Origin of the sequence: Streptomyces sp. NPDC048590, from assembly GCF_043199535.1 — a bacterium.
GTDB lineage: Bacteria > Actinomycetota > Actinomycetes > Streptomycetales > Streptomycetaceae > Streptomyces.
On the sequence record NZ_JBICWC010000007.1, the window covers coordinates 171,635 to 370,101 of the forward strand.

Genomic DNA, 198,467 nt, shown 5'->3' on the forward strand with positions numbered 1-198,467 from the left:
ACAGAGCATCACCGTGCCGACCGACGCCCTGGCGCGGATTCCCGACGGGCTCGACCCGTTCGACGCCGCGGTGTTCGGCTGCGCGGGCGTGACCACCTTCAACGCCGTACGCAACGCCGGTACCCGGGCCGGTGGACGGGTGGCCGTCTTCGGGCTCGGTGGGCTCGGGCACCTCGCCGTGCAGTTCGCGGCGCGGCTGGGCTACGAGACGGTCGCCGTCGCCCGGGGGGCGGGCCGCGAGGAACTGGCCCGTGCCCTGGGAGCCCGGCACTACGTCGACAGCACGCGCCGGTCCCCCGGAGCGGCCCTCGCGGAACTCGGCGGCGCCGACCACATCGTGTGCACCGCCTCCTCCACCGAGGCAGTGGACGAACTGGTCACCGGGCTGCGGGCGCACGGTCTGCTCACCCTGGTGGGGGTGGACGCGGGCACTCTTAGTCTTCCCGTGGGCCTGCTGGTGAGCCGGGGGCTGAGGGTGGCCGGCCACCTGACGGGCAGTGCCCGAGACACGGAGGAGGCGATGGCCTTCGCGGTCACCAACGGGGTCCGCCCCATGATCGAACGGATGCCGTTGAAGGACGCCGGTGAGGCCGTCTCACGCCTGCGGTCCGGGGCCCCCCGGTTCCGCATCGTGCTGGACCCCGCGCAGGTGTCGTGACCGTACCCGAACGTCTTCGACGCTCCGTCATGCAAATCGGGCCGCGTCAGCGCCCGTCACCCTGGAGGGAATCCGCCCATGTCCCGCAGTGCCAAGCCTGACGTCATCGTGATCGGCGCCGGCGCCGCCGGACTCGCCGCCGCGACCGCCCTCCACCAGGCCGGACGCCATGTCCTGTGCCTGGAGGCACGGGAGCGGGTCGGCGGCCGCATGCTGAGTACCCCCGTCGACGGCGGCGCCCTGGATCTGGGCGCCACCTGGTTCTGGCCGGGGGAGCAGCGCGTCGCCGCGCTGGCCGCGCGCACCGGCGCAGGCGTCTTCGACCAGCACCTGTTTGGCGACGCCGTCCTCCAGGACGGGGCCGGGGCCCGCCGCCTGCAGGGCAACATGATCGACGTCCCGTCTTACCGTTTCGCGGCCGGGGCGCAGCACCTGCCCTCGGCGCAGGCGGCGAGCCTGCCCGCGGACGCCGTACTGCTGGACACACCTGTCACGGCGATCCGTCCCGCCGGAGAGGACGGCCTGGAGGTGCACACCCCAGACCGTACGCTGCGTGCCGCTCAGGTCGTCCTGGCCGTGCCGCCCGCGCTGGCGCTGGAGCGCATCGACTTCGGGAACGCGCTTCCCGACGACGTCGTCCGGCTGGCGCGCTCCACTCCGGTGTGGATGGGTGCCGTCGCCAAGGTCGTCGCCCTCTACCCCTCCGCCTTCTGGCGTGAGGATGGTCTCGCCGGCGCGGCCTTCAGCAGGTCCGGACCGCTTCAGGAGATCCACGACATGTCCGGCGTCGACGGCCGGCCGGCGGCTCTCTTCGGGTTCGCCCACGCCCGCGCAGTCCGGCCGGGCTTCGAGGAGGCGGTGGTCGCCCAGCTCGCCGCGTGCTTCGGACCCGGCGCCGGGTCACCCGAGGCCCTGCACGTCTGCGACTGGAGCCGTGAGCCCTGGACGGCTCCTCGGTCCGTGCATGCCCTCGCCGACTACTCTCTCTTCGGCCACCCGCTCTACCAGCGGCCAATGTTCGAGGGCCACCTGCACTGGGCTTCGACCGAGACGGCCACGGAATACGCCGGGCACGTCGAGGGCGCCCTGCACTCCGGGGAGCGCGCCGCGCACGCCGTCCTGTCCTCGGCGCTGTACGGCTCGGGCATCACCGCCGACTGAAACGGCCGGCGCTGTCAGCGCCTGCAGTCCGTCTCTGCGATGCAGCTGACTACGGTCCTGCCGCGCACGGGGCCAGCCCCGGCATGGGGGTGCCCGCACGGTTCTCGCGCTTGCCCGACGCGGAGACGCCGAGCCCCCCGTCCAGGGCTCAAACCCTCGCGTCCGCGACCTGTCAGCCGTCGGTGAAGCCCATCATCAGCTGCGGGATGCCGCAGCAGAATTTGTCCCGGGCGTACTGAGGGAGGTGCTCATCGCGTCGAGCGGGTACTTCGACCGCACCGCCCGGCCGCCACATCGAGTGCGCGGTGCCTGAGCGGATGCTCCTGTCGATCTTGCTGATCGTCGCCGATCCGCAGTCGAACAGAAGACCGGCTGCCGCCTTCACGCCTGCTGCGGCACGGATGGCGACTGACGCGTCTGTCCCCAGGCCGGAGCCGCTTGCGCAGCGGCTTCGCTGCATGGATGCCATGGGGCGGCGGGTGCCGCGTCCGTGACGGGCCAGACACCGGGTGCCGCGAGGTAACCGGGGCGGCCGTACGCCGGTTCTTCAGCGTGCCCGGACGAGGAGGGCCCAGAACGCGAGCACGGGCAGCACCAGGACAGCGGCGACGGCGTTCAGCCCGCCGAAACCGATCCAGCTCATCAAGGGACCGGCCAGGCCGGCGCCCACGGCCGCGACGACGTTCATCGCGGTGTCCGTGGTGCCCTGCACCCCGGGCCGCAGGGGCGCGGGAGTGGCTTCACTGAGCATCGCCGACCCGGCCACCAGGTTGAACGACCAGCCCAGCCCCAGGAGGAACAGGCCCGCCATCATCAGGCCGACGGAGCCGTGGCCCATTCCCGACAGCGCGGCGGACACCAGGAAGACGGCCTGGCCCGCCACCACGGTCGGGAGATGGCCGATCCGGTCGGCCAGCCAGCCGACGACCGGGGAGAACGCGTACATGCCCAGCAGATGGCCGCTCACGGTGATGCCGACGACGGTGAGACCGGAGCCGTGCTGCGCCATGCTGACCGGCGTCATCGTCATGACCGCCGCCATCACCGTGTGGGCCAGGACGACGGCCGTGAACGCGAACGCCGCACGCGGGGAGTGGCGCAGGTGGCGCAGACCCGCGCGCAGCGTCCCGGTGCTTCGGGGCTTCTGCGCAACGTCGGTCTCCGCTGCTGCGGCTCTCGTGCCGGCTTCACGCTCCTGCCGCTCCTCGGCCTCCTGGTACCGGAGGGACAGCATCAGCGGGTCGGGGCGCATGAGCCCCCACAGGAGCAGGGCTGCCAGTGCCATGCCAGCGCTCGCCAGGACGAACGCGCCGGCGAGCCGGGGGAGGTTCAGGGCCGACGCGACGGCGGCGCCCGGGTCGGCGAGGTTGGGCCCGATCACCGAGCCGATGGTCGTGGACCACACCACGATCGACAGCGCCTGGGCGCGGCGGTGGGGCGCGGCGAGGTCGGCCGCCGCGTAGCGACTCTGCTGGTTCGTCGCGCTTCCGACGCCGAACAACAGCATGCCCACGATGAGCAGGGGTATGGACCGGCTCACCGCCGCGCCCACGAGCAGTGCCCCGCCGACGGCGGCCACGAGCCATCCCAGGCTCAGTGAGGTCCTGCGCCCGTCCCGCTGCGCGACCAGGGCGAGGGGGACACCGACCGCTGCGGCGCCGGCCGTCATGGCCGTACGGGCCAGTCCGGCGTACGTCTCGCTGTGGGCCACCGATTCGGCCAGCAGAGCGCCGATGGACACCGCCACACCGACGCCGACCCCGCCGACGATCTGGGCCGCGGACAGGACCCGGACCGTACGCCTCTGCACGGCGGCGACCCGGGCGTCCGCCTGCCACGGTTGCGCGGATGGCTGTTCCGCGGATGCCTGCTCCGGCTTCGTGGATATGTCGTCCGGCGTGCTCACGTGTCGGCTCTCCCTCGGTGGTCGAGTGGGCGGGTGGAGGTCGGAGGCGGAGTGGTCCCGCCGTGGTCCGGGGTCGTGCGGGGCGGGGTCCCGAATTGGTCTTCCGGCCGAGGGTGGTTCCGGCGTGCCAGCAGGACGGCGGCGGCGATCGCGGCCACGGTGGCCAGGGCGAGCAGGAGCACCCGGTCCGGTACCGCGCGGCCCAGACGTGCCAGGTGCTCCTCCAGTCCCGCCTCCGTCTCGACGCTGACCGGGGAAGGCAGGGCCGCGGTGCCGTCGAACAGCAGGAAGACCGCGCCCAGAAGCACGAACAGGGTGCCGCTCAGGAGGGAGGTGGTGTGCCAGGAGAAGCGTCCCAGGCTGAGGGTGCGGCCCCGCAGCCAGCGCTTGTGCCCGAGGTCGAAGCGGTCCCAGAGCAGGGACAGGGCGAACAGGGGAACGGCCATGCCCAGGGCGTAGACGGCGAGCAGCAGACCCCCGTGCGCGGGCCGGCCGCCGAGCGCCGCCAGGGTGAGGATGGAGCCGAGGATGGGCCCGGCGCAGAACCCGGCCAGGCCGTAGACCATGCCGAGTGTGAGGACGGAGAGGGCCGATCCGGAACGGCGCGCGCCGGCGGCCTGCTGGAGCCGTCGGACGCCGAACCCGAGCCCCACGATCTGCGCCACTCCCAGCGCGATCACGGTCCAGCCGCCGATGGTGACCAGGAGATCGCGGTGGCCGTAGAAGAGGCGGCTGGCGAACGATCCGGCGACACCCAGCGGCACCAGGGTGGTGCACAGGCCGAGGTAGAACAGCCCCGTGCGCAGCAGCAGTGTGGTGGTGCTGGTGAAGGAGTAGGCGAAGAAGGCCGGCAGGAGCAGCGCGCTGCACGGGCTGAGCAGGGCCAGCAGTCCGCCGAGGAAGGCGGCCAGCAGGCTCGCGTCGCCGTTCACCGGGCGTCCTCGGCCGCGGCCTCCACGGTCTTCTTGAAGGTGTCGACCGACTGGGCGCCCAGGACGGGGACGTCGTTGATGAGGAAGGCGGGAGTGCTGGTCACACCGAGGGCGTAGCCCTCTTCCTGGTCACGCCGGACGGCCGTGTCCGCCGTGTCGGAGTCCATGTCCCTGCGCCACTTGTCGAGGTCCTTCACCCCGGCGGCCTTGGCCATGGAGGTCAGCTTGTCGGCGGAGAAGGCGCCGGTGTTCTTCTTGTGCGTCTCGCCGTACGCCTGGTCGTGGAACTCCCAGAACCTGTCCTGTCGGCCCGCCGCCCAGGCGGCGCGGGCGGCCTGCTCCGACTCGTCGCCGAAGATCGGGAAGTTGCGCCACTCGATGCGCAGCACGCCCTTGTCGACGTAGGAGCGGATCAGCTCCGGTTCGGTGTCGCGGGCGAACTTCCCGCAGTACGGGCACTGGAAGTCCGAGTACTCGATCATGACGACGGGGGCGTCGGCCCTGCCCACGGCCAGGGGATCGTCGCCGTCGCGGCGGGCGAGTGCGAGCAGGGCCTCGGACTGGGCGTCGGGTGTACCCGCCTCGGCCGTGGCGGAGTCGCGTGAGGTTTCGTCGGAGGAGCTGTCGTCGAGAGTGAGGGCGAGCACCGCGGTGACGACGGCGGCCAGCCCGAGTGCGGCGGCGGCGAGCGTACGGCCCCGTCGGCGGGTGCGCGACGCGGAGGAGGCAGAGGACGGCATCGGGATCAACCTTGTGCTGGAGGTGCGAACGGTGGACGGCGAACGGCGCTCGTACCGAGCGCGCCATGACCGGGTGACGATCCGGACGGCACGCGGCGCGCGGGCGAGCACGGGCGCGCGGTCTAGATCCGCATCCGGTCGGGGACGGTCCGCACCGTCGGTGGGGAGAGCCCCGACGTCACCGCATCGCGACGCACGTCGGCCGAGGCGGTGCGCGGCACGGCACCGGACAGGGCGACCGATGGGACGACCTTGTCCGGTGCCGCCGGGAGGTTCACGTCTGGCTGGGCGGGGAGCACCTTCCGGCACGGCGCCGGGCCGCCGGGTGTCTCGCACTGGGGGGAGTCGGGCCGTGCCGCGTCGACGGTGCCGGGAGCTTCCTCCCCCGCCGACGGCTCCTGAGCGCTCCCTTCCACGGGGGCGGTGACGGGCGCCCGGCCCAATGCCAGGGTGACTTCGCCGTTCGCGAGGGCACGTGCCCCGCACGCCCACGCGCTCATCACAAGGAGAAGCGACAGCAGGGCCGTGAGCCCGTGCCGGGCCCGGGCGTGCGTCGGACCCGCGCCGGCCGTGCCCGGCCGGCGGGGCACCGGTGTCACCTCGTTGCCGGTCACCACCGGGCCGGCCGCGATCCGCACGTCACAGGCAGGGATCCAGAACGAGATAGCCGTCGATACGGCGGACCTGGTCGGAGTCCGGGTCCGTGGGCAGGGCGTGTCCGAGGTGCTCGGCACGGACCTCGCCGATCCACTGGTCGTGCTGGTACTCGTGGTTGATGAGCGCGGTCAGCAGATGGGTCGCGACGATCGTCATCTGCGTGGGGGCGCCGACCTTGCCGGCTGCGATGTCGCCGATGCGGGCGTGCACCCGTTCGGCGACGGTCTCCCGGTAGTCGCCCAGCCGCCGCACGGTGGGCAGGGCGCCGCGGAACTGCTCCGGGTTGGCGGAGTCCATCACGGCGTCGAGAGCGGGGTCGGGGCTGGGTTCGGCCGCGGTGAGGTTGCGGATCATGAAGTGGGCGACGTGGGCCTGGTGGCCGAGGTGCCAGCCGATGGCGCTGAAGTCCTCGTACGGGCGCCAGATCACCTCGTCCGGAGTCAGGTCCCGCCACAACTCGTCGGTGTAACTGCGAGCACGGTCGTACTCACGCAACAGCGCTTGCAGTTCGTGCATGACTCCTCTTCCGGGTGTCCGATGCGGGATGGACGACGGGAGTTGGGACGTGTCCGTGTCAGCGGCCGGTCTCGCGCGGCACCGCGGCGCTGCTGGCGACGGCCTACCGTGGCCAATGTAGGGAGCCGTTCGGCGGTCCGGTAGGAGCGCAAGCCGAATGGGCTCATCACTGCTCTGTATGGCCCACGGCGATCAGGGGCCGATCGCCGGACGGCTGCCGCTGCCTGCTCTTCCTGGTGTAGAAGGTGTAGGCGGCGAACACGACCACGACCCAGCCACCCGACACGAGGAGCGAGACGCGAGTGTCGGGGAGGACGGCGATGCAGACGAGGACGGCCGCGATGAAGGCCAGGGCGAGGTATTTGCTGTACGGGTGCAGGGGCATCTTGTAGCGGATGCCGTCCTCCTCGCCGCTCGCGACCTTGGCCTTGCGGAACCTCAGGTGGCTGATCACGATCGATCCCCAGGCGCATATCAGGCCGAAGACGGTCACGGACGAGAAGATTGTGAAGACCTGGTCGGGCATCAGCAGGTTGAGCAGCACACCGGCGGCCATCGTGACGAACACGGCCGTGACCGCCCGGGACGGTACGTTCCTGTGATTGACGGTGCCGAGGAACCTCGGGGCGTTGCCCTGCAACGACAGGTTGTAGAAGGTGCGGCTGTTGGTGAAGACGGCAGAGTTCACCGCCGACAGCACGGCGGTGATGACGACGACGTTCATGACCGTCGCCGCGGCGGGTACGCCGATCCTGGCGAAGACCGTCACGAACGGGCTGCCCGAGCCGTTCAGCGAGGTCCAGGGGAAGACGGTGACGAGGACGGTGATGGCACCCACGTAGAAGATCATCAGCCGCCAGAAGGTCGCGTTGACGGCCTTCGGCATCGTGGTCGCGACATCCTTCGTCTCGCCTGCCGCGATGCCGAGGTTCTCCACGCCGCCGAAGGAGAAGGCGACCATGACGATGGCGAGGAACGCGGCATTGATGCCCTTGGGGAAGAAGCCGCCGTGGTCGTGGAGATGGCCGAGACCGATGGCGTTGCCTCCGTTGCCGGCGCCGAAGAGGACCATGGCGAAGCCGAAGAGGATCATCGCGATGATCGCCACCACTTTGATGAGGGCGAACCAGAACTCCGCCTCGCCGTAGAACTTCACCCCGACGACGTTGACGACGAACAGGACGGTGACCGCCACCGCCGCCGTCGCCCAGATCGGCACCGAGGGGAACCAGTACTGGACGTAGTGTCCGAGGGCGTTCAGCTCGGCCGCGGTGGTGGCGAGGAGGAAGATGAAGGCGTTCCAGCCGTTGAGGAAACCGGCGAAGCGGTGGATGTAGCGGTTGGCGTAGGAGATGTAGGCGCCGGAGACCGGCTCCTCCACCGACATCTCGCCCAGCGCCCGCATCACGAAGTAGATCGCGACGGAGGCGACGACGTAGGTCACGATGATGGCCGGTCCTGCGGTGGCGACGGCCGATCCCGAGCCGTAGAACAGGCCGGTCCCGATCGCACCGCCGATGGCGATCATCTGGATGTGCCGGCTCTTCAGATCCCTTTTGAGATCTTCTTTCTCATGGGTTTTCGCGGTGCTGGCGGGCATGTCACTGCTCCCTGACGGAGAGGGTGGTGCTCTGGCGGAGGGACGTGCAGATACACGAACGCCGCAGCAAGAGGGTGCTGCGGCGCACGCCCGTGGCCGGCCACGGGCGCCTGGTTGTGCTTCAGGCCGGAAGACGGCTCCCGGTCACAGGCGCGGTGTCACGCGCAGGCGATGACCGCCTCGATCTCGACCGGGGCACGCATGGGCAGCGCGGCCACGCCGACCGCCGAGCGGGCGTGCTCCCCCGCCTCGCCCAGCACCTCGACGAACAGGTCGGAGGCACCGTTGGCGACCAGGTGGTGTTCGTTGAACTCCGGTACGCCCGCGACGAACACGGTGATCTTCAGCAGCTGCTGGATCCGCGAGAGGTCACCGAGTGCCGACTTGGCCTGGGCCAGGACGTTCGCCGCGCACCAGCGGGCCGCGAGCTGACCGGTGGGGACGTCCAGGTTCTGGCCGAGCAGTCCGGTGGCGACCAGGGCGCCGTCGCGCAGCGGAAGCTGCCCGGAGGTCCGCAGCAGGTGCCCGGACCGCGTGTACGGCAGGTAGTTGGCGACGGACCGGGCCGGCTCGGGCAGGGGCACGCCGAGTTCGGTCAGGTGCTTCTCGATGGCAGATGTCATGGGTGTCCTGTCTTCCGGAGAGTGTGTGCTTGCCGCCAGGGCGAGGCCGGGCGGCTCAGAGGCCCTTGATCGCGGTGAGCAGCCGGTCGACGGCCTCGTCGACCGTGGAGCGGGGACAGCCCAGGTTGACCCGCATGTATCCGTGGCCCTCGATGCCGAACTTCTGGCCCTTGTCCAGCCAGAGCCGTGCCTTGGTGAGCATGAACTTGTCGAGGGACGCGGCGTCCATGCCGAGGTCCCGGCAGTCCATCCACGCCAGGTACAGGGAGTCGGCGGGCAGGACGCGCACCTTGGAGGTGGCGGAGTTGACCGACTCGGCGAAGTGGGCGTGGTTGCCGCGCAGATACGTGAGCATCTCCTCCAGCCAGGGCTCACCGTGCGCATAGGCGGCCTCGGCGGCGACCATGCCCAGAACGTTGACCAGCGGGAACATGTTGCGGTCGTACTGACGGGCCAGCTCCGCGCGCAGCCCGGGGTCGGGAACGAAGACGTTGGCGCTCTGCAGTCCCGGGAGGTTGAACGTCTTGCTGGGGGCGGTGCAGGTGATGCTGTTGCGGGCGAACTCCTCGCCGAGCGAGGCGAACGGGATGTGCTTGCGGTCCGGGTTGACGACGAGGTCCTGGTGGATCTCGTCGGAGACGACCAGGACGCCGTGGCGGGCGCAGATCTCGCCCATGGTCCGCAGCTCGTCCTCGGTCCACACGTTTCCGGTGGGGTTGTGGGGGTGGCTGAGGATGAACAGCTTGGTGTCCGGCCGGATGGCGGCCTCGAATATCCGGGCGTCGAAGCGGTAGCCGTCGTCGGTGCGCACCAGCGGTGCGAACGCGAGGTGGCGGCCGTTGAGCAGGATGTCGTCGTGGAAGTGGGCGTAGACCGGCGGCTGGATCAGCACCGAGTCGCCCGGGGCGGAGAACGCCTGTACCGCCGTCTTGAGCGTGGTGATGATGCCGGCGGTCTGCATCACCCAGTCCCGCTCCACCTCCCAGCCGAACCGCTTGGCCTGCCAGCCGGTCACGGCGTGGAGGTAGCTGTCGGTCGCGCCGCCGGGATAACCGAAGACGCCGTGGTCCACTGCCTGGTGCAGCGCGTCGAGTACGGCCTGCGGGGCCTTGAAGTCGGTGTCGGCGACCCACATCGGCAGCGGGTCGGCCGCGGCCTCGTCGGGGGTCAGCAGCTGATGGGCGTAGGCCCACTTCATGGAGTTGCTGCTCTTGCGGTCGATGACGGTGTCGAAGACCGATCCGGTGGTTCCCGTGGGGGTGGCCTGTTGTGTCTGGTCGGGGCAGACGGGGTCGGTTTCCATGGCTGGATGCTAGCTACGACTGTGGGCAAAATGTTCGTGAACTTTGCCTCCAGATGCGCCAGCGCGGCTAAGATTTCGTGAATGGATGCCATTGACCGCAAGATTCTTGCCGCCCTGCAGGCGGAGGGTCGCATCACGCTCACCGATCTGGCCGACAAGGTCCGGCTCAGCGTCTCCCGGTGCCAGCGGCGGGTCCGCGATCTGGAGGCGGCCGGGATCATCCGCGGCTACCGCGCCGTGGTCGACGCGGCGGCACTGGGATTCGGGTTCGAGGTGCTGGTCTTCGCCACCCTCAGCCGCCCCGACGCCGTGACGGAGTTCGACGCGGCGCTGGCCGACATCCCCGAGATCGTCGAAGCACAGCGGCTGTTCGGAGAGCCGGACTACCTGGTCCGCGTGGTCACGGCCGACCTGCCGTCCTATCAGCACCTCTATGAGTCGGTGCTCATTCACCTCCCGGGGGTGCGCAGCCTCAACTCGACCATCGTGATGAAGCAGGCGGTCCACCCACGCCCCCTGCCCGAGCGGCCCTCACGCCAGGGAACGCCGCCCGCTGCCGGCGCCTGAGCGTGATCGACGAATCCGCTTCGCGCACCCCGCTGCTTACGACCCGGGGGTCCGGACGTAACCTGCGGCGCATGAGTGACGCCAACCCGGTAGCCCCGGCCACCCCGCGCGAAGCTTTCGCCCTGCTCACCAGCGGAAACCGACGCTTCGCCGCGGGCACCCCCCGGCACCCCAACCAGGATGCCGCCCGCCGCGCCGACACCGCCGCCGCTCAGCACCCGCACGCTGTGCTGCTCGGATGCTCCGACTCCCGGCTGGCTGCGGAGATCATTTTCGACCAGGGGCTGGGAGACCTGTTCGTCGTGCGCACCGCCGGGCACATCGTGGGATCCGAGGTCCTCGGCAGCATCGAGTACGGGGTGAGCGTGCTGGGCTGTCCGCTCGTCGTGGTCCTCGGGCATGACGCGTGCGGGGCCGTCGCGGCGACCCGCGCCGCCGTGAGGGAAGGTACGACCGCGCGCGGTCACCTGCGGGACGTCATCGAGCGGGTGACCCCGAGTGTCCTGGCCGCGCAGGCGGCGGGCGTGAGCGAAGACGAAGGTTTCATCGCCACGCACGTCCACCACACGGTCGACCTCATCATGGACCGCTCACGAGAACTGGCCGACCAGGTCGCGTCCGGACACGCTGCGGTCGTCGGCCTGACCTACCGCCTGGCCGAGGGCACCGTCCGCACGGTGACCTCCCGGGGCATCGGCCCTCTGCCGGCCCCGGGCACGGCATCTGCGACCGCACCTGCGCCGAAGAGCCGATGACCCGCCCGTCCCCTGCCTCCGAGCCCGCCCTGACCGTCGACGGCACCGGCTTGCTCTGCGTCACACTCCTGCTCCGTCTGCGCAAGGAGATCGACGGAGCGCCGGCGGGCACCGTCGTCCACGTCATCGCCACCGACCCCGCGGCGCCGCTCGACCTGCCCGCCTGGTGCCACATGACCGGCCACACCTACCTCGGCCCCGTTCCGGGCGAGCGACCTGTGTTCGCCCTGGAACTCACCGACGGTGCCCGCACCACCCGCCCGGACGCCCCGTGGCATGCGCTGGAGCAGGAGCGGTAAGACCCTCGGCGGCGGTTCCCGCCTTCCATTCCACGGCCCGTTCCACAGACGGGAGCCCGATATGCCTGCGGGCAGAGCGCGAGTGGAGGCGGTCAGGGGGTGCGGAAGCCCCGGAAGGTCACCCGACGGCGGGTCTTGAAACCGAGTCGCTCGTAGAGCGCGATGGCGCCGGTGTTCGTCTCCGCCACATGGAGGAAGGGCCGGTCGCCTCGCGCCACGATGCGGGCGGCGAGCGCGCTGACCAGATGGCCGGCGTAGCCCCGCCCCCGTGCTTCGGGGGCGGTACAGACGGCGCTGATCTCGGTCCATCCCGGCGGGCGCAGGCGCTCCCCGGCCATCGCCACCAGGGTGCCGTCGACGCGAATCCCGAGGTAGGTGCCGAGTTCGTGGGTGCGCTGCCAGAAGGGTCCCGGTTCGGTCCGTGCGACGAGGCCGAGCATGTCGGGGACGGTGTCCGGGCCCAGTTCGACCAGGTCGGCGCCGAACCGGACACCGGGGCCGTCCGGGTGGCCGACGCCGGACCAGATCATCTGACGACCCTCCAGGCTGAAGACCGGCTCCCAACTCGGCGGTGGAGCAGCCGGACAGCTGAACATGTCGGCGAAGGCACCCGGGCCCAGCAGCTCTGCGAGATCGGCCCAGTCAGCCGCGTCCGGCTGTGTGGACACGGAGGCGAAGGTTGCCACGTCCGTGAGGTAGGTGGCGGCCCGGCCGAGGCGGCGGGCCAGACGCGCATGCCGACCGCCGAGCGACCGGCCCACCGGGTCGTCGAGAACCGGGTCGTCGTCGCTTGTCATCCTGCAGTTCCTTTCCTGGTGACGGCGCGGTCGGGCGGCGGCCAGGACCGTGCCAGTCGGCACTCCGGGCTCATTGGCTCGACGGGGACCGCACCGCTCGGTGTGCTCGGGAACTCAGGGCTGGGTGGTAGCCACCTTCAGCCCGAATCCGATCAGCACGGTCCCGGTGACACGGTCCATGCCCCGGCGCACGGCCGGCTTCTCGAAGAAGGAACGAGCTTTGGACAGCAGCAGGACGTATCCGCCGAGCCAGGCCGCGGTGAGCATCGCGTGTACGAGGACCAGCAGAGCCATGCCGCTGTGGGCGGACAACCCGGTCGGGGCGAGCGTCGGCAGCAGACCTGTGTAGAAAACGGCGATCTTGGGATTGAAGACGTTGCTGACCAGGCCGGTCCGCCAGGGGTTGCCGCGAGGCGGGGTGAGGGCCGTCGCCGGTGCCTGTGAGCGGCCGTGGCGACTGTGGAGCAGCGCCTGGACGCCGAGGACGACCAGATAGGCGGCGCCGGCCAGTTTGACCACGGTGTATGCGGTGGCGGACGCGGCCAGGACAGCGGCGAGGCCGGCCACCGCGAGCACCCCCCAGACCAGCAGCCCTGCCGTGATGCCGCCCACGGTCCGCAGTCCGTCCTGCCAGCCGGAGGCGACGGCTCGCCTGGTCACCACGGCCATGTCCGGCCCGGGCACCACGGTCAGCACGGCCAGGACACCGACCGCGGTCAAGAACTGTATGAGCACTTCCCCAGTGTCACATCCGTCGCGGACGGAGTGGACGACCGGTGCCGTCGGGCCTCAGTGGTCGGTCTCCAGGTGCAGTTTGAGCAGGTCAATGCCGTAGTCGCCGCCGTTGGGCGTGCGGATGATGGTGTGGATGTGCTGCTGGGTGGGCGTTCCGCCGCCCATGCCGCCACCGCCGGGTCCGCCGCTCGGCATCCCGGAGGGCTGACCGCTGGGGGCGACGCCACCACCGCCCATCTGGGCGTTCTCGCCGTAGGCCAGCGGGGACTGGGCGTCGTACTCGATGAGGACGACCGGGCTGTGTACCCGGTAGTAGAAGGCGGAGGAGTCCTTGGTCTCGCCGATCCAGTAGAAGTACGTGTCGTCGAGGTGCTCCTCCACCTCCTTCATCTTCACCGCGGCGTGGCCGTCGTCCATGTAGCCGACGTAGACGCCGACCAGGTCGAGCAGTTTCTGGCGCTGGGCGGAGGTGAAGTCCTTGGCGGCGAGGCCCTGGTAGGCCAGCTTCAGGTTGTCCTGGCCGGCACCGGCCACCATGTCGGTGCCGCCCTTCTCGTCGGCGGAGATCACCTTCTTGCGCTGTGCCGCGGTCAGGGACCGCAGCAGCGCCAGTCCGGCCTTGGTCTCCGGCTTGAAGAGGGTGATCTTCTCGCCCTGGTAGGTGGCCGAGGTCGGCTCGGAGCCCATGAAGGTCGGGGACATGACGACCTGGTCGCCGAGGACGAAGTAGTTGATGGCGACGTGGTGGCCCTCGTACTGGAAGCCCCAGGGCTTGGTCGTGGAGGGGGTCCCCATGAAGGTGAAGTAGTAGTGCCCCTCGGTCAGGGTCTCCTTGCCGCCGCCGTTGTAGTCGCCGAGGAAGGCGTTGAGCTTCATGATGTTGCGGGTCTGGGTCAGTCCGTCGGCCGACAGGGCCTTGCCGAGCAGGGCATAGCCGAGGTTGCGCTGCTTGTCGGTGAGATCGCCCATGCGGGCGCCCTCGCGTTCGTAGCCGTCGACGTTGCTCCAGGCCAGCCACTCGTCGTCGTCCACGTCGAACACGCAGGCCCGGCGCACCTTGATACTGAGCCCGTCCAGGAACGCCTGAGCGGCCTTCACCACAGCGTCCGTCGAGACGCCGGTGGAATGGATCGAGAAGAGGTCTTCGACGACGTTTCCGTCGGTGGTGACGCCCTTGAAGTCGGCGTACTTCACCTCGGTGGCACCGGGACCCATGCCTCCGGCGCCGCCGGGCCTGCCGGACGGCATTCCGCTCTGGGCGCCGCCGGACGCGGAGTCCGTCGCGTCGGACGAGCCGGCGGAGCAGCCGGTCATGGTCGCGACGGCGGCGGCACCGCCGAGCAGCAGCGAACGGTTCATGAACCAGCGGCGGGTGCGCTCGACGGCGGGGGTACGAGGGCGGTGTGCGTTCATGCACCTGACACTTCTCCATGATCCTTGTTCTCAGGTGAGACCCGCCTGTGAACGAGCCATGAGACAGCGAGACCCCCAGTACGACGGCGTCGATCAGGAGAGCCCGCCCGGTGAGTCGGTGCATGGACATCAGCCCGGCCCGGCCCTCACCCGCCATCCGCCGCTTCATCCCCAGCGAGTAGGAGCCGGCCGCCCTGCGGGCCACCGCGGCCAGCCCGACCTCCTCAGCGCATACGCCGAGTCGTACGTGGGGCCGCATTCCTGACTTCGGGCCACTCGACGGCGGGGACTTGGGGAGCGGTGTCAGAGGCGCAGTCGTGACGCTCATATGACGCTCCGACCCGGTCGGTCCGCTTCGGAGGGCGGGCAAAGGGCACCCCACCTGCGGTTTTCTCCAGGCAGGGAATCCGGACATGATTCCGATGACTGCGCACGTTGAGTGCGTGGCGATTCTGGAGCCGGTGGCAAAGGGAGCCTGACCTGCTGTTTTGCTAGTTGGATGGGTTGCTTGACCTGTTTCGCTCTGCGCAATGGGTCGAGTAGGCGGCATGTCCCTTTCAGGCCATCTCACCTGCGGATTTGCGTGGGGTTGGAGCGCAGCGGCGACGTCCTCAGAATCTCCTCCGGAATATCTTGACGCTCGGATGACGCTCGCAGCGGAAGCTAAATCTGCCGCACCTTTCCGGCCATGGCTGGGCTGACGGGATATCCGCACGAGGAGGAGTCCGTCCGCACGGTATGGGACTCCTGGTGTCAGCAGCCGCATGGGCCGGCGTCTGTGGCGCTGCTGCACTCCATTGGTGATGTACTGATCGTTTGCCGAGCGCGTGTCACTTTCCGCTTCCTGACGTCGGAAGTCGTGAGGTCGACTGGGGTTGCAGCCGAGCATTCATCACCACTGGCTGGCACAGAACTTCCCGCCCCGCCAGCCGTCGGCTCGGGAACCACGACATCAGCGCTGTCCCGGCCGACGCGTCCAACCTCCGCAAGTTTGCTGACAGGTAGATGGCTGCACGGGGCTTCCACGCGCCCCGTCCCGCTGTCGCCCCTCAGCTACAGCAGGCAACTTGGCCCGCTGGTTGCGGACCTGCGGAAGATAGAGGTGTGGGTGAGAAAGCCCTAACCGCGCCCGCTGGTAATCGGTCCCTCCGCCACGCGACGCGGTCCCGTGCGGGCCTGTTCGCCTCGCCAATGGCGGGCAAGAACGTGCAAGGCGTGGTCTTGGGCCGACGCTTGGCAGTCACAGGACTTTGCCGGTCCGCGTGGTGGCTTGGCCTTGCCACGAGTCGAGTCTGGCGCTGCCGGGGGAGCGGTAGGGCCAGAACCTCAAGCTCCCGCCGCCTCTTGAGGGCTCGACTGCCTCACGGTCGTGAAGATCCCGTGCGGCCACTTCACGGAGAGGGCTGCCGAATGCTTCAACCTGCATGGCAACGCCCTCCGTTGGCCCGCTCAAGGCTCCTGCAAACGTGACTTCAATCACGGGACGATCGTCCGGTTTAGTGCGTGACGCCAGCATTTTCCATCTGGATATTCACCTGGTCGCTACATAAAGTCCCCATCAGGTCCCGCTCTCAGTGGATCTTCATCTCCTTGGAGCCGGGGTGGGTTTTGTGTGGAGTCATGTGTCTCGCCGACGTCGGGCGATGGCCTCAACGGCGCTGCTCAGCATGGTTGTCGTGATGTTGCCAGCTTCGGCAGCTGCTTCCACCGGGGGCGCCCCTGCGGCGAGGGCAACCGCATCCGAACCTGATGCTGGAGAGGCGGACGTAGCCGCCGCGAGAGCCGCCGCGAAACGAACCGGCCAGCCGGTTGAGGTCCTGTCGCTGAGAGCCGAGAGCAGCGATGTCTTCGCCACCAGTGACGGAAACCTGGAAGCGCGCGAGTACCTACGTCCCGTGCGAGCCCGTGTGGACGGCGAGTGGAAGCCTGTCGACACCGAACTGGCGCAAGCCGGTGGAGGTGGAGTCGCACCCGAGGTCACTACGGTCGGCCTGACGTTTTCCGGCGGTGGCGATATGCCTCTGGTGAAGATGACGAAGGCAGGCCGCGAGCTTGCTCTGTCGTGGCCGGGAGAACTGCCGGCGCCTGAGCTGAACGGTGCGACTGCCACCTACCGTGACGTGCTCCCGGACGTGGACCTGCGGATGCAGGCGCAGGAAGACGGCTTCACTCAACTCCTGGTGGTCAAGACCGCGGCTGCGGCAGAGAACGAGGCGCTGTCGAAGCTGCGTCTGCAGCTTGCCGCTGAGGGCATGGACGTCAATGAGACGCAGGACGGGGGTCTTGAGGCGGTCGACAAGGGTGCGCAGGGGGCAGTCTTCGAAGCCCCGAAGCCGATGATGTGGGATTCCAGTACGGGACCTGCCGCAGCAACGGCCAAGGGCGCCGAAGACGTGCCTGAACGCGAAGCGCGAGCCGCTGATGCTGATGCAGCATCGTCGACGGAACCAGCGGCGGGGGAGTCGGGAGCGCTCGTACCGGTGGACGTGGATGTGCCGGCCGGCGGCGACGAACTGGTACTGACGCCGGACGCCGAACTGCTGCGGGGCCCGGACACCACATACCCGGTGTTCATCGATCCGCAGTGGTACTCACCCAGAGCATCGTCATGGACGATGGCATCGAAGTACTGGGCATCGTCGCCGCAGTGGAAGTTCAACGGTGAGTCCACGTCAGGTATGGGCTACTGCAACTGGTCCTACTGTGCTCCGCACGACACCAAGCGGATCTTCTACCAGATACCGACGTCGAAGTTCGCGGGCAAGTCGATCCTCTCGGCGGAGTTCGTTGTCCGGAACACATGGTCTGCTTCATGCTCGGATCGGAGCGTCGAGCTGTGGAGGACTAAGGGCATCTCGTCGTCGACGACCTGGAACTCGCAGAATGCTTCGGGGTTCTGGATCGAGAAACTGACATCCTCGTCCTTCGCGTACGGCTACGACGGCTGCGCTGCCAAGGATGCAGAGTTCAACGTGCGCTCCGCGGTGCAGAAGGCGGCCAACGACAAGGCGTCCTCGCTCACGTTCGGGTTGCAGGCTGCCAGCGAGACCGACGGCTACGCCTGGAAGCGCTTCTCCGACAAGGCATTCCTCCGGGTCAAGTACAACCTTGCGCCGGCACAGGTCAAGATGTCCCAGCTCACCATGGAATACGGGGGCACCTGCAAGCGACCGGAGAGCGCCCCGCGTGTACGCACCCTCGGCAAGGTGTACGCGAACAGCATCACAGACCCGGACGGCGACAACGTCGCCGTGCAGTTCCAGGCGATGTGGGACACGGGCGATGGGAAGGGAGCGATCGCCCGCTGGAAACCCGCACTGACGTCCTACAAGGTGTCGGGTTCGAGCTTCGTGGTCAGCCTGCCCACGTCGATCCCGCAGAACAAGACGGTGAACTGGTACGTACGCAGCTATGACGGGGCGCAGTACTCACCGTGGTCGTCGGCTGGCGATCCGACGGGCTGTTACTTCGTCTACGACACCACCGTCCCCAAGGCACCCGCTATCACCTCGGGCGACTACCCGGCATCAGACCCGGAGAACCCGGACGATCCCTGGTTCGACGGCGTAGGCCGTTACGGTTCGTTCCAGATCAAGGCCGCAGACAGCGACGTCACCAAGTACTGGTATGGAATCAACGGCGATCCCTCGTCGAAGAACGTCCTCACCACCGCGGCCGGCGCTGCGCAGGCTGTGAAGGTACTGCCGTCGAAAGCCGGACTGAGCTTCATCACGGCCCAGGCATTTGATGCCGCTGGCAACGGCTCGGAAGTGCGGACCTATCAGTTCAGAGTGAAGGCGGGCCAGCCGGAGAGAGCGAACTGGAAGTTCGACGATGCTGCTGACGCGACCTCCGCTTCTGGAGGCTCTGGGGCGAGGACGGCAAAGCTCTATGGAGGAGCTACCCCCGGCGCCGCAGGGGCAACTGGGACAGCGGTTCACTTCGACGGCACGAGCGGCTACGCAGCGACAGACATACCTACGGTCAACACAGCCAACGGCTTCAGCGTCTCGGCATGGGTGAACCTGGACAAGATGCCCACAGATGCTGCGGTAGTGGCTGCACAGCCCGGCAACTATTCCCCGGGGTTCGAGCTGTACTACTCGAAGGGGTATGACCGCTGGGTCTTCAACCAGTACACCTCCGATACGGCAGGTGCCTCTATCGTCCGGGCCATGGCCCCCGTTGCCGGCGGAGTGACAGCCGGACGGTGGACCCACCTGGTCGGCGTCTACTCAGGTGGTGCGAAGGAGCTGCGGCTCTACGTGGACGGTTCTTTGGCGGGCAGTACCCCGTACACCACGGCTTGGGATGCGCGCCGCGGGCTCCAGATCGGGGCAGCCAACCTGCTCGGCACCCCGACCAACTACTTCCCCGGAAGCATTGACGACGTCCGGATCTTCGACAAGCCGGTCTCCGACGCGGAGGTCACCAACCTTCATCAGAAGAAGCCGATCGGCAGTGGGCGAACCGCCCGGGCGATCTTCCCGCTGGACGAAGCAGCCGGAGCCACCGAAGTGACCGGGCATGCAGACACCCAGTCCCTGGCACTGGCGGGTAACGCCAAGCTGGGCGCTGCCGGAGTGAGCGGTCGGGCACTGCAGCTGGACGGCGATGATGACTACGCGCGCACGGCAGCCCCTCACGTGGACACCGAGCGTCCCTTCACTGTCTCGGCCTGGGCGAAGCTGGACCGACTCCCTGCCACAGGCGCCACGGTCGTTGCGCAGCTCGGGGTGAACAGGCCGGGCCTTGAGCTTGCCTACTCCAAGACAAGCAATCAGTGGGGATTCTTCCAGTACTCCGCGGACGTGGTGGGCGCAACCCAGATCCGAGTTGTGCAGCCCCAGGGAACGACAGCACGCGTGGGCGAATGGGCGCACCTCGTCGGCGTACATGATCCAACTGCCGGCACCCTGACCCTCTACGTGAATGGCGAGAAGGCAGGGACGGTCGCTCAGACCAAATCGTGGTATGCGGGCAAGCAGGTCCAGGTCGGTGCTCTGACCATCGACGGCGGCAACATGATCCAGCACTTCCCAGGGCAGATCGACGACATTCGGTTCCTGGACCGGGTGGTCGCTGCCGAAGAAGTGCAGCAGTTGTTCAGGCAGAGCCCCATCCTGAAGGGCCGTTGGAACTTCGAGGAGACGGGCACGGGAACTCCGGTCACCTCTCCGGACTCCACTGTCGAGAAACGCCCCATGAACCTGTACGGGGGCGCCCAGCTCGGAGCCGGCACGGTCGACTTCAACGGCTTGCAACTGGATGGCGTCGACTCCTACGCGGCAACCCCGACCATGCCCGTCGACACGGGAGCCAGTTTCACCGTCACAGCCTGGGCCCAGGCGGCGGCACTGCCCGACCACAGCATGTCCGTTGTGAGCGCTGAAGGTGCCACTCGCAGTGCGTTCGATGTGCGCTTCCAGCCCGAAACTGGCGATGCTGTCGGTCCGGGAAGATGGGAACTCAGCCTCCCGAGCAGTGACAGCTCCACAGCCTCGGTCAAGAAGGCCGCCAGCTCGGAGTTCTACGACGTACGCGACTGGAATCACCTCGCGGTGGTATACGACGGCTTTGCCAAAGAAGCCCGGCTGTACGTCAACGGTGTCCTCCAAGAAGTGGCCTGTGGAGACACCGACGGGGATGGTAGCGCTGATGACGCAGCCTGCCAGGACCTCATCGCGTGGGCAGACAACGTGCTGACGTTCAAGGCGTCCAAATCAATCCAGGTCGGGCGCGCCTCGGGAGACACCACTGGGGAGTACTTCGCCGGCTCGATCGACGATGTATGGGCCTTCCAAGGCGCACTGAACGACGTGCAAATCGGCCTACTTGCCGGATCTCTGTTCGATGTCCCAACAGAGGTCCCTAACGGCAGCTGACCCCCACAGCCAGCGTTCCAGGCACGTCAGCAGTGCCCGAAGCCTTGCAGTTTCAGTCCCGCGCCGCAGCCCGACAGGCACCCGGCGCCCGGCAGTGATGGACACCCCTCGCATGAAACTCACGACAGCGTTTACCCCAAAGAACAGGGCATTTCGCCGATCAGCGCTAGCAGTCTCCGCAGTTTTGGTTGCCACTTTGCTGCAGACGGCCGCAGCGCCGTCGGCATCATCTACGGCTAGTGCGGTAAGCAATTTGCCCGGGCTACCAGCGGCAGAGAAACCCGTCGTGGGAGGTCCCCGGGGCACGGCAAAGCCGCGCGTGAAGAACAAGGGCCCCAGAGTGCCGTCGGGTGTCCCGCGGGCTGAACAGCCTGAGCCTACAGAGGCCACGGTGGCCCTGCCGCCGCCAAGTGCAAAGGGCGGCGAGCACTTCACCTCTGCCAAGGGGCAGCCCATTGCCGTCGGCCCGGCTCAGGGCAAGGCTGCAGCGAGCGGGACGACGGGACGCGCCCCCCGCACGGTGAAGTCAGAGGTGCTCGAAGGTAGTAAGGCTAAGCGAGCCGGAATCGATGGCCTCCTGTTCACCCTCCGAGCCGGTGAGCCGGCCCAGGCCACGAGCGCCTCATCGGAGAGTACGCAGCAGCCGGTCGCTGTGGCGGTCGACTACGCACAATTCAGTGAGCTTTTCGGTGGTGCCTACGCGTCGCGTATGAGCCTTGTCCAGCTGCCGAAGTGCGTCCTCACCACGCCAGAAGTGAAGGCGTGCCGGTCCGGAGAGCCTGTTGCCGCCGTCAACGACACAGAACGCAAGACGCTGACCGCAGAGTCAGTAAGCTTGCAGGCCGGAGCCCCCACGGTCCTGGCCGCGACTGCCGCCGTCGGCGGTGACAAAGGAGACTACAAGGCGACTCCGCTTTCTCCGTCCTCCACCTGGAACACTGCACTCAACACCGGCGACTTCACATGGTCCTACGACATGGAGGTCCCTGAGGTACCGGGGGCGCTGAAGCCAAGCGTCGGGCTCTCCTACTCATCCGGCACGATAGACGGCCGCACCGGTGGGACGAACAACCAAGGTTCATGGGTGGGCGACGGGTTCGACCTATGGCCCGGCTTCATCGAGCGCAGCTACAAGCCCTGCGCCGATGACGGAGTCAAGAACGCGGACGGCAACAAGCCCGGCGACATGTGCTGGGCCTACGACAACGCGACCATCTCCTTCAACGGCGCCGGCGGTGAACTGGTCCCCGCAGGCAACGACGAGTTCAGACTGAAGCGCGATGACGGTACGCGGATCAAACGTCTGGAGTCGGCCAACCGAGGCAACGGCGACAACGACGGCGAGTACTGGCGCCTCACCTCCCCAGACGGAACCCGCTACTACTTCGGCTACAACCGTCTGCCGGGATGGAGTACAGGAAAGAGCACAACCGACTCCACCTGGACCCTTCCTGTCTACGGAAACGACTCCGCTGAAGAGTGCCACGCGGCGACGTTCGCCGACTCATGGTGCCAGCAGGCGTGGAGGTGGAACCTCGACTACGTCGTCGACGTGTACGGCAACGCGATCAGCTACCACTACACCAAGGAGACCAACTCCTACGGCCGCAACCTGAAGTCCGCCGACGACACCCCGTACACGCGTGGTGGATACCTCACGCGCATCGACTACGGGCAGCGGTCCCCTGATCTATATGCTGCCAAACCTTTGGCACAGGTCGTTTTCGACAACACGGAGCGCTGCATACCAGCGACCGGTGTAACCTGCGCTGCCGACACGATCGACACCAAAGCCTTCTACTGGTACGACACCCCGTGGGACCTGAACTGCAAGGCCGAGACCACCTGTGACAACGGCCGGCTGTCACCGTCCTTCTGGACCCGCAAGCGACTGACCGACGTCACCACACAGGTTCTCAAGACCGACGGCACCTACGGCAAAGTCGACTCCTGGAAGCTCGGCCATCGATGGGGCATGGCCGACACGGACTACCAGCTCCTCCTCGACAGTGTGCAGCACACGGGTCAGTCGGCGACCCCGACCATCACCCTGCCGAAAACAACTTTCGCCTACACCCAGCTCGCCAACCGGCTGGACAAGACAGGCGATGGATTCGCCCCGTTCATCAAGGACCGACTCTCCTCGGTGGACGATGAGTCCGGTGGCCAGGTCAGTGTGAACTACTCGGCTGCCGTCTGCGACTGGAGTGCGCTGCCGACTCCAGCGACGAACACCACCCGATGCTTCCCCCAGTACATCGGTGGCAATGACACCGACCCCGCAGAACAACACTGGTTCAACAAGTACGTCACCGACTCCGTCACAAGCACCGACCGCACCGGTGGCGCGCCCGACCAGGTCACCACATATCAGTACCTCGGCAACGCGGCATGGCACTTCGATGACGATGACGGCTTGACCAAGGAGAAGGAAAAGACCTGGTCCCAGTGGCGCGGCTACGGCCAAGTCAGAGTTCAGACCGGCGGGCAGGGCGGTGCCATCGCCATGAAATCCCAGGAAGACCACTACTTCCTGCGCGGCATGGACGGTGACCGGGCCACCACCACCGGCGGCACCAAGAGCGTCTCGGTCAACCTCGGCACGGATGAGGGAGAGCCGATAACCGACCATGAGTCGGCGAACGGCTTCCCGTACAAAACAGTCACCTTTGACAAGCCGGGTGGCAAGGTACTCGAAAAGACGGTGGACAGGCCCTGGCACCACCAAACTGCCGAGAAGAAACGCAGTTGGGGCACCGTCACGGCCAACCTCACAGGGACCGAGAGTGCCAAGACCTGGACCTCCCTCGACGGCGGGGCCGGCTCCCAGTGGCGCATAACCTCCACGGCCAACACCTACGAGACAGTGGCTGGGCGGGTCACCGAGGTCGACGACCGCGGTGACAACTCAACCGCAGATGACAATCAGTGCACACGCACCACGTACGCCACAAACAGCACCGACAACATCCTCTCGCTGCCGTCCAGGGTCGAGACCGTAGCCAAGGCATGCGACGTCGCACCGGACCGGGCCAAGGACGTCATCTCTGACGTGCGCACCGCCTACGACGGCGGCGCATACGGAGCCGCGCCCACCAAGGGCGACGCCACCGCCACGGCCACACTGAAGCAGCACGACGGAACCAAGGCCACATACCTGGAAGCCGGTGCCACGTACGACGCCTACGGCCGTCAGCTGAACATGACCGACCTGACCGCGAACGTCACCTCGACTGGTGACGCGGCCCCAGTGCGAACCGTGCGCAACGACGGCCGAACCACCGTCACTGCTTACACCCCGGCCACCGGGTTTGCCACGCAGACCAAGGTGACCACACCACCAGCTGTCTCCGGAAACAGCGGAAGCTCCCAGACCACCACCTCGGAAAACGACCCCCTGCGCGGCCAGCCGCTACGGGTCACAGACACCAACAACAAGGTGACCGAGTTCGCCTACGACGCACTCGGCCGCTCGGCAAAGGTCTGGCTCGCTAACCGATACACCTCACAAACGCCGAACTACGCCTTCACCTACACCATCACCGACGGCAAAGCGGTCGCCGTCGCAACCAGCACCCTGAACAACACCGGCGGCCATACCACCGCCTACACCCTCTACGACGGCTTTCTGCGCGAACGCCAGACCCAAGCGCCGGGGCCGGACGGTGGCAGCCTCCTTGCAGACACCTTCTACGACGAGCGCGGACTGGCCGCCAAGAACTTCAGCACCTACTACACCACGCAGGCACCGTCGACCGAACTGTTCGCTCCCGATGACGCGCTGAGCGTGGAGACACAGACCCGTAGCCTCTATGACGGACTCGGCCGCATCACGGAGTCCCGGCAGATTGCGGGCAACGGCGACGGCGGCCAAGTCCTCGGCATCACCCGCACTGTCTACAACGGCGACCGCACCACGGTCATCCCCCCCGTTGGCGGCACCGCCACCACCACAGTCAATGACGCCCGGGGCCAGACCACCGAGCTGCGTCAGCACCAGGAGCGCACCCTCGGCGCCGACTACGACACAACCCGCTACGCCCATACGCCTAGCGGCAAGCTGGAAAAGGTCACCGACCCGGCTGGCAACTCCTGGACGTACACATACGACCAACTCGGCCGCCAGGTGCGCACCACCGACCCGGACAAGGGCACAACCGACAGCTCGTATGACGACCGAGGGCAACTCGTCTCCACGACGGCGGCCTCGACCACGGCTGCTCGTAGCACCCTCCACCACACCTACGACAACCTCGGACGAGAGACCGAGCTGCGCAAGGATTCGGCGACCGGGACAAAGCTCGTCGACTGGACCTACGACACCATCAGCGGAGCCAAGGGCCAACTGGCCTCCAGCACCCGCTATGTGGACGGCAGCGCATACACCAGCTCGGTAACCGCCTACGACCCGCTCTATCGGGCCACCCGTACGGCCGTCACGATCCCCGCGGCGGAAGGAGCGCTGGCCGGCACCTATCAGACGGCCTCGGTCTTCAAGCCCAGCGGCTTGCTGCAGAGTGTCAACTACTCCAAGGCAGGCTCTCTGCCGGGCGAGGTCATCACCTACAGCTACGACGACACCCTGCGCCTCAACGGGGTCACAGGACAGGGCTACAGCGCTGCCACCAGCTACAGCCTCACTGGCAAGCCGCTACAAGTGAAGATGACCAACGGCGGCACCGGTAAGCAGACAAAGGTCACCAATACCTATGAGTGGGGCACTCAGCGTCTGGCTACCAGCCGTGTCGATCGGCAAGACATCGCGGGTGTGGACAAGTACGCCACCTACCGCTACGACGAGGTAGGGAATGTCCTGTCCGTCGCGGACGTCTCCAGGTCGGGCACCGACACCCAGTGCTTCACCTACGACCACCTGCGTCGGGTGACCCAGGAGTGGACAGAGCCGGCCTCCACCTGCACGAGCTCACCCGCGGCGGGGAAGGTCGGTGGCCCGGCGCCCTACTGGAACTCCTATACGTATGACAAGGTCGGCAACCGGCTCAGTGAGACCTCGCACGACCTGACGGGCGACCAGGCTAAGAACGTCGAGCGCACTTACGCCTACCCTCCGGCTGGTGGGGTGAAGCCCCACGCCCTGACCTCGGTGACCAGCGTCGGTCCGACGGTCACCTCGCGCGACAGCTACGCCTACGACGAGGTAGGCAACACGACCAGCCGCACGGTCGCAGGCACCACGCAGAGCCTGAGCTGGGATCCCGAGGGCCACCTGGCCACGGTCACCGAGCCGGTGGAAGGCGCCGCTGACAAGACCACCGCGTATCTGTACGACGCCGGCGGAAGCCGCTTGATTAGCCGCACCGACACTGAGACCACGCTCTACCTCGGCCACACCGAGATCGTCCTGCCCAAGGGCGCGACGGTTCCGAAGGCCACCCGGTTCATCGACCTGGGCAACGGCCAGCAGGCCGTCCGCAACGATAATGGCAGCGTCGCCTTCACGATCGGCGACCATCACGGCACTGGCCAACTCGCCATCGACGCCGCAAGCCTTGCTCTCACTCAGCGCCGTACCGACCCCTTCGGCAGTGCCCGCGGCGATGTCCCGACGAGCTGGCCCAGCACCAAGGGCTTCGTCGGCGGCACCACCGACACCAGTACGGGACTGACCCACCTCGGTGCCCGCGAGTACGACCCAGGCATCGGCCGATTCATCAGCGTCGACCCGATCATGGACCTTGCCGACCCACAACAGATCAACGGCTATACCTACGCCAACAACGCTCCGGCCACCCTTTCCGACCCCACCGGCCTGCGCCCGGACGGAATCTGTGGCGGTAACAGCAGCACGTGCGTGCCAAGCAACTCGGTATCCAAAACCACTGTCACCTACAACGAATCATGGACCAAGAAAAAGGGCAGCTGGTACTGGAAGAAGTACGACGAAAACAAGGCAGGAAAGCGCTACTACACCCATGGGTGTCTCGGCTGCAAGAACTGGATCGACAGGACCCGGGTCATCCCTTGGACCGAAGTCGTCGAGGCTGTGGGAATTTTCGTCCCCGTTCTTGGGCCGGCCGCTGATGCCGTCCTGGGAATCAACGATCTCATTCAGGGGAACTATCAAGCAGCAAGCGAGAGAGCAGCAAGCGCCGTTCCTCTGGTAGGTGAGGCGCGGCTGGCGAAAAGCCTGCTCAAGAAGACGAGATGTGAGCCCAACAGCTTCGTGCCCGGCACAAAGGTGTTGATGGCTGACGGCAGCACCAAGCCAATCGAGGAAGTCAAGAACGGCGACAAGGTCCTGGCAACCGACCCCAAGTCCGGCAAAAGAAAAATCGAGACCGTAACTGCCGAGATAAAGGGCGAAGGCACCAAGCGCCTGGTTGAGATCACCATCGACATCGATGGGGACCAGGGATCGCGCACGGCAAGCATCACCGCCACTCACAACCACCCCTTTTGGGTCCCGGCTATCGGTGAGTGGATCGACGCCACCGATCTTGAATCCGGCCAGTGGCTCAAGACCAGCGCCGGCACCACGGTTCAGGTCTCTGCCATCAGGCGCTGGACAGCCCAGCAAGCCACCGTTTACAACCTGACCGTCAGCGACCTGCACACCTACTATGTGCTGGCAGGGAGCGCGCCAGTCCTTGTCCACAACTGCAATCATGCGGAAGAGCTGGCCAAACTTCCCACATGGGGCGGCGGGCATACGACAGGCTCTGGAGTGGGGCCCGATGGCGTAAGGCATGATTTGACGAGTGGACGCCACGGAGGGCAAGACACCGACTTGATCTCCTGGGTAAATGACACCCTCAAGAAGAGGGGAATTACTTCGTCAAACTCTGGGCGTGCCGTGGATGTGGAGCAGAAGTTTGCGGCCATCATGGACAGGGACGGTCTTGCTCATGCAGACTTGTATATCAATTTCCCGACGGGGCCATGTACGGTGAAATTGGGGTGCAATCAGGTTCTCCCCGCCCTGCTTGGGCCAAATCGGTCGCTCACGGTACACTGGCCAAACGGCCAGCATACATACCATGGGGTGGGCTAATGAAGGCGCGAGCTGAAGCACAGTACCGCTATGAGCACGGGGAGACGCCGAGGATCCTTTATTCGATTGACGACATCGATTCCGTGATTGACGATCTGCTTGAGCCGGCGGAGGGGTTGATGAAGGAAAACCTGGCATCGATCTATTCGCTCGACCGGGGCCTTTTGCCGGCTGGAACTCCCGATCATGAGCTCATGGTGGGTGTCGATAGAGAGCTGGGTGTCGGGCTGGTTACCTTTAGTGATGCAGGTGGAAATTTCGTCTCTAAGGGATCTTCTGATACCAGAATCGACCCGGTATATTTCCAACACGGGCATCTGACCGAGTTCTCGGAACATTCAGAGATCCCAATTCCTCTAGTGCGTCAGGCGGCCAAAGAGTTTCTGGCCTCCGGCGGGCTGCGCCCCACGTGTGTTCGATGGCAGGATTTGGACGCCTGGGGATAACGGTCAACTTTTCGAGTGTGAGGGCCCGTCAGCATACCGATGGGCCCTTACACCTTGAGTAGTTTCCAACCTGACGGGTAGTGGGACCGGCAGTCCCAGCGGCGGGCATGAAGAAAGCTCCTGGTAGACGGGTTCACGACCAAGATCACCAGTCCGTCAGGAGCTTCACGTGCTTGTTTACCCGTCCGGCATCGATCTGTCCAGCCGGGCGCTGCGGCATCTCTTCGGTGTTCTCGCAGGTCACCGCCGTCGGATCGGTTCGCGCTGGCGTCGCCTGACCTGCGGCCGATAGGCCCTGCTCGTCCTGGCCCACCTGCGCTGCGGCGACACCTACGCCCGCTTCGCCGCGGGCTTCCGCATCGGGATCGCCACGGCCTACCGCTACATACGCGGGGCCGTCGATCTCCTCGCCGCCCTCGCGCCCACGCTGGAACAGGCCATGACGTCCTTCCGAAAAAGGCGTACGTGATCCTCGACGGCACCGTGCTGCCAATCGGCCGCATCGCCGCAGACCGGCCGTACTACTCCGGGAAGAAGAAGCATCGCGGGATGAACGTGCAGTTCATCGCCGATCCCGCCGGCCCCTGATCTGGGCCTCGGACGCACTGCCGGGAGCCACACACGATCTGACCGTGGCGCGGGCCCACGGCATTCCCGCCGCCCTCGCCGCAGACGACATCAAGTGCTGGGCCGACAAGGTGTACCAGGGCGCGGCCCTGCGATCCGTGTCCCGATCCGTGGCAAGCACGTGCGCGGCTGGCGCAGACGTCACAACCGGGACCACACGAAGATCCACAGCCTCGGTGAACGCGACACGGCGATCCTCAAGTCCTGGCGGCTCCTGCAGAAGCTTTGCTGTAGCACCACCCGCATAACAGCCGTCGTCCGAGCCGTCGTCGCCCTCGAACTCGCCAACTGATCAAGATGGACAAGGCTCCTTTTGCGAGTTGTCCCAGATTGTCGGCCGAGGGCAGTGGATCATGTGTGATTCCGTTCCCGGACGCGACAAGAGCCCCGACCCACTCCCGAAATCGATGAACCTGGCGGAGCATCGGCTGTGCCCGTGGTGAGAGTGGCAGTCCTTGCCCATGATGTTGTGGAGGCGGATCACTCTAGCTATCCGAATTTCTAGTGCGCTGTGACTTCGCGGACCATGATCGGCTGGATGCTGGTTACTGTCGTTGGTGACGTCCTCCACCGGGCGGTCGGCGCCTATCCTCGCGGGTTGGTGCGAGGCTACCGGACAGGGCGGGATGCGCCGAGCGATCACTGTTGACGGCAAGGTGCTGAAGGGGCCGGCCCATCTGGTCGTAACCCACAGGCGCCTGCTCTCCGCGGTCACCCACCATCACGCCGTAACTCTCGTCCAGGCGGAGGCCGGGCCGGTGATGGGCTTTTCCCGGTACGGCGCGAAGCCGTTGGCGCCCAGGCCCGAGGAGTTCCTCCGCACAGGTGTGGGGTGTTGTCGGCTGGTGGGCATGGCCCACGATCTTGGTCGTACCGATGGTGCGGAGCGGGGCAGGTGAGCTGGTGTCCGGTGCCGGCGGGTATGGACCGGGGAACGTGGCTTCGGCGGCCGTTTTGCTGGCTCTCTGTAATGACGCTCGTTTGACGCTCCACGCAGTCATACGGAGGGCAACGAGCTGAAAAGTGGTCTCTGACCTGGGCTTTTCCGCGACCCATTCAGGCCGACATCTTTCCGATGACGCACCATGTGGAGTGCGTGGCGATTCTGGAGCCTGCTGACAAGGGGCGCTGAACCGCGGGTTCGTCGAGTGTGCTGGGGGCCGGCCGTAGGACGGAGCCCTGAAGCGTACGGCGGAGGGGAGTGGGGATCGGCTGCCGAGTCGCTGTCAGGCACCGGCCACCCACTCCCAGCGGTGATGCGTCGGTGACGCCGAAGGGGCCTCGGTGAGGCGGTGAGGCCAGCATCGCTCAGTGAGACTTCAGCCGCTCGGTGACGCGTTCCGGTAGCCGCCGGTCGGCGACGAGCGTGCGGATCTCGGTGAGGCTCAGGTAGGTGCCCTCGGTGCTGGGCTTGCCCATCACGGCGAGCAGTACCGGCCACTCGCTCTCCATGAGCCGGCGATCGATGCGGCGGCGGCGTCCCGCGGCGCGCGCGAAGTTCGCGTCCATCATGGTGCGGAGCTGCGCGATGCCGAGGCCGCGCTCGGTGACTCCCGTCCGGGCGTCGTGAAAATCGGCGGCGAACTCGTCGAATCTGTCGAGCTGATGCTCGTCGGCCCTGCCCTGCTGGTCGAGGACGCGGCTCCCGACCCCTTCTTGTCCAGGGGCCCGCCGCGCAGCGCGTAGAGTCGCACGCCGCTGCGCAGGGTGCGCCAGAGAGTGCGGGGATCGAGCCCGTTGGCGATCAGCGCGATGCCGGACACCTTGAGCAGGATGGGAGTCCTGCTGACCGGCGGGGCGAAGGCGTCGGCGACGACCGAGCTCACCGTTCCGAGGGACACGCGGTTGTGGGGGATGGCGCCGTCCTCGGCCAGGGCGCGCAGGAAGGGCAGGGGTTGCCGACGAGGCTGGCGTCGGGCTGTCCGGTCGAGCTGCTCATGTGCTGACGCTGACGCTGACGTCGAGGAGGACCGGGCCGAAGGTCCGGTAGGGCTGCTCGATGTTCTCGTTGCGAGCGGCGATCCGGGCAGAGAGCTGCTCCAGTGAACGCTGGTAGGTGTCGAGGACGGCGATCACCTCGGGGCGATGCTCGTCGTCGAGGAAGAGGTGCCGGTAGTCGCCGATGAGCGGTGGCTGCTCGAGACCCGTCGAGACGGTCAGGTTGAGCACCTGGATCGTCGACTGCGCGTCACTTTCCGGGAGTTCGGGCAGGATCCCGGGCGGATCCACTGGGCCGGCACGGAGACCGCCGTACTCAACCAGGGCTACATCGACGGCGACTTCCCGCAGGTTCCGGTCCTTAACCATCTCCTCCCGCACAAGAGCGACCAGGTCGTCCCGTGACATGCCGATCAGCCAGGCGTCGAGGCCTCGGGTCCGGCCCCCCTACCGGCCGCTCACCCTCTCCGCCGCCTCATCAAGGCTTTCACTTACGGCGCCGTCGACATCAACCGCACCGCGGCGTACTCGCTGTCCAACGAAGGCGGCGCGTTTGGAACTGCGGGCGGTAAGCGCCCGCGGCGACGCGGCCGGGATCCGTTCCCGGATGCACGAGTTGCTCGATAGCGGCCCACTCGCCCAGTGCGGCTACGTCTAGTACGCCTACGCCGACCAGGCCGCGCAGGCGGTCAATGCGATCCGGTCACTCGCGGCCCTCGGCCGGGTGACCGACTCGATGGATCTGGCCCGGGAGGCGATGGGAATGCTGGCCGCTGTGGTCGAAAGTGTCGATGGCTCCGACGGCCGACTCGGGGAGATCGGCGCCGACCTGGCCGACGCCCACCATGAGGCCTGCTGTGCGGCCGGCCCCGACCTGGTGGAACTTGCGTACTGGCTGGTGACGCGCGCTCTGGACGACACGGCCGACCTGACGGATATCGAACCGCTCGAATGCGAGGACCTGCTCGGCGAGCGGGGGATGGCCGCCCTGCGCCGGTACGCGGTCGAGGCATGGCAGACGAACCGCACCGGCTGGGCCGAGAAGTACTTGATGCAGCGCCTCGCGAGGTCTGGACGGGACATTGACATGGTGATCGCCGTGCACGCCGCCGACCTCGCGCCGAGCGGTTACACCCACCTGCTCATCGCCCGTGAGCTTCGACACCGCCGGTCGTACAGCCGGAGCCCTGGACTGGGCCGAGCGCGGCATCCGGGAGACCGAGGACCTCGCCACCGTCGACACCGCTCTGATCGACCACCTCGCCGATCGCTACCCCCGGAGCGGTCGGCCTGCCGAAGCCGTCACTCTGCGCCGCGAACACTTCGGAGCACGCCGCACCCTGCTCGCCTACCAACAGCTGCGTGCCGCGGCCATCGCCACCGCGTGCTGGCCGACCGGGCGCGAAAAGGCGCCGGTGGCTCTCCGCGTTGATGCCGAACGGGCGGACACACGCGGCGGCTGGGTCCCCGTCGACAACCGCTGGACGATGGCGACGCCGACGCCGCCTGGCGGACAGTCGACGAGTGCGGCGCCCGCGACGGCCAGTGGCTCACGCTTGCGCACCATTTCCGCCCGGCCCGCCCCGTGGATGCCCTCGCCGTTTACCCCGCCTGGCCGCCCGCCTCACTCGTGAGACCCTCAACCGCGCCTATGAGCAGCTCGTCAGCCTGCTCTTGGTATCCGCGACTCTCACCACCGCCTCGGCACACCGGACGACGTCACCGCGTACATCACCTATGTGTGTGCCCGCGGAAGCCTGATGGACGGAGGTATGACCACGGGCTGTGCCCTGCTCTGTCGTGTTGACGTCGTCAACGGAGATTACCGTTGTTGATATTCGAGCTCCCGTGTACACTGCCTGCGGGGCTGAGGATCTGCCCGCGTCGCGAGACAGGGGCATTCTCCAGGGGGGAGTCGTGTGCTCGCAGGGCCACGCGAAAGCGCAAGGGGATGGGCTGTGGCGACGGAGTTAATCGCGGGGCGCTTCCGGCTTCTGTTGGCTATGGATCCGGGCGCCATGAGCAAAGTCCCCTCAGTCGAGGACCTGGGAGCCGCTCCGCGCGACGCCGACCGTGTCGTGGCGGTCAAGCCGATCCGCCGGTGCCGGTCCGGCCAGCGAGTCGATGCACGGCGACGTGCCCTACCTCGCGAAGGAAATCCTCGACGGCTCCCTCTGGCCGACCTGGTTGCCGATGAGCCGCAGATGCCGACTTCCTGGGCGGCCCTCGCCACGCCGATGCCGGATGGGCTCAACGTTGCACACGTCGAAGGCGTCGTGCACCTCGACCTCAAGCTCCGCAATGTCATGCTCGCCCGCGGTGGCCTCGTGAAGGTCCTGCACTTCGGCATGGGCCGGAATGTCGACGACCCGGACGGCATCAAACTCACCAGTACGGGCGTCACCAGCGGCAGCAGCCGCTCCGTGGCGCCCGAACAGTTCCAGAGCGGAGCCGTGAACCCGGCGGCGGACCTCTACGCCCTCGACTGCGTCCTGTACGAGATGCTCCTCGCCGGTGCCGCCGTTCGTCGGCACCGGCGAGAAGTACAGCCCGCCCCCGGGCCATTGCCCCGTCATGAAGGGACCGCAGCATGACGAGTTTGCCGCCGGCCGGAGGAGTGGGGAAACCCGTGTCCGGGGAGCGGGCCGAGGCCGTCGCGCGGGAGAGGGAGCGGCTGAGGGTGCTCAGGGAGCGCAGGGAGGCTCAAAGCGCGGACTCGGGGATCGACGGGTTCACCGTACGCAGATGGCGGAAGGTGGGGGTGCTCGGAGCCCAGGCGGTGTCGCGGGCCCACGCCCTGCTTCAGCAACTCGTCGTACTCGCGCACGACGCGGCCCACGATGCCGCGCACGACGCACTCACCGACGCGCTGCGTGACGAACCGGACGACCGGCTGCTGCCCGCTGTCCGGGCCGTACTCGAACGGGCCGACCCGACGGCGATCGCCGCGACGCTGACAGAGGTTCACGCGGGCGGCTTCCTGTGGTTGTCCGAAGCCGGGGAGCAACGGCTCACCGCGCTGACGGCGGGCGACCACACGCTCGCTGTCCCCGGGAGCGAGGACCCTTCCGCGGCCTCCGCTCTCCTCGCGGCGGAGAGTTCGGCCGCCTTCCCGCCCCGGATGCTGCCGCGTGTGCTCCCCTGGATACCGCTGAGCGTCCTCGACGACCTGATAGATGCCGGAACGGTCGGCCCCGAGCACCAGCCCTGGCAGTACCGGGCCGAGGAGACGGATCACGCGTACCTCAAAGCCCGGTTGGTCCCCGATCAGGTGACCGACGAGCAGGCGTCCGCGCTGCAATGGACGGCCCGGGAGCGGCGGAGCGCCTTCCTCGCCGCAGACGCGTCGCTGCCCTCGGCCGGCGATGTCTACGACCTCCTGGAGCGGGTCGCCGACGGCGACGCCTCGGTCGTGAAGCAGCTCGAAAGGGAGCTGCCCCGTGATCTGGTGCTCCGGCTGCGCCGGCTCCTGGACGGGGTCGCGGTCGGCAACTGGGACCGGGACATATGGGAGGACCGGGGGCTATGGCGACTCATCTTCGCCCTGTGGGAGCCCAAGGCGGCCGTCAATCCGTCGCGCTCGCCGCTGCACGCGCTCATGGCTCTGCGTCAGGCCTACGACCTGCTGTGTATGAACGACCTCCCACGCGCGTCCGCCCAGATCGACAAGCTGGTGTCGTACGAGGCCGCTGACCCGGCCTGCCGGGCCGAGGCCCTCAACTTCCACGCGTACACGCTGCTGCTCCAAGAAGAACTCGACGCGGCGGGCATGATTCTGGAAGGTATTCGCGACGCGCACGAGCGGGCGGAGTCCAACCTCCTCATGGTCCGGCAACGTCAGGCGGTTTCCCGCAACGACAGACCGGCGGCCTCCAACCCCTATCTTGACCTCGGGCTGCCGCACGGCGCGCCGAGCTGGACGACCCGGTACCGGGACCTCCGCCGGGAGCATGTGCGTGATGTGGACATGAGCGCGCGGCTCAACAGCGCGATGAAACGCATCAGGGATGCCGAGCGGGACGAGGAATGGTCCGGCTTCTTCGTGCTGCCTCTCGACCTGGACGCGTTCGAGCTCCCGGACGAGGTACCGGTCACGTTGGTTCCGCCCCTGGCCCCCCTGACCAGGCGAACGGCATCTCACTCTCCCGAAGGCCTGGGGCTCGTGCGGCAACGGGCGGTGGCGGATCTGCTGCCGCACCTGCTCAACGCGCCCCGGCGCCCCGATCGCAACGCAAGGACGCACACACCGTGAAGAAGGTGCCCCGCAGCCAGCGGAAGACCCTGGTGAGCCCCAAGCGGGTTCCTCCCAAGGGAAACAACGGCCTCAAGCATCGCAAGGAGAAGCGGCGAGCGGAGGCGGACTCCCGTGTCGCTTCTCCTCGGGCTTCCCAGGAACATTCCGCGGACTCCCCGCGCACCTACCGCCCCGAGGAACTGCTCAGCCCCCACATGCTGCTCGCCCGTTTCACCGAGCGGGCTACCGAGCTTCTGGCCGCCGTCCCGGAAGAGGCGCGGCCCACGCAGGCCGCTGTGGCGGCTTCCCTGCGCCAGGCCGTTCTGGAGGCGTTCCGCTCCCGGGAGGAGTACGTGGCCCGGATGGTCGAGGTCGATCTGCTCGCCGGCGCGCCCAAGCAGAACGCCACCTCGCTACGGAAGGGCATCCGTGCAGCCCTACTGGACCAGGGAGTGCGGTGCGTGGAAGCACCCGGCGGCGAGCACGAGCTCTTCGTGGTGGTGGAAGGCGACGGCGAGGCGTTCGAGGTGCTGCGTCCGGCCTACGTGGACCAGGCCACCGGAAAACTGGTGCTCGCCGGGCAGCTGCTCCGCCTGCCCGGCCCGGACGGAGCGGAAGACTCAGCCGGGGGCGACGACGCCGCGAACGGGGAGGGCAAGTGACCGCCACCGGCATCGACTTCGGCACGACCAACTCCGTGGTGGCCCAGTGGCTGGGCGATGACGTCGACGTGCTGTCGCTGGACGCCCACCACATCGACGCCGACTGGCGTCATCCCGGCTTCGAGTACCTCTTCCCGTCGGTGGTGGGCATGAGCTCACTGCGTAGGGGAGCGTTGTTCGGCTGGGAGGCCAAGCTCCGCTCCGAAGAGGCGGCCGAGGCCTGCAAGCGACTTCTCAAGAGCGACGAGTACGTCACGATCCACGGCCGCAGGTTCGCGGCCACGACAGTGGCGGCCGGTGTCTTCCAGGCCATGCGCAAGGGCGCGGAGCACAATCTCAGCACCATCGACCAGGCCGTGATCACTGTGCCCGCCAACGCCACGGGTGCCGCGCGCTACCGCACGCGCGCCGCCGCGCGGTTCGCCGGCATCGAGGTCCTGGCGCTGCTCAACGAGCCGACGGCGGCGGCGATCTCGTATGTGCACGAGCTGCGAGAGGCGCGTACCATCCTGGTCTTCGACTGGGGCGGCGGCACCATCGACGTCACCGTGCTCGACTACCAGGACGGGTTCTTCGAGGAGCTCGCGTCACGAGGCGTGACCGAGCTGGGGGGCCTGGAGATCGATCGCCGTCTTCGTGAACTCGCCCTCGATCGGGCTCCGGCGCGCTCGGCATGGACGCCCGCGCAAGAGCGGCAGTTCGGGCTGGACGTGGAGCGCAGCAAGATCCGTCTGTCCTCCGAGGAGTCCGTCTCCATCAGGACTCCGGACGGCGACACCGTCGAGGTGTGGCAGGGGGAGTTGGAGGACGTCATCACCGACCTCGTGGACCGTGCCCTCGCGCCGGTGCAGCAGTGCCTCAGCGACCTCCACATGGCTCCTCTGGATGTGGACGCGGTACTGATGATCGGCGGCACGAGCCAGATCCCGAGTGTCCGGGCGGCGGTCGCCGAGGTCATGCAGCAGCAGCCCGTCGAGGTCGATCTGTGCGACCCCATGACTGCAGTCGCCCGCGGCGCCTCCATCGCGGCAGCCGTGCTGTCGGGCGAAGCTGACGGCGTGATCCAGGTTGCGACGAGTCATGCCCTGGGCACGGTCGTCACGGACGACACAGGACAGAGGGCGTTCAGCCAGATCATTCCGCGCAACTCACCCCTGCCGTGGAAGGAGCGCAAGAGCTACACCCCTCGCCGGGACAACGCACGCAGTCTCGCCGTGCAGATCTGGGAAGGCGACCCCGACCGTCCTCTCGATCACGCTGACAACGTGCAGCTGACGGACCTCCGCCTCACCTACCAGAATCCCCGGGCCCGAGAGGACTCCCGCTTCCTGCTGGAGTACACGTACGACACCAACGGGCTCCTGCACGTCAAGGCGACTCTTGAACGCACCGGCGAGGAAGTGCTGAACGAGGAGATCAAGAGCTTCAGCTCCGGTGGTCCGACGCCGGCGGTGCGCAAGGAACTCGATGACCTGCTCGCGGGCAACACGGTCACCAAGATCCTGCCGACCCAGACGCGGATGCGATCCGCAGGCTCGGCTTCCAAGGCGCTGGTGGTCGACGGCTCCAACTTGGCGTGGATCGGCAGGTCGCCCCGACGACCCGGTGTATACGGCAGGGATGACCGGCCGTCCTACGCCCAACTGTTGTCCGCCCGGGACGCCCTGGCATCGCGGTATCCCGATGCCGTGCTCCACGTGGTCGTCGACGCCGTCTTCCGGCACAAGGTCGCGGAGGACGAACGCGCCGCGGTGGACTCGGCGCTCGGCACAGGGGACCTCATCCAGCCCCCGGCCGGAACCGAGGGCAAGGGCGACGCGCTGGTCACGGCGATCGCGCAGGATACGGGCGGAATCGTCGTCACCAACGACAATTACGCCGAACTTCAGGGCAGGTATCCCTGGTTGCGGGACAAGGAGCGAGTGCTCGGGGCCACCCTGACCCAAGGGGTGTGGGTCTTCACGCCGCGCACCTGCGTACCACCCCGTCATCGGATCGTACGAGCGGAGCCGTTCCGGCAGTCGCGGGCCCTGATTCCTCCGAGCCCACATCCACTGCCCGAGTTCAGGTACCACCGCCCTCACGAGGAGTAGTGATGCAGGGCAGGGCGGTGAACGACAGGACGAGCCTCAGAGCGGAGATGCTGGCGCTCCTGCTCGAACCGTTGGGGGTGGATGCCATGGTCGGGCCAGCCGCACTCCAGCGATTGGCCACGGAAGTGGACGTGGTCGCCCAAGCGCGCGGGTGTGCCGGTCTGCCGCCGACCGGGAGCACTCTTCCGTGGGTGTCCGACGCGGTGGCGGCGGGCGTCGAGGAGTACGAACTGGCCCGTCTGACAACGGCTGGGGGCCGGACCCCGGCGTCGGACGGGGGCAGATCCCTCCGGGAACTGAAACGGCTCGAAGGACTGCGGACTCATCTCCAGGCACTGGAAGGCGTGCCGGTGGAAGCGCTTCGGGCGGACGCCGGGGCGGTGGCGGTCGCGGGACGGTTGCTGCCCGAAGTCCTTGAGCTGTGTCGTCGTGCGGACCAGGAATGGCCCAAGGAGATCTGGCGCTCGATCCGTGAGATCGACATTGAACCCGCGCTGGCCGACCTGAGCCGTCGACGAGGAGGCCGGAAGGCGACGGAGGTGCGCGAGCTCGTGCTCAGGCACAGTGCCGCGGCGGCACGGGATCTGAGGAACCGGGAGCTGGTGCCGCTGCTGGAGAAGGTGCGGGACTTCGTCGCCACGGAGGAGTCGTACGAGGCGGTCCTGTCCGCACGGCCACAGTGGTGGCGCTGGCTCGCACCGGACGCGCGGTTCGGGTTCAGACCGGATCGGCGTGACGCTCTGCTCTGGGCGATCGAAGCCCGTGACACAGGTGTCGTTTCCGGAAGCACTGTGGACATGCTCGCGGACGACGGCGTGCGGGCGGTGATCGAGCACGGGCTCGCGACGGCGCCCGTGAACACTGCCGTGTCTCCGGCCGCGCCCGCCGCGAGCTCGGCCGCACGGCTCACGGCGGGGCTGCTGGCGGTCGCCTCCCGGACCGGCATCGACGAGCTGCGGGCATTCGAGTCCTGGTACGCGAAGAACGTGGAGTCGTTCGACCGCGTGGCGGCGGCCATGGACTCGTGGCGAACCGAACCGGATCTCCGCGAGGCTCTCGGGGCCCTGGCCGGCGAGCTCGCGTCCGGGGTGGTGGACACGAGCCGATCGGCCTACCGCGACATCCAGACCGCTCTCCGGGAGGAGGCTGAGGCTCGTCTCTCGCGAACGTCGTACTCCGAGCACGCGATCGAGAGCCAGAACCTCGTCGAAATCATCAGCCGCATCGGGGCGCTCGAACGCGAACTGCGCGATGCCGTACGAGTCATGCCCGCGGCGAGAGGCAGGCTGCGCGTGGCGATCGCAGGAAGAACCAAGTCCGGGAAGACCACGCTCCGCAAAGCGCTGACCCGCGACGCGGACCGGACCGGGATCGGGAGAGGGGCCCACCGCACCACGCGGGAGACCTCCGCGTTCCAGGTCGGCTCCGTGACGTACCTCGACACGCCCGGCGTCGCGGCGAAGGACGACGACCTCGACGCCACGCACGCCCGGGCCGCGTGCGACAGTGCCGACGCGGTGATTTGGAACTATGCCGACACGCTGCGTGAGGAGGAGTCCGCCGAGCTCCAGCGACTCCTCCTCGCGGGGAAGCCTCTGCTCGCCGTCGTGAATGTGAAGGGAAAGGTCGACGAACCACACCGCCTTCAGCGCTTCGCCAATGACCCGGAAAGAGAGTTCGCGTCGGCGACGGGCCACACCGTCCGGATCGAGCAGGTCTCCAGTGCGGTCGGCGTCACGCCGCCAGTTGTCCTCCCGGTCCACTCCGGGGCCGCGCACGAAGCGTTGTCCACGGCGGATCGAGAGCTGGGAGACAGGGCCCTTCGGGCGAGCAGGTTGCCCGAGCTGGAGCAGTCCCTCACCCGGCTCCTGGCCGAGCGTGCGATTCCGCTTCGTGCGGTTCGGCAGGCCGAGGGGGTGCGGGCGCCGGTCGCCGCGTTCCACGACCGGCTGATCGAGGAACTCCCCGGGATCGATCTCGCGCTTGCCGGACTTGAAGGCTCGACGTCGAGTGACCGGGACGCGTTGCTCGAAGCATTCCGGACAGCGGGCCAGGACACGCGCGACCGACTCGAAGCCGGGCGTCACCGCGCCAAGGAGCGGTTGCCGGATGTGATTCGGGATCTGGGTGGCGTGGATGATGCACAGAGGTGGAGCGATTTCGTCACCGGCCTGGAGCTGGAGGGACTCCTCTCCGCTCTCGAGAACGAGTTCGAGCGGGAGGCGCGGAAGCGGGGGGTGGTTCTGCGCCTTCGGGCGAGCGCCAGGGAGCCTCAGGACGACGCGCGGCCGCGTGTCCGACCGCGTCCTGACCTGAAGGAACAGGTCGTGAGCTTGGGCACGGCGGCGGCCAGGGGGGCGGCGACAGCCCTTCTGGGCTCCGTCGCCGCCAAGGGGATTCCCAAGAAGCTGGCGGTCCCCCCTCCCGCGGCGGCGGCGGTCTACGTGGCGGAGACCCTGGCCGGAGCTGCGAAAGCGGTGAGCGGTGAGGTTGTCCGCGCGCGGCGGGCGAAGGATGGGTGGACCAGCGCGACCACGACCGAGGCCGAGACCTGCCTCGATGAGATGTTCGACGGGCTCGCGGCGTGGTTGACCGGCGTTACGGATGCGGCGTCCGCTCAGGTCGACGCCCAGTCCGAAGCGCGGTTCGCGGACATCAGCCGGACGCGGGAGCGGTTCGAGCGGCTCTGCCGGCTGCGATCGGCCGTGCGGTCCGCCCTCGACGCGATCGACCTCGTCCTTGCGCGCCGGCTCCTGGCCCTCGCGGGCGGAGACCCGGCGGCCATCCACCTGGCCCGCCGGACGCCGGGAGTCGAGCTTCGTGTCTGGACAGACGCGTCCCGCGTCGCGGACGTGCGGGCTTGTCTGCGGGACCAGTTCGTGGATGTCCTCACCGAACGGATCGAGATCCGCAGGAATTCCGTATGCCTCGGCACCCTCGAAGGAACTGAAGGGAACACAGATGGTTGACGCTGGTCCGGTCGTCGCGCCAAGGACTGACGGGGACCGAAGCGCTCTCGTACTAGGGTTGGCCGCACGTGCCGAAGTAGTTCTGGGCGCTCACCCTCGCACCCGCGGCCTGACCGCGAGCCTGCCTCGTGCGGATTCGAGCCCGCTGCGGATCGCGCTCCTGGGACCGTACAGCGCGGGGAAGTCCACGCTCGTCGCGGCGCTGCTCCGGCTCCCGTCTGCCGACATCGGTGATCTCGTCGACGCGGCGCCCAAGACGCACGAGGCGACGTCGTACGAGTGGAACGGCGCGGCACTGGTCGATCTGCCCGGGACTCTGTCGGGTATCGACGGGCACGCCGATGCGGCGCGGCGCGGCGTACGTGGTGCGGACGCGCTGATGATCGTGACCACGAGCGAACTGCCGGGCGAAGCAGAGACCACGGCGATTCTGCGGGCGCTTGACGCCGACGGGTTCGTCGACCGGAGTGTGGTTGTCGTCAACAAGATGAACGCCGAGAACAGCGATCGCGATGTCATCCTCGACGAGATCCGCGGGCGCCTCGGGCTTTTCGCCGACCGTGTCCCGATCGTCCCGACCGACGCACGCGACTACATCGACGCGCTCCACGACCCCACTCTGCCGCCCGATCAGCGTGAGTGGCTTGTCGCGGAGAGCGGTATCGACGCTCTGACAGCCGAGTTGCGGAGAATCATTTCGCCCGGTGTCAGCGGTGTCCGGCCCAAGGCGCAGGCCTTCGAACTTCTTCGAGTTCTGGCGGACGCCGAGCGGCAGTGGGTGCTGGAGGGCGAGGAACTCGGTGCCGCGGAGACCGTGAAGAAGGTCGAGGAGTCGATCTCCCGGACGAAGGAGCGTGTGCTGAGCGCCTTGGAGAGGGAGAGCGAAGTTGTCGCTTCCAGGATCACCACGGCCGGAGACAGGGCCGCTGCCGGAGTCTCGGAGAAGGACGGCGCCGTCCCCGACCACGTCACTCGTGCAGTCCAGGAGGCACTGGAGTGTGCGAGCACCGATTTTGACGCGAGTTTCTCCTCGTCGGTGAGGGCGGCGTTCGACGCGCTGGTCGCCGAGTACGGAACAGGAGTGCCCGAGCCTGAATCCTGGGGGAACGACCTCGAAGCACGCGAGACGACGATCGACGCGTCCCCGGATGACTTGTCACCGTTGACGCATGGGGTCAAGGAAGCGGCGAAGAAGGCCGCGAAGGCGGGTGCCGAGAAGGCGGGCGAGTGGATCGGGAAGATCGCGGATGGCGGCAACGGGCCGGGAAGCGCGGCCTCCGCCATCGTGGAAAAGCTCAGCAAGAACCGCGTGGGCCAGAAGGTTCTCGACGCCGGCGGGAAAGTCTCCAACGGCGTGGGGAAGTTCAAACCGTGGGGCAAGACCAAGGCGGCCGGCAAGGTAGCCGGTGCGGCCGGCAAGGTGCAGTGGGCACTGGCGGTCATGGGGCCGTTGATGGACCTGACGAGCGTCGCGCAGGATCAGCGCACATGGATGGCGGTCAACAAGCGGCGGAAGCAGATAAGAGATCACTTCGATGAGGAAGCGCGCGAACAGCGGGCCGCTCTCATCGAGTCCGGCGAGCGGTACCTGAGCAAGTGGACCAGTGAGGTGGAACGGTCGCTCAGTGGTCTCACGAAGGGGGGTGTGGAGATCAGCGCCGAGCGTGAAGCAGCTTTGGCGGCGATAGAGGGCCTCCGCGACGAGGTCGAGAAGCTGGTCGGGCCGCCCCGCTGACCTGGCGGTCCCTGATCCCGGTGCTTGCCCCGTGACCATGCGACCGCCGGGGCAGGTGCGGCTCAGGCACCGACGCGAACCCCGCCGACCGCGCCCCGGTTTCTGGTCGGGGTGCTCGGACCCGTCGGTGCGTCGGTGCGTCGAGCCTGTCGGCACAACGGAGCGTGTCGTGCCCGGCTGGGCGTACGGCGTGCTCGACGCGGCCGAGCACGCCGAGACGCGGTGGCTGCGAGCCGCGGTGGCTGCGAGCCGCGGGGGGGGCGTGAGGCGGACGTTGCTGTGGCCAAGCCCGTCCTTCCGCCCTGGCGGGCCGGGGGCGCGGACGGCTGACGAGCCCCGAGGACCGGCGGCGGCCAACCCCGACCCGCGAGGCGAACGGTTCCCCGCGCCGCCCCCCGGCCCTCGAAGGCCTGCCGTCCGACACCGAGTCGGGCCGCAGACTTCTCCCGGTCGCCGCCCTCGCCCATCGCTCGGGTGTGGAGCCGTACCCGCCGAGCGGCAGGATGGCGTGGGCGGAGGGCGAGGACGAGCGGCGACATCCCCGCACGGCGGTCCCTCCGTCTGTGCCATGAACCGCCAGACGTCGTGCTGCACGCCCCCAGTTCGTGTCCGAGGAGAACGGCGGCCTCCTCGTACGCGGCTCGCAAAACCCTCGTACGAGAGGCAGGTGGCTCCGGTCGCTGTCGCCCGAGAACGCTGCGTGTGTACGACGTCAACGCGCTGTTGATGGGGGCCATGATGGATGCTCGTGTACGCTCGACGATATGAGTGAAGGAGACCCAGCAGTGCAGGAGAGGCTCGTATCCGGTTCCGAGATCGCGCGCCTTGCCGGTGTGACGCGGGCGGCGGTCTCCAACTGGCGTCGGCGTTACGAGGACTTCCCCTCGCCCCGAGGCGGGGGAGCCAACAGTCCGTTGTTCGTCCTGGGGGAGGTGCAGGACTGGCTGAAGAGGCAGAACAAGGCGCAGGACATCTCGGCCGAGGTGCGGCTCTGGCAGGTGTTGCGGGCCGCCTATGGGGAGGATGTTGCCGTAGGAGTCGCGGACGTCGCCCGCCTACTCTCTGGACAGGAGCCCACACCGGACCTGCCCTCCGACGCGGCTCGGCTCTCCGGCGAACTCGCCGGTACGGAATCCGCACGCGCGCTGGTCGAGGGCCTGGTCGTTCGCCTTGCCGACTCGGTGGGCCGTGCGGGATCCGACAACGTCACCTCCGGGTGCATCGTCCGGGCCGTGCGCCACTTCGCGGGCGACGTGCCGGCCGGGGCCACGCTGTACGACCCCGCCTGTGGCAACGGCACCCTGCTCCTCGCGGTCGGCCCGGAGGCGGGGGTGAAACGATTCGGCCAGGAACGCAATCCACACAGTGCCCGCCTGGCGCAACTACGGGCGGACCTCGCGGGACGTACGGACGTCGCCGTTGCCGCGGGCGACTCCCTCGCCGCCGATCAGTGGCCCGAGCTCCACGCGGACCTCGTCGTCTGCGATCCACCGGTGGGCATCACCGACTGGGGCCGGGAATCCCTGCTGCTCGACCCCCGCTGGGAGTTCGGCACACCGCCCCGCGCGGAGGGTGAACTGGCATGGCTTCAGCACGCCTACTCTCATGTCGCGCCGGGCGGGCGCGTTTTGATGGTCATGCCGGCCTCGGTGGCGTACCGCAAGGCGGGCCGCCGGATCCGTGCCGAGATCGTGCGCCGGGGACTGCTCACCCGGATCGTTGCGCTGCCCGCAGGTACTGCCGCCACGCACGCGGTCCCCGTTCACGTGTGGGAGCTCGAACGACCGCGCGTTCCGGGTGGCGCGCCCGGCGGCGTGCGGCTGGTCGACCTGACGGGGAACAGCCCGGACGGACCATTGGAGCCCGCCCCGCATCAGGTGGCGGACGTGCCGTTGATCGAGCTCCTGGACGACGCCGTCGATCTCACGCCGGGCCGACACACCGCGGCGGCGCACCGCGATTTCCACGCCGAGTACGACTCGCTGCGCGCGCGCCTGGAACAGCAGCTGGAGCGGCTCGCCTCGCTGCTACCCCCACTCGCCGAGGGCGCAGGCCCCGGAACGCTCGATACCTCGACAGTCGGAGTCGCCGAGCTGGCCCGGGCGGGGCTCGTGGAGTACGGCGAGGCGGAGCCGGTGTCCGTCACCGATCAGCTCGACACCGACTACCTGCGCGGTTTCCTGCGCAGCCCGGCGAACGTCCGTCACTCCACTAGCGCCAGCGGTACGTACCGACTGGACAGCAGAGGCGCCCGCATCCCGCAGCTGGACATCGAAGTGCAGCGCCGCTACGGGCAGGCCTTCAGGGAACTCCAGGAGTTCGAGGAGCGGCTCGGCGCGGTGGCACAGCTCGGCCGGGAGGCGGTGGAACTGGCCAGAGGCGGCCTGGGTAACGGTGCGCTGAGCCCACCGCCGGCCCTGGTCGACTGAGTGCAGGGGCCGGTCATCGGCCGGCCGTGCGCGGCACGAATTCGCTCGGCAACCCGGTCCAGGAGACGGACAGAGCCTCCCTGGCGCGAGTGCAGGCGACAAACAACAAGCATCGCTCGCGCAGAAGATCCGAGGTGTGCTGGATCGGGTCGAGAGCGGCCGGGGTCACCTCCCGGGTGAACGGCAAGGCGGTCGACGTCGCCCCGAGGACCGCCACACACCGGAACTCCAGGCCCTTCATGGCGTGCATCGTGGCGAGACGCACGCTGTCCGACTCCGGTCCCGGGTTGTCTCGGACCTTCACCACGGGGATGCCCGCCGACCGGAGCTTCTCGGCCACCTTGTCGAGGAGGAGGTTGAAGCGGGCGCAGACGCCGATCTCGGACGGCCGGATGCCCTGCGCGACCCACTCCTCCACTCGCTCGACGAGTGCGGCGACCTCAGCGGCCTCGGACCCGTGCCCCTCCACCCGGGGGCGGCGGCCGTGCAGCAGGGAGCGGTACCCGGCGAGACTGTCCGTTCCCTGCCCGCCGAGATCGTCCACGGCCACCGACGTCAGGATGCCCGTCGACCAGTCCAGGATCTCGGCCGTGCTCCGGTAGTTGACGCGCAAGCGGCTGGACCGTCCCGCCACCGAGATCCCCAGCGAGCCGAGCGACACCTTGGAGTCGTAGATTCGCTGGTGCGGGTCGCCCGTCAGGAACAGGTCGTCGCTCCCCGCCGCGGCGGCGCCGCGCAGCACCCGCCATTGGGCCGGGTGCAGGTCCTGGGCCTCGTCGACGACGACGTGGTCGTAACCGGGGCCCGCCTGCTCGAGCAGCCGCGCGGCCCGAGCGCACACCTGAAGGTGCGTGCTCACCCCGCGCTCGCGCAGGATCGACTCGAACAGTTCGATCGCGGGCCACAACTCCTCACGGCGAGCCGTGGAGAGCGCGTTTCCCCGGCCCCGCCGTAGCGCGGTGCGATAGGTGCTGAGGTCCCGGATGTCCTGGGCGAGAATGACATGCCGGTACTCCTGCGCGAGGAACTGATCGGTCCACGGCACGCCCAGTTTCTTGACGACCCGCTCCCACACCTGGCGCTCGTCCCGGTCGCCGATCGGCGTGGGCGCCCGGCCGTTGGCCTCGGTGACGGTGCGATGTGCATAGGCGTTCACCGTGGTCACGTCCACGCGGGACAGCTGCTCCGCGTCGCCGTCGAGCAACAGGGATAGGCTCTCCCGCAGGGAGCCGGCGAGGGCGTTGGTGTACGTGGTGAGCAGCACGCGGGTGTCGGGCGAGCGGGACAGGAGGTGCTTGACCCGGTGCAGCGCGACGACCGTCTTACCGGTGCCGGGGCCACCGGTCACCTGCACCGGGCCCCCGTACGAGACGCGGTAGGCGATGCGCCGCTGCGAAGGGTGCAGGAACACCCGCCAGGCGGCGAACGGCTTCTCCAAGATGTCCGTCAGCTCGTCCGGACCGGTGACCAGGGTGATACGGCTCGCCGTGTTGGCGATGACCACGGCGAGACTCTCGTCGGGGTCCGGGCCGGCGTCGGAGGGGCGGCGCACGGCGACGACATCACGGTAGACCTCATCCGGACCGAACCCTTCGGCGAGATACTGCAGCACCTCGAACTGGTCCTCGGGCAGCAGTGTGCCGAACGCCTCCAGCTGAGGCTTGTCGACGACGGTGCGCACGGCCCGCAGCACCTGCTCGTCGATGCCGAGGTCCCTAAGCACCTTGTCGGAGTATTTCGCGAACAGCAGCGACGGGGCGTTTACCGCCGCCTTCTCCAGCGTCGGGGTGAGCTGCTCGATCGCGACGACGTTGCGCACTTCCAGGGCGCGCGTCGCCGCGTTCGTTGTGTAGAGCCGTTTGGCCGCCCAGGTGTACGCGTCGTCGTGCGGTACGACGTTGACCAGCAGGAAGACATCACTGCCGTCGTCGGGCGCGAGGACGACGCCCCGCCAGAAGTCGTTGATGCGGATGGTCCGCATACGGGGATCGCGGGCGTTGTCCACGGACTCCAGATGAAGCCCCTTGTCCGCGTGCAGTTCGGCGACGGTGAGCAGCTGGAACTTCCCCATCGCCTTGCGGACGCCGGCCTTGACGGGCTTCTCCAGGACGTCGTAGCTCTCCCAGAAGCTGTTGGCGAACGCGAGTTGCGGCACGACGTGGACTCCCCACCCTGGACAGACGCTCCGTCGTTGATCATACGGAGAGGCCGGCGCGCATATGCCTGGATACGGAAACGATGTCGGCGAGCAGGGCAGCGGGCTCCTGGTCGAGGTCGAGGGCGTGCTGATGGATGACGACGCCTGCGTTCCGCACCTGGTGGGCCGCGTGCGGCTCGTTCCCCTTCGCGTAGACGAGATGCCCCTCAGGGAGGCCCAGGGCCGTGCAGTAGGCCAACATCTGGTAGAGGTCTGCATCCGGATAACCGGCGCGTTTCTCCGCCTTGTACTTGGCGTCGGCGACCGCCAACGGTGTGTGATCCGGCTGGTAGATCACGAAGTCGGGCTGCATTCGGATGGCCGCGGCCACGTCGAGATGGTGGGAATCCTGCAAGCCACATCCGAGGTCCGTGCCGCGCAGGGACTCCTGCAGCGCTACCGTCACGAAGTCCTCGAAGAGCTTGTTCATGTTGAACAGGAAGCCGTCGATGCGCAGCCCGCCCGGCGCGTGCTCGGGCGACGCGTCGTCGAGGACGGCGCGGGCGAGGTGTAGGGCGTGCTGGTAGCGGGCGTTGAGCCGGGAAGGCTGCCAGGCCGGCAGGAGCTGCCCCCGGACGACCGGTGTGACGTCGGCGAGCCGCAGCCGGTGGTGCAGCAGCCGGCGACGCACATCGCGCGGCACGCCGGGCAGGCGGAGCAGTCGCTCCACCGCGGTCCGCAGAACGCGGTTCTCCGCGATGTCGGTGGTGAACTCGGAATATGTCACCTCGACCGGTAGGGGGGCTCCGAAACGTCGCCGTATCTGGTCGGTCTCCCGGATCCGTCCCCGTACGACCAGAGCCGACTCCTCGGTCTCCCGGTACCCCTGGAGCAGGCCCTGTCGCAGTGCCCGGTCGATCTGCCGCTCTACCGCGTGGGCGAGTGCGGGCAGGAGTTCGCGGTGCTCGGCCACGTCGACCTGGCCGTCGCGCCAACCACCGCGTGGATCGAGGCTGTAGCCGAGCAGGAAGAACAGCCGAGCGATGGGCACCTTGGGTGTGATCCGGACGGTGACGGGAGCGTCGAGGCCAGGATCGTCGACGGTGACGGCCCCGACTCTGCTGCGGGCTCGCAGCCGCCAGTTGCCCGGCATGAACGGATCGGGGGAGGCGTCCACGATCCGGGAGGCCGCGAGGGCCCGCCCCACCGCGTCCGGCAGGACGTGACCGGTGGCGGGCGCATGCTCGGCCAGCTCGATGGAGGTGCTCACGCGGTCGGCTCAGGGAGGGACCGCCGCAGAGCGGCAAGCCCGTACCGCTTCTCGATGTCGACGCCCTCGCCGTAATGGTGTTCTTCGAGGAGGGGGAGGATCTTCGTCCGCCAGGTCCGCTCCAGGCCGCCGTCCCGGTACACGCCCTTCTTCATAAGATACGAGGGACCGATCCGGAAATCGGGGTCTTCGATACGGGAGTTGAGGGCATCCAGCAGGTCGGCCGGCTCGGAGTCCCTCTCCTGGGAAGCGAGCCAGCGACGCAGCAGCCCGCTGGTCGGCTCGGTCCGCGGGGACAGCTCCACGAACGCGAAACGGCGCCGCATGGCAGCGTCCACGAGCGCGATCGAACGGTCGGCCGTGTTCATCGTGCCGATGACGAACAGGTTGGGCGGCAGGGCGAAGTCGTCCCCGGAGTAGGGCAGCTGGACCCCCATGTCCCGGTACTCCAGCAGGAAGTACAGCTCGCCGAAGACCTTGGCCAGGTTGGCCCTGTTGATCTCGTCGATGATCAGAAAGTGCGGGATGTGCCGGTTGCCCTCCTTGTTGGCGAGGTCGGCCAGATCCCGGAGCGGTCCCGCTGTAAGCCGGAAGGCGACCTCACGGGTCTGGGGATCCTCCTTCGGACGGATGCCCTCGATGAAGTCCTCATAGGCGTACGACGGGTGGAACTGGACCAGCTTCACCTGCTCAGGACCGCCCCCCAGGAACTCGGCAAGCTTCAGAGCGAGGTACGTCTTGCCCGTCCCCGGCGGGCCGTAGAGCACCAGCTGCTTGTCGTCCCACAGGAGATCACGCACCTCACGCAGCCAGTCCCCGTCGTGCACCAGCAGCTCCGAGGCCAGCGCGTCCGTCGGCTCGGGTAGCTCCAGGTCCCGGCGTACGGTGATCGCCGGGAGCTCCACGCTCGGATCACGCTCTATGGCCTCGGCCTCGTCGGCCAGCTCCTCGTCGGTCAGCCCGAGCCCGTCGATCACCGCCTGGACGGATGTCAGCTCCACCACGTCGTGCTGGCTCGACAGTTTCTGCTTCAGTTCCTGGGGCAGCTCGTCGTACGGGTGGCTGGCGTCCTGCCACGACACCGGCCGGCGAAGGTTGGACCGGCGGTCCTCGGATTCGATCTGCTGGACCTCGCCGGTGATCTGCCCCACGTACAGACGCCCGTCGGAGATGGTGCAGATCGTATCGCCCTCCTTCATCCGGGACAGGAACGCATGCACCTCTTCGGTCAGCTGCTGCTTCTGGCTGTACGTCGCCGTGGACTCGTAGTCCTCCTCGACGAAGGTGCGCACCTGCTCCTTGCTGATGCCCTGCTCGACACCCTGCCGCAGCCGGGGGGCCGCAAGGGTCACCCGCTCCTCCGGCAGCCACATCCGGCGCACGAGGTCGAGTCCGGTGACGTTGGAGCCGCGCACCAGCCAGGCGCGGTTGGGACCCCACGAGGCGCCAGGCATGTAGTCACCCAGCGGTCGGCCGTCCTCGGTCTTCCAGGCCGCCCAGCCGTTGAGGCTGCTGCCGGTGAGGACGGACGCGGCTTCGGAAGGGGAGTTGAAGACGAGGTCTTCCGTCGTCTCAAGACAGCCGGGCCACGCAGCCGACGGTTTGATCACGCCGTGGCCGATCAACAGTTCGCGCTTCGTGAAGGCGGACGTCGCCCGGGCGGCGAACGACGCGGCGACGTCCTTCCGAACTGGCTGTCCCCGGCCGACGAAGAACTTCCGGCTGCCGTTCGTTCCCATCTCGTCGGTCTGCCGCCCGCGCGCCACCGGTCCGCCGTTCGGCAGGCGCAGGCGGAATTCCGGATACTTCTCGGCCATCGGCACAACCTCCCCGTCCGTAGACATTGATCCGTAAGGAAGACTAGGCGGCCGCACTGACAGCAGGGGGCTATCCGGTGGGGACCGGAAGCCCCGGGGGAGGGGAACGCATGAGCTATGAGGGTCCGGAATCACCGGCGGAGGGGGCCTTCGGGAAGGCCAGGCAGGAATGGCTGGAAGCCCGGGTGAAGGACCTGGCCGAGGTCCTGGAGACGGCTGGAGCCCAGCTGTACAAGCTGCTTCCCTCCGATTTCGGCGATCGGCGGCGCGTGGCGGCCGCCACGATCGCGCGTGTGGCGGCGGACCAGGCACGGGCACGGTCCGTGGGCGACACGGTTCGCTGGCTGGAGCGGCTGATCCCGGGAGCTCACCCTCACGACCTGACGGATTCGGTGCGGGAACTGCGCGCCCGCCTCGCACCTGGTGACGAGCCGGCCCTGTGGTCCTGGAACGCGGGGGCCTGGGAGGAGATGTCGCTGTGGTGGTGGAGGCGGAACCAGTGCCGCACCGGAAACATGGAGCGGGACTACGCCGGATGGCGCTCACGCTGGTCGGCGGACGTCCCATGGGACGGCCCCGTGGATTCCCCCCAGCGGGCCCCGCGTCGCCACGGCCGGGAACTCCTCACTCTGGCGGAGTTCTTCACCCATGAGCCCGAACCTCTGAACCTCCTCGCGCGGGCCGTGCTCGACGCGCCGGAGACAGTAGCGATGGTCCAGGACGTCGTCCTTCTGCGTGAAGAGCACCTTCAGGGCGCCGGACATCTGCTGTGGCTGGCGCAGCAGCAGGCGTGTGCCGAGGAGCTCGAAGTCTGGCGACGCAAGCAGCAGGCGAACGGCTCGGAAGCGACGCGCGCCTTCCTCGCGGAGCTGTCCGAAGCGGTCAAGAGGTACATGTCCGTCGTCCTCCAGCCCGTGATCGCCGCGCTGTCCGGCTGCGAGCGCGCCCTCCTGAGTCACAGCAAGCGCGGCCCGTGGCGGTCCGCCGACGACTACCTGGGCGCCTTCCTCGACTTCCTGGACTGGCAGGGCCAAGCCCAGGACGACACCGAGGTCGAGCGGCAGGCGAGGGAACTCGCGGGGCAAGGCAGGACCACCTGGCACGGGATGGAGGGCTCCCTGCCGGTCTGGTACCACATCGTCACGTCCCCGCAGGAGAGAGCGGCCGCGAAGGCGTACTCGGGAGCGCCGTCCGAATCCGTCCTGCGCGTCAGGACCGGTGCGCCGGTACAGGCTTCCTTCGACCTCATCCCGATGGACCTGTGGAACGAGTCGGGCGAGCACGAGGCGGAGTGGTACCCCGAGCCCGGAATCGACATCCACTACGACGGTGACAGCGCGTTCGACCTCGGTGCCTTGCTCGCCGTCGCACGACTCGGCTACGCCCGCCTGGAGTTCCTCGCCGTGGGGGCCGACGGGGGAGTCCAGCGGCTGCGTACGGTTCTCGCCCGCGTACGGGAGGAGGACACCCCGGCCTGGCGGAGGTGGGCGCTGGAGTCCCTCGCGGTACTCGCCCCCGAGCCCGACGACCTGGCCGACGCGATCACGCGGCAGGACGACGACGGAGCCGACCAGGGCGCGGACGACGACGAAGAACCGGCGGCGCGACGGACTCCCGAGGAGCACGTCGCACGTCCCACCGGTGGCCTGCCGGCCGCGCTCCTCGAAAAGGTCAGGGCGCTGCTGCGGCAGGCGGAGGACAAGAGCGCCACGGAGCAGGAGGCCCGGACGTTCCTCGACAAGGCCACCGAGCTGATGGCCAAGTACGGCATCGAGCAGGCCATGCTCGACGACGTGTCCGATCCGGGCAAGCCGGTCGACAAGGTCGTCGAGGTGCATCCCCCATACGTCAAGGAGGCTCGGCGGCTGCTCAGCTGGATCGCGGGGGAGATGCGTTGCAGCGCCGTGTACCCCGGCGGCAAGGACAACCGGCACCGGGTGCACCTGTTCGGCTTCGAGGCGGATCTCCACGCGACCGAGGTTCTGTTCACGAGCCTGCGCCTCCAGATGCTGAGAGGCGCGGATGCCGCCGACGCGCTGCACCGGCCGGAGGGCGAGGACGCGCGCGCGTACAAGCGGTCCTGGATGCTCGGCTTCATCCGCGAGGTCACCACCCGCATCGGCGCGGCCCAGCGGGCGGCGAGAGCGGCCGCCGGCGCCGAGCAGCAGACCGACCCTCTGGGACCGGACTCGGCCGGACGCAGTGTGGCCCTGGTCCTCGCGGACCGTACCGCCGTCGTCGAGGCCCAGGTCTCCGCCCGCTACCCGAAGCTCGCCAAGGCACGTCCGACCAAGTTCAAGGGCACGGGCTACTGGCAGGGAGTGGCCGACGGGAAGCACGCCGAGATCGGCGGGCCCGCCTTCGCCGACGAGGAGGACATGGACCGGCTCACCCACTGAGACCGGTCGGGGGGGGGGTGCCTCTATGTCTTTCGTCAAGGCACCCCTGTCGGGTTTGGGGTGGTTCAGGGTTACTGGGTTATGCGGCGAGCTCGACGTCCTTTGGCGTTCGGGATTCGTAGAAGGTGCCGTCGCGGAGCATGGCGAACAGGACGCTGATGCGTTGGCGGGCGAGTCGGAGGACGGCCTGGGTGTGGGTTTTGCCGCGGGCGCGTTGTTTGTCGTAGTAGGTGCGGGAGGCTGGGTCGGTGTTCATGCAGGCGAAGGCGGAGAGGAACATGGCGCGTTTGAGCTGCCGGTTTCCGCCTCGGGGTGCGTGTTCGCCGTGGATCGAGGTGCCCGACGACTTCGTGGCCGGGGCGAGGCCGGCGTAGGAGGCGAGGTGGGCGGCTGTGGGGAAGCTGGTTCCGTCGCCGACGGTGACAAGGAGGACTGCGGCGGTCCTGACGCCGACGCCGGGCATCGAGGTCAGGACCGGGGAAAGAGGGTGTGCCTCCAGCAGTGTGTTGATCTGGGCTTCCATGGCCCGGCGCTGGGTGTGGACGGCGCTGAGGGACGCGGCGAGGGAGGGCACGACGATGTCGAGGGTGCCGGTCCCGGGGACCACGACGGTCTGTTCGTCGAGGGCGTCGAAGACGTCGTCGATCAGCCGCTGGGCCATGCGTGGGGCCTTGGGCTTGATGAGCTCGACGAGTCTGCGGCGGCCGGCTTTGCGCAGGGCGGCCGGGGAGCCGTAGCGCTCCAGCAGCCAGGTGATGGCCTGGTGATCGAGTCGTGGGCCCAGGACCCGTTCGAGCGACGGGTGGAACTGGGTGAGCAGGCCGCGTATCCGGTTGCTGGTGCGGGTGGCCTCGGCGGCGAGGTCTTGGTCGAAGCCGGTCAGGACGGTCAGCTCGGCGGTGATCTCGTCGGTCAGTTCCAGCGAGCGCAGGGTGTGCGGCATCGTCCGCGCGGCGTCGGCGATGACGGCCGCGTCCTTGGCGTCGGTCTTGGCCTCGCCGGGGTAGAGGTCGGCGATTCGGCGCATGGCGAGGCCGGGGAGGTAGGCGACGCGGCAGCCGGTGTCGCGGGCGACGGTCAGGGGCAGGGCGCCGATGGAGGCGGGCTGGTCCACGATGACCAGGACGGTGCCGAACTTCGCGGTCAGCTTCTCGAGCACGGCCCGCAGTTTCGGCTCGCTGTTGGGCAGCGGCTTGTCGAAGATTTTCTTCCCGGCCGGGGTCAGCCCGTGGCCGTGGTGGGCGGACTTGCCGACGTCCAGGCCGAGGAACACGCCCACGTCTTGAATCTCGAACATCGCGCCCTTCCAGGGGTTTTGGCGGTGCCGGCCTCGGCTCGGGTGTCGTGCTCGCGCATCCACGTTATGCAGACCTGCCGCCCGCGAACTGTCCGGCATTGCGCCGGACCGGACGGTGGCCGGACCTCTGATCAGCGTCTCCGACGAACACCCCCGGACCCGGTGACACCACCCCCCAGGTCATGTCTTCGACAGGGGGCAACAGTCATGCCGGGCCCGGAGGCCAGCGGCCCTCTTGCAGGACCGCGAAGAACATAACGGGGGACTTCTTGGCGGGGGCCGGCGCCGGAACACCCCCGCGTCGGCGGGGAAGACCAGCGCCCGGCGGCCGCGACCGCCAGCGGATACGGAACACCCCCGCGTCGGCGGGGAAGACGGCATCGGCGGGGCGCCGAGGCGCTCCATCACCGGAACACCCCCGCGTCGGCGGGGAAGACCCCGCGAGTTCGCCGCGGCTGCCAAGCGATCCCGGAACACCCCCGCGTCGGCGGGGAAGACCTGGTGCAGCAACGTGCGCCCGTGCGGGCCGACGGAACACCCCCGCGTCGGCGGGGAAGACCATGCCAGCACACAACAAGGGTCTGACCTGGGCGGAACACCCCCGCGTCGGCGGGGAAGACGTACAGGGTCTCGGACGCCATGGCCCCGGAGGCGGAACACCCCCGCGTCGGCGGGGAAGACAAAAGGGCATCGTCGGGGAGATCGGCCGAGTCCGGAACACCCCCGCGTCGGCGGGGAAGACGACGCCGTACGGCGCTTCCCGTCCTCGTCCGTCGGAACACCCCCGCGTCGGCGGGGAAGACAGCGAGCTGGCCAGTGCGGATGACGGGTTTGACGGAACACCCCCGCGTCGGCGGGGAAGACTGCCTGTGTCCGCATGCGCGGGTCGGTGCGGGCGGAACACCCCCGCGTCGGCGGGGAAGACGACCAACTCGACCAGCTGTACGACCGAGTCGACGGAACACCCCCGCGTCGGCGGGGAAGACCGCCCGTTGCGGACTGCTGACACCTGGCGGCGCGGAACACCCCCGCGTCGGCGGGGAAGACCGCGACTACGCGCACGAGGCAGACGGAGACGACGGAACACCCCCGCGTCGGCGGGGAAGACCGTACCAAGGGGCTATGATCACCCCCGCAACCCGGAACACCCCCGCGTCGGCGGGGAAGACAGGCCGGCCGTTGCGCTGGCCTTGATGCCGTCCGGAACACCCCCGCGTCGGCGGGGAAGACATCGGCGGCCGCGGTCCGGATGTTGAGCTGGGCGGAACACCCCCGCGTCGGCGGGGAAGACCCGTTGCGGGGGTTGCCGGCCACGGGCGCCTCCGGAACACCCCCGCGTCGGCGGGGAAGACTCCATCCGCAGAGTGACCGCTACACCGGCGAGCGGAACACCCCCGCGTCGGCGGGGAAGACGGTCCGGCTCCGGCGTCTGTTCAACGAATGCCCGGAACACCCCCGCGTCGGCGGGGAAGACAACGGCCGTGATCACGGCGTCTTCACGCTCCCCGGAACACCCCCGCGTCGGCGGGGAAGACGCGGGGGCTCCGATGTAGCCGCAGATGGAGCACGGAACACCCCCGCGTCGGCGGGGAAGACCGCTGAGGTCAGCGACGCCAACGTGTCGTTCGCGGAACACCCCCGCGTCGGCGGGGAAGACCGCTGAGGTCAGCGACGCCAACGTGTCGTTCGCGGAACACCCCCGCGTCGGCGGGGAAGACCGGACGTCCGTCACGTTCTCGACAACCCCGGCCGGAACACCCCCGCGTCGGCGGGGAAGACTGTGGGCGGGCAACCGGGCCATGTCCGCCGAGCGGAACACCCCCGCGTCGGCGGGGAAGACACCGGCCCCGCCGGCGTCGTCTCCCGCAGCATCGGAACACCCCCGCGTCGGCGGGGAAGACACCTCGTCGACATCCACCTCAGCGCCGGGGGCCGGAACACCCCCGCGTCGGCGGGGAAGACTCGCTGATCCGCAAGGCCCTGCGCTACGCGATCGGAACACCCCCGCGTCGGCGGGGAAGACACCTGGTGGACGACGCGGTGCAGATGGCGGTCCGGAACACCCCCGCGTCGGCGGGGAAGACGCCGACCGACAGCTGCGGAACACCGGCACCACCGGAACACCCCCGCGTCGGCGGGGAAGACGATGGTGGCGGCCGCGGAGTCGGCGAACAGCGCGGAACACCCCCGCGTCGGCGGGGAAGACGTAGCCGGCCAGACCCCCGAAGAGCGAGGCATCGGAACACCCCCGCGTCGGCGGGGAAGACCACGCCGCGTCGGCGAGCTGCTGCTGAGTCATCGGAACACCCCCGCGTCGGCGGGGAAGACCATGTCTTCGGCGTTGGCTGCCAGTCGGACGACGGAACACCCCCGCGTCGGCGGGGAAGACCCGACCCGCTCGAACGGAAGGACAAGGCTGGCCGGAACACCCCCGCGTCGGCGGGGAAGACGCCGACGGTGGCCTCTCCTCGTACACGGTAAGCGGAACACCCCCGCGTCGGCGGGGAAGACAGGTGGAGGCGAAAGGTGTCCGCCAAGGGGAACGGAACACCCCCGCGTCGGCGGGGAAGACCACGCAGGCCGGCGCCGCGGTGGCCGCGCAGACGGAACACCCCCGCGTCGGCGGGGAAGACACTTCCTGACCTGCGCCTCAAGAAGGGCTTTGCATTCTCTTTGCCATTCTTGATGAGGTGAGGCGCTCGGGGAGTCGCATGGCATCACCTTATCCAGCCTGAGGCTGACAGGGTTGCCGAGACGGGTGCGGGATGCCCGCGTAAGTGCCCGGAGGTACGGCCACCGGAATCCGAGTATCGGCGTCAATGTCAGTGCTGAGTGCTTGGATTGGCTGCGTTTGGTAGCGGCGCTACTTGTACTGCTGGGTAGAGGCCGAGTTGCCGAGTGGAGGGGGTCTACGTGCTGTGCAGCCAGAACGTGCCGGATGAATCGGTGTGGGGGAAGTCCCGCGGGCTGGATCCGGCACTGCCTCCTTACCCGTTGGTGAGACATCTTCTTGATGCGGCTGCCATGGCGCTACATCTGTGGGATGTCTACCTGGCGGACAACCAGAGGATGTGTGTAGCTGAAGGGATGGGTCTGGCTGGGGAGCTGGATCGTGCTCGTGCGCTCGTCGGGTTGTGTGCCGGCCTGCACGACATCGGGAAGCTGTCGGGCTTCCAATTCTGTTCACCGCGGGCTGCGCAGTTCCTCAGCAGTGGACTGGCTGTAAGCAGTCAGCAGATGGCCACCGTAAGGGCCGGGCATGACGTGGCGGGCATGACGGCCACGGCCGAGGTGCTGGAAGTGCTCGGTTACGAGGACGATGGCGAGATGCGCGCCACGGCTCGCGTGGCAGAGATTATTGGCGGTCATCACGGCCGCTTTCACCGCCTGGACGACGGTGTCTGGAAGGCGTTCCTCGGTGACGCAGCGTGGGCCGGGCAGCGGGCTGCGCACGCCACGGCGGTGTACGACGCGCTGGGGGCTCCTGCGGCGCCTGGGGCGTTCAAGGCCCCGGCAGCCGTGTTGGTGACGGGGGTAGTGATCCTCGCGGACTGGCTGGTGAGCCAGGAGAGTTACCTGAAAAAGCGTCAGCTCAAGCTTGAACCGTCACTGACCGAGCATTTCCGGCGCTCGCAGGCGGACGCTGTCGCCTTGCTGCGGGAGGCCGGGCTGACGCCGGTGGACCTGAAGCGTAGGGACTTCGCCGAGGCATACGGCATCGTGGGGGCGCCGAATCCTCTGCAGCAGTCGGTCATGGATGAACTGCCCGCGGCGGCGGGTTCTGGAAGGCATGGAGGCGTCATGCTGGTGACGGCTGCTCCAGGTGACGGCAAGTCGGAGACTGCGCTGGAGGCGGAGCGGATCCTGTCGAACATCTTCGGCACGTACGGGTACGCGTTCCTGCTGCCGACGATGGCCACCAGCGATCAGATGTACAACCGGGTTGCGAGGACGCTGCGGAATCAGTCGGGGGAGGATGCCGGGCTGACCTTAGTGCACAGCATGGCGTGGCTAAGCAGCGCCTATGCCGACGAGGGCCTGGCTCGTGAGGCGGTGGTGACCTGCGACGGCGACGAGGCTCCGGCGGGGCGCGGCCGCCAGGAGGCTGACATGAGGCCGGGGCGGTGGCTGCGTGGATCGAAGCGGCCGCTGCTGGCCCAGTTCGCGGTCGGGACGATCGACCAGGCGCTGATGGCTGTCCTGCCTGTGCGGCATAACGCCTTGCGCATGCTCGCTCTCTCGAACAAGACATTCATCGTGGACGAGGCGCACGCCTACGACCCCTACATGCAGGTGCTGCTGGGACGGTTGTTGAACTGGCTCGGCTTCTACGGGGTGCCGGTCGTGTTGCTGTCGGCGACGTTGCCGGGTTCGGTCAGCGACCGTTTGATCAAGGAGTACCTGCAGGGTGCAGGCCACAAGTCGACGGCGCTGAAGCGGCGGACCTTCCCGGCTCCCTACCCGGGCTGGCTGTACGTGGACGGCGAGACCGGCAGCTGCACTCAGATGTCCCGAGCTCGTCAGGTGGAGCAGGCGCGCATGCGCAGCCTGCGCCTCAGGGTGGACGTTGAGCGAGTCGTCCACGGGGACAAGGGTGGGGTGGCGAACCGGATCGCGGTGATCAAGCGGCTGCTGGAGCCGGTCGCAACACGTTTCGGCGGTACCGCCTTGGTGGTCTGCAACACGGTTGCTGAAGCGCAGGAGACGTACCGGCAGCTCAGCGAGGAGATCGACTGTCGTTCCCATGAGGAGGGGGGCGATGTGCAGCTGTTGCACGCCCGCTTCCCTGGAGACGTGCGGGAGGAGCGTACGGCCGAGGTCACCGCGGGGCTCGGCCGAAACGGTCCGAGACCGGCCCGGAGGATCGTGGTGGCTACGCAGGTCGTCGAACAGTCTCTGGACCTGGACGCGGACATCGTCATCAGCGATCTTGCCCCCCTGTCCTTGTTGTTGCAGCGGGCGGGCCGCTGCTGGCGGCATGAAGAGCACTGGCAGAAGCATGGGTACCCCGACGGGATCGGCCGGCCCGAATGGGCAGATGAGCCGCGTCTCGTCGTCCTCGATCCCTTGTCGGGCGGTGGGCGGATGCCGGTGCAGTGGGGCGAGGTGTACTCCGAGCACCTGCTAGGCAAGACCTCGCGAAAGCTTGCCGAAATCGAAAGGGCTGGCATCGCCATTCCGGGCGACGTGCAGGAGTTGGTCGAGGCTGCCCACGGTGACAGCGAGGACTTCGCCTGGAACGCTCCGGGCAGCCGAGAGGCGAAGAACTGGGCCGAGCACAAGGGCAAGGAGACGGCAGAGCGGAGCATGGCTGCTCTGTGCGCCGTTCGCCGTGCCCGGCAGATCGCCGAGCTCCACGACCTGCATGACATGGAGGGCGAAGAGGATGAGTGGGAGGTGTCGACTCGTCTGGGCGCGGACTCGGTACGCCTTCTGTGTGCCTACGCGCAGGAGGACGGCCTACTGACCTTCGATGTCGAGGGCACGTTGCCGCTGCCTGAAGCGACCACCGAGGGAAGGATGCCGTCAGCAGCCGTACGGCAGGTGATGCGCCGAACGATCCCAGTCCGCGCCGACTGGTTCCGTGGCGCCGAGCCGGAGAGCTTTGCTCCGCCCACGTCATGGGCCGAGCACCCCATGCTGGGAGACCTTCGAGTCCTCCGTCAGCCGATCAACCGAGGAAAGGCCCAGGCCGTGAAGGTCGGCGACAAGGCAATGCGCCTGGATCAGGACCTGGGCCTCGTCCGGGAATAGGCGTCTGGGCAGCCCATGTGGAGCACCCCCGCATCGGCGGGGAAGGCGTTGGGCTGTTCTCAGCCCCGCGCTCTCCAGCTGAAACACCCCCGCATCGGCGGGAAGGGTGGTGGCATCCCGGTACGGTCACCACCCTCCGAGGCTACCGGGCGAAGCTGCGGTACGCCTTCCCGGCCCCAGTCAGCAGAAGCAGGCACGACCCGACGGTGGACGGGGCAGGCCTGAGGGTGATGACGATGACGATGACGGCGATCACCAGCACCCAGGGTGCCGACGAAGCCCATGAGGTGGATGTGCTCGGGACTCGGTACACAAGGTCTCCTCGGGTCAACTCCGATGTGATGAGCGGAAGTTCTACCGGGCCCTGAGTCTGGGACGCAAATCGATCAAGACCCCCTCCTCGTACTCCGCCCCATACTCTCCAGCCTTCTCGAATACGGCCACATGTATCACCAGAAGGTGCTCTACTGGCTGCGCAGCAAGGAACGGGCCCCCTGTGTCAGTGGTGGCTGCTTCAATGCGAAGCGCGACGCAGTGGTCTCTGGGGGGGCTTTGCCGTGTTGCTTCGCGCTGACCATGTTCGAAGGGGGCTGTTTGATGTCTGGGGGGTTCGACCTGCGGGACGAGCCGTGGATTCCGGTGCGGTTACTGACTGGGGAGTCGGTACGGATCGGACTGCGGCAGTTGTTCAAGCAGGCCCACGAGATCGATGACCTGGAGCTGCCGGTGCCGCCGGCAGCGGCAGGGCTGATGCGGATCCTGGCAGCGATCACCGCCAGGGTTGCCACCGATGGAGACGAACGTCTCGATGACCTGGACGTCGCCGAGAACGTCGATGACTGGCTCGATCTGCGTCAACGGGTTCTACGGGCCGACCGATTCGATCCGGAGGCCGTGGACAGGTACTTCGACAAGGACGTGCCGTCAGGCAGGTTTGACCTGTTCGACGCGGACCGGCCGTTCCTCCAGGACCCGCGGCTGCGTACGGAGTGTGTGGACGCCAAGGGCGCGCCGAACCCGTCGGGTGTGAACAAGCTGGTGATGGGACGGCCCACCGGCATCAATGGTGCAGTGCTTTTCGGGCACTTCACCGACACCGCTCCTGTTCCCGTGCCAGCCGCGGAGGCGGCCTGGCATCTGATCGCCCAGCTCTACTTCGGGCCATCCGGCCAGTGCACACCCCGGCGCATCACCGAGGACCGAACCGGCAGTAGCGATGCGGCACCGCTGCGGAAGTCGGTCTCGTACTTCCCGTGGGGCCAGGACCTGTTCACCTCGCTGATCCTGGCCGTACCACGGCTGCGGGACGAGGAGCTCGGTGAGGACGAGGACGTCTGCCCGTGGGAGGGGGAACTTCCCGACCCGTTGAAACCCCTGTCTCCGGTGACCTGGCCGGGCGGGGTGCTGACAGGCCGGTTCCGGCACGCGGTGCTGCTCGTTCCCTCGCCGGACGGTCGGCAGGTGACAGACGCGTACATTACCTGGGCCACGCACGAGCAGGCTCACGTCGTGCGGGACCCGTACCAGATCCTCGAACGGCGCAAGGACGGGAGCTTTCAGCCTCGTGAGGCCGACGGTGCCCGTGCGCTGTGGCGCGATCTGGACGCCCTGCTGCTCAAGGACGACCGGCAGGACACCCAGCGGCCGCCGGCCCTTGGCGCACTGCCCAAAACGCTTCTGCCCACACTGCGGGTACGCGCCTACGGCTTCGATCAGGACGGCCAGCAGAAGGATAGCGTCTGGTTCGCGTCGACAACTCCTCGGGTCCTGAGCTGGCTGGAGGAGAACGACGAGGAGATGGCGCACCACATCCAGCGCTGTCATGGCTCAGCGGAGGACGTGAGCAACCGGCTGGATTTCGCTGCCAGGGTCGCCTGGAAGGTCGCCACGGATTCTCACGTCGATCCCTCGCCGAAGGCGAAGGTCAAACTTGATGCCCGCAAACCCGGCCCCTGGGCCTCAGCCGCCCTGACCCGGTACTGGCCGAAGGCCGAGACCGAGTTCTGGCAGCTGACCAAGCCTGAGCGGCGGACGGAACACCCCCTGGAACCGTTCGTCCATGCGGCCTTGTCGGCATTGGACGAGGCGATCGGCCCGTCCAGCCGGGCAGACATCAGGGTGGCGCGCGCCCGCCACCGTGCGCGCTCCATGCTCCACGCGCTCCTGACTCCCAAAGCCGGCTGAGCCGGCCCCAGCCATCCAGCGCACGCCGACCGCACGTCGGCGAACTCGCCCATTCCCCGCACCAGGGATGCCTCATGACCGATTCCAAGGTGGCCGCCGCGCCGCCGAAGCACGACAGATTCATCTCCTACGTCCACGACCTGTGCCAGGACAACCGAACCCGTGCCGAGCTGCGCAGAGGTCTGGGCTTGCCGGTCGAGCGGTGCAACTACATGCACCGCTATCTCGTCCCCTGGCTTCACCGGCACGACGACGTCAGCTACCCGGATACCCGCCGGGCTTACTACGGGGTGACCTCGCTGATCGCGGCGCGCCCGCGCGCCGCCCGGCAGACCGAGCCGGCCAACATCTCGGCCACTGCCTGGTATCTGCGCCCGAACCTGGGCTCCGCGCTCGGCGAGGCCGTCAGGAAGGACGTCATGAAGCCGGGCACGGCGGAGAGCGCCTTGCACCTGATCTCCCGGCAGAGCAGCGATGCGGTTCACCGGACGCTTCCGTCCCTGACACGGCAACTCCTGAGCGGTGGCATCGAGGTCGACTGGGCGGTCCTGCTGAAGGACCTGTCCTGGTGGACCCAGGACCGCGACTCCACAGCCACCCGCTGGCTCGATCAGTACTTCCGTCGCTCCAGCCACACCGGTCTCACCGACCCCACCATCGATCTTCCCGAGGAGAACGAGCGATGACTCTGTACCTGGACCTGAACGCCCTGCAGTCGGTGCCGGCGGCGAACCTGAACCGCGATGACCTCGGGTCTCCGAAGCAGGTGCGCTATGGCGACGCGCTGCGTATCCGGGTTTCCAGCCAGTCCTGGAAGCGGCCCATCCGCCTTGGTGTGGAGCAGGACCTTGGGGAGAAGGCGGCCCGAACCCGTCTCGTGCCGGCGAAGGTGCGGCAGACGCTCGAGCGGGCGGGCTGGCCCACCGACCTGGCCGAGTTCGCAGGCGCCCAGGTGGCGGTGAGCGCCGGCAAGAAGGGCATCGGTCTGGAGGCCGCCGGTCATACCTCGGTGCTGTTGTTCCTTCCGGAGGCGGCCATCGAGGAACTCGCCACTGTATGTGCTGAGCACCGCGAGGCACTTGAGGCCGCCATGGCGAAGGCCGCGGGTTCCAAGAAGGGCAGCAAGGCTCCGCAAGTACTGCCCCCGAACACGATCGAGAGGATCCTCAAGCGGCGCACGGCCTCCATCAGCTTGCTGGGCCGCATGCTCGCCGAGCTGCCGGACGCCAACGTCGACGGCGCCGCGCAGGTCGCGCACGCTTTCACCACGCACGCAGCGGAGCCGCAGCGGGACTACTTCACCGCGGTCGACGACTGGTTGGGGGAGTCCGAGACCGGCAGCGGACACCTGGACACCGCCGAATTCGCCGCCGGAGTCTTCTACCGGTACGGGACCGTCAACGTCACCGACCTGCTGAAGAACCTCGAGGGCGACGTCAAGGCCGCCCGCACGGCACTGACCTCGTTCGCCGAGCACTTCCTGATGTCGTTGCCGCAGGCCAAGAAGAACTCGACAGCACCGCACACACTGCCGGACCTCGCATACCTGGCGGTGCGTGAGCACCGACCGCTGTCGCTGGCCGCCGCCTTCGAAACTCCCGTGACCGCCGACCGGCAAGGAGGCTTCTCCAAGCCGTCCCGCCAGGCGCTCGACACGTACACCGTCAACATCAACCGGCTCACCGGCGACCGCTACCGCCCCTTCCACGGGCACACGGTCATCGACCCGCAGGAGAAGCCCCAGGGACTCGGCGCCGCCCACGATTCCTACCACCAACTCGTCGAGGCCGCCGTCGAGGCCGCGATCGGCGCCATCGACAGCACGGTCGCGGGAGCCCAGCAGTGAGTGGACTGCTGCTGCGTCTGGCCGGTCCCTTGCAGTCCTGGGGTGAACGCTCGGCGTTCACCCCAGTGCGGGAGACCGCCTTCTTCCCGACTCGTTCTGCACTCGTGGGGATGTTCGCCGCGGCTGAAGGCATCACCCGCGCCGACGTCGCCGGCCTCAAGAAGTACGAGCAGGTGCGGCTCACGGTGCGAGTCGACCGACCCGGCATACTCCTGGAGGATTACCACACCGTCGGCGGGGGCTTCCCCAAGGAACGCACTGCCGCCACCAGTGGCGGCAGCAACAAGGACGCGGCCGTCATCACCCGTCGCCAGTACCTGTCCGATGCGGTCTTCGTCGTCGCCGTCACCGCCCCCGACCGTCTGGCAGAGCAGATCGCGTCAGCACTACGGCGCCCCTGCTGGGCGCCGTACCTGGGCCGACGCTCCTGCGCACCCGACGAGCCTTTCCTTCTGCGCCGCCACGTCGACAACCCCGAGGCGGAGCTGCTGACCGGAGTGCCGCTCACCGCCCCGGAACCCCGTGAGCACGAAGCGGAAACGATCGCAGTGCAGTTCCTCCGGGAGAGTCCCCTTCCCGAAGGCCGCCCCGGCGCAGCCGCTGACGTCATCGAGATCAACGACATGCCGGTCAGCTTCGCCCAACACGGACGGGCCCATACCGGCCGCCGTCTCTACCGCACCATCGAGCCGGTCAGCCGCGCCCTGACAGGACCACGGAAAACCCTGCTCACGCGTCTGATCGACTACACCCACGCCGAGGAACACGCATGAAAGACGAGCCGGTGATCGCCCGGATCCGCCTCAACCCGCACAGCCGCGACGTACAGAGAGATCTACGCGACGCCACCGAAATGCACCGCACGGTGATGCGCATGGTGCCCGACGGCCTCGGCGACTCCCCCCGCAGCCAGGCGGGCCTGCTCTACCGCCTCGACGAGACCGACAACTCCAGCACCCTCCTCGTCCAAGCGAACCACCTCGACCCGGCCCGACTCCCAGCCGGATACGGGCAGGCAGACATCAAGAGCCTCACCCCCATGTTCACAGCCCTGCGCAAAGGGCTGGCCGTCCGCTACCGCATCGTCCTCAACCCCGCCAAGCGCGAGCGCCTCACGCTGGAAGCGAGGGGAAAGCGCGGCCGGATTTTGCCTCTGTCCGGGGCTGACGCCGACCAATGGTGGCTACGCCGGGCTACTGACGCGGGCCTGCAGATCCACGTCCTCACCCCCACCAACATGCCGCCGATCCGACCCCGCAGGCAGGATTCCGACGGCATGAGGCACAGCCTGATCCGCTACGACGGCACCGCGACGGTCACCGATCCGGGCGCCCTCCACGACGCCGTCCGGACTGGCATCGGACGGGGAAAGCCGTACGGAGCCGGACTGCTCAGCCTGGCCCCCGCACCGGCCGCATGAGCGCACCCAGAAGGGGAGGCGACGCCCGGCGGCGCCTCGCCTCGCCCACCCTCGCCATGCTGCCCCGCGTCGCCGACTCCCTGTCATTCCTCTACCTGGACATGGTCCGCGTGGTACAGGACGACACCGGTGTCTGCGCTCAGATACAGGTGGATGCCCAGCGCACCGACCTCGTCTACATCCCCACCGCGGCACTGTCGTGCCTCCTGCTCGGTCCGGGCGTCTCCATCACCACACCTGCCCTGAACACCCTGGCCCGCCACGGCACCACCGTCGTCTCCGTCGGATCAGGCGGAGTGCGCGCCTACGCCGGCATCCTCGCCGACTCCCTGACGACCCACTGGCTGGAGCAGCAGGTCGCCTGCTGGTCCGACCCGGGACGACGTCTTGACGTGGCCGTCCGCATGTACCGCATGCGCTTCCAGGACGCCGAACTTCCCGAAACCGTCACCCTCGACCAACTCCGCGGCCTCGAGGGACAACGGATGAAAGCCTTCTACAAGATCCTCGCCCAGCAGCACGGCATCGGCCGCTTCCGCCGCAACTACCACCCTGACCAGTGGCACTCCCAGGACCCCGTCAACCTAGCCCTGTCTGCGGCCAGCGCCTGTCTCTACGGCATCGTCCACGCCGCTCTGCTCGCACTCGGCCTCTCGCCCGCCCTCGGATTCGTCCACACCGGAAAGCAGCACTCCTTCGTATACGACATCGCCGACCTCTACAAGGCCGAGACCACCCTCCCCTTGGCCTTCGCCCTCCACAACTCAGACAACCCCGAACAGGAGGCCCGTCGCCGCTTCCGTGAAGACCTACGACTCCTCAAGCTCCTCCCGCGCATCGTCCGGGACGTCCAGAGCCTCCTGACGCCGGGTTCGACGGATGCCACCGACGAAGACGAACCGCAGGAGAAGCGCGACGTACAGTTGGTCCACCTCTGGGACCCCCAGGCCGGTGCACTTCCTGCCGGCATCAACTACGCGGCCCGAGGTGAATGATGCCGTCCATGCTCGTGATCGCCACTACGGCCGTACCTGATCACCTCCGCGGTGCACTCAGTCGCTGGACCAGCGAGGTCGTCCCAGGCATCTTTGTCGGGAGCGTCTCCGCCCGCGTCCGTGACCAACTCTGGAAAGCCGTCACCGAAACCGTGGGCAATGGCGCCGCAGTCCTCGTCCACCCTGCCCCGACCGAACAGGGCTACGCCGTTCGAACCGCGGGCACTCGCCGCCGCGTCCCTGCTGACTTCGACGGGCTTACCCTGATCCGCATGACTGCCGCACCAAAGGCAATGGAAATGCAAAGCCCCTTCTAAGGTGCAGGTCAGGAAGTGTCCTCCCCGCCGACGCGGGGGTGTTCCGGCATGACCGACGCCGAGACGATGCGGCTCATCGTCCTCCCCGCCGACGCGGGGGTGTTCCGGCGACGGCGATGAGCAGCCCTGGTGTGCAGATGTCCTCCCCGCCGACGCGGGGGTGTTCCGCTGGCGAGCCGCTGATGCGGACGCCCGGCGTCGTCCTCCCCGCCGACGCGGGGGTGTTCCGCGGGCGCCGAACGTGGCGGCGTCGCCGTCCTCGTCCTCCCCGCCGACGCGGGGGTGTTCCGGCACACCGGCCTCCGATCAGAGTGCGGTGTCCGTCCTCCCCGCCGACGCGGGGGTGTTCCGCGTCCATGGCCGCGTACGAGCAGCTCGTCACCGTCCTCCCCGCCGACGCGGGGGTGTTCCGCCATGCGCAATCGGGGTCTCATCGACCAGTACGTCCTCCCCGCCGACGCGGGGGTGTTCCGTTGACCAGTGCCGTGCCGATCTGCGTGACAGGGTCCTCCCCGCCGACGCGGGGGTGTTCCGGCGGTCGAGCAGTCGGCCGTCATGTCGCTGTCGTCCTCCCCGCCGACGCGGGGGTGTTCCGCCGCTCGCGCAGGTCCATCACTGCCCGCCCAGGTCCTCCCCGCCGACGCGGGGGTGTTCCGCGGTCGTCGTCCACCGGGACGATGAGGTCGTGGTCCTCCCCGCCGACGCGGGGGTGTTCCGGAGGAGGAGGCGAGCGTCGTGTACCTGACTGTGTCCTCCCCGCCGACGCGGGGGTGTTCCGCCGGACCCGGCGAACGGGTCGAGGACCAGGCCGTCCTCCCCGCCGACGCGGGGGTGTTCCGCAGCCACGCAGGCAGGGCAACCGGGGGCTGCTGTCCTCCCCGCCGACGCGGGGGTGTTCCGGTGACGGCGACCCTGGCCGGCGGGTGCCCGGCGTCCTCCCCGCCGACGCGGGGGTGTTCCCAGGGGGACGTGGAGAGCCAGCTCGACCACGCCGTCCTCCCCGCCGACGCGGGGGTGTTCCGGTTCAACCCGGTGCGCAGTCCGCCCGGCCCCGGTCCTCCCCGCCGACGCGGGGGTGTTCCGGAGAACGAGCCGCCCGCGGTGCTGGTGCCGGTGTCCTCCCCGCCGACGCGGGGGTGTTCCGAGGCGGTTCATCGCCACGGTGGAGCCCTGCGCGTCCTCCCCGCCGACGCGGGGGTGTTCCGCGCGACCTCGACGCGGCCGAGGCCGACAAGAAGTCCTCCCCGCCGACGCGGGGGTGTTCCGCCCCGGAATGCAGGACTCCCCTTTAGGCGGCCCGTCCTCCCCGCCGACGCGGGGGTGTTCCGTCGCGAGACCAGTTGCCGCGGCGCCAGGCTGTGTCCTCCCCGCCGACGCGGGGGTGTTCCGGCGCGGCTGGAGGGTCTCCAGTTCGGGGTGCCGTCCTCCCCGCCGACGCGGGGGTGTTCCGTCGCGAGACCAGTTGCCGCGGCGCCAGGCTGTGTCCTCCCCGCCGACGCGGGGGTGTTCCGTACGCCAACGAGTTCGCGTTCGACGTGCTGGAGTCCTCCCTGCCGACGCGGGGGTGTTCCGGAGCAGCGCGACCCGCGAACCCTGATCGGACGGTCCTCCCCGCCGACGCGGGGGTGTTCCGCGGTCGACCACGGCGCGCAGAATCGAGCGGTGGTCCTCCCCGCCGACGCGGGGGTGTTCCAGGCACGGCCCTGCTGATGGTCACCGGCATGCCGTCCTCCCCGCCGACGCGGGGGTGTTCCGACGAACGGGGACCCGAAGATCAGCAACCGGGGGTCCTCTCCGCCGATGCGGGGTGTCCCGGTGCGTAACGGGGCCGACACCACAACAGGCGAGTTGACGGCACTACTCGGCGTAGGGAAAGCCTGCCGGCTGACCAGCCGCTCCCGGTCAACAACCCTCGGTGGCTGCGTCTCGGGCTCATGCGGACAAGGCATACGATGTCCCTCACCTGCGGAAATGGCTCGGGGGCAAGCGCATCGGCGTCCGCATCGCGCGCAAAAGGAGGCGCCCACGCAACTCGAGCTGGGCCATCCCGGAGGAAGGCCGCAGGATGAGGTCAGACGGACCGTGTGCAGACAAATCCGAGGGATGTCAGGCCTTCGCCCTGGCACAGCCGATCGGACGCCCCTCCAACCTCCGTCTGGAGCAGCTGGTAGTCGGCACCGCTCGCCCGGCCCCACGACATCGCAGCCCGCCAGAGCGCGCGGCCATATCCGTGCCCGCGGTACTCCGGCAGCACGGCGAAGTACTGTGGAAGCAGCCGGGACCGCCCGACCTCGTCGACCGTCGTCTCCATGGGGCCAATCGCGCCGGCGACCTGCCCTTCACACGCGATGGTAAGGACCGGTCCCACCGCGCCTGACACCATCTGCTCGTGAAGGAAGGCCAGGCCGTCAGCCTTCATTTCCTCAGCGAACGCTGCGAACGTCGCCTTCACACTGTTGGGCTGCTCCTCGTACTGCCGCACCTCGACGTCTGAGGGCGACTCCGGGCCGGCGAACGTCTTCAACTGGACGCGCGTGCCCACCGACACCGCTGACTCCGGCTGCTCAGGGCCCAGGAACCACACGACGCGCGCCCGCCCGACCGCATGCTCGACACCGAGCTCGCGGGCAAACCCGGCCGCGTCGGCCAGGACGTCAGGCTCCGCGCCGTACGCGTGAACCTTCACCATGCCCCGGCCTCGACCGCACAGTGTCGGCAGAAGCGTCGAGCGCTCGTCATGACGCACTGCGCCCACGAGGATCCGCTCAGTCTTCGTGTGCGACCAGCGGCGGTCCTTGTCGTACGGCAGAAACTCCCCACTGCCCGCGACACCGGCCGCGGCCTCGAACAGGTCTGGGAAGGGGCTGGAGGGGTGCACCGGGCCCAGCGTCGGCACGAACGGCACAGACAACAGGGGACGCATCCAGTCCCAGTTCAAGAGCATGGCCGCACGCTACACACACGGCACAGGCCCCGGGGCGCGAACACCGGGGCCTGCACGTTCATGACCAGATCAGACGCAGATCAGGTCAGTGGGGGTTGTCGTCGCCCGCAGCGCACGAGCACTTCGCCGCCTCCATCACGTCGTCCAGGTCCGCGACGGATGTGATGGTGACGATCGGGGCGACGGGCCTCTCGACGGGGCGCGTGAGGTACGGCAGCCCCTGGGTCGGCACCTCCCCGGGGAGGGGACGTCTGGGAGAGAGCTCAACAGCGACAGCGGTCATGGTCAGCCTGCTTTCTTCATTCCGTGCTGGCAGTAACTTTCCAGTGGAGCCTTCGCCTCCTGGTAGTGCTTGGCCAGGGGCCTGCACACGGTGCAGGACCCCGAGAGCTGGCAGCCGGAGCAGCCACCGGTGCGAAGCATGAGACGGTCGGCGATGCCGCCGAGCCGTGCCAGACCGTCGATCCCCTCAGCGGGGAGACTGATCTGGTCATCGCGGCCGATCTTGCAGATCGTCGCGAAGCCGTGCGGGTCCATGTGGAAGAACGTGTGGCCGGCGTTGCAGCCACTGAACGGCTTCCGCATCCGCAGGTGTTCCTTGGACTGGGCAGTGAGGACTTCTCCGCCGCCGTAGATCGTCGGCGTCATGTTCGTGAAGACGGCGTAGTCCACACCCCACTGTTCGCAGAGGCCGACCATCGCCTGTTCCTCGTCGGCGTTGTCCTCGGTCACGATGACGCTCATCCGCAGCGGGAGCTTCGCCCGCCGTGCTGCGCCCATGCCCTGCATGAAGAGATCCCAGGCGCCTTCGCGCTGCGTCAGCTCGTCGTAACTGCGCTTGGTGGCCCCGTACATCGACACCGTCACCCGGTAGGGCGGGCGCCCCCGGAGCATCGTCAGCAGGTTCTCCCGCCACAGCAGAGAGCCGTTCGTGGACAGCGTGATCATCATGCCGTGGTCCCACGCGTGCCGGTACGAGGGCATGAAGTCTCGGTCGATCGTGGGCTCTCCGCCTGTGACCTGGAGCCACAGCACCCCGGCCTCGGCCATGATGTCGAGGCAGCGCAGCTTGTCGTCGAGCGGCATCCCCGCGTTGACCTTCAGCCCCAGGTAGCAGTGCTTGCACTTGTAGTTGCAGCCGAGGTTGACCTCCCACGACGCCTTGCCGTAGCCCCACTTGGACGGCTCCCGCACAACCAGCAGCCCAGACAGAGGCCGGCCTGCGATGTCCGTTCCCCACTGATCACGCGCGGCGTCCGCCAACCAGGCCGGGACAGCACCGGTCGCAGCGGCGCGGAGATCCTCGTAGGTGGCCTCGGGAAGGAGCAACCCTCCCGGGCTCCCGGGGCGGAGCAGCACGTACTGCCCCAGGAAGGGGCTGGCGATCAGCTCATGCATCATGACTTCCTTCGGTCGGGTGGCAGGAAGGCGCCTGGTGAGGGCGCACAGCAGGGGGTGTCACACGGGCGGAAACGCGACGGCAGCGGCGCGGCTCAAGTTCTCGTAGTGACGGCAGAGCGCGAGGACTGCCATCGCGGACTTCCGCACAGTTCGCTCATCCATGTCCGGCCCAAGAGCCCCCGCCCGACGTTCCGCCTCCTCGGCGCCGACCAGCGCAACCACCGCGGCTTGCTCAGTCGACCTGCGCCGAGCCATCTCCCGCACTTCGGGGACGAGTAACGCGAACTGCCCTCGGAGGGCGGATGCCAGGAAGCGGAGGTCGTCGGCCGGGGCGCCATTGATGGAGCAGGCCCGCTCGGCAGTCGCCCGGATGGTTGCGATGTCGAGCGGATCAGCGCTCACGGTCGGCCTCCAATTCACGACGTCTCGCCCCTGCGAGCGCCTTGGCGTTGAGTGCAAACGCCTGCAGCGCGTCTGGACAGCAGAGAGCCCCCGGGCTCTCCATGGGGACTGACCAGTACGAACGGGCCAGTCCCGGCTCGTCGACGTCCGGCCTCGGTACTCCGAGGTACGACGCGGGACCGAGAAACGCCGTGCCTCTCCCGTACCAGCGGAGCCCCCCGCTCGCAGGGACCAGCGCGTAGTACTGCGCCGCGTACCAGTCCGCGATCACCGGGCCGTCTTTCAGAGCAGAGGCCAGGAACGCATCAATCCTGGGGGCTTCCTCCCACCCGCCCTTGAGGTCGACGCCGGCGGCGGCACGGATGAACTCTCCGGGGATCCGCACGGCGGAGAACAGAGACCCGCACCGAATGAGCGTGAGACCGTCGCCTTCCCACCCCTGTCTGGCCGCCTTGCGGTCTTCGGCCGCACACAACAGCCAGCTCGCCACCGCGGCGTTCGTCTCCGCACGGGTGAGCACGTTCACCGGTGGGCGAGCAGCGACGCCGGCCGACTTCCCGTCTCGAGGGTGTCCCACAGCCTCGACCTCGCTCATCGCGCCACCTGCACGGCATGGCCATGGATACGCTCCAACACGGCGACTCCTATCCAGTCGTCACCCCGGGCTGGCGGACAGAACCGCCCCAGGGCCTTGGCGTTGAAGAGTGGTCGTTCCGCCAAAGACGCGCGTCCCTGCGCCCGGTATCCCCATGATGGGTAGACGCCCTCGACGGCAGCCGCGCAGACTCTCGCCAGCAGGAAGACGGCCCCCATGACCTACGAACCACCGACAGCACTGCCGCGTGCACTTCTCGGCGACAGCGAAGTGCAACGCGCACTGACCGAGCACGACTTCGGAACCATCTTCCGAATCGCCCGAGAACGGGCAGGGATCAGCTACTCGAAGATCGCCGCCGAGTGCGACATCAAGCCGGACCGGGTGGGGACCCTCGCCCGGGGCCAGGGCCGAATCACTACGTTCGAGAAGATCGCGCAGATCGCCGACGCTCTGCGCATCCCCGGGGGCATGGTCGGTCTCGCCACCCGCTCGTGGGAGGCGGACGACGCTACTGCTGTCACGTCCCGCACAGAGAACGGACCGCACGTGCACCGCCGTACGCTCCTCCAGGCAGCAACCAGCACCGGACTGGCCGCCACGCTCCCCGCCCTGCACCGCCCCGATGCACCGCGCCGCATCACCCACGCTCACATTGACCGGCTCCGCGAGCGCACCGCTCGCCTCCGGCGCCTGGACGAAGTCCTCGGCGGCGGCGACACCTACCGCGTCTATCTAGGCGAAGTCATGCACACCAAGGGCCTCCTCCGGCAGGCGTCCTTCACCGACGACTCCCGACGCCGCCTCACCGCCCTTCTGGCCGAGCAGGCTCAGCAAGCCGGATGGGCTGCCTTCGACGGGGGGCGCATGCATGAGGCCACCACCCTGTATGAGGAGAGCCGAGCCGTCGCGGAAGACGCCCAGGACTCTGACCTCTACGGCAACAGCTTGGCCTTCCTCGCCTACCGGACCCTCCCGGATGACCGGCGCACTGCGGTCACGGTTGCCCAGGGCTCCTGCGCCACCATCACCACTCGCACACCAGCCACCGTGCGTGCCCTCCTCCATGAACGCCACGCCTGGGCGTGCGCCGTGGATGGCCAGGCGTCCAGAGCAGAGGCCGCGCTCGCGGCCGCCCGTGAAGCCCTGGACTCCGCCCAGGACGACGAGCCACAGCCGGACTGGTCCGCCTGGGTCGACCATACGGAGCTGGACATCATGACTGGCCGCTGCTGGACCGAGCTGCGCAGGCCTCTCCGCGCCGTCCCCTTCCTCACCAAGGCCCTCGGCCAATACTCTGACGACCACGCCCGCGACAAGGCGCTCTACCTCTCGTGGCTCGCAGACGCCTACCTCAACGCTGGAGAGGTCGAGCAGGCAGCCGAGACCACCAGGCGATCCCTCGAGCTCGCAACAGGCGTCGCCTCCATCCGACCTCGGCAGCGCCTTGCGCCGCTACTCGAACGCCTCCGCCCCCACGCGGACGTGAGCGTCATCCGAGAACTTCTCGGCCAGGTGGCAGGCTAGGTCAGCTTCACAGAGTCGCTGATCCACTCCAGGCATCGGTCTGCGCCGTCGATGATCGGTACAGCGCACAGCTCCGGGTTGTCCCACGGGTGATGCGCAAGGAGATGAGCCTCCAACTCCTTGTACCGGTCCGCAGTCGTCTTCAGGAGGACCTGCCACTCCTCGCCTGTGCCGTACTCACCCAGGTGCCAGAAGACACTCGTGACCGGGCCGACGACCTGAGCGCCTGCGGCAAGGCGCCCCTGCACGGCCGAGCCGGCCAGATCCACTGCCTGCTGTTTCGTCGCCGTCGCGGTCGATACCTGCACGTACTGAGTCATGAGGGGGAGCCTAGCCAGGTGGACGCGCAGCCCAACAGGGTCCCGGTGCGAGACCACACGAAACGACCTGCTCACGATCCCGCCTTTGGCGATCGAACTACCTGACGAACTGCTCCGCCGGGAACGAGCAGCACGAGGCACAAGGCGTGGCGACATCCGCGTCCCCTCCCGAGGGCTCGTGGGTTGCGTGGCGCGTACGAGCAGGGCGATGTCTGTGACCGGGTCATCACGGCGGAACACCGATCGGCCGGCAGCGACGTTCCCCGGATCGGCTCAACGCCCGTGCACAGAAGATCCGTCCTCTGCTTCTCGCTGACAGCGACGCACTGCTGAACTCCGGCGGCCCACTGGAGCCCTTTGCCGAGTGGGCAGCCGCCTTCCGCAGCACCGGCCAGGCCCTTGCCCTCGGGGTTCAGGATGGGACACTCGACCGCGAGCTGCGGCAGGTGCTCAGCTGCCACGTGATCTTCCACTGGAACCGGCTCGGCCTGTCCATGGGAAGGCAGAGCATCCTAGCCCGGTCAGCCATCCTGTACGGCGTCGAGCACAAGGAGGGCCAGCGCGCATGACGACGCTCATCATCGGCGGCAGTGGCTTTCTGGGAACCGAACTGATCAGGCAGGCGAGAGCGGCCGGGCATCGCACGGCCGCGACCTATCACGCGACCGCCCCCGCAGTCACCTCCGAGACCGGGTGGTACCGCCTGGACCTGCGGGATGCGGAGAGCCTCGCGGTGGTCGTGGCTGAGACACGCCCGAGTCTGATCATCAACGCATCCAGCGGGGGAGCGGACTGGGCGACTACGGCGGAGGCTCCCGTCCGGCTCGCGATGGCCGCGAGGAAACATGGTAGTCGGTTCGTGCAGGTCTCCACCGACGCGGTGTTCTCCGGTACCGGCCGTGCCTGCTACGACGAGCCCTGCCTCCCGGACCCGATCACGACCTAATCCCCATGTATGGACGGTCCGGGCCGGTACAGAAGCACCCGGGCTGTTCGAACAGCAGGGCCCGTCATGCCCGTCCCAATCCAGGCCTGGAGGCCTTCCCATAGAGCGGCAGGCGGTCCTGATCTTGGTGGTGGCGGTTACGTGGGCGACGGGCGGATGACCAATCACTCCCGGGCCTCGATGCCTTGCCGTAGAGCGAGCACTGCTCAGCGCCTGTGTGGCCGCCACCGTCACTGCGGATGTTGATGCTCGTCGGTGCTGGACGTACGCCTTAGCCACACCTGGCTTCGATGTCCCTGAGGAGACTGGCGGCGTCCAGGACCGTCGAGCGTCAACACTCCCACCTTGATCACTCGTTGGTGTTGGTGGTGCGAGCCCGCTGCACGGTGACCTCTTGCGAAGCCCGAGCCGTCTGAGCTCCCGCTTTAGACCGAGGCCCGTGGAGTGAGCTGGTGCCACGAACAGCTACTGAGGTGGCGGACCGGCCAGCACGGCCGAGTCCTGGGATTAGGTCGCTGCGTGGTTCCGCATGAGCTCGTGACCAGCACAAATAGCACTTCGGGGAGGAATATCTTGATCTACTGCGGCATCGACTGGGCCGAGCGCACACACGATGTGGCCCTGGTCGACGACAGCGGCCAGTTGCTGGCCAAGCGGCACATCACCGACGACACGGCGGGCTACAAGATCCTGCTGGATCTACTCGTGGAGTACGGCGACAGCGAGGAGAACCCGATCCCGGTCGCGATCGAGACCTCGCGGGGCCTGCTCGTGTCCGTGCTGCGGACCGGCAAGCGGCAGGTCTTCGCGATCAATCCGATGGCCGCCGCCCGCTACCGCGACCGACACTCGGTCTCGCGCAAGAAGTCCGACCCCGGTGACGCCCTGGTCCTCGCGAACATCCTGCGCACCGACATGCACGCTCACCGGCCGCTGCCCAACGACAGTGACCTCGGCCGGGCTGTCGCCGTCCTCGCACACGCTCAGCAGGACTCACTCTGGAACCGGCAGCAGCTGTCCAACCAGCTCCGTTCGCTGCTGCGGGAGTACTACCCGGCGGCCTTGGCGGCTTTCGAGCCCTGGCGCAACGGTCTGTGCCGGCCGGAGGCCCGGGAGCTTCTCAAGGCGGCTTCGACACCGGCCCGGGCCGCGCGGCTGACCCGCACACAACTGGAGGCCGCACTCAAACGGGCCGGCCGCCAGCGCGGCATCACAACAGAGGCCGAGCGGCTCCGCGACGTCTTCCGCGCCGACTATGTCCACCAGCCGTCCCTGGTCGAGGACGCACTGGGCAAGCAGATGCTCGCGCTGCTGGTCCAGCTGGAGGCGGCCTGCACCGCCGCCGACGATCTCGCTGAGGCGGTCGAAGAGGCTTTCCCTCAGCACCCGGACGCTGAGATCATCCTCAGCTTTCCCGGCCTCGGCATCCAGCTCGGCGCCCGGGTGCTCGCCGAGATCGGAGACGACAAGACCCGCTTCGCCGACGCCCGCGGCCTGAAGGCATACGCGGGCGCCTCGCCCATCACCAGGGCCTCCGGCAAGAAGTCGAGCATCACCCGCCGATGGGTCAAGAACGACCGGCTCAACGCCGCCGGCTACCTCTGGGCCTTCGCCTCCATCACCGCCTCGCCCGGCGCCAAGGCCCACTACCGGCGCCGCCGCGACGACCACGGCGACTGGCACGCAGCCGCCCAGCGCAACCTCTTCAACCGCATGCTCGGCCAGCTCTACTACTGCCTCCAACACGGGTCCCGCTTCGACGAAGCAGTCGCCTTCCCCACGGCAACCGAGGCTCTCGCGGCATGACCCCCGTCCGTCAGGCGCCGACTGCGCGGGACCAACGCTCGTGGATGACGCCCAGCTTCTGCTCGAACTCCGCGTCCCGCGTCCGGCTGGTGAAGACCCCAGGGATCGTGAGCGAACGCCCACGGACCCGGACGGCCCGCACGTCCCACCAGACTCCACCACGCGTCTGGTGCCGCCGCTTCTCGATCCGAGTGATCTCACTCCACGGAATCGAGCGACGACTGACGAACGTGCGGAACTCCATCCCGCTCGCAGTGAGGCGTGTTCGACCATAGCCACGGTTGATCATGTAATAGCCCGAGACAAGCCAGGTAACCGCCACACCGCCACCCCACCACCATCGGCTCGACGTCGGCGCGGTCAAGGTCACTGCCACCGCCGTCCCGGCGCACACGAGCGTCAGGAAGCCGGTCCACCACCAGTTCTTCCGCCGAGCAGCAGCGCTGAGACCGATCCACACATCGGGCATGTCCATGATGTTAGCGACACGCACTCGAACAACGACCGCCTCACCTTGACGAGTTACACGCCTGAGGTGTCTACGGCGCAGCCAAAGCTGCTGCGGAGACCGGTGTTCTCGCGGTGCACCCGGAAGCCGCCGTCGTCCGCACATCCCTGATCATCGGGCACGGCCATTCCACGCACGAGCGCCTGGTGCACCAGCTCATCGCCGGCACCGCCGACGGAGTCCTGTTCACCGATGACATCCGCTGCCCGATCCACGTCACGGACCTCGCCGCCGCGTTGCTGGAGCTCGCGGAGAACGACGCCGCGGGAGTGCGTCACGCCGCTGGACGCGACGCCGTCAGCCGCCACGAACTCGGCGTCCTCATCGCACGACGCGACGGCCTGGACGCTGCCCGTCTGGCTGCTGGCCTGCGCGCCGAGAGCACGCTGCCCGGCCCACTCGACCTGCGCCTGGACAGTCGAACGACTCAGCACCTGTTGAACACTCGCCTGCGCGGTGCGCACGAATTCCTTGCCGCGGGTGAGGAGGGGAACCACAGGTCTGACCAGACGGTGGCATAGTCCGTCTCTACGCTGGAGCAGATGAAGAAGGTCGCCATTGTCGGCTGCGGAGGCAGCGGTAAGTCTCACGTGGCCCGCGAGCTCGGCAGGATCCTCGACGCCCCGGTGACACATTTGGACGCCGTGTTCTACGACGACGAGTGGAACGCGCTGCCCATGGACGAGTTCACCGACTTACAGCGTGAGCTGGTTGCGCAGCCGCGGTGGGTGATTGACGGCAACTACAACGCGACGCTGCAGGTACGGCTCGAAGCCTGCGACACGGTGGTCCTGATGGACGTGTCGACCGTGGCGGCGCTGTACGGGATCTTCTCCCGGCAGATCCGTCACGGGGCCGGGCACAAGGACAACGGGGTACACAACCGCATCCACTGGGGCGTGATCAAGTACGTCGCCACGTACCGGCGCACGATGCGGCCCCGCGTGATGGCGAAGATCGAGGAGTTCGGCTCCGGCGCCGATGTGGTGCTGCTGGCCAACCGGCGCCAGACGCGCCGCTGGCTGCGGAAGGTCGTCAGCGAGCAGCCCTGACCAGCCCGCGCCTCCGATCAGGGGGTGTCCGGGATGAACGAGACCACCTCGTCTGTCGCCGACGAGGGCGTGGCGGTGGACACCCCAGCAGTCTTGGCGCGAGCCAGAACTTTGCTCACCCTGCGCGCAGGTTGAGCAGACGGTCTACCGAGCGGCTACACCAGGACTGGAAGCGACGCGAGCCCGCGAACAAGACGAGTGTGCCGCCACGCCAGTTGATCAGACGGAACAGCCAGTCGAACCTCAGGGAACCGTGTCAGGATCATCCGAAGAGCGATATCAGCCTCGGCCTTGGCGAGAGGAGCGCCGACGCAGCGGTGGATGCCGTGGCCGAAGCTGAGATGGGCAGCGGCTTCTCGCTCCAGGTCGAGCATGTCCGGAGCAGCGAACCGGTCCGGGTCCCGGTTCGCTGCTCCGAGAGCGATCAGCACCGGAACACCGGCCGGGATGTCCGTGCTGCCGAGTCTGATCGCTTCAGTGGTGAAGCGGAATGTGGCTGTACTGACAGGGGAGTCGAACCGAAGCAGCTCGTCGAGTACAGCAGGGACCTCGTCCGGATTATCCCGAAGACGATGCAACTGGGCCGGGTGCTGAAGCAGCGCCAGGACGGCGTTGCCGAGGAAGTTGGTGGTGGTCTCGTGTCCGGCTACGAGCAGCAGCACCGCGAGAGAGACCAGTTCTTCCTCGCTCAGGTGATCGTCCCCGTCGCGAGCCGAGATGAGCCGGTCAAGCAGAGAAGTGCCGGGGGACAGGCGCTTGGCGGCGATGAGGCTGGTCATGTAGTCGGCCATCGAATGCGAGGCCGCGTCGACAACGTCAGGGCTTCCCGTCGCGAATAGTTCCGCGGACCAGCGCTTGATGTCGGACCGGTCTTCCTCCGGTACTCCGAGCAGCTCGCAGATCACAAGGACCGGTAGGGGGACCGCGAGGCCGGCAACGAAGTCGAACTGCTCGCCGACGGGCCACCGATCCAGCAGCTCCTCTGCGACCTGGGCGATGAAGGGTCGGAGCCCCGTGACCGCTCTGCTCGTGAACGCCTTGGTCACCAACTTGCGCAGCCGGGTGTGCTGCGGTGGGTCGCTCGCGAGCATAGTGTGAGCCACCGCAGGGTGCAGCCGACGCTGTGAGCCCTTACCGGCGAAGAACGCGGCAGTGTCTTTCGAGAGCCGAGCGTCGCCGAGGGCTTCCCGGGCTTCCGCGTAGCCGGTGACCAGGTAACTGGTACGCCCACCGGAGCCCGCGGGCACGGGCTGTACCGGACAGGTGGACCGCATGGCCGCGTACGTCGGGTAGGGGTCCTGGGCGAAGCGGGGGTCCTGCGTCGGGTCAGTCATGCTCTCAGGCTCCAACCAGTTCTGGCCTGCCATCGTCTCTGACACGCCCGACACGGTTGGCGTAAGCGTCAGCTACCAGAAGGAGCCACGCCGTGGCTGCCCGCAGATCCTTCCGGGAGGCGGCTTCCGCGGCTGGCGGGGCGACGTCGCCGGCGACGCGGCCTGACTTCAAGCCGGCCAGCGCCGCCTTCAGGACAGCTGCCTCGACTGCCGCAGCACGTTCCTCCGTCCCCGTACCGAACGCGGCCTGGGCCACCTCCTGAACTGTGCGGGGTCGGAATGCCCGAAGGGCGAGGCTGGCGTCGCTGATCTCGATGACCCGCCGCTGGAGCAGAAAGTCCGAGTCGCTCGAAGGGGCCTGGGCATCGTCCGCGGCGGTCAGGACGATCTCGGGCATCGCAGCTGAGAGATCCTGCCAGAGGGAGCCGAGCGCCTCGAAAGACCGCGCCTCCCATCGGCGGCGGCGGGCCTGGCTGAGCGGGTAGACGACAGCAGGCAAGGTGAGGCCGAGGCAGATCAGAAGGACGGCGAGTGCTGGCGACGTCACGCTGAAGACACACGGCATGGTCAGGAGCGACGAGCATTCCGGGTGGTCGGATATGAGGTGGAGACCCAGACCCAGATCGACGAGCCGCGTCAGCTTGTACGCCGTGTAGACGAGCGCGAATCCGCAGCCAACTGCTGCCAACCGGAGACCGATCCGTACGCTGCCGCGGCGCGTCGACTTCGACTGGCGCAGGGCTTGCCTCAGGAAGTCGATGACGGCGAAGCTCAGGTAGGAGATGTACAGGAGCAGATAGAGCGCGTACGCCTGCGGAGAACGATGGGCTATCTGCTCGTAGGCGAACAGGATGGTCATGCCGAAGGTCGCCCCGGCGAGGAGGTAGAGACGCAGTCGGAGTCGACGTTGTGCCTCTTCGGGCTCGAGGTTGAGCTGGAAGGAGACGGCCAGGACTGCTGTGGCGGCTCCCACCGAGGCGCAGTTGCTCAACAACCGGGCGATGTGCGGCACCACCGTCTCGGCAGCGTCCTCGAACAACGGAGCATAGGTGGCGAAGGCCAAGGCGAACGATCCGAGGAGCGCCCGCATGGACCATGTTCCAGTCGGACGTGGTGTGCCTCGCCCGAGCACCCAATAGCCGGCAGTCGCAGCGAGCAGACAGGCCATGCCCAGGAAGACAGCGTTCATCGTGAGCGGAACCGACCCTTTCTGATGGGCTGGGAGAAGAGTGCGTCCCAGCTGTCCGGCCCCTTCTTGGGGCGCAGAGAGGGAGATTCACGCTCGCGGTAGATGCGCTGACGGATGATCGTGGCCATCATCTCCGCTTCACGTTCGTCGGCCGTCGAGTAGCTCGTACGCCCGGACATGCGCGATACCAGCGTGGGGTTCACGCCGAGCATCCGGGCAGTGCCCGTGTCGACCTCCAGACTCCCCGGGTGGTCGTAGTACACGTGGCACAGCTCGTGAGTCAAGATGTGTCTCTGGTGGTGGATAGACGTACCTTCCTCGTAGTAAAGGAGGTCGACCGTCGGGGTTTCGATCCTTATCCCACAGGGCGCGTCGACTGCGCCGAGCGTATTCAGCGGCGCCATGACGATCGGCTTGCCGCGGAGATCTGCTATCGCGTCACGCAAATCACGCGTGCTGAAGCGGTGTGGCAGGGACAGTAGATCAACCTGCTCCTCACATGATGTGCGAAGTCGGCTCTCGTCGATTTCTGGCAAAGGCACGCAAGTCCCCCTCCTCGGCTTCGGCGGTGCGTCAACTCGCTAGTGAGTACCAGCGATGAGGATGCCAAGCGGAAGGCGGAACTCACACTTCCGGGAACCGAGAGTGCCGGTTACGAAGGGTGATCGTGAGGAGCGCTGGAGCTGTGGATGGCGAGTTTCTCGAGCGTGGTCCGAGCGGGTTTGTGCTCGCCATCTCGGGGTGGAGGGTGCGACGTCGCGAGTAATTGAAGGATCGACTACCCGTTATGTCTGACTACGCTGAATGACTGACTCATGATCATTCGTCAGGCATTTCATGCAGGTTGTGGTGTACGTCACTCAATAGCGGCCCCTAGTCTCGCGTTATGGATTCTCGGGGCGGGCGGGGTGAAGGTGGTGAACCCGTCGGCGAGTCCCTGCCTGAGCTGTTACGGGCGTGGCGTAGGCGGGCGAATCCTCGACGAATCCCGGGCTTGGTGTCTACGGGGCGCCGGGGTGACGGACTCACGCAGCGTGACGTGGCCCGCCTGACGGGAGTCAGTGAGCGTTGGTATCGCGAGCTGGAGCGCGGCAATGAAGCCCAGTACTCGTCCGACTTCCTCGATCAAATCTCATCGGTGCTCGGGCTGAGCCCCGCCGAGCGTCGCGCGCTGTACTTGAGGGCCGTCGGCCGCCCTCCAGCGCTTGCTGTCGTGCTGGAGGCGGACGCGGCCGCGGAAGTGGACGAGTTTCTGCTCCAGCGGTTTTTGGACGGTCAGACTCCCAATCCGGCCTTCGCGACGGACCTCGCGTGGAACGTGATCGGCTATAACGGTCCGCTGGTGGATTGGTTCCCCTGGGTCACTTACCGGGCCAATCAGATGAGATGGGCACTTCTGGACCCGGAGGCCCGCGAGCAACTCGTGAACTGGGAGCAGGACTGGGCGCGCCCATTTCTTGGGCAGATTCGCTATGAGCGCGCGCATCACCCGGAGAACGAGGCGCTGCGGCAACTGGAGCGCGAAATTCTCGTGGAATCTCCGGCCGCACGGGAGATGTGGGAGCGTCGCGAGATGGCCGAGCATTCCCACGGTGACTTCCGCCGGCTCAGGCTTCCGTACCACCAGGGGCGGGAGGTCGCGATCCGCATCGTCGCATTGCGGCCGATGCGTAGTGATCACCTTCGGGTGGTCGTGCTGATGGAAGTCGACGAAGGTGGTGCTGGCTCCTGAGCGCCAGGAGGGGGCATGCTCCGGAATGAAGCGGAGATGTCCTCACTCCTCGTCGAGCAGCCCTGATGCGTCCGCCTCGTCCGGCATGCCCTCAAGTCGACGGGCTTGGTCGATCACGGTGTTTAGCATGTTCAGGCTGGACGCGCTGAGTCCGTTAGCGCGCAAGGCGACCCGGCGCACCCCCTGGTCGAGCATGGCGGCAACTACCTGGATCTCCGCGCGCTGCCGCTCGGCCTCCGCCTCGTCGAAGAAGTAGCCCGCACTCACCCCGAAGAACCCGGCCAGAGCCCGGATGGTCTGCATCTTCGGGTTCGTGTTGGTCCCGGTTCGAAGTTGCTGGATGGCGCTTGCGGAGATGGTCACGCCTGATGTGTCGCGGATGCCCTGAGACACCTCCGCGTACGTGTACGGGCTGCGCCCCTTCGGGTGCACCTCCCGGAACAAGTAGTCGAGCAGCTCCGCAAAGGTGCGCTCGTTCCTCTCGGTCATCTCCAGCCCTTCGTCATGACCATCATCGTATCCACTTCAGTGGTGATCATGACCAGGGCGTCTCGTGTATCGCCATTGCGGTTGACGGAAGTGCGCAACTGCAGTGTACGTTGACGCTTGGAGTTATCCAGTGCAGTGTTGAGTGCCTGGTCAGAGCGTGTGGAGAGGCTGGACTTGTGTCAGTGCTCGCCATATGGTCCTGGTCCGCGCAAATGGATCACTGGTCAGGGTGAGCCAGGAAGGGGAGGGGTGATGTACGCACACGGGCCATGAGCCCGCAGGGGCGAAGGAGACCGGCGCCCGGGAGCTACCAACTCCCAAGGCGTCGGGCCGACAACCCCGAGGGGTATCGATTCACATCTCGCGGGCGGCGGGGCTTTTGCACGAGAACCGCCGCACCGCGTTCCTACGAACAACGGAGTATCACATGCTCGCCACGCCGAGCGTCAACCCGGCCTGCCCGGATACCCAACGACAGCACCGTCTCGCTGCTCAGCTCGCACAGATGATTCCGGGCGCGGCCACGATCCGAGTCAGCCTCACCGACCCGAGCCGGGCATGGCCCCACCCGCGTGCCGCTATCCGGGACGAGGGCGGGAAGGCCCTGGAGGTGAGCCGGACGACGGCGACGGTCGCCGCACGCTGGATCCTGCGGGTCTGGCCGGAGGCGGACTGGACCCGGCCGCACACCTTCGACATCCAGCGCGCCGCCCTCACATGCAGCGACCTGGTCGCCACCGGTCGGAGCCGCTGACATGGCCCGGATACGCACCATCAAGCCGGAGGCGTTCTTCTCCGAGTCGCTCGCCGAAGTGAGCGTCGAGGCCGAGCGGACCTTCTTCGGCCTCCTCACGCAGGCTGACGACCACGGACGGCACCGCGACAACGCCGCGATCATCGCTGGGCTCCTGTGGCCCCTGCGCGCCGAGCACAACTCCGTCCACGTTGAGGACGATCTCCACCAGCTCGCGAGCGCTGGCCTGATCTGCCGGTACACCGGCTGCGACGGCCGCCGCTACCTCCACATCGTGACCTGGTCCGAGCACCAGAAGATCGACAAGCCGAGCCAGTCCCGCCTGCCGTCCTGCCGGCAGCACCAGGCTGCCGACCGGTGCGGCCTCTGTAAGGGCAACTGCACCAAGCAGACCGAGGACTCGCCCGCCACTCCCGGAGGACTCGTCGAGACCTCGCTGAACGCTCCCCGCCCCCTCGATCTGCCCGCCCGGGCCACCTCGACGTCTCCCGGGCACGCGATCGTGTCCTTGGCCGACCGGCAGGCAGCCACCGATCACCTGGTCGACGTCCCTGGCCACCCCGGATCGGAAACTGCAGGTCAGGAGGCATTCTCCGAGGACTCCTCGAACCTTCCCCGAAGCCTCCCCGAAGGCTCGGCGCCTGGATCTAGGATCTTGGATCCTGGATCTTCTGTCCCTACGGGGCGCACAGCGCCCGCAGCCGGCGTCTCCGCCAAGGACCTCGTCGGGGAGTACGTCGCCGGGTGCGACGAGCGCCCCCCGAGCGACGTGATCGGGCACCTCGGGCGGATCACCAAGAAGCTGCTGGGCGAGGGCATCGCCCCGGAGCACATCCGAGCCGGGCTGGCGAACTTCGCGGCTAACCCGAAGCATCCGAGCGTGCTGACCAGCATGGTCAACGAGGCGATGAACGCCCGCCCCGGCGGTTTGGCGCGGCCGGGAATCCGGCCTAACGTGCCCGCCCACCAGGCGTGGACCAACCCGGCCAACGCTTCTGCCGCCTACGCCGAGGAGCTGTGATGCACACCCGTCACCGCGAACCCCAGCTCCTCGGCAACGAAGCCACGCTGGAGCGCATGGCCCGGATCCTGGCCGCCCGCAACATCGACCCGGCCGACGCCGCGCTGCCGGCCGACGCCGAGCCCTTCTCACCGCTGGACGCTCTGCTCGCCGGGATGCCCCCGCGCTATCAAGCGGCTGTCGCCGACCACCCCACGGTCCTGGAGTGGGTCCGGAAGGTCACCGACGCGGCCGTCGCGCCCAGCCGAGGAGCCCGACGACAGGTCACCACCGGCCCTAGCTTGCTGATGGCCGGGGTCGTGGGCGCGGGCAAGACGCACCAGGCGTACGGCGCGGTCCGAGCGCTGGTGCAGAGCGGGATCGGCGCGCGCTGGCGGGCGACCACCGCCGCCGACCTCTACGCCGATCTCCGCCCCCGGCCCGGGGTGGACAGTGAGCGGGAGCTGGCGGCCGTCAGCCGTTGCCCACTGCTGATCATCGACGACCTCGGCGCGGCCAAGGCGAGCGAGTGGGTCGAGGAGATCACGTACCGGCTGATCAACCGGCGGTACAACTACGAACTCCCCACGCTGATCACGACCAACTTGGCGATCAAGGACCTGCGTTCCTACCTCGGGGACCGAGTCGCCAGCAGGCTCGCGCAGATGACCACCCGAGTCGAGTTCGAGGCCATCGACCGCAGACGCCACAGCGCCGCTGCCTGACCCTCCACAGGCCACCCCGCCGGACCGCGCCCTCGCAGCGCCGTCTCCCCGGGCACCTACCGCCAGCGCATCTCTCCGCGGACGCCCCTGCGCGCGAAGAGCGATCGGAGCACCCCGCATGACCAGCACGATGAACGGCCCCGCCCAGCACCGTCAGCTCGGCGACCAGACCTGGCACGTCGACGCCGTCTGCCAGAGCACCGAGTACAACCCGGTGGACCCCGAAGTCTTCTTCCCCGAACCCGACGAGACCGCCAAGATCGCCACGGCCAAGGCCCTGTGCGGCCAGTGCCCGGTCCGCCGCACCTGCCTGGACGCCGCTCTCGAAGGGGGTGACACCGACGGGATCCGTGGCGGCCTGACGGAAGAGGAGCGCGGGCCGCTGCACGACAAGCTCGCCAGCCGCCTCGACTACAGCCGCGTCAATGCCACCATCGCCGGACGCGACGTGCACCTCACCCATACGGAGCGCCGCGCGGTCGAGTACGCGGCCTACCGCCACGGGGTGAGCGAGCAGCGTCTGGCCTGGCTTCTGAAGGTCACCGAGGAGCACGCCAAGAAGCGGTACCGCGAGATCCGCCGGGCCGAGCGCAACCGAACCCTGAACCAGCCCATCACGAACACCACATCCCCCGAGACCAGCGGCGAGCGCCTGATCCGCGACGACTTCGGGACGGCGGCATGAACATCGCAAGCGCGTCGAAGACGGCGCACATATCCGGGTGGGACCGCGCGGCTGTCGTGGCGCTCGGGGGCGCGGGGTGCGCGCTGTCGTACGACGCCCTGCAGCAGATGGCCGTGGCCATCCACATCCGAGGCTTCCTTACCTACCTGTTCCCCCTGGTGATCGACGGGTTCATCGCCTACGGCATCCGAGCCCTCCTGGTCCTGCGCAACGCACCCCTGCGCGCCCGGCTCTACGTCTGGACGCTCTTCGGCACGGCCACCGCCGCCAGCATCTGGGCCAACGCACTCCACGCGGTGCGCATCAACCAGGACACGGTTGCCGGCGCCGGCCTCCAACTCGGGGACGCGGTGGTCGCGGTGCTCTCCACCATCGCCCCGCTCGCACTGGCCGGAGCGGTCCACCTGTACATCCTCATTGCCCGGGGCCCGGTCAAGGACACTGACCGGCAGAACCTCGGTCAGCCCGGTCACCTCGTTCAGCCCGGTCACCTCGGTCAGACCGACCGGGGTGACGCCATCGAGGTCACCCGGACCGACCGAGCCGGTCAGCAGCGGTCAGCGGCCGGTCAGGTCAAGCCCGGTCAGTCGGTCACCGCTCTGACCGACCGGCTGCCGCTGTCCCCGAACGACGAGGACACCGCCACGCGGTCAGTGACAGGAGACTCGACCCCGGCGACCAGCGGCCAGTCGGTCACCGACCACCACAACCGCAGCCACGGTGCCCCTGACCTGCCGGGACAGGCGGACAAGGGTCGGACGGTCACTGACCGCCCCGGCAGTGCGGCCCCGGTCGGTGATGACCAGGACAGCCCGGCGGCGGTCAGTGCCCCGCCGGTCACCTCGCCGCCGGTCACTGACCGGGCCGCTCGACCGACTGGTGACCGGCGTCCTGACCCGGACACCGAGGATCTGCTGGCGATCGCCCGGTCGGCGGTCAGGGCCGAGGACAAACTGACCCGCAAGGTGGTCGCCCAGGCGATCCGAGGTCAGCAGATCCCGCTGTCCAGCGACACCCTGACCGCGCTGATGGCGCAGCTGCGCGAGCAGCACCGCCAGCCGGTCACTTCCTCCCGGCCCTGACCGACCCTCCACGGAGTGGGTGACCGAGAGCCGGTCATCCCGGCCGGTCACCCGCTCCGCATGTCTCCGAGACACCCCGCCACAGCAGAAGCGGAGAGCACCCGATGCGCACTCGCCCGGCCACGCCCGCCGAAGTCGACTCCTGGCTGACCGTCCTGCACCAGCGCGGACACCTCCACCGCGCTCAGTCCGGCCCCGACACCACCTGGGTCGTGCAACGCGAGCAGCACGACCGGCCCTGGACCCTGCACCACCCCGTCCTGGCCATGGACTGGATCGAGGAACTCGTCCGCGAAATCCAGCAGCAGGACCCGGAGACGAGCCGGTGAACACCAACAACCCGGTGCCCACCTCCGCTGGACAGCAGCGTGACCCCACCACGGCTCCTGGCGGAGCAAGCTATCGCGTACGACGGTCCTACGGCCCGACGTACGCACTTGCCCCCGCCCAGGAGGGCGGGGGAAGCCCGGCTGGTCCCGGAGCGAGGGCACACGGGGACCAGCCGGGCAACCGGCACCAGGGGGCGCCGGTCACCGGGGGAGAAGCCGATCGCGACGATCACCGCGAGCAGCCGAGCCCGAGCACGCCCGCCTACCCCGACCGCAAACCGCGCCGCCGCACCCGCAACCCCAGCGAGCGCACCCGCAAGACGACCACCCGCCTCTCCGACACCGAGAAGACCGAGATCGCCGAGGCCGCCACCAAGCGCGGCGTCACCGTCGCTCGCTTCCTCGCCGTCTACGGCCTGAGCGCCGCCCGCGGATGCGCCGCCGTGCCCAGCAACGACCAGCTCGACACCGCCATCGACGAACTCGCCGCTCTGCGCACCGCGCTGGCCCGCATCGGCAACAACATCAATCAGATCGCCTTCGTCCTCAACAGCGGTGGCCAGCCGCGCGCCGGTGAACTCGAACACGCGCTGGGCGCGCTGACCGGACTTCTCGCCCGCGTCGATGACGCGGCGAACGACCTGGTGACCCGGCGGCTGTGATGGTTCCCGACATCGGACGCGGCTCCCGCACTCACGGCCTCCTCGTCTACCTGTACGGCCCCGGACGGCGCGAGGAGCACACCGACGCACACCTCGTCGGCTCCTGGGACGGCTTCGCCCCCGACCCCGGCCGCGACACCGGCCTCGACCCCGACCCGAAGGTCACCCTCGCCCGGCTCACCGCCGCCCTGGACCTGCGGGTCAAGCAGGCCGGCGACCGCGCACCCGCCAAGCACGTCTGGCACTGCTCGGTCCGCACCGCCCCCGGGGACCGGCGGCTGGACGACGAGGAGTGGAACGCCGTCGCCCAGCGCATCGTCCACGCCACCGGCATCGCCCCGGATGGAGACCCCGACGGCTGCCGGTGGATCGCCGTCCGCCACGCGGAAGACCACATCCACATCGTCGCCACCCTCGTACGCGGCGACCTGCGCAACCCGCGCCTGAACTACGACTTCAACAAGGCCCAGGCCGAATGCCGCCGCATCGAGCAGGAGATGGGCCTGCGGCGCCTGAACGCGGGCGACGGAACCGCAGCGAAGAATCCCAGCAGCGCCGAGAAGTTCAAGGCCGAGCGCACCGGCCGCCCGGAGACCGCACGCGAGACACTCCGCGAGGCCGTCCGCCGAGCCGTGGCGGGAGCGGATTCGGAAGAGGAGTTCTTCACGCGGCTCCGAGAAGCGGGGGTACGGGTGAAGCTGCGACACGCACCGTCCGGTGACGCGCTCGGCTACAACGTGGCCCTGCCCGGCGACCGCAACCGCGACGGGGACCCGGTCTGGTACCCCGGCTCCAAACTGGCCCCCGACCTCTCCCTTCCGAAGATCCGCATACGCCTCACCGACGGTGCCGCAGAGCCGAGCGCGCCCGCGGTCGCCGCTGACCGGACGAACTGGTCACCGCCCGCCCGTCAACGACGCAACGCCACCGTCATAGCCGAACGCTCGGCCACGCTCTTGGCACGCGGCGAGGACGGCGAGGCCGCCGCCCAGCTCGTCGGCGTCGGAGAACTCCTCGACGCAGTGGCCCAGACCTCACCGGCCACTACCCGCACCGAACTGGCCGCCGCAGCTCGCGCCTTCGAACGGGCAACCCGCAGTCATGTCCGCGCCGAACGCGCCGACACCCGGGCCCTCCGCTCGGCCGCCCGAGGCATTGTCCAGGCCGGCGGGGCGCTCGGCCGAGGCGAGGACGGAGGCACCACCGCCATGCTCCTCGCCACCCTCGTCCTGCTCACCCTCGCCGCCGCCCGATGGCACTCCGCCCGCGGACACGCCCAGCAGGCCCACGCCTCCCGACAAGCCGCCGCGCACCTACGCACCGCCTACCGCCAGGCCGCCGCCACCCCGATGCGCATGCTGCACGACCAAGGCCGCGCCCTTCCTGACGCCCAGCGCCTCATGCACGAGGCCGCCCTTCGCGCCGTCCTGCCCGAGAAGGTCGTACGGGCAGGCGGCACGGAAGCGAGGACCGACGCCTTGGTCGCCACCCTCGCCCAGGCCGAGCGGGCAGGCCACGACTCCGAGGCTCTCCTGCGCCAGGCCATCGACATGCGCGAACTCGACAGCGCCGACGACGTGAACGACGTCCTGGTCTGGCGCCTGCGGCGCATCGCCCAGCTCCCGGCACACCCGGGTGATGGTGCCCGTCGTCCGCAGGCCGCCACCCGCCAGGCCACCACGCCGAGCAGCCGTATCAGTGAACGAGACGCGACGGCAGCCGCACCGCTCGGAACTGCTCAAGACCCCAACCGCCGCTCGCCACGTCGCTGACCACCTCGAACCGGACGTAGACCACCGGCCGAGCGGACGCCGCGAAATGTATGGACAGCCGGTTCCACCGGCTGTTACGGATGAAGACAGGACCGACAACCGGGAGATGACGCTCGTGCTCAGAACCACCACCCGCACCACGGATCCGGCACCCGTCCTGCCCGTCGTCCCCACTGGTACCGACCCCCTGCTGCAGCTCCAGGCCGAGACGCGGTCGGCCGACGGCCCCGGGGCAATTCGCTGCGTCGGCCACTCACGCGAACTCGTCCTCGGCGGCATCCCCGTGATGTGCTCCGCCTGCCGTGCCCGACGCGACTGGCTGCTCATTAACCACGGCCGCAACGTCTGGGTCCGCTGCCGGTGCGGCAACCAGTGGCTCGAGCCCGAGATCAGCCGCGCCGACTTCGACGCCCTGGTCGGCGGCCCGCACGGGACGACCTACCCGAGTGTCGAGGCGGGCTTGACCGCGCTCGGGTTCGACGGCGCCTTCGCTGGCATCTACGTGGGGTAGGCGAGCAAGAGACCAACGCCGAGGAGCGCCACCGACGCATCGGTGGCGCTCCTCGGCGTTCAGGTGCGGTCAGCCGCGTTCGGTGTCCTGGAATAGCCTGCTGTAAAAGTCGTACCCGGCGCTCGTCCTCATCTTGGACATGGCCTTCGTACCAGCCGCGTGGAGGATCGCCTCCTCCGCCGTGGCTTCACCGTACAGACCCCTCCCGTACTCAAGAGGAGGGGACGTCTTGTCCTCGGAGGTCGTCGCCGGTCCCTCTCCACCGTCTCGGCGGGACATACAGGAGGTGCCTATGACCATGAGGATGGAGGGAGGGGCGCATGGACGAGGGAGAACCACTCTTCCCGCACACTCGTCCTATTCTACGGGGCATCAGCCGACCAGGACGAGGGAGAACGCGTGGGACAGCCGGGGACGATGCTCGCCCAACGAATATCCGAGCAAAGGGCGGGAGTTGGCAATGGGCAGGCGCTGGTGGGTGAGATGCGGCGCACGGTTCTCCGGGTCCCATCGATGGGACCCGGTCTGTGGAGTGCCCGATCGGGCGGTGTTCGGTGGATCTGTGCGTTCACGGACGATGCGGCGCTGGCCCGCTTCGCCATTCACCACGGTCCTGGTGATTGTCTGATGGACTACGTCGCGCTGCTCGGGGCGCGGATCGTGGACGAGATCGTGCCGGCCTTGGGCGAGCCCGGCGGACTCGCAGTGGACATCGCCAACGAGGACGGGGCGATGTTCTTCCCGCCTGTCCTCGGAATTGTCCCGGACAGTGTCGCAGTCAACGCCGGCGGCCCGGAGAAAGTGCGCAGCCATGGGCACTGACGAAGGAAACCTGGCTTTCGATCAGGCGTCGGTCGCGAAGTTCACAAAAGGCGTGGGCGCGACGATCGATCAGCTCGGCGAACTCGGCGGCGCCACCGGGTCGGTGATGGGCAAGGGGTTCTCGGGTCTGGCCATGACGGGAATGGAGGCCGGGCACCACGGGCTGTCGGTGGACTTCGAGGATTTCTGCGAGCGGTGGGAGTGGGGCGTGCGTGCCCTGGTGAGCGATGCGAGCGAGCTCGCGTCGCGTCTCGGGCTGGCGGCGGGCACACAGTGGGAGCACGACCAGTACGTCGAGGGCTCGCTGAAGGTCGGTGTCAATGCGTTGATGGGCGGCAACCCGCATGCAAGTGAGGAGGACATAACCCAGCAGAACTGGGGTGACATCTTCACTCCCGACTACCTGGACCCGGACTGGAGTGCCGAGTCCTTCGAGAAGGCCGGGCAGGACATGGAGCAAACCTGGAAGGACACCGGCCGCACCGTTCTTACCGAAGGGCAGGGCGGTCGGCAGTCGGAGAGGCTCAAGACCGAGCTCGGCCTCAGTGACGACCAGTGGGACCGGGCGTTGGACGACACGTTCGGGCCGTCGTCCGAGGAACGTGCCCAGCAGGCACAGCAACAGGGCGACTTGGACGCGGGCGGGGGCGGCTGAGGATGGGCGTCGGGGATTTCATCAGGGACATCACGCCGGACTCGGTCGAGGACGTGGTTGAGGACGGTGTCGAATGGGCCGGCAACCGGGTCGAGGATGCCGGGAACTGGACAGCGGACCGGCTGGACGACGTGGGCTGGGAATCCGGTTCGGACTGGGTGCGGGAGCAGTCGCGTTCGGTGGCCAACCGGATGGGCGCCGAGGTCGAGGAGATGGACCTCGGGCAGACCGAGGACAAGACCAAGCTGGTCTACGGCAGCCCCGCCAATATCCGCTCCACGGCGAGGCAGCTCCGCTCATTCCAGAACGCATTCGACGACGCCGGAAGCGGGTTGAAGGGTCTCGACTCCTCACGCCTGAAGGGTGAGGCAGCAGATGCGCTGCGCACCGCGGTGAGTACCCAACCGCCGAAGTGGTTCATCGGTGCCGATGCCTGTGAGAAGGCGGCTGCCGCGCTGGAGGCGTACGCCGGCACCGTCACGTGGGCACAGAACCAGGCCCAGACGGCGATCGACGTGTGGAAGGAGGGCGTCAAGGCCTCCCAGGAAGCGGCTGACGGCCACCGCAAGCGGATCGACGACTACAACAAGGCCGTCGACCGCTACAACGCGCAGGCCCCCGAGCAGCGCAACCCCAGTACTCTGCCGCCCTGTCCCGCGCCGACGTTCGATGACCCGGGCAAATCCCTGATGCGGGATGCGCAGGAACTCCTCGCCCAGGCTCGCGAGCAGCGGAACACTGCCGCGGAGACCGCCCGGAGCGCGGTCCGTGCCGCCCGTGACACGGCCCCGGACAAGCCCTCGTACGCACAGCAGGTAGGGGACGGTCTGCAGGAGTTGCAGATCATCAACGACCACGTCGGCGCCGGCGTCATCAAGGGCACCGCGGGGCTGGTGAACTTCGTCCGGGGGATCAATCCGCTGGATGCGTACAACATCACCCACCCCGCCGAGTACGCCACCAGCCTCAACAGTCTTGCCGCCGGCCTGCTGGTCGCCGCCAACGACCCGGTCGGTACCGGCAAGCAGATGATCAGCGACTTCATGAAGGACCCCGCGGAAGGGTTCGGTCGGCTGCTGCCCGACGCGGCACTGACCGTGGCCACCGGCGGGGGCGGGGGCGTCGTCAAGGGTGTCCGCCTCGCCGCGGACGCGGCCAAGGCCTCCCGGGCCCGGAGGCTGCTCGACAACGTTCCCGACGGCACCCACAACCGCCCCGACGGGCACCGCGTGGTCTCCGGCACCGACCCGGTCGACCTCGCCTCGGGCCGGATGTTCCTGCCCCAGACCGATCTGGTGCTGCCGGGCACCCTGCCGCTGGTCTTCACCCGCCGCACCGAGTCCGGCCTGTTGGCAGGCAGGTTCCTCGGTCTCTCCTGGACCTCCACTGTCGACGAGCGCCTGGAGATCGACGCGTCCGGCGTCGTCCACGTCACCGCCGACGGCCTCCTGATTGCCTATCCGCACCCCGCCCCAGGTACCCCGACCACCCCGGAGTCCGGGACGGCCCGAACACTGCTGGCCCGTGAAGCGGACGGCGACTACACCGTCACTGATCCCGGTACGGGCCTGGTCCGGCACTTCGCTGCCCCGGCCGACAGCGAACCGGGCGGCGACGGCGACGCCTGGCTGGACCGGGTCGAAGACCGCCACGGCAACTGGTGGGCCGTGGAACGTACCGAAAACGGCACTCCGCTCGCCCTGAACTGTTCTGCCGGCCGCCGGGTGGCCGTCGCGGTGAGCGACGGCCGGGTCACGGCCCTGTCTCTGGCGGGAGCGGGAAAGAACGGGGAGGACCTGCCTCTGATGCGCTACGGCTACGAGGACGGAAACCTCACTACCGTCGTCAAGCCGTCCGGTGCCACCACCACCTTCGTCTACGACAACCGCAGCCGCATCACCGCCTGGGTCGACTCCAACAACAGTCGTTACGACTACACATACGACGACCGCGACCGCGTCATCGCCGAAGGCGGTCAGGCCGGCCACATCCAGATCTCCCTCACCTACACCGAACCCGACCCGGAGACCGGTGGCCGCACCACCAGCCTCACCACGGCCGGCGGACACACGACCCGGCACCAGATCGATCGCCACTGCCGGGTGGTGGCCACCACCGATCCGCTCGGCCACACCACCCGCTTCACCCATGACGCCCGTGGCAACACGCTCACCCGTACCGATCCGTTGGGCCGCACCACCGCCTTCACCCACGACGAGAACGGCCGCCTGCTCGCCGTCACCCGTCCCGACGGGAGTGAACTGCGCACCGTGCGCGACCCGTCGGGGCTGTCTACGGAATTCCGCGGGCCGGACGGTGCCCGGTGGTTCCAGGAATTCGACGAACACGGCAACCGCACCGCCGTCACCGACCCGGCAGGTGCCACCACTCGGTACGCCTACGACGGCCGGGGCAGGCTGACCACCGTCACAGACGCCCTCGGCGCCACCACCACCGTGCGCTGCGACGCAGCAGGGCTGCCGGTGGCAGTGACCGACCCGTCCGGCGGCACCACCCGCCTGGAACGCGATGCCCTGGGCCGGATCGTGCGCACCGTCGACCCGATGGGGAGCGTCACCCGAGTCGTCCTGGACGAGGACGGCAACCTCGCCCGCCGCATCGCCCCGGACGGCTCCACCGAGTCGTGGACACACGACGGCGAGGGGAACCCCCTCAGCCATACCAGTCCGGCCGACGGCATGTCCTGCTTCGACTACACCCACTTCGACCTGCTCACCGCCCGAATAGAGCCCGACGGTACCCGCCACACGTTCGAGCACGACGCGGACCTGCGGCTGACTCGGGTCACCGGCCCGCACGGCACCTGGTCCTACACATACGACGCCGCCGGACGACTCGCTTCCGAGACGGACTTCGACGGTCGTACCCGCACCTACCGCTACGACGCCGCCGGGCAGCTCACCGCCCGGTCGGACGCCCTCGGCCGGACCGTGTCCTACACCTACGACCAGCTCGGCCAAGCGGTCCGCAAGGACGTGGCGGGCAAGGTGACCACCTACGTGTACGACCGGGCCGGACGCCTGCTGCACGCTGCCGCACCGGACAGCGAAATCCTCTACACGTATGACCGGCGCGGCCGGACCAAGACCGAACTCGTCGACGGCCGCGCCATGAACTATGCCTACGACAGACTGGGCCGCCGGGCCCGCCGCATCACCCCTACCGGCGCGGTCACCGAGTACGGCTACGACGCCGCCGGCCGTGCCGCCCGGATAACCAGCGGCGAACGCGAGATAGCCTTCACTCACGACGCGGCCGGCCGGGAACTCGAGCGCGTCTTCGGGGGCTCCCTCAGCCTTGCCTCCGCCTGGGACGAGGCCGGAAGGATCAGCGCCCAGCACCTGACCATCGAGGGCCGTTCACTCAACCACCGTCACTATGCCCACCGCGCCGACGGCCATCTCACGTCCGTGACCGACGATCTGTCGGGCTCCCGCGCATTCGATCTGGACCCGGCCGGCCGGGTCACCGCTGTCCACGCAGAAGGATGGACCGAGCGCTACGCCTACGACGCCGCCGGCAATCAGGCGGAGGCGTCCTGGCCGGCCTCCCATCCCGGCCACGACGCCACAGGCCCCCGCTCCTATACAGGAACCTCCGTCACAAGGGCCGGCAACGTCCGCTTCGAACACGACGCCCTTGGCCGCGTGACCCTGCGCCAGAAAACCCGCCTTTCACGCAAGCCCGACACCTGGCGCTACGAATGGGACGCCGAGGACCGTCTCTCCGCCGTGGTCACCCCCGACGGCACCCGCTGGCGCTATCGCTACGACCCGCTGGGCCGCCGGACGGCAAAGCAGCGCCTGGCCGACGACGGCGAGAGTGTCGCAGAGGAGGTCCGCTTCACCTGGGACGGCTCCACGCTGTGCGAACAGACCGTCCACACACCGGATCTTTCACACGTGGTCGCCCTCACCTGGGACCACTGCGGCTTGGTGCCACTGTCCCAGACGGAGCGCCTCCTCACTCCGGACAGCCGTCAGGAGGAGATCGACCGCCGGTTCTTCGCCATCGCCACCGACCTCGTGGGAACACCCACCGAGCTGGTCGACGAGTCCGGCGAGATCGCCTGGCGCGCGAGGAGCACCCTCTGGGGCACCACCGCATGGGCTCGCTCCAGCACGGCCTACACCCCACTGCGTTTCCCCGGCCAGTACTGCGACCCAGAGACCGGTCTTCACTACAACCTTTTCCGCCACTACGACCCGGAGACCGGTCGCTACACCTCCCCGGACCCCCTCGGCCTCGGCCCCGCGCCGAATCCGGTCGCCTATGTGCACAACCCGTTCACCGTCTGCGACCCGCTCGGCCTGTCGCCGTACTCGCAGTTCAAAGGCCTGGGCTGGCTGACGGACAAGCTGCTCGAACGCGCCTCGTTCCGATACCAGCGGCTCGTCACCGATCAGAGCTACGAGCAGCAGTGGATACTGCCAGATGGCCGAGAGGTCCACGTCGACGGAGGCCCGCGGGACGGATGGATCACAGAGGCGAAGTGGACCGGCGGTGACAGAATCGGCGAATGGGAGAAGTCCCCGTACAACCCGGATTTCAAGTACTACAACGAGGGCCGGCTCACCGCACAGACCGACAAGCTGCTCGCTCTCAACGAGGATCTCGGAGGCAAGGGGGTCCGCTATATGGTGTCCAACGAATGGGGTGCCGCGCATGTGAACGAAGTGCTGTCCAAGGCCTTCCCCGAGGCCTATGCCAGCGGGCAGCTGAAGGCGTATCACGTGCCCGGCAACGGCATGAGTGGAATGAGTTCATGGCTGCAGTGATCGCAATGCTGGAAGAGCTCCGGGGCCTCGCCCCCCTGACTGCTGAGGGCGCGGCGGCGCGATTCTCGGCCCAGGAGTGGACTCCCGGAGGTAAACCCCGCCACGGTGTGGAGACGTCGTGGGACAAGGGCAGCATCGGGGCCTGGATCCAGACGTTCACCAGTGGGACGGTCAGCGTCTCGTTCGCCGTCTGGATCCGCGACGTCGACGAGTCGGGCTATTTCGACGACCTGGAGGCTGTCTACGAGCAGGGGGATCAAGCGCTGGCCGACTTCCTCCCCGAGATCGAGGAGTCCCCGCTTGCCGGCCACCTCATCATGGCCGAGCCGACGGAGGCAGACAGGGACGAGTTCATTACGGTGAAGAAGTGGACCCTTGACGCCCGGATCCTGACTGCTGGCGTGATCCAGCAGGACACAGATCTTCCGGTGATGGTCGTGGTGTCGCTGGAGGAGCCCGCCGCCTGACTCAGTCCGTATGCGAGGGCACCCGCGTCTCCATCCGGGGCTGGGCGCGCCCAGACGTACGCGAAGGGGCCCGGCATCCGAAGACGAGCCGTACGATGAGGCCGCCCCTGCCTGAGCGGCATGGGGCGGCCTCAAGCGCTCCTCGGTCAGACTCCGGCGAGACGGTTCGAGAGGTCGAGGGCGTCGGTGGCGAAAGCGAGGGCGGCGCACAGGCCGGTCATCTCGTAGAGGGTCGGACGGATCAGGTGCGGCCAGTCGTCCGGGACGGCGGGCCAGGAACCGAGGAGCACCTCGGCAGTAGTCAGCCCCAGGAACGTCGTGACGTCCCAGCCGCTGCGCGATGCGGGCTCCCAGCGCAGTCGGATGCGCCCGAGGGGGAGTCTGGAAGTCTCGGCAGCGAGCCAGGTGATGTCGAGGGGGCCGTCGGGCCGGGCGGAGATGCGCTGGAGAAGCGCGCCGTGCACGCCGTGCGGCATGGGGCGGGCCGCGACCGTGGGCAGCACGAGGCGGGGCGCCGGGCGCGAGGGTGACGAGATCGGAAGCCTCCGTGGTGGTAGGGAAGTGATCAGGCCCAGGTGAGGGCTTCGCGCGCCCCCACCTGGAGGTAGTCCTCCTGGCCGTCGTCGGCGATGTACGCCTGGCCGTCGCGGACCACGACCTCGGCCCCCACGAAGTGGGCGAAGGGGAAGTCGGGGTTGACGGCGAGACGGACCGGCAGGTTGGGGTCGAGTTCCTGGAGCTGGCGGAGCAGGTGGCCGACGGTCAGGTACTGGGGCAAGAGAGTCTCCGTGAACGGTGGACATTGACGGGAGTGGTCGGCTCGACGACGGGGCGTCGAGCCGTCGGTGGATGTATGAGCGGAGCCTGATCGGTGGTCAGCGCGAGGAGTGGGTGACGAGGGCGGCGAGGAATCCGGCGACGGCCTCGGAAGGGGTGTGGACGCCGAACTCCTGGACCCATACCTCGCCGTCGGCGGGCAGCACCTGGACGCGCCAGACGATCTCGCGCGCCCAGGCGGAGGGGTCTTCGGGGAGCCAGCCGACGTAGACGCCGCCGTCCGGGCTGGTCGCGTGGACGTTGGCCTCCGGGGTCTCGGCGATCGTCCAGCCGAGAGCGTCCAGGAGGTCGAGCACCGGAGCGGCGCAGTGGTCGGAGGAGAGCCAGTGGCGGTCTTCCACGGCGGGGCGGACGACGGCGGGCAGGAGGGCGGCGGAGGTGTTCACGGTTGGACGATCCCTTCGTTGACCTGCGGTTTTCCCGACACCCGTACGTTGGCATGTGGCATGCCGAAGTGCGTAGTCGTTTCTCGGGGATGCCGTCTGCCGTGGGCGAACTGGAGACCACCAGCGAGCGGTCGGCGGGACGGGAATGGATCGGCGACCGCGGTTGTCGTACCTGGGTTGCGGTGAGGGACCGCACGTCGGTGAAGGGGAGCAGGGGATGGTCGAGGCGAGCAGACACTGGGACGGCGCCGGACTGGAACGCAAGATCCGCGCCGCCGGACGGCCCTGGACCGTGGGCGACATCGCGATGGTCGCCGACGGCCAGTGGGGAGTCGGCGCACAGCCCGACCGGTGGACGGAGGAGGAGACGGTGGAGCGCCGGGTCGCCGAGGGCCGGCGCGTGGAGCTGACGCTGGAGGAGCTGGCCCGCGCGGTGGGCCCCCGGGCCGAAGAGGGCCCCCGCGACGAGAATCGGAGCTAAGCGTTCAACGTCGGGGCCCCGTTGTGGGCGCTGACGGCCCTACGACCGCCGCCGGAGGGGGCGGTTCGGGCGCGGCCCCCGGGGCGTGCCGCGTATTCCCGGAGTGGGCGACAGCGGCCTGAGCCAGCCGAACCGCCGGTGCCGCAACCTCGGGTGCGGCGGCCTCCCGAGCCTCCACCACGCGCCGGATCGCCTGGAGGTACGCCCGGCCCTCCGCGTGGGCGACGCGGAGCTCGACCGCCGTTTCGGTGATCCGGTCGAGTTCGTAGAAGTCAGGCACGTACCCATGCCGGGACAGGGCGTGAAGACGGTCCTGGTGAACGGTTACCGCGCTGTCCGTGATGGCCAGGGCCGCGCGGGTGTGCATGGCGCAGCGCAGGAGCGGGTCGTCGCTGGGGCGGCGGACCCCTAGGATCTCAAGAGCTTCGATGGGCTGGCCCCAGGCGTTCTCGATCATGGCCGTGGCCTGGTCGAGCATGGTGGTGGTGGGCATGGTGGAACTCCTGTTGGGCGGGGACGGTCGAGAGTGGAGTGCGGCCTGGGGTGGGAGTCAGCGTCCGCGCCGGGGCGTCGGCGAGCTGGCCGGCAGCCGGACAGAGGTCGCGGGCGCCGAGTGTCCCGTCCGTTTCTGCGCCGGCCCCGTGGAGCGGCTCTGCGCGGCCATCACCCGGAGGTCGGCTGCCGTGCGTGGTGCTCGCGCGGCACGGTGTACGGCCTGGGTGACCGCGGTGCGGCGTACGTCCAGCGGAGTCGGAGCGCGCGAAACCTGAGCCTCGGCGATCGGCGTGGCCGAAGCGACAGGGGTCATCGTGACCAAGTGCTGCATCCGCCGGTCGACTTGGTGGCGCTCGCGGACCACCGGTGTCGACTTCGCCATCACAGCGGCGGTTGCGGCGATCAAGTGGGACGGGGTGCGGGCCGTGAACGTCGCTTCGGCACGAGTGCCCCAGCCCGGCGGGCCAGCCCACAGCTCAACGGTCGTGCGGTCGGAGCCGTAGCCGCGCCGATCGACAAGGATGCCCGCTTGGTCGTCAGGAGCGATGATCTCGACGGTGCCGAGTTCAGCAGCTCCGTCAAGGTTCCAGCCGGCATCGGTCAGCGGCCGGACGGTATCCCTCCACGGGATGGTTGGCCCTGTCAAGAAGCGGCCGGGGGTGTCCGAGGCGATGGCTTCGTCGTAGTCCTGGACCAGTGCGGCGGTGAGGCCGGCGACCATCTCGGCCGGGGTGACGTGGTTGAACGTCGCCGTCCAGCGAGGCGCCGAGAAGGCGTCCTCGGCTGCGCTGATCTTCCACAGTTCGAAGTCGTCGCCGAACCAGCCGATCCGAATCCGTTGGTCGGGAGAGGTCACGAGGAGCTGGCAGGGGCCCTCATCGAGGTACTGATGGGGCCAGTGGGCGACGGGCGCGAAGCCAGCCTCGCCGGTCCCGTTGGAACCAGCCAGATACATGGGGCTGACCAGTACCTCTTGGTACCGGGTCGGGTCATCAGGGGCGTACATGGTCGAGTCTCCGGAAGCGAAGGAGGAGAACGGATCCGCGTATGCAGCGGCGGGAGCCGCCGGAGCGCACGCGGATGCCGTAGTGGCGGCGAGTGGCCTCTCGTTCTCACCCCCGTCACCGGCCCCGGCCCGGTGCCGACTGAGCGGTCACGGCCGCCGGCACCCGCGGTTCCGGCTGAGGCGCGTGGCTGAACATGACGTTCGACGCGGCGGCGCTCCGTCGTAGGGCCGCCGCGGTCCGGGCGCTCTCGGCTCCCGCCCCCAGCGGAACGCCGAGTTGGGTCCGCGTGGCTGCCGCTGTCGGACGCGGTGCCGCTGTTCCACCTCGCAGCGAGAAGGGCTGGCTCCAGTGCTCGACACTCGCGTAGACGGCCCCCAACGCCTGGCCGGCATCGGTGAGCACGTACGGGTCTCCGTGCCGGGAGCCCGTCCGCGTGACCAGGCCATCGGCCTGAAGCCGGACAAGTCGCTGCCGTGCGAGGCCGTAGTCCAGACCGGCCGCCTCGGCGATGTGGACGAACCGCATCTGGCCGTCAGCCGAGTCGAGGGCCTGAATCACGGCAGTTGAGTGCCGAAGATGCAGGCGGCGCAGCGCGTCCTCGACACGCTCGGCTTCGGCCATCGGTTCCTGTGTCAGGTGGCTGCGGGACCAGTCCGAGACCGTGCGGAGGACGGGGGCCAGAGACGTGCCGAGCGCGCTGAGCCGGTACGGCGCACCCCGCCGGTCGTCATCGCGGATCACCAGTCCGTCAGCGTGCATCGTGGCCAGCCGTTTGCCGACGAACTGCTCACTGACGAAGGGGAGCTGCGCAGCAACGTCGCGGACGCGCACGGGGCCCTTCACCTGGGCCAGGGTCATCGCGGTCCAGGTGGTCCACTTGGGCCCGATCCGGGCGAGAGCCTCCTCGACGCGCTGGGCGTCGATGGAAGCGATGGAGAAGGTGGGAGGCAGGCCGGGGGTAGCCATGGTGGGGTCCTTATCGGGATGAGGTCAGCGTGAGCGGGGGGTCGCGAGGGAGGTCCTGGCGACGGGCACGGCGGCCGGGCCGGAGAGCGCGCCTGATGTGGTCCGCGTGGTGGTGCGGCCGAGGGCGGCGGACACCCGGGAGGTCGTCGCACGACCATCACGCAGGGCGGCTTCCCCCTGCGCAGTGAGCGAGAGGAGCTGGCCGGGCCGGTACACGTTCTCGGTGATGTCCTGATGCAGTAGCCCGTCGGCGACCAGCCGCTGCACGGTCTGCGGGAAGACCACCGGGTCCTGCCACTGGGCCTTCTCCCGCGAGATGTACGGGTCCTCGCCGATCGCGTTGCGGCGAAAGCGAACACCTCCGGCCGCAACCGCTTCGAGGGCTACCAGCCCGCGCTCCCCGGCGACGGCCCAGTCGTCGTCCCGGTGGGGCCTCGTCTTCTGGCCCGGCCCGTGGCTCTTGTTGCTCGCGTGTTGAGCAGGCTCGGGCGAGGAAAGAAGCTGGCGGTAGGCGGACAGGGACTCGACGAGCTGGCTGTATGCCCGGTCCTGCTGGTCCAGGCCGTCTCCGAGATCCGGGAGAGCTGTCCGCAGCAGCGCGTACGAGACCTGGGCTCGGCCGACTTCACCGCGACCAGTGCCTTCGAGTAGGCGCTGAGCGCGCTGGACCGCGTTGAGCACGCTCTCGTGTCGCTCGTCCAGCGCCGCTGCGGCTTCGATGACGCGTGCAGCGGCCTGGTGCAGCGGCTCCTCCGGACCATGTGCGAGGGCGTGCACGCTGACATCCCCGACACCGAGCACTTCGACGACGAGATAAGGCCCAGGGTGTGTGTCTGCGTCGTACGGGTTCACTCCGTCGTCTCCATCCGGGCGAGCAGGGAGCGAACTAGAGCGGGCAGGCTCCCGGGATCGTTGTCGAGCCGAGGGCGGTCGCTCACTTCGCTGAGGAGATCGGCGTCATCGAGCAGGCCAGTGGAGATCTCCACGCAGGCGTCGGTGATCCGGGCGGCGGCGAGCAGCGACTGGGAGAGAACCTCGACGTAGTCGTCCGGCGCGAGACCGGCGGCCTCGGCCGCGCTGTGGACGGCTTCCAACTCAACCGCGCTGAAGCCGAAGTCGAACTCGTCGTCCCGCTCCGTACCACCGGACGCGGCGACGACCGGGCTGCAAGGCTCCGTGGGGATGCCCACACGGGTACAGATCTCATCGACCGAGGAGGTCAGCTCGGCGAACGACTCGGTGAGCCACCCCAGCGCAGAGGCGTAGGAGGCCAGAGCGAACAGGCCCGCCGAACCAGCAGGGCGGGGTTCGGTGGCCACGAAGTCCTCGAACCGGTCGTTCAGCTCGGTGATCACGCGGGGCCCAGCGGCCAGCGGACCCAAGACGGGATGCAGGTAGGAGCGGGCGGCGGCCGTCGGGTACTCGGCGTCAGGGATGCCGCCGACGTTCTGAGCGGCCTCGGTGAGGAGATCCGCCAGCTCTGAACGGGTGAGCGCAGTACGGTCGTTGGTCATCGCTGGGCGACCTTTCGAGAAGCAGTGGCCGAGGGCGGCGCTGGTGACGGGGCAGCCGCGCGGCCCGTTGCCGGCCGTTCGGTGGTGAGCGTCGAGCGAGACCGGGCGGCCTGCACGCGGGCCTCCGTGGCGGAGTCCGGGCCGATCCCTTGCTGGGGCTCGGTTCGTAGGTGGGCCGCGCGGTAGACCGCGTAGTCCTTCCGGCTGCCAGCCGCCACGAGGTAGATCTCGCGCTTGTGGGTCGAGGTCGGTGGCGCTTGGCGGAACTGGATGACCAGCCGGTAAGAGACCGCCGGGTCGACGTACACCTTGTGGAAGCCGGCGAGGCGGCCCTTCAACGGCAAGCAGTCGTTGCTTCCGTGGACCAGGTTCTGCAGTTCCAGCAAGGCCAAATCGCGCATCTCAGAGGGGAGTTCCCGCAGGTCGGCGATGGCGTCAGGGTGCGCGGCGAAGGCGAAGCGGGCGCGGCTCACAGCAGCCTCCCCTGGACCGCGCGCTGGACCGGTACCGCCGCTGACGCGCGGGGCGCGTCGAGCCCGGTCTGCGGTGTCGGAGAGGTTTCGGCGGACCGGGAAAGGGCGATGCGGGCGATGCGGGCCCGGACGACAGCGCCGTTGTGGTCGCTGTACTCCGGAGGCTCGGGCAGCGGTTCGCTGCGCTCGGCCAGCCAGGTCTGGGCGACGCCGACGTCGGGGAAGGCGCCCTCGCGCATCGTGTACGTGCCGGCACCGTGGTTCCACTCCTCGTAGAAGAGGCGAACCGGTGCCTGGGTGGCCTGGGAGTCGTTGACGAGTGTCCACGCCTCGCTGGGGTTGTCGTCAGAGGTGTAGGTGTCGAGGACCTCGTAGCGGGTGCCCGACTTCTGGATCTGCTGTTCCACCTGGAGGGTGAGGTCGTCGGCGGGCTTGATGTAGTCGCCACCGTGCAGTGCGATCCGTTCGAGCGGGCAGCCGCGTTCTGCCAGCCAGTTCTGTGCGAAGGATGCCGTGGCGTGGTGACTCGTCTCGAACGTGAACGTGGACTGCCGCAGATCCCGAGCGACCGCGATCGCAACGAGCTGTGGCTCGCCGGGTATCCCCCAGGTGACCGATCGGTCGTGGGCGAGGACGAAGCTGTGCGAACCGTTGGGCGTGGTGTGGTGCTGGGACAGCACCTTCAGGTCGCCAGTCCAGAGAGCCTCCATCGCTTCCTCGGAGTCGTCGTCGACCGGCGATAGATCGGCGAGGCCGAAGTCGAGAATGTCGCTCACGCCGCCACCCCCGCCTGCTCGGGCGCCGGGGTGGCCAGCACCCGGTGATTGGGGCGAGTTGCGCTGGTCGTGCAGGCCGCGAACGGTCCGTCGGGCGCACGCAGGTGCGCCAGGGTCTGGTCCAGGTGGTCGCGGTGCCAGGTCGAGGGGCCGGACAGGCCGGCCTCCGTGTCGGTGAACTGCTGCCAGGCGAGCCAGAGTGCGTGGAGCCGGGCGACGGCCTCGGGGTGTTCGTGCCAGTGCGCGCACCAGGGACGGCTCGTGCTGATCTCCCGGCCGTACACCGGCAGGAAGAGGTAGTTCACCCAGCCGCTGAGAGCAGCGAGTTCGACGGCGTACTCCTTGCCACCCAGGGCGAGGATGAACACCGAGGCGGGGCCGTCGGGCTTCTTCCCGTCAGCTGCCTCGGCTTCCGGAGCGCCGTCCGGCGGCTGGATAGCGCCGGGGTCGGGCTCGGAGCCGAGGCGGTCGAGGATGACGCCGTGCTGCCTGACCTCGGCCATGGTCTTGGCGAGGGTGCTGGCGAGGTCGTCAAGGTCTGCGTCGGGGACGCGGTACGGCTCGGGGCCGGGGGAGGTCGGGCTGGTGTCGGCCATGAGGGTGTGCTCCATCTGTGAGACGGCGACATGCCCGAGAGGATCCGGAGAATCAGCGGTTTGGTCCGGCCGGAAAAACGCGGTAGTGGAGCGCTATCGGTCGGCGCAGCGGGGACAGCGGGGGAAGGGTGGTGCCAGCAACTGCAAGGCGTGCGAAGCCTGTTGTGGGACGACACCGTTGCCGAGCGCGGTGAGCTGCGCCGGACGGCCGAGCCCCGGAGTCGCGGTGACCCAGCCGGCGTCGAGGCCCTGCATCCACTCCACGAAGTCCGCGCGGAGCCGACCGGCCGCGTCCGTGGGAGCCGGGGCCGGGCGGGTGAGGCTCTCCCATCGGGTGATGGCGGATCCGTACGCTCCCCATCGCCGGTCCGCGCCCCCGCCTCCGGCGTCTCCTCCGCCCAGAGGGGCAGGACCACCGCCGACAAGGGAGGCCGCCATCCCTTCCCGGGGCGGCGGCCCGGGGTGCCCGTGTCGCTGGCCCTCGGCGTCGGCAACAACGACGCAGCCGCGCTGGGCAGTGTCATGTCGCCATTCCCGTGCCGCTGGTTCGGCGAGCCCTTGATCCCGTCCGACGCCTTCGGGGTCGGCAGCAGCAGCCACTCGACCTCGTCGGCCAGGTTCGGACCGTGCCCCCCGCTCTTCCTCTTCGATGGATGCTGCGAGCCGCCGTTCTTGCCGATGTTGCTGGTCGGCGTCTTTAGCAGGGTGCCCGGCGGGCCATGCGGCGAGGAAGGTCCGCTCGCGGCGGTGCGGGGCCCCGACGTCGGAGGCGCGAAGCACGAGCCACTTCGCGTCGTACCCGAGGTCGGCCAGGGATCCGAGTACGGCACCGAGTGCCCGCAGAGCAGGCTGACCTGCGGTGTCTCCCAGACACCACGGGCAGAGTTCCACGTCGCCAGGGGAACCGGCGGGGGAGGTGAGGAGGCCGCGCACATTCTCGATCACAACCAGGCAGGGTCGGAGGGCTGCGACCGCACGGGCGACGTGCAGCCAGAGCCCGGAGCGGGTCTGGGCGTTGAGTCCGGCCCGGCGGCCGGCGACCGAGACGTCTTTGACAGGGGAAGCCAGCCGTCAGGACGCACACCCGGGGGACGGTGGACCAGTCGACGGCGGTGATATCGCCCAGGTTCGGGACGCCGGGCCAGTGGCGGGCCAGGATGCGTGAGGCGTTCGGGTCGACCTCGGCATGCCAGGCGAGCGTGCCGCCGAGCGCGGACTGCACACCCAGGTCGAGGCCGCCGTACCCCGAGCAGAGAGACCCGATCAACGGCGTGGCGAGGCTTGAGGCCGTGACGCGTAGGTCCGGCGCGGCTGCGGAGATGGGGTAGATCAATGCGAGTTCCAGGGGCAGAAGAAGCTGATGGGGAGGGGGCCTCACGGGTGGCCGCGCGAGGGTGGTCGGGCTGCTGACAGCGTGGGGAGACGGCTGGCCGGGGCTGGGGGTGACGCGCCTGGGCGGGGTGTGCTGCGGGCGCGGGCGGCCTTCACTCGGTCGGGCGGCGGCTCGGCCGCCGGCGGAGCGGATGCCGTGGTCTTCGGAGCCGGACTGCTGTTCGCGGTGGCCCAGCGGGCACGTACCTCGTCGAGCGGACCGAGTTCGTGCAGAGCGTGGTTGATCAGCTGGCCGGGCCCCAGGACCTCGTCCTGAGCCAGGGTCCGGATGGCTCGCGCGGAGGCGGCGGCGGTGCGCGTGACGGAGGAGCGCATCACCCGCTGGCCGAACCAGTCAGCGCTTCCGGGGACCATGCCTTCGCAGACGGCGGTCAGCTGCTCGCTCGACACAGTGCCGTCGGCCAGCAGACCGCGTCGCTGGGCCTCCCAGAGCAGGGTGATCCGGTCGATGGGTTCGCCCCGGTGGTGCAGCGCGCCCAGGCACCGGTAGAGCTGCCCGTGGGTCGGGTCGGCGAAGTCTCCCGGCCGCAGCCAGGCCACCACCTCGCCCATGGCCCCCGGCTGTTCGGCGAGGACGGCCAGGAGGAACCGCTCGTCCTCGGCGACCTGGCCGCTCTGCGCCGGAGGCGGGATGTGCGTGGCGGCAGAGGGCCCAGCGGTGGGTGGGACCGGTCGAGGGTCGGTTCCCCAGCGTCGCGCAAGGTCGGTGAGTACGCCGGTCAGGACGTCCGCCGTGCGCAACGCTCCCTCGACCTCGCCCTGGACGGCGTCGGCCCGAGCCGCCTGGTGGAGACGGATCGCGTGCTGGGCGACGGTGCGGTGAATCGCCCCCTCCAGCACCATGCGGCCGTACACCGGGGCGTGCTCGGTTCGGGGACACGCCTGGATCAGGGCGTGGGCGTACGCCGCGGTCAGCCCGCGCACGTGCTGTCCGGCCTCCTCGACCGCGTCGGTCACCCACGACAGCGGCAACGGACCATCGGCCGAGAGCGCAGGATGCCCGTCGTTGCGCAGCTTGCGGAGCGCGTCGAACAGCGCCTGGTGGACGGGCCGATAGAAGTGGTCCGCAGCGAGCCACTCCAGGTGCGCGAGCTGCTCGGGGTCGAGGAGTGCGGCACCGAGGACCGCCTGCTCGGCACTCATCAGCGGGTTCACCACCGGCCTCCGGGACCAGTGCAGGACGCCTCGTCCTGCCGGATGCGGAGGTTGGCGACTGCCTGGTCGGCAGCGGCCATCGACAGCGCGAAGTCGTCCAAGACGGCAGTGAAGGCGGGATCGGTGGCGGGAACCGAGCCTGCCTCGCCGTCAAGCCACCACCGGCCACCGCGCAGGACGACCGGAGCGTGGGCCAACCGCCCCTGCTGTGGTGTGGGCGCGCTCATGCCGACAGTCCAAGATCGTCCTGGCCGATGCTCTTCGCGAGGGCACGCTCGGTGATGGCCTTCGTGGCGCGAGCGGAAGCCGGGCCGACCACCTTGGCGGAGGGCTCCTTGTACCAGGGCTTGAGGTTGAGCATGGCGACCCGGATGCCGGTGGCCAGCAGCAGAACCTTGCCCTTGGGCAGGGCGCGGATGGCGTCCGGCGGAAGGATCCGTTCCGTGCGCATGCTCACCGAGGTGGACTTGCCGCCCTCGCTGGTCGACACCGAGGTGGTCTGGACATCGTGATCGCCGACCTGACGGCTGAGCCGGTCGGCGAAGTCCGCGTCGTCGATGCCAGATCCGATGATCTTGATGGTGGCGGCGGAGTACAGGGCATCCATACCGGCCTCGCCCCAGCACCGCTGGCCCTGACGGTAAGACTGCAGGATCGTCATCGGGATGACGCCTCGGCTGCCCAAGTGGCTGTAGAGATCAGGGAGGTCCGAGATGCGGCAGACGTTCGCTGCCTCGTCGAGGACGCACAGGGCGGGCGGGTCGAGTCGCCCGCCGGAGCGCTCGGCCACGATCACGGCCGCGCGCATCACGGCGTCGGCCGCTGCAGCGATGATCGCGGACGCGCTGCCGCCGCCGTCCTTGCTCAGCAGGTACAAGGTGTCGCGGGACGTGGCGAAGGCGAACGGCTGAAACTCGGGAAGGTCGTCGTTGGGGGTGACCCAGGCGGCGACGTCCGGGTCGAGCAGGCAGCTCGCGTACTGCCTCGCGGTCTCATAGATGCCGTCGCGCGTTTCGGTCGCGCCGGAGACGGTGCCCTGGAGCTGGGCGGCGACCGCATGGTGGCCGGCGTCGGTGAGCAGGTCCACCGGGGTGCGGTCGGCCGGCATCGCGAGCCAGGCCAGGACGTCGGTGATCGGCCGCCGGTGGGACGCGGCGGCGAGGAAGAGGGCACCGAGGGTGTTGCTCGCGGCGGTGGACCAGAAGTCGGAGCCGCTGGACTCGTCCACGCTCGCGGTCACGAAGTGCCCCGCCAACCTCTTGGCCCCGGCGAGATCGCGGGCGTCAGCGAGGATGTCCCACCACATCTCGCGCGGGTGGTGGGCGATCTGCTGCGGATCGAGGGTCCAGATCGTGCCGACCTCGGCACGGGCGTTCACCGTGGTGGTGAAGGCGTCGTTCGCGGCTTTGTTACTGGTGAGCAGGACCGGGCCCGGTGCCGAGAGGATCGCGGGGATCGCCAGCCCGGACGTCTTGCCGGAACGCGGGGCCATGATCGCGACGATCACGTCCTCCCAGGACGCGCGGACCTCCGCACGGCCGGGATCGAGGGTGCCGAGCAGGATGCCGCGGTCAGCGGGCAGGACCTCTTTTACTCTCCCGGCCGCCCAGGCTCGGGCGCAGGCTCTTCGCCTTGGCGACGATCTCCTTGTCCAGCAGCGGCGCCAGGTCCGCCTTCCGGGCGAGGCCGGACTTGGACCCGGCACGCCACCGCATCCACAGCACGGCAGTGGTGACGACCAGGGCAACGGTGAACAGGGCGGGGACGACGCGGGCGCCGACCATCAGCATGCTGGTGCTCAGGGCCGGCCACAGCACCTCCGGGTGCAGCAGCGCGTCCGTTGTGCGGAAGGGGGCCCATGTCCCGCTCCCGACGAGGGTGTTGGTGAGATTTCCGGTCAGCCAGGCTAGGGAGCCGAAGGCCATGGCGGCGCCGAGGATGCCGAACAGGAGGTAGAGGAGCGCGTCCGACCCGGTGGTGGTCGAGGGCGCGCTGGTGCGCGGGGAAGGCACGGCGGTTCCTTGGGTGTGCGAGCGGGCAGGGGCGGGGCGCGCTCGGCTCTCGTGCAGATCATGGGGGTACTCCTGGACGTCTGAGGCGGAACGTTTCAGCGGGGTCGGCCGGCAGAACGAGGCGCGGGCGGAGGTGCTGCGGTGGCCGGCGGACTGCCGGTCGACGGCGATGTTCCGGCGCGCGGCGACGAGGCGCGGGCAGCCCGCTGCCGGTCTGCATCGACGTTCCGGGCAGCGGACGGCACAGGAGCAGCCTCGGCACCGAGGACATCGTCGAGCAACTCCCGGCTGCGCAGGACGTTGACCATCTGGTGGTGCCGGGGGTCCGTGCGCTCTGCGGGACAGGCAGCGAAACCGTCCTCGGCGGCTTCCAACTGCTCACGGACGTCCTGGAGCATCCCGTACGCGGCTGCCAGTCGGGTCCATGTCTCGAAAGTCGGATGGTGATGCGGGGCGTCGAAGTCGAGGCGGGCGCGAGTCCAGTCGGCGGCAGAGGCGACGAGTTCGGTCAGTTCGGGCAGAGCCCCGACCAGTGCGCCGTTGACCTCCTCGATGATGCCCGCCACCTCATCGGGCGAGGCGTCCTCGTGGAGGCGAGAAATCATCCCGCGAACCGAGTACGGATCGGCGGAAGCGCTGGGCAGGTGCCTGACCTGCAGCGGCTTGTCGGAGCCCGATGCCGCGCTGCGGTGGGCGAGCCGGATGTTGTGCTGCATGGCCGCACCGACGGCCTCGCCGATGCTGGAGTAGTACTCGGGCACGTTTGCCTCTTCGGGTGAGTGGTCCTTGACGGGGGTGAGTCGAGCGGGGGCGCGCGACGTACTGGAGGCCGACGGCGGAGAGGGCGTCCGGGGTCACCGTCGGGGGGTTGAGGCGCGCGGTGGGTGACCCGTCGCAGAGCAAGGCGCCGACGGGGAACTGGACGCCGAGGAGACCTTGGCCTGGTTCGCCGCAGGAGAAGTGGCGAGAGCGGCACCACGGTGATCACGGACGGTCGGTGCTGGGGAGTAGCTCGTCGAAGTGGCGCCGACGCGGCGTAGCTCGGTCTCGGAGTCGACGAGTTCGGACTGGGCCGAGCTGACGAACTCCGAGGCGAAGCCGAACCGGTCGGCGAGCGCATACGCGTCGTCGTCCAGGTCGTTGACCTGTTCTCCCGCTGCTTCCAGCGCCTCCCGGACACGCTCCAGCGCACCGTGCTCGGGGTGAAGGAGGTGGTCGACTGCCCGCTGAAGGCTGGCTCCGTCTTCCGCCGCACGGATCTGGTCCGTGATGCTGAGGAGTTCAGCTCCGGCGGCGTAGGGCCCCAGCGCATGCACCGGAGGGCTCATCCGGTCCGTGTCGAGGGACGGCGGAAGGGTGACGTCATAGCGAGCGGCTCGAAGCATCTCGGCCGCATGGCTGGCGATGGCGACCTGGTCGGCGAGCGGAGTGGTGGTGGGCAGGCGATGGCGTCGGCCGTGCCAGTCGTCGATCTGCTTGAAACCGGCGTGACGGAGGAGCTGCGCGGAGAGGTCATCAGTAGCGCCCTTGGCAACGACGCTGCCGCTGAACTCGGACGTGATGGTGATCGAGGTAGGCACGGAAGTCTCCGGGGCAGAGGGAGCGAAGGACCCGTTGGAGGTGGGCCAGTGGGCAGAGCGTCCGGCAAATCCGGGGTTTGGTCCGGCCGAGAATCGCTGGTAGAGGCCGCACGGTGGCGGTCAGCCGGGTGCCCCGCCGCAGCAGGGCACCCGGTCGGTCAGAAGAAGGGATTCTCTGTCGGCCGGTCGGCCCCGGTGGCGGCTCGGAGCAGTTCGGTGAGGTCTTCGGGCTCGGACGACCTCTGGTCTATCCACCACCCGGCACGGGTCACCGTACGAGCGTTCTCCTCGACCTCCGCCCACTCCGCTTCGCTGGTCGTGCCTTCGGTGACCAGTGCGGTGTAGGCATTGGTCAGGATCTGGTGACGACAGCGCACGCCCCAGGGAACGGCCCGCTCGGTTCCCTCCAGGGGAGGCATCCGGTACTGCTCGGACCAGGCTTCGGACGCCGTCTGCTCCTCGGCGCGCTTCGCCTTGAGCCAGGCAGCCTTGTCCTGCTCGTCGCCCTCGTTCGAGGCGCGCCAGCAGTCCGTGCACTCCTGCCGGGCGAGCCACTCGGCGAAGCCGGCGCGGCGGTCAGCCGGTCGGTCGGACAAGTCGCGGTCGGCATGGTGACCGCAGGTGTGGTCGATAGGCCAGATCGTCTTCACGGCCATGGAAGGGCCTCCTTGAGGAGTTGGATCAGCGGTCGCGGGAGTACGCGACGCGGGGGTCAACCGGCCGGACCGCCGGTGTGGAGACGGCGGCGGGGACCGGCGCCCTGCCCGGGATACCGGCACGGGCCGGGCTGGCGGCGAGCGCGGCGGCGCTCAACGGAGACGCGCGGGCGGGACCACGGCCGCGCTCACGGCCGGCGGTCGGCGTGGCAGCAGGGCGGGGCCGAGCCGTCACCTCCTGAGCGAGGCGGGGCTGCACTGCGACCTGGAGCCCCGAACGGTGCAGGGCCACCGTGGCGGCGGCGACTTTCCCCAGCGCCTCGACGCGATCGGTGGTCGCGGGGAGCGTGTAGATGTCCAGGCTCGAGTCGTGCCGCCAGCCGTCCTCCACCAGCGCCAGCCCGCTGAGGCCGGAGACACGGTCGCCGAAGGCTGCGACGATGCCGAGCTGCGGGTGATCGGCGAAGGCGACGTCTGGTTCACCGAGCGGACCGCGGTCGCGTACCTGTGCCGTTTCGGGCGCCAGCGCAGGGTCAAGGGCGACGTCCACATCGACCTGGTAGCCGGCCTTGCGCAGCAGCTCGATGGCCCGGCTCGTACGGCCGTGTCCGTCACGGTTCTGGTCGGCCAGCGCGTACAACGTCGGCTGGTCGGGGACGGGATGGAAGTCGAATCCCCTGAGCATCCAGGTGCTGGCCGCGAGGTTCTTCGGGTTCGCGGCGACGATGCCGTGGACGGGGTGGCGGCCGAAGGCCAGGTCGGGCAGCACGTCGTAGTGGCTGGGCATGGCAAATCCATCCGAGGCGGGTGCGGTCACAGGTGCGGGCGACGGGCGGATCAGTTCTGAGGGTGCGGTGCACGGAGGACTCCTGGATCGCGGTCGGTCAGAGCCGGGGAGCGGATGAGGAACTGGCCGGCGGCGGCGCCGCCCGCGCGGAAGACTCCGGCGGCGGACCGGTCGGGAGCACGCGCTGGCCGACCGACGGCGAAGAGGCGAGAGCGACCCTCGCCCGGGATGGAGCGGAGTCGGGCGGGAGCACGGTGGCGGCGCGCGCCTCGCCGGAACGTTCCTGCTCCTGGCGTGTCGGTACGCCAAGCTGGTCCAGGCGGGCGTCGACAGCGGAGAGGAGATCCGGCACGCTGCCGCCGTGGCGCGCATGCGGACCGTCCGGCTCGGAGTCGTAGATCACCTCGTAGACCGCAGGCTCGGCGGACCGGTGCCGGGTGACCATCCAGCTTTCCGGGGTCTCGGGGTGCTCGGAGGGTGGCTCCTGCGGGGGCGAGATGATCAGCGAACTGCCGTCGGGGAGCTCGGCGTGGACGATGTAGTCGCTGAGGCCGTACTCGACGGTGCCCTCCAGGCCGCGCTGCCCGAGCGCGGAACAGAGGGCAGCCTGAATGCGACGCGGATCGGACACGGCGGTCGGGGGCGAGGTTTCGAGGTGCATGGAGTTCTCCGTTGCGAACGTCCCGCCGCACGGCGGGAGCCGACGGGGCGTGGAGCTTGAAGGAGTGCGCGGTGGACCACGAGGATCTGGTGATCGGGCAGTTTGGCGCTGCCGTGACTGCGTGCTAGGGATCACCGCGAGCGACCGGGAGCCGGCGGTTGCGATGCCGGCGGGAGCTGGGGCGAAGCAGGTGATCCGGCAGGGGCGTTGTGCGTCGAGCGGGTCAGGGCGACGCGAGCCCGCTCGGTCTGCGCCGGCCGTTCGGTGTCCGCTCGGTGAGCGAGGTATTCGCCGACGCGCACCAACGCCGGTCCCTTGGACCCGAGTTCGTGTGAGTAGTGCCAGCCTTCGGTGTTGCGGTGCTCCTCGGCACGCTCCTGGTAGAGGTGGAGCACGCTCGGCTGCGAACCGTCCATAAGCGCCATGACGTCGGCCCATTCGTGCCGCAGTTCCTCTGCCCGGGACAGGATGGTGTCGATTCCGTGTATCCGACGGAGGTCGTCACTGATCGGCCCCTCGACGTAGTCGGGGCCGTCGGCGGCGGCGCGGACCCCGGCCAGCAACTCGGGTCCGTGGTCGAGGAACACCTCGGCGTGCTTCCACGCTTCGGCGTCCCGCTTGACCTTCCCGTCCCCGTAGACCTTGTCGTCCAGCGGCCAGCCGTCCGCGTCGCAGAGGGAGTCCGAAACCGCGTCCCAGGCGTCGCACGCCTCGTTGATCCCGGTGGCGGCCGAGGCCAGTGCCGGGAGGTGCCGTCGCCACGCCAAAGGGTCGGTGGCCTGCGACGGCTGGTTGTCACCGGAGGAAGGAGTGGAAGAAGCAGACATGATCGATTCCCTTTGCTGTGCTGGTCGTTGGGCTAGGCGGCCATGCGGGCGTCTGTGTCGAACAGCTCCCGCTCGGCCGGGTGGAGGATGTGCTGGGTGATGAACGAGCGGCCGGCGACCTTCCACAGACCTCGGCCCTTGGTCAGGGCGGACACCGCCTGGGTCTCGACGCCGGTCAGGCCGAGCAGAGATGCAGCGGCGGCGAGCTGGTCGGGCTCCTGGCGGTAGATGATGCGCGTGCTGCAGTCCGCGAGGAGCCCCTCGGCCAGGACTCGGCCGCGTGAACCGGCGTCGCCCGCCGAGAGCAAGTCGCTGAGCCGGTGGATCACCATGAGGTTCGCGATGCCCAGCCCTCGGGAGAGCTTCCACTGGCTCTGCATCCGCTCCAGCAGCCCGACGTGCCGCATCAGCCGCCACGCCTCGTCGTAGATCACCCAGCGTCGACCGCCATCGGGATCACTGAGGGCTGACTCCATCCACGCGCTCGCGCACGTCATCGCGAGCACCAGTGCCGTGTCGTCACCGGAGCCGCCGAGACGGGAGAGGTCGATGGACAGCATCGGTGTGGTCGGGTCGAACGACACGGTGCTCGGCGCGTCGAACATGCCGCTCAAGTCGCCGTGCACGAGCCGTCGCAAGGCGTGGGCGAGGTCCTGGGCGGCTGAACCGAGGTGCCCCGCCTGGTGGCCGAGGGCCTGGTCGAGGCGTTCGGGGGAGCCGAGTACGTGCGCGATCTCGCCGAGCAGCGGCACCGTGCCCCGTCCGGCGGCGTCGGCGACGACCAGATCCAGGGCCAGGTCGAGGGCGGTGTGCTCCATCGGCAGCAGGTCGCGCTTCAGCACGGTGCGGGCGAGGCTGGCCAGCAGCAGCAGACGGCGCTTGCGAACCTCCGTGAACCAGTCCTCCTCGCTCACGGAGGCGGGGCGGGCCGGGGCGTCCAGCGGGTTCAACCGGCCGGGGAGCCCAGGGCCCAGGGCGATGCTGTAGCCGCCGAGGGCCTGCGAGACGCCGGTCCACTCCCCCTTGGGATCGCAGGGGATGTAGATCCGGTAGCCGTGGGCGATCGACCGGGTGGCGATCGACTTCGCCAGCGCCGACTTGCCCATGCCGATGATCCCGGCCAGGAACGCGTTGGGGTTGGTGAAGCCCTCCACCCTGCCGCTGTTGTAGAGCGAGAACGGGTCGAAGCAGAAGGCCGCCTCCGCGTGCACATCGCGGCCGATGAACACCCCTTCGGCGCCCAGGCCGCCCTCGGCCACGAACGGGTACGCGCCGCTGGCTGTGGCGGTGGTCATCCGGTGGGCGGGCAGGGCGAGCTTGCCGCCGCGGGCGGAGGCCGGACCGGGGCGACCGGCGGGCGGGTAGGTGGGCCGCAGATCCGGGTCGAGGGTCTGCTCGGCGCGGTGCTTGGGCGGGTTTCCGGCGAGGCGTGCCTGGCGGCGGGCTTCGGTGAAACCGGCTCGGGCGGCTCGCTGTTCGGCGCGTGTCGTCTTACGGGGCACGAACAGAGGGGAGGCGCTGGCGCGGGTACGGGGCATGAGCGTTTCTCCAGATGAGGGGTGGGTCAGCGGCGGACGAGGCCGGTGAACGGGGCGTGCAGGTCGGCCGGGGTGGTGCGCCGCCGGACGAGATGAGCGGTGCGCTGGTGGCGCTGGCAGATGGTCAGTCCCGGTGCTCCCTCCGGAAGGCCGGCCTGGCATGCCTCCGGTGCGGGGATCTCGCCGGAGTCCGGCCGGGGTGCCGCGTGGTAGGCGGCGTGGAGGTGCTCGGCGGCCTGCCAGATGCGGGTGCGGGCGGTACGGAGCTGGTCGCCCTCGACCGCGACGAGCTGCCCGGTGCGACCGGTGTGGGCGTCGAGCAGCCCGTACAGCGAGACGAGGTGGGCGTGCAGGGCGTCCAGCTCGGCCCGGGTGGTGACCAGCGGGCCGCCCGGGATGTTGAGCGCCCGGTGGAAGTCGAGCGCGGCGGTGGCGAAGGGCACGAAGTCCTGCGCGGTCGGGCTGGCGGTGCGGGACATGAGGGTGCTCTTTCGAAGGGAAGGGTCAGGCAGCGAGCGCGAGCGGCAGGGCGGCGGCGGTGAACGCCTCGGCCTGCTGCCAGGTCAGCGGCCGGAGATCGAGTTGGGCGCCGACAGCGGCGGTCTCCACGACGGCGCAGGCGGTGCGCAGCTCGTCCTCGGTGTCGGCCGAGACGGTCAGCAGACCGGTCAGGGCGACGTCGGCGTGCCCGGCGATGAGCTGGCGTTCGCGGGACTTGATGTCCTGGTACTCGATCGAGTCCGCCTCGGAGTCGACCTGGCCGCGCCGGGCCCGTTCGGCGGCGTCGGCGATCACGCTGGACTTCTTGCGCTGCACGTCGCGCAGGGCGGCGTCGAGGTTCTTCGGCTCGTAGGAGAGCGACAGCGTGCGCCGCACCCCGCCGGTGAACAGGAGCTGGTGCAGGAAGCCGGCGCTGGTCTCGGTGCGCGGCCAGTTCTCCACCCAGTAGGTGGCGTGCACGGCGGAGTCGGTGGCGATGTGGTCCGCCTTCTCGACGACCACGACGGGTCCGGCGGCGGCGGGCTCGGCCTCGGGGCGACCGGCCGTGGACCAGCGGTCGAGTGTCGCCAGCGCCTTCGGGTCGTAGGAGGTACGCACCACGGCGGCGATCTCGCGGGCGGTGAGCCAGCCCGTCGGGGTGAGACCGGCGGTCCGCGCCGCCTGGTCGAACGTGGAGGTGAGCTGGGCGAGGACGCTGAAGGCACCGGTGAGACCGCCGCCAGCCTGGTTGATCAGCCGACGGGCCGCCTTGGTGTCCAGGGACACCGCGACGTACGCCTCGTGCGGGGCGGCTGCGGGACCGGCGCTCTGGATCAGCTCGTTATAGATCGCGCCGGCCATCGGGGTGTCGGGGCGGCCGTGCTCTTCCCAGTAGCGGCGCAGCGCGTCGCCGGAGTCGGGGATGGTGCGCTCGATCACCTGGATGCGGGCGATCTGCCCGGTACGGGCGAGAGCTGCCAGCGCGCGTCCCCAGCCGCCGACGTTGGCCTGCTGGGTGCCGGGGTCGAGCAGGGCGTAGGCGCGGGAGGAGACCTTGACCACCGCGGTCAGCGTCCCGGTGTGCGGGTTGTGGACGGCGCCGTACTTGCCGTCGGGAGCAGTGGTCACGCGCAGGCTGGCAGCGGTGCCGGGAAGGTGGAGCAGTCCCTCGCGGGTCGGCCGGCGGGAGGGCCGGGTGAGCCAGACGAGCTGGCCTCGCATCCGGCGCAGCGCGTAGCGGACGACGATCGGGGCCCAGTCCGCCAGAGCACGGCCTCGGTGGCGGACGAAGACGAGCAGGGCGATGACCGCCCACAGCGGGATGAGCTGGAGGGCGCCGACCACACCGCGGGCGAGGATCACGGCGAGAAGGAGAAGGCCGGTGAGCCCGGCGACGGCCAACTGCGGGACGGACAGGCCGAGCAGGACGCCGCGCCTGCTGCGGTGCGGGAACTTCACGGTGGGGGTGGAGGACTGGTGCTTGCCGGACATGGTGGTTCCAGACGGTGGGAGGGTGCGGAGGACGGGGCGCGCGGCGCTCTTCTGGACGTCATGGCGAAACCTTCCTGCTGGTGGGGAGGCGGGGGCGGGCCGTGGAGTGCGGCCCGCCCCCGGGGATGTGGGTCAGGAACCCGACGGCGGCTGGGTGGGATACACCCAGTTCGTCGGCGTCGCGGAGCCGGTGGCCGACGGACCGGACCCGGACGCCGGAGTGCCCGAGGCCGAAGGTCCGGGGTCGGCTGGCGGCATGGAGGTCATGTCGCCGCCCGGAGCCGATGCGGCTGCGAGGTGACCGGAGCCGCCCGCAACGCCTTGGGCAGTCGATTCGGACCCTTCCGGTTCGTCCTCGCCAGGACGTGTGATCAGCGGCGGGATCCCGGGGCGCTGGATCAGGGCCCGGCCCTTGTCGCCGCTCGCGTCCGGGTCTTCGCCGTACCGGAAGCGGGTCTGCTGCTTGGGCGGCCCGGCGTCGATGCCCTCCTTGCTGAGGTTGCTGCCGGAGGGGTTGATGCCGGAGGCGACGCCATCGGTGCCCGCGCCGGGGACCTGGTTCGGACCCTGCGGAGCGGGGGCGCCGGTACCGGCCCGCAGCGCGAGGCTGCCTGCGGTCTTTGCGGCTCCTGCGGCGACCGCCATGCCGGCGACACCGGTGCGGTGCATGTCGTCGTGACCGCCGCCGTCGCTGGCCCAGTGGACGAACTTGTACGTCGCGTAGGGGCAGAGCAACACCAGGACCATCACGACGATGCCGGCCATCGCGTCGGACAGTGCCGCCATTCCGTCGCTGGCGTCAGTCTTGCCCATGGCGGAGACGCCGATCAGGAAGACCACGGTCATCAACAGCTTGGAGACGATCAGGGTGCCGGTGGCCTCGATCCAGCCGCGCCGCCACCGTTTGGCGACTTCCCAGCCGCCGCCCGCCCCGGCGAACACCGCGAGCGCAACCATGATCAGGACGCCGACCTTGCGGGCCACCATCACGCCCCAGTAGAGGAAGGCACCGATCGCGCACCCGAAGGCCACCAGCGCGGGCACACCCCAGCCGAGGCCGTACATGGCCCCCATCTGATCAACCTTGATCACACGACGGATCGCGTCGTCGATCGAGGTGTTGGCGGCCTTGAAGAGGCCGTCGGACAGCGCGTCCACCACGGTGATGGCGACGGTCGTGAAAGCGATGGCGGAGAAGCTGAAGAGGACTCCGGTCATGGTGCCGAACGCCGCCTTGGCGAGGGCACGTTCATCTCGGCGCCAGGCCGCGGTCATGAGCTGGATGCAGAAGATGCCGACGGTCAGGGCGAGGCCGATGGGCAGCAGCAGCTCGTAGTTGTCGCGGAACCACCCGGCGTTGAGGTCGATGGCCGTCGTCTTGTTGACGGCCTTGGCGGCCAGGTCGGCCGCGCTGGACGCCAGCTCGCCCGCCGACTTCGCGATCCACGCGCCGAGACCGTCGGTGACGGTGCCGGCGGGGTTGGTGGCGAAGTCGACAGCGCCGCACACCTTGTCCATCAGCGGGAAGTCGCAGACTCCCATGGGTCGTACCTCCGTTCTGGAGCGAGGGTCAGGGAGCGACGGACGGCATGACGCCGACCAAGGCGCAGGAGTGGTTGGGCCGGCACTGGACCGCGAGGGTGGTGGACCGGCTCTCCGCGCCGCCGGCAGCCGAGCCCTTCCAGCGAATCGACTGCTTGCCGGAGACCGTGACGGCGTAGACGTACGCCTGGGTGATCGCCCCGGGGTCGTCCTGGAGGGCCTGGGTGAAGGCGTGCGGGAAGTGCCCCTCGTTGATCTTGGCGGTGGCGACCTGTTTGTTGGCCGCCATCTCCTTCCACAGCACGGCCGAGGGGACCGCCTGGTCGACGGAGGCCGGGTCGGCGTACTTCGACTCCGTGGTCAGCCAGCCGCGCAGCGCCTTGCGCAGCTCGGGCTGCGAGTACGCGCGGGTGTCGTACGACCACAGCGCTGCGGCGGCGGCCTTCCCGTACGTGATCGGGTCGTGGGTTTTCGGCGGAACGGGCAGGGCGTGGGGCCTGGTGTGCGGCCCGGACGGCGCCGCGGTCGACGAGGATGCCGTGGGCGAACTCGGCGGTGGGGAAGCGGTATCGGAGGGGCTTCGGCCCTCGCGGGTGAGGTAGGCGGCCAGGCCGGCGAGGGCGACGAGCACCGCCAGGACGGCAGTGCCGAGCAGCGCCCGGCGGCGCACGCGAGATGCGCCGCCGGGGTGGGTGGAGTGCTGAGCCATCAGTGGACCTGCGTCCCGAGCGTCGAGAAGAACGCCACTACACCGTTGGCCGCACCGAGAAGAAGGGCCGCGCCAGCGCTGACCAGCACACCCTTCTTCCCGTTCGCCTCGGCCTGGTGACCACCGGAGTGGTGACCCCAGGCCCACACGCCTGCACTGACGGCGAGGGCTCCGACCACGGCGATGAGTCCGAACAAGTTGATCGAGCCCATCACCTGCTTGAGGACGTTGAGGCCAGGGAGCCCGCCCTCGTTGGGCTTGATTCCGGGGTCGTAGGCGAGCTGTATGACCTGTTCAGCGAGATACACGGGAACTCCAGTTCGAATGAGCGCACGCCAAAGCCCGGTGGGGCGAACCAGCGGTGCGAGGGGAGGTGGGGAGGGGGAGGAGCGCCGGTCAGACGACTCGGCGGGCCGCGAGAATCCGCGATTTCCAGGACGCGACGGTGGTGATCCGCACGACGTCACCGGTGTGCGGGGCGTGGACGATCAGGCCCTGCCCGATCGCCATCCCGACGTGTTCCGGTACGGCGGCCGTCCCCTCGGTGAAGAGGAGGTCGCCCGGCTTGAGGGCATCGACCGAGACGGCCTTGCCGTCCTTGACCTGCGTGTACGTGGTCCGCGTCAGGGTGACCCCGGCGGCCTTGTACGCGCCCTGCATCAGGGAGGAGCAGTCGCAGCGGCCCATCGGGTTCTTGCCGTGGGAGTCGGTGCACGTGCCGCCCCACTGATACGGGGTGCCGAGCTGGCCGAGCGCCCACCGGATCGCCGTCTGTACCTTCGGCGGCGCGGAGGCGGGAATCTTGTACTCGTCCGGCAGGGCGCCCGCCGGGATGGTGCCGAAGTCCGTCCCGTCGCCGTCCGCCGAACAACCCCCCGCGGAATCGGGAGAGGGGCTGCCGGTGTCGGCCGAGCCGGACGGCGATGGGCTCGGCGATGCGCCGCCGGCCTTCTGCAGCAGGGGCTCGATGGCCTTCTGCAGGGCGGTGGCCAGCGGCTCCCATTTGGCGTACGCCTCCGGGAAGCCCGACTTCTGTACCGCCTGCGCGGCCTGGGTGACAGAGAGGGACTGCCAGCCGGAGACCTTCTTGAGCCCCTCGTAGAACTTCGTCGAGGCGTGCACCGGGTCGAGGATCTGGCTGGCCGTACCCCAGCCCATAGACGGCCGCTGCTGGAAGAGGCCCAGCGAATCGCGGTCGCCGTAGGTCAGGTTCCGCAGGCCGCTCTCCTGCAGCGCGGTCGCCAGGGCGACGACCTGCCCCCGGGCGGGGATGTTCATCGCGGCGCCCGTGGCCTGGATCGTCTTGGCGTTGGGCACCTGGTCGGCTGGCGCGTCCAGACCCGGTACGGAGACCGAGCCCTTGTCGCCGCCGTCCAGGATGGCCTTCACCTGCTTGGCGACGGCGGAAGCGTCCACACCCTGTGCACTGTCGGTCGAGCACGAGGCCGAGGCGGTCCCGGCGCCGATGCCGAGGATCGGCAGTGCCAGCAGGAGCGGTCCGGTGGCGCACAGACCGACGAGGGCTCCCGTCGTCTTCTTCACGGCCGCCGCCGTTCAGCGCGACGGCGGTGCGGACGGGGCGACGGAGGTGGGTCGGGGCGCGGGTGTGTCAGGGCATGCTGCATCGCAGCGGCTCCTCGGTGTTCGAAGGAGACGCGGTGCCGACTTCTCGTGCAAAGCCGTCGGCACCGCGCCGATGTGCATCCGCCTCTCGGCGGGCCCGGGTCAGAGGAGTTGGTAGCTCCAGGACGCCGGTTTCAGGTCACGCGCGGCAGCCAGCCGCGCTCGTAATCTCAGGCAGTGCACAGGGGCCTCCTCACGGCGCTCGCGGGCAGATGGGCAACATGCCTCCGACGCCGCCCGATTGGACGAGACAGCACGGATAAGCACAGCTCAACGGGGGTGGAGCAGCGCTCCTTCCCGGTGGCACGGCGAGACAGTAGACCGGGATTCCGGCCGCGCCAAACGACTGCCATCCAGGGGCCCGAAGCAGGGAGTCACCTCGTTAGGTGCGGCCGGAATTCGCCGTTAACCTCCGCTGCAACCTCGCACCGGATGCACGCCGTTGAGCGCTGTCCGGAACAGGTCCAGACTCCGCCGCGCCCGAAGAGAGGCCCTCCCCATGAGCTACACGCTGCACCGAGGCGACGCCCTGACCGTCCTGAAGTCCCTCCCGGACGAGAGCGTCCAGGCGGTGATCACCGATCCGCCGTACAACTCCGGGGGCCGCACCAGCTCCGACCGGACCGGCCGTACCGCCCGCGCCAAGTACGTCACGAGCAACTCGGCGCACGACCTCGCCAACTTCCCGGGCGAGAACCGCGACCAGCGCTCCTACCGCTCCTGGCTCACCGAACTGCTCACCGAGGCGTACCGGGCCTCGACCGAGCACGCGGTCGCCATGGTCTTCACCGACTGGCGACAGGAGCCGACCACCTCCGACGCCCTGCAGATGGCGGGATGGACCTGGAGCGGCACGATCCCGTGGATCAAGCCGTCCAGCCGACCCCGCAAGGGCGGGCCGAAGCAGGACTCGGAGTTCATCATCTGGGGCGTCAAGGGCTCCCTCGACAACACCCGCGACCTCTACCTGCCGGGGCACTACATCGCCTCCCAGCCCCGCAAGGGCCGAGTTCACATCACCCAGAAGCCCGTCGAGGTCATGCAGCAGCTCGTCCAGGTCTGCCCCGAGGGCGGCACCGTCCTCGACCCGTTCACCGGCAGCGGCTCCACCGGGGTCGCGGCCCTGCGCGAGGGACGCCGCTTCTTGGGCGTCGAGCTGTCCGAGCACTACGCCGACGTCGCCGAGGAGCGGCTGAGGGCCGAACTGACGAAGGACGACTTCGAGCTGGCCGGACCGGAGGCATGAACGTGAGAGCGAAGAGAGGCCAGGGCCGGCGGCCCACAGACGCCAGAGGGGCGGCTGGAGCATCGACTAACCGATGCGCCAGCCGCCCCTCCTGTTACGTCAGGCCGCCTCGAACGCCCGCCGGATCAGCGGCGCCGCCTTCTCCAAGCCGGCTGCCGAGACGACGCGGACCTCCAGGTCGCCGGTCCCGAGGTGTCCGATACCGCGCATGTCACGGGTGAAGCCCTCCTCCAACTCGACCGTGTCCGGGTCGAGTCTGAGGTACACCAGGATCGCCTCGTGCTTCGGACGGAAGATCACCGACGCCACGTTCACCAACCGCCGGTAGGCGATGTAGTGCCGCAGGGACGCCACCTCCACCTCGCCCCATGCCGTGAGTGCCTCGTCCAGTTCCGCGTACAGGTCCCGCAGGCACTCCGGCACCGCTCCTCCACCCACAGGCGGAGAGACCGCCGAAGCCGTCGGCACGCTGTCCGCCACGGGTGCCCGCTCCCGGCCCCGGCGAGACGAGGCAGCGCTCGGAAAGCCGGTCGCGGAGTCCACGAGCAGCAGTCCCAGCAGGCCACCGTCGAAGATCCGGTAGCGCACCAGGTCGATCCGTTCGGGCAACCTCTGCACCGCCACCCGGTCGTGGTGCGAGAAGCCCGCCGCGATGCAGATCATCCGCGGACGACGCCAGTCGACGGACTCGGCGGCCTCCGCCCCCAGCACCTTGCGCACGAGCGCCTCGAATTCGTGGTGCGCCGATTCCAGCCAGGACAGGTAGGAGACCGCCTGGGACATCACGCCGCTGTCCGAGCCCTTCTTGAACTCGATCACCACTGGGCTGCCGTTCTCATCGAGCCCCAGGGTATCGATCCGCCCTCGGTGCCAGGGGCCGGTCTGGTACTCCGATGCCAGGAAACGGACACCCAGCATCTGCTCCAGGCCGGCCTCGACCCGCCGCTGCAGCTCCACCTCCAGCGCCACGGTCGAGCCGGCCAGCTCGACATCCCGTCCGTCCGCGTCCTGCCGGAACATCATCAGCTCGGCCATCAGCGCCCCCTCCTACGATCTCTGCAAGAAGGCCAATCGAACGAAAGCCCTGCTTATTCCGCTCGTGGGCGGTCCGAGGGCAGGGCCGTGCGGGTTCCTTTGTCACCGAGGTTTCGATCGCTCGACAGAAGTTGCCATGCCGCATATGGGACTGCGATGAGGGGAAGCCCGGCCGGGGGATCGAAGAGTGGTCCGTAGCCACCGAGGGGCGCGGCGAGGGCTGCGCCTGCGAAGGGCGCGAGCGTCGCGGTGGTGGTTGCCGGTGCTGCGAGGAGCCCGGTGAGCGTCCGTACTGGGCGGTTCCCCATCGGTCGGAGATGGCAATTGCCTGCAGGAGTGTCAGGTTGCCGCGAACCGCTCGCACCCCGCCCTTTAACTGGGCCAGCGAGCCGACCCCACGTAGGAAACCGTCTTAGCCGCGGCAACTCGTGAGGAACGTGTGCAAGGCAGCGTTGGTGCGTTCCGGACGGCCGAGCTCATCGGTACGGGCATCGAGGTCGTGCAGATTGCGCGCCACTTTCTCGACCTGGGAGCCCACCGAACTGGGGAAGGGGATCGGCCGGGTCTCGTGAGGGGTTTGGAACCACGTCGCGGGGGAGCTCGATCCTGTCGAGCTCCCCCGCTGAGGGAGGATCAGCCGGTGACGGAGGTCAGGGCGGGCAGATAGCCGAGCTTGTAGCCGTCGGCGGTGGGGTGGAGCGGGGGAAGGTCGGCGATCGCGTGGAACCACGACTGGTTGGAGCAGACGGCGTGGCCGGCGAAGGAGGGCTGGGCGTCGACGTACTTGAAGCCGGCCTTGGAGGCGCTGCTGGCGATGCCCTGGTTGAGGGCCTTGCCGAAGCGGTTGATTTCCTTGCGCTGGAACTGGTTGGGAGCGATGAGAACCGAGCAGCTGGCGGTCTCTTCGAAGAGGAGGGGATAGCCGAGGACGTAGACGGTGGCGTTGGGTGCGGCCTGGTGGATGGCGGCGTAGGTGGTGTCGAGCTTGGCGGTGATGGCAGGCATATCGGCGATGGCCTTGTTGATGGAGGTGGTGCAGGCGCTGTCTCCGGACATGCAGGTGGTGACCTGTTCGCCCCAGGCGGCGTCGTTGCCGCCGATGGTGATGGTGACGACGTCGGTCTCGGCGTTGAGGCCGGAGATCTGGTTGGCGAGTACGTCGTCGGTCACGGCGCCGCCGCAGGTGACGTCGGTGAAGCTGGTGATGCCGTGGGCATTGGCCCACAGGGCGGGGTAACCCTGTGCCGTTCGACCGCAGTCGGTGTCGCCGCCGGGTGCGCCGACACCGGCGGAGAAGGAATCACCCATGGCTACGTACTGGGTGGTGGAGTCGTAGCCGGGAGTTGCCGCGTGGGCGGGGGCGGAGAGCAGGCCGACGGCGGCCAGCAGAGGGAGCGGGGCGGCGAGAGAACGAAGGAACAGGCTTGTCATTGATGCCTCCGGGAGGGGGGAGGTCGCCGGCGATCGCTTCAGGCGGTCTCGGCGACGGAGGTTAACGCCGAGTAAACTAGGGCGACCTTTACTTGAGGTCAAGGTGTTGTGCGTGATTGATCGCGGAATCTCGGCGGTAGTCCTCGATCCCCCGCTCGTCGTGCCGGTCGATACCGGCATATGGTCCGGTGGTCTCATCTCAAGGCGTGTACATCTGGCCTGCGGGAATCCACTGTTACGATTCAGTGGCTCCGCTGGAGCGGATCTTCAGAGCGGATGCGGGGAGGCTCGGTGGCTCGGCAGCGACGTGTCACGGCTGCAGACGTGGCTCGGGAGGCGGGTGTCTCACAGACCACAGTCAGCTACGTACTCAATGACGTGCAGCACCAGAAGATCGCTGCCGAGACTCAGGAGCGGATCCACGCTGCAGTCGCGAAGCTTGGCTACACACCATCCGCCGCGGCTCGTGCGTTGAGGAAAGGGCAGAGCGATATCGTTCTGCTGCTTTTCGCGGACATGCCGCTCGGGCATACCGCGATCGAACTGGTTGAGCAGCTCACTCGGATTCTGCGTCAGCAGGGCTTGAGTGTGGTCACCCGCATCGAGGACGGCGGCGCGAACGATTCGCTGTGGGCGGACCTCGCGCCGCGGGCCGTCGTCATGCTGGCTCCGGTCCAGGCCGACCGGCGCAAGCGGATGGAGGCGGCCGGCATCCAGGTGATCAATGCATGGCGGCGTGACCCCGAGGACGCCGTGCACGACACCCTGGCGCACTCGCAGCACCGCGTCGGAGAAGTGCAGGTACGCCACTTGGCTGCCACCGGACACCGGCACATCGGGTATGCGGCGCCGGTCGACCCACGGCTGGCCGATTTCTGCGAGTTGCGCCTCCAGGGGGTCAGCCAGGCTTGCCGGGAGCTGGGCATTGATTCACCCGTGGTGCGCGAAATCGGCTCCGACAGGGACCTTGCCACGGACATCGCTCAGCAGTGGCGAACTGACGGCGTCACCGCGGTATGTGCCTTCAATGACGAGGTGGCCTTCGCATTGCTGGCCGGCATGCGGGCGGCGGGCATGGAAGCCCCACGTGACCTCGCCGTCATCGGGGTGGACGATATTCCGGTCGCCCAGTTCGCCGAACCGCCCCTCACCACTGTCGATCAGCACATCGGCGGCGTGGCCGGGGGACTGGCTCAGGCCGTCCTGCGGCGCCAGGACCCACCGGAGGCATCCGGACAGCCGCGGGGTGAGTTGGCCACCGTGGTTGTCCGGCAATCGGCCTGAGCTCGGTCCTTCGCGCCCCCTCAGTTCCCGATGAGTCGGGGATCCACGTGGATTTTGGGGCCCGCTCCAGCGCCGAGTGGGCGGCTCCCGGCGAGCACGTCTCCGGCCCGTTCCAGGCTCACGGTCGCCGCCACCAGAGGCCTGGGATCCACCGAGCCGTCCGCGTACGCCCTGATGGTCGCGTCGAGAGCCGGGGACGCCGAGAGGAGCCCTACAGCCGTGACGTCCTTGAGCGCGAGCGTGCGGGTGTCGATCCGGCTCGGCTCACCGGCAAGGCCGATGCAGACGACCCTGCCGCCAGGCTCCACCAACTCCACTGCGAGGCCGGGCAGGTGCGGCGCGTTGGAGGCGTCGACGATCGCGTCGAACGGCAGATTCGGGAGGCTGTCCTCCTGCCAGAGCTGGTCGAATCCGAGAAGGCCGGCGAAGTCGAGGGAAGCCCGGGTCTTGCCCATGAGGTGTACTTCGGCTCCCCTGGCCCGCGCGAACATCGCGACCAGAAGGCCGATCGTCCCTGGCCCGAGGACCAGGACCCGTTCATTCCCGTCCGGCGTCGCGGCACGCGCCGCGCGCAGAGCGTTGCCGCCCGGCTCCACCAGCGCGCCGAGCGTGGCGTCGACGGAGTCCGGCAGCGGGTGCAGCGAGGAGGCGGGAACGGCGAGCTGCTCGGCCAGCGCGCCGGGCTGACCGTCCCGGACACCCACCTCGCGGCGCGTCTCGCACACATGCCCGCGTCCCCGCAGGCAGCGCCGGCACTCGCCGCAGCCGATCATGGTGTCGCCTGTGACCCGGCGTCCCAGCCACTCCTGGCCGACGCCGGCCCCTACCGTGCGTACGCGGCCGGACCACTCATGGCCGAGGCGCATCGGGAAGGACGCGTGGCCCTGGTGCAGGTAGGCCATCTCGCCGGTGAAGAACTCCATGTCGGTGCCGCACACTCCGACCCGTTCGATGTCGATGACCACCTCGCCGGGGGCGGCGGCCGGAGCGGGCAGCTCCTGTACCTCGTACGTACCGGGGCCTGTGAGGATGAAGGCGCGCATGACTCCCCTCACCGAGGGCCGAGGACGTGCTGGCGCTGGCTCCCCAGACCGCTGATGCCGAGCTCCATCACATCGCCGGGGCGCAGCCACACAGGCGGCTTGAATCCCATGCCGACGCCGGGCGGGGTGCCGGTGTTGATGAGGTCGCCCGGCTCCAGGACGAGGAACTGGCTCAGGTAGTGCACGATGAAGTACGGGTCGAAGATCATCGTCTTGGTGTTTCCGGTCTGGCGGCGCACCCCGTTGAGGTCGAGCCACATGTCGAGAGCGAGAATGTCGTCGATCTCGTCGGTGGTCGCGAGCCAAGGCCCGGCAGGGTTGAAGGTTTCAGCGGACTTGCCCTTGGCCCACTGACCGCCACGCTCCAACTGGAAGGCGCGCTCGCTGACGTCGTTGACGACGACGTACCCGGCGATGGCGTCGCGAGCCTCCTCCACCGAATCCAGATAGCTGGTGCGGCTGCCGATGACGATGCCGAGCTCCACCTCCCAGTCCGGCTTGGTGGAACCGCGCGGGATGCGCACGTCGTCGTCGGGGCCGACCAGGGTGTTCGGCGACTTCGTGAACAGGATCGGCTCGTCCGGTACCGCCATGCCGGACTCCGCCGCGTGGTCGCGGAAGTTGAGGCCGATGCACAGGATCTGGTGGGGGCGGGCGATGGGCGCCCCGATGCGCTCTCCGGAGAAACGGGACACTTGTCCAGCCGCCGCGCGCTCGGCCACGACGGGCCGGACGCGGTCGAGACCGCCCGAACCGAAGAACGACTCGTCGAAGTCCGTGACGATGTCGGAGAGGTCGACGTACGTGTCGTCGTCGAGGCGGGCGACGGGCTTCTCGGCGCCGACGGTGCCGATGCGCATCAGATACACGAGCTCAGTCTCCAGGGTATGAGGGGGAGGAGGTCAGCAGGGGAGGGTGCGATCGGCGGGGGCCGACCACGAGGGCACGGGCGCGCCAGGAACGTCCACACGGGCCGTGAACAGACGTCCCGAATCGGGGTACTGACCCCGCTGGGCATCCGTGAGGTCCACGCTTGCGGTGGTGATGACGAGGGTGCGCAGATCGGAGCCGGCAAACGCCACCGACGAGGTGTGCGGTGCAGGGACGGCCAAGCGTGAGGTGAGGGCACCGGTGGGGGAGTAGCGGCGGATCTCGCCCGCGCCCCACACCGCGACCCAGAGGTGTTCTTCCGCGTCCAGCGCGATGCCGTCTGGGTGGCCGTCTTCGATGCGCAGGTGGACACGGCGTTCGGCGTCGTCGTGGGTGTAGTCGCGTACGCAGACGGTGTGTTGGAGGGTGTCGACGCTGTAGAGCGTGTGTCCGTCGGTGGACCAGGCCAGGCCGTTCGACAGTGCCAGGTCCATGTCGAGCACGGTGAGCCTGCCATCGGGCTCCAGGCGGACCAGCGTCTCCCGCTGGGACGGGCCGTCGAGGCTGAGGGTGCCGACGAGGAACCGGCCGGACGGGTCGGTCGATCCGTCGTTGAGGCGGCGCCGGACGCCGGGCGGCACGATCCGAGGACCGGCGCGGCGAGTGCCGTCGATGCCGAGAACCACCAGGTGCTCCTGAGCGGCGATGAGCAGCGTGCCGTCGTCGGAGACGGCGACCGCTCCGACCATCGAGTCGAAGGAGTGACGCCGAGTGACCGTGACGCGGCCGGTGGTGTCGTCGACGGAGCCTTCGAGGACGTACCCGGCGAGGATGTCGACCCAGAGCAGGCGCTGCCGGACTGTGTCCCAGACCGGCCCTTCGGCGAGTTGGAAGGCTTCGACGCTCGCGGCAGCCAGTCGTCGTACGGTCACTGGAGTGGTGCTCCCAACGGATCCAGCAGGGAACGAATTTCGTCGTACGCCTCGATCAGGGTGCTCAGTGGCGTGCGGTAGGTCAGCGCGCTGACGCTCACCGCGCCGGACGGAGTCGTCGCCGAGTTCGCGTACACGGGGAGGGCCAGGCAGTTGACACCCGGCTCGTTCTCCTGGTCGTCCAGGGCATAGCCGCGTTTCCGGACGGCCTCGAACTCCTCGTGCAGTTCCGCGGCGGTGTGGCGAGTCCGCCCAGTCCGCCGCTCCAGCGGTCCGTCGCCGATCCATGTCTCGACGTCCCCTACGGTGCGCAACTCGTGGGCGAGGAGCAGCTTTCCGACCCCCGTGGCGTGCGCGGGGTTGCGGCCACCGACCGTGGAGGTCAGACGCACGGCTCCGGTGGGCGGGTCGACCTTGGCGCGGTAGACGACCTCGTGGCCGTCGAGCACCGCGTAGTGCACAGTCTCGCCGAACCGCTCGGCAAGAGCCTCCAGGGAAGGGCGTACACGTACGTGGTCGGGACGGGCTTCGTGGTGAGCGAAGGCCATGCGTAGGAACTCGTCGCCGAGCAGGTAGCGCCCGCGCGCGTCCTGCTGGGCCAGACCTGCCCGGCGCAGCGACTGCAGCGCGCGATGCACGGTCGGTTTGGGGCTGGCGATCACCCGTGTCAGCTCTTCCAAGCCCACGCCGTCCGGATGACGTGCGAGCTCTTTGAGTACGGCGAGTACCCGGTCGGAGCCGACAGGCCCCGTGCTCTGAGCTGCGGTTGGTCCATCCACGGCGGACTCGGACCTCTTGGGTCCGGGGGCTTTCGATCCGTCGAACGTCTGCGTATTGTCCATAGCGTTCCAAACGTTAGACCGATGTACCGATTATTGGAAAGGGGTACAGGTGAAGCTTCGCAGCGCGCAGTGGTACGCGGGCCAGGATCGCAACGCCTACATCCACCGGGCCTGGATGCGCCGCGGTGTGCCGGACAACGCCTTCACCGGCCGCCCGCAGATCGCCATCGCCAACACCGCCTCCGACTTGACCCCTTGCAACGCCCACCTGAACGAGGTGGCGGCCTCGGTACGCAACGGCGTGTACGAGGCCGGTGGCATCCCACTCGATCTGCCCGTCGTGTCGCTGGGCGAGACGAACGTGCGGCCCACCGCGATGCTGTGGCGGAACATGGCGGCGATGGCCACGGAGGAGATGCTGCGGGCCAACCCCCTCGACGGTGTCGTGCTGTTGGGCGGCTGCGACAAGACGATCCCGTCGCTGCTGATGGCCGCCGCATCGGTCGACCTGCCCGCGGTCGTCGTCCCCGGCGGACCGATGCTGAACGGCTCCTTCCGCGGCAAGCCGCTCGGCTGCGGCACCGATGTATGGAAGCTGTCCGAGGAGGTCCGCGGCGGCACGCTCAGTCAGGAGGACTTCACCAGCTCCGAGTCGGCGATGATCCGCAGCCGTGGCCACTGCAACACCATGGGCACCGCCTCCACCATGGCCCTGGTCGCCGAGGCCCTCGGCACGGTCGTGCCGGGCGTTGCCGGAACTCCCGCGCCCGACAGCCGACTTCTGCAGGACGCCCACCAGACCGGCCGCCTCGCCGTCGAGATGGTCGGCGTCGACCGTCGCCCCGGCACCTTCCTGACCAAGGCGTCCTTCCACAACGCGATCGTCGCGCTCGCCGCTGTCGGCGGTTCCACCAACGCCGTCGTCCACCTTCTCGCGATCGCCGGGCGCCTCGGCATCGACCTCACCCTCGACGACTTCGACCGCATCGGCTCGCGCGTCCCCGTCCTCGTCGACCTCCAGCCGGCCGGCCGGTTCCTCATGGAGGACTTCCACCGGGCCGGCGGTCTGCTCGCGGTGCTGCGCGAAGTGCGGGATCTCCTCGACCCGGACGCGCTCACCGTCACCGGCAGGCCGCTCGTCGAGCACCTCGACGCCGCCGCCGTCTGGGACGCCGACGTCATCCACCCGCGCAAGGAGCCGCTCGTCGCGGAAGGCGGCATCGCCGTGCTCCGCGGCAACCTCGCCCCCGACGGCGCCCTCATCAAACCCGCCGCCGCCTCCCCGCACCTCCTCCGGCACCGCGGCCGAGCCGTCGTCTTCGACTCCATCGAGGACTTCCACTCCCGCATCGACGACGCGGATCTGGACGTCGACGCGGACTCGGTGCTCGTCCTGCGCGGCTGTGGACCCAAGGGATATCCAGGCATGCCCGAGGTCTCCAACATGCCTCTGCCGAAAAAGCTGTTGGAGCAGGGGGTACGCGACATGGTCCGGATCTGCGACGGCCGCATGAGCGGAACCGCCTACGGCACGGTGGTGCTCCACGTGGCACCCGAGGCGGCTGCGGGCGGACCGCTCGCCCTCGTACGCACCGGGGACATCGTCAGCCTCGACGTCGAGGCCCGCCGGATCGAGATGGACGTACCTGCTGACGAACTCGCCCGCCGCGCTCCGAACCAGGCGACTCTCGACGGCTTCGCCCAGCCCAAGCGGGGCTGGGAGCGCCTTTACGTCGACCACGTCCAGCAAGCCCACACCGGTGCGGATCTCGACTTCCTCATCGGCTCCAGCGGCTCCGAGGTCAGCCGCGAATCCCACTGAACCGCCGACCCCACGCCCTTACCTTTCCGCGATTGCACACGAGGAGAGACATGACGACCACCCCTCCCAGGACAGCCCTGATCACCGGAGGTGCCAGCGGTCTGGGCGCGGCCGCGGCCGAAAGGCTACGCGGCGACGGCGTCAAGGTGACCACGCTCGATCTGGCCGGTGCGGACGTGGCGGCCGATGTGACGGACGCGGCGGAACTGAGTCGCCTGGCCGCCGAGATAGGACCCTTGGACATCCTGGTGAACTCGGCCGGCATCGTCGGACCGAACGCACCGCTTCTGCAGACCACGCCTGAACAATGGCGACAGGTCCTCGACGTCAATGTCCTCGGGACCGTCAACGCCATGCGGGCCTTCGTGCCCGGAATGCGGGAGCGCGGCTGGGGCCGCGTCGTCAACTTCGCCAGCATGGCCGGGAAGGACGGCAACCCCAACCTGTCGGTCTACTCGGCGTCCAAGGCCGCCGTGATCGCCCTGACCAAGTCCGCGGGTAAGGAACTCGCCACCAGCGGAGTTCTCGTGAACGTCATCACGCCTGCCGTCATCGCGACCCCCATGAACGACTCCACCGCCCCCGACGTCCTGGACCACATCACCGGGCTCATCCCGATGAGGCGCATCGGTCGCCCAGAGGAAGTGGCTGAACTCGTCGCCTTCCTCGCGTCGGACCGCGTGAGTTTCTCCACCGGTGCGGTCTACGACATCAGTGGTGGCAGGGCGACCTACTGACGTCTGAGTGCGGGCGGGACCGGCACCGCGGGCGGGGCCGGTCCCTGCACTCGTCACCTGACGTTGCGCACCCGGAGGATGGCGGCGGCACCGATGAGGGCCGCGATCAGCGAGAGTACCCAGACACTGCCGTATCCGCCGGTGAGCACAACCAGTTGGCCCGCGACAACGGGACCGACCGCCTGGCCGAGGTTGATGCCCGTGGCGCCGACACCGAGGTCGCGGCCGGCTGCCTCTCGGTCGGGCAGCACCTCGATCAGCAGGGCCCGGTCCACGGCCAGGTAGCACCCCGCGCCCAGGCCGCCAAGGATGTTCTGCACGAACATGGCGGGCAGGGTCGGCCAGGCCAGAGGTACGGCCATGGAAACGGCGAACAGAGCCGAGGCGCCGATCACGAAGGGCTTGCGTCGTCCCATCCGGTCGGACCACCTGCCGGTAACGAGCATGGAGATGACCGTGCCGGGAATGATGGCGATCGTCATGAGCGGGATGAGACGGGTGGCCTCCGCCGTGCTCAGGGCAGGACGGATGTAGCTCTGGAGCATGTAGAGGTTGAAGGCGTTGGATGCTCCGTAGCTCAGCATCACCATCAGGCCTGCGAACCACACCCAGCGGAAGTCGGACGACCGCAGCGGGATGAGATACGACTTCAGCAGGTCCGTCCAGTTGGCTTCGGGCACCTGGAGGTCGGTCGAGGAACGATCCCTGGCGACCAGCACGAACAGCAGACCCGTCACGGCGAGAGCCAGGGCGAACGGGTAGTAGGTGTCCAGGCCCATCGAGTCGAACAGGGCGCCGGCAGCCACGGCGCCCACGAGCACTCCCAGCAGGGTCCCGATGCCGGAGAGCGCGGACGCGGTACCGAGCTTGTTCTCCGGAATCCGGTCGGGAACGGTCGTGTTCAGTGAGCCCTGGGCCGCGTTCATCATGAGTTGGACGAGCGCCCAGAAGGCGATGAGAAGGCCGATTCCGGCCGAGTAGCGCACCGCGAGCATCAGCGCGGCGCCGAGCACCGCTCCGGCGGCGATCCACGGGGCGCGACGGCCCCATCGGGAGCGGGTACGGTCCGACAGCAGGCCGACGACGGGCTGAACGATCATCATGGCGATCGCGCCCACTCCGGTGACGATCGACAAGTGACTGGCCCGCGCCGCTTCGTAGGAGTCGAGCAGGTCGAGCTGGTGCTGCTGGTGCGCCGTGGCCGTCGTGGTTCCCGCCTCGATGGCGGCCTTGAGGTCGGTCAGGTGCTGCAGATTCGCGCTCGCGTCCGTCCCGGTGAACCAGTGGGCGAACTCGATGTCCTGGACCTGGAGCGGCAGCAGAATGCCTCCGATACCTCCGTTCACCGCGGTGATCGCGGCCATAGCCAGGATGTACACGATGAGGTAGCGGCGCAGTGGTGGTCCGCCGAGATAGATCATCGACGTTCCGGGCGCCGAGGGTTCGGAGACGTGGGACGGGGCCGGTTGTACTGCGGTCATGGAGTGGACTCCGCTGGGGTGTGCTGAAGGGGCGACGGATGGCCGGCAGGAGGGGCGTGCCGGGGCCCGGCACGAGTCAGCTGGGGGCCGACCCGTGTCGATGACCCCGGAGAACCGGTGTCCATGGCTACGTCCGTGCGTGGCAGGCCGGCTTCACAGCCCGGCGGGGCAAGCCGGCAGTCTTCACCGCTCGTTCCAGGTCGGACGCGGTTCTGGCAGCGGGTGAGTGGCATTTGCAGGCCGCTCACACCCACTACTGAAACGTAAAAGTGAAACGTGTGAGCAACGTAGCCGGAGATGGTCGTGCGGACAAGGGGTCGCTCGGAGCGACTGTGCTCGGGTGCGGATGTGACTTACTCAAGGGCGGTCGTACATGGCGGCGATGTCGTCCTCGTAGGCACGGGCGACAAGGGCGCGTTTGACCTTCAGGCTCGGGGTCAGTTCGCCGTGCTCCACGTCGAGGTCGCGCGACAGCAGTGTGAACTTCTTGATGGTCTGCCAGCGTTGGAGCCGCTCGTTGAGCGTCCGCACGTAACTGTCGATGAGCTGGTACGTGGCGGGGGCGTTGACGATCTGTGCGTAGTCGCCTGGGATGCCGTGGCCGGCCGCCCAGGGCAGGAGTACGGAGGCGTCGAGGGTGATCAGGGCCGTGCAGTAGTTGCGCCGGTCACCGATGACGATCACGTTACTGATGAAGGGGCAGAGCGCCTTGAATCGGCCTTCGACCTCGCTCGGGGCGATGTACTTCCCTCCGGAGGTCTTGAACAGGTCTTTCTTCCGGTCGGTGATACGCAGATATCCGTCGGAGTCGAGTGTGCCGATGTCGCCGGTCCGGAACCAGCCGTCGGCGTCGAGGACTTCGGCGGTCTGCTCCGGCAGGTGGTGATAGCCGCGCATCACGCTCGGCCCACGCAGCAGGATCTCGCCGTCGTCGGCGACACGTATCTCGGTGCCCGGGTACGGGGTGCCGACGGTTCCTACGCGCACGGCGTCCGGTCGGTTGACCGTCGAGCCGGCTGCGGTCTCGGTGAGCCCGTAGCCCTCCAGCACCGGCACACCGGCATCGACGAAGAAGGAGGTGATCCCGGGGTCGAGCGCCGCGCTGCCGGAGACCGCGATCCGCAGCCGCCCGCCGAAGGCCGCGCGGACCAGCTGGGGGGCGGGGGCTTCGGCACTCCGGACGGTCTGGGAGACGATGGCTGCGTAGATCTTCTCGAAGATGCGCGGAACGGCCGCCATCACTGTCGGCCGGACCGTTTGTAGATTCTCGATGACCTTGTCGACGCGACCGTCGACAGCCATCACATGGCCGGTTGCGATCTGCCCGCAGATGAGGGTCTTACCGAAGACGTGGGAGAGCGGGAGCCAGAGGTAGTGGACGTCGTCGGGGCGTAGCAGCCCCGTGATCACAGGGGCCGCGCTCTGATAGGACCAGCAGTCGTGGGAGAGGCGCACTCCCTTGGGGCGTCCGGTCGTTCCAGAGGTATAGATCAACGTGGCGATCTGGTCCGAGTCGAGGCTGTCGACCGACTTCCGTACGACGTCCGGCTGGTCGCGTAGGTGAGCGGTGCCGCGTTGTTCCAGTTCGGACAGGGGCAGGATCGTGAAGCGGTCGGACGGGATCTCCTCCGTCGCGTCGAACGTGATCACGGTCGTCAGGTCGGGTAGCCGATCCTGCTCCGCGAGGACCTTTCTGACCTGTGTGGCGTCCTCGGCGAACAGGATTCGGCTCGACGAGTCGGCCAGGATGAAGGCCGTCTCGTCCGCCTCCGTGCTGGGGTAGACCGTCGTGGTGGTCATGCCCGCGCACATGACGGCCAGATCCGCCAGGATCCACTCGATCCGAGTGCTCGACGCGATGGCGACACGCTCGGAAGGATCGACGCCGAGTGACAGCAGTCCCGCGGCGAGCGCCGTGACGCGCTCCGCGGTGCCGGCCCAGCTCAGCTCACCCCACTCTGCTTCATCAGCGGTGGGGAAGCGGTACGCGGGGGTGTCCGGGGTCGCCCGAACGCGGTCGAGGAAGAGGTGCGCGACGGTCGGCGGGCGCTGGTCGAGCGTCAGGGGCAGAGAAGTCATCGAGGCCTCCGGATGAGGGAGAGATGCGCGGGGCGTCAGCAGGCAGACGGTTCAGCCGTCGGTGGCACTGAGCGCGGGGCGCGGGAGATTGCCGGGCTCGGAGCTCTTGTGCGGTGCTTGTATGGCCGTTACGTTACTCATACGTTTCACTTGTTCGTATCAGTTGTGACGGTCATCACTCAACTCCTCTTTGCGTGGCTCGCATTTGCGCCGAACCGGGTGTCGGGGTGATGCGGTCGGGCCTGAGAGGCTCCGTGTGATCCGCTCGTCAAGTCAGCTCTTTGCTGCCTGTCTGAATCGTTTCAAGTCTGGCGGTGGGATAGCGCCGCCCCGACAGGGTCATTGAGTCGCCGACGGCGAGGTGGTCGTGACGTCGGCCGAGAAAGCCCTTCAGTACCGCACCGAACAGGATCGACATGACTTCCGAGCAGCTCGCGAACCTCAGCATCGCCGAACAGGCGTCCCTCACCTCGGGCGGCACGGCCTGGTCCACCGCCCCCGTACGCGACATCGCGCGTTCCCTCAACGTCTCGGACGGACCTCACGGGCTTCGGCGTACCGCTGAGAACGGCAGCGTGTTCGCGCCCAGCGTCCCGGCGACCTGCTATCCGCCCGCGGTCACCATGGGCTCCACCTGGGATCCTGATCTGGTCCGCGGGATCGGCGCCGCGGTGGCCCGGGAAGCGTGCGCGCTCAAGGTCGACGTGGTTCTCGGTCCGGGTGTCAACATCAAGCGCAGTCCGCTGTGCGGGCGCAACTTCGAGTACTTCTCGGAGGATCCGCACGTCAGCGGCGTCATGGGGGCTGCTGTCGTCGACGGGATCCAGTCTCTGGGCGTCGGTGCGTGCCTGAAGCACTTCGCCGTCAACAACCAGGAGACCGACCGGATGCGGGTCAGTGCCGTCGTCGACGAACGCACCCTGCGCGAGCTGTACCTGCCCGCGTTCGAGCACATTGTGCGCGAGGCGAAGCCGTACGCCGTGATGAGTTCCTACAACCGCGTCAACGGCGTGTACGCCAGTGAGAACCCCTGGCTGCTCACCCAGGTGCTGCGCGAGGAGTGGGGCTTCGACGGACTGGTGATGTCCGACTGGGGGGCCGTCAACGACCGGGTCGCCTCCCTGGCGGCGGGACTCGACCTGCAGATGCCGCCGAACGGTACCGACGACCAGATCACGGCAGCCGTCGAGGGCGGGCACCTCGACCGGGAGGCCGTGGCCACGGCGGCCGGACGTCTGCTGAAGCTCCAGGAACGGGTCGACCGGGCCCCGCACCTCGACCAATGGGACGTGAACGCCCACCACGAGCTGGCCCGCGAGGCCGCGCGCGCGGGAGCGGTGCTGCTCAAGAACAACGGCGGCCTGCTGCCGATCGACCCCTCCGCGCGCCTCAAGGTGGCCGTCATCGGCGAGTTCGCCCGTACCCCGCGCTATCAGGGGCAGGGTAGTTCCCGAGTCGTGCCCACGCGCCTCGACACCGCTTGGGAGGCGCTGCGGCAGGCAGCGGGACCGGAACTGGACCTTACTTTTGCGCCCGGGTTCCTCCTCGACGGTGCCGACGCTCCTGCGCTGGTGGAGGAGGCAGTGGTCCTTGCGGCCGACGCCGACATCGTCCTGCTCTTCCTCGGCCTGCCGGACGCCGCGGAGACCGAGGGGCAGGACCGCACGCACATTCAGCTCCCCTCCCAGCAGGTCGAGGTGGTACACGCAGTGGCTGCTGCCTGCTCGCAGGTCGCCGTCGTGCTGTCGAACGGATCGACCGTGTCGGTGAGCGAGTGGCAGGACGATGCCGCGGCCGTACTGGAGACCTGGCTCGGTGGTCAGGCAGGCGGTTCGGCCGTTGCCGACCTCGTGTTCGGTGCTCACAGTCCGTCGGGCAAGCTGACGGAGTCCATTCCGCTGCGCCTCCAGGACGTGCCGTCCTACCTGTACTTCCCCGGTCAGGACGGGCACACGGTGCACGGCGAGGGCCGCTATGTCGGCTACCGGCACTACGACACCCTGGACGTGCCGGTCTCCTACCCCTTCGGGCACGGGCTGAGCTACACCACCTTCGCCTACAGCGACCTCGTCGTCGAAGAGACCGGCGCCAACGCGTGGACGGTTCGTGCCACCGTCGCCAACACAGGCACTCGGTTCGGTGAGGAGGTCGTTCAGCTCTACGTCGCCTTTGACGAGCGGCACCCCACTCGACCGCGTCACGAGTTGCGAGGCTTCGCCAAACTGGCGCTGGCTCCCGGAAGCTCTGGACAGGTAGAGCTCTCCCTTTCCGGCCGGGACCTGGCACGGTATTCGCCCCAACTGGGCGACTGGCGTGTCGATCCAGGGGCCTTCTCGGTCGAGGTCGGTGCTTCCTCGCGCGATATCCGACTGCGCGCCGAGCTGTACACACCTGGCGACGGCCGCGCCGAGCGGCTCACCGAGCAGTCCTCCCTGGGGGAGTGGCTGGACCACCCCGTCGGCGGCAAGCTTCTGCGCGAGCGACTCGCCGAACGCCCCGGCGCCGTCCACCCGGACGAAGTCGACCCGATGTCGTTGGCCGCGGCCATCCAGATCCCGCTCGTCAAGTTCAACGGCCCCACCCTCGGGCTCGACATGGATGCCATCAGGACGCTCGTCGCCGCTGCGGAAACAGAGGGCGGCGCCACCGGATGAGTATGTCGCACCACCGCATCCCTCAAGCTTCGTGTCGCCGTTGGAGGCGTAGATGACCACGTTCCCCCGCCATGAATACGACCCGGAGATCGGTCGCCGTGTCGCGGAACTCAACGGGAAGCCGGCGGACAGCCGCAGCATCGCCGACTACGAGGCTCTCGGCGCGCCGCTCGGCCCTGTCGAGTCCTGGGACCTCGACGTCAAGGACCGTACGATCCCGGGCCCAGGCCCGGAGATCCCGGTGCGTGTCTACCGCCCGACCGGTCCGGCGCCCGCCCCACGCCCGTGCCTGGTCTGGTTGCACGGTGGCGCCTGGGTCGGCGGTGACCTGGACATGCCGGAGGCGCATGAGACCGCTCGGGGCATTACCGGGCGGGCCGACGCGGTCGTGGTCTCCGTCGACTACCGCCTGTGCAGTGACGAGGTGCACTTCCCCGCACCCCACGATGACGTCGTCGCCGCCTATCGCTGGGTGCGCGACAACGCCGGTGACCTCGGCATCGATCCGGACCGCATCGCTGTCGGGGGCGCGAGCGCAGGCGGCAATCTCGCGGCGGGCGCCGCGCTGCGCCTGCGGGACGAGGGCGAAACCCCCTGGCAGGCGCTGCTGCTGTATCCGCTGGTCCATGCGCCCATCCCCGCCCCGTCGGACGAGCTGGCCGCCGCTCTGACGCAGGTACCGGGCCCGTTGCTCATGGTCAACGAGCAGTTGGACATGGTGTCCGGTCTCATGCTGGGCGGTGACCCGATCGAGTCGGCGTCGGTGTACGTGTTTTCGGGGCATGCCGAGGACCTGACCGGCTTTCCGCCCACCTACATCGACAACGACGAGTTCGACAGCCTGCGCAGTAGCGGCGAACTCTTCACCGAGCAGCTCCGTGCCGCGGGCGTCGACGTCGAGCAGGTGCTTTCGGCCGGCGTCCTGCACGGCCATCTCAACATCGTCGGCCTCGACGCCGCGCACACCACGCTCGACCGGATGGCAGCTCGCCTGCTCAGGGGCTGAAGCAGTGACGTCCACCACGCAACACCACGCAACTACCCCCTGGCGAAGGGAAGACCAGTGAGCAGTTCCGACACGGCAGCCGCGGGGCGGGAAGACCGCGCACCGCGATCCGACGTGGACCTCCCGTCCGATCTGGGAGGCCGTTTCGATGAGTCCTTCCGGCTTGTGGTGGAGGCGTTCGCAGACACCGTTGCCGAGCCCGAATCGTCCGGCGCGGCACTGGCGATCCGGCATCGTGGCTCCGAGGTGGTCAACGTGTGGCGGGGAGTCGCGGACGCCCGGGACGGGCGGGAGTGGGACGAGCGGACGCCGAGTGTCCTCTTCTCCTCCACCAAGGGGCTCGCGTCGCTCACCGTGGCATGGCTGGTCGAGCAGGGCCGCATCGATCTGGAGACGCCGGTCGCGGAGTACTGGCCGGAGTTCGGCGTGCATGACAAGCAGGCCCTGACCGTCGGTGACCTGCTCGCACACCGGGCGGGCCTGTACTCGCCGGACGAGGACATCACGCTGGACGAGGTTCTGGACGGCCGGGCTTTCGCGGCTCGGCTGGCCGCGCAGAAGCCTCGCTGGATCCCGGGCGAAGCACACCTCTACCACGGCGTCACATGGGGCCCGTTGGTCCGGGAGACCGTCCTGCGGGCGACCGGCCTCGATCTCCCCGAGGTCTTCCGGGAGATGACCGGCACCGAGTCGCCCGCCGATATCGCCCTGCAGGCGACGGATGCCGAGATCGCCCGCGTCACCCATCTGCGCACCTCGCCGGAGCACGACGTCATGGGCGCCAAGATGGCGGAGATGTTTGCGGGCGACGCCGGCGCGCTGCGCTTCTTCACCACGGGGGGCGCCTTCCCACTGGGCTACGTCACCGAGGACGGAGGCCTCAACGACCCCCGCGTACAGAAAGCGGGCCTGGTCAGCGCCACAGGCATCGGTACGACGGCGGCACTCGCCCGCGTCTGGTCGTCGGCGATCACACCGACCGACGGGCAGCAGCGCCTGCTGTCGGACCGCGGTGTCGCACTCCTCACGCGGGAGCGGAGCGGCGGCCCCGGAGCCTTCGACGCGAACAACGCCGGCCCCTTCCACCGATGGGGCGCCGGAGTACAGCTGTTCTCCGATGCGCTGCCGCTGCTCACCAAGGACTCGTTCGGCCACGACGGAGCCGGCGGCCAGGCCGGGTTCGCGGACCCACGGCACCAGATCGGCTTCGGCTATCTCACCAACCGCATGGAAGTCGCGAGCAACGTGCCACGCGTCGTTGCCGCGCTGAGCGAAGTGCTCAGCGACCTGCCGACGGACGCCCCGCAGTAACAGCGCCCGGCAACCCACCACCGCACCCCAGGAGAAGGACCACCACCGTGCTGGAACACGCCACCATGATCACCGCTGAAGCGGACCGCGGCGCGGCCGTCGTACTCGGCGCGACGCTCACGCTCGACCAACCCGTGGCGGAGGTGACGAGGGCCGTTCTGCGTGCCACGGCCCACGGTGTGTACGAGGCGCGCGTCAACGGCCGTGCCGTGAGCGAGGACGTTCTCGCGCCCGGCTGGAGCTCGTACGAGTGGCGGCTGCAGGTCCAGGAGTACGACGTCACCGCGCTCCTCACCGACCGCACCGACACCGTAGAAGTCGAGGTCCTTCTCGGAAACGGCTGGTGGCGCGGGGGGCTCGGTTTCACCGGCCTGAAGCTGGACTACGACTCCGCCCTCGGCTTCATCGGCGAACTGCAGGTGACGTACCGGGACGGCGGCGCCCAACTGCTGACGACGGGCCCGCACTGGAACGCCCGACTGTCGTCCGTCGTCGAGAACAGCCTCTACGACGGTGTACGCATCGTCGCCGGAGCGGCGAAGGGTCCCCATCTGGACGTCACCACGGTCGCGTTCGACCGCTCGGTCCTGGTCCCCCAGGTCAAGCCCGCCATCCGACGGCACGAGACGGTGCGTCCGGAACGGATCTGGACCTCGGCCGGCGGGAAGACTCTCGTGGACTTCGGCCAGAACCTGGTCGGCTGGGTCCGGCTGCGCGCGTCGGGTCCGGCCGGCACGGAGATCACCGTCCGCCACGCCGAAGTCCTCGAACACGGTGAACTGGCCACACGGCCGCTGCGCGGAGCCCGGGCCACCGACACGTTCGTGCTGTCCGGGGGCGACGATGTCTTCGAACCCACCCTCACCTTTCACGGCTTCCGCTACGCCGAGATTGCCGGCCACCCGGGTCCGCTCACCCCCGACACCCTCGAAGCCGTGGTGGTCCACTCCGACATGCCGCGCACGGGCACCTTCGAGTGCTCGAATCCGCTGGTCAACCGGCTTGTCGAGAACTCGCTGTGGGGGCAGAAGGGCAACTTCCTCGACCTGCCCACCGACTGTCCACAGCGTGACGAGCGCCTGGGCTGGACCGGCGACATCGCGGCCTACGCCGCCACCGCCTGCTACCAGTTCGACTGCGCGGACGTCCTGCACGGCTGGCTGCTCGACCTCGCCGCGGAGACCGAGTACGGCGGACACGTCCCGTTCGTGGTGCCCAACGTGTTGAAGTTCATCCCGAGCGAGGCACGTGCCAAAGTCGCCCACATGCTCGTCCCGACCGCGATCTGGGGCGACGCCGCCGCATGGGTGCCCGAGGCTCTGTGGTGGGCCTACGGCGACCGGGACCGCCTTGCAGCGCACTACCCGGCCATGGTTCGGCACCTCGCCTCGGTCGAGGTCCGCATCTCGCCTTCGGGCCTGTGGGACGAGGGCTTCCAGTTCGGAGACTGGCTCGATCCCACGGCCCCCGCCGACCGGCCGTGGGAGTCGAAGGCTGACGGCGGCGTCGTCGCGACCGCCTGCCTGTACCGCAGCGCGTCCTTCGCCGCCGATGCCGCGGGCGAGTTGGGTAGGCCGGAGGAAGCCCGGCGCTGGCGGGACCTGGCCGACCGCACCCGCGAGGCGTTCCTCAAGCACTACGTACACGACGACGGCACGATCCTCTCCGACGCGCAGACCGTGTACGCCCTGGCGATCCATTTCGGTCTGCTCGAAGGAGACCAGCGGCAGGCGGCCGGCGACCGGCTCGCTGTCCTCGTCGCTGAGGCCGGGCACCGAGTCGCGACCGGCTTCGCGGGGACTCCCTTCCTCACCTGGGCACTGGCCGACACCGGGCACATCGACGACGCGTACCGCCTGCTTCTCCAGGAGGAGGGGCCGTCCTGGCTGCACACCGTGACGCTGGGCGCCACCACCATCTGGGAGCGGTGGGACTCGATGCTGCCCGACGGAACGGTCAATGCCGGTGAGATGACGAGCTTCAATCACTACGCCCTCGGCGCGGTCGTCGACTGGCTCTACAAGACGGTCGCCGGTATCCGCCCTGCCGAGCCCGGATACACCCGACTCCTGCTCCAGCCGACCCCCGGCCCCGGCCTCGACTGGGCACGGGGTGCACTCGACACGCCTCACGGACGCGTCGAGTGCGGATGGCGGCGCGAGGAGGGCAACGACGGGGCGATCCATGTCGACGTCCGTGTTCCGGAGGGGATCGAGGCGGACGTGGTGCTGGCCGACGGCTCCCGCCGCACGGTGACCGGCGGGACTCACAGCTTCCGTACCACGGTCTGCCCTTCCCTGCAGGTACGGACGATCAGCTGAGCCGCGTGGCAAACCCGGAAGGACATCAGAACCAATGAAGCGCACCTCTTTCAACGCGGGCTGGGAGTTCCGGCCGAAGGTGAACCAGTTCGCTGAGGTGGCCGGTCGCACCACCCGCCACCGAGCGGTGACCGTGCCGCACGACGCCATGCTGGACCGTGGTCGTGACGCGTCCGAGGAAGCGGCCGGTGCCTACTTCCGCGGTGGCGCCTACGAGTACCGCAAGAAGTTCCAGGTAGCCACCGAGGACGAGGGCAAACGCCTCCTCGTCGAGTTCGAGGGTGTCTACCGCGATGCCATGGTGTACGTCAACGGTGCCTACGTGACGCAATGCCCGTATGGTTACACGCAGTTCCGCGCCGATATCACCCCGTACCTGCGCTACGGAGCCGACAACGAGATCCGCGTCGAGGCCCGCACCCATCAGGACTCGCGCTGGTACACCGGCGCCGGTATCTACCGGGACACATGGCTGCTCACGGGCGGCCCCGTGCGGATCGCCCCCGAGGGCATTCGCGTCACCACTCTGGAGGTCGACAAGAAGCGGGCGGTCGTCGAGGTCGCCGTCCGGGTGGAGAGCGACGAGCGCGTCCTGCGCACCGTACGGCTCGCCGTGGAGGTGACCGACCCCGAGGGGCGCGTCGTCGCGCAGGGTGCAGCTCCGGTCACCGTCGAACCCGGGCAGTGCGCGACTGCGCGTCAACGTCTGTACGTTCGTGAACCCGCCCGGTGGAGTCCGAACCGGCCGGCTCTTCACACCGCGACCGTCACCCTCGAGGACGAGTTGGACGCCGAGACTGTCCCCTTCGGCATCCGCACCCTCCGACTCGACCCCGACCACGGACTGCGCATCAACGACGACCCGGTGAAGCTGCGCGGCGCCTGTGTGCACCACGACAACGGAGTCCTCGGTGCGGCCACCTACGCGCGCGCTGAGGAACGCCGCATCGAACTGCTCAAGGACGCCGGCTTCAACGCCGTCCGGATGTCCCACCAGCCTATGAGCCGCGCCATGTTGGAGGCCTGCGACCGGATCGGCATGCTCGTCGTCGACGAGACCTTCGACATGTGGACCTCCGGGAAGTCCGCCTTCGACTACAGCCTGCACTTCGCCGAATGGTGGGAACGCGACCTCGAGGCGATGGTGGCCAAGGACTACAACCATCCCAGCGTCATCCTGTACTCGATCGGAAACGAGATTCCCGAGACAGGATCACCCTCCGGTGCCGTTTGGGGGCGCCGCCTCGCGGAGAAGGTCCGAGCCCTCGACCCGACCCGCTACGTCACCAACGGCGTCAACACGGCCCTCGCCGTCATGGCCGATCTCGCCGCCATGAGAGAGAAGGAGGAGGCCGGGCGGACCGACGAGGACGGGACGGGCATCAACACCTTCATGGCGGACCCCGCCGCCCGTCTGGAAGCCCTCGCCGTCTCCGACCTGGTCACCCACAAGACAGCGGAGTCCTTCGCCGTCCTCGACGTCGCAGGCATGAACTACGCCGAAGCCCGCTACGACATCGACCGCAGGCTCTTCCCCGGCCGCATCATCCTCGGCACCGAGACGTTCCCCACGCACATAGACCGCATCTGGCGCCTGGTCCAGGAGCACAGTCACGTCATCGGCGACTTCACCTGGACCGGCTGGGACTACCTCGGAGAAGTCGGTATCGGCCGGCCGCGGTACGTCACCCCCGGCACCTTCCAGCCGGAACTCGTGGCACAGTACCCACACCTGACCGCCGACTGCGGCGACCTCGACATCACGGGTCACCGCCGCCCCGCCTCCTACTACCGCGAGATTGTGTTCGGGCTGCGGAGTGACCCGTACATAGCTGTACGGCGGCCGGAGCACAGGGACAAGCCGTTCGCCGGGACGCCCTGGGCCTGGAGCGACAGCATTTCGTCCTGGACCTGGCCGGACGCCGAGGGCTCGACGGTCACCGTGGAGGTCTACGGCGCGGGCGACGAGGTCGAGGTGCTCCTCAACGGCCGCCGACAAGGTCGTCAGCCGTTGAAGAACTTCCGCGCCGACTTCGATGTCTGCTTCGAGAAGGGTGAGCTGCTGGCGATCGCCTACACCGGAGGTGTGGAGACCGGCCGGTACGCGGTGCGTACGGCCGAAGGCGTGCGCCGTCTTCGGACGGAGGCGGACCGGAGCGTGATCGCGGTCACTGGAGGTGACCTCGCCTTCGTCTCGCTCACCCTGACCGACGAGGACGGCACATGCCATCCGGCATCCGACCGCCCGGTACGTCTGGAGGTCACCGGAGACGGTGTCCTCGCGGGCTTCGGAAGCGCGCGTCCCTCCACCGAGGAACGCTTCGACGGCCCCGACCACCAGACCTACGAAGGCCGTGCCCTCGCGATCCTGCGCCCCTCCGGCCCCGGTGAGATCCGACTCGTCGCCTCGGCGCAGGACTGCCCGCCGGCGATGGTCACGGTGGTGGTCCGGGACGACGAGGATGCGCGAGCCGGCGGCTGACGGACAGCAGCCACCGGGCTGGCTCATCGGGGGAGCGCTTCGAAGTCGAGATTGTGGAAGGCGTTCCCCACGAAACGCTCGGCGACCTGGCGGGCCGCCTCCAGGTCACCGCAGTGGTCGATGGTGTGTTCGCACACCTGGAGAGCGACACCGACGCACGCCGCGGCCAAGGCGTCGGCCGCTGTCCCGAGGTCCGGTCCGAAGCTCTTCTGGCGCAGCTTGATGAGGTTCGTTAGCTGCTCGGTGACACCACTGACAACCTCCCGGCGCAGCGCCCCCTGCTGGTCGCCGGTCTTCTCGCCCCGGAAGAGCAGGTCGAAGCCCTCGACCCGCTCGGCGGCGAAACGGAAGAGCGGATCCATTCCGATCCGGGCCAGTTCGGAGAGGCGACGACCGCTGCCCTGCTCGTAGGCGTCGGCGATCCAGCCGTTGAATACCTCGGCCTCTCGCTGGACGACGAGTAGGTAGATCTGCTCCTTGTTCCCGAGCCGGGCGTAGAGGGTCGGCTTGGTCGTCCCGGCGCGCCGGGCGATGTCCGCCACCTGGGCGGCGGAGTACCCCTCGGCGTGGAAGACGGCACGTGCGGCGTCGAGAAGGTGGCCTTCCTCGAAGCGGCGACCGCTGAGACTGGTACTCGGGTGTTCGGGCACTGGGCAATTCTACGGAGTGAGTGAAGCGGCCCGTTCCGCCCGCGGGCGGAACGGGCCGGAGGTGTCAGTGGAGAGGGACGTCGGTCGGCAGGAACGATGCTCCCGCGTTCACGTGCACGGTCAGCCGTGTGCCGCGCGGGTGGAGGATGGCCTTACCGTGGCGATCGGTCGTGGCCCGGTCTCCGCCGACGGTGACGGTCGCTCCGCGCACAGGCCTGCGGTCGACGTCCTGCTGGTCGGCGCCGGCACCGTCGTAGGCGGACGTGACCTCGACGACGACACTCCCGCCGGAGCGCCGCGTCTGCACGTCCAGCTCTGTGGGACGCGGCAGCTTCTCGCGGATGTTCTCGCAGCGTTCGTCGGCCGGGTCGGGCCCGGTGACGGTGGTGCCGTCGTACTTCGCCGTCTGGGATCCGGTGACCGTGAACGGCCGGCTCTTCAGGTCCATCGTGATGTCGCCCTTGAGCGAACCCGTGTGCTCGCCCTGGAGCGTCAGATCGTTGAGCAGGCGCACCGTCGTGCCGCTGCGCTGGATTACCTGGGTGCCGTTGACGAAGGACTTGCCGTCGTCGGAGTAGTCGCTGTAGGTGGCCCGTGGTTCGGTCGGCGCGGGGCCACTGAGCTGGCCCGGATAGGTCACCGTCACCGTGCCCGACGCGAGGCCCTTGAGGGTGATGGTCGTGGCGGCGCCGAGTGCTCCGTGGTAGTCCTGCGGCGCCGGAGCCCAGTCGCCGGGAGCGGAGCTCGCGACCGGCTGAGGCCTGCTCGGTGCTCGGTCGAAGTGGGCGACGAGCAGGTGGGAGGCGGGTGTCAGCGTCGTGAGGCTCTGCGTGCTCAGCGCCACCGAGGTGCTGTCCGGGCTCCAGATGGGCCAGCCGTGCAACTGTGAGGTCTCACGGATGTCACCGCCGTCGTACGGGGCCATGACCTGCCCGACGAGCTTGCCGCCGCGGTCGCCGTCGGCGGGCAGCAGCGCGGAGGCGAACGGGATGCACGAGCGCAGCTCGGACGACGAGACCTGCGTGACGGCGGCTGCGCCGACCCATGCCGCGTCGAGGAAGCCACGGAAGGGCATCAGGCCCGCCCAGTCGAAGTAGTGCCGGCGCTGCGAGTCGATCCCGACGTACATCGACCTTCCGTCCGGCGACATGGCCATGTCCTCCTCCCATTCCGGATAGGCGGTCAGACGGGTGCGCTTGCCGGTCTTGAGATCCACCTTCCACAGATCGGGGTTGCCGGACGCGGTGCCGCCGACCTGGACATACACCATCGAACGCCCGTTGTCGGCGAAGGACTTGAGCTCAAAGAGGGCGGTGCTGTCCGACCAGGGGCGCGGATCGGGGTCGGTGGGAGACGCGGGTCCGGCCGGGTTGAGTGTCCGCGCGTCGGTGACCTGGTACTTGTCGCCCGTGAACTCCAGCTTGCCGATCATCATCGACAGCAGGCTGTCCGTGCGGAAGTCGGACCAGGCGACGTACTTGCCGTCGGGGGAGAGCTTCGGCGAGGTCGCCCCGCCTGTGTCGAACGAGGGCGTCGTGACCGCGCCGCCGGGCGGGATCACACCGCCCGCGGGTACGGTTCCCGAGGTGTCGATCTTGTACGTGGTGGCGGTCTTGCAGTTCAGCACGCTGGGTGCGCACTGCAGGACCCGCGGGTCGCCGTACGGGCCGTAGAACACCCGCTTGCCGTCCGGGAACGGTGCGATGAGGCCCGGCTGCTCGGCCTCGCCGACCAGCGGTTCCTCGGTGCCGCAGGAAAGACACCGCGCTCCCTTGCCGTCGGTGCCCACCACCCACAGGTGCAGCGGCCCGCGGTCCGGGTCCGGGTTCTGTGCGGGGTCCGCCTTGATGTTGCCGAAGAACAGCAGGTGCTTGCCGTCCTTGCTGTACGCCGGCGCGGCCGCGTTCTTCACCGTCGCCGGCAGCTTGATCTTCTGGAGCCGGACGGTCTCCCACGGCGGTGCTTGCGGTGTCGTGCCGGCTCTCGCCGCACCGGGCGGTGGCGCGGACGCCGGCGACGCCTGAGTGGGAGTGGCTGCGACCGCGACGAGTAGCAGCGGCAGACCGATCAGACCGACGCGCTTCGTCGTTCCGCGACGTAGGGATCTCGACATGGACACTCTCCTTCGAGTGGTGTGCGCGAGCGAGGTGGGTGTGCGGGAGCGCGTCAGGCCGGGTGACCGGCCAGCGCGCGCACCAGGTGGTCCGGCAGGACGCGGCTGTCTTCGTCCACTTCCGCGTAGAGCTCGGCGAAGCGGTGGGCATGAGAGGGAGAGCGGGTGCAGTACGCCCGCAGCCCGCGCTCGACGTCGAGGCGTTCGGCCGCAGGCCGGTCCAGGTGGGAATAGCCGGGGGCGAGCCACTCGGTACCGCGGTAGCGGTCGAGCAACTGGCCGAGTTTTGCGCGGGTGAGCTGCTCCACCCCCGTGCCCTGCGCCAGCGCCCGCCGAGCGAACGGTTCGTGATCTGGAGCGAGGGCGTGCCGCCAGTGGCCACCGAACTCGGCCGGCCCCTCGTCGACGACGGTGATCAGCCAGCTGGTGCCGTCGCCCAGCGTGTCGGGCAGTGGGAGCGGCGTCTCCGCCACGACCTGCGTGAGGTCGAGATCCTCCATGGCGGGGGCGCCCGGTGGCACGGGGACGACGCGGACGTCGGCGCGGTCGCCCAAGGCGTCCAGCAGCCGTACCGAGGCGTGTCCGGGGCGTGAGGCGGCGGCCACCGACGGAAGGCCCACGATGCCGCTGCCCACCTGGTCGAGTGGCACGAGGAAATCGGCCGTGCTGAAGACCGCAGCGACCGGGCAGGTTATCCGGTCGATGTGCTCGACCGGCGAGTGCGCGGACCATCCGGTTCCGGTCAGATCCTCGCCGTAGGCCGCTCGCAGCCCTTCCGCCATCGGCACGAAGACCGCCCGCAGCACCGGGACCGCCGGATGGTCCGGCGGTGGATCTGCCGTCACCGTGGGGAGCGTGGCGAACAGGTGGGCGCCCTGATGGGTCAGGTTGACGACCGGGACCGTGGTCGCGGCCACGGCCGCCGGGAAGGCCTCGGCGGCGGTCAGCAGCGCCGCGTACCCTCCGGCGCTGCCACCGGCATACACGATCGCGGCCGGGTCCACGAAGGGCATTCCCCGCACCAGATGGGCCAGGACGAAATCCGTGTTGGGACCCCGCACGAGAGGGTTGGCGCCCGGGAAGACAGAGTCCGGAGCGGGCTCACAAGGGGTCACCACGATCCAGCCGCGATGAACGCGGTCCAGGGCCATCGGCTCGGGAAGCTCGTAACCGCAGTTGAACCACACGGGGACAGGTGATGAAGGCTCTTCGAGAGCCGGCGGTACGAGGATCCTCGCGGTCGCCTCGTACGTTTCGCCGCGCAGATCCTCGGCGGTGAACCGCAAGTTGATCACCCCGACGTCGCTGCCGTCCGGCATCGGACGGTTCTCCGTCCGAACTTCCAGGATCCTCTCGGCGGGGTCGTCGGGACCGTCACCGACGAGGCGCTTCACCCAGGTTGCGTCGCTCACAGGTCTCCCTCCTCATAGGTGAATATGTGGGTGCCCCCACCGACCACGTGCTTGGAACCGTCCCGCAGGACCACATCGGCGTGTATCCCGTCCGGGACCACCGCGCGGACGTGGATCCGGTCGCCCTGCCGCTCCCAGCCGCACTCGACGGTGCCGCCGTTGGTGTCCAGCGACGCGCGCGCCCACTCCAGACCCGGGCCCGGCACGGGTTCGAGCCTGATCCGGCTGTAGCCGGGCTCGGCGGGGCGGATGCCGGCGACCACCTGGTACAGCCAGTCGGCGACCGCGCCGAGCGCGTAGTGATTGAAGCTGGTCATCTCGCCGCTGTTGACGGTGCCGTCGGGCAGCATCGAGTCCCACCGCTCCCAGATCGTGGTCGCGCCCATGGTGACCGGGTACAACCAGGACGGGCACTCGGTCTGCAGGAGCAGCCGGTAGGCGTCTTCCACATGCCCCGTCTCGGCCAGTGCCCAGGTGACGTACGGGGTCCCGATGAAGCCGGTGGTGACACGGTGGCCGCTCTCCCGGACGATCTCTGCCAGCCGGGCCCCGGCCGCGCGCCGCCGGGGATCGTCGAGGAGCCCGAAACGGATCGCCAGGGCGTACACGGTCGCGCAGTCGGACCGGATCCGCCCGTCCGGCGCCACGTAGTGCTCGCCGAAGGCGGTCCTGGTTCTCGCGGCCAACTCCGTCCACCTGCGGTGGTCCTCAGCGTAGCCGAGCACGTCCGCAGCCTCGGCGGCGAACTCCGCGGACCGCACGAGACACGCGGTGGCGACGACGCCCGGGTCGGCCTTCGCGTCCGAGGGACGGTCCGGCGCCGCGTCCGGGTCGAGCCAGTCGCCCCACTGGAAGCCCTGGTCCCACAGGCCGGTGACCGAGAGCGCGGCGACGACCGACTCCAGGTGCAGCACCATGCCGGGGTAGTGCGCGGCGAGCCGGTCGCGGTCACCGTAGGCATGCCACAGTGCCTGAGGGACCCACACCGCCGCGTCGGCCCACACCGCCGTCGGAACGCCGCGCATGGGAAGGTCGCCCGGACCGGGTGGCGGAGCGTACTTCAGCAAGTCCGGTACCACGGCGGGCACGGCCTTCGTGCCGCAGTGGCGCGTCTCGGTCTCCAGATCGAGGAGCCAGCCGTGCAAGAAGTCCGCGACATCGAACTGGAAGCACGCCGTGGGCGCGTACGCCGCGATGTCGCCGGTCCACCCCAGTCGCTCATCGCGCTGCGGGCAGTCCGTGGGCAGGGCGAGGAAGTTCCCCTTCTGCGAGTGTACGGAGTTCTCGACCAGCTGGTTCACCAGCGGCGAGGAGCAGGAGAAGTTCCCGGTGCGGCGGAGGTCGGAGTGGACGACCACGGCCTCCAGGTCGTCGGCTGTCAACTCTCCTGGGTATCCGCTCACTTCGACATAACGGAAGCCGTGGAAGGTGAAAGTCGGCTCGAAGGCGTCGTCCCCGCCCGACAGGACGAACGTGTCTGTCGCCTTCGCCGACCGCAGCGGCCGGACGGCCAACTCCCCTTCGGACAGCACCTCCGCATGGCGCAGGACGATCACTGTGCCGGCCGGTCCCCGCGCACGCATCCGCACCCAGCCGACCAGGTTCTGCCCGAAGTCGACGAGCGTCCCACCGGAAGGCAGCACGCTGAAACGGCGTGGCTTCAGGATCTCCTGACGGGTCACGCCCGGACTCACGCTGGCGACGAACCGTGACCGGTCGACGTCCACTCGCCGCACCGGCAGCGACAGTCGCGTCCCGCGCAACCGGGCGTCGATGCGCTGCCCGTCGTACAGGTTGTTCTCCACGGTGTCGGAAGCGTGCGCGTGCCAACGCTCGCCGGTACCCACTCGCTGTACGTGGCCGTCGGCGTACTGCACCTCCAGCTCGGCGATGAACCCCAGCTCGGGACCATAGTTGAGCCGCATGCCGGTGAAGCCGAGATCGCCCCGCCACCATCCGTTGCCGAGGCGCACCTCGATGGTGTTCTCCGGCTCCAGGAGATGGTCCACTCGGTCCTCGCTCACCGGAAGACGCCACTCGTACGACGACCAGCCGGGGGAGAGCAGTGCGTCTGACACCGGCCGGCCGTTGACGCGTGCCTCGTACACGCCGTGCGCGGTCGCGCGCAGGCGGGCGGAACGCACGTGGGCGGCGTCGCGGTCGAGCCGGAAGGAGTGGGTGAGGACGACTGCCGCCGACCGTTCGGCGTCGCACGTGATCATGTCGCTGGTATCAAGCACACGGCTTCCCTGAGGTGTTGTCGATGGTGGGCACCGCGCGCGCCATCACCAAGTGATGGCTGCCGGCGGGGAGCTGACGGCTGCCGCCGTCGGGGGCGACGAAGCGGATCGGTACGGGGCTGGACACCGTGGCCTTTTCACCGCGGATGTCGACCTCGACCGGTCCGTACGGTGTCGGTGCCGAGCCCGCGATGGAGCGGAGCGGCCCCGGCCGGGGTGCGATTCGCACCCGCTCGAATCCCGGCAGGTCCGGGGCGATGCCCAGCACGTGTACCACCAGGTCGCGGGTCGGCGTGCTGGACCAGCCGTGCACCGGCGTGCCCCAGCCCCAGCACTCGCCGAAGGTGTCGTAGCCGCCGTCAAGGAAGACCGACCAGTCGCGCACGAGGTCGACGATCCCGTCGGCGAGCCCCGCACGGGCCATGGCGTCGTGCAGGACGTAGCTGAAGAACGGCTGTGCCCGTACGACTTCCCGTTCGACGTCCCAGTCGATGCGTTGGATGCCGCGCCGCTGATCCTCTTCCTTCTGGATGTCGTAGCCCCCGTCACCGCCGATCCAGGACCGGGTGACGAGCGTGGACCGGTCCGTCATCGCCATGGCGATCGCGCGCCACCGCTCGCGCGGCGCGAGGCCGGACACGATCGCGGCGGCGTTCGCAGCCTGCGAGGCGGCCGGTCTGCGTTCACCGTCCACGAAGTGGTCGACGTACAGCCCCCGGCGCGCGTCCCAGAAGTCGTCGAAGGAGGCGACCACACCAGCGTGCAGCTCCCGGGCCCAGGTTGCGGAACCGGAGTTGCCCACCCAGTCGCACAACTCCGCGTACTCGATCAGACCGCGGGCCCACAGCGCGGACACTATCGAGGTGCGGCCGGTCGTGAAGACGCTGGACCAGTCCACCAGATTCCACTCCGGCAGATCGCTGAGCGTCCCGTGCTCGTCCAGGTGCTGCTCGTACCAGCGCAGCACCCGTTCCACGCTCGGCAGGTAGGCGGCGATGCGCTCGCGGTCGCCGGTGTAGCGGTAGAGGTTGTGCACGCCACGGACCCAGTGGAGCGACCAGTCGGGGATGGTGAACCCCTGGAACTTCTCGAAGTCACCGGCCACGCTCAGCGGCAGGATGCCGTCGGAACGCGGCGAGTTGGCGAGCTCCACGTAGTGCTGCGCCAGGCGCCAGTCCTCGTTCGTCGCCAGATGCACCATCTGGTGAACGACGCCGTCGCCGGTCCAGGCGCGCTGCTCGCGGGTCGGACAGTCCGTGTACGCGTCGAAGGAGTTCAGCTGTACCGTGCGGATGCCGGCTCGGTAGATCCGGTCGATCTCCTCGTCGTCGCTGCGGAAGTACGCCGACCCGGTGTGCGGGTAGACGTTCTCGCGCACCGAGACATCGACGATCGTCACCTCGGCCGCTTCAGGAGTGTGCACGGTGAGGTAGAGGTAGCGCAGCCCTGCCAGTTCCAGTGCCGCGTACACCGACCGGCCGCCAGGACTGATGTACCGCGCGCCGGCCGCATAATCGGACGTGGTCTCGACGATGCCGACGGACTTGGGCTTCTCACGGTATCCGAGCTCGAAGACGGTTCCGGTCGGGGCGTCCACGGCCAGTTCCACGAAGCCCGCGGTCATCGCGCCGAAGTCAATGACCGCATCGAGCGTCCGGTTCGCGTCGAGCGAGGCGGAGAGCGGCAGGCGGCTCTCGGCAGCAACCGGATCGCCGGGCGACTCCAGATGCTGCACCACGCGCGAGCCCGGATGCTCACTCGCCCACACGGGCTTCTGCCGGAGCCGGGCGTCCAGCACGGCGGCCGGGCGGATCGTGTCGCCCCCGAGTACGGCGATGGGGCGGGGGAGCAACTTCCCGTACGGGCTGACCGGCGGCCGGCTGCGTCCGAGTCCGCCCCAGTGCCGTGCCGCTAGGACCGTCGCCGTGGACCAGTGGCTGTCGTCGAAGCCGGGACGGGTCCACCCCGTCGGCAGTTCTCGGGCGTCCAGCACTTCGCAGGGCACTCCGAAGGTGCCCAGGGAGTGCCAGGCGGTGGAGCGGTGGACACGCCACGAGGCGTCGCTGACCAACTCGTCCGGCCCGCCCGGCAGACAGTCCAGAACGAGGCACGCGTCTCCGTTGATTCCGCCCTCGGGCGCTGCTGCGAACCACCACGAGGTGGCACTGCCGTAGTAGGTGACCAGCACGGCGACCACGTTCGGGCCGGTCTCCAGGAACGGCGCGATGTCGAACGTCTCGTACCGCCAGCGGCGGGGCTGGGCCCGCACGGGCCCGCGCCCGGCCTCCTTACCGTTGACCCACACGACGAACCGGCTGTCCGCAGTGAGCCGCAGGGGAACGGATGTCGGCACGGAACCGACGCGGAACTCCTTGCGGAAGAGCACGCGGGAGAACCCCCGCCCCGACAGCCCCCCGGAGACGCCGGGTACCGGCGCCTGCTCGGCTCCGATCCAGTGGCCCCGCCACGGCTGGTCGCGGTCGCGACCGGGCAGTCGTGTGCTCATGCCCCGGCCTCCAGCAGTTCTCGGCGCTTGCGCCGTCGGCGTGCCTGGACGTCGGGGTTCGGTACGGGTGTGGCCAATTGGAGCCTCTGAGTGTAGGGATGGGCAGGGCGGAGGGACACCTGCTCGCTGTCGCCGAGTTCGACGATCTCGCCGTTGTGCAGTACGGCGATGCGGTCGCTGATCTCCCGCACCACCCCCAGGTCGTGGCTGATGAACAGATAGGCCGCACCGGTGTCGCGCTGGATGTCACGGAGGAGGTCGAGCACCTTGGCCTGCGTCGTCAGGTCCAGTGCGCTGGTGGGCTCGTCACAGATGATCAGGCTCGGCCGCAGGGCCAGAGCCCGGGCGATGGCGATGCGTTGCCGCTGACCGCCGGAGAACTCGTGTGGATGGCGCGCCCCGGTGTCGTCGGGGAGGCCGACCTGGCGGAGCAGTTCCCGCACCCGCGTACGGCCGTCGCTCAGACCGGCCACGCGGAGCGGCTCCGTCAGGATGTCCTCGATCGTCATCGACGGATTGAGGGAGGAGTACGGGTCCTGGAAGACCACCTGGATGTCGCGGACGAGTTGACGCCGCCGGGACCGCGACAGACCGGTGATGTCCTGCCCGCGGAAGGTGATCGTCCCGCCCACGACCGGTGCGAGGCCCAGCAGTCCTCGCCCGATCGTGGTCTTTCCCGACCCGGACTCGCCGACGAGACCCATGGTCTCGCCCGGCGCGATGGAGAACGAGACTCCCTTGACGATGTCGACCCGCTTCCGGCGGCTGCCGTAGGCGATCTCCATGTCCCGCACGTCGACCACCGCGGGCGGCTCGGTCTCGGATGTCGGCTCAGCCATCGGTGGGCACCTCCTCCAGGTCCACGACCCGGGTCGAGGACAACAGTTCCTTCGTGTACGGGTGGCGCGGGTGGGAGAAGATGCTCCGCACGTCTCCCGACTCGACGATGCGCCCGTCCTTCATCACGCTGACGGTGTCGCACAGATCGGCGACGACACCGAAGTTGTGGGTCACGAGGAGCATCCCGAGGCCGCGTTCGTCGCGTAGCTCCCGCAGCAGGTCCAGGACCTCCGCCTGGACCGTGACGTCCAGGGCCGTGGTCGGTTCGTCGGCGATGATGACGTCCGGGCCGGCCGCGACCGCCCCGCAGATCAGGACACGCTGCGCCATCCCACCGGATATCTGATGCGGATACAGGCCGAAGACATGCTCCGGGTCCTTGATTCCGACGCGCGCGAGGAGAGCCAGCACCTCGCTCCTCGCCTCCGCGGCACTGAGGCGACGGACCGCGCGCAGACCCTGGACGAGTTGCGTGCCGACCGTGAAGCAGGGGTCCAGATTCGTCATCGGCTCCTGCGGGACGTACGCGACGCGTCGCCCACGGCTGCGGGCCTGCGCCGCCGGATCCGCCAGCAGATCCTCGCCGTCGAAGACGACAGAGCCTCCGATCAGGGCATGGGCGCTCAGGATGCCGAGCACCGAGAACGCGGTCTGGGTCTTACCGGATCCGGACTCACCGACCAGACCCCGGATCTCACCCGCGCGGATGTCGAGGTCGACGCCGTGCACCACCTCCGTCGTACCTTCGTCCGCCGTGGGATACGCCACCCGCAGGCCGCGCACGGACAGCAGGGCGTCGGTGGCCGGCAGCGGTCCGCCCTCCGGCGACTCCGTCTTCGGTCGCGCCGCGAATTCGGCGGCGAGTCGCGCCCGTCGGCGGCCCGGCATGGCGTGCTGCGCCGCACCCACCTGGAGCGCGTCGCGCAGCGCGTTGCCGAGCAGCACCAGGGCCAGACCCGTCAGGCTGATCAGCGTCGCGGGCCAGACAACGCTCCATCCGTTGGTGTAGATGTTCGCGAAGGCCTCTTGGAGCATCGCGCCCCAGGACGCCTTGGACGGATCACCGAGGCCGAGGAAGTCCACGGCGGCCTGGATCGCGATGCCTCCGCCGAGCACGAACGCACTCTGGATGATGACGGGCGCGCGCACGGCCCACAGAATGTGACGCCCGACGATCCGCGTGTCCGAAAGTCCCATGACCTTCGCGGCGTCCACATAGAGTTCGCCGCGAACGCCGAGGACCACGCCCCGCACGAGCCGGAAGTAGGACGGTGCCACCAGGACGCCGAACACCATCATGGCGGCGACGAGATTGGGCCCGGTGAGCGTGTACAGCGCGATCAGCATGACGATGCCCGGCAGCGTCATGATCAGGTCGGAGACCCAGTTGATGAGTGGGTCGGCCGCCCCCCGCCGGTATCCGGCGACGAGGCCGGCCGGAACACCCGCGACCAGCGCACTGCACAGGATGATGGCGCAGGCGAAGAACGTCCGCTGTGTGCCCCACATGAGACGGGACAGTATGTCCCGCCCCGATCCGTCGCCGCCGAGGAAGTGCCCAGGACTCAGGGGCGGCGCGTTCACGGCGTCGAGCAGTGTCGCGTTCGGTGCGTACGGCGCGAGCCACGGGCTGGAGAGACCGAACAGGATCGCGGCGCCCAGGAACACGAGACACGCCAGAGCCATCGGATTGTGCAGGAGGCGCCCCACCCAGGCGCTTCGACCACGTCCGGCCGGGGCCGGTTCGGCCGCTTCCCGGGGCGCCGCGACGGGCTGCGTCGTCATGACGCCCTCGCTTTCGGATTGAGTGCTGCGGTGAGCAGGTCGGTCAGCAGGTTCACGACCGTGACCAGGAGCACGGTGACGGCTACGCACCCCATGACCACCGGGACGTCGCTGCGGGCTGCCGAGTCGGCGACGAGTACACCCATGCCGGGCAGCGCGAAGACCTCTTCGATGATCACGACACCGCCGAGGAGTCCGATGGTCAGCAAGGAGAGGACGGTCAGCCCCGGCCCGCCCGCGTTCCGCAGGACGTGCCGATAGACGATCGCCCGCTCGGAGATACCCCTGGCCCGCAACGTGCGGACGAAGTCACGTTCGAGGACATCCTTGACGGCGCTGCGGAACTGGGCTGCCGCGCTCGCGATGGACCCGACGAGGATCGCGACCACGGGCAGGGTGACCGAGGCCGCCCATCTGCCGATTCCGGCGTCGGGGGAGACGTATCCGGTGGCGGGGAAGATCGGCAGAGCGACGGCGAAGGCGAAGACGAGACCGATCGCCACGATGAAGGAGGGGACTGCCCCGCCGATCACGGAGAGGAACTGGAGGAGCCGGTCCGGCCAGCCCCCGCGGACGGCGGAGGCAACTCCCATCCAGACACTGAGGACGATGGTGAGGGCCAGGCTGATGAGCATCAGCGCGAGCGTGACGGGGAACCTGATCTGCAGCGTGGACATGACCGGTTGCCCGGTGAAGAACGACTGCCCCAGATCACCGTGGAAGAGGCCGGCGAGCCAGTGCTGATACTGGTCCAGCATCGGCCGGTCCAGACCGAGTTGGACGACCTGGGCTTGCACGGCCTCGTCGGTCGCGCTCACCCCGACGATGTTGCGGGCGATGGCGACGGGTTTGGCGTACACCAGCGCGAAGGTCACGAAGGTGACGGCGAAGAATACCGCCGCGGCCCTGGCGACACGGATGCAGATGACTTTGACCATGAGAGGCGCCACTCGTGAGGGCTGGTTAACGGAAGTCGCTCAGCTTGGGAGCGAGCTGGTTCGGGTCGCTGGACTTCTTGATGTCGATGCTCTTCGGGTCGTAGCCGAAGAAGCTGTCCATGTAGACCCACGGTGCGAACCACGCCTCGTCGATGACGTGCTGGTTGATCTTCTGCTGCGCCGTGTCGGCCTTCTCGCCCTTGCTGGTGAGAATGGTCTGCCAGAGCTGTTCGATCGAGGGATCCGCGACCTTGTGGGTGTTCCACACCGAGGTCGGCAGCATGGCGCCGTCGATGGTCAGGCGGGAGTCACCGTGGTTGCCGAGCGGCCAGAAGATGACGGGGTACTTACCGCTGAGCACGTCCAGAAGGGCGTTGGACCCGGACAGCGTGACCTGCTTGGCGTTGATGTTGAGTTCCTTCAGGCCCTGGATGACCACCGGCATTGCGGCGTCGTAGCCGGTGCCGGCGATGAAGGGGATCTCCAGGGAGAAGCCGTCGGCGTAACCGGCGTCGGCCATGAGCTTCTTGGCGGCCTTGAGGTCGTAGGGGTAAGGATCCTTGAGACCGTCGATCCACGCCGTGCTGTTCTTGCGGAAGATCTGCGGGGTGGGCTGGGCCTGCCCCCGGTAGAGCTTCTGAGCGATGGCGGCCTTGTCGAACACCATGTTGATGGCACGGCGGACTCGGACGTCGCCGAGCGCGGGGACGGTCTTGCCCTTGCGGTCCGTGAGGAGCAGTCCGGCCCACTGGCCGTGCTGCGTAAGCGACTTCAGGCCGGAGGACTTGAGCTGGCTCAGCGCCGAAGCGTCGGTGATCGCACCGGAGATCTGTCCCGTCTTCAGGGCGTTGATCCGTGCGGTCCGGTCGGAAAGGACCTTCAGCGTGATCTTCTTGTACGGGTAGTGGTCCGCGTTCCAGTTGTCGGGGTTCTTGGTGAGCACGTAGACCGAGCCCGGCTTGGAGGCGGCCGCGTCGTAGAGGTAGGGGCCGGAGCCCACCGGTGCCACGTCCCTCTTCTCCGACTTGAGGTACGCGGGACTGGCGATCGCACCCGAGCTCATGCACATGATCGTGGTGAGGTAGGACTTGGGCGTCGGTGTCGTCAGGACCACGGTCTCGGCGTCCGGTGACGAGACCTTGACGCCGGGGAGGTAGCTCTTCCCACCAGGCGAGTTCGCCTGGTACTCCAGTGCGGTCTTGACCGCCGGACCGTCCAGCTTGGTGCCGTCGCTGAACTTCATTCCGGCCCGCAGATGCAGGGTGAGCTTGGTGTTGTTGTCCGTGAACTCGTAGCTCTCGGCGATGTTCGGCGAGATGTTGCCGACCTCGTCGCAGTTGAAGATCGTGTCGTACACGGCGTCCGACGCCCACTGCACGGATCCGGGCAGCAGCTTGGACGGATCCCAGCCGGGGATGTCGGTCTCGAGCCCCAGGACCAGGTTGTCCTTGCCGCCGGCGCCGGTGGCCCCGCCCGCACCGTCGCCGTCCGTACCCGCACTTGTGCAGCCGCTCACGACGAGTGCCGTCAGAAGCAGAGCGCTGCCCGTGACGTACGGAAGACCCCGGCGTCTTCTGGTTGACATGTGTACTCCTCGACACGGTCCGCCCCGCGGTTGTCCGCGGAGACGGGGGAGTTGATGAAGTGATGGGGCAGCTCCTGCGGCTGGCCCTCATGGGGTCGCCGCCAGCCCTGGATGACTCAGAACCTGTGGAACGGTTTCTGAGCTTTACTCGGAGTCTAGGTCTGGTGGCGTGAAAGCTGTCAAGCCTTGTGCAGTGGCTTCTGTGGTGAGGGACGCCTGAGAGCCGACAAGGTGACGCGTTCTGCTCGCACTGTTTGTGGCCGCGTCGAGGCGAGGTGTAGAAGGGTTCACAAGATAGCCCTCGGGGGACATGAGGACGCGGCGATGCGAGGCCGTTCGGCCCTGAGGGGCCGTACGCCTCGCCAGATACAGGAGGATCAGGTGAACGTCCCCCGTGTCACGATCCGCGATGTCGCACGTGCCGCGGGCGTCTCACCCGCAGCTGTGTCCAAAGTGCTCAACGACGGCTACGGCGTCAGTGCGGCGATGCGGGAGAAGGTCCTGCACGCCGTGGGCGAGCTCGGCTACCGGCCGAACGCCGCCGCTCGTGCCATGCGGGGAAGGTCTCACACGGTCGGCGTCGTGGCCGATATTCGCGAGCCGATCGTGGGACAGATCACAGAGGGCATCCAGGAAGGTCTCGAGGAATCCTCGCTCGACGTTCTGCTTGCCCCAGCCGCAAGCGCTCGGGCACGTCAGCGCAGCTGTATCGACGCGATGCTGCACCGGAACCCGGACGGGCTGATCCTGGTTGTCCCCGCCCTGGCGTACAGCGCGTTGGAGGCTCTCGGGCAGATGATCCCGACCGTTCTGATAGGCAGACACGGCGGTGGTCGTCACTTCGACAGCGTGATGGACGACGACGCGATGGGCGCCAGGCTCGCCGTGGAGCATCTCGCCGGTCTGGGGCACGAGCGGATCTGTCATATCGCCATGCCGATGGGTGGGTTCCGCCGCCCTTCGGTGCTACCGCAGACGGCACGCGAGGACGGCTACGTCTCAGCGATGCGCGACCACGGCCTGGAGCCCGACGTCATCACGACCGACTACAGCGAAGAGGGTGGCCACACGGGTGCGTTGACCGCGCTGGAGCGCGCGGAACCGCCGACGGCCGTCTTTGCAGGCACCGACACAGTTGCACTGGGGGTGTTGCGGGCGGCCCATGAACGCGGCCTGCGAGTCCCGGAGGACCTGGCGGTGGTCGGCGCCGACAACATCCCGGTGGGCGCGCTGCCCCAGATCTCCCTCACCACCATCGATCCCGCCGGCAAGCTGAACGGTTCGACGAGCGCCCGGCTCATGCGCGAACGCATCGACGGTCGCCGCAATCCCGTAACCCACGCCATCACACCGTCGCTGATCATCCGAGGGACGACGGAACCACGAAGAGAGAGTGACCACCGATGACGAGAGCCTCCAACGCCTTGCACACGGCCATCAGGCCCGGCCAGGTGTGGCGAGACACGAACGGCAACCGGATCCAGGCCCACGGCGGCTCGATCCTGCATCACGACGGCACTTTCTACTGGTACGGCGAGAACAAGGAGAGATCGACACCCGGAAGCGGCGTATGGCACTGGGGGATCCGGTGCTACTCCTCGACGGATCTCTACAACTGGACCGACGAAGGCCTGATCATCCCGCCCGACGAGGACGATCCCACCTCACCGTTGCACCCGGCGCAGATGGTGGACCGACCGCACATCATCCATGACGCGCGATCGGGCCGGTACGTGTGCTGGCTGAAGGTCATGGGCGCCGACGGCGTTCAGACCGCGACGATACTTGTCGCCGACCGTCTGCTCGGCCCCTACGAGATCGTGCGTACCGGGCTGCGCCCTCTCGGTATGAGCGCCGGAGACTTCGATCTCGCCGTCGCACCCGACGACGGCAAGGCCTACACCTACTTCGAGCGGGTCCACAGCGAGCTCATCTGTGCGGACCTCACCGACGACTACACCGGCGTCACGGGCTACTACTCCACCCACTTCCCCCGGCGGCAGCCGCCTGAAGTCCGGGAAGCTCCGTCCTACTTCAGCCGCCACGGGCTGCACTACCTGATCACGTCGGGCACCACTGCGTACTTCCCGAACCAGTCCGAAGCCGCTGTCGCGCAGACATACCACGGACCGTGGACCGTCCTCGGCGACCCTCACCCCGCGGATCCCACGGGCATGTCTTTCCGATCGCAGGTCAGCTCGGTCTTCCGGCATCCGGGCAAGAAGGACTTGTACATCGCGCTCGCGGACCGGTGGTTGCCGGACGTCCCTGCGGAAGTGGCCCAGCAGGCGCCCGGGCACTTCAGGCGCTTGTTCTCGGGTGAGGCGACCGGGCTTCGCACCCCCTTGGACGCGGTGGTGGTCGACACGTCCCGTGCCGACTACGTGTGGCTGCCCCTGCGGTTCCAGGGCGACATGCCGATCCTCGACTGGCGCGACGAGTGGCGGATCGAGGATTTTCAATGAGGAAAAATGAATCGATCCAAAGACCTTGACGTGGAGTAAAGGTGCCTCTACGTTACTCGCCGTTAACCCGTTCTCGCTGCGGTCGGACGCCGCGCATCGACGGACGACCTCCGACGAGCCGCACCCCTGGAGGCACCATGAGAAGACGAAGCATTCGCTTGCTCTCCGCCGCTGTTCCCCTGGCGGCCGCCCTCGGCCTGCTCACCGCACCCGCCCACGCTCAGACCTCCGCCTACGACTCGACCACCAAGTACGTGGCGATGGGGGACTCCTACTCCGCCGGTGTCGGCGGGGCCACCACCGACCTGGACTGCGGTCGCAGCCCACAGGGCTATCCCGCGCTCTGGGCCAAGGCCCACGGCATCACCTCGTTCACCGATGTGACCTGTGGTGGCGCGGTGACCGACGACGTGCTGAGCAAGCAGCTCTCCGGGCTGTCCGCCGACACCGACGTCGTCACCATCACCATCGGGGGCAACGACACCGGCTGGGGAGAGAAGGTGCTGACCTGCCTGCAGTCCGGTGACGCGGCCTGCACCGCCGCCGTCGACCAGGCGGTGGCGAACATGCCGGCCGTCGGCTCCAAGGTCGACGCGACCTACGCCGCGATCAAGAATGCGGCGCCGAACGCGGACGTCTATGTGCTCGGCTACCCGAACCTGTTCGAGGCCACGGCTTCGTGCAGCGTCTGGATCGCCCCCAATCAGTTCCAGCGCAAGGAACTCAACCGGTTCGCCAGGGCGCTCAACCAGACCCTGTCCGCCAGCGTCGCCAAGGCCGGCTTCCGCTTCGTCGATGCTCAGCCGTTCTTCGCCGGGCACGCTGTCTGCTCCAGCAAGTCGTGGATCTACCCCATCGTCAACCTCACTGCGCTCCACCCCACGGCCGACGGCTACCGCCTCGGCTACCTGCCGGCGCTCACTTCAGCCACCGGCTGACCGCCAGTGCGGTTGGGTCCGATGGGGGAAGGGCCCAACCGCACTGCTCCTCCTCTCCGTTGCCAACATCCCCAGCGGGTTTGTGCGTGAGGTTGACTACGCAGCCCCGAGATTCTGACGTCACCGACGGCGACGTGCTCACCACCCTTGACGCCGCTTTCGCATCCGGGTGGGGCGACGTCCTCGTCTTCCGGGGTGTAGTGGGCGCCCCGGGCGAGAAGGTAATCGGCGTGCTCGCGCTGGGTGTGCATGGCGTCTGGTGACGGCGGCGCCGACCCGCTCGGCGACGGGTGCCCGGCAGCGACTGAAAGCAGGTGATCTCGTTGGCCCTTCTGCCGACGTCCAGTCTGGCGAGGTCGCACCGGTCGGCACCGTGCACACGGTGAGAGCAAGCACGACAGTCAGGCGGTTGCCCGACCCGCCTGGGGCACGTGGGTCGGGGACCTTGGCCTCCTATCATCGACTGAGAGCCTGACCAAGTGGGGAAAGGTCGGGAAGGTGGCAGCTCGTCTACCTTAGGAGCCTTCCTGTGGCTGCGCAGTTTATGGATGCCAAGCAGACCGCCGAATACCTCAACGTTTCGCTGACTTGGCTATACCGTGATGCGCGTCGTCATGGGTTGGCGGCGTACAAGTTCGGCAGTGGCCGTAACGCCAAGCTGCAGTTCAAGATCAGTGACGTTCAGAGGTGGGTCTGTCAGCAGCAAGCTGCGTGAGCGTGGTCAGGGGGGTGAGGCATCGTATCCGAAATATCTCACCCCCCTGACCGAGCGTCATGCGACTAGCGCCATGTCCAGTACCTTGGCCGCTTGGCCGATGGATCCCGGCATGAGGTGGCGGTAGATCTTGAAGGTGACGTCGAGGTTCCGATGCCCCATCCAATCGGCGACGTCTGTAATCGGGACCCCATGGCTCAGACAGTTCGAAGCGAAGAAGTGGCGTAGCCCGTACAGCACCATCCCGTCCGGGATGTCTGCCGTTCCCGAGGCCTTCAGCCGGCGCCACTGATTTGCCATTTCCCAGTGAGGGTACGGCTGGGTCGGGTCTGTCGTTCGGCGGAGCAGATAGCCGTCGATCGAGCCATGCTTCTCCGCGTACCCCTCGATCGTGTCCCTGACGCTGGAAGGCAGCGGGACGTCACGGTACTGCCAGGCCTTCCGGTGCTTCAAGGGGCCGTACCTCCCTGTTGACATGATGACCTGCTCCTTGATGCGGTAGACGTCGTCCGCGACGATGTTGTTGAGGTTCACCGCTGCGGCTTCGCCATTCCGCAGCCCGCAGCCGCTCATCAGGTCGACGATCAGCTTGAATGCGTCGTCCCCCGCTTCGCGCAGGGAGTGGAGCTGGCGCAGGGTAGGGATGACCGCGCGGGACGGATCGTACTGAGGAGGCTTCACGCCGGTGAGAGGGCTCTCCGCGTAGAGGCCGAGCTGATGCGCATCCAGGAGAATTGCCCGCAGTTTGTCGAAGGCGTTGGCTTGTGTAGCCATGCCCGCGCCTGCCTGCTCCATGGTCCGGATGAAGCCGTCGACCACCTTGTGATCGAAGCTGTTCATGCGCCGGCTGCCGAGTGCCGGGAGGATGTGGTGCTCCATCAGTGACTCGAGGTGGCGCAGGGACGCAGGTGCCAGGTGTCGCTGCCCAGCGATCCACTCGGTCGCGTACTCCTGGAAGCGCATCGATCCGTATTTCTGTATCCGTTCAGCCCTTGCCTGGGACGAAGGACGTCCCCTCTTCTCCTTGTAGATCTCCGTCAAGCGAGAGATGGCCAGATCCTGGGTGCTGAATCCTGTTTCCTCTGTCTGTTTACCAGAGGCGCTGCGATAGCGAATCGTGTATGGGTGGAGGCACTTTGACCAGCGATTCTGTGGGTGCTCGCACTCCTTGAAGAATGCTCCCATGCCATGTGCGAGTGTGCGTGCCGCCATCTCCGAAGACTCCTTGTTTCCAATGCTGACCTTTTGCTGACCAGGGATGGTCCCCGAGCCTCCTGACCTGGGGGGAAACGGCATTTCCGTGATATGTGGTGGAACTTCATCGGGCGGTCCCAGGAGGACATCAGTCGTGCACGCGAAGACTGGATGAAGGGGGTCCGGTTCGGAGACGTGAACGGGTATGACGGGGGGCGCCTGTCCGCACCTGGACTGCCGCCCGGATCCTTGAAACCGCGAGGTCGTACGCGCTGAGCAGGGGATCTTGGGCTCGCGGCGGGCGGGGGCGGTGTGCGTGTGACCCGGATGACCCGGACCTGAACGTTGGGGTCTATTCGCGTTTGCACGTTTGCTGTGAGGGGTGCTGGCGTCCAGCAGTCGAGTGCGGGTGTCGCCAGGGGTGTGACCAGGTCCAGCCGGACCAATGCTGACCCAATGCTGACTTTCCCGATGGTTCGTCAGTTCTTGGTCTCGTGGGCTCGATGTGCGTCCGGGCTCACGGCCGGTTGCTCTTCGCGGTGACGGCTGCCAGGGACCGTGCGGCGCCGAGGTCGTTGGCGTAGGCCTGGCGTCGCTCGGCGGTCCAGTCGTAGGAGCCAGTTGGCAGGGGGCGTCATTCCAGTAGCCCGATGTTCGCCTTGATGGAGCTCTTCGGATGTGGTTCTGACCGGAGTCTCGTGAACAACTGACCGCCGGCCGGATCGAGATCGTCTACTGGTTGACCATGCGTCGTGACCGAGATGATCGAAAAACCAGATGCGGAGGGGGACTGGGAACCGGCGACTGAGCTCCACCCATGTGGGCGCAATCCGGCTCGGCAGGCGTCCATGTTCCAGAGCGCCACCTGGCCGTTGAGCTCGCTGGTACTGCTCTCGGTGGACCTGGAGTCGGTGGCACGGCGGCTGAAGTTGGCCCTTGAGACTTCGTGGGACGGGCATGCGGGCGGCGGCCGACGGCCTGCCGACCTTGGCTTCACGTCGACATGCGCATGTTCGATGCGCTGGTGCGGCACGTGCGAGCCCTCGGTGAGCGCACGGCTGCCGAACTCAAGCAGAGATGGCGCACCCTGCAGTACGTCACGCTCAGCCCCGGTCGGATCGGCGATATCGCTCGCGCCGCCCTCGTCTGCAACGGGGTCTGGAAGTGACCTGCGCCGTCTCAGAAGATCTGGTCCGACGCTCTGACCTGTCGCGACGAGATTGCAAGAAATCGCGCGAGGCACTCGGCGTGCTTCGTCGAGGATGGTCACCATGAATCACGTGATCGAATCCCCTCGTGCCGACGATGCCGCTTCTATGGGCCCGCTGCAGTTGAGGGTCTGGCTGCAGACGTATCCCTGCGCGGACGCGGAGATCGACGAGATCTGGATCCGTGAGCAACGTGGCTCCTCTGCCACCACTGAGGGAATCGCCCAGTGGCGGGAGTTCATCCAGGCGGCGGGGAGGCAGCAGGACCTGCTGTTCTGCCGTGTCGTCCGTTCCGGCAGGGACATCGTCGGGTTCCTGTGCGGCCGCCGGGACGAGGTGGTCACCCTCGGGCCGATGTATCTGCTGGACGAAGCCCAGGGCCGAGGCACCGGAGGACGATTGATGGATGAGTTCCTCATCTGGGCCGGTGGTGCACCCATACGCCTGTGGGTCACCGACTACAACGAGCGCGCGATCCGCTTCTACCAACGCTACGGATTCAAGGCCACAGGCGAGCGAGAGCTCTGGCGAGGGAAACTGCCGAACATCCGCATGGTCCGCGACGCCACATCGAGCGGCAACCTCAGCTGAGCAGACATGCGACCAGGTCAGTGGGACGGGGCACGATCCTCGTTGAGAAACCTCAGTGATCGCCTTTGTGGGCAGGCATATTGGTGGTCGGGCCAGGAACCATGCTGTTGCAGCACACGTCTCCCGCACCATGATCTCGAGCGAGCACCAAGAGCATGCGATTTCCACCAGGCTGGTCCCGCCGTCCTCGGTGAGTGTGGATCCGTCGAAGGTCAACGACTACAACAGCTTCGCCGAGGCGTACACGGCCGCGAATGAAACCAACCTGGTCAATGCCTACTACGAGCGTCCCGCGATGCTGGCCCTCGCTGGAGACGTGGCCGGCCGGCGGATCCTCGACGCCGGCTGTGGCTCGGGGCTCCTGTTTGCCGCGCTGCGCGACCGTGGTGCCACGGTGAGTGGCTTCGACTCGAGTGCCGGGATGCTGGGGCTGGCCCGGCAGCGGCTCGGCGATGCTGCGGATCTACAGGTGGCGGACCTGGGCAGCCCGCTTTCCTACCCTGATGACACGTTCGACGATGTGGTGGCGTCCCTGGTGCTGCACTACCTGGAGGACTGGGAGCCGGCGCTGGCCGAGCTGCGCCGCGTGCTCAGGCCCGGCGGCCGGCTGATCGTGTCTGTCGACCATCCTTTCGCCGTCAGCCTCATTCACCGCGAGGCCGGTCGTGAGGCCGAGTACGACTATTTCGACACCACCAACTGGACCGTGGAGTGGAGCATTGGCGGCCAGACCACCCTGGTGAGTCGCTGGAACAGGCCGCTGCACGCGATGATCGAGGCTTTCACCGGGGCCGGTTTCCGGATTGCGGTCATCAGCGAGCCGGAGCCTGATCCCGCCGCCCGCGAGCTGTTCCCCGAGGCCATCGGGCCGAGTCGGCGCTTCCTGTGCTTCCTGTTCTTCGTACTGCAAGCGGATTAGTGCTCCGGTGTGCAGTCTCGCGATGGGGCAGTGCGACGACGGCCGGTGGATAGATCACGAAACCACCCTGGAGTACTGAGCGGGCGGCCGGTGATCCTCAAGGTCTGAGTGGGCCGTGGGCGACCCCCTACGGCTGGTGCCGGGCTGGTTGCGGGGACTGGGCGGCCGGAGGCGAATTCCCACCGGACCGTGCTGGACGCGGGTCTCCTTGACGGTCGGCTGCCCTCCGCTCGCGCGGAGAGGACCAGGAACGTGTATCGGCCGGGCACCGCTGGTGGCTGCGGAGCGGTGCTCAGCGGGGCCCAAGTCCTGTCCGTCCGTCCAGGAGTTCGCGGACGATGTCCAGATGACCAGCGTGACGCGCAGTCTCTTCAATCACATGCAGGATGATCCCGCGCAGGTCTATGAGTTCGTCCCCCATGGGATCGGGGTGATGACCTCGCGGGGGTGTCGAAAGCGGTGTGCGGGCGATCACGTCATCGGAACGCCGGCACTGGTCGTCGTAGAAGGCGAAAACCACCTCCGGCGCTCGCGGCGTCGTCAGCGGGGCGTGGGCATCGGGCCACGTCAACGGCTCGGCCGCTCCGGTGACGACCTCCTGGAACCAGTGCCTCTCAGCGTGCCCCAGATGTTCTACGAGCCCGAGCGGCGTCCAACCGGAGGGCAGGACCGACGAAGTCAGTGCCTGCGTGTCGAGCCCGTCAACAATGGCCAACACGCTGGCTCGCTGCGCCGCGAGGAACGCCGACAGGGTCTTCTTCTCCATGCCATCAGGGGTCATGCGTGCATGGTGCCAGTGGCCACTGACAAAGAGGCGGCGGTCCGCCCACGGCGCCCATCGTGGATCCCTCGCGTGACGGCCGGAGTTCGACCTGCGGGACCGCGCCCAGCGATCCCATGTTCGCCGCTGAGCACGGCCAACCGAGACCCACCGCTCGGAGGCCGTCCCAGTTGGTGCACGAAGGCGATCCTCAGGCTTGCTGCGGTACGCAGTTGGGACATACTCCACCAGTGACTACACCGGTGGGCCCGCTGGTCCTCTTCGATGACGATTACTACATGTATGTCCTCCAGGACCGAGCGTCCGCCGAGGCGTGGTGGGAGATGCCCGACGAGTACGCCTGTGGTTTCGACGCTCTCGCCAGACCGTTGCGGATGACGGGTGAGCCGCACCGGGTCGTCCTTGAACTCCGTGGTGACGCACCGGCCGAGGCGGACCTCCGTCGTCTTGTCGCTCGCCACTATCAGCGATTCATGCGAGGGCAGACGCCTCCCCGGGCATCCGGTCTTCCGGAGTTCATCGCGGAGCTGCCTGTCGAGGGATCGTGATGGATGGCACGCCTGCGAATCAGGAAGTGAGTCTGCGCTAGGGGACGAGGGTGCAGGCGATGCCGGTGGAGGCGAGGAAGTGGTCGGCCTCTCGTTCGTAGCGGCGATTGTCGGCGGGCGCGGACGGCACCGCGGGCAGCCTCTTCGTGGTCGGCCTGGCCGGGAGGCCGTCCCCGGGGACGGCCTCCCGGCTCCGACCCCGCTCAGCGGCAGCAGCCGGACTTGTCCCGCGCCTGCGGCAGCGCCGCACCGGAGTTGACGCCGACGGGCGCGGTGGCAGGCTTGGCCGCTCGGACGACGGCGGAGTGCATACCGTCGGCGACGGGATGGGTCGGGTTGACTTCGATGTCGGTGAACCCGGCCGCCGTCAGGCCCTCGCGGTATTCGGCGAAGGACAGGGCTCCGGCGATGCAGCCGACGTAGTCGCCGCGTTCAGCACGCTGGGCCGGGGTGAGTACGTCGTCGGCGACGACATCGGAGATGCCGATCCGGCCGCCGGGCGCCAGGACCCGGAACATCTCGGCGAACACGGCCGGCTTGTCCGTGGACAGGTTGATGACGCAGTTGGAGATGACGACGTCGATGGTGTTCGCCGGGAGGGGGATCGCTTCGATGGTTCCCTTGAGGAACTCGACGTTGGTGGCGCCGGCCTTCTTCTGGTTGGCCAGGGCGAGGGCGAGCATCTCCTCGGTCATGTCCAGCCCGTACGCCTTGCCGGTCACGCCGACACGGCGGGCGGACAGCAGGACATCCATACCGCCGCCGGAGCCGAGGTCCAGGACGCGCTCGCCCTCGTGCAGGTCGGCCACCGCGGTGGGGTTGCCGCAGCCGAGGGAGGCGGCGACGGCCTCGGCAGGCAGGGCGTCGCGATCGTCGGCCGCGTAGAGCGTGGATCCGAAGTTGTCGTCGATCTCGATGGCCTGCGGGCCGCAACAGGCGGTGCCGCCCTCGGTGACCTGGACGGCGGCAGCGGCATAGCGCCGGCGGACGGTCTCGCGCAGGTCGGTGGGCTGATCACTCATGGAGTGCCTCCTGGACGGGCAAGGTCTGGAACGGGCTGTTTAGATGTCTCTCTATGTAAGTTTGCGTATTGGATCGAAGTTCGTCAACATAGAGGCATGTCGAAACAAGAGCAGGTGGTGCTCGGCCAGGACAGTGTCGAAGGGTGCTGCCCGGCGCTGCTGACCACGCCGCTGGGCGAGGGGCAGGCCGTCGAACTGGCCAAGGTGTTCAAGGCGCTCGGCGACCCGGTCCGGCTGCGGCTGCTGTCGATGATCGCCTCGCGTGAGGGCGGGGAGATCTGCGTCTGCGACCTGACGCCGGCGTTCGACCTGTCCCAGCCGACGATCTCCCACCACCTGAAGCTGCTGCGTCAGGCAGGTCTGATCGACTGCGAGCGGCGCGGTACCTGGGTCTACTACTGGCTGCTGCCGGAGATGACCGACAAGCTCGCCGGGGTCCTCACCCGCCCCGGACGGCCCGCCGATGCGGAGGCGTCCAGGTGAGCAGCGGCGGCGCAGGGCCGCTCGCGGGCCGGCTGTCCTTCGTGGACCGCTACCTCGCCGTGTGGATCCTGATCGCGGTGGCCGCCGGCCTCGGTCTGGGCCGCCTCGTTCCCGGCCTCGGCGACGTGCTGGCGAAGGTCACCGTCACCGGGGTCTCCGTGCCGATCGCCCTCGGTCTGCTGGTGATGATGTACCCGGTGCTGGCCAAGGTCCGCTACGACCGGCTCGACACCGTCATCCGCGACCGCCGCCTCCTCGTCCCGTCGCTGGTACTGAACTGGCTGATCGGGCCTGCGCTGATGTTCGCGCTCGCCTGGATCTTCCTGCCGGACCTGCCCGAGTACCGCACCGGGCTGATCATCGTCGGCCTGGCCCGCTGCATCGCCATGGTCATCATCTGGAACGACCTCGCCTGCGGCGACCGCGAGGCCGGGGCCGTCCTCGTCGCGCTCAACTCAGCCTTCCAAGTGGTGGCGTTCAGCTTGCTGGGCTGGTTCTACCTCTCCGTACTGCCGGGGCGGCTCGGCCTGGAGCAGACCGCCCTGGACGTTTCGGTGTGGGAGATCGCCCGCAGTGTTCTGATCTTCCTGGGGATCCCGTTGCTGGCCGGGTTCCTGACCCGCCGCCTGGGCGAGAAGACCAAGGGCCGCTCCTGGTACGAGACGAAGCTGATACCGCGCATCGGGCCGTTCGCCCTGTACGGGCTGCTCTTCACCATCGTCGTGCTCTTCGCTCTGCAGGGCGACGCCATCACCTCACAGCCCCTCGACGTCGCGCGGATCGCGCTGCCGCTGCTGGCGTACTTCGCGCTGATGTGGGCCGGATCCATGGCCCTGGGCAGAGCTGTCGGACTCGGCTATCCGAAGGCGGCGACTCTGGCGTTCACCGCCGCCGGCAACAACTTCGAATTGGCCATCGCCGTCGCCATCGCCACCTTCGGCGCCACCAGCGGCCAGGCCCTGGCCGGAGTCGTCGGCCCGCTCATCGAGGTGCCTGTCCTCATCGGCCTCGTTCACGTGGCCCTCGCGGCCCGCCGCTACTTCCCCGACTCAGCCACGCCGGCGGTCTCGTCGGCCACCGCCCCGGAAGGCTCCGCCCGTGTCTGACGCGGCCAAGCCTTCGGTCCTGTTCGTGTGCGTGCACAACGCGGGACGCTCGCAGATGGCCGCCGGCTTCCTCGCTCACTTCGCCGCCGACCGTCTGGAAGTCCGCTCTGCCGGCTCTCTTCCGGCAGGCAAGGTCAACCCGACCGCCGTCGCGGCCATGGCCGAGGTCGGCATCGACATCGCCGCCGCCTCGCCCAAGGTGCTGACCGCCGAAGCCGTGCAGTCATCCGACTACGTCATCACCATGGGCTGCGGCGACGCCTGCCCGGTCTTCCCCGGCAGGACGTACCTCGACTGGTCTCTGGATGACCCTGCGGGGCAGGATCTCGACGCCGTCCGACTCATCCGCGACGAGATCCGGAGACGAGTCCAGGCGCTGATCGCCGGAATCAGCACCGCACACACCTGACCGTCCGGCCGACCGTGCTCGATGACTTGTGCCGGACCCCGGTCGACCTTCGGGTCACCGGGTGATCGGCCCGGCTCCGGTTGCCGCGACGGACAGTTCCCAAAGGCGCTGGGCAGAGTCGGGGTCGACGGCGTACCGGCGGACCCAGCCGTTGCCGATGGGTCCGTCCTCGTCGGTGACGCTGCGGGGGTGTGGGCTCCGGAGGCCGGTGCGGAACAGTAGCTGGAGGGCGCAGGGCCCGCTGCGCGTCCGGCCCGCGGAAGCGAACCCCACTCATGAGGCCGGATCACGGCACGGGCTCCCCGTGCCTGGTGCGCGGCGCTCCGCGGTGCGAGACCTCAGCCTCGTCGCGTCGCCGCCAGGGCGTCCTTGACCTCCTGCGCCACACGGGCCGCGTCCAGGGGGTTGTGCACCACGTCCGTGCGGGTCATGTCGATGACGAGAACCTCGCTGGCCGAGTAGTGCTTGTGCACCCAGTCGTCGTACCCGGCCCACAGCGTCCGGTAGTACTCCACGAGCCCCTCGTCCTGCTCGAAGTCACGTCCGCGCAGGCCGATGCGGTGCAGCACCGTCTCGAAGTCCGCCTTGAGGTAGACCATGAGGTCGGGCGCCTTGCGGTAGGGCAGGCCCTCGATCTCACGCATCATCTCGTTCAGCAGTCCCTCGTACACCTGCATCTCGAGTGAGCTGATCCTGCCCAGGTCGTGATTGACCTTGGCGAAGTACCAGTCCTCGTAGATGGACCGGTCGAGAACGTTGTCGTCCTGCTTGTACGCGTCCTTGACCGCGGCGAAGCGCGTCTGCAGGAAGTAGAGCTGGAGGAGGAAGGGATAGCGTTTCGCCTGGATCTCCTCGGCGTTCGCCGTGTAGAAGAGCGGAAGGATCGGATTGTCCTCCACGCTCTCGTAGAAGACCTGGCTCCCGAGCTCCTTGGCGAGCAGTTCGGCGACACTGGTCTTGCCGATTCCGATCATGCCTCCGACGCAGATCACCGGCATACCTCACTTCTCCTGGAGCTTCGATTCATGGGAGGGCGGCCGCGCATCCCACCCATGAAGACGAACACCGGTGGTCGCGTGATTCCAGCGGATCCGGTCGGTTCCGCAGTACTCACGCAACAGGTCCAGGGGCCCACGGCCGCCCTGCATCTTATAGGACGAGGTGTTCCGGTCCCGTCCCGTCGTCGGGAGTACCCGCTGACGGGACGGGACCGGATGTCACTCAGGCAGAAACGTTACCTGCGGAGCCCCCGTGCGCGGATGGACGGTGACCTCTCCCTCGACCCGGTACACATCGGCGAGCAGCCGGGGTGTGAGGACTTCGGCGGGAGTGCCGCAGGCCACGATCCGGCCCTCGTGGAGCACATGGAGCCGGTCGCAGTAGTACGCGGCGAGGTTCAGGTCGTGCAGGGCGAGAAGGACGGTCGCCCGCAGGCGGCGCAGTGTCCCGAGCACCTCCAACTGGTGGCGGATGTCCAGGTGGTTGGTGGGTTCGTCCAGGACGAGGAGGCCGGGCTGCTGGGCGAGTGCCCGGGCGATGAGGACGCGTTGGCGCTCCCCTCCGGAGAGCCGGTCGAAGGGACGGTCGGCCAGGTGGATGGCGTCGACCGCTGTGAGGGCGTCCTCGACCAGGGCGGTGTCCTCCGCCGTGGCGCCGTCGAGCAGCCGTTTGTGGGGTGTGCGGCCCATGGCGACGACTTCGCGTACGGCCAGGTCGAAGTCGGCCACCGGCTCCTGTACGACCGCGGCCACCGTGCGGGCCAGTCGGCGTACAGGGGTGGTCCAGGCGTCGTCGCCGTCGACACGGACCGTTCCCGTGTCAGGGCGCAGCACGCGGTAAACAGACCTGAGCAGGCTGGACTTGCCGCTGCCGTTGGGGCCGACGAGTCCGATGACCTGCCCGCCCGAAGCGGTCAGTGAGACATCTCGCACCAGATGGCGAGCTCCCGCGGTGAGGGTCACGCCTTCCAGGGACAGGTCTGCCTGGGGGCTCATGCGACTCCTCGCTCGGTACCACGCCGGGCGTCCCGGCGCATCAGCCACAGGAAGAACGGTCCTCCGCACAGGGCGGTCAGCACCCCGACCGGTATCTCCAGCGGCGCGGCGACGGTGCGGGCGGCGATGTCGGCCCAGACCAGGAAGACGCCTCCGGCGAGTGCGGCGGTGGGGAGCACCCGGCGGTGGTCGCCGCCCACGAACAGGCGGACCATGTGCGGCAGCATCAGACCCACGAAACCGATCGGGCCGGCTGCCGCGACCAGTACTCCCGTGATCAGGGAGAGCAGTACGAACATTCGGGCCCGGAACCGGGCCACATCCAGGCCCATGGTGCTCGCGGCCTCCTCCCCGGCCAGCAGCAGGTTGAGATTGCGCGACTGGACGAGGAGAGCGCCGATGCCGAGCAGTACCGCCATGGCCGGGAGCCAGAGTGCGCCCCAGTCGACGCCCCCCAGGCCGCCGAGAGTCCAGGCGAGCACCGCCCGTGCTTCATTGCCCCGGTCGGTGGTGAGAAGGAGCAGATCGAGGACGGCGGTGAGGACCGCCGCGATGGCCACACCGGAGAGGACGAGCCGGGAGGACGTGATACGTCCTCCGGTCCGGGCGGTGGCGTAGACGAGGACCAGCGCACCCAGGGCTCCGGCGAAGGCGGCGCCGGAGAGCGACAGAGGCCCCAGGAAGCTGACGCCGAACACGATGACCGAGACCGCCCCGAGGGACGCCCCGGACGAGACCCCGAGAAGGTAGGGCTCGGCGAGTGGATTGCGGACCAGCGCCTGCAGAGCGGTTCCGACAACGGCCAGGCCGGCGCCGGTCACCGCCCCGAGCAGCACGCGTGGGGCGCGGACGTCCAGCACGATCGTCTCCCGTGCCCGTGACCAGTCGCTCTCCGGCCAGTCCGCGCCCAGGGCGTGGGTGACTATGCCCCAGACCTGGCCGGCCGGAACATGGACCGAGCCCATGGCCAGGCCCGCCGTCACGGATGCCACGAGCAGGAGCGTCAGTACGACCAGCCCGGAGGCGAAGGGCGCACGACGGTGTCCGGTGGGTGTCGCCGTCCTCCGGCCCTCCGGCGTCTTCCGGCCCTCCAGCGGCGCCGGGCCGGGGGAGGCGCCGGAGGACGCGCCGATCACCTGAAGCTCTCGGGGTGCAGGCCCCGGGCCAGGTCGTCCACCGCGTACGCCGACCGGATTCCTACCAGCGTCGCCGTCAGGGGCAGGACGACGAACCGCTTGTTCTTCACCGCGGGCACGTCGGCGAGAGCCGCCCGGGAGAGGAGGAACTTCTTCTTCTGCTCGACGCTCCCGGAGCCGGCGTAGTCGTAGATCGCGATGACCTCGGGCCGTCGCTCGACAACCTGTTCCCATGAGACGTCCCCGAAGACCTCGTCCAGGTCGCCGAAGACGTTCTCCCCGCCGGCCAGCCGGATCAGATCGGTGCCCAGGCCCTTCCCGCCCGCCGTGAAGGCGCTCTTGTCGCCGCTGTCGTAGACGAAGACCGGCACCTTCTCCTCGTCCGAGACGGCGGAAGCCGCCTTCCCGACGCGGTTCTCGAGGTCGGCCACCAGCTTCTCGGCGCGGTCGGAGACACCGAAGATCTTGCCGATGGTGCGGACCTCGGCGTAGGTGTCCGCCATGGTCACCTTGTCCTTGCCGCAGTACTCGCGGTTGAGGTGGGTATTGATACCAGCGTCCGCGAACGCCTCGCGGGAGCGGCCTGCCTTCTCGTCGAAGGCGCTGCCGTAGCCGCCGTAGACGAGGTCGGGTTCGGCGTCCAGGATCTTCTCGAACGAGGGTTCACGTTCGGCGAGTTCCGGTATCGCCTCGAAGTCCTGCCGCAGCTCCGGCAGCGCGGCCGAATCGGGGAAGGCGGTGCCCACCATACGGTCCTTCAGCCCGAGCGCGAGCATCAGCTCGGCGGGGTGCTGATGGATGGTGACCACCCGGGAAGGCGGCCGGTCGAAGGTCGTCCTCACCCCGCAGTTCTCGACGGTGACCGGAAACCCCTCCGGTGAGGACGCCGTGGCCGCGGGCTTCGCGCCCGTTTCGCCGGACGAACCGCAGCCGGCGGTCAGCAGGGCCAGCGACACGGCGACCGCAGTGGCGGCGCCGCGCACCGCCAGGCGCCGGCGGGCATGGGGGAACAGCGACATGTAGAGCCTCCTGGGGAGTCCGCGCTCCTCGGTACGGGCCCGCGACAGGCCAGTCTCCTGACTTCCGGCGGGCGTCCGATGGGGACGACCGCCGGTCACAGTGGCGGGACCGTGCCGGACTTGCACCGGCTTCCTGTCTCCCGTCGCGGCAATGACCTGGCGATATTACGTTCCCTTGGGTTTCCGTCAAAGCGGCCCCTGCTGACGTTCCGGCGCACGGGATGGAAGGATGGCCGAGAACAAGGCGACGGCGGTCCGAGGAAGCCGGTGGAAATCCGGCGCGGTCCCGCCACTGTGATCGGCGAGCGAGTCCCGCACACACACCACTGCCCGCGAGGGCGGGAAGGCGCGGCGCGAGCATCGACCCGAGAGCCAGGAGACTCACGCGGTCGCCTCCTCGACGGACCACCGGGGCGGATCTCCCCGGGAGAGAGGAACGATGCGGCATGCCCGCGAACACCATCCCGCCGAGCGGCGCCCCCTGCCGGGTCGTCGTCTGCCGTGACTGCTGCTGCGGCACCCCGAAGGTGCCCGGCGTCGACCACGACGCACAGACCGCGCGTCTGCGCGCCCAGGTACCGGTACGCGTGTCGGACTGCCTGGACATCTGTGAGCAGGCCAACGTCATCGTCGTCCAGCCCTCCGCCGAGGGCCGTGCCGCCGGTGCCCGGCCCGTCTGGCTGGGGTTGGTGAACGACCCGGGCGCCACCGAGGACATCGCCGCCTGGGTGCGGGCCGGCGGGCCGGGTGTCGCACCCAGGCCCGAGATACTTGACCTCTACACCGTCACACCGCCGCGACAGCGCGGAATCGCCTGAGCCGTGGACGGAAGGACACGACCCGTGGACGATGTGCGTGCCTCGGCCGCCGACGTCACCGTCGCGCTTCGTGAAGCAGCGGACATCGGTGGATTCTTCGTCCTACGCACCGGTGGACGGGACGACGGCTGGCATGCGGCGGCACATTCCTACGAGGCCGGTTTCGCCGACCTCGCCGAGGCAGTCGCCCGCCGCCACCGCACCACCGAACCACGCGTGGACGTCTCCATCGCCCACCTCGGGCACGCCGCGCGTCTCTGGTCCCCGGCCCTCGCGTGCTTCGTGCTGCACGGAATCGTCCTGGACCTGGAGGGGCTGCAGCGATCCGACGACGGGCCGTCACTCCGCGTGCCCCGGCCAGGCGGCTGGTACGTCGAACGGCTCGGGGACGCTGCGCCCGGCGCCCTCTACACGCAGGTGACACGTCATCTGCTGGCACTGGCGGACGGGCTGGAGGTGAAAGTCGCTCCGCGGCTGCTGGACGGCAACTCGGCGTCCGCGCTCGCCGGAGCGGCCCACGCCCTCCTCAGGGCACGGCCCGCCGTACGCCGTCAACTCACCGACCTCACAGCCGTCCTGCTGGAGACGGGGCGTCTGGAGGGCACCGGCGCGATCACCGGTCCCGACCTGGAGTTCCGCCGCCGGAGTTGTTGCCTGTACTACAGGGCACCCGCGGGATCGAAGTGCGGAGACTGCGTACTCGCCTGAGCGTGAAGGGACCCGCGTCGGTTCGGTGGGTGTTCCCGTGCGGAGAGGGTACTGCCATGTCCGGTACGGCTCAGTCCTCGAACGGGAGCACCGGGCCCACCTCGACGCCGAGAAGTCGCCAGGCCGCCTCGGCCCGGCGACCGCGGTGCTCGCGGGTGGGCCCCGTCACGACACCGGAGACCATGCCGACGGCGATCATCAGGTCGTCGGCCTCCGCGGCGAGCGGATGGTTCGCGGGCAGATGCCTGTGCAGTGCACGAGCCACCCTCAGGGACAGCGCCACGGTGTAGGGCTGGGGAGCGGATCCACTCCTGCCGTCGGCGTGCAGGACGCCGAGGAACGCGGCGGATTCCATGAGGTGCCAGGTCAGGACTCCGAGCACCTTCGGCAGGTCCGCACCGTCGGCTTCCGCGGCGTGCTCGACCTGGCGGACGTTCTCCTCCAGAACCGCCGTCGCGATCGCCTCGCGGTCGGGGAAGTGCCGGTACAGCACGCCCTGACCGACCCCGGCCCGGCGCGCGATCGCGGAGAGCGGGGCGTCGAGGCCGTGCTCCGCGTAGATCTCCCGGGCGGCCGCGATGAGCGCGGCGCGGTTGCGGGCCGCCGCGTTGCGGCCCCCGCTCGCGGGCTTTCGTGTCTCCGGTCTGGCGTGCTCCATCACCTTGAGAGGGTATCGGGGTGCCTCGGAGGCCGTCGGCCACGGAGGGGCCGGAGACGGCGGGACCGGCAGCAACGGCGACACGGACCGGCGCGTCGGCCCCCCTCGGCCCTTCATCGACCGGGCGGAGCCGGAACCGCCGGCCGCCGTGCATGGGCTCCGAAGCCGGTGCGGTGAGGTGTGGGCCACGCTTTCGGTTCGGGGTGACAGCACACCGCGTGAGACTGGCCGGTGACCGCGGGTCAACGGCTGACGGCCCTCAGGAGCTGCTCCTTGTTCATCGTGGACCGGCCCTCGATGTTCTTCTTCTTCGCCTCTTCGTACAGCTGGTCCCTGGTGCGCCCCTGAGCGCCCTTGTGCGAGCGTTCCCCGCCTCGCTGGGAGGCCGATTTCGGGTCGCGCGTGGATGTCCTGCTCGCCGTCCTCGACTCACCGGACCGTGCGCGCTCCTTGTTGACGGTACGGGCCGCGATCTCCTTGGCACGCTTCTCGGACGTGCCGCGTTTCTCCGCGCTCTCCTTCACGTGCTCGTACTGCCGCTCGCGCTTGGCGCTCGATCCTGCCGGCATGGTGTGCCCTCCTCGTACGTCCTCGACTCGTGGGCCCCGGTCCGGGCCCGGCTCGACGGCCGCGCCGGTGCGGTGTACGCCGTACATCCGGGTTGCCGGGCCGGTACGTTCGGAAACATGGCACCCTCCGGCCCGGCATGCCCACCGGGACGCGCGCTCGGGTGACCCGGTGAGACCGCGGCACTGATGTCTTCGCCCGAGGCGCAGGGTTCGTCCCGGCCACTCTGCGTACCCGGTGGGAAGGCGGGGTGATGAATCGCGTTCCGGTGAGCGGACGGGCGCGTCAGCCCGTGGCCGGTTCCGCCGAGGAGGGAGTCCGAGCGTCCTGTGTGGCGGCCCAGGACGCGAGCAGGCGCAGGCCTTCCTCGGACGGTGAGCCCGGTTCCGCGGCGTAGACGGTGAGGGTGAGGCCGGGCTCGGCGGCCATTTCCAGGCCTTCGTAGGCGAGAGTGAGCTCGCCGACGGCGCTGTGCCGGAAGCGCTTGGTGCCGGTTCCGTGATTGCGGACGTTGTGGGCGCCCCAGCGGGTGCGGAAGTCGTCGTCGCGGGTGGAGAGCTCGCCGACGAGGTCGTGGAGGTCCTTGTCGTGAGGGTTGCGGCCCGCCTCCGTCCGCAGGATCGCCACCGTGACGTCGGCGGCGAGGTCCCAGTCGGGGTAGAAGCGGCGCGCGGCCGGGTCCAGGAAGGTGAAGCGGGCGAGGTTCTCCTGGTTGTGCGGGGTGGCGTAGACATCGTGGTAGAAGGCGCGGGCCAGCGGGTTCACCGCCAGGACGTCCATGCGGCCGTTGCGGACGAAGGCGGGTCCGGCAGTGATCGCGTCCAGCGTCCACTGGAGGCTCGGGTGCGGGGTCCACTGCCGGGCCGTGCGCCGGCGCCTGGGGCGGCTGAGGGAGTCCGAGCCGTCCGCGGCCTGCGCGAGATGCAGCAGATGGGCGCGCTCGGCGTCGTCGAGCCTGAGGGCCCGGGCCACCGCTTCCAGGACGGCTGGGGAGACGCCCGCGAGACTGCCGCGTTCGAGCTTGGCGTAGTACTCCACGCTCATGTCGGCCAGGGCGGCGACCTCACTGCGGCGCAGCCCGGGGACGCGACGCCGGGTGCCCGAGGGCAGCCCTGCCTGTTCGGGGGTGATCCTTGCCCGTCGCGAGGTGAGGAACTCGCGGACCTCTTGCTGGTTGTCCACCCTTCGACCGTACGTGCATCCGGGCGCCCGAGGGATGTACTGCCGGTACACCCATCGACGGTGACTGGCTGCACATGCCGAACGGCGGTTACCTGGATGAGGTGGCGTTCCAGCCGTGTCCTCGCCGGTGAGGGAGGACCGGACGCCACTCCGGCTCCACGCAGGGGGACGGCTTCCACGCCCGCACCCGCACGGACCCGGCAGCACGCGGGCCGCCACGAGCGGCCCGGCCTCCAGTACGTAAGGAAGAACCATCATGCGCGGTGCAGTGATCCACGCCCCCGGCGACGTCCGCTTGGAGACGCTGGACGACCCGAAGATCCTCACACCCACCGACGCGATCATCCGCACGGCCGTCTCCTGCGTGTGCGGGTCCGACCTGTGGCCCTGGCGTGGTCTCGAGCCGATCGGCGACCCGCACCCGATGGGGCACGAGTACGTCGGCTTCGTCGAGGAGGTCGGCAGCGAGGTCACCTCGGTCAAGCCCGGCCAGTTCGTGGTCGGCTCGTTCGCCACCTCGGACAACACCTGTGCGAACTGCCGCAACGGATTCCAGTCGAACTGCCTGCACCGTGAGTTCATGAGCACCTGCCAGGCCGACTACGTCCGCATCCCCAACGCCCAGGGCACCCTGGTCGCGACCGAGCAGGTCCCGGACGAGGACCTCTGGCCCAGCCTCCTCGCCGTCTCCGACGTGATGGGTACCGGCTGGTGGGCCGCCGACGCCGCCGAGGTCGCGCCCGGCTCGACCGCCGTGGTGGTCGGAGACGGCGCGGTGGGCCTGTCGGCGGTGATCGCCGCCAAGGAGATGGGCGCTGAGCGCATCATCGCGATGAGCCGGCACGAATCCCGGCAGAAGCTCGCGCTCGAGTTCGGTGCCACCGACATCGTCTCCGAGCGCGGGGACGAGGGCATCGCGCGGATCAAGGACCTCACCGGCGGCATCGGCGCGGACAGCGTGCTCGAGTGCGTCGGCACCTCGCAGGCCATGCAGCAGGCTCTGCACTCCGCCCGTCCCGGCGGGAACGTCGGCTTCGTCGGCGTCCCCCACGAGGTCGCGATCGACGGCCAGGAGCTCTTCTTCTCCCACGTCGGCCTGCGCGGAGGCCCCGCTCCCGTGCGGCGCTACCTTCCCGAACTGATGGACCTCGTCCTGACGGGCCGCATCGAGCCGGGCAAGGTCTTCGACCTCACCCTGCCCCTGGACCAGGTCGCCGAGGGCTACAAGGCGATGGACGAACGCCGCGCCATCAAGGCTCTCCTCAAGCCCTGAACCGCCCGCTCGCCGGAGGGCCGGGACGGCATGCGCCGCCCGGCCCTCCGGCAGGCGGAGTCTCCGCCGCTCTGCGACCCGCAAAGCACCGCACGCGGTCACACCTCGGACGGCACCCGCGCCGAGGGTGGCCCTCACCCCCACCCGAGCCAGGCAAGGAGCAGCACCGTGGAACACATCACCCGGACCCCCACCGCCAAGGCGCCCGCCGAGCGCTTCACCGGCGACGTCTACCTGAACATGATCGAGACCCCCGCCGAACCCGCCCGGCTGGCGGCCGCGCTGGTGCGCTTCACGCCGGGGGCACGGACCAACTGGCACTCCCACGCCAACGGGCAGACCCTCCACATCACCGACGGTGTCGGCCTCGTCGGCACGCGCGACGGCGACGTCGTACGCGTCAGCGCGGGCGAGACCGTGAAGTGCCCGCCCGGGGAGGAACACTGGCACGGAGGCACCGACACGACCCTCATGGCCCACATCGCCATGGTCGTCGGCGACGGTCAGGGCGACGGCACCACCTGGCTCGAGCCGGTGACCGACGAGCAGTACGCCGCAGCACTCGACGCCACCCGCTGACGGACCGGGTGGGCGGCGGGGCCACGGGGGTACACCTCTATCGCCAAGGTTCGTTGTTCCTAGAATGGCCCGGTGGACGACATCGAAGCGATCGCGGCCCTGCAGGATCCTGTGCGCCGACGGCTCTACGAGTACGTGACGGCCCAGGGGCGCGAAGTCGGCCGGAACGAGGCCGCCGAGGCGACCGGGGTGGCGCGGACCCTCGCCGCGCACCACCTGGACAAGCTGACCGCCGCCGGACTTCTGGAGAGCGGCAGCCGTCGCCTGACCGGCCGCTCAGGACCTGGCGCGGGCCGCCCGGCCAAGGTGTATACACGGGCCGCCGGCGAGCGGACCGTCTCGTTGCCCGCCCGCGACTACCGCACGGCCGCCGAACTCCTCGCGGAGGCGGCCGAGGGGGCCGGCCTGGACGCGGAACTCTGCGCGGCCGCGCGCCGCCGGGGTGAAGCCCTGCGCGGCCCCTCGGAGCCTTGCGGAGATCTCGAAGCGGTCATGGAACTGCTGGCCGCCCGTGGTTACGAGCCTCATCTGGAGGCGGCCGAGGGTGCTACGGAAGCGGCGGAACGAGTCGTCCGGATGCGCAACTGCCCCTTTCACGCCGTCGCCGAGCGGTTTCCGCCCCTGGTGTGCGGCATGAATCTCGCGCTGATCGAGGGACTGCTGGGTGGCGACAGTGCGGTGCGTGCCCGGATGGACGCCAGGGTGGGGGAGTGCTGCGTGGCGATCGAGCCTTCTAAAAATCAAACTCATTGACATAGAAATCCGCGGCGTGCTGGGATGGGGCCATGACAGTCTCCCGGCACGTCTCGGCGCACCTGGCGCAGTTCAACCTGTCGACACTCCGTCACCCGCTCGACGACCCGCGCATGGCGCCGTTCGTCGAGATGCTCGACCCTCTGAACACCGTGGCGGACGGCACGCCCGGATTCGTGTGGCGACTGGTGAGCGAAGGCGAGAGCGATGCCACCGGCCTGCGCCCGGCCGGACAGGACGAAATCGTCAACATGTCGGTGTGGGAGACACGGGAAGCCCTGTGGGACTTCACCTACCGGAGCGGGCACCTGGACCTGCTGCGTCGGCGTCGTGAGTTCTTCGAGAAGAACGTAGAGGCGCACCTGGTCCTCTGGTGGGTGCCGGCCGGACACATTCCGACCGTCGGCGAGGCGCTGGAGCGACTCGCGGAGCTGCGGGCGAACGGCCCGACGCCGCGGGCCTTCACCTTCGCGTACTCGTACACCTCGGCCGAGGCGGCCCGGCCCCAGGCCCAGGACGTCGTGGCCGACGGGGTCTGACAGGCTGCCCCGGTCCGCCCGGTACCCGCGAGATCACGCGCGTGCCGGAGTGTGCCGGAATACTCGTGGACGTCCCGGAACACCTCAGCCGTCGCGAGGAGAAGCCCGTGTCCGTCCGCCGAGTCGTGCCCAACATCCGATCGCAGGAGCTGCCGCGGAGCAGGGAGTTCTACGGCCGGCTGGGACTGGAGGAGGTCATGAACCACGGCTGGATCATGACGCTCGCCTCCCCGTCCAGCCCCGCGGCGCAGGTCAGCGTCATGACCGATGACAGGACCGCTCCGGTCACTCCTGATCTGAGCATCGAGGTGGACGACGTGGACGCGGCCTACGTCGCCATGCGCGACAGCGGTGCGGAGATCGTCCACCCCCTCCAGGACGAGGAGTGGGGCGTGCGGCGGTTCTTCGTCCGTGATCCCGGCGGCAGGGTGGTCAACGTGCTGAGCCATCGCTGACCACCCCGCCGCCGCGGGGTCCGGGCGCGGTGCGCTCCGGGCCCCGCGAGGACTCAGCCCCGCAGCGCGGACGCGAACACGCCCGGCAGGCGGGAGATCCGCGGATCGGCGGTGTAGGCCGTGAGGCGGGACATCGTCGTGAGGCCGGTGCGGTTGGTCACGTAGTAGGGCGGTCGGGGCGACAGGGAGGGCGAGCCGGTGAAGAGCCCTCGCGGAGCCGGTGCGAACGGTGCCCGCAGAACCGTCTTCTCCACGTCCTCGAGCATGAACGCGTTGTGGACGAATCCGACACCGCTGCCGATGTCCTGGCGGGTGTGGCCGGGGAACGCCCCCCAGGGCGTGTATCCGAGCAGGAACCCGAACGCCGACCAGCAGTTGACGCCGAGTGTGCCGTACCGCAGTGCGTCGACCGCCTCGTCCACGGCGGCGCGGTGGGCGCGCTCCGTCCTGGGGTGGACCAGCAGCGTGGCCCCGAGGGTGCCGGGCAGCCTGTCGTTGGCGAACTCCGTCGCGGCGCGCAGGAACTGGGGCGCGTCCTCGCCCGGCAGCCGCACCACACCGAGGGCGCTGGCGAAGACCTCGTCCCTGAGCATCGTGTCGTCGTCGGCGGTGATGTCCGGAACGAGGACGCGGCAGGTCTCGTCGCCGAACGTCTCCGCCTCCGGGTGGGCGCCGGTCACCGCGCCCAGACGGTCCGCGGCACCGGGGTAGTAGTCGCCGCGCCGGGGCAGTTCGCGCAGCACCCGGCGGATCTCGGTGAGCAGCCGCTCGGTGCCGTCCCAGTGCCGCGGGACGAGCAGGATCTGCGTGGCGACGCAGTTGTGACCCGAGTTGTTCAGCTTGCTGGTGACGATGTGCTCCGCCTGGAAGCGGAAGTCGGCCGCGCTCCACGGGCCGGGCGTCACGATGCAGGGGCTGACTCCGCCCAGCTCGCTGGTGAACGGCTTCTCGTTGACGGGGGTGTCGGCCCGCCGGCGCTCCTCGCCGCCCTCGCCGGTGCCCCACACGATGGCGTCATGGGTGCGCTCGCTGCCGGTGACGTGGATGGAGTCGACGGCGTCGTGGGTGGTGAGGTACGCGCCCTCGGCTGCGCCGCCGTCCACGAACCGCACCCAGCCCGCATCCACGAACTCCGTGAAGACCTTCTCGAAGTGCGGCCGCAGGTGGGCGTTGACCGGGTTCATCTTTGCGAGGACGACCTGGCCCTCGACGTACAGCTTGTGCAGGATGTCGAGCGGTGTGATGGCCGGGACGTTCCCGGCGCCGAGCACCAGCGCGACGGCCGTCCTGCCGGGCCGGCCGCGGTACTCGCCCGCGGCGCGGGACAGGACCTGGTCGCGGGTGGTGCCCGGCAGCGTCCGGACCTCGGCGGTGAATCCGCTGAGCAGCAGACGGTCGGAGACCGTGGCGGGGAACACGTCGGCGACCGTACGGCCGTTCCGCGTGCGTACGGCACGGGAGGCCACGGGGTCCTTCCCGGCGGCCAGGCGGCGCAGTACGTGCAGATACGCGCTCACGGTCTGCGCCAGCGCCCAGGGAGCGGTGACCCAGTCCTCGGCGGCCCAGTCGGACGAGGGTTCGTAGCCCTTGGCACTCGCGGAGCCGGCGGCCATGGCGGGGGCCTCGTCACCGATGCGGGGGAGCATCCGTTCCAGAAGGCCGATGCGTTCGGCGAGCGGCAGCGCGGTCCACGACCCCGCGTGGTCACGCAGGTCGGAGAGCGCGGTGTCGAGGAGAGCGGTGTCGAGCGGGGGTGCGGCGGTCACGGGCGAACTCCGGTGGGGGTGGGTGAGGGGGGGGTGAGGCGGCGTCAGGCGGCGAGTCGTGCGATGTCGCGGGCGGGATCGACGAGGAGGAAGGACGCCGCCGCGCCCACGGCGAGCAGCCCGCCGGACAGCAGGACGGCGCTCTGGTAGCCGTCGTTGCCCTGGGCGTCGACGAGGGCTCCGACGAGCGCGGGGGCGGCCAGTCCCGCCGCCGTCACGACCGCGTTCATGGTCCCCAGGGCGCCACCGCCCCGGGCCGGCGGTGCCAGTTCGGCGACGGTGGTCGCGGCGACCGTGGCGTACGAACCGCCGAAGCCGAAACCGAGGGCGATCAGAAGGGTCTTCGCGGCTGTGCCGTCGACGAACGGCAGCGCCGCACAGCAGGCCGCGCCGATCGCCAGGATCCAGCCGCCGACCCAGCCCCGGGCGCGGCGGCTGCCGACGCCCCGCCGCATCAGCCGCCCGGTGACTCCGGCCTGCGCGAGGAGTACGACCGCGCCGATCGCCCAGGGGGCGACGACGACGAGACCGGCCGACCCGGCCGAGTAGCCGAGGGCGTTGCGCAGGTAGGACGGCAGCCACACCAGCATGAGGGCGACGGTCCAGTAGCTGGTGAAGTAGGCGAGGGTCGTCCCGATCCAGGTGCGGCTGGCGAAGATCCTCCTGTACGGCACGGCCGGCCGTTCCTCTTCCTCGCGCCCGGACACGGTGGCCGCCGTGCGGTGGCGTCCGTCCGCGCCGAGCACGGCCCAGGCGGCGGCCCAGAGGACCCCCGCCGCGGCGAGCACCCACAGCGCCGCCCGCCAGCCGTGGTTCTGGATCACCCAGGACAGCCCGGGGGCCGAGACGATCACCCCGAGGGTGACGCCGAGTGTGATCAGGGCTCCGGGCAGATTGCGACGGTGGTCCGGGAAGAAGGCCAGCGTGGCCTGCTGGGCGACAGGGAAGGCAGGCCCCTCGGCGGCGCCGAGGAAGACGCGGGACGCGACCAGCACGGCGAGGCCTCCGCCGACGGCCGCCGGTACCTGGGCCACGGACCACATGACCGCCATGATCAGGAGGAGCAGCTTCGGCGACATCCGGTCGGCGGCCAGACCGACGACGACCGCGGCCACGGAGAAGAGCAGGAAGAACGCGCTGTTGGCGAGCCCGAACTGGGTGGCGCTCAGATGGAGGTCCGCACGGATCTCGTCGCCGGCGAGGCCGAGCACCGACTTGTCCGCGAAGTTGACCATCATGAAGACCACGAGCAGGACGGTCACCGTCCAGGCGCGCCGTCCGCCGTCACCGGTGGCCTCGGCGGCCCCCGTCGACGGCTGGGGCACTGTGGGTACCGCGGTCATGGCGTGCTCCTGGGGGAGTGGGAGAGGAAGGGACGGTCAGGACAGCGGAACACCGGCGATGGCGATGCGTTCCATCACCCGGCGCTGCGGGAAGTAGTCGTTGACCGCGTAGTGCTGGGTGGCGATGTTGTCCCAGATCGCGATGGAGTCGGCCTCCCAGCGGAAGCGGATCTGGAACTCGGGGATACGCGCCTGGAGCACCAGGACGTCCAGGAGTTCACGGTTCTCCGCCTCGGACAGGCCCTTGATGTACCGCGTGAACGGCTCGTTCACGTACAGGGTCTTCCGGCCGCTGCGCGGGTGGCGTACGACGACGGGGTGTTCGACCTGCGGCCAGCTCTCACGGAACGAGGTCTTCTGCTCCTCGTTCATGAGGGCTCCCCAGCTCGCCTCCCAGTCGTGTACGGCGGTGAGTTCCTCGATCCGTGCCTTGAGGTCGTCGGGCAGGTTGTCGTAGGCGGCCGCCATGTCCGCCCACATGGTGTCGCCACCGGCTGCGGGCACCTCGACGGCCCGCAGGACCGCGCCGAGCGACGGGTTGGCCATGAAGGAGTGATCGCTGTGCCAGATGTTCTTGTTGCCCGCCGCCTTCGCGTCCTTGGCGAGGCGGGAGATGCCCGGCGTCCCGGTCTGCGCGAAGAAGGGGTTGGACTCCGGAGGCCCCCACAGGCCGGACAGGGCGAGCTGGTGCTCGGCGTTGAAACCGGTCTGCCCGCGGAAGAAGATCACCTTCCACTCGAGCAGGGCCTGCCGCAGCTCCTCCGCCAGTTCCTCGCTCACGGGCCGGGTCAGGTCGACTCCGCCGAGCACCGCACCGAAGTGCGGGGTGAGCGGAGCGACGTCGAGCAGCCGGTACTCGAACGGGGCGGCACCGGGCGCCACCCTGTCCAGGACACGGCTCCCGTAGTGCATGAGGGGCTTGTCGAGCACGGGCCTGGGGTTTGTCACAGGGGTCGAGGCGACGGCCTGCATGGGTACCTCCCGAGGGCGGAATCCGATTACGTAACCGGCAGTATCGATATCTGCGGTGAGGCGGGTCAAGGGGTTGGGAGGACTTGATTCCGGTGGATTTCCCGGGCCGCGGACCGGGCCTTCGCAGGGCATGGCGAAGCGGCGCACGCGGGCGACGGCCCTGCGTGCGCGACGAGTTCATCCGCGGTTCGAGCGGGTGGCCCGACGTCCGGCCGGGGGGAACGGTCTGGTCGGGGGGTGGCCGAAGGTCCCGCCGTGGGGGGGCCGACAACCGAGGCGCCGGCACGGCCGGGGGAAGCCTTACGGCTGAGTGCTCACCGCTCGGCCGACCATGTCCACCACGGATTCCACCAGCGACGCGTCGGGCATCCGCTGCTCGCCGACCATGCGGAAGACCAGCGCCGCCGCCACAAGGGTGGCGGCGTCCGCGACGTCGATGTCCGGCCGGACGTCGCCACGCTCGACCCCTCGCTCCAGCAGGTGCCGGGTCTCGCTCATGACGCGCGAGGTGTATTCCTGGTAGGCCCCCGGCTCCGCTCCGGCCTCCGCGGCGGAACCGATCACGCCGGCCAGCAGCCGGTCGACGCCCGGCCGGCGGTAGGCCTCCATGCGCGCGGTCAGTACCGCCCTCAGTTCGGCGCGGAAGTCACCCATGTCGGGGACGGTCAGCGGAGCGATCCGCGACTCGGCCGCGGCGATGACGAGATCCTGCTTGGTGGGCCAACGGCGGTACATGGCGGGCTTGCTGACGCCGGCGCGGGCGGCCACCGCATCCATGGTCAGCGCGCCCATGCCGCTCTCCGCCACCAGTTCCACGACGGCGTCGAGGACTGCACGCGTGACGTGTGCCTGGCGGGGCCGTCCCGGCCCCCTCCGTGTCCCCTGCGCCTGCTCGTCGGCCATGCGGTGACCCTACGCGCTGTCCGGACCCCGCTGTGCCGGGGGTGCTGCTCAGCCGGCCGTGGCGGGCACGGCGGCCGCGGTCAGTTCCGCCCGCAGCACGTGCTTGGTGATCTTCCCCGAGGGTGTGCGGGGGAGATCCTTCCGCAGTACGACCTCGCGCGGGATCTTGTAGCGGGCGATGCGTGTGTCCAGCCAGGCGCGAACCCCGGCAAGGTCCGGTTCCGTGCCGTCGCGAGGGACGACGACGGCCACGACCGTCTCCCCCCACTGAGGGTGCGGGCGGCCCACGACGGCGACGTCGAGGATGTCCGGGTGGCCGCGCAGCGCGCCCTCCACCTCCTGCGACGCGACGTTCTCACCTCCCGTGATGATGATGTCCTTCATCCGGTCGACGAGAGTGACGAAGCCGTCCTCGTCGACCCGTCCGAGGTCCCCGCTGCGGTACCAGTCACCCACGAAGACCTCGGCGGTGGCGGCCTCGTCGTCGAGGTACCCCACCATCCGGGTGTCCGACCGCAGCCAGATCTCGCCGGACTCCCCGGCCTCGGCGTCCGCTCCGTCGGGCCGCACGACCCGCAGGTCCACCCCCGGCATACCCCCACGGCCGATCGAACCGGCCTTCGCCACCTGCTCGTCGGGGGAGAGCGACGCCCCCACCGGGCCGGTCTCGCTCATCCCGTACACCTGGTGGAAGTTCTCGGAGCCGTACGCCTTCATCAGGAGCCGCGTGGTGTCCGCGTCCAGCGGGCCGGCGCCGTAGATCCAGGAGCGGACGGAGGTCAGGTCGAAGCTGCCGAGATCCGCGACCGTCTGCACCGGGGCGATGAAGGCGATCGGGGCGCCGAAGACCGCGGTGATCCGTTCCCGCTCGATGGTCTCCAGCATGGTGCGGGGCTCGTACTCGCGCTGCAGGACGACGGTCGCGCCGAGCAGCAGGGTGCCCATGGTCCAGTTGTTCAGCGGGGAGGCGTGCCAGATCGGCATGCAGATCAGGAACCGCTCGTCCCGCCGGAGCGGGACGGTCGCCGCCGTGTAGGTGGCCGTGAGGGCGACGGTGCGGTGGGTGTGCACGCAGCCCTTGGGGTTCCCCGAGGTGCCCGAGGTGTAGAGGATCTGGGCGACGTCCGTGTCCGGTCCCGGCTCGCCCTGCCACGGCTCGGCGCGCGCCAGCAGGGATTCGAAGGAGTCCGCGGGCAGGGATTCCGGGCCGGTGCCGGGGTGGCTGATCAGCCACTTCGCGTCCACATCGGCCGAGAACGCGTTCTCCTGGATCTCCGCGTCCACGACGCCGAGCCGGGCCCCGCAGTGCCGCAGCTGCCGCTCGACCTCCGCCGCCCGGAACTTGTGGTTCACCGGCACCAGGGTCGCCCCCGCGTACCAGGCGCCGAACGCGGCGAACAGGAAGGCGGGGGTGTTGTGCGTCATCACGGCCAGCCGGTCGCCAGGCCTCAGCCCGGCCTCCCGGAGCACCGTGGCCGCCCGCCGGGCGGCATCGGCGAACTCCCGGTAGGTCCAGCGCTGCTCGCCGTGGACCACCGCTTCCTTGTCACCGGCCGAGCGAACCGCGCTGTCCAGCAGGGCACTGAGGTGCATCACATTCTCCTGACGGGCCTGGGCGGCGGAAACCGACCGTGGCGGGAAACTTTGAATGATGGTTCACTTCTTTCATGGCCTACCGCAAGACCCCAGCCGAAATCAGTCGACTCGAAGCCGCACGGGAGCACCTCATCACCTGTGCCACCGAGGTCGTCGCGGATGTGGGCTGGTCACAGGCGTCCGTGGCCGCCGTCGCGGACGCGGCGGGCATCGCCGCCGGCTCGGTGTACCAGCACTTCTCGTCCAAGGCGGCGCTGGCCGTCGAGGTCTTCCGGCGCGCAGCCGGACGCGAGGTGGAGGTGCTCGGCGAGGTCCTGCACGGCCCGGGCGACCCGGTCGAGCGGCTGCGCCTGGGCGCCGAGGTCTTCGCCCGTCGCGCCCTGGAGAACAGGGGCCTCGCCTACGCCCTGCTTGCCGCACCGGCCGAGCCCGCCGTCGGAGCCGAGCGGCTCGACTTCCGGCGACGCTACCGAGCTCTGTTCGCCGAGATCGTCCATCAGGGCGTGACGGCCGGACAACTCCCGCCCCAGAACGCCGCGATCACCGCCGCGGCGCTGACCGGTGCGATCGGCGAGGTGCTCGTCGACCCGCTCGGGACCCCCGAGGCGAGCGCCACCGACGACCTGCTCGCCGATCTCACCGCCACAGCGCTGAGGTGCGCCGGCGCCCCGACGCACTGACCCCAACCGCCCCCGGAGGAAGCCACCATGACGACCAGCGGTCCCGCCACCCACGAGGTGACCAACCAGGCCCCGCCCCTCGCGGGCCACGACGTCGCGGACGATCCGGTCCTCGTCGAGGCCGTGCGGCGGGAGGGAGCGGCCTGGCACCTGGACGACCTGCACCGGCTCGGCCGCGTCGTAGGCTCCGAGGAGGCACAGCACTGGGCGGACCAGGCCAACCGGCACGAGCCCGAACTGCGCACGCACGACCGCTACGGCCACCGGATCGACGAGGTGGAATTCCACCCCACCTACCACTCCCTGATGGACATGTCGGTCGGCGCGGGGCTGGCCGGCGCCGCCTGGGCGGACGAACGGCCCGGCGCACACGTGGCCAGGGCGGCGGGGTTCATGCTGGCCGGCACCGTGGAGCCGGGACACCTGTGCCCGGTCTCCATGACGTACGCCGTCGTCCCCGCCCTCCGCCACGCACCCGACCTCGCCAAGATCTACGAGCCCCTGCTCACCAGCCGTGTCTACGAGCCGGGTCTGCGCACCCCCACGGCGAAGGCCGGGCTTCTCGCCGGGATGGGCATGACGGAGAAGCAGGGCGGCACCGACGTCCGGGCCAACACCACGACCGCCGCCGAACAGCCCGACGGAACCTGGCGGCTGCGCGGACACAAGTGGTTCACCAGCGCCCCGATGAACGACCTCTTCCTCGTGCTCGCCCAGGCGCCCGGCGGCCTGTCCTGCTTCCTCGTCCCACGCATACTGCCCGACGGCACCCGCAACACCTTCCGCATCCAGCGCCTGAAGGACAAGCTGGGCAACCGGTCCAACGCGAGCAGTGAGCCCGAGTTCGACGGAACGGTCGCCTGGCTCGTGGGGGAGGAGGGCAAGGGCGTACGGACCATCATCGACATGGTGACCATGACCCGGCTCGACTGCGTACTGGGCTCCGCCGCCGGCACCCGGGCCGCCCTCGCGCAGGCGGCGCACCACACCCGGCACCGCTCGGTGTTCGGTGCCAAGCTGATCGACCAGCCGCTGATGCGCAACGTCCTCGCCGACCTCTCGCTGGAGTCCGAGGCGGCCACCTCCCTCGCCCTGCGGCTGGCGGGCGCCACCGACCGGGCCCAGCGTGGCGACTCCCAGGAGCGCGCGTTCCTCCGCGTGGCCACGGCGGTCGCCAAGTACTGGGTGTGCAAGCGCCAGCCCGTCGCGGTCGCCGAGGCGCTGGAGTGCCTCGGCGGCAACGGGTACGACGAGGCGTCAGGCATGCCCCGCCTCTACCGGGAGGCGCCGCTCAACGGCATCTGGGAGGGGTCCGGCAACGTCAACGCCCTCGACCTGCTGCGGGCGCTGTCCCGTGAGCCCGAATCCCTGGAGGCCTTCCGCGCGGAGATCGAACAGGCGGCCGGCGCCGACCACCGGCTGGACGCCGCCTGGCGGGAGCTCCGGAACGAACTGACCCTCACCGAGGACGCCCCGCTGCGCGCCCGCCGGATCATCGAACGCGCGGCGCTCGTGCTGCAGGGGGCACTCCTGGTCCGCCACGCGCCCTCCGCGGTCGCCGACGCCTTCTGCGGCTCGCGTCTCGCGGGGAACCACGGAATGGCCTTCGGCACCCTGGAGCCGGGAACCGACTTCGCCGCCCTGCTGGAGCGGCTCCCGGCCTGAGCGGTGCGCCGAGCCCGCTGCCTCTGTCCGCGCCCCCGGTGACCGGAGCCCCCCGGAGCTCACCAGGCTTCGGACTCCGCCGCGGCCGAGGGGGAGTCCGCCCGTCCGGCCGTGTCCGGCCGGGCGGACTCCGAGCGCACCCGCCCCGCGATCCACGGCAGGAACAGGACGGACAGCATCGCGGCGCCGACCATCGACGCGGCCTCGTTCGACGCGAGGATCTTCTGGTCCACCCCGATCGTGGTGATCGCGACGACGAGGGGGAGGCAGGTCGAGGCGAAGAGAGCCAGTCCTGTCCGGTCGGGGCGACCCAGATCCTTCGGGGCGAGTGCATGGACCGGGACACCCCGGACGAGGAGGAACAACAGCAGGAACAGCGGTACCACCATCAGGTCCGCCAGATTGTCCAGCAAGGCCGCGAGGTCGAACTCGATGCCGGTGACCACGTAGAACAACGGCACCAGGAAGCCGAAACCCATCGCCTCGACCTTGCCCAGGACCTGGTCGCTGCTGGCAGGCGCGGCGCGGCGCAGGACGAGACGGGTGACGACACCCGCGGCGAAGGCGCCCAGCAGCACGTCCAGACCGAATGCCTCCGCCAGGCCCAGCATGCACGCCAGCAGGAGCATGACGAAGCGGACGGCGAACTGCCCGCTGCTGTGCAGCGTCCGCTCCGTCAGCCGGCCGAACCACGGCGGCCGCGGGCGCAGCGCCCAGAAGACGGCAACGGCCGCGATCGCCCCGAAGGCCGCGAGGAGCGCGGCCGACTCGGCCGGGCGGCGTCCGCTGAGGAGCAGCGCGATGGCGACGACGGGCCCGAACTCCCCGACGGCACCGACCGCGGTCATGACCGTGCCGAAGCGGCCTTTCAGCTCGCCGCGGTCCCTCAGCATCGGCAGCACCGTCCCGAGCGCCGTACTCGTCAGCGCGGTGCCGATGACGAACGCCTTGAACGTGTCCCCACCGCTGATCAGGAAGCCCAAGGCAATGCCTGAGGCGAGCGAGATCAGCCAGGCCCCCAGGGAGCGGCGCAGAGTGTCCCCGCGGACCGCGGCGAAATCGATCTCGTACCCGGCCAGGAAGATCAGCATCGACAGCCCGAGGTCGGCGAGCGTGTCGACGACCTGGTCGGGCTCGGCCCAGCCCAGTACGTCGGGGCCGATGAGGATGCCCAGGGCGATCTCGAAGACGACCAGCGGGACGGGGAACCTGCGTCTGGTCGAATAGACCAGCAGGGGGGCCAGCACGGCGGCGGCCATGATGAGGACGAGGGTGCCCGGATGGGTCATGAAGCGCCGCCGTGGTGCCGGGTCACGGGGTGACGACGGCGAAGTCGGGGTCGGGTGCGCCGAGGTGGCCCAGGAGATTCGCCAGGAGCGTGGCTTCGCCCGTCACCTCCACGTCCTTCCGCTCCAGCAGTTCTCCGGGGCCGACGGATCCGAGAAGGAGGGTGCGCAGAGCCGGCTCGTCGAGAGCGATCTCGAGATCCGGGCGGCCGGCGGACGGGCCGGTGCCCGTGGTGTGGGTGAGGACGCCGTTGTGGAGCCGCAGCGTCACGGGATCGCCGCCTCTGATGCGGAAGAGCACCGTGATGTCGGCGTCCCAGGCACGCGGTCCGTCCACGCGGATGGCGAGCGAGTCGTAGAGCTGGTCGAGGGTCAGGGCCGCCAGCACATCGGGGGAGGCCGTGGCGGTGGGGGTGCCGACGGAGCCGTGGCGAAGCTCCAGGGCGCCGCTGAGGTAGAAGTTGCGCCAGGTGCCGTTCTCGCTGCCGTACCCCAGCTGCTCGAAGGCGTCCGCCTGCAGTTCGCGGGCGGACGCGTTGTCCGGATCCGCGAAGATCACATGGTTGACGACCTGGACCACCCATCGGAAGTCGCCCGCCTCGAAGGACTGCCGGGCTCTCCGCAGGACCTCGTCCGCGCCGCCCATGAACTCCACGTACCGGGAGGACGCCTCGGCAGGCGGGTGCTCCCACAGATGCGCGGGGTTACCGTCGAACCAGCCCAGGTAGCGCTGGTAGACGGCCTTGGTGTTGTGACTGACCGAGCCGTAGTAGCCGTGCGTGTGCCAGGCGCGCTCCAGGGCCGGGGGCATCTCCATCCTCTCGGCGATCTCCAGGGCCGTCATGCCCTGGTTGAGCATCCGCAAGGTCTGGTCGTGCAGGTACGCGTAGAGGTCGCGCTGCTCGGACAGGAAGCGCTGGAGCCGGTCCCGGCCCCAGACGGGCCAGTGGTGGGAGGCGAAGGCCACGTCCGAGGAATCGGTGAACAGATCGATGGCCTCGGTGAGATAACGCGCCCACACCCGTGGGTCGCGGACCTCCGCACCGCGCAGGGTCAGCAGGTTGTGCAGATTGTGGGTCGCGTTCTCCGCCATGCACAGCGCCCGGAGATCCGGGAAGTGGATGTTGAGCTCCGCCGGGGCCTCGGTGCCGGGGGTGAGCTGGAAGACCATCCGGATGCCGTCGACCGTCTCCGTCTGCCCGGTGCGGGTGATGTCGAGGGTCGGCGGGATGAGACCGACCGCACCCGTGGAGACGGTCTGGCCCAGCCCCGCGCCGACCTGCCCCCGCTCACCCTTGGGGAGCGCGGCGCCGTACATGTAGGCGGCACGCCGGCTCATGGCCGTGCCCGCGTAGACGTTCTCGCTGACGGCGTGCTCGAGGAAGCCCTCGGGCGCGAGGATCGGAACACCCGCTGCCACATCCTCGTCGGCGACGACGCCCCGCACACCGCCGAAGTGGTCGACATGGCTGTGCGTGTAGAGGACTCCGGTGACCGGCCGGTCACCGCGGTGGGCGCGGTACAGGGCCAGCGCGGCCGCGGCCGTGCCGGCGCAGACCAGCGGGTCGATCACCAGGACGCCTCGGTCACCCTCCACGAGCGTCATGTTGGACAGGTCGAACCCGCGCACCTGGTAGATGCCCTCGACGACTTCGAACAGCCCGTGGTCCGCGACCAGTCGGCTCTGCCGCCACAGGCTGGGGTTCACCGTGTCGGGGCAGTCCTGCGAGAGGAACCCGTACGCGCCCAGGTCCCACACGGCGCTCCCGTCCTCCGCGCGGATCACGTTCTCCGACGCCGTGCCGAGGAAGCCGCGGCGCACGTCCTCCAGGTCCTGGGTGTCGTCGAACGGCAGGTGCTCCCGCGCCGCCCGGTTGGCCTGTGCGATCTTCTGCTCCGCGGGTCTGGCATCCGTGTTCCGTGACATCGGGGCGCTCCTTCGCAGGTGGCGCACCGCGGCCGGAGCCCGACGGCGCGCACGGTCGCTGCCACCCTCACCCGTCAGGAGCGGGCGGGCCACCGGAGCTGGGCCGACAGGAGGACCGGCGCCCCACGGGCAGGCCGTGCGCAGGGGACAGCACTCCGGGCCGGGCGCCCCGCGTCGTGGGGAGGGCGTGCCCGGCTCGTTCGCGTCGTGGGGGAGGCGCGGCTCGCCGCCGTGGCCGACCTGGAGACCCCGCTACCCCAGACCCGTCTCGGGCCGGCAGATCTGGCATGCCTCGATGTCCGGCTCCGCCAGCGCGACCATCGCCTCCTCGCGGCTGATGTAGCCGAAGTCGTTCCTGTACAAGGTGCACGAGCCCCGGTGCAGCAACGCGCTGTCGCTGGAGCGCTGCGGCTGGATCTTCCAAGACCGCTCGGCCCGCGCCTGCTCCCGCCGGAGCCTGGACTGCTTCTCCTCCGCCTCCAGCTCGCGGACCTTCTGGTCCGCGCACCTAAGCTGCCATGCGAGGTACTCCCGCGTGGTCCGCCACTTGTCCAGCCGGGAGAGCCCGTCGTGATCAGTCATCGGGCTCGGGCCGCCCTGGCAGTACGGCCGGAGCCGGTGGCCCCGGCGCGCGTCCACTCCGTACACCCGGTGCCCGCCGCGGAGCCCCGGAGCGGGTGGGCGGGCGTCGCGGTCCCGATGGCGGCGGAAGGGTGTCGCGCGGTGGACCGGGCATCGCGCGGGTCCTGGGAGCAGGTACAGGTGGTCACACCGGAAGGGTACGTCTGTTCGATTTATGGATGCGAGTGCGTACCGGTGTCCGTCGGTGCCGCGGAGCGCTCAGGGGGAGGCGAGCCGGGCGCCGTGCGGGTAGCGGTCGGCGTGGGCCAATAGGGTGTCCCGCATGTCTGTCACGTTGAGCTCCACCAGGACCCGCGCGGCCCTGCGCACATCGGCGCGCGTCTCCGTCGAGCTGCTCCTCGTCCTTGTCATGACCGCGGTCTCTCTCTGGCTCCTCGGGCGTATGTGGTCGGTCGTCTGGCCGCTCGTCGTCGGGCTCCTGCTCACCACCCTGACGTGGCCCGCCGCCCGCCGCCTGCGCCGGTGGGGATGGCACCCCGCTCTCGCCGCATCGGTGGTGACATTGCTGTTCCTGCTGGTCGCGGTGGGGGTGGTGGCACTGATCGCCGTTCCGGTCGCCTCCCAGTCCGGGGAGCTGGCGGACGGGGTCGTCGAGGGCATCCAGAGGCTGCGCGAGTGGGCTTCCGGGCCGCCCCTCAACATCGGCGACGACCAGATCACCGGTGCGTTCGACTCGGCGACCGCCCGCATCCAGGACAGCGTCGGCAGCATGGTCACCACCGTCGTCACGGGAGTGAGCACGGTGGTCAACGGGGTGGTGACCGCGGTACTGGCGGTCTTCCTCATGTTCTTCATGCTCAAGGACGGCACCCGCTTCCTGCCGTGGCTCGGACGCCAACTCCCCGGTCGCCTGGCCACCGACGTCCCCGTCGTCGCGGATCGCGCCTGGTCGACGCTGGGCGAATTCGTCCGCTCCCAGGCGTACGTCGGACTGCTCGACGCCGTGCTCATCGGAATCGGCCTCTGGGTCGTCGGGGTTCCACTCGTGCTCCCGCTCGCCGTGCTGACGTTCGTGTCCGCGTTCGTCCCGATCGTGGGAGCCCTGTTCGCCGGATTCGTGGCCGTCCTCATCGCACTGGTGTCGAACGGGCCCACCGACGCCCTGATCGTGCTGGCGGTCATCGTCGTGGTGCAGCAGCTGGAGGGGAATGTCTTCCAGCCCATGATCCAGAGCCGCGGGCTCGGCCTGCACGCCGCTGTGGTCCTGCTGGCCGTGACCCTCGGCGGCAGTCTGGCCGGCATCGTGGGCAGTCTCCTCGCCGTCCCAGCGGCCGCGCTGATCGCGGTGGTCTGGAACTACCTGCGCGAACAGCTTGCCGAGCCGGAGGGCGACGGCGAGGACGAAGTGCCTTCGCCCCGAGGGGCTCTGGGGGACCCCGTGGCGGGCGCCTGAGGCCATGAGCAGGCCCACGCCCACCGTCCCGCTGCGGGCGGAAGGGCGTGGGCCGGGCGGGGCACCGGTCAGCCGGGTACGCACCCCACCGTCAAGCGGCCGGCCTGCTCAGGGTGTTCCACGTCCACCGTACGGAGATCCGCCGTCGCCGCCTCGGGTACGTCACCGGGGGATTCCGGACCGACCGGCGGGAGTCCGGGACGGCTTCACCCCTCCTCGGTCCTCGGCCCCCGCCCCAGCTGGGCGCGTACCCATGAGGGGTCCGGATTGACGTGGGGCCTGCCTGCCACCACGACCGTCGGCACGGTCTCGTCGCCGCCGTTGACCGTCCGTACGGCAGCCGCCCCCGCCGGGTCGCGCCAGATGTCGACCCAGTGGGCCCGGTGTGCGGCGGGGCCGAGACGGAGGCGGAGGCGCAGGCAGTACTTGCAGCCCGCCCGCCAGTAGACGACCGGCCTGCCGTCCTCCGCGCTGCGGCGTCGCGCCTCCGCGTCGGTGACCGGCCTCGGGAACACCAGTGGGGAGTTCATCCCCGCGAGCAGCCCGAAGAGCAGGAGGAAAGGAACGGCGCCGACGGCGCTCCCCCTGACGAACTGTGCGACGGCGACGAGTGTTCCGCAGGTCATGAGCAGGAGTGGCAGGATCCAGGCGCGTGTCATGGAGCCGCAGGCTACCGGTGGCCTCTCCGCGGCGGAACGGCGGTCAGGCCATCGGTCAACTGCCCTGCGCCCGGCGGGCACTGCCGGTCGCGTCGGGGTGACACCCGCCGGCCCCTGTCGGCGGCGGCCGCCGAAGGCCACCGGGAAGCCGGTGTGTCCGGCGGGCAGGTCCACCGTGTACCGGCCCGGACCGGTGCCCGGATGCGGCGAGCGGGCCTCTCCGTGGCGATGCCGTCGGACGGTCACGCCGAGGGGGCTTCAACGCGCGGGTGTGCCGGACGTGTCACTCACGGCGAGGTGGTGGTGGGGGCCGGGCCGCACCACCACCACCCAGCAGAGCCGGGGGGGGCTGAGCGGGTAGACGAAGTAC

The 198,467-nt window shown here is 68.9% G+C and carries 167 protein-coding genes, 11 pseudogenes, 2 CRISPR repeat arrays and 2 riboswitches (1 of these 182 cut by a window edge); of the genes and pseudogenes, 78 read left to right on the plus strand and 100 right to left on the minus strand.

Annotated features, from left to right (window positions below; all coding sequences use genetic code 11):
- Together ACGFNN_RS21645 and ACGFNN_RS21650 are read left to right on the plus strand one after the other, a co-directional pair.
- Nucleotides 1-658, plus strand: partial view of an alcohol dehydrogenase catalytic domain-containing protein gene (locus ACGFNN_RS21645; protein WP_393558032.1) — the 3' portion only. The gene continues 371 nt to the left of window position 1, outside the view; the window shows 658 of its 1,029 coding nt (coding positions 372-1,029); its start codon lies beyond the left edge, outside the window; its stop codon occupies nucleotides 656-658.
- 78 nt (nucleotides 659-736) lie between these two features.
- Nucleotides 737-1,819, plus strand: a complete 1,083-nt coding sequence (locus ACGFNN_RS21650; protein ID WP_393558033.1) for a flavin monoamine oxidase family protein — start codon at nucleotides 737-739, stop codon at nucleotides 1,817-1,819.
- 172 nt (nucleotides 1,820-1,991) lie between these two features.
- Here ACGFNN_RS21650 and ACGFNN_RS21655 read toward each other — a convergent pair whose 3' ends face one another.
- The 9 genes from ACGFNN_RS21655 to ACGFNN_RS21695 form a co-directional block, all read right to left on the minus strand.
- Nucleotides 1,992-2,288 (minus strand): hypothetical protein, encoded by a 297-nt coding sequence (locus ACGFNN_RS21655; protein WP_393558035.1) that lies wholly within the window; start codon nucleotides 2,286-2,288, stop codon nucleotides 1,992-1,994.
- Nucleotides 2,289-2,366: 78 nt separating this feature from the next.
- Entirely contained in the window at nucleotides 2,367-3,725 is a 1,359-nt protein-coding gene (locus ACGFNN_RS21660; protein ID WP_393558037.1) for an MFS transporter, read from the minus strand.
- Nucleotides 3,722-4,657 carry a cytochrome c biogenesis CcdA family protein gene (locus ACGFNN_RS21665; RefSeq protein WP_393558039.1) on the minus strand — a complete coding sequence of 312 codons (936 nt, stop codon included), beginning with the start codon at nucleotides 4,655-4,657 and terminating at the stop codon, nucleotides 3,722-3,724. The genes ACGFNN_RS21660 and ACGFNN_RS21665 overlap by 4 nt, the downstream gene beginning before the upstream one ends.
- Complete coding sequence (locus ACGFNN_RS21670; protein ID WP_393558041.1) at nucleotides 4,654-5,397, minus strand: DsbA family protein; 744 nt, start codon at nucleotides 5,395-5,397, stop codon at nucleotides 4,654-4,656. Before ACGFNN_RS21670 ends, ACGFNN_RS21665 begins: the two co-directional genes overlap by 4 nt.
- 122 nt (nucleotides 5,398-5,519) lie before the next feature.
- Nucleotides 5,520-6,035 (minus strand): hypothetical protein, encoded by a 516-nt coding sequence (locus tag ACGFNN_RS21675; RefSeq protein ID WP_393558043.1) that lies wholly within the window; start codon nucleotides 6,033-6,035, stop codon nucleotides 5,520-5,522.
- A gap of 1 nt (nucleotide 6,036) precedes the next feature.
- Nucleotides 6,037-6,570, minus strand: coding sequence for a DinB family protein (locus tag ACGFNN_RS21680; RefSeq protein WP_393558045.1), 534 nt, complete (start codon nucleotides 6,568-6,570; stop codon nucleotides 6,037-6,039).
- A gap of 166 nt (nucleotides 6,571-6,736) precedes the next feature.
- Nucleotides 6,737-8,170 (minus strand): amino acid permease, encoded by a 1,434-nt coding sequence (locus ACGFNN_RS21685; protein ID WP_393558047.1) that lies wholly within the window; start codon nucleotides 8,168-8,170, stop codon nucleotides 6,737-6,739.
- Nucleotides 8,171-8,328: 158 nt separating this feature from the next.
- Nucleotides 8,329-8,793 (minus strand): RidA family protein, encoded by a 465-nt coding sequence (locus tag ACGFNN_RS21690; protein ID WP_393558049.1) that lies wholly within the window; start codon nucleotides 8,791-8,793, stop codon nucleotides 8,329-8,331.
- A 55-nt stretch (nucleotides 8,794-8,848) separates the two neighbouring features.
- Complete coding sequence (locus tag ACGFNN_RS21695) at nucleotides 8,849-10,096, minus strand: MalY/PatB family protein (protein WP_393558051.1); 1,248 nt, start codon at nucleotides 10,094-10,096, stop codon at nucleotides 8,849-8,851.
- Between the two features lie 81 nt (nucleotides 10,097-10,177).
- Here ACGFNN_RS21695 and ACGFNN_RS21700 point away from each other — a divergent pair, with 81 nt between their 5' ends.
- The 3 genes from ACGFNN_RS21700 (at nucleotide 10,178) to ACGFNN_RS21710 (ending at nucleotide 11,717) form a co-directional block, all read left to right on the plus strand.
- The gene (locus ACGFNN_RS21700) at nucleotides 10,178-10,663 is read left to right on the plus strand and encodes an Lrp/AsnC family transcriptional regulator (protein WP_393558052.1); all 486 of its coding nucleotides are present in this window, start codon (nucleotides 10,178-10,180) and stop codon (nucleotides 10,661-10,663) included.
- A 71-nt stretch (nucleotides 10,664-10,734) separates the two neighbouring features.
- Nucleotides 10,735-11,418 (plus strand): carbonic anhydrase, encoded by a 684-nt coding sequence (locus ACGFNN_RS21705; RefSeq protein WP_393558054.1) that lies wholly within the window; start codon nucleotides 10,735-10,737, stop codon nucleotides 11,416-11,418.
- Nucleotides 11,415-11,717 (plus strand): sulfurtransferase TusA family protein, encoded by a 303-nt coding sequence (locus ACGFNN_RS21710; RefSeq protein WP_393558056.1) that lies wholly within the window; start codon nucleotides 11,415-11,417, stop codon nucleotides 11,715-11,717. The genes ACGFNN_RS21705 and ACGFNN_RS21710 overlap by 4 nt, the downstream gene beginning before the upstream one ends.
- Nucleotides 11,718-11,809: 92 nt before the next feature.
- Here ACGFNN_RS21710 and ACGFNN_RS21715 read toward each other — a convergent pair whose 3' ends face one another.
- From ACGFNN_RS21715 to ACGFNN_RS21725, 3 genes are all read right to left on the minus strand, one after another.
- Nucleotides 11,810-12,514, minus strand: a complete 705-nt coding sequence (locus ACGFNN_RS21715; RefSeq protein WP_393558058.1) for a GNAT family N-acetyltransferase — start codon at nucleotides 12,512-12,514, stop codon at nucleotides 11,810-11,812.
- Nucleotides 12,515-12,628: 114 nt separating this feature from the next.
- Entirely contained in the window at nucleotides 12,629-13,249 is a 621-nt protein-coding gene (locus ACGFNN_RS21720; protein ID WP_393558060.1) for a LysE family translocator, read from the minus strand.
- 54 nt (nucleotides 13,250-13,303) lie between these two features.
- The gene (locus tag ACGFNN_RS21725; RefSeq protein ID WP_393558062.1) at nucleotides 13,304-14,662 is read right to left on the minus strand and encodes a DUF3500 domain-containing protein; all 1,359 of its coding nucleotides are present in this window, start codon (nucleotides 14,660-14,662) and stop codon (nucleotides 13,304-13,306) included.
- Between the two features lie 1,643 nt (nucleotides 14,663-16,305).
- Between ACGFNN_RS21725 and ACGFNN_RS21730 the strand changes: the two genes are divergently transcribed.
- The 4 genes and pseudogenes from ACGFNN_RS21730 (at nucleotide 16,306) to ACGFNN_RS21745 (ending at nucleotide 28,924) form a co-directional block, all read left to right on the plus strand.
- On the plus strand, nucleotides 16,306-20,547 hold the full coding sequence (locus tag ACGFNN_RS21730; protein ID WP_393558063.1) for a LamG-like jellyroll fold domain-containing protein: 4,242 nt from the start codon (nucleotides 16,306-16,308) through the stop codon (nucleotides 20,545-20,547).
- Nucleotides 20,548-20,659: 112 nt separating this feature from the next.
- Complete coding sequence (locus ACGFNN_RS21735) at nucleotides 20,660-27,559, plus strand: polymorphic toxin-type HINT domain-containing protein (RefSeq protein WP_393558065.1); 6,900 nt, start codon at nucleotides 20,660-20,662, stop codon at nucleotides 27,557-27,559.
- Nucleotides 27,559-28,005, plus strand: coding sequence for an Imm1 family immunity protein (locus ACGFNN_RS21740; RefSeq protein ID WP_393558067.1), 447 nt, complete (start codon nucleotides 27,559-27,561; stop codon nucleotides 28,003-28,005). The genes ACGFNN_RS21735 and ACGFNN_RS21740 overlap by 1 nt, the downstream gene beginning before the upstream one ends.
- Before the next feature lie 169 nt (nucleotides 28,006-28,174).
- Nucleotides 28,175-28,924, plus strand: a pseudogene (locus ACGFNN_RS21745) (transposase family protein).
- A 1,016-nt stretch (nucleotides 28,925-29,940) separates the two neighbouring features.
- On the opposite strand, the gene ACGFNN_RS21750 reads toward ACGFNN_RS21745, so the two are convergent.
- The 3 genes from ACGFNN_RS21750 to ACGFNN_RS21760 all read right to left on the minus strand — a co-directional run bounded on the left by ACGFNN_RS21750 (nucleotide 29,941) and on the right by ACGFNN_RS21760 (nucleotide 30,978).
- Entirely contained in the window at nucleotides 29,941-30,144 is a 204-nt protein-coding gene (locus ACGFNN_RS21750) for a hypothetical protein (protein WP_393558069.1), read from the minus strand.
- Complete coding sequence (locus tag ACGFNN_RS21755) at nucleotides 30,141-30,458, minus strand: hypothetical protein (protein ID WP_393558070.1); 318 nt, start codon at nucleotides 30,456-30,458, stop codon at nucleotides 30,141-30,143. The genes ACGFNN_RS21750 and ACGFNN_RS21755 overlap by 4 nt, the downstream gene beginning before the upstream one ends.
- A gap of 109 nt (nucleotides 30,459-30,567) precedes the next feature.
- A complete protein-coding gene (locus ACGFNN_RS21760) occupies nucleotides 30,568-30,978 on the minus strand; it encodes a hypothetical protein (protein WP_393558072.1) in 411 nt (136 codons plus the stop codon).
- 142 nt (nucleotides 30,979-31,120) lie between these two features.
- On the opposite strand from ACGFNN_RS21760, the pseudogene ACGFNN_RS21765 reads away from it, so the two are divergent.
- The 8 genes and pseudogenes from ACGFNN_RS21765 to ACGFNN_RS21800 all read left to right on the plus strand — a co-directional run.
- Nucleotides 31,121-32,405 (plus strand): annotated as a pseudogene (locus ACGFNN_RS21765) (hypothetical protein); the annotation flags it as partial.
- Nucleotides 32,406-32,774: 369 nt separating this feature from the next.
- Nucleotides 32,775-33,164, plus strand: coding sequence for a protein kinase (locus tag ACGFNN_RS21770; RefSeq protein ID WP_393558074.1), 390 nt, complete (start codon nucleotides 32,775-32,777; stop codon nucleotides 33,162-33,164).
- 35 nt (nucleotides 33,165-33,199) lie between these two features.
- Nucleotides 33,200-34,822: a hypothetical protein gene (locus ACGFNN_RS21775; RefSeq protein ID WP_393558076.1), complete on the plus strand. Its 1,623-nt coding sequence runs from the start codon at nucleotides 33,200-33,202 to the stop codon at nucleotides 34,820-34,822.
- Complete coding sequence (locus ACGFNN_RS21780) at nucleotides 34,819-35,466, plus strand: hypothetical protein (RefSeq protein WP_393558078.1); 648 nt, start codon at nucleotides 34,819-34,821, stop codon at nucleotides 35,464-35,466. Before ACGFNN_RS21775 ends, ACGFNN_RS21780 begins: the two co-directional genes overlap by 4 nt.
- The gene (locus ACGFNN_RS21785; protein ID WP_393558080.1) at nucleotides 35,463-37,559 is read left to right on the plus strand and encodes an Hsp70 family protein; all 2,097 of its coding nucleotides are present in this window, start codon (nucleotides 35,463-35,465) and stop codon (nucleotides 37,557-37,559) included. The genes ACGFNN_RS21780 and ACGFNN_RS21785 overlap by 4 nt, the downstream gene beginning before the upstream one ends.
- A gap of 2 nt (nucleotides 37,560-37,561) precedes the next feature.
- Nucleotides 37,562-40,528 (plus strand): GTPase, encoded by a 2,967-nt coding sequence (locus tag ACGFNN_RS21790; RefSeq protein WP_393558082.1) that lies wholly within the window; start codon nucleotides 37,562-37,564, stop codon nucleotides 40,526-40,528.
- Nucleotides 40,521-42,263 (plus strand): GTPase, encoded by a 1,743-nt coding sequence (locus ACGFNN_RS21795; RefSeq protein WP_393558084.1) that lies wholly within the window; start codon nucleotides 40,521-40,523, stop codon nucleotides 42,261-42,263. Before ACGFNN_RS21790 ends, ACGFNN_RS21795 begins: the two co-directional genes overlap by 8 nt.
- 764 nt (nucleotides 42,264-43,027) lie before the next feature.
- Nucleotides 43,028-44,692: an N-6 DNA methylase gene (locus tag ACGFNN_RS21800; RefSeq protein WP_393558086.1), complete on the plus strand. Its 1,665-nt coding sequence runs from the start codon at nucleotides 43,028-43,030 to the stop codon at nucleotides 44,690-44,692.
- A gap of 13 nt (nucleotides 44,693-44,705) precedes the next feature.
- Here ACGFNN_RS21800 and ACGFNN_RS21805 read toward each other — a convergent pair whose 3' ends face one another.
- Genes ACGFNN_RS21805 through ACGFNN_RS21815 form a run of 3 tightly spaced genes read right to left on the minus strand, consistent with a single transcriptional unit; the run spans nucleotide 44,706 to nucleotide 49,916 of the window.
- Nucleotides 44,706-46,847, minus strand: a complete 2,142-nt coding sequence (locus ACGFNN_RS21805) for a UvrD-helicase domain-containing protein (RefSeq protein WP_393558088.1) — start codon at nucleotides 46,845-46,847, stop codon at nucleotides 44,706-44,708.
- Nucleotides 46,848-46,887: 40 nt separating this feature from the next.
- Nucleotides 46,888-48,099, minus strand: a complete 1,212-nt coding sequence (locus ACGFNN_RS21810; protein WP_393558090.1) for an McrC family protein — start codon at nucleotides 48,097-48,099, stop codon at nucleotides 46,888-46,890.
- Entirely contained in the window at nucleotides 48,096-49,916 is a 1,821-nt protein-coding gene (locus ACGFNN_RS21815) for a DUF4357 domain-containing protein (RefSeq protein WP_393558092.1), read from the minus strand. The genes ACGFNN_RS21810 and ACGFNN_RS21815 overlap by 4 nt, the downstream gene beginning before the upstream one ends.
- A gap of 110 nt (nucleotides 49,917-50,026) precedes the next feature.
- On the opposite strand from ACGFNN_RS21815, the gene ACGFNN_RS21820 reads away from it, so the two are divergent.
- Complete coding sequence (locus tag ACGFNN_RS21820; RefSeq protein WP_393558093.1) at nucleotides 50,027-52,315, plus strand: DUF2786 domain-containing protein; 2,289 nt, start codon at nucleotides 50,027-50,029, stop codon at nucleotides 52,313-52,315.
- Between the two features lie 79 nt (nucleotides 52,316-52,394).
- Here ACGFNN_RS21820 and ACGFNN_RS21825 read toward each other — a convergent pair whose 3' ends face one another.
- Nucleotides 52,395-53,612, minus strand: coding sequence for an IS110 family transposase (locus ACGFNN_RS21825; protein WP_393558095.1), 1,218 nt, complete (start codon nucleotides 53,610-53,612; stop codon nucleotides 52,395-52,397).
- Between the two features lie 286 nt (nucleotides 53,613-53,898).
- Nucleotides 53,899-56,245: a CRISPR direct-repeat array (repeat unit 29 nt; unit sequence CGGAACACCCCCGCGTCGGCGGGGAAGAC).
- 280 nt (nucleotides 56,246-56,525) lie between these two features.
- On the opposite strand from ACGFNN_RS21825, the gene cas3 reads away from it, so the two are divergent.
- On the plus strand, nucleotides 56,526-59,366 hold the full coding sequence (gene cas3 / locus ACGFNN_RS21830; RefSeq protein ID WP_393558097.1) for a CRISPR-associated helicase Cas3': 2,841 nt from the start codon (nucleotides 56,526-56,528) through the stop codon (nucleotides 59,364-59,366).
- A 142-nt stretch (nucleotides 59,367-59,508) separates the two neighbouring features.
- Here cas3 and ACGFNN_RS21835 read toward each other — a convergent pair whose 3' ends face one another.
- Nucleotides 59,509-59,679 carry a hypothetical protein gene (locus ACGFNN_RS21835; RefSeq protein ID WP_393558099.1) on the minus strand — a complete coding sequence of 57 codons (171 nt, stop codon included), beginning with the start codon at nucleotides 59,677-59,679 and terminating at the stop codon, nucleotides 59,509-59,511.
- 131 nt (nucleotides 59,680-59,810) lie between these two features.
- On the opposite strand from ACGFNN_RS21835, the gene casA reads away from it, so the two are divergent.
- From casA to ACGFNN_RS21875, 8 genes and pseudogenes are all read left to right on the plus strand, one after another.
- Nucleotides 59,811-61,550: a type I-E CRISPR-associated protein Cse1/CasA gene (casA, locus tag ACGFNN_RS21840; protein WP_393558101.1), complete on the plus strand. Its 1,740-nt coding sequence runs from the start codon at nucleotides 59,811-59,813 to the stop codon at nucleotides 61,548-61,550.
- A gap of 74 nt (nucleotides 61,551-61,624) precedes the next feature.
- On the plus strand, nucleotides 61,625-62,236 hold the full coding sequence (gene casB / locus ACGFNN_RS21845; RefSeq protein WP_393558102.1) for a type I-E CRISPR-associated protein Cse2/CasB: 612 nt from the start codon (nucleotides 61,625-61,627) through the stop codon (nucleotides 62,234-62,236).
- The gene (gene cas7e, locus ACGFNN_RS21850) at nucleotides 62,233-63,396 is read left to right on the plus strand and encodes a type I-E CRISPR-associated protein Cas7/Cse4/CasC (RefSeq protein ID WP_393558104.1); all 1,164 of its coding nucleotides are present in this window, start codon (nucleotides 62,233-62,235) and stop codon (nucleotides 63,394-63,396) included. Before casB ends, cas7e begins: the two co-directional genes overlap by 4 nt.
- Nucleotides 63,393-64,169: a type I-E CRISPR-associated protein Cas5/CasD gene (gene cas5e, locus ACGFNN_RS21855; RefSeq protein WP_393558106.1), complete on the plus strand. Its 777-nt coding sequence runs from the start codon at nucleotides 63,393-63,395 to the stop codon at nucleotides 64,167-64,169. The genes cas7e and cas5e overlap by 4 nt, the downstream gene beginning before the upstream one ends.
- Complete coding sequence (gene cas6e / locus ACGFNN_RS21860; RefSeq protein ID WP_393558108.1) at nucleotides 64,166-64,816, plus strand: type I-E CRISPR-associated protein Cas6/Cse3/CasE; 651 nt, start codon at nucleotides 64,166-64,168, stop codon at nucleotides 64,814-64,816. The genes cas5e and cas6e overlap by 4 nt, the downstream gene beginning before the upstream one ends.
- A 56-nt stretch (nucleotides 64,817-64,872) precedes the next feature.
- Nucleotides 64,873-65,811, plus strand: coding sequence for a type I-E CRISPR-associated endonuclease Cas1e (cas1e, locus tag ACGFNN_RS21865; protein ID WP_393558444.1), 939 nt, complete (start codon nucleotides 64,873-64,875; stop codon nucleotides 65,809-65,811).
- Nucleotides 65,811-66,128, plus strand: coding sequence for a type I-E CRISPR-associated endoribonuclease Cas2e (gene cas2e / locus ACGFNN_RS21870; protein ID WP_385033665.1), 318 nt, complete (start codon nucleotides 65,811-65,813; stop codon nucleotides 66,126-66,128). The genes cas1e and cas2e overlap by 1 nt, the downstream gene beginning before the upstream one ends.
- A gap of 17 nt (nucleotides 66,129-66,145) precedes the next feature.
- Nucleotides 66,146-67,944: direct repeats of the CRISPR family, unit length 29 nt; unit sequence GTCCTCCCCGCCGACGCGGGGGTGTTCCG.
- Between the two features lie 111 nt (nucleotides 67,945-68,055).
- Nucleotides 68,056-68,142: pseudogene (locus ACGFNN_RS21875) on the plus strand (IS5/IS1182 family transposase); the annotation flags it as partial.
- A 57-nt stretch (nucleotides 68,143-68,199) separates the two neighbouring features.
- Here ACGFNN_RS21875 and ACGFNN_RS21880 read toward each other — a convergent pair.
- The 5 genes from ACGFNN_RS21880 to ACGFNN_RS21900 form a co-directional block, all read right to left on the minus strand.
- Nucleotides 68,200-69,072, minus strand: a complete 873-nt coding sequence (locus ACGFNN_RS21880) for a GNAT family N-acetyltransferase (RefSeq protein WP_393558110.1) — start codon at nucleotides 69,070-69,072, stop codon at nucleotides 68,200-68,202.
- Between the two features lie 85 nt (nucleotides 69,073-69,157).
- A complete protein-coding gene (locus ACGFNN_RS21885) occupies nucleotides 69,158-69,355 on the minus strand; it encodes a hypothetical protein (RefSeq protein WP_362665331.1) in 198 nt (65 codons plus the stop codon).
- Between the two features lie 2 nt (nucleotides 69,356-69,357).
- On the minus strand, nucleotides 69,358-70,470 hold the full coding sequence (locus ACGFNN_RS21890) for a radical SAM protein (RefSeq protein ID WP_393558112.1): 1,113 nt from the start codon (nucleotides 70,468-70,470) through the stop codon (nucleotides 69,358-69,360).
- A gap of 60 nt (nucleotides 70,471-70,530) precedes the next feature.
- A complete protein-coding gene (locus ACGFNN_RS21895) occupies nucleotides 70,531-70,875 on the minus strand; it encodes a DUF6415 family natural product biosynthesis protein (RefSeq protein WP_393558114.1) in 345 nt (114 codons plus the stop codon).
- Nucleotides 70,865-71,470: a hypothetical protein gene (locus tag ACGFNN_RS21900; protein WP_393558116.1), complete on the minus strand. Its 606-nt coding sequence runs from the start codon at nucleotides 71,468-71,470 to the stop codon at nucleotides 70,865-70,867. Before ACGFNN_RS21900 ends, ACGFNN_RS21895 begins: the two co-directional genes overlap by 11 nt.
- A gap of 216 nt (nucleotides 71,471-71,686) precedes the next feature.
- Here ACGFNN_RS21900 and ACGFNN_RS21905 point away from each other — a divergent pair, with 216 nt between their 5' ends.
- Entirely contained in the window at nucleotides 71,687-72,997 is a 1,311-nt protein-coding gene (locus ACGFNN_RS21905) for a helix-turn-helix domain-containing protein (protein WP_393558118.1), read from the plus strand.
- Here ACGFNN_RS21905 and cutA read toward each other — a convergent pair.
- A complete protein-coding gene (gene cutA, locus ACGFNN_RS21910; RefSeq protein ID WP_362665320.1) occupies nucleotides 72,994-73,317 on the minus strand; it encodes a divalent-cation tolerance protein CutA in 324 nt (107 codons plus the stop codon). The two genes, ACGFNN_RS21905 and cutA, sit on opposite strands and share 4 nt — an antisense overlap.
- Nucleotides 73,318-73,882: 565 nt before the next feature.
- On the opposite strand from cutA, the gene ACGFNN_RS21915 reads away from it, so the two are divergent.
- Nucleotides 73,883-74,263: a sugar nucleotide-binding protein gene (locus ACGFNN_RS21915; protein ID WP_393558120.1), complete on the plus strand. Its 381-nt coding sequence runs from the start codon at nucleotides 73,883-73,885 to the stop codon at nucleotides 74,261-74,263.
- 573 nt (nucleotides 74,264-74,836) lie between these two features.
- Nucleotides 74,837-76,069, plus strand: coding sequence for an IS110 family transposase (locus ACGFNN_RS21920; RefSeq protein WP_393558122.1), 1,233 nt, complete (start codon nucleotides 74,837-74,839; stop codon nucleotides 76,067-76,069).
- Between the two features lie 10 nt (nucleotides 76,070-76,079).
- On the opposite strand, the gene ACGFNN_RS21925 is transcribed toward ACGFNN_RS21920, so the two are convergent.
- On the minus strand, nucleotides 76,080-76,538 hold the full coding sequence (locus ACGFNN_RS21925; protein WP_393558123.1) for a PH domain-containing protein: 459 nt from the start codon (nucleotides 76,536-76,538) through the stop codon (nucleotides 76,080-76,082).
- 77 nt (nucleotides 76,539-76,615) lie between these two features.
- On the opposite strand from ACGFNN_RS21925, the pseudogene ACGFNN_RS21930 reads away from it, so the two are divergent.
- Both ACGFNN_RS21930 and ACGFNN_RS21935 read left to right on the plus strand, forming a co-directional pair.
- Nucleotides 76,616-77,098: pseudogene (locus tag ACGFNN_RS21930) on the plus strand (sugar nucleotide-binding protein); the annotation flags it as partial.
- A 21-nt stretch (nucleotides 77,099-77,119) separates the two neighbouring features.
- A complete protein-coding gene (locus ACGFNN_RS21935; RefSeq protein ID WP_393558125.1) occupies nucleotides 77,120-77,629 on the plus strand; it encodes a topology modulation protein in 510 nt (169 codons plus the stop codon).
- 155 nt (nucleotides 77,630-77,784) lie between these two features.
- On the opposite strand, the gene ACGFNN_RS21940 is transcribed toward ACGFNN_RS21935, so the two are convergent.
- The 3 genes from ACGFNN_RS21940 to ACGFNN_RS21950 are packed head-to-tail and all read right to left on the minus strand — an operon-like array spanning nucleotide 77,785 to nucleotide 80,694.
- Nucleotides 77,785-78,963 (minus strand): cytochrome P450, encoded by a 1,179-nt coding sequence (locus tag ACGFNN_RS21940; protein WP_393558446.1) that lies wholly within the window; start codon nucleotides 78,961-78,963, stop codon nucleotides 77,785-77,787.
- A gap of 4 nt (nucleotides 78,964-78,967) precedes the next feature.
- Nucleotides 78,968-80,152 carry an MAB_1171c family putative transporter gene (locus tag ACGFNN_RS21945; RefSeq protein ID WP_393558126.1) on the minus strand — a complete coding sequence of 395 codons (1,185 nt, stop codon included), beginning with the start codon at nucleotides 80,150-80,152 and terminating at the stop codon, nucleotides 78,968-78,970.
- Nucleotides 80,149-80,694 carry a regulator component gene (locus tag ACGFNN_RS21950; protein WP_393558128.1) on the minus strand — a complete coding sequence of 182 codons (546 nt, stop codon included), beginning with the start codon at nucleotides 80,692-80,694 and terminating at the stop codon, nucleotides 80,149-80,151. Before ACGFNN_RS21950 ends, ACGFNN_RS21945 begins: the two co-directional genes overlap by 4 nt.
- 344 nt (nucleotides 80,695-81,038) lie before the next feature.
- Between ACGFNN_RS21950 and ACGFNN_RS21955 the strand changes: the two genes are divergently transcribed.
- A complete protein-coding gene (locus ACGFNN_RS21955) occupies nucleotides 81,039-81,884 on the plus strand; it encodes a helix-turn-helix domain-containing protein (RefSeq protein WP_393558130.1) in 846 nt (281 codons plus the stop codon).
- Between the two features lie 42 nt (nucleotides 81,885-81,926).
- Here ACGFNN_RS21955 and ACGFNN_RS21960 read toward each other — a convergent pair whose 3' ends face one another.
- Nucleotides 81,927-82,373, minus strand: a complete 447-nt coding sequence (locus ACGFNN_RS21960; protein WP_393558132.1) for a Secondary metabolite protein — start codon at nucleotides 82,371-82,373, stop codon at nucleotides 81,927-81,929.
- A 427-nt stretch (nucleotides 82,374-82,800) separates the two neighbouring features.
- On the opposite strand from ACGFNN_RS21960, the gene ACGFNN_RS21965 reads away from it, so the two are divergent.
- From ACGFNN_RS21965 to ACGFNN_RS22025, 13 genes are all read left to right on the plus strand, one after another.
- The gene (locus ACGFNN_RS21965) at nucleotides 82,801-83,127 is read left to right on the plus strand and encodes a transcriptional regulator (RefSeq protein WP_393558134.1); all 327 of its coding nucleotides are present in this window, start codon (nucleotides 82,801-82,803) and stop codon (nucleotides 83,125-83,127) included.
- A 1-nt stretch (nucleotide 83,128) separates the two neighbouring features.
- Complete coding sequence (locus ACGFNN_RS21970) at nucleotides 83,129-84,148, plus strand: hypothetical protein (RefSeq protein WP_393558135.1); 1,020 nt, start codon at nucleotides 83,129-83,131, stop codon at nucleotides 84,146-84,148.
- Entirely contained in the window at nucleotides 84,148-84,852 is a 705-nt protein-coding gene (locus tag ACGFNN_RS21975) for an ATP-binding protein (RefSeq protein WP_393558137.1), read from the plus strand. The genes ACGFNN_RS21970 and ACGFNN_RS21975 overlap by 1 nt, the downstream gene beginning before the upstream one ends.
- Before the next feature lie 118 nt (nucleotides 84,853-84,970).
- Nucleotides 84,971-85,537, plus strand: a complete 567-nt coding sequence (locus ACGFNN_RS21980) for a WhiB family transcriptional regulator (protein ID WP_393558139.1) — start codon at nucleotides 84,971-84,973, stop codon at nucleotides 85,535-85,537.
- A complete protein-coding gene (locus tag ACGFNN_RS21985; protein ID WP_393558141.1) occupies nucleotides 85,534-86,619 on the plus strand; it encodes a DUF2637 domain-containing protein in 1,086 nt (361 codons plus the stop codon). Before ACGFNN_RS21980 ends, ACGFNN_RS21985 begins: the two co-directional genes overlap by 4 nt.
- A gap of 104 nt (nucleotides 86,620-86,723) precedes the next feature.
- A complete protein-coding gene (locus ACGFNN_RS21990; protein ID WP_393558143.1) occupies nucleotides 86,724-86,948 on the plus strand; it encodes a hypothetical protein in 225 nt (74 codons plus the stop codon).
- A complete protein-coding gene (locus ACGFNN_RS21995) occupies nucleotides 86,945-87,610 on the plus strand; it encodes a MobC family plasmid mobilization relaxosome protein (RefSeq protein ID WP_393558144.1) in 666 nt (221 codons plus the stop codon). Before ACGFNN_RS21990 ends, ACGFNN_RS21995 begins: the two co-directional genes overlap by 4 nt.
- Nucleotides 87,610-89,382, plus strand: coding sequence for a relaxase/mobilization nuclease domain-containing protein (locus ACGFNN_RS22000; protein WP_393558146.1), 1,773 nt, complete (start codon nucleotides 87,610-87,612; stop codon nucleotides 89,380-89,382). The genes ACGFNN_RS21995 and ACGFNN_RS22000 overlap by 1 nt, the downstream gene beginning before the upstream one ends.
- A 106-nt stretch (nucleotides 89,383-89,488) precedes the next feature.
- Nucleotides 89,489-89,893, plus strand: a complete 405-nt coding sequence (locus tag ACGFNN_RS22005) for a hypothetical protein (protein WP_393558148.1) — start codon at nucleotides 89,489-89,491, stop codon at nucleotides 89,891-89,893.
- A 483-nt stretch (nucleotides 89,894-90,376) separates the two neighbouring features.
- Complete coding sequence (locus ACGFNN_RS22010) at nucleotides 90,377-90,715, plus strand: SseB family protein (RefSeq protein WP_393558448.1); 339 nt, start codon at nucleotides 90,377-90,379, stop codon at nucleotides 90,713-90,715.
- Complete coding sequence (locus ACGFNN_RS22015; protein WP_393558149.1) at nucleotides 90,705-91,370, plus strand: hypothetical protein; 666 nt, start codon at nucleotides 90,705-90,707, stop codon at nucleotides 91,368-91,370. The genes ACGFNN_RS22010 and ACGFNN_RS22015 overlap by 11 nt, the downstream gene beginning before the upstream one ends.
- Nucleotides 91,371-91,372: 2 nt before the next feature.
- The gene (locus ACGFNN_RS22020) at nucleotides 91,373-96,169 is read left to right on the plus strand and encodes a putative T7SS-secreted protein (protein ID WP_393558151.1); all 4,797 of its coding nucleotides are present in this window, start codon (nucleotides 91,373-91,375) and stop codon (nucleotides 96,167-96,169) included.
- The gene (locus tag ACGFNN_RS22025) at nucleotides 96,157-96,636 is read left to right on the plus strand and encodes a hypothetical protein (RefSeq protein WP_393558153.1); all 480 of its coding nucleotides are present in this window, start codon (nucleotides 96,157-96,159) and stop codon (nucleotides 96,634-96,636) included. The genes ACGFNN_RS22020 and ACGFNN_RS22025 overlap by 13 nt, the downstream gene beginning before the upstream one ends.
- 146 nt (nucleotides 96,637-96,782) lie before the next feature.
- On the opposite strand, the gene ACGFNN_RS22030 is transcribed toward ACGFNN_RS22025, so the two are convergent.
- From ACGFNN_RS22030 to ACGFNN_RS22040, 3 genes are all read right to left on the minus strand, one after another.
- Nucleotides 96,783-97,139 carry an esterase gene (locus tag ACGFNN_RS22030; RefSeq protein WP_393558155.1) on the minus strand — a complete coding sequence of 119 codons (357 nt, stop codon included), beginning with the start codon at nucleotides 97,137-97,139 and terminating at the stop codon, nucleotides 96,783-96,785.
- Nucleotides 97,140-97,201: 62 nt separating this feature from the next.
- Entirely contained in the window at nucleotides 97,202-97,414 is a 213-nt protein-coding gene (locus ACGFNN_RS22035) for a hypothetical protein (protein WP_393558157.1), read from the minus strand.
- Between the two features lie 97 nt (nucleotides 97,415-97,511).
- Nucleotides 97,512-97,859, minus strand: a complete 348-nt coding sequence (locus ACGFNN_RS22040; protein ID WP_393558159.1) for a DUF317 domain-containing protein — start codon at nucleotides 97,857-97,859, stop codon at nucleotides 97,512-97,514.
- 217 nt (nucleotides 97,860-98,076) lie between these two features.
- Between ACGFNN_RS22040 and ACGFNN_RS22045 the strand changes: the two genes are divergently transcribed.
- Complete coding sequence (locus ACGFNN_RS22045; protein WP_393558161.1) at nucleotides 98,077-98,340, plus strand: hypothetical protein; 264 nt, start codon at nucleotides 98,077-98,079, stop codon at nucleotides 98,338-98,340.
- A gap of 4 nt (nucleotides 98,341-98,344) precedes the next feature.
- Here ACGFNN_RS22045 and ACGFNN_RS22050 read toward each other — a convergent pair whose 3' ends face one another.
- From ACGFNN_RS22050 to ACGFNN_RS22180, 27 genes and pseudogenes are all read right to left on the minus strand, one after another.
- Entirely contained in the window at nucleotides 98,345-98,833 is a 489-nt protein-coding gene (locus ACGFNN_RS22050; protein ID WP_393558163.1) for a hypothetical protein, read from the minus strand.
- 57 nt (nucleotides 98,834-98,890) lie between these two features.
- The gene (locus tag ACGFNN_RS22055) at nucleotides 98,891-99,841 is read right to left on the minus strand and encodes a DUF317 domain-containing protein (RefSeq protein WP_393558165.1); all 951 of its coding nucleotides are present in this window, start codon (nucleotides 99,839-99,841) and stop codon (nucleotides 98,891-98,893) included.
- 115 nt (nucleotides 99,842-99,956) lie between these two features.
- Nucleotides 99,957-100,808 (minus strand): winged helix-turn-helix transcriptional regulator, encoded by an 852-nt coding sequence (locus tag ACGFNN_RS22060; RefSeq protein ID WP_393558166.1) that lies wholly within the window; start codon nucleotides 100,806-100,808, stop codon nucleotides 99,957-99,959.
- 24 nt (nucleotides 100,809-100,832) lie between these two features.
- Nucleotides 100,833-101,660 (minus strand): large ATP-binding protein, encoded by an 828-nt coding sequence (locus ACGFNN_RS22065; RefSeq protein ID WP_393558168.1) that lies wholly within the window; start codon nucleotides 101,658-101,660, stop codon nucleotides 100,833-100,835.
- Nucleotides 101,657-102,322 carry a hypothetical protein gene (locus ACGFNN_RS22070; protein ID WP_393558170.1) on the minus strand — a complete coding sequence of 222 codons (666 nt, stop codon included), beginning with the start codon at nucleotides 102,320-102,322 and terminating at the stop codon, nucleotides 101,657-101,659. The genes ACGFNN_RS22065 and ACGFNN_RS22070 overlap by 4 nt, the downstream gene beginning before the upstream one ends.
- On the minus strand, nucleotides 102,319-102,795 hold the full coding sequence (locus tag ACGFNN_RS22075) for a hypothetical protein (protein ID WP_393558172.1): 477 nt from the start codon (nucleotides 102,793-102,795) through the stop codon (nucleotides 102,319-102,321). Before ACGFNN_RS22075 ends, ACGFNN_RS22070 begins: the two co-directional genes overlap by 4 nt.
- Entirely contained in the window at nucleotides 102,792-103,571 is a 780-nt protein-coding gene (locus ACGFNN_RS22080; protein ID WP_393558174.1) for a glycosyl hydrolase, read from the minus strand. The genes ACGFNN_RS22075 and ACGFNN_RS22080 overlap by 4 nt, the downstream gene beginning before the upstream one ends.
- Nucleotides 103,568-104,167, minus strand: a complete 600-nt coding sequence (locus tag ACGFNN_RS22085; protein WP_393558176.1) for a DUF4913 domain-containing protein — start codon at nucleotides 104,165-104,167, stop codon at nucleotides 103,568-103,570. Before ACGFNN_RS22085 ends, ACGFNN_RS22080 begins: the two co-directional genes overlap by 4 nt.
- Nucleotides 104,168-104,260: 93 nt before the next feature.
- Complete coding sequence (locus ACGFNN_RS22090) at nucleotides 104,261-104,605, minus strand: hypothetical protein (protein ID WP_393558178.1); 345 nt, start codon at nucleotides 104,603-104,605, stop codon at nucleotides 104,261-104,263.
- 318 nt (nucleotides 104,606-104,923) lie between these two features.
- Nucleotides 104,924-105,235: pseudogene (locus tag ACGFNN_RS22095) on the minus strand (DNA cytosine methyltransferase); the annotation flags it as partial.
- A gap of 43 nt (nucleotides 105,236-105,278) precedes the next feature.
- A pseudogene (locus tag ACGFNN_RS22100) lies at nucleotides 105,279-105,545 on the minus strand (hypothetical protein); the annotation flags it as partial.
- On the minus strand, nucleotides 105,542-106,714 hold the full coding sequence (locus ACGFNN_RS22105) for a DnaB-like helicase N-terminal domain-containing protein (RefSeq protein ID WP_393558180.1): 1,173 nt from the start codon (nucleotides 106,712-106,714) through the stop codon (nucleotides 105,542-105,544). The gene ACGFNN_RS22105 and the pseudogene ACGFNN_RS22100, both read right to left, overlap by 4 nt.
- The gene (locus tag ACGFNN_RS22110) at nucleotides 106,711-106,941 is read right to left on the minus strand and encodes a hypothetical protein (protein ID WP_393558182.1); all 231 of its coding nucleotides are present in this window, start codon (nucleotides 106,939-106,941) and stop codon (nucleotides 106,711-106,713) included. The genes ACGFNN_RS22105 and ACGFNN_RS22110 overlap by 4 nt, the downstream gene beginning before the upstream one ends.
- Nucleotides 106,938-108,726: pseudogene (locus ACGFNN_RS22115) on the minus strand (type IV secretory system conjugative DNA transfer family protein). The gene ACGFNN_RS22110 and the pseudogene ACGFNN_RS22115 overlap by 4 nt, the downstream one beginning before the upstream one ends.
- Before the next feature lie 95 nt (nucleotides 108,727-108,821).
- Nucleotides 108,822-109,487 (minus strand): hypothetical protein, encoded by a 666-nt coding sequence (locus tag ACGFNN_RS22120; protein WP_393558183.1) that lies wholly within the window; start codon nucleotides 109,485-109,487, stop codon nucleotides 108,822-108,824.
- Nucleotides 109,488-109,580: 93 nt separating this feature from the next.
- A complete protein-coding gene (locus tag ACGFNN_RS22125; protein WP_393558185.1) occupies nucleotides 109,581-110,306 on the minus strand; it encodes a hypothetical protein in 726 nt (241 codons plus the stop codon).
- A gap of 158 nt (nucleotides 110,307-110,464) precedes the next feature.
- Nucleotides 110,465-110,962 (minus strand): hypothetical protein, encoded by a 498-nt coding sequence (locus ACGFNN_RS22130; RefSeq protein WP_393558187.1) that lies wholly within the window; start codon nucleotides 110,960-110,962, stop codon nucleotides 110,465-110,467.
- A 25-nt stretch (nucleotides 110,963-110,987) separates the two neighbouring features.
- Nucleotides 110,988-111,749 carry a hypothetical protein gene (locus ACGFNN_RS22135; protein WP_393558188.1) on the minus strand — a complete coding sequence of 254 codons (762 nt, stop codon included), beginning with the start codon at nucleotides 111,747-111,749 and terminating at the stop codon, nucleotides 110,988-110,990.
- Nucleotides 111,750-111,846: 97 nt separating this feature from the next.
- Nucleotides 111,847-112,410, minus strand: a complete 564-nt coding sequence (locus ACGFNN_RS22140) for a hypothetical protein (protein ID WP_393558190.1) — start codon at nucleotides 112,408-112,410, stop codon at nucleotides 111,847-111,849.
- A gap of 131 nt (nucleotides 112,411-112,541) precedes the next feature.
- Nucleotides 112,542-113,237, minus strand: coding sequence for a hypothetical protein (locus ACGFNN_RS22145; protein WP_393558192.1), 696 nt, complete (start codon nucleotides 113,235-113,237; stop codon nucleotides 112,542-112,544).
- A 32-nt stretch (nucleotides 113,238-113,269) separates the two neighbouring features.
- Nucleotides 113,270-114,775, minus strand: a complete 1,506-nt coding sequence (locus tag ACGFNN_RS22150) for an ATP-binding protein (RefSeq protein ID WP_393558194.1) — start codon at nucleotides 114,773-114,775, stop codon at nucleotides 113,270-113,272.
- A 26-nt stretch (nucleotides 114,776-114,801) separates the two neighbouring features.
- Nucleotides 114,802-115,254, minus strand: coding sequence for a DUF6238 family protein (locus ACGFNN_RS22155; protein WP_103516369.1), 453 nt, complete (start codon nucleotides 115,252-115,254; stop codon nucleotides 114,802-114,804).
- 25 nt (nucleotides 115,255-115,279) lie between these two features.
- Entirely contained in the window at nucleotides 115,280-116,746 is a 1,467-nt protein-coding gene (locus tag ACGFNN_RS22160; RefSeq protein ID WP_311309635.1) for an SCO6880 family protein, read from the minus strand.
- A 132-nt stretch (nucleotides 116,747-116,878) separates the two neighbouring features.
- Entirely contained in the window at nucleotides 116,879-118,288 is a 1,410-nt protein-coding gene (locus ACGFNN_RS22165) for an ATP-binding protein (RefSeq protein ID WP_393558196.1), read from the minus strand.
- Between the two features lie 28 nt (nucleotides 118,289-118,316).
- Complete coding sequence (locus ACGFNN_RS22170; RefSeq protein WP_393558198.1) at nucleotides 118,317-118,997, minus strand: hypothetical protein; 681 nt, start codon at nucleotides 118,995-118,997, stop codon at nucleotides 118,317-118,319.
- Complete coding sequence (locus ACGFNN_RS22175; protein WP_011029048.1) at nucleotides 118,997-119,305, minus strand: DUF6112 family protein; 309 nt, start codon at nucleotides 119,303-119,305, stop codon at nucleotides 118,997-118,999. The genes ACGFNN_RS22170 and ACGFNN_RS22175 overlap by 1 nt, the downstream gene beginning before the upstream one ends.
- Nucleotides 119,306-119,393: 88 nt before the next feature.
- The gene (locus ACGFNN_RS22180; RefSeq protein WP_393558200.1) at nucleotides 119,394-120,539 is read right to left on the minus strand and encodes a C40 family peptidase; all 1,146 of its coding nucleotides are present in this window, start codon (nucleotides 120,537-120,539) and stop codon (nucleotides 119,394-119,396) included.
- Nucleotides 120,540-121,119: 580 nt separating this feature from the next.
- On the opposite strand from ACGFNN_RS22180, the gene ACGFNN_RS22185 reads away from it, so the two are divergent.
- Nucleotides 121,120-121,866, plus strand: coding sequence for a DNA-methyltransferase (locus ACGFNN_RS22185; RefSeq protein ID WP_393558202.1), 747 nt, complete (start codon nucleotides 121,120-121,122; stop codon nucleotides 121,864-121,866).
- 99 nt (nucleotides 121,867-121,965) lie between these two features.
- Here ACGFNN_RS22185 and ACGFNN_RS22190 read toward each other — a convergent pair whose 3' ends face one another.
- From ACGFNN_RS22190 to ACGFNN_RS22200, 3 genes and pseudogenes are all read right to left on the minus strand, one after another.
- Complete coding sequence (locus tag ACGFNN_RS22190; RefSeq protein ID WP_393558204.1) at nucleotides 121,966-122,901, minus strand: DUF5655 domain-containing protein; 936 nt, start codon at nucleotides 122,899-122,901, stop codon at nucleotides 121,966-121,968.
- Between the two features lie 53 nt (nucleotides 122,902-122,954).
- Nucleotides 122,955-123,259, minus strand: a pseudogene (locus ACGFNN_RS22195) (hypothetical protein); the annotation flags it as partial.
- 275 nt (nucleotides 123,260-123,534) lie between these two features.
- The gene (locus tag ACGFNN_RS22200; RefSeq protein ID WP_393558206.1) at nucleotides 123,535-124,332 is read right to left on the minus strand and encodes an SGNH/GDSL hydrolase family protein; all 798 of its coding nucleotides are present in this window, start codon (nucleotides 124,330-124,332) and stop codon (nucleotides 123,535-123,537) included.
- A 276-nt stretch (nucleotides 124,333-124,608) separates the two neighbouring features.
- On the opposite strand from ACGFNN_RS22200, the gene ACGFNN_RS22205 reads away from it, so the two are divergent.
- Nucleotides 124,609-125,616, plus strand: a complete 1,008-nt coding sequence (locus tag ACGFNN_RS22205; protein WP_362555802.1) for a LacI family DNA-binding transcriptional regulator — start codon at nucleotides 124,609-124,611, stop codon at nucleotides 125,614-125,616.
- A gap of 20 nt (nucleotides 125,617-125,636) precedes the next feature.
- Here ACGFNN_RS22205 and ACGFNN_RS22210 read toward each other — a convergent pair whose 3' ends face one another.
- From ACGFNN_RS22210 to ACGFNN_RS22225, 4 genes are read right to left on the minus strand one after another with little or no spacing between them, the layout of a single operon-like run.
- Entirely contained in the window at nucleotides 125,637-126,659 is a 1,023-nt protein-coding gene (locus tag ACGFNN_RS22210; protein WP_393558208.1) for a zinc-binding dehydrogenase, read from the minus strand.
- An 8-nt stretch (nucleotides 126,660-126,667) separates the two neighbouring features.
- On the minus strand, nucleotides 126,668-127,528 hold the full coding sequence (locus ACGFNN_RS22215; RefSeq protein WP_393558210.1) for a fumarylacetoacetate hydrolase family protein: 861 nt from the start codon (nucleotides 127,526-127,528) through the stop codon (nucleotides 126,668-126,670).
- 33 nt (nucleotides 127,529-127,561) lie between these two features.
- The gene (locus ACGFNN_RS22220) at nucleotides 127,562-128,461 is read right to left on the minus strand and encodes an SMP-30/gluconolactonase/LRE family protein (protein WP_393558212.1); all 900 of its coding nucleotides are present in this window, start codon (nucleotides 128,459-128,461) and stop codon (nucleotides 127,562-127,564) included.
- Nucleotides 128,458-129,303, minus strand: a complete 846-nt coding sequence (locus tag ACGFNN_RS22225) for an IclR family transcriptional regulator (protein WP_393558214.1) — start codon at nucleotides 129,301-129,303, stop codon at nucleotides 128,458-128,460. Before ACGFNN_RS22225 ends, ACGFNN_RS22220 begins: the two co-directional genes overlap by 4 nt.
- A 49-nt stretch (nucleotides 129,304-129,352) precedes the next feature.
- Here ACGFNN_RS22225 and ACGFNN_RS22230 point away from each other — a divergent pair, with 49 nt between their 5' ends.
- Complete coding sequence (locus tag ACGFNN_RS22230; protein WP_393558216.1) at nucleotides 129,353-131,065, plus strand: IlvD/Edd family dehydratase; 1,713 nt, start codon at nucleotides 129,353-129,355, stop codon at nucleotides 131,063-131,065.
- 50 nt (nucleotides 131,066-131,115) lie between these two features.
- Nucleotides 131,116-131,802, plus strand: a complete 687-nt coding sequence (locus ACGFNN_RS22235; protein ID WP_362555814.1) for an SDR family NAD(P)-dependent oxidoreductase — start codon at nucleotides 131,116-131,118, stop codon at nucleotides 131,800-131,802.
- A gap of 53 nt (nucleotides 131,803-131,855) precedes the next feature.
- Here ACGFNN_RS22235 and ACGFNN_RS22240 read toward each other — a convergent pair whose 3' ends face one another.
- From ACGFNN_RS22240 to ACGFNN_RS22250, 3 genes are all read right to left on the minus strand, one after another.
- Nucleotides 131,856-133,283 (minus strand): MFS transporter, encoded by a 1,428-nt coding sequence (locus tag ACGFNN_RS22240; protein ID WP_393558218.1) that lies wholly within the window; start codon nucleotides 133,281-133,283, stop codon nucleotides 131,856-131,858.
- A 357-nt stretch (nucleotides 133,284-133,640) separates the two neighbouring features.
- The gene (locus ACGFNN_RS22245) at nucleotides 133,641-135,362 is read right to left on the minus strand and encodes an AMP-dependent synthetase/ligase (RefSeq protein WP_393558220.1); all 1,722 of its coding nucleotides are present in this window, start codon (nucleotides 135,360-135,362) and stop codon (nucleotides 133,641-133,643) included.
- 268 nt (nucleotides 135,363-135,630) lie between these two features.
- Nucleotides 135,631-135,780, minus strand: a complete 150-nt coding sequence (locus tag ACGFNN_RS22250) for a hypothetical protein (protein WP_393558222.1) — start codon at nucleotides 135,778-135,780, stop codon at nucleotides 135,631-135,633.
- On the opposite strand from ACGFNN_RS22250, the gene ACGFNN_RS22255 reads away from it, so the two are divergent.
- The 5 genes from ACGFNN_RS22255 to ACGFNN_RS22275 are packed head-to-tail and all read left to right on the plus strand — an operon-like array spanning nucleotide 135,779 to nucleotide 145,136.
- Nucleotides 135,779-138,016, plus strand: a complete 2,238-nt coding sequence (locus tag ACGFNN_RS22255) for a glycoside hydrolase family 3 C-terminal domain-containing protein (RefSeq protein ID WP_393558223.1) — start codon at nucleotides 135,779-135,781, stop codon at nucleotides 138,014-138,016. The genes ACGFNN_RS22250 and ACGFNN_RS22255 overlap by 2 nt on opposite strands.
- Before the next feature lie 52 nt (nucleotides 138,017-138,068).
- On the plus strand, nucleotides 138,069-139,022 hold the full coding sequence (locus ACGFNN_RS22260) for an alpha/beta hydrolase fold domain-containing protein (protein ID WP_393558225.1): 954 nt from the start codon (nucleotides 138,069-138,071) through the stop codon (nucleotides 139,020-139,022).
- A 57-nt stretch (nucleotides 139,023-139,079) separates the two neighbouring features.
- The gene (locus ACGFNN_RS22265; RefSeq protein ID WP_393558227.1) at nucleotides 139,080-140,333 is read left to right on the plus strand and encodes a serine hydrolase domain-containing protein; all 1,254 of its coding nucleotides are present in this window, start codon (nucleotides 139,080-139,082) and stop codon (nucleotides 140,331-140,333) included.
- A gap of 47 nt (nucleotides 140,334-140,380) precedes the next feature.
- Complete coding sequence (locus ACGFNN_RS22270) at nucleotides 140,381-142,654, plus strand: family 78 glycoside hydrolase catalytic domain (RefSeq protein WP_393558229.1); 2,274 nt, start codon at nucleotides 140,381-140,383, stop codon at nucleotides 142,652-142,654.
- A 34-nt stretch (nucleotides 142,655-142,688) separates the two neighbouring features.
- Nucleotides 142,689-145,136 (plus strand): glycoside hydrolase family 2 TIM barrel-domain containing protein, encoded by a 2,448-nt coding sequence (locus tag ACGFNN_RS22275; protein ID WP_393558231.1) that lies wholly within the window; start codon nucleotides 142,689-142,691, stop codon nucleotides 145,134-145,136.
- Nucleotides 145,137-145,159: 23 nt separating this feature from the next.
- Here ACGFNN_RS22275 and ACGFNN_RS22280 read toward each other — a convergent pair whose 3' ends face one another.
- From ACGFNN_RS22280 to ACGFNN_RS22320, 9 genes are all read right to left on the minus strand, one after another.
- Nucleotides 145,160-145,786 (minus strand): TetR/AcrR family transcriptional regulator, encoded by a 627-nt coding sequence (locus ACGFNN_RS22280; RefSeq protein WP_393558232.1) that lies wholly within the window; start codon nucleotides 145,784-145,786, stop codon nucleotides 145,160-145,162.
- Nucleotides 145,787-145,850: 64 nt separating this feature from the next.
- On the minus strand, nucleotides 145,851-147,899 hold the full coding sequence (locus tag ACGFNN_RS22285; RefSeq protein WP_393558234.1) for a hypothetical protein: 2,049 nt from the start codon (nucleotides 147,897-147,899) through the stop codon (nucleotides 145,851-145,853).
- 53 nt (nucleotides 147,900-147,952) lie between these two features.
- On the minus strand, nucleotides 147,953-149,311 hold the full coding sequence (locus ACGFNN_RS22290; RefSeq protein ID WP_393558236.1) for a hypothetical protein: 1,359 nt from the start codon (nucleotides 149,309-149,311) through the stop codon (nucleotides 147,953-147,955).
- A complete protein-coding gene (locus tag ACGFNN_RS22295) occupies nucleotides 149,308-151,551 on the minus strand; it encodes a family 78 glycoside hydrolase catalytic domain (protein ID WP_393558238.1) in 2,244 nt (747 codons plus the stop codon). The genes ACGFNN_RS22290 and ACGFNN_RS22295 overlap by 4 nt, the downstream gene beginning before the upstream one ends.
- Nucleotides 151,544-154,057 (minus strand): family 78 glycoside hydrolase catalytic domain, encoded by a 2,514-nt coding sequence (locus tag ACGFNN_RS22300; RefSeq protein WP_393558240.1) that lies wholly within the window; start codon nucleotides 154,055-154,057, stop codon nucleotides 151,544-151,546. Before ACGFNN_RS22300 ends, ACGFNN_RS22295 begins: the two co-directional genes overlap by 8 nt.
- Nucleotides 154,054-154,896 carry an ATP-binding cassette domain-containing protein gene (locus ACGFNN_RS22305; RefSeq protein ID WP_393558242.1) on the minus strand — a complete coding sequence of 281 codons (843 nt, stop codon included), beginning with the start codon at nucleotides 154,894-154,896 and terminating at the stop codon, nucleotides 154,054-154,056. Before ACGFNN_RS22305 ends, ACGFNN_RS22300 begins: the two co-directional genes overlap by 4 nt.
- Nucleotides 154,889-156,682 (minus strand): dipeptide/oligopeptide/nickel ABC transporter permease/ATP-binding protein, encoded by a 1,794-nt coding sequence (locus ACGFNN_RS22310; protein ID WP_393558244.1) that lies wholly within the window; start codon nucleotides 156,680-156,682, stop codon nucleotides 154,889-154,891. The genes ACGFNN_RS22305 and ACGFNN_RS22310 overlap by 8 nt, the downstream gene beginning before the upstream one ends.
- Nucleotides 156,679-157,620 (minus strand): ABC transporter permease, encoded by a 942-nt coding sequence (locus ACGFNN_RS22315; protein ID WP_393558246.1) that lies wholly within the window; start codon nucleotides 157,618-157,620, stop codon nucleotides 156,679-156,681. Before ACGFNN_RS22315 ends, ACGFNN_RS22310 begins: the two co-directional genes overlap by 4 nt.
- Before the next feature lie 25 nt (nucleotides 157,621-157,645).
- Entirely contained in the window at nucleotides 157,646-159,205 is a 1,560-nt protein-coding gene (locus tag ACGFNN_RS22320; protein WP_393558248.1) for an ABC transporter substrate-binding protein, read from the minus strand.
- Between the two features lie 381 nt (nucleotides 159,206-159,586).
- On the opposite strand from ACGFNN_RS22320, the gene ACGFNN_RS22325 reads away from it, so the two are divergent.
- From ACGFNN_RS22325 to ACGFNN_RS22340, 4 genes are all read left to right on the plus strand, one after another.
- Nucleotides 159,587-160,612, plus strand: coding sequence for a LacI family DNA-binding transcriptional regulator (locus ACGFNN_RS22325; protein ID WP_393558250.1), 1,026 nt, complete (start codon nucleotides 159,587-159,589; stop codon nucleotides 160,610-160,612).
- Nucleotides 160,609-161,670: a family 43 glycosylhydrolase gene (locus ACGFNN_RS22330; protein WP_393558252.1), complete on the plus strand. Its 1,062-nt coding sequence runs from the start codon at nucleotides 160,609-160,611 to the stop codon at nucleotides 161,668-161,670. The genes ACGFNN_RS22325 and ACGFNN_RS22330 overlap by 4 nt, the downstream gene beginning before the upstream one ends.
- Nucleotides 161,671-161,807: 137 nt before the next feature.
- Complete coding sequence (locus tag ACGFNN_RS22335; RefSeq protein ID WP_362552222.1) at nucleotides 161,808-162,608, plus strand: SGNH/GDSL hydrolase family protein; 801 nt, start codon at nucleotides 161,808-161,810, stop codon at nucleotides 162,606-162,608.
- Nucleotides 162,609-163,137: 529 nt separating this feature from the next.
- Nucleotides 163,138-163,323, plus strand: coding sequence for a helix-turn-helix domain-containing protein (locus ACGFNN_RS22340; protein WP_365098010.1), 186 nt, complete (start codon nucleotides 163,138-163,140; stop codon nucleotides 163,321-163,323).
- Nucleotides 163,324-163,380: 57 nt separating this feature from the next.
- On the opposite strand, the gene ACGFNN_RS22345 is transcribed toward ACGFNN_RS22340, so the two are convergent.
- Nucleotides 163,381-164,535, minus strand: a complete 1,155-nt coding sequence (locus tag ACGFNN_RS22345; protein ID WP_393558254.1) for a tyrosine-type recombinase/integrase — start codon at nucleotides 164,533-164,535, stop codon at nucleotides 163,381-163,383.
- Between the two features lie 93 nt (nucleotides 164,536-164,628).
- On the opposite strand from ACGFNN_RS22345, the pseudogene ACGFNN_RS22350 reads away from it, so the two are divergent.
- Nucleotides 164,629-164,793 (plus strand): annotated as a pseudogene (locus tag ACGFNN_RS22350) (pirin family protein); the annotation flags it as partial.
- 247 nt (nucleotides 164,794-165,040) lie between these two features.
- Here ACGFNN_RS22350 and ACGFNN_RS22355 read toward each other — a convergent pair.
- Nucleotides 165,041-165,139 (minus strand): annotated as a pseudogene (locus ACGFNN_RS22355) (HNH endonuclease); the annotation flags it as partial.
- 381 nt (nucleotides 165,140-165,520) lie between these two features.
- Between ACGFNN_RS22355 and ACGFNN_RS22360 the strand changes: the two are divergent.
- The 3 genes from ACGFNN_RS22360 (at nucleotide 165,521) to ACGFNN_RS22370 (ending at nucleotide 167,235) form a co-directional block, all read left to right on the plus strand.
- Entirely contained in the window at nucleotides 165,521-165,685 is a 165-nt protein-coding gene (locus ACGFNN_RS22360; RefSeq protein WP_393558256.1) for a hypothetical protein, read from the plus strand.
- Between the two features lie 103 nt (nucleotides 165,686-165,788).
- Entirely contained in the window at nucleotides 165,789-166,316 is a 528-nt protein-coding gene (locus ACGFNN_RS22365; protein ID WP_393558258.1) for a GNAT family N-acetyltransferase, read from the plus strand.
- 130 nt (nucleotides 166,317-166,446) lie between these two features.
- Nucleotides 166,447-167,235 carry a class I SAM-dependent methyltransferase gene (locus ACGFNN_RS22370; protein WP_393558450.1) on the plus strand — a complete coding sequence of 263 codons (789 nt, stop codon included), beginning with the start codon at nucleotides 166,447-166,449 and terminating at the stop codon, nucleotides 167,233-167,235.
- A gap of 292 nt (nucleotides 167,236-167,527) precedes the next feature.
- Here the strand turns inward: ACGFNN_RS22370 and ACGFNN_RS22375 are convergent, their stop codons facing one another.
- Nucleotides 167,528-168,016 carry a DinB family protein gene (locus tag ACGFNN_RS22375; RefSeq protein WP_393558259.1) on the minus strand — a complete coding sequence of 163 codons (489 nt, stop codon included), beginning with the start codon at nucleotides 168,014-168,016 and terminating at the stop codon, nucleotides 167,528-167,530.
- A 230-nt stretch (nucleotides 168,017-168,246) separates the two neighbouring features.
- Here ACGFNN_RS22375 and ACGFNN_RS22380 point away from each other — a divergent pair, with 230 nt between their 5' ends.
- Nucleotides 168,247-168,564, plus strand: coding sequence for a hypothetical protein (locus ACGFNN_RS22380; protein WP_393558261.1), 318 nt, complete (start codon nucleotides 168,247-168,249; stop codon nucleotides 168,562-168,564).
- A 203-nt stretch (nucleotides 168,565-168,767) separates the two neighbouring features.
- Here the strand turns inward: ACGFNN_RS22380 and arsM are convergent, their stop codons facing one another.
- Nucleotides 168,768-169,586 (minus strand): arsenite methyltransferase, encoded by an 819-nt coding sequence (arsM, locus tag ACGFNN_RS22385; RefSeq protein WP_393558263.1) that lies wholly within the window; start codon nucleotides 169,584-169,586, stop codon nucleotides 168,768-168,770.
- Between the two features lie 96 nt (nucleotides 169,587-169,682).
- Here arsM and ACGFNN_RS22390 point away from each other — a divergent pair, with 96 nt between their 5' ends.
- The 3 genes from ACGFNN_RS22390 to ACGFNN_RS22400 are packed head-to-tail and all read left to right on the plus strand — an operon-like array spanning nucleotide 169,683 to nucleotide 171,584.
- On the plus strand, nucleotides 169,683-170,069 hold the full coding sequence (locus tag ACGFNN_RS22390; RefSeq protein ID WP_393558265.1) for an ArsR/SmtB family transcription factor: 387 nt from the start codon (nucleotides 169,683-169,685) through the stop codon (nucleotides 170,067-170,069).
- On the plus strand, nucleotides 170,066-171,175 hold the full coding sequence (gene arsB, locus ACGFNN_RS22395) for an ACR3 family arsenite efflux transporter (protein WP_393558267.1): 1,110 nt from the start codon (nucleotides 170,066-170,068) through the stop codon (nucleotides 171,173-171,175). The genes ACGFNN_RS22390 and arsB overlap by 4 nt, the downstream gene beginning before the upstream one ends.
- Nucleotides 171,168-171,584 carry an arsenate reductase ArsC gene (locus ACGFNN_RS22400; protein ID WP_393558269.1) on the plus strand — a complete coding sequence of 139 codons (417 nt, stop codon included), beginning with the start codon at nucleotides 171,168-171,170 and terminating at the stop codon, nucleotides 171,582-171,584. The genes arsB and ACGFNN_RS22400 overlap by 8 nt, the downstream gene beginning before the upstream one ends.
- A gap of 338 nt (nucleotides 171,585-171,922) precedes the next feature.
- On the opposite strand, the gene ACGFNN_RS22405 is transcribed toward ACGFNN_RS22400, so the two are convergent.
- From ACGFNN_RS22405 to ACGFNN_RS22420, 4 genes and pseudogenes are all read right to left on the minus strand, one after another.
- On the minus strand, nucleotides 171,923-172,582 hold the full coding sequence (locus ACGFNN_RS22405; RefSeq protein WP_393558271.1) for a deoxynucleoside kinase: 660 nt from the start codon (nucleotides 172,580-172,582) through the stop codon (nucleotides 171,923-171,925).
- 219 nt (nucleotides 172,583-172,801) lie between these two features.
- A pseudogene (locus ACGFNN_RS22410) lies at nucleotides 172,802-173,482 on the minus strand (ABC transporter ATP-binding protein); the annotation flags it as partial.
- Nucleotides 173,483-173,574: 92 nt separating this feature from the next.
- A complete protein-coding gene (locus ACGFNN_RS22415; protein WP_393558452.1) occupies nucleotides 173,575-174,594 on the minus strand; it encodes a FecCD family ABC transporter permease in 1,020 nt (339 codons plus the stop codon).
- 116 nt (nucleotides 174,595-174,710) lie between these two features.
- Nucleotides 174,711-175,733 carry an ABC transporter substrate-binding protein gene (locus tag ACGFNN_RS22420; protein WP_393558273.1) on the minus strand — a complete coding sequence of 341 codons (1,023 nt, stop codon included), beginning with the start codon at nucleotides 175,731-175,733 and terminating at the stop codon, nucleotides 174,711-174,713.
- A gap of 29 nt (nucleotides 175,734-175,762) precedes the next feature.
- A riboswitch (cobalamin riboswitch) is annotated at nucleotides 175,763-175,908 on the minus strand.
- Between the two features lie 82 nt (nucleotides 175,909-175,990).
- Nucleotides 175,991-176,116: riboswitch (cobalamin riboswitch) on the plus strand.
- Between the two features lie 63 nt (nucleotides 176,117-176,179).
- Between ACGFNN_RS22420 and ACGFNN_RS22425 the strand changes: the two genes are divergently transcribed.
- Nucleotides 176,180-176,551 (plus strand): (2Fe-2S) ferredoxin domain-containing protein, encoded by a 372-nt coding sequence (locus ACGFNN_RS22425; protein WP_362665245.1) that lies wholly within the window; start codon nucleotides 176,180-176,182, stop codon nucleotides 176,549-176,551.
- A gap of 24 nt (nucleotides 176,552-176,575) precedes the next feature.
- Complete coding sequence (locus ACGFNN_RS22430) at nucleotides 176,576-177,259, plus strand: (2Fe-2S)-binding protein (protein WP_393558275.1); 684 nt, start codon at nucleotides 176,576-176,578, stop codon at nucleotides 177,257-177,259.
- Between the two features lie 70 nt (nucleotides 177,260-177,329).
- On the opposite strand, the gene ACGFNN_RS22435 is transcribed toward ACGFNN_RS22430, so the two are convergent.
- The 3 genes from ACGFNN_RS22435 to ACGFNN_RS22445 form a co-directional block, all read right to left on the minus strand.
- On the minus strand, nucleotides 177,330-177,917 hold the full coding sequence (locus ACGFNN_RS22435) for a TetR family transcriptional regulator (protein ID WP_393558277.1): 588 nt from the start codon (nucleotides 177,915-177,917) through the stop codon (nucleotides 177,330-177,332).
- Nucleotides 177,918-178,159: 242 nt separating this feature from the next.
- The gene (locus ACGFNN_RS22440) at nucleotides 178,160-178,486 is read right to left on the minus strand and encodes a plasmid stabilization protein (protein ID WP_393558279.1); all 327 of its coding nucleotides are present in this window, start codon (nucleotides 178,484-178,486) and stop codon (nucleotides 178,160-178,162) included.
- Nucleotides 178,487-178,769: 283 nt separating this feature from the next.
- Nucleotides 178,770-179,666: a helix-turn-helix transcriptional regulator gene (locus tag ACGFNN_RS22445; protein WP_393558281.1), complete on the minus strand. Its 897-nt coding sequence runs from the start codon at nucleotides 179,664-179,666 to the stop codon at nucleotides 178,770-178,772.
- 256 nt (nucleotides 179,667-179,922) lie between these two features.
- On the opposite strand from ACGFNN_RS22445, the gene ACGFNN_RS22450 reads away from it, so the two are divergent.
- The 5 genes from ACGFNN_RS22450 to ACGFNN_RS22470 all read left to right on the plus strand — a co-directional run bounded on the left by ACGFNN_RS22450 (nucleotide 179,923) and on the right by ACGFNN_RS22470 (nucleotide 183,265).
- Nucleotides 179,923-180,939: a zinc-dependent alcohol dehydrogenase family protein gene (locus ACGFNN_RS22450; protein WP_393558283.1), complete on the plus strand. Its 1,017-nt coding sequence runs from the start codon at nucleotides 179,923-179,925 to the stop codon at nucleotides 180,937-180,939.
- A gap of 168 nt (nucleotides 180,940-181,107) precedes the next feature.
- Entirely contained in the window at nucleotides 181,108-181,518 is a 411-nt protein-coding gene (locus ACGFNN_RS22455) for a cupin domain-containing protein (RefSeq protein ID WP_393558285.1), read from the plus strand.
- 72 nt (nucleotides 181,519-181,590) lie between these two features.
- Nucleotides 181,591-182,271 (plus strand): helix-turn-helix transcriptional regulator, encoded by a 681-nt coding sequence (locus tag ACGFNN_RS22460; RefSeq protein WP_393558287.1) that lies wholly within the window; start codon nucleotides 181,591-181,593, stop codon nucleotides 182,269-182,271.
- A 32-nt stretch (nucleotides 182,272-182,303) separates the two neighbouring features.
- On the plus strand, nucleotides 182,304-182,810 hold the full coding sequence (locus ACGFNN_RS22465; protein ID WP_393558289.1) for a DUF3291 domain-containing protein: 507 nt from the start codon (nucleotides 182,304-182,306) through the stop codon (nucleotides 182,808-182,810).
- A 107-nt stretch (nucleotides 182,811-182,917) separates the two neighbouring features.
- Nucleotides 182,918-183,265, plus strand: coding sequence for a VOC family protein (locus tag ACGFNN_RS22470; RefSeq protein WP_393558291.1), 348 nt, complete (start codon nucleotides 182,918-182,920; stop codon nucleotides 183,263-183,265).
- Nucleotides 183,266-183,318: 53 nt separating this feature from the next.
- Here the strand turns inward: ACGFNN_RS22470 and ACGFNN_RS22475 are convergent, their stop codons facing one another.
- From ACGFNN_RS22475 to ACGFNN_RS22495, 5 genes are all read right to left on the minus strand, one after another.
- Nucleotides 183,319-185,031, minus strand: a complete 1,713-nt coding sequence (locus tag ACGFNN_RS22475; protein ID WP_393558293.1) for an aldehyde dehydrogenase family protein — start codon at nucleotides 185,029-185,031, stop codon at nucleotides 183,319-183,321.
- A 44-nt stretch (nucleotides 185,032-185,075) separates the two neighbouring features.
- On the minus strand, nucleotides 185,076-186,374 hold the full coding sequence (locus ACGFNN_RS22480) for an MFS transporter (RefSeq protein ID WP_393558295.1): 1,299 nt from the start codon (nucleotides 186,372-186,374) through the stop codon (nucleotides 185,076-185,078).
- A gap of 36 nt (nucleotides 186,375-186,410) precedes the next feature.
- Nucleotides 186,411-187,304: a TauD/TfdA dioxygenase family protein gene (locus ACGFNN_RS22485; RefSeq protein ID WP_393558297.1), complete on the minus strand. Its 894-nt coding sequence runs from the start codon at nucleotides 187,302-187,304 to the stop codon at nucleotides 186,411-186,413.
- Nucleotides 187,305-187,646: 342 nt separating this feature from the next.
- On the minus strand, nucleotides 187,647-188,249 hold the full coding sequence (locus ACGFNN_RS22490; RefSeq protein WP_362665213.1) for a TetR/AcrR family transcriptional regulator: 603 nt from the start codon (nucleotides 188,247-188,249) through the stop codon (nucleotides 187,647-187,649).
- 48 nt (nucleotides 188,250-188,297) lie between these two features.
- Nucleotides 188,298-189,842, minus strand: a complete 1,545-nt coding sequence (locus ACGFNN_RS22495) for a class I adenylate-forming enzyme family protein (RefSeq protein WP_393558299.1) — start codon at nucleotides 189,840-189,842, stop codon at nucleotides 188,298-188,300.
- A 74-nt stretch (nucleotides 189,843-189,916) separates the two neighbouring features.
- Here ACGFNN_RS22495 and ACGFNN_RS22500 point away from each other — a divergent pair, with 74 nt between their 5' ends.
- The gene (locus ACGFNN_RS22500) at nucleotides 189,917-190,525 is read left to right on the plus strand and encodes a TetR/AcrR family transcriptional regulator (protein ID WP_393558301.1); all 609 of its coding nucleotides are present in this window, start codon (nucleotides 189,917-189,919) and stop codon (nucleotides 190,523-190,525) included.
- A gap of 27 nt (nucleotides 190,526-190,552) precedes the next feature.
- Entirely contained in the window at nucleotides 190,553-192,190 is a 1,638-nt protein-coding gene (locus ACGFNN_RS22505; protein WP_393558303.1) for an acyl-CoA dehydrogenase family protein, read from the plus strand.
- 59 nt (nucleotides 192,191-192,249) lie between these two features.
- On the opposite strand, the gene ACGFNN_RS22510 is transcribed toward ACGFNN_RS22505, so the two are convergent.
- The 3 genes from ACGFNN_RS22510 to ACGFNN_RS22520 form a co-directional block, all read right to left on the minus strand.
- Nucleotides 192,250-193,479, minus strand: a complete 1,230-nt coding sequence (locus tag ACGFNN_RS22510) for a cation:proton antiporter (protein ID WP_393558305.1) — start codon at nucleotides 193,477-193,479, stop codon at nucleotides 192,250-192,252.
- A gap of 22 nt (nucleotides 193,480-193,501) precedes the next feature.
- The gene (locus tag ACGFNN_RS22515; RefSeq protein ID WP_393558306.1) at nucleotides 193,502-195,403 is read right to left on the minus strand and encodes an alkyl/aryl-sulfatase; all 1,902 of its coding nucleotides are present in this window, start codon (nucleotides 195,401-195,403) and stop codon (nucleotides 193,502-193,504) included.
- 252 nt (nucleotides 195,404-195,655) lie between these two features.
- Nucleotides 195,656-195,985, minus strand: coding sequence for a DUF6233 domain-containing protein (locus ACGFNN_RS22520; RefSeq protein WP_393558308.1), 330 nt, complete (start codon nucleotides 195,983-195,985; stop codon nucleotides 195,656-195,658).
- Between the two features lie 322 nt (nucleotides 195,986-196,307).
- Between ACGFNN_RS22520 and ACGFNN_RS22525 the strand changes: the two genes are divergently transcribed.
- Complete coding sequence (locus ACGFNN_RS22525) at nucleotides 196,308-197,438, plus strand: AI-2E family transporter (RefSeq protein WP_393558310.1); 1,131 nt, start codon at nucleotides 196,308-196,310, stop codon at nucleotides 197,436-197,438.
- Nucleotides 197,439-197,644: 206 nt separating this feature from the next.
- Here ACGFNN_RS22525 and ACGFNN_RS22530 read toward each other — a convergent pair whose 3' ends face one another.
- The gene (locus tag ACGFNN_RS22530; protein ID WP_393558311.1) at nucleotides 197,645-198,097 is read right to left on the minus strand and encodes a glutaredoxin domain-containing protein; all 453 of its coding nucleotides are present in this window, start codon (nucleotides 198,095-198,097) and stop codon (nucleotides 197,645-197,647) included.
- Between the last annotated feature and the right edge of the window lie 370 nt (nucleotides 198,098-198,467).

What these genes read in the sequence shown, in the direction of transcription:
- ACGFNN_RS21650 (WP_393558033.1), top strand. Translation starts at nt 737, where the DNA reads ATGTCCCGCAGTGCCAAGCCTGACGTCATCGTGATCGGCGCCGGCGCC.
- ACGFNN_RS21655 (WP_393558035.1), bottom strand. Translation starts at nt 2,288, where the DNA reads ATGGCATCCATGCAGCGAAGCCGCTGCGCAAGCGGCTCCGGCCTGGGG.
- ACGFNN_RS21670 (WP_393558041.1), bottom strand. Translation starts at nt 5,397, where the DNA reads ATGCCGTCCTCTGCCTCCTCCGCGTCGCGCACCCGCCGACGGGGCCGT.
- ACGFNN_RS21680 (WP_393558045.1), bottom strand. Translation starts at nt 6,570, where the DNA reads ATGCACGAACTGCAAGCGCTGTTGCGTGAGTACGACCGTGCTCGCAGT.
- ACGFNN_RS21685 (WP_393558047.1), bottom strand. Translation starts at nt 8,170, where the DNA reads ATGCCCGCCAGCACCGCGAAAACCCATGAGAAAGAAGATCTCAAAAGG.
- ACGFNN_RS21690 (WP_393558049.1), bottom strand. Translation starts at nt 8,793, where the DNA reads ATGACATCTGCCATCGAGAAGCACCTGACCGAACTCGGCGTGCCCCTG.
- ACGFNN_RS21695 (WP_393558051.1), bottom strand. Translation starts at nt 10,096, where the DNA reads ATGGAAACCGACCCCGTCTGCCCCGACCAGACACAACAGGCCACCCCC.
- ACGFNN_RS21700 (WP_393558052.1), top strand. Translation starts at nt 10,178, where the DNA reads ATGGATGCCATTGACCGCAAGATTCTTGCCGCCCTGCAGGCGGAGGGT.
- ACGFNN_RS21705 (WP_393558054.1), top strand. Translation starts at nt 10,735, where the DNA reads ATGAGTGACGCCAACCCGGTAGCCCCGGCCACCCCGCGCGAAGCTTTC.
- ACGFNN_RS21710 (WP_393558056.1), top strand. Translation starts at nt 11,415, where the DNA reads ATGACCCGCCCGTCCCCTGCCTCCGAGCCCGCCCTGACCGTCGACGGC.
- ACGFNN_RS21715 (WP_393558058.1), bottom strand. Translation starts at nt 12,514, where the DNA reads ATGACAAGCGACGACGACCCGGTTCTCGACGACCCGGTGGGCCGGTCG.
- ACGFNN_RS21725 (WP_393558062.1), bottom strand. Translation starts at nt 14,662, where the DNA reads ATGAACGCACACCGCCCTCGTACCCCCGCCGTCGAGCGCACCCGCCGC.
- ACGFNN_RS21730 (WP_393558063.1), top strand. Translation starts at nt 16,306, where the DNA reads ATGGCCTCAACGGCGCTGCTCAGCATGGTTGTCGTGATGTTGCCAGCT.
- ACGFNN_RS21735 (WP_393558065.1), top strand. Translation starts at nt 20,660, where the DNA reads ATGAAACTCACGACAGCGTTTACCCCAAAGAACAGGGCATTTCGCCGA.
- ACGFNN_RS21740 (WP_393558067.1), top strand. Translation starts at nt 27,559, where the DNA reads ATGAAGGCGCGAGCTGAAGCACAGTACCGCTATGAGCACGGGGAGACG.
- ACGFNN_RS21750 (WP_393558069.1), bottom strand. Translation starts at nt 30,144, where the DNA reads ATGATGGACGCGAACTTCGCGCGCGCCGCGGGACGCCGCCGCCGCATC.
- ACGFNN_RS21760 (WP_393558072.1), bottom strand. Translation starts at nt 30,978, where the DNA reads ATGTCACGGGACGACCTGGTCGCTCTTGTGCGGGAGGAGATGGTTAAG.
- ACGFNN_RS21770 (WP_393558074.1), top strand. Translation starts at nt 32,775, where the DNA reads ATGCCGACTTCCTGGGCGGCCCTCGCCACGCCGATGCCGGATGGGCTC.
- ACGFNN_RS21790 (WP_393558082.1), top strand. Translation starts at nt 37,562, where the DNA reads ATGCAGGGCAGGGCGGTGAACGACAGGACGAGCCTCAGAGCGGAGATG.
- ACGFNN_RS21795 (WP_393558084.1), top strand. Translation starts at nt 40,521, where the DNA reads ATGGTTGACGCTGGTCCGGTCGTCGCGCCAAGGACTGACGGGGACCGA.
- ACGFNN_RS21800 (WP_393558086.1), top strand. Translation starts at nt 43,028, where the DNA reads ATGAGTGAAGGAGACCCAGCAGTGCAGGAGAGGCTCGTATCCGGTTCC.
- ACGFNN_RS21815 (WP_393558092.1), bottom strand. Translation starts at nt 49,916, where the DNA reads ATGGCCGAGAAGTATCCGGAATTCCGCCTGCGCCTGCCGAACGGCGGA.
- ACGFNN_RS21820 (WP_393558093.1), top strand. Translation starts at nt 50,027, where the DNA reads ATGAGCTATGAGGGTCCGGAATCACCGGCGGAGGGGGCCTTCGGGAAG.
- ACGFNN_RS21825 (WP_393558095.1), bottom strand. Translation starts at nt 53,612, where the DNA reads ATGTTCGAGATTCAAGACGTGGGCGTGTTCCTCGGCCTGGACGTCGGC.
- casA (WP_393558101.1), top strand. Translation starts at nt 59,811, where the DNA reads ATGTATCACCAGAAGGTGCTCTACTGGCTGCGCAGCAAGGAACGGGCC.
- casB (WP_393558102.1), top strand. Translation starts at nt 61,625, where the DNA reads ATGACCGATTCCAAGGTGGCCGCCGCGCCGCCGAAGCACGACAGATTC.
- cas7e (WP_393558104.1), top strand. Translation starts at nt 62,233, where the DNA reads ATGACTCTGTACCTGGACCTGAACGCCCTGCAGTCGGTGCCGGCGGCG.
- cas6e (WP_393558108.1), top strand. Translation starts at nt 64,166, where the DNA reads ATGAAAGACGAGCCGGTGATCGCCCGGATCCGCCTCAACCCGCACAGC.
- cas1e (WP_393558444.1), top strand. Translation starts at nt 64,873, where the DNA reads ATGCTGCCCCGCGTCGCCGACTCCCTGTCATTCCTCTACCTGGACATG.
- cas2e (WP_385033665.1), top strand. Translation starts at nt 65,811, where the DNA reads ATGCCGTCCATGCTCGTGATCGCCACTACGGCCGTACCTGATCACCTC.
- ACGFNN_RS21880 (WP_393558110.1), bottom strand. Translation starts at nt 69,072, where the DNA reads ATGCTCTTGAACTGGGACTGGATGCGTCCCCTGTTGTCTGTGCCGTTC.
- ACGFNN_RS21885 (WP_362665331.1), bottom strand. Translation starts at nt 69,355, where the DNA reads ATGACCGCTGTCGCTGTTGAGCTCTCTCCCAGACGTCCCCTCCCCGGG.
- ACGFNN_RS21890 (WP_393558112.1), bottom strand. Translation starts at nt 70,470, where the DNA reads ATGCATGAGCTGATCGCCAGCCCCTTCCTGGGGCAGTACGTGCTGCTC.
- ACGFNN_RS21900 (WP_393558116.1), bottom strand. Translation starts at nt 71,470, where the DNA reads ATGAGCGAGGTCGAGGCTGTGGGACACCCTCGAGACGGGAAGTCGGCC.
- ACGFNN_RS21905 (WP_393558118.1), top strand. Translation starts at nt 71,687, where the DNA reads ATGACCTACGAACCACCGACAGCACTGCCGCGTGCACTTCTCGGCGAC.
- cutA (WP_362665320.1), bottom strand. Translation starts at nt 73,317, where the DNA reads ATGACTCAGTACGTGCAGGTATCGACCGCGACGGCGACGAAACAGCAG.
- ACGFNN_RS21915 (WP_393558120.1), top strand. Translation starts at nt 73,883, where the DNA reads ATGACGACGCTCATCATCGGCGGCAGTGGCTTTCTGGGAACCGAACTG.
- ACGFNN_RS21925 (WP_393558123.1), bottom strand. Translation starts at nt 76,538, where the DNA reads ATGCCCGATGTGTGGATCGGTCTCAGCGCTGCTGCTCGGCGGAAGAAC.
- ACGFNN_RS21935 (WP_393558125.1), top strand. Translation starts at nt 77,120, where the DNA reads ATGAAGAAGGTCGCCATTGTCGGCTGCGGAGGCAGCGGTAAGTCTCAC.
- ACGFNN_RS21940 (WP_393558446.1), bottom strand. Translation starts at nt 78,963, where the DNA reads ATGACTGACCCGACGCAGGACCCCCGCTTCGCCCAGGACCCCTACCCG.
- ACGFNN_RS21945 (WP_393558126.1), bottom strand. Translation starts at nt 80,152, where the DNA reads ATGAACGCTGTCTTCCTGGGCATGGCCTGTCTGCTCGCTGCGACTGCC.
- ACGFNN_RS21955 (WP_393558130.1), top strand. Translation starts at nt 81,039, where the DNA reads ATGGATTCTCGGGGCGGGCGGGGTGAAGGTGGTGAACCCGTCGGCGAG.
- ACGFNN_RS21960 (WP_393558132.1), bottom strand. Translation starts at nt 82,373, where the DNA reads ATGACCGAGAGGAACGAGCGCACCTTTGCGGAGCTGCTCGACTACTTG.
- ACGFNN_RS21965 (WP_393558134.1), top strand. Translation starts at nt 82,801, where the DNA reads ATGCTCGCCACGCCGAGCGTCAACCCGGCCTGCCCGGATACCCAACGA.
- ACGFNN_RS21970 (WP_393558135.1), top strand. Translation starts at nt 83,129, where the DNA reads ATGGCCCGGATACGCACCATCAAGCCGGAGGCGTTCTTCTCCGAGTCG.
- ACGFNN_RS21975 (WP_393558137.1), top strand. Translation starts at nt 84,148, where the DNA reads ATGCACACCCGTCACCGCGAACCCCAGCTCCTCGGCAACGAAGCCACG.
- ACGFNN_RS21980 (WP_393558139.1), top strand. Translation starts at nt 84,971, where the DNA reads ATGACCAGCACGATGAACGGCCCCGCCCAGCACCGTCAGCTCGGCGAC.
- ACGFNN_RS21985 (WP_393558141.1), top strand. Translation starts at nt 85,534, where the DNA reads ATGAACATCGCAAGCGCGTCGAAGACGGCGCACATATCCGGGTGGGAC.
- ACGFNN_RS21990 (WP_393558143.1), top strand. Translation starts at nt 86,724, where the DNA reads ATGCGCACTCGCCCGGCCACGCCCGCCGAAGTCGACTCCTGGCTGACC.
- ACGFNN_RS22000 (WP_393558146.1), top strand. Translation starts at nt 87,610, where the DNA reads ATGGTTCCCGACATCGGACGCGGCTCCCGCACTCACGGCCTCCTCGTC.
- ACGFNN_RS22005 (WP_393558148.1), top strand. Translation starts at nt 89,489, where the DNA reads ATGACGCTCGTGCTCAGAACCACCACCCGCACCACGGATCCGGCACCC.
- ACGFNN_RS22010 (WP_393558448.1), top strand. Translation starts at nt 90,377, where the DNA reads ATGCGGCGCACGGTTCTCCGGGTCCCATCGATGGGACCCGGTCTGTGG.
- ACGFNN_RS22015 (WP_393558149.1), top strand. Translation starts at nt 90,705, where the DNA reads ATGGGCACTGACGAAGGAAACCTGGCTTTCGATCAGGCGTCGGTCGCG.
- ACGFNN_RS22020 (WP_393558151.1), top strand. Translation starts at nt 91,373, where the DNA reads ATGGGCGTCGGGGATTTCATCAGGGACATCACGCCGGACTCGGTCGAG.
- ACGFNN_RS22025 (WP_393558153.1), top strand. Translation starts at nt 96,157, where the DNA reads ATGGCTGCAGTGATCGCAATGCTGGAAGAGCTCCGGGGCCTCGCCCCC.
- ACGFNN_RS22045 (WP_393558161.1), top strand. Translation starts at nt 98,077, where the DNA reads ATGGTCGAGGCGAGCAGACACTGGGACGGCGCCGGACTGGAACGCAAG.
- ACGFNN_RS22050 (WP_393558163.1), bottom strand. Translation starts at nt 98,833, where the DNA reads ATGCCCACCACCACCATGCTCGACCAGGCCACGGCCATGATCGAGAAC.
- ACGFNN_RS22055 (WP_393558165.1), bottom strand. Translation starts at nt 99,841, where the DNA reads ATGTACGCCCCTGATGACCCGACCCGGTACCAAGAGGTACTGGTCAGC.
- ACGFNN_RS22060 (WP_393558166.1), bottom strand. Translation starts at nt 100,808, where the DNA reads ATGGCTACCCCCGGCCTGCCTCCCACCTTCTCCATCGCTTCCATCGAC.
- ACGFNN_RS22070 (WP_393558170.1), bottom strand. Translation starts at nt 102,322, where the DNA reads ATGACCAACGACCGTACTGCGCTCACCCGTTCAGAGCTGGCGGATCTC.
- ACGFNN_RS22085 (WP_393558176.1), bottom strand. Translation starts at nt 104,167, where the DNA reads ATGGCCGACACCAGCCCGACCTCCCCCGGCCCCGAGCCGTACCGCGTC.
- ACGFNN_RS22090 (WP_393558178.1), bottom strand. Translation starts at nt 104,605, where the DNA reads ATGGCGGCCTCCCTTGTCGGCGGTGGTCCTGCCCCTCTGGGCGGAGGA.
- ACGFNN_RS22110 (WP_393558182.1), bottom strand. Translation starts at nt 106,941, where the DNA reads ATGAGCGCGCCCACACCACAGCAGGGGCGGTTGGCCCACGCTCCGGTC.
- ACGFNN_RS22130 (WP_393558187.1), bottom strand. Translation starts at nt 110,962, where the DNA reads ATGGCCGTGAAGACGATCTGGCCTATCGACCACACCTGCGGTCACCAT.
- ACGFNN_RS22135 (WP_393558188.1), bottom strand. Translation starts at nt 111,749, where the DNA reads ATGCCCAGCCACTACGACGTGCTGCCCGACCTGGCCTTCGGCCGCCAC.
- ACGFNN_RS22140 (WP_393558190.1), bottom strand. Translation starts at nt 112,410, where the DNA reads ATGCACCTCGAAACCTCGCCCCCGACCGCCGTGTCCGATCCGCGTCGC.
- ACGFNN_RS22145 (WP_393558192.1), bottom strand. Translation starts at nt 113,237, where the DNA reads ATGTCTGCTTCTTCCACTCCTTCCTCCGGTGACAACCAGCCGTCGCAG.
- ACGFNN_RS22150 (WP_393558194.1), bottom strand. Translation starts at nt 114,775, where the DNA reads ATGCCCCGTACCCGCGCCAGCGCCTCCCCTCTGTTCGTGCCCCGTAAG.
- ACGFNN_RS22155 (WP_103516369.1), bottom strand. Translation starts at nt 115,254, where the DNA reads ATGTCCCGCACCGCCAGCCCGACCGCGCAGGACTTCGTGCCCTTCGCC.
- ACGFNN_RS22160 (WP_311309635.1), bottom strand. Translation starts at nt 116,746, where the DNA reads ATGTCCGGCAAGCACCAGTCCTCCACCCCCACCGTGAAGTTCCCGCAC.
- ACGFNN_RS22165 (WP_393558196.1), bottom strand. Translation starts at nt 118,288, where the DNA reads ATGGGAGTCTGCGACTTCCCGCTGATGGACAAGGTGTGCGGCGCTGTC.
- ACGFNN_RS22170 (WP_393558198.1), bottom strand. Translation starts at nt 118,997, where the DNA reads ATGGCTCAGCACTCCACCCACCCCGGCGGCGCATCTCGCGTGCGCCGC.
- ACGFNN_RS22185 (WP_393558202.1), top strand. Translation starts at nt 121,120, where the DNA reads ATGAGCTACACGCTGCACCGAGGCGACGCCCTGACCGTCCTGAAGTCC.
- ACGFNN_RS22190 (WP_393558204.1), bottom strand. Translation starts at nt 122,901, where the DNA reads ATGGCCGAGCTGATGATGTTCCGGCAGGACGCGGACGGACGGGATGTC.
- ACGFNN_RS22200 (WP_393558206.1), bottom strand. Translation starts at nt 124,332, where the DNA reads ATGACAAGCCTGTTCCTTCGTTCTCTCGCCGCCCCGCTCCCTCTGCTG.
- ACGFNN_RS22205 (WP_362555802.1), top strand. Translation starts at nt 124,609, where the DNA reads ATGCGGGGAGGCTCGGTGGCTCGGCAGCGACGTGTCACGGCTGCAGAC.
- ACGFNN_RS22210 (WP_393558208.1), bottom strand. Translation starts at nt 126,659, where the DNA reads ATGCGCGCCTTCATCCTCACAGGCCCCGGTACGTACGAGGTACAGGAG.
- ACGFNN_RS22225 (WP_393558214.1), bottom strand. Translation starts at nt 129,303, where the DNA reads ATGGACAATACGCAGACGTTCGACGGATCGAAAGCCCCCGGACCCAAG.
- ACGFNN_RS22235 (WP_362555814.1), top strand. Translation starts at nt 131,116, where the DNA reads ATGACGACCACCCCTCCCAGGACAGCCCTGATCACCGGAGGTGCCAGC.
- ACGFNN_RS22240 (WP_393558218.1), bottom strand. Translation starts at nt 133,283, where the DNA reads ATGACCGCAGTACAACCGGCCCCGTCCCACGTCTCCGAACCCTCGGCG.
- ACGFNN_RS22245 (WP_393558220.1), bottom strand. Translation starts at nt 135,362, where the DNA reads ATGACTTCTCTGCCCCTGACGCTCGACCAGCGCCCGCCGACCGTCGCG.
- ACGFNN_RS22255 (WP_393558223.1), top strand. Translation starts at nt 135,779, where the DNA reads ATGACTTCCGAGCAGCTCGCGAACCTCAGCATCGCCGAACAGGCGTCC.
- ACGFNN_RS22250 (WP_393558222.1), bottom strand. Translation starts at nt 135,780, where the DNA reads ATGTCGATCCTGTTCGGTGCGGTACTGAAGGGCTTTCTCGGCCGACGT.
- ACGFNN_RS22260 (WP_393558225.1), top strand. Translation starts at nt 138,069, where the DNA reads ATGACCACGTTCCCCCGCCATGAATACGACCCGGAGATCGGTCGCCGT.
- ACGFNN_RS22275 (WP_393558231.1), top strand. Translation starts at nt 142,689, where the DNA reads ATGAAGCGCACCTCTTTCAACGCGGGCTGGGAGTTCCGGCCGAAGGTG.
- ACGFNN_RS22285 (WP_393558234.1), bottom strand. Translation starts at nt 147,899, where the DNA reads ATGTCGAGATCCCTACGTCGCGGAACGACGAAGCGCGTCGGTCTGATC.
- ACGFNN_RS22300 (WP_393558240.1), bottom strand. Translation starts at nt 154,057, where the DNA reads ATGAGCACACGACTGCCCGGTCGCGACCGCGACCAGCCGTGGCGGGGC.
- ACGFNN_RS22305 (WP_393558242.1), bottom strand. Translation starts at nt 154,896, where the DNA reads ATGGCTGAGCCGACATCCGAGACCGAGCCGCCCGCGGTGGTCGACGTG.
- ACGFNN_RS22310 (WP_393558244.1), bottom strand. Translation starts at nt 156,682, where the DNA reads ATGACGACGCAGCCCGTCGCGGCGCCCCGGGAAGCGGCCGAACCGGCC.
- ACGFNN_RS22315 (WP_393558246.1), bottom strand. Translation starts at nt 157,620, where the DNA reads ATGGTCAAAGTCATCTGCATCCGTGTCGCCAGGGCCGCGGCGGTATTC.
- ACGFNN_RS22320 (WP_393558248.1), bottom strand. Translation starts at nt 159,205, where the DNA reads ATGTCAACCAGAAGACGCCGGGGTCTTCCGTACGTCACGGGCAGCGCT.
- ACGFNN_RS22330 (WP_393558252.1), top strand. Translation starts at nt 160,609, where the DNA reads ATGACGAGAGCCTCCAACGCCTTGCACACGGCCATCAGGCCCGGCCAG.
- ACGFNN_RS22335 (WP_362552222.1), top strand. Translation starts at nt 161,808, where the DNA reads ATGAGAAGACGAAGCATTCGCTTGCTCTCCGCCGCTGTTCCCCTGGCG.
- ACGFNN_RS22345 (WP_393558254.1), bottom strand. Translation starts at nt 164,535, where the DNA reads ATGGCGGCACGCACACTCGCACATGGCATGGGAGCATTCTTCAAGGAG.
- ACGFNN_RS22360 (WP_393558256.1), top strand. Translation starts at nt 165,521, where the DNA reads ATGCGCATGTTCGATGCGCTGGTGCGGCACGTGCGAGCCCTCGGTGAG.
- ACGFNN_RS22365 (WP_393558258.1), top strand. Translation starts at nt 165,789, where the DNA reads ATGAATCACGTGATCGAATCCCCTCGTGCCGACGATGCCGCTTCTATG.
- ACGFNN_RS22370 (WP_393558450.1), top strand. Translation starts at nt 166,447, where the DNA reads ATGATCTCGAGCGAGCACCAAGAGCATGCGATTTCCACCAGGCTGGTC.
- ACGFNN_RS22375 (WP_393558259.1), bottom strand. Translation starts at nt 168,016, where the DNA reads ATGACCCCTGATGGCATGGAGAAGAAGACCCTGTCGGCGTTCCTCGCG.
- arsM (WP_393558263.1), bottom strand. Translation starts at nt 169,586, where the DNA reads ATGAGTGATCAGCCCACCGACCTGCGCGAGACCGTCCGCCGGCGCTAT.
- ACGFNN_RS22390 (WP_393558265.1), top strand. Translation starts at nt 169,683, where the DNA reads ATGTCGAAACAAGAGCAGGTGGTGCTCGGCCAGGACAGTGTCGAAGGG.
- ACGFNN_RS22405 (WP_393558271.1), bottom strand. Translation starts at nt 172,582, where the DNA reads ATGCCGGTGATCTGCGTCGGAGGCATGATCGGAATCGGCAAGACCAGT.
- ACGFNN_RS22420 (WP_393558273.1), bottom strand. Translation starts at nt 175,733, where the DNA reads ATGTCGCTGTTCCCCCATGCCCGCCGGCGCCTGGCGGTGCGCGGCGCC.
- ACGFNN_RS22425 (WP_362665245.1), top strand. Translation starts at nt 176,180, where the DNA reads ATGCCCGCGAACACCATCCCGCCGAGCGGCGCCCCCTGCCGGGTCGTC.
- ACGFNN_RS22435 (WP_393558277.1), bottom strand. Translation starts at nt 177,917, where the DNA reads ATGGAGCACGCCAGACCGGAGACACGAAAGCCCGCGAGCGGGGGCCGC.
- ACGFNN_RS22440 (WP_393558279.1), bottom strand. Translation starts at nt 178,486, where the DNA reads ATGCCGGCAGGATCGAGCGCCAAGCGCGAGCGGCAGTACGAGCACGTG.
- ACGFNN_RS22450 (WP_393558283.1), top strand. Translation starts at nt 179,923, where the DNA reads ATGCGCGGTGCAGTGATCCACGCCCCCGGCGACGTCCGCTTGGAGACG.
- ACGFNN_RS22465 (WP_393558289.1), top strand. Translation starts at nt 182,304, where the DNA reads ATGACAGTCTCCCGGCACGTCTCGGCGCACCTGGCGCAGTTCAACCTG.
- ACGFNN_RS22480 (WP_393558295.1), bottom strand. Translation starts at nt 186,374, where the DNA reads ATGACCGCGGTACCCACAGTGCCCCAGCCGTCGACGGGGGCCGCCGAG.
- ACGFNN_RS22490 (WP_362665213.1), bottom strand. Translation starts at nt 188,249, where the DNA reads ATGGCCGACGAGCAGGCGCAGGGGACACGGAGGGGGCCGGGACGGCCC.
- ACGFNN_RS22495 (WP_393558299.1), bottom strand. Translation starts at nt 189,842, where the DNA reads ATGCACCTCAGTGCCCTGCTGGACAGCGCGGTTCGCTCGGCCGGTGAC.
- ACGFNN_RS22500 (WP_393558301.1), top strand. Translation starts at nt 189,917, where the DNA reads ATGGCCTACCGCAAGACCCCAGCCGAAATCAGTCGACTCGAAGCCGCA.
- ACGFNN_RS22505 (WP_393558303.1), top strand. Translation starts at nt 190,553, where the DNA reads ATGACGACCAGCGGTCCCGCCACCCACGAGGTGACCAACCAGGCCCCG.
- ACGFNN_RS22510 (WP_393558305.1), bottom strand. Translation starts at nt 193,479, where the DNA reads ATGACCCATCCGGGCACCCTCGTCCTCATCATGGCCGCCGCCGTGCTG.
- ACGFNN_RS22515 (WP_393558306.1), bottom strand. Translation starts at nt 195,403, where the DNA reads ATGTCACGGAACACGGATGCCAGACCCGCGGAGCAGAAGATCGCACAG.
- ACGFNN_RS22520 (WP_393558308.1), bottom strand. Translation starts at nt 195,985, where the DNA reads ATGACTGATCACGACGGGCTCTCCCGGCTGGACAAGTGGCGGACCACG.
- ACGFNN_RS22525 (WP_393558310.1), top strand. Translation starts at nt 196,308, where the DNA reads ATGTCTGTCACGTTGAGCTCCACCAGGACCCGCGCGGCCCTGCGCACA.
- ACGFNN_RS22530 (WP_393558311.1), bottom strand. Translation starts at nt 198,097, where the DNA reads ATGACACGCGCCTGGATCCTGCCACTCCTGCTCATGACCTGCGGAACA.